The organism is Pseudomonas sp. GL_139_B, from assembly GCF_057834475.1.
In genome coordinates this window covers 775,001-1,005,686 of record NZ_CM174403.1, presented here as the reverse complement: position 1 = coordinate 1,005,686, position 230,686 = coordinate 775,001, and the positions used below count along the sequence as shown (strand labels likewise).

Here is a 230,686-nt window from a genome sequence, read left to right as displayed (position 1 = left end):
GCCAGCGCATGGGTGCGGGCAAGGAAGTCATGAAATCCTGCACAGTAAATGTCCATGGAAACTCAGAACCTGTGGGAGCGGGCTTGCCCGCGATGACGGTGTATCAAGCGCCATCAATGTTGGATGTGATGACGCCATCGCGGGCAAACCCGCTCCCACAGGGTTGGTGTTCAATTCGAGAGGCTCTGAAGCAGAGCCGGGGTTTTCGGTGCCTGGGTCTGGTTGTCTTTCGGCACATCATTACCCGCACCAAGCCCACCACCGAGCGCCGTCACCAATTCGGCATGAGCACTGAGCCGCGCCGCCTGCACCTGCTGCTGCACTTGCTGCTGCTTGAACAACAACGTCTGCGCATTCAGCACATTGAGGTAGTCGGTCAACCCACGCTGATACGCGATCATCGCAATGTCATACGTCTTCTGCGCGGTGGCCACGGATTCGGCGGCGAAGGCTTGCTGCTTGTCCATGGACTCGCGGCGGATCAACTGGTCGGAGATGCTTTTCAGCGCATTGACCAGCGTCTGGTTGTACTTGGCCACGGCGATGTCATACCCCGCCGACGCTTCGCCCAACTCCGAGCGCAAACGCCCGCCATCGAAGATCGGCAACGAGATCGCCGGGCCGACGCTGTAGTTGAGTTTCTTGCCGGTCAAAAACTCCAGCGCCCCGCCGCCCGTGGCCATGTAGCCGAGGCTACCGACCAGATCGACGTTGGGATAGAAACCGGCGTGAGCGACATCGATGCCGCGTGCCTGGGCCGCCACTTGCCAACGACTGGCCACCACGTCGGGGCGTTGACCGAGCAATTGCGCGGGCAACGACGACGGCAATTTCAGCGCCGCGCCCAACGACAGCGTTGGCCGTTGCAACTGCGCGCCCTCGCCCGGACCTTTGCCTGCCAGCGCTGCGAGCTGGTTGCGGCTGAGGGCTATTTCTTCGTCCAGCGCATCGATCTGGCGATGGGTTTCCGGCAACGGCGCTTGTGCCTGACTGACTTCAAAGTGAGTGCCGATGCCTCCGTCCAGACGTTTCTGTGCGAGGTCGAGAATCTGCTGTTGCTGTTTCAGCGTCGCTTCGACGATGTCGCGTTGTGCGTAATGCAGTGACAGTTCGATGTAGGCGCGCACGATGTTGTTCTGCAGTTCGAGCTGCGCCAGACGCGCTTCAGCCGCACTCATGTGCGCCATGTCCACGGCGCGTTCGGTGGCATTGCTTTCGCGGCCCCACAGGTCGAGCGCATAGCTGAAGCCCAGTGCGGCGTTGTTGTCCCAGGTGGTCGTGTTGGCCAGCTCACCCGGCCCGTAGAACTGATCGGTGGGCCAGTTGTGGCGTTTGAGGGTGGATTCGCCATTGACCTGCAACGACTCGGCGGACTCGGCAATACCGGCCATGGATTTGGCCTGGCGCACCCGCGCCGCCGCCATGGCCATGCTCGGGCTGCCTTGCACGGCAAGGTCGATCCAGCGGTTCAGTTGTGGGTCGCCATAGGCTTGCCACCATTGAGCGGTGGGCCAGTGCGCGTCCTGCGCAGCGTTTTGAATGGCTGCGTCGGTGGCCAGTGAATTGGCCTCCAGTGCCTTGCCCTGCGGGGCAATACCTGCGGTACCGATGCAGCCGCTGATTGCCAGGGATAAAGCCAAAACACTGAGCGTCTGAAGCGCTCTGCTGATGCGACGCGGCACTGCTGCGATTTCCTGAGGTGAGGAGTTGTTTCAAAGATGCGCAATTCTAGGGGCCGGCCTGAATGGCGATAAGCTGGGATTCTTGTGAATCTTTGTTACCGTTAACGCGATAATCCCTTCGTCGGGGGTCACCGCCCCCGTAACTTCGTGTCACAATTTGCCATCTCCCTTGAGAGCACCCCATGGACACTTTGCAAAACATGCGCGCCTTCAGTTACGTGGCCGAGGCCGGCAGTTTCACCGCCGCCGCCGTGCAACTGGACACCACCACCGCCAACGTCTCGCGCGCGGTCTCCAACCTGGAAGCCCACCTGCAAACCCGCCTGCTCAACCGCACCACCCGCCGCATCGCCCTGACCGAGGCCGGCAAGCGCTACCTGTTGCGCTGCGAGCAGATCCTCGCCTACGTCGAAGAAGCCGAAGCCGAGGCCAGCGACGCACACGCACGTCCGGCCGGGCAGCTGAAGGTGCACACCATGACCGGCATCGGTCAGCACTTCGTGATCGACGCCATCGCCCGCTATCGCAAGACTCACCCGGACGTGACCTTCGACCTGACCATGGCCAACCGCGTACCGGACCTGCTCGACGAGGGCTACGACGTGTCCATCGTCCTCGCCAGTGAACTGCCGGATTCGGGCTTCGTGTCCCAGCGTTTGGGCATCACCTACAGCATCGTCTGCGCCTCGCCGGCGTACGTGAAAGCCAACGGTTGCGCGCAAAAGCCCAGCGATTTGCTCAACCACATGTGCCTGCGCCTGGTGAGCCCGGTGATCCCGCTGGAAAAATGGGCCTTCGACGGCCCCGAAGGCCAGGAGACAGTGACCATTAACAGCTCACCGTTTCTGGTGAACTCGGCGGACGCGATGAAGACCGCGATCACCAGCGGCATGGGCGTTGGCGTGTTGCCGGTGTATGCGGCGATTGAAGGGTTGCGCAACGGCTCGCTGGTGCGGGTGATGCCAAACTACCGCTCGCAGGAACTGAACCTGTATGCGATCTACCCTTCGCGGCAATATCTCGACGCGAAGATCAAGACCTGGGTCGAATACTTGCGCGGGTCATTGCCGGAGATTCTGGCGGCGCATCAGGCGGAGTTGGCGGCGTATGAATTGAGCGGCAGTTTGGGCGGGGCTCGGCTGGCGAACTGATCTCACGGTCCTACAGACGCGCTGAATTTGGGGAAGGATTCCGACGCGTTCTGTCGGTTGTTGGGTCAGACGGGAAATGGGTAGGCTTTGTGGGTCGCTGCCAAATCAGCGATCAGGTCTGGAAAACCTGACAACCCTCCATCACACCTCATGGCATACTGCGGCGCTTTTTTTGCTCGCAGTTCTTTGTTATGGCGGCTGTGCGCGGGAGACCTTCGGGTCTGCCGGGTGTGATGGTGGTCCGGTTTTCCAGTCCGCGCACAGTTGCCACCCTTTCGCCTGGAAATCGAAAGATGGCAGCTCCATTTCATCGCCATTGAGTAACTTCCAAATGATTAAAGAAACTCCGAATCCTCCGGAAACCGACGACGTTTCCCCCTATGAATCCGTCGATTCCAAAAAATTCCACGACGCCGCCGAACGCGCGCTGAATCACTACCTCAACCCCGCAGTACTGAAGTCACCGCCCACCCGCAAACCCAGCACCATGTTCATGCTTGCGCCGGACCTCAAAGACGAAGACCTACTGGCCCACACCTGTGAATCCCTGGCCCAGGCCAGCGTAATGGCCGGCGATTTTGCCGCCTATCTGGAAGGCCCGCACCGCAACACGGCGATGGCGATCCAGCAAATCGTCATGCTCGCCGAACTGGCAGCGAACCGGATGATGGACAACCTCGAACTCCCCAAACCCACACCACACCGCTAAGTCCCCGGCAAACGCCAATCCCTTGTTGGAGTGAGCCTGCTCGCGATGACGATGTGTCTGTCGACTTCAATGTTGAATGCTAATCCGCCATCGCGAGCAGTACGTTCAAAAAGCAGTTCGAAACGGACTTTAATTCGCACTTTCGAGGTTCCGCCAACTGTCAACAATGACAGTTTACGAAGCCTGAACTTCCTCCTATGTTGAGTTCCAGGCCAGTCACCTCTGACTGACGGGACCCATCTCCAAGGAGCAGAACATGCTAACGGAACATATCTTTTCTCAAACAAAGAAAACCCCTTCCGAGGGCAGAATTTCCGCATTTGTGGTGGGAGAGCAGTCATTTGAAACAATGGAAATTAACTTCTCTTATGACTACTACACAACCGATCAGCAATTGAGGCTGACCCTGAACGGTACTCAAGTTTCCGAGGTCGAAAATGAAGAAAGAGTAGTGCAAGGGATTGAGATGGTTTTCAATGCCGACATTCACAGCGGCAAGCACTCAATAAAAGACGGGAAGGTCTGCGCCACTTACTGGAAAATCTGGGCAACAAATGGCCAAACCCGATTCCAAACATTCAATGCGGACGAAGGCGAGATCGAATTAGTCGTCGACCACGAATCAGAGTATTACGAGGCAATCTTTACTTTCAGATCCATTGGCCCTGCTGGGACAGTCAAGGAGATTAAAGGCGGCACCTTTACCGTAAAAGGAAGGGACAGTTTTACTCTCTGAACATTTCGCGATTTCGCCACCTACCTGGAAGGCCCGCACCGCAACACCGCCATGGCCATCCAGCAAATCGTCATGCTCGCCGAACTGGCGGCGAACCGGATGATGGACAACCTCGAACTCCCCAAACCCACGCCACACCGCTAAGTCCCCGGCAAACGCCAATCCCTTGTTGGAGTGAGCCTGCTCGCGATGACGGTGTGTCAGTCGACTTCAATGTTGAATGCTAATCCGCCATCGCGAGCAGGCTCACTCCTACAGTTTGGACGGTGTACACCCCGGCAGAAGCCAGTGCCCATAGTTTGGAATGGTGTACACCCGGTAATCCGGGGACTCGCATAATGTCAGGGAAGAATGTTAGCGTGCTTGGCATTCTCCAAGCCAAACCAAGCCCGACGAGCCCTCCTCCCATGAAAAAGACCGTCCTCGCCTTCAGCCGCGTCACCCCTGAAATGGTTGAACGCCTGCAACAAGACTTCGAAGTGATTGTGCCAAACCCGAAAAACGGCGACATCAATGCACAATTCAACGAAGCCCTGCCCCACGCCCACGGCTTGATCGGCGTCGGTCGTAAACTCGGTCGCGCGCAGCTAGAAAACGCCGCGAAACTGGAAGTGGTCTCCAGCGTTTCGGTCGGCTACGACAACTACGACGTCGCGTACTTCAACGAACGCGGGATCATGCTCACCAACACCCCGGACGTGCTCACCGAAAGCACCGCCGACCTGGCGTTTTCCCTGCTGATGAGCAGCGCCCGCCGTGTTGCCGAGCTGGATGCCTGGACCAAGGCCGGCCAATGGCAAGCCACCGTCGGCGCACCGTTGTTCGGCACCGATGTGCATGGCAAAACCCTGGGCATCGTCGGCATGGGCAACATCGGCACGGCCATTGCCCGCCGGGGTCGTTTGGGCTTCAACATGCCGATTATTTACAGCGGTAACAGCCGCAAGACCGAGCTGGAACAAGAACTTGGCGCGCAGTTCCGCACGCTGGATCAACTGCTGTCCGAAGCCGATTTCGTCTGTCTGGTCGTGCCGCTCAGCGAAAAAACCAAACACCTGATCAGCCACCGCGAACTGGCGCTGATGAAGCCGAGCGCAATCCTGATCAACATCTCGCGTGGCCCGGTCGTCGACGAGCCGGCCCTGATCGATGCGCTGCAAAACAACCGCATTCGCGGTGCCGGTCTGGACGTTTACGAAAAGGAACCGCTGGCCGAGTCGCCGCTGTTCCAACTGAAAAACGCGGTGACATTGCCGCACATCGGTTCCGCCACTCACGAAACCCGCGAAGCCATGGCCAATCGCGCGTTGGTTAACCTGCGCAGCGCGCTATTGGGCGAGCGCCCGCAAGATCTGGTCAACCCGCAAGTCTGGAAAGGCTAATTAAAACGGGCAGATACCTTTTAATGTACCTGCCCGTTTGTTACACAACTTGAAATTCAGTCCGACAACGAAAAAAAGTTAAGCCCTATACACTCCAGACACCTTATCCGACTCTACGGAAAAACTGTGATGGAGCACATAAACCTTGAACAACCTTTCCACTGACAAACTTGTTAGATACTGCAAGTTTTCACTAATAGCTTATATAAGCTTTTTTGGCCTGCTGGTGATGTACAGCAACTTCACCGACTACGCATCCAACTATGAATACGTCGGTCATATCCTGAGCATGGACACCACTCGGGAAAACCTGAACCTTAGCTACAGGGCCATCACCTCGCCCATGCTCCACCACCGGATCTACTGGTTAATTCTTACCCTGGAAGTTATCTATACGGCTTTTTGTCTGGTAGGTGCCTATCACCTTTACCGAAACATAAACGCGCCTGCCGAAGTTTTCCATGAGGCCAAAAAGTTTTCAATTATCGGATTACTGATCGCCCTATTTGTCTATTACGTCTGTTTGCAAGTGATCGGCGTCGAATGGTTCAACATGGATGAATCCCACGTTTGGAACGCCAAGGACTGGGCGCGGCATATTGTCGACTTCATACTTCCGTTGCTGATATTCGTAGCCCTCAGGACTGAGCGTTGAGTGACCTCGACGCTCGCCCAGATCTTTTCAAGCGAGCTTGCCAGTGCCTTGCGCTATCGGTGCCTTGGGCTTACGAAACACCAGGACATTGCCCAACATTACCAGCACCAAACCGACCAGTGCCGGTGCGGTCCATTGATAGCCTTCGACAAATGCCGAGACATTCAGCGCCACCACCGGGAACAGCACCGTGCAATACGCCGCGCGTTCGGGTCCCATGCGACCGACCAGTGTCAGGTAAGCGGTGAAGCCAATCACCGAGCCGGGAATGACCAGGTACAACAGTGAGCCGATGTAACGCGTACTCCATTCGATGTCGAACGGAATGCCTTTGACCATGCACCACACCGATAACATTGCCGCGCCATACGCCATGCCCCAGGCGTTGGTGGTCAGCGGTTTCAGACCGGCCTTCTGTTGCAGGCTCGACAGCATGTTGCCGGCCGAGAAGCACAGGGTTCCGAGCAACGCCAGGCCCAGGCCGAGCAAGGTTTGCGGGCTGGCGGTGTGCCCGGCGAGCTCAGGCCAGAACAATAGGCCAAGCCCGAACAAGCCCAGCGCGCCGCCCATCAGCACGTTGCGGGCGATTTTCTGGCCGAAGAACACCCGCGCGTTCAGCGCGTTCCACAGGGTGGCGGTAGAAAACACCACGGCGACCAAACCGCTGGGAATCCACTGACTGGCGGTCAGGAAGCACATGAAGTTGACACAGAACAGGCACAACCCCTGCGCCAGACAGATCAAGTGCCCGCGACGGTTCATCACTTGCAGACGTCGACTCAGCAGCAACATCGCGAACAGCACCAATGCTGCGAGGCCGAAGCGATAGACGATCGACACCGGAATCGCCACCACGCCCAGTTGCCATTTCAAGGCAATCCAGGTGGTGCCCCAGATCAGCACGGTCAGCAAGTACAACGACAGGTTCATGGCAAACACTCCTCAATAGAGGTTCAGTGTCCTGCGTCCGCTCATATCGCACTTGCATAAACTTGCGCTTTTGTCAGCGCAGAGGCTGGCAGGCCAAACTCTACGGAGTAGGATGCAAAGCGTTGGAGAGAAGCGATCATGCCCGCACTGGAAACACTGCAAGTCTTTCAAGCCCTTAACCGTTCGCCCAATGCTCGGCTGGAGCACAGCGCCGAACTCGGTGACGGCATGGCTGCAGCCTTGTGGAGCAACCATCACGACGCCCAGGACTATGAAGCGCCGAGCCATCACACGCTGTCGTGTTACATCGCTGGCGGCACTGGCACCTTCCGCCGCGACCAGCCCGGCACCAAGGGCGGCCCGGACAAGCTGTGCATCCTGCCCGCCGAGCATCAATCGGGGTGGGTGATCAACGGCGACATTCGCCTGGCCCACTTGTATTTCAGCCCCGAGCAATTCGCCCTCGGCTGCGTCACGTTGCTGGACCGCGAACCGCGCGAACTGCAGTTGCGCGAAGGAACCTTTCTCGACGATCCGGCACAAGCCCTGCGCTTTCGTCACATGCTCACCCTCAACTGGGACGAGCCCGGCGAACGCTTGCTGACCAGCAGCCTGGCCCACGAAATGCTCAGCCACGTGTTGCTTGGCCAAGTGGGGATGCGCGAGGGATTGCGGCTCAAGGGTGGATTGGCGGCGCATCAGCGGCGGCAGTTGGTGGACTTCATCGATAACCAGTTGGCCGAGGCCATCAGCCTTGGGCAATTGGCCGCGCTGTGCGCTTTGTCGGAGTACCACTTTGCGCGGATGTTCCGGGAAAGTTTTGGCTTGCCGCCGCATCAGTATGTACTGGCTCGCAGACTGAGCCGGGCGCGGGAGTTATTGCGTTCGACGTCGCAGCCATTGGGTGAGATTGCGTTGGCGTGCGGGTTTGCCAGTGCCAGTCATTTCACCAATCGGTTTCGGCAGGCTTTGGGTGGCACGCCAGGGGAATATCGGCAGGCGTTTTTGCGGTAACTCCCAAGATAATCGGTGTCAGTCAGGCCGCCATCGCGAGCAGGCTCGCTCCCACATTGGAATGCGTAAACCCTCGCAACCCCTGAAACAAGAACGGGCCTGCATCAGCAGGCCCGTCGTCAGTGGTGGAAAGGTAAAAAGTTGAATCAGGCGTCAACCGTTCTGTGCAGCCTGTTCGTTCTCGAGAAACTCGTCTTCCAGCAGCGCATCGGCTGTGGCTCGCTCGAACGGCACTACCGCGGCACGTGGTTTGCCCCGCAGTTTGCCGAACAGGTGCTCCAGGGCATGTTCGAGTTTTTCAGCCGCACCGTCGATCGCCAGTTCCAGGTTAGCGGCTTTATGAGTGACAGAAATCGGTTGGTGGCCTTTTGGCCGCGCTTCAAGTTGGCAGCGTATGTCGTGCGGTCCGGGCTTGTCGCCGTTTTCGTCCCGCAGATGAACCTCGACGCGGGTCAGGTCCTCTTCATAACGTTCGAGCGTGCTCTCAATGGTAGTACGTACCCACTCCTCCAGTCGGATGCTGCTTTGAATATGGTTATCGCTGTTGACTTGGATTTGCATAGTTCATCCCTTATTTCAGCTAGCTCGCGAGAGGCCCTTCGGCTAGCCCTTGGGCGTCGTCACCGTGACCTCTTACTTACACAATCGGTCTGTGCGCAGAACATTTCAACCCCTAAAAAAAGATAAATATCTATTAGCAAAAAAACCCGGACAACGAGCAAAAGCGCTGCTAAGGTCGGGAGTTGGGTCCGCTCGCTTCTTTGTCATAATTGCTCACATTTGTTGGTCTGCCAGCGGATGTAAACTTCGAAAGATCCCCGCCTCCTCCACCAGCCAGTCATGCACCGCGCGCACACCCGGATGGCTCAATGCCCCCGGCGCATACAGCAGCATATAGCGCTTGTGATTGGGCACCGCCAACCCGAACGGTACGATCAACGCCCCCCGCTCCAGCTCATCGTTGAGCAATGTGCGGCGCGCAATCGCCACGCCCATCCCGGCAATGGCCGCTTCGATGGTCAGGTGATTGCGATTGAAGGTATGCCCGCGTCGCACGTCCGCGCCCTCGAAGCCAATGGTATTGAGATAGAACTCCCATTCTGCGTATTCGTAGCTGCCGCGCCAGGCGGTAATGTCGTGCAACAACGGGAAATGCATCAGGTCCGCCGGGCCATGCAGCGGCGGTCGGCCTCGCAGCAGGCTCGGGGCACAGACCGGGAAAATCTGCTCGTCGAGCAAGGCGGTGGATAACAGACCGGGGTAGCTGCCATCGTTCAGGTCGATCGCCAGATCGAAGTCACCCTCGTGCAGCGGCACGCTGCTGTCTTCGGCCACCAGGCGCAACTGAATGTCTGGAAAGCGCTGCTGCAAACGTGGCAGACGCGGGGTCAGCCATTTGCTCAGGAATGAGGGAATCGAGCGTACCCGCAAAATTCCACTGATCATGCCGGCGTCCAGACGGCGCAACTCTGCATCAATGCTGCCGTAAGCCTCGTTCACCGTAATGGCCAGGCGCTGGCCTTCAGCGCTCAGTTCCACACCCCGGGCACGACGGTGAAACAGGCGAAAGCCCAGACGCTCTTCCAGCTGCCGAATTTGCTGACTGACCGCCCCCGGCGTGATGTGGAGTTCTTCGGCGCAACGGGTGAACGACAAGTGCCGCGCGGCACATGAAAATACGTGCAGCCAGACGTAGGTCTGGGCATGCAATTGACGACTCATCGTTTAGTCCTGCTAAAGGCTGTCTTAGGAAGTTTCGTTGGTCACGCTGGACCTAGGTTGGCAGTATCGCCGACATTGCGCTTGTCCTACAAAAATGGCAGCGATTTCTCTTCCATTGCTTGTATAGGGTTTAGCATGGCTATCAGTGTTTTCGATCTCTTCAAAGTCGGCATCGGTCCGTCCAGCTCCCACACCGTCGGCCCGATGCGCGCCGCTGCGACCTTCGCCCGGGTATTGATGGACCAAGGTTTGCTGCACGCCGTACGCCGGGTAGAAATCCGCCTCTATGGATCACTTTCCGCCACCGGCGTCGGCCACGCGACCGACCGCGCCTGTGTCATGGGCCTGATGGGCGAATGGCCGGACAGCATTGACCCCACGTCTATCGACAGCCGCATCCAGACCCTGCGTGAAACCGGCGAATTGTCTTTGGCCGGCAAAACGACAATCGCCTTCAACTGGCAGCGCGATCTCCTGCTGTTGGACGAGAGCCTGCCCTACCACCCCAACGCGATGTCACTGTCAGCCTTCGGCGAAACCGGCGAACTCTACGAGCAAACGTACTACTCCATCGGCGGCGGTTTCATCGTCGAAGCGGCACAGGCCGAGTCCGGCATTGCGCCCACCAGCGACGTGGTGTTGCCGTACGATTTCTCCAGCGCCGCCGAACTGCTAAGGCTCTGCAAACAGCACGGGCTGCGGGTTTCCGAGCTGATGATGGCCAACGAACTGGCGTGGCGCAGCGAAGCCGAAATCCGCCAGGGCTTGCTGCACATCTGGTCGGTGATGCGCGAGTGTGTAGAACAAGGCTTGCGTCACGAAGGCATCTTGCCGGGGGGCCTGAACGTGCCGCGTCGCGCCGCAAAGCTGCACCGTAGCTTGCTGGAAATCGGCAAGCCAAATGTCATCACGTCCACCCTGTCGGCCATGGAGTGGGTCAACCTGTTCGCCCTCGCGGTGAACGAGGAAAACGCGGCGGGCGGGCGCATGGTCACGGCACCGACCAACGGTGCGGCGGGGATCATTCCGGCGGTGCTGCATTACTACATGAAGTTCAATCCGGACGCGTCGGACGATGACGTGGTTGCGTTCTTTCTGGGCGCGGCGGCGGTCGGCATTCTGTGCAAGAAAAACGCCTCGATCTCCGGCGCTGAGGTCGGTTGTCAGGGGGAAGTCGGTTCGGCCTGCGCGATGGCCGCCGCCGGTCTGGCCGACGTGCTCGGTGCCACCCCGGAGCAACTGGAAAACGCCGCCGAAATCGGCCTGGAGCACAACCTCGGCCTGACCTGCGACCCGGTCGGCGGCCTGGTGCAAGTGCCGTGCATCGAGCGTAACGCGATTGCCGCCGTGAAGGCGATCAACGCCACGCAAATGGCCCTGCGCGGTGACGGTAAACACTTCATTTCCCTGGACCGGGTGATCCGCACCATGCGCGATACCGGCGCTGACATGCAGGACAAATACAAAGAGACTTCACGGGGCGGCCTGGCGGTGAGCTGGGTGGAGTGCTGATTGCACTGTCTGCGATCATCTATTCATTCATGCCCTGAAACGGGCAGGCGAATCACACTTTGTAGCAGCCGGACGCAGGCTTCGCCAGCTGCTACGGTTTGCGGTGCGGCTTAGTGAGTTTGCATTAGCCACGACGTCCGTCGCTTTTTTGCCGAGATAGTTGTTCGACAATTTTTCCGGCATACCCCTTGCAATATCACCGTGAGGCAAAAGGACTGTTGAAACCTCAGCGAGCGATCTGCCGATGGTCTGGAGTTGCGAACCAACCCGATCATGGCCGGTCAATACCTGCACGTTCAATCAAGCGGTGACGCAAAATGGACAACCCCTTTCAGGTCATTACCGATGCTTTTGCACCGGATTACCAGATCAACCTGAGCATTCAAGGTCTGGACGGCAGCATCATGCTAACCCTCTCCAACGCCGGCCGCGTGATTGCCAAACGCATGATCAGCACCGAGCAGCGCAATGACCCCAAACGCCTCAAACGCTTGGTGCAAAGTATTCAGTTCGGCATCGCCATCGAACAAGGCCACAGTGCTATCACCCTCCTCGAAGCCATGACCGAAGGCGACAATTGCTCCTTGCCGCCGCCCCCGCTCAAAGGCCAGCATCGATCTGCCATCAGGCTTTAAAGCTCGCCTTTCTCCACTTCTGGATGTTCACTGGAACCCGCACCAACCTTGCGTTGCGGGTGTTCGATCTTCACCGAAGGGAATTGCGACGAGGCGTAACGCACCACCAGAATCGAAAACGCCAGCAGCAGAATCCCGCCGCACAGATAGATGATCCCGACATCCGGCGGATTGTGGTGCGAGACATTGGAGATCAGCAGCCGCGTCAACGCGGTGATCGCCACGTAGATCAGGAATCGCACCGGCATGTGATTGGTCTTAAAGTAAATCCCGACCATCGCCCCCAGCTCGAGGTAGATGAACAGCAGCAAGATGTCGTCGATCTTGATGTGCCCTGCTTCGATCATCTGCAAGAATTCCATCACCGCCGCCCACGCGGTCACTGCACCAATGGCGAACAGCGCCAGGTAGTGGAAGGTCTCGACGAACAGGTTGCCCAGGGACTCGGCCAGTTGGTGCACGTTTTGCCGCAGGTTCTCGGCCCAGTTGATTTTCACGATGATGCTTCCTTAGCTCGGTTCGAGCGGATGATGCGGGATTGACGTGACGGTTGTTCTGCATGCAGAAAAAAGGCCAGGCATATAGTGTCAGATGGCGATGAGTTGAAATCGGACACTTTTGTGGTGTGTTCACCGACGTCATCGCGGGCAAGTCGAATCGTCGCACCGCCGGCTCCCACAGGGTTCACAAACGCCAATTTCGGTCTACATTAAAAAGCCACTACCCAAAACCCGGGGATTCGCTTATCCTTTTCGCTGTATATAAATACAGTAGTCGAAACAGACAACTAATGTGAAGGCATGTGAGGTGGTGAATGGCCGTCGAAGTGGTATACCGCAGCAGCCGAGATCTGGAGCGCTTGTTCATGGATAAAGCCGAAGCTGACCGTCATGACAAAATGCTCGAACTGGCCGAATTGCTGGCTGAAGTGTTGCAAAAAGCCGTTCCGTCCCTGACCGAGCAGCAAGTGGAAGAAGCCGGGATCTACATGGCGAAAAATCGTGACGTGTTCGCCAAGGCGTTCAAAAGCCAGCCGGATGCATTGTCCGAGCTGCTGAATGCGCCGGTTGAAGTGGTTGAACAGGCCGAACCTGTCGAGGCAGTTGAAGCCGCTGAGCCGACCAAGCCTGCCAAAGCGGCCCAGACGCCGAAGTAAGCAACGCCCGAATTGAATAGGCCCTGAGTCGACTGACTCAGGGCCTTTTTCATGTCCGGGATAACAGAACGACTCAGCGGTACAACACCTTCTCTGCCAATTCGTCCGCCACCCGCGCAGGCGAACGTTTTTCCGCTTGGGCATGGGCAAAGACCTCGGTCAGGCGTGAGGCGATTTTCGACAAGTGCGCGGTGATGGTCGTCAGCTCTTCGCCGCGGTGTTTGAGCGAAACGTAGATCAGCCCGCCCGAATTGATCACGTAATCCGGCGCATACAGAATGCCCCGCCGTTCCAGTTGATCGGCGACGTCCAGGTGTGTCAGTTGATTGTTCGCCGAGCCGGCCACCGCCGAGCAGCGCAGCTGCGTCACGCTGTGGCTGTTGAGCACGCCTCCCAGGCCGCACGGTGCGAGGATGTCGCATGGAGTGCTGAGCAGTGCTTCGTTGGCAATCGGGTGAGCGCCCAGTTGCTCCATCGCCAGTTGCACTTTGCCGTGGTCAATATCGCTGACCAGCAGTTCTGCGCCCGCCGCGTGCAGCTGTTCGGCGAGTGCATAACCGACATTGCCCAAACCTTGAATGGCCACGCGCAGGCCTTCCAGATTATCGCTGCCCAGACGGGCCATCGCGGTCGCTCGAATGCCGGTGAACACGCCCATGGCGGCATGCGGTGCAGGGTCGCCCGCCGACGTGGTACTGGTGACGTGTTGGGTCTGCTGGGCGATGCAATCCATGTCGGCCACCGAGGTGCCGCTGTCGATGGCGGTGATATAGCGGCCGTCGAGCTGGTTGATACAGCGCCCGAAGGCTTCGAACAGCGCGGCACGATTTTCCACATGGACCGGGCGAACAATCACCGCCACGCCGCCGCCCTGGGCTAGCCCGGCCAGTGCAGCCTTGTAACTCATGCCTTGCGCAAGGCGTATGGCATCCTCGACCGCCGATTCGTCGCTGGGATAGGCAAGGTAACGACAACCACCCAGGGCGGGCCCGAGCCGGCTGTTATGAATGGCAATGACCGCCTTCAACCCGGTGACCGAGTCGACGCTCAGATGCAGCGATTCAAGGCGAGTGCTTTGCATGAGAGCGAACATCGTGGGGCTCCCGAATCACTTCTAGTAGTCGCCAGTATAGGCTTGCGCCTGAAAATTGCAGAAGCACACCGGAATAAGCGGCGTTACTTTGATGGCTTTTGGACATAACCTGAAACCGCATGTGTGCAGCACTGGACGAATGCCGGAGACGGGGCTAAAACGAGGCATTCGCCGGAGATTTTGATGACGCCCCGCCAATGCTTCTTCGATTGCCTGCAACGTTCACCGCCCGCGCTTTTCGAAGCGGCGCTGTGGATTGCGGCCGAGCACGATACCAGCCTGAGCCCCGAGGCGGTGCTGGCAGGCTTCAACGACCTGGCACAGCACGTCAGCTATGGCTTGCCGATGCTTCCGGTCAGCGAGCTGGCTCAGCCGTTGTTGCGGCGGATGAATGACATGGGGTTCGCCCAGGACGACTTCACACCCCTGCGTCCACAAGTGGCTTTGCTCAATAAAGTTCTGGAACTGCGACGCGGCCAGCCGCTTTCCCTTGGGCTGATTGCGCTGGAGTTGGCCAAACGCCTGGAAATCCCGCTGGTGGGCGTCAATTTCCCCGGGCACTTCCTGCTGCGGGTTCCGGGCGCCGATCACCTGCTCGACCCCTGCGGGGGGCGTCGGTTGTACCCCAACGACTGCCGGGAACTGCTGCAACGCCAGTACGGCCCGAACATGAAACTCAGCGCCGACCATTTACTGACGGCTGATCCGGTGCAGATGCTGCAACGCCTGTCGCGAAACCTGCGTCAACTGCACCTCTCCCACGATGACTATATCGGCGCCTTGGTCGACGCCGAGCGGGTACTGGAACTGGGCAACGCCAACGCCGCCGACTACCTGGCCAGGGCCAGCCTCTATCAACGACTGGACTGCCCGAACGCCGAGCGCTTTGACCTGGAGCATGCGCTGTTGCTCAGCGACGACCCGATCCAGCGGATTCGCCTGACGGAACGCCTGGGGCATCTGCCACCCAACGCGGTCGTCCACTAATCGCAGATCCCCTAGGAGCGAGCCTGCTCGCGATGGCGGATTGTCAGGCGACGCAAGTGTTGACTGTGCCGCCGTCATCGCGAGCAGGCTCGCTCCCACAAAGATTGCGGAGCTTAACGCCTTAACTGATCGGCATTAGGGCAAGCCCGGCTCCCACAGGGTTCAGTAATTAGCTTCAAGGGGTGTCTGGCTGGTTGGCGGGGTGGGCTTTTATGAACGCAGGATGCGTGGCCGCCAACGCCGCAACCCGGCGAATCCGTGGATACGCCTCAAGTGAAATGTTGAATCGCTCGGCCGCGTACAGTTGCGGGATCAAGTAGACATCTGCCAATCCCGGTTCGCCGCCAAAGCAATAACCGCTCTCCCCGATCAACTGTTCCACCGTCGCCAGCCCCTGGCTGATCCAGTGCCCGATCCACTCCACCACTTGCGGTTCGTCATGACCCAATTGGCGCAGCTTGTTGAGCACGCTGACGTTGTGCAATGGATGCACGTCGCAACCAATCACCGCTGCCACACCGCGCTCATGGGCGCGGGCGGCAAGGTTTTTGGACAGCAGCGGCACCTGTGGATAACGTTCTTCCAGGTACTCGATGATCGCCGGCGACTGAATCAACACATCGCCTTCGTCGGTGCGCAAGGCCGGCACACGGCCTTGCGGGTTGATGCCCAGGTACGCCGGCTGTCGATTTTCGCCACCTTGCGGTGCAATCAGGTTGACCGGCAGGGCCTGGTAATCCAGGCCCTTGAGCGCCAGCGCGATACGCACCCGATAAGACGAGGTCGAACGGTAGTAGGTATAGAGTTCCATCACCCAATCCTCTTAACGTGCCGGCAGTACTTTGCCGCGGCATTCACCGAAGCCGATGGAGGCAAAACCCTCGCGGCTGCAACGGGCACGCAGGATGATTTCGTCGCCGTCTTCAAGGAATTTACGCACCTCGCCCGACGCCAGCTCAATCGGCTTTTTCCCGCCCTCGGTGATTTCCAGCAGACTGCCGAACTGACCGTTTTCCGGCCCCGACAAAGTGCCCGAACCGAACAGGTCGCCGGCCTGCAATTGGCAGCCGTTGACGCTGTGGTGCGCAACCATTTGCGCCACGGTCCAGTACATGTGTTGGGTGTTGCTGAGGGTCAGGCGATGGGCCGGCAGGTTTTGCTCGCGCAAGCCGTCAGTGAGCAGCAGCACTTCCAGTTCGATGTCGAAACCGCCCGCGGCTTGATCGAGCTTGTCGAACAGGTACGGCAGCGGCTGCGGATCGCCTTCAGGACGTGCCGGTTGAGCACGACGGAACGGCTCCAGCGCTTCGGCGGTGACGACCCACGGAGAAATGCTGGTGATAAAACTTTTCGATAGGAACGGCCCTAATGGCTGGTATTCCCACGCTTGAATGTCACGCGCCGACCAGTCGTTGAGCAGGCAGAAACCGGCGATGTGATCGGCGGCGTCACCGATGGCGATCGAATCGCCCATCTCGTTGCCCTGACCAATCCAGATGCCCAGTTCCAATTCGTAATCCAGACGCGCACACGGACCAAACGTCGGCTCGGTCTGACCGGCCGGCAAGGTCTGCCCTTTAGGACGACGAACGTCAGTGCCGGACGGGCGAATGGTTGAGGCGCGACCGTGGTAGCCGATCGGCACGTACTTGTAGTTCGGCAGCAGCGGGTTGTCGGGGCGGAACAGTTTGCCGACGTTTTGCGCGTGCTCAATGCCCACATAGAAGTCGGTGTAATCGTTGATTTTTGCCGGCAAGTGCATCACGCAATCAGCCGCCAATGGCAACAGTTTTGCGCCTTGGGCTTCGATCTTGCCGTGCAGGGTGCTGCCTTCTTTGAACAGTTCGATCAAGCGCTCACGCAGGGCAACACGAGCCTCGCGGCCCAACTCGAAGAATGCATTCAACTGACCGCCACGGGTCGCTTCAACTGCGGTACGAGCCGCGCCATCGAACAGGCCCGCTTCCAGCGCCGCCTCCAGATCAAAAATATGCTCGCCAATCGCCACGCCGCTGCGCGGGGCCGAACCGTTCACGCTGAACACACCCAATGGCAGGTTTTGCAGCGGGAAATCGGCGTGGCCATTGGCGGAGGCAACCCAGCTATGAGTGATGGTTGTCTGAGTCATGGGTTATCTCCGGGTCGGGTCGAAAGTGGCGGGCAGCGTGGCCCAGCAGGCATCGTAGTTGGTTTGCAGTTGCGGGCAATCGAGGGCGAAACGGCTCGGGCGTAATACCTGGCTGGTCTCGAACATAAAGGCCATGGTGTTGTCGATTTTCGCCGGCGCCAGTTCCGCGTTAATCGCCTTGGTGCAGGTTTCGCCGTCCGGGCCGTGAGCGCTCATGCAGCTGTGCAAGGACGCACCGCCGGGCACGAAGCCTTCGGCCTTGGCATCGTACTCGCCCTTGATCAGGCCCATGAATTCGTTCATCAGGTTGCGGTGGAACCACGGTGGACGGAAGGTTTTCTCGGCGACCATCCAGCGTGGCGGGAAGATCACGAAGTCCAGGTTGGCCAGGCCATGCACACTGGTTGGCGAGGTCAGGACGGTGAAAATCGACGGGTCCGGATGATCGAAACTTACTGTGCCGATGGTGTTGAAACGGCGCAGGTCATATTTGTACGGCACATTATTGCCGTGCCAGGCGACGACGTTGAGCGGTGAATGATCCAGCTCGCAGCCCCACAATTGGCCAAGGAATTTCTGCACCAGGGTGGTCGGTTGTTTGAGGTTTTCGTAGTGCGCAACCGGCGTCAGGAAGTCTCGCGGATTGGCCAAGCCATTGCTGCCTATCGGCCCAAGGTCCGGCAAGCGCAGCGGTGCTCCATGGTTCTCGGCGATGTAACCGCGGGCTTGCGGGTCGAGCAGTTCGACGCGAAATTTCAGCCCGCGCGGCAGCACGGCGATTTCCAGCGGCTCCAGCTCCAGCACGCCGAGTTCAGTGGCAATGCGCAAACGGCCAAGCTCAGGCACCAACAACATTTCGCCGTCAGCGTTGAAGAACACACGCTCCATGGAGCGATTGGCGCGGAAGCTATGGATGCTGATTCCGGCCGGCTTTTCCGTGCTTGAGTTGGCTGCCATGCTGACCAGTCCGTCGATGAAATCGGTCGGCTCGGTCGGGATGTCCAATGGGTTCCAGCGCAGGCGGTTGGGGGTCACTTCACCCAATGGGCCGCCGGCCAGTTGCCGATCCAGTTTGACGAACGCCGGGTGATTGGCCGATGGCTGAATGCGGTACATCCATGTGCGCCGCGCTTCACTGCGGGCCATGGTGAACGCGGTGCCGGAGAACAATTCGGTGTAGAGGCCATACGGGGCTTTTTGCGGGGAGTTCTGGCCGACGGGCAATGCGCCGGGCAACGCCTCACTGCTGAATTCGTTGCCGAAGCCGGACTGATAAGCCAGCGCTGGCGCGGTTGAATCAGGGTTCATGGAGCCTCCTGAACAGGGAGAAGGCGATGACCTGTCACTCTGTTGCAGAGGTTCGGCACGCCAGGGTTGTTTTTATCGTAATCTGATTACGCATAACGTAATTTGATTGGTATTGACCGTCAAGCTATAAAGACGCCCATTCGTCCCAGGATCAGACCGCCTCCATGGAAACGCCGCGCAACAACGACAAACAGAAAGTCCGCTCGGCCGAGGTCGGCACCGACATTCTCAAGGCCTTGGCCGAGTTGTCGCCGTCGACCTCGCTGTCGCGTCTGGCCGAACACGTGCAGATGCCGGCGAGCAAGGTTCACCGCTATTTACAGGCGCTTATCGCCAGCGGTTTTGCCGAGCAAAACACCGCCACCAACCACTACGGCCTGGGCCGTGAAGCGTTGCGTGTCGGTCTCGCCGCACTCAACAGTATGGATGTACTGAAAGTCGGTGCCCTGCCCTTGGCCGAGTTGCGCGATGAACTGAACGAAACCTGCTTTTTGGCCGTGTGGGGCAATCAGGGTGCGACCGTGGTGCACATCGAGCCCGCCGTGCGCGCGGTGACGGTGGTGACGCAATTGGGATCGGTGTTGCCGTTGCTCAGTTCATCCACCGGTTTGGTGTTCGGCGCGTTTCTGCCAAAGCGCGAAACCGTCGACTTGCGCGAGCAGGAACTGCAAACCGCAACCGCCCATGCGCTGGCGGACAATCAAGCCTATGCAGCGTTATGCGAACAGATCCGCGAACGCGGTCTGCATCATGTGCATGGTTTGCTGATGCCCGGTGTCGACGCATTGTCCGCCCCCGTCTTCAATGCGGTCGGGAACGTAGCTGCGGTCATGACCATTGTCGGTCCGACCTCGTTGTTTCACGCCGACGAAAACGGCCCGGCGGCACAGCGTTTGCTGGCGGCGACACGGGCCGTGAGTTGGCGGATGGGGTATCAGGCCGACGATGTCAGTCGCTGAACCCGACGCGGCATTGACGCTCAGTCATTGCCCTTACCTGATGGTGGTTTTACTGGTGATGCTCTCGGGGTCGTCGAGAATTTCCTGAATGACCTCCAGCGCCCGCTTATGTAATCGGGGCTGCCCGGAGATTTCAGCAAACAGCTTTTCCACGGTATACACATCCCCCAGCAATCCGATCAGGCTTTTCTGCACGGCAGTAGCACCCGACTTTCCCAGACCTGCCTTGCCCAAGGCCGCCAACTCAATCACCGCCTTCGCGAAATGACTCAGCGCTTTGGACCGATTGCCCTCGGAATAGGCGTGAACACCTTGCACCAGATTCTGAGTCAGCAAGGCGGCGCTCAATGCGATACCGACGGGAGCGTAGACAATGGCGATGACGCTCACCGCCGAAACAACGGCGTTGTACACCAGGCCGGTGATGATCTCTTCAAGGCTTTGCGTCTTTTCGTCGACATCAGAAATGACCTTGGTCAACACGTCGTAATAGCACCAGTACAAATCCGTGATCCGACTGTTACGCTCCAGTGTCGGCGCCTCGATAAAATTGGCAACCTGCTCGAGATCCGCCAGATAAGCACCGACCTGCGGCTGGTACTTCCCGAACACCCGATCGTAGAAGTAGTCGCCGAGGCCGTGGGTTTTCACCGCTCCCACGAAGTCCTTGAACGGCCTCAGTTCGCGTCCATCCGGAGCATCCGGGGTAAACAGATATTCCACAACCTTCCCGGCAACATGCAGCCTGAAGACGAACGCCCCGACGACTAAACGTCCCCTCAGATAAAGTTTGTACAGCGCACTGTGGCGCACCTCGTCAGGCGCCTCGCCTACCGGGCTGGTCGCTTGCGGATGATCGAACGCCGCAACAACCTTCATCAGTTCATCGACGTGTTCCTTCACCAACCGGCCGGTGAGTAGCGCCTGCATGACTGCCACGCGCATCTGGCGTTGCATGATCCCCATGTATAACTGCTGCTTGAAATAGCCATTGGAGCGGTCGATGTAAGTTGCGCGCAACATGTCGATGTACTTCTCGCCCGGACGCAGCGTTCTCGACCATCCGGCAACGTGGTGAATAGAGAGTTGGTTAATGGGTGGATGGTCAGTCGCCACCGTGAACCGCGGGTAGCCGTCTCTATCGGCGTTATCAGAGTAAAAATGCACCTCGTCGGCAATCAGCCGGGTCAGTGTCATCTGTTGGCCCCGTTCGATCTCCACAAAAATCCGGTCAGGGTTGACAGCGACTTGTTCACCTCTGGACAAGAGCACTTCTTCAACCTGCCGTTTGATCAAGTGGTGGCAAAAACGCTCGTAGCTGACAAATCCGCCTTCACGCACTTCAATTGTTTTCAGTGCCCGAAGTTCGCAAGTCATCCGGGTAAAGTTCTGGCGCTGCTGGTTTGTAGCAGTCCGATAACCATAGGGCGTGTGGTGTTCTTCTTGAGCCACCCGCCAGGCCCGCTGGTTATAAACCAGAGTATTCAGTACTTCTGCCCCCGTGTAAGGGGTCGGCGCGAGTGCCATACCACGCCATAGATTGGGCAGATTCAAGACTTGTTTCAGATAACCGCCGACTGCCTCGCGATCCACCGCATGGGAGCGCCATAACAAGTAGTCTCGCCCCTTGGTTGTTTCCGTCCAACCGCCAATATCAACGCTCATTTGTCTTAGCGTCGATAACTTGTACCAATCTTGCCCGCCAGGCGAATCCGGAGCGTACAGAAGCCAGTCGTCCTGGCTGGGGCTGCGGCTGCCGATGGCAACCAGCCCCAGGAGTGGTCGAGTATCGTCACGCAACTGCAATGGCGCGATGATTAAACTCGCATCCCCGTCCACAGCACGTTGAACCCGTTGGAGACTGGTGTCGTCGAGATGCCCCCGGAGCTTCGCGGAAAATGCACTCAGCCGCAATTGATCCCGGATGACGCTGTTCATGGCGGTGAGCACCCCACTGCGCTGGAACAGATCCCGAAATGCAGCACCGTAGGTGGCGCGCACGTCCTCGGCCAACGATTGCTCCAGCCATTGCTGGTTCAATCCGGGAGGAAGACCTTCCCCCTCAAAGGTGATGCTTCCCCGCTCATCTTCCTCGTGCAGGCCGCACAGGAACAAATCCGTCAGGGACCGTTTGTCCTCCTGCGTGACTCGACGCCCGGCCATATCGAAGCTGTAACGGCTGGTTGTCATCAGGTTGTCGGGATCCAGCGTGATGCCGAATTCCAGCTGCAGCAACTGACTGGCAATGCTTTTTGCGTAGGTCTGCAGACTGGCGTGTGTTCCCAGTTGTTTATCCAGTTCGGCCTGACTTGCAATCAACTGTTGCTCCAGTTCGCCAAAGTGGAGTTGTTCATTAATACTGGCACGCCCAAGCCACTGCGGACGATCGCCATTATCAATGGGTAGATACTTATTCATCATGTTCATCGCATTGCCCTTAGTAATATAGATAACGAAGCGAGAACCTCGCCCAATCAAATTAATCCAGGACAACCCAACACAAAAGCAATTAAACAATACCAACTATCACAACTGAAACCACGTGCAACACCAAAATCTTTACGTTATGCCCACTTTTTGTCTAGCGTTAACTTCAACCCCACAACCCCAACAACTTAGCCTTCGCCACAGCTTGCGTCCTACGCTCAACTCGCAACTTTCCGTGTATGCGCCGAGTGTGGGTTTTAACAGTATGTAATGAGATAAACAGCGAGTCGGCAACTTCTTGATTTGAATGACCAAGTGCAATCAGCTTCAGCACCTGCAACTCACGCTGACTTAATTTTTCCGTAGCATCCGCGCGGCTGCACATTGGGTTGCAAGACAAAAGAGTGGCCTGTTCATCCAACAACAATAACGGCTGACGCTGTCGCAACTCCTTCAACACTTGAGGTGCCTGATACCGCTCAACGTTACGCAACCCCTCCTGCAACATATCGATGGCCTTCGCGGTTTGACCGTCAAGCCACAGCACTTCGGCCAAGGCCAATTGCAATTCAGTGGTCAGCGCCCACATTCCACGGGCCTGCGCCTGGTTCATCAATAGTTCAAGCTGTGCTGCAGCATCGACTGCATCCGGCTCTGAGCGGGCTCTGGCAATGATCAACAAATACTCGATGCGCGGGATCAGCTCAAGTGTGGCCGGTGGCGCCTGCCGTGCCTGCGGCCCGCGATAGTGCTTGAGTACCCGTCTCAAGGCTTCGCACGCCAGTTCGGCGCGCCCCTGTTGCAACCAGAAATGGCTACTGACTTGCAACAGTACGCCTCGATACACCGTGTCTGGAATATGCCGTTGCTGCATCAGTCTCTCTGCGTCGCGCAGCAGGACGAACGCCTGAGCATAATCACGCTGATTAGCCGCCACTTGTGCCAGACCAAGAAAGCCGTACAGCACACGCTTGTCGTGGCTGCGTAAGCATTGCTGCAAACCGGCCTGAAAAAATGCCTCGGCGAGTTCATCGTGCCCTTGGCACAATGCAAGCCGCCCCCTACGTAGCGCAATTCGACCGAGCAACGGCACAGGACGCTCGACTGGCTGACTCAACAGCTCATGGATATTCGCGAGCAGGCTTTCCGCGCGCAGGGGAGCGCCACGCTGTTCAAGCAATTGCGCATGATCGAGTTCCAGGAGCCCTTCGAACACCAGCGAGCCCTGCGCACGCGCCAGGCACAACGCCTCACGATTCAACGCTTGCGCCACATCAAGCTCACCCCGCAACAATGCCTGCTGAGTCAACCCCGACAAGCACATCACGCGCACCGTCCAGAGCTCGGGGCCGAGGTCGTTCAATGCATCGAGAAAATGTGCGCGTGAAGCGTCCATCCGCCCCTGCAAATGCAGTAACCACCCCTGTTGCGCCTGCCACCGTGCAACCAGTTGTCGCTGCAGAATCGCCGAAGGCTGCGGAGTGAATCGCGACAACTGTTCGATGCATTCGGCGGCTTGTTCGAATCGCCCGGCAAACAACGAGGCCGCCGTGATCAAGCCGACCAGTTGCGGTGAGCCGAACATAAGCTCTTCGCCTTGATGCTCATACAAACGCAACAACAGCACGACGGTCTGTTCTTCGAACAAGTGCTCGAAACTGAAGTGCTGCAACAAGCTTACGGCGACTTCGAATTCTTCAGCCAGCAATGCCTGTTCAAACGCTGCTTTCCATTCCAGTTCAGTGGCGAACCATTGGCAGGCACGACGACGCCAGGAGCGCCCGGCAGGCCATAGTTCATCGCGCATCAATTGCGTAAGCGGCGGGAAAACCTGTAGCCAGTCGGTGGAATCTTGCCAGGGTTCGATAAAGCACCCCAGTTCCTGCAAGGTCTTGAGGCATTGCGCGCCCTCACCCGCGCCAAACAGGTGATCGCACAGCCGTGCATTGAATCGTGGCAAATGCGCGAGCACCCGCCAGACCTCGGTTAATTCCGGGGTCAGGGAGGTGAACAGTTCATGTTCAAGGTAATCGAGCAACGTGTCCGGTCGACCGTGCAGCGAGTCACTGCGTGACCAGTCGCACTTTTGCAGCAGCGCTAAACGAACCCCGGCGCACCAGCCGCCGCTGCGCTGGATGATCTTGCTGGCGGCGGTGTGGGCATCGGCCGAAGTCAGGTGGTGCAACAGCGAGGCGATTTCAGTTTGATTGAAGGCCAGCGTGGAGCACTCACATTCGAACAGTTCGTCATCGAGCAGCAACCGTGGCCAATTGCATTGCGGCCGACGGCGGGTCCCCAGCCACCAGGTCAACATCGGGCTGCTGACAGCCAGCATGCGATCGAGCAGTTGATCGAGTTCCGGGTTCGGCACACGGCAGTAGTCGTCAAGAAACAGCCAGGTCGGCGATTGCAAACGCGCCAGCGCGCGCAACATCGCGGTCTCCTCCGATGACCCCAACCCCAGTGACTCCGCCAGACGCTGACGAAAGACCTCCACGCTCATGGTGACGCCCGACAGTGGCAACCAATACACCCGGCACTGTGGCGGTGCCTGCAACAGGCAGTCGGCGAGCAGCGCAGACTTGCCACTGCCGGCGGGAGCGCAGATTAATTTCACCCGTGCGGCCGACGCCAGCAACGGCTCGCTCAAGCGATCACGCGACAGGTGATGCGAAGACAGACGGGGCAAAAATCCAGATCGGTCCAGACACGGAGTCATGGCGGTCATTACGGCTGCCTTTTTATAATTGTGGGGCAACCCTAGACCTGTCTAACGCGCTTGTTGAGAAGTATTCAGGACGTTGATTGGCGCCCATAAAAAAGGCGACCACTCGGTCGCCTTTTGTCCAGCGTCTATACCCAGTGACTTACCGGACACCCTCGGCACGCAACGCCGATGGCGTGTAGTCGGCAGCCTTGGCTACGAAGCCAAACTCGAAGCTGTGTTTCTCTTCGTTCTTCATTCCCAGCGCGATGTATCGGCCGGCAATAATGTCGTAGAGCGCTTCCAGCGTATAAGCCTGAGCCTGGTGATCGTAATAGTACTGGGCATGCCCCTCTGCCACACGCCACAGTTGACCGCGACCATCGTAGTGATCCACCAGCGCGGCTTGCCAGCTGTCTTCATCGATGTACATGTGGCGCTTGGCGTAGATGTGACGCTCGCTCGGCTTGACCGTGCCGATCACTTCCCACACGCGATGCAGTTCATAACGGGTCAGGTCCTGATTGATGTGGCCGGCCTTGACGATGTCGTCGTATTTGAGGCTCGGCGAGTCGAGTTTGTAGCTGTTGTAGGGGATGTACATTTCCTTCTTGCCGACCAGTTTCCAATCGTAGCGATCCGGTGCCCCGGAGAACAGGTCGAAGTTGTCGGACGTGCGCAGACCGTCAGCGGCGGTACCCGGTCCGTCATACGCCACTTGCGGGGCGCGACGCACACGACGCTGACCGGCATTGTAGATCCATGCCAGACGCGGTTCTTTCACCTGATCGAGCGTTTCGTGCACCAGCAGCACGTTACCCGCCAGACGCGCCGGCGCGGTGACCGACTGCTTGAAAAAGGTCAGCACGTTGCCGGCTTTGTCCCCGTCCAGATCCTTGATCAGTTGCGGAACGGCAATTTCTTCCTCGAAGCGGATCGGCGTGTAGCTGCCGTTCGTTTGCGGGGTCACCTGGGTAATGATGCGTTTGACGTTACCACCGTGGTAACGGGTGATGTGGTTCCACAGCACCTCGACGCCGTTCTTGGGAATCGGGAACGCGTAGTAGCGATTGCCGGTGAAACCAGCCAGGCCGTTACCGTCGTTGATGGTGGTCACGTTCAGTGCACTGCGCTTTGCGGACTCGTAAATTTCCGGCGGCACGGCTACGGTGCGATGGGTCGGGTAGACCGGGATCTTATAGGTTTCCGGGTAACGCTTGAACATCGCCACCTGGCCCTCTGACAACTTGTCCTTGTACTTGTCGACGGTCGCGGCGGTGATGACAAACAACAGTTTTTCGCTTGCGAACGGGTCAGACAGGAAGCCTTTGCTGTCCACCGCCCCAGCGTTTTTCGGGAGGCCGCCCGTCCAGGCGGGGATCGAGCCGTTGGCGTTGCCAGCCTTCTCGGCGCCCAGCGGCGTAAGGCTGGTACCGAGTTTGTTCGCTTCATCCGGCGAGACTGCCGCCATCACGTTGGCAGCCAGCAAGCTCAGAGCCAGGGCGCCGCATTGCAAAATCATCTTACGCATAGAAATCATCCTTCTCAGCCAGATCAGAAGTTCACGCCGAAGCTCAGCGCCACGAAGTCGCGGTCTTCGAGGACGTTAAAGTCACCGCCAAAGAAATCGGTGTAACTCAGACTCGCGGTATAGGTGTTGCGGTAGTCGGCATCGACACCAACGCTGACCGCCTTGACGCCTTCGTTGAACAGCCCGTTGGGACCATAGCCAGCGACGTCGTGCGACCACGACAAGTTGGGTTTGAGGTTGATCCCGGCGAACACGTTGGCGTAATCGAGGAGCGCCCGAGCGCGGTAGCCCCAGGAGGTCGAGGTCACAAAACCTTCGGTTTCACCGGCGAAGCCGTACTGACCGTAGACCGAGTCGCGGCCATAACGCAGTTCGCTGCGTCGCTCCAGACCACCGACGTGAACCACTGCCGCTTCGCCGACCAAGGTCAGTCGTTGCGCACCCAGTACCTGGTCGAAGAACTGCGTCATGCTGCTCTGGATTTGCGTGACTTCCTTGCGGCGATAGCCTTTGTTGTCCGCGCCAGGCGTGGTGGCGATGGGCGATGCGGCACCGCCGGCAATCGGGTTAAGCAACGCCAGGGTCAGGTCGTTGGTGTTGACCTGCACCGGAGCATTAGGGCGATAGCTGATCTCGCCGCTCCACGCGGTACCGGTCGGCAAGGTTGTAGAGAAACTCGCGCCATAGAGACGAATGTCTTCCGGATAATCGAGGTAATACTGACCACGACCCAGCATCACACTTTGCGCCAGACCCGCACCACTACCCGGTGCCAGACGGTTGGCGACGGCGACCATGCCCGGCAGGCTGGCCAGCGTCGATGCTCCGGCGGTGATGGTGCCGACCGTTGGTGTGCGACTGTGATAGTTCATGAAATACAGGCCGTACTCGGTGTCATCACCGAGCCAGCGCAAGGCGGTGCCCCACTGCCCGGAATCCCGCGCATCGCGGTCGCCGCCACGGGGAACGACCACACCTTCGCGGGTTACTAAAATCGGCTGGCCAAACGCGGCTGCCAGCGGCGCCAACGGCGCAATCGCGGGACTGCCGACGGTGTAGTTGTTGTTGCAACCATCTGCCGCCACGTCGACGCTGAAGAACGTGCCGCAATTGTCGAGAACGGTCTGGTCCCACTCCAATTGGTAGAACCCGTCGACCGAGAGCTGATCTGTCAGGCCTTGGGAGACATACAGCATGTTCACCGGAATCAGGCCTTCCTTGATCTCGGCACCCGGACGACGAAACGCAGAAACGTCCACCGGGTTGATGCTGTTGATCGAGTTGCCGATGAAGGTACTTTCACCCCAACTCACCACTTGCTTACCGGCACGCACGCTGCCTGGAAGTTCGGCGATGGCATAGTTGTGATAAACGAAGGCGTCGAGAATTTGCGAGCCTGCGGACTTGGCGCCTTCCTTGCGGCCGTGGTCGCTGATCTGCTTGAACGGGCGATCCTCGTCCTCCAACTCGAAGTCGTACCAGTACTTGCCACGAACGAACACACCGGTATCGCCGTACTTCAGTTCGAGGTCATGGATGCCTTTGAAGATTTTGGAAAAGGTTTCCCCCTTGGAGAAGTTCAGTCGCCCGTCATCACCGGTCGATGACTGCCCGGTCCCGCCGTTGACAGTGCCCACCAATGACTTTTCGGCATCGCGCATGCCCCAACTCGCGCCGACAGACAGTGAGGAGTCAAACGTCCCATCGATCTCCCCGATATTGAATGAAACAGCCTGCGCCTGGGCACAGCAACCCAAGGCAACCGCAACGGCCAGCGCTTGCGGTGTGAAGATGGCGCGCATTGTTGTTTTTGTCATGCGTCTTCCCCGGTGAGTGACAGAAGGCCCCACCCTACTGCCGCAACCCGGGCGCGATAAGCGCACCAAGGAGGTATTCGTGGTGTACCTCTAAAGGATGAATGGCCAGACAGGGCGCGGGTTTGCGCGGGGCATGGATGGGCTGGATGGAGGGTTATCAGCCAGATGCATGGGTGAGGTGAATGCCGACGTGTAGCCGCTGCCGGAGGCTGCGTTCGACAGCAGCTACACAATCCTGGCGAGCCGGGACTGTTGCTCAGACTGCAACACTGCATGTCGCGAATCACTATTTTTCCTTTGGGCTCAGCGACTTATTCTTGCCGGGCTTTCACGGTGAGTAGCCGGACAGCACGAAGCAATGGTGTGTGATCAGTTCCCACCATTGACGACAGATTTCAGATGAATCGACGCTCTGTCGATTGATCGCCCTGTGTTCACTGACGTTGATTTGTAGCTCCTGATCCAACGTCTTACTTTGGCCGCTGCGTTTGCAGCGGCCTTTTTTTATGGGCGATGGTTTTGCCGCGTAGAGCTTTGAGATTTTCCTTCAAAGCACTCACGCAAGAAGTTTCCTATAAGCGCATAAGAAACATCTCTTTACGGGATTTTTTGGACGCGCAACACCTTCAATATCAACGTTTGCCACACGAATGCACTGACGACAGTGACAATCCAATTCTGAATTTCTACTACCTACACATTCTTCGGAAGGCGACTACAGGCTTCTGTAAACACGCGAAGCGCACCACCCATTAAGGTTAGTTACAGATCAGCCATTAACTCTTATTGCGTGCTGACTTCACCTTAATTTGCTGCGAGCAGTCTTTCATGAAACCCATCATCTACAACAAACACCACGCCACCCAGAGTTCCAACAGCCGAGTGCGCTTTCTGATTTTCCACTACACGGCCGACAACTTCTCCAGTTCGGTCAATGCATTGACCGGCCCGAATGTCAGCGCACACTATCTGGTTCCGGACATCACCGATCCAAGCTACTTGAACGCAGGCTACACCGGGCAGGAAGTCTTCTGCCTCGTGGACGAAACCAGGCGCGCCTGGCATGCGGGCGTCAGTCAGTGGGGTAACCGAAGTAACCTGAACGACACGTCTATCGGTGTCGAAATTGTTAACCTGGCGACGTTCAGCCAAGGGGTTTTCGATTTTCCGCCGTATCAGCCAGAGCAAATCACCGCCATAGAAGAACTGGCGCTGAACATCCTTGAACGCTATCCGGATATCAGCCCGCCCCAAGTCTTGGGCCACTCTGATGTTGCGGTCGGCCGCAAGAGTGACCCAGGGCCAAAATTCCCCTGGCATGCACTTTATTTGAAAGGTGTTGGCGCCTGGTTCGACGATGCCACCCGAGACACCTATCTGCAGCAATACACCGAAACCGGCATTCCTGCCCGAACCGAATTGCTGAAGCTGTTCAAAACCTATGGCTATGACGTTTTAAAGGCATCAACCGATCAAGGTTTCACACAACTTGTTCGAGCATTTCAGTTGCACTTCCGCCCTGAAAATTACGACGGGATCATGGATGCGCAAACGGCAGCGAATCTGGCGGCACTGGTTTGCAAATATTTTCCTTGATAGCCACCGCAAACTAAAACGCTCTGAACATTAACAACCAGCAAGGTCGCGAGATCTTGCTGGCTTCCCTTAAAGCGAATACTTCTGCAGATTCCCCATCATTTCCTTCAGCGCTTCAATATTGTCCTTCGGATGCGCAGCCCCCTCAAAATCACAAATCTGCTCCCACTGCGCCGCCACGTCTTCCGGCGAGAACCCCACCCGCGGATCAAACCCGGCACCCAGGCTACGCTCCCAACGCACCTTGCCCATCCAGCCGCCACCGACTTCAAACAAACCGGAAGTCTCGTTGCAATTTTCACTGGCCAAGTACACCACCAGCGGGCTGACCAGTTCCGGTTTGAGTTGCTCGAATACTTGAGGCGGGATCAGGCCTTCGGTCATGCGAGTGCCGCCAGTAGGGGCGATGGCGTTGACCAGAATGTTGTTCTTGCGGCCTTCAATGGCCAGTGTGCGAGTCAGGCCATAGAGGCCGAGTTTGGCCATGCCATAGTTGGACTGGCCGAAGTTGCCGTAAATGCCCGAGGTCGACGCAGTGAAGATCACGCGGCCGTAATTTTGCTCACGCATGTGCGGCCAGGCGGCGCGGGTGACCTTGTAGGCACCTTCGACGTGGACGCGGTAAACCAGGTCCCAGTCGGCATCCTCCATTTTGTGGAAGGTCTTGTCGCGCAGGATCCCGGCGTTGTTGACCACTACATCGATACGACCAAAAACATCGAGCGCGTGCTGGACGATTTTATCGCCGTCAGTGACGGAGTCGTGGTTGGCCTCGGCAGTCCCGCCGGCCTCGCGAATTTCTGCCACTACGCGATCTGCTGCCGAGGCGTTGGCGCCCTCACCTTGCGCTGAGCCGCCGAGATCGTTGACCAGCACTTTGGCGCCCTGTTTGGCGAACAGCAGCGCATGTGCCCGCCCCAGGCCGCCGCCTGCACCGGTGACGATCACGACTTTATCTTCGAAGCGCACAGACTCATTCATGGGGGAACTCCAGCAGGCCAAGGGACGATGAACCCGAGTGTCAGGCACGGCGCTGCTGGTCACAATGAACAAGGGTCGGGCTGAATGGTGCCCGATAAGGCTGGGGGATAGTCAGGAACAGGCGGCCCTGCGCGGAGGCAACGCCAGCCGATCACGAAACTCCAGATAGTGCTTGAGTACCTGCCCCGGCGCTTCAATCTGTGGGTAATGGCCAATTTCGGCCAGCAGGATCGTGTCGGGATTGGGGATCAGTTCGCGATAGCGCGCGACCATGTGCGCACCGGAAATCGGATCGACCTCACCATCAATGACACGCAGCGGCACTTCACTGCGCTGCATGGCGCCGACCCAACGGTCGCGCTGGACCCGCCGCTCTGGAATATACGTGATGAGCCTGTGCATGATCCGAGGGCCGTGATTGCTGTTGACCAGCCCCCAGAAATCATCCATCTCACTTTCGGTCGGCCGAGTCATACGACCGAAAATCTGCCGAAAACTCTTCACCAGCGCGTCACGCGTGAACGCGCGGCCAATCATCCAGCCCAAGGGGCTGAGCAACAATTTTTGCGCCAGCAGCGGACGATGGGTTTCCGGAAACAGGCCACCGTTGAGGAACACACAACTGGCGATGTGAATGCAGGTTTCGTAATGTCGGGCCAACAGTTCCTGCGCCACGCTGTCGCCATAATCGTGGGCCAATACGTGCACCGGTTGCGTGACACTCAAATGCGCCAGCAACGCCTGTTGCAAGTCGGCCTGTTCGATCAGGCTGTATTCATGGTTCACCGGTTTGGCCGAGTCGCCGAAGCCGAGCATGTCGCAGGCAATTACCCGATAGCGCTGCGCCAGTGGTTGCCACAGGTAATGCCAATCCCAACTGGCGGTCGGAAAGCCGTGGATGAGCAACAGCGGCTCACCCTGCCCGGCCGTCCAATAGCGGATAGTCTGGCCATGGAATACAAACGTCTGGCCGCGTTTGCGCCAGACACACAGGGGGATCTCGGCGAGTGGCATCAGAGTTTATAACCCGGGTTTTGTTGATCGAGTTTACGTAGCAGCGCTGGCCAGGCCAACGCGCCACCCATCCCTTGAGTACTTTTGGTCACGCCGGCGATCATCGCCTTGGCGCCCGCCAGAATCTGCGGTTCGATGGCGATCAGTTCGGCGCCGCCGTTCTGTGCCAGCACCTGGATATCGCAGGCGCGCTGGAAGGTAAACATCATCAGGAACGTATCGGCGATGGTGCTGCCACAGGTCAGCAAACCGTGGTTGTGCAGCATCAGGAAATTGTTTTCACCGAGGTCGGCTTGCAAGCGCGCCTTCTCTTCATGGTTCAGCGCAACGCCTTCATACGCGTGGTAAGCCAGGCTGGACAGGACAAACAAGGATTGCTGACTGATTGGCAGAATGCCCTGCTTTTGTGCCGACACTGCAACGCCGGCAGCGGTGTGGGTGTGCAACACACAGACCACATCGTGGCGAACTTCATGCACGGCGCTGTGAATGGTGTAACCCGCTGGGTTGATCTCGTAAGGGCTGTCCATCAATTTGTTGCCGGCCTGATCAACCTTGACCAGGCTCGACGCCGTGATCTCATGAAACATCAGCCCGAACGGGTTGATCAGAAAATCTTCGGTGCCGGGCACCTTGGCCGAGATGTGCGTAAAGATCAGATCGTCCCAGCCATGCGCGGCGACCAGACGATAGCAGGCCGCCAGATCGACGCGGGTCTGCCATTCGGCGGCACTGACTTTACCTTTGACACTGTGGGGCGACTGGACGGGGGCAACATTCACGGCATGACCTCCTGTTCTTATTGTTCTACTGTCGTCACAGCAGTCTAGTCAGCCCTCAGTCTTCGTGTAGTTGCATTGGCAGCCAGCTTGATGGCCGAGCGAGTCAGTAGCGCAATGACCCTGGATCCATGTCAAAGGACCGACGCCGCTAACCGTGTCAGAACCCTGTCAAACCCGATCTTCACTGCAACGCGCTGACGAACTCTGCCAACCAGGGTTCAGCATCGGTTTCGGGTGTCACACTTTCGCTGGCGTCCAGGCGCAGCATGGGCTGCACTTCACGCAGGCCCAGTTCAACGAACAACTCACGCATCTGCTCGCCGCCGCCACAGAAGGTGTCGCCATAGCTCGCATCGCCCAGGCCGATGACCGCTCCCGGCAGACCGCGCCAGGCAGCGGGTAACTGATCACGAATCATCGAATACAAGGGTTGCAGGTTGTCCGGCAATTCACCCATGCCGGTGGTCGACGTCACCGCCAGAAACGCTTGCGGTCCAAATGCCAGGACATCGGCCAGGGACGCGCGCGGGTTGTGCATTGTTTCGAAACCGGCGGACTTCAAAATACTCGCGGCGTGACGGGCGACTTCTTCAGCCGTGCCGTATACCGAGCCGGAAAGGATGGCGACTTTCATCAATCTGATCCTGAAACTGAGTGAAAAACGGATATTAACAGCAGGACCTGCATTGTTCTTTTAGAATGCTGCGCTCAATCACTGCGGAAAGGATTCTCCAATGATCAATGCTCAATTGCTGCAAATGGTGATCAATGCTTCCAACGACGGCATCGTGATTGCCGAAAAGGAAGGCGAGCAGGACAACATCCTGATTTACGCCAACCCGGCATTCGAACGTCTGACGGGGTACACCAACGAAGAAATCCTCTACCAGGATTGTCGATTCTTGCAGTCCGGTGACCGGGACCAGGAAGCACTTGCCACCATTCGCGAGGCATTGGACAAGGAAGGATCCTGCCGGGAAATCCTCAGGAACTACCGCAAGGACGGCACCGCCTTCTGGAATGAACTCTCGCTGTCAACGGTGAAATACCCGCACGACGGGCAGACTTACTTCGTCGGCGTCCAGAAGGACGTCACGACCCAGGTCAAAGCACAACAACGTGTTGCGCAACTGGAAACGCAGTTAGCCGAGGCACTCGCCGAGCTTTCTGCGCTGAAAGCGACGAACGGCAAAAACAAAACTGTGAATTAATTGTCATTAACTACAATCACCAATGACTTTGTATCTATTTATTTCGAGCAAGCCATGCAGCGCGACGCACTCCTGACTCAGGACGAACTGGATTTCATCCAGACCATGCAGCACAACCCACAGCTCAATGTGCGGGATGCGACGTCGAGCCTGCTCGTTAACAGTGGCTCGCAGATACGTGATTTGCTCACGCGCCTCGCGGCTCATGAGCAAGTCACCATCCAGGCCAATTTCGAAAATCAGCAGATGACCTTTCCGCTGCACTTGGTGGAAGACGAGTTTCACGCGCTGCATTTGCGCTTGGGCGTGCCAAGCATTTACGAGGACGGGCCAATGGTTCGTCCATGGCGCCTGGCACTTGAAGAACCGGTGGCGCTTGAGAATGCCAAAGGCCAGCCAGGCACAATGCATGTGCACGAAATTTCGTTCAAAGGAGTTTTGCTGGAAGCCCGCAACAAGACCAAGCCACCGAAACACTTTGCCTTGTGGTTCAGCCCGTCAGGCTATGAACGGATTGCATTGCGCGGCACCTTTGAGCGTGAAACCGAGCAAGGTTTCTTCGCCTACGAATTGAGTCAGTCCGACAAGGACGAAACCGAGCGTCTGCGCCAGTACATCCTTCAGCAACATCGCCTGACACACCCCGCGCTGCACATCTGAATTTCAGGTATCAAGGTTTCCCGCCAGGAACTGTTTCAGACGCTGGCGCATTACCCTTCCGTCGCTCCCCAGACACCCGATCGATGATCCGGACAGGCGTTCTTGCGCCAGGTCCGACGCGTCCCCCGCCAGCAATAGCTGGCAGTCGAGGCTCATGGCCAGTCGACTCAACCGACGCGGCATTTCCGGGGACGGTGCATGATTGGACACCAGCACCAGCGCCGCGGGTTTGACCCTCTCGCAGACCAGCGTCAACTCGTCGAAGGGTTGACCGATAGCAAGTAGTTGAATCGCCAGATCGACACTGCTCAGGTACAGCCCGGTGACCAGGACATCCAGTTCCCGGGCCTGATCGGCCAAGGCGCAGACAATCACTCGGCGCGGTTGCATGACGCGCACCAGCAGCAGGCGTTGCAATACGCGGGAACGCAAAAAGGCCTCCAGAAACAACCACTCGCTTGCCTGACCGAACGCTTCATGGCGCTGAAGTAATTGCTTGCAGACCGGGAGAAAAATGTCCTGAAACACGACCGTCAGAGGGTAACTGGAAAAAATCTGACCATAGAGTTGCTCCAGCTGAACCTCGTCAAAGGCGCTGACCACCGCCTGAACCTGCTGCTGCCATTGGGCGTTATCAGCCTGAACGAGTTCGGTGGGAATGATCTGCGCCAGCGCCTTGAGCGGTTCGGTCCTGGCCAGGATTTTGCCGACTTTACTGACCGTGACGCCGCGGTCGATCCAGTGAAGGATGCTGCGAACCTTCTCGATATCGTGCATCGAATACAGACGGTGCCCACTTTCGGTGCGCGTAGGCTGGATCAATCCATATCGCCGCTCCCATGCACGCAGCGTTACCGGGTTGATGCCCGTCAGACGCGCTACCTCACGAATAGGAAAGAGCTCCTCCCGATCAAGGGACAGATCCGATTGCAGGGTAGAAGTAACGTCTGTCAGGACAGGCATCAGATAGTCGACGTCCATGGTTAAAAATTGGATCCCATTCTAACTCTCCCGCCGACTATTCAGCACCTTGATAATCGACGCATCACGCTGGTGTATTGGCCAGAATCAGGAATAATCCTTGCATACCTAAGAGCGCAGCCCACCACCCCGGCGTTGCGCCTGGCGAAACTCCTACCCGGAGTAACGCAACTGTCATATGGAGATACACAATGTCTGCCTCACCCGTCACGCTAATGGTTGCGCGCCGTGTTGCCGAAGGGCGCTATCAGGACCTGATGGTCTGGTTGCGCGAAGGCGAACAACTGGCCACCGATTTTTCCGGTTATCTCGGCTCTGGCGTGCTCGCTCCTCCGCCCGACGATGACGAATTCCAGATTATTTTCCGCTTTGCCGACGAGCAAACCCTGCACGCATGGGAACACTCCGCGTCTCGCACAGCCTGGCTGGCGCGTGGCAGCGACCTGTTTGCCCACAAGACGGAACATCGCGTCAGCGGAATCGAAGGCTGGTTCGGCGCGGTCGGTCAGCGCCCGCCACGCTGGAAACAGGCGGTGGCGATCTGGCTGGCATTTTTTCCGGTGTCCCTGTTGTTCAACTTTGTCCTCGGGCCTTTGCTGAGCGAAATGAGCCTGCTGCCACGGGTGTTCATCAGCACGCTGTGCCTGACACCGTTGATGGTCTACTTCTTCATACCCTTGTCGACCCGTCTGCTGGCCAACTGGCTGAACAGTGCCGTACTACGGCCGTTGCCCTCCGAGCCCCTCCCACAAAATCAATGATCCCAATGTGTGAGTGAGCCTCACGGTAGGTGAATGCCGCCGCTCGCTGGTATAGTTTTGCTCTTACCGCGACGCGAGCCGTTCATGACTTCTTCCGCAGCCCCCATCCTCATCACCGGTGCCGGCCAGCGTGTTGGCCTGCATTGTGCGCAGCGTTTGATTGAAGACGGCCAGCGGGTGATCTTCAGCTACCGCAGCGAACGTCCCGGCGTCCAGACGTTGCGCGATCTGGGCGCCACCGCAGTGTTTGCCGACTTTTCCACTGAAGCCGGGATCCTCGCATTCATCACCGCCCTGAAAACCCACACTAATAGCCTGCGGGCGATTGTCCATAACGCCTCCGAATGGCTGAGCGAGACGCCGGACACCGATGCCGCCGCCTTCACCCGCATGTTCAGCGTGCACATGCTTGCGCCTTACCTGATCAACCTGCACTGTGCCGACTTGCTGCAACGCTCACACCCTGCGGACATTGTGCACATCAGCGATGACGTGACCCGCAAGGGCAGCAGCAAGCACATCGGTTACTGCGCCAGCAAAGCCGGGCTAGACAGCCTGACCCTGTCCTTCGCCGCGAAATACGCGCCGACAATCAAGGTCAACGCAATCGCGCCCGCCCTGCTAATGTTCAACCCCGAGGATGACGCGGCTTACCGCGCCAAGGCGCTGGCCAAATCCGCGCTGGGTATCGAACCCGGCAGCGAAGTGATCTACCAGAGCCTGCGCTATTTGCTCGACAACCCGTATGTCACCGGCACCACCCTGACCGTCAATGGCGGACGGCACATCAAATAAGATGCCCCGCGAGGATGCTCCATGACACTAACCCTGCCCCAGAATGCCTTGTCCCAGAGCTACCGCGAGATTCTCATCGGCCTCGGTGAAAACCCGGATCGCGAAGGCCTGATCGACACCCCGGTGCGGGCGGCCAAAGCCATGCAGTACCTCTGTCATGGTTACGAACAAAGTGTTGAAGAAATCGTCAACGGCGCGCTGTTCGCCTCTGACAACGATGAAATGGTCATCGTCGACAACATCGAGCTGTACTCGCTCTGCGAACATCACCTGCTGCCCTTCATTGGCAAGGCCCATGTGGCTTATATTCCAACGGGCAAGGTGCTGGGCCTGTCGAAAATTGCGCGGCTGGTGGACATGTTCGCCCGTCGCCTGCAAATCCAGGAAAACCTCACCCGGCAAATCGCCGAAGCGGTGCAACAAGTGACCAATGCCGCCGGCGTCGCGGTGGTCATTGAAGCCCGGCACATGTGCATGATGATGCGCGGTGTCGAGAAACAGAATTCGACCATGAACACCTCGGTGATGCTCGGCGCCTTCCGCGAGTCGAGCAACACCCGCCAGGAGTTCCTGCAATTGATTGGACGGAGCACGTCGTAATGCCACAACTTCAACCAGGAATGGCACGCATCCGGGTCAAGGACCTGTGCCTGCGGACCTACATCGGAATCAATGAGGATGAAATCCTCAACAAGCAGGATGTGCTGATCAACCTGACCATCCTGTATGCGGCCCAGGAAGCGGTGCGCGACAACGATATTGATCACGCGCTGAACTACCGCACCATCACCAAGGCAATCATCGCCCATGTTGAAGGCAATCGCTTTGCGCTGCTGGAACGCCTGACCCAGGAAATCCTTGATCTGGTCATGGCCAACACCTCGGTGCTGTACGCCGAGGTTGAAGTCGACAAGCCTCATGCGCTGCGATTCGCCGAATCGGTGTCGATTACCCTCGCGGCAAGCCGCTAAGCTTCAAGCTTCAAGCTTCAAGCTTCAAGGGTTAAGCTACAAGCCACCGCAATCCATCTTGCAGCTTGAAGCTTGCCGCTTGAAGCTGCCCCGCAGAGACCCCCATGACCGATCAACAACGCCTGGAACTTGAAGCCGCTGCCTTCCGCCGGCTGGTGGCCCATCTGGACAGCCGCAAGGATGTGCAGAACATTGACCTGATGAACCTCTCCGGTTTCTGCCGCAACTGCCTGTCCAAGTGGTACAAGGCCGCCGCCGACGAACGTCAGATCGACGTCAGCCTCGATGACGCCCGCGAAGTGGTTTACGGCATGCCGTACGCCGAATGGAAAGCCCAATATCAGCAAGAAGCCAGCGCCGAACAACAAGCGGCGTTTGCCAAAGGAAAACCCCATGAGTGATTTGAATACCCTGCGCGCCAGCCTCCAGAGCGGCGAGCACGTCTTTGCCGACACCCTGGCCTTCATCGCCGCCGGTTACGACTATCAACCACAGGCCTTCAACAACGGTGGCGTGGAAAACGCGGCCGGCCAGAACGAAGGTTCGTGCAAGACCCTGGGTCTGGCGTTGCTGGAAGGTCTGAGCGATGAAGAAGCGCTGCTCGCGTTTGGCGAGCATTACCGTTCGGTAGTTGCAACGCCAAATGGCAGCGACCACGGCAATATCCGCGCATTGATTACCCATGGGCTGGCTGGCGTGAATTTCACTCAACAGCCGCTCATTCGCCGCTGATTCAACGCCTGACCAACACATCCCGACTTTTAAGATTGACCCGGCAACTTTATTTCGTTTGCCGGGTACCGCTGCTCACGGCTTAGATAAAAAGAAGCATCCCTTCTTCAGAGTCGGTCATCCATGAGCAGCGAATCCATCAGCCAGTCGATCAACATCGTTCATCCTGTCACGCTCAGCCACGGCAAAAATGCCGAGGTCTGGGATACCGATGGCAAACGCTACATCGACTTCGTCGGCGGTATCGGGGTACTGAACCTCGGCCATTGTCACCCGCGCATCGTCGAAGCCATTCGCGAACAAGCCACGCGATTGACCCACTACGCATTCAACGCCGCCCCGCATGTGCCTTACATCGAACTGATGGATCGCCTGACTGCATTCATTCCGGTGGACTACCCGGTCAGCGGCATGCTCACCAACAGCGGCGCGGAAGCGGCGGAAAACGCCCTCAAGATTGTCCGTGGCGCCACAGGCCGCACCGCCGTGATCGCCTTCGACGGTGCATTCCACGGTCGTACGCTCGCCACCCTCAACCTCAACGGCAAAGTCGCCCCCTACAAACAGAAAGTCGGCGTGCTGCCAGGGCCAGTGTTTCACTTGCCGTACCCGAGTAAAGACAACGGCGTAACCTGCGCCGATGCCTTGAAGGCCATGGACCGACTGTTCAGTGTCGAGATCGACGTCGACGACGTGGCCTGTTTTATCGTCGAACCGGTGCAGGGCGAAGCGGGCTTCCTGGCGCTGGACGTGGAGTTTGCCCAAGTGCTGCGAAAGTTCTGCGATGAAAAGAACATCCTGCTGATCGCTGATGAAATCCAGTCCGGTTTCGGGCGCACCGGCCAGCGTTTTGCGTTCTCTCGACTGGGCATCGAGCCGGACTTGATCCTGCTGGGCAAAAGCATTGCCGGCGGCGTGCCACTCGGTGCGGTGGTCGGGCGCAAAGCGTTACTCGACACCCTGCCCAAGGGCGGTCTGGGCGGTACTTATTCGGGCAACCCCATCGCCTGCGCCGCCGGGTTGGCGACTCTGGATGAAATGACGGATGCCAACCTGCAAGCATGGGGCGCGCAACAGGAAGAAGCCATTGTCAGCCGTTTCGAAGCCTGGCGTGACAGCAAACTTTCACCGTATCTGGGTCGTTTGACTGGCGTTGGCGCGATGCGCGGCATCGAACTGATCAAGGCCGACGGCACACCGGCGTCGGCGAAGCTGACGCATCTGCTGAGCCTTGCAAGGGACGCAGGTTTGCTACTGATGCCCAGCGGCAAGTCGCGCCACATCATCCGCCTGCTGGCACCGTTGACCACCGAAGCCTCGGTGCTGGAGGAAGGGCTGGACATCCTTGAGGCATGCCTCGCCAAATTATCTTGATAAAAAATGAGCTCAGGGACTGACATAGCGGATTAAGTTCGCTTGTTGTCCCCGAATTCGTGTCGCAATACTGGCCAAAGCCTCGCTCCCACATTGGAATGTGGTCAGGCAATAAATCACGGGGATAAAAAAACCGGCTGCAAAGCCGGTTTTTTCATTTCAACAATCTTAGAACTTGGCGTTCTGCAGGTTGTCCAGGTAACGCTCGGTGTCCAGTGCGGCCATGCAGCCAGCGCCGGCCGAAGTGATGGCCTGACGGTAAACGTGGTCAGCCACGTCACCGGCGGCAAAGATACCTTCGACGCTGGTCGCCGTTGCGTTGCCTTCACGGCCGCCTTGCACCACCAGGTAGCCGTCTTTCAGCGTCAGCTGACCTTCGAACAACGAGGTGTTCGGGGTGTGACCGATGGCGATGAACACGCCGTCGACTTTCAGCTCGTCGAAGCTGCCGTCATTGTTCTTCAGGCGAGCACCGGTCACGCCCATGTTGTCGCCCAGGACTTCGTCCAGGTTCGAATTCAATTTCAGCTCGATCTTGCCTTCGGCAACGCGGGCATTGAGCTTGTCGATCAGGATCTTCTCGGCGCGGAAGGTTTCGCGACGGTGGATCAACGTCACCTTGCTGGCGATGTTGGCCAGGTACAGGGCTTCTTCAACCGCGGTGTTGCCGCCGCCGACCACAGCCACAGGCTTGTTGCGATAGAAGAAACCGTCGCAGGTCGCGCAGGCCGAAACGCCTTTGCCCATGAACGCTTCTTCGGACGGCAGGCCCAGGTAACGAGCGCTGGCGCCGGTCGCGATGATCAGAGCGTCACAGGTGTATGTCGCGCTGTCGCCGACCAGGGTGTACGGCTTGGAAGCAAAGTCTACGGCATTGATGTGATCGAAAACGATCTCGGTTTCAAAGCGCTCGGCGTGTTCTTTCATGCGCTCCATCAGCGCCGGGCCGGTCAGGCCGTGGACGTCGCCCGGCCAGTTGTCGACTTCGGTGGTGGTGGTCAGTTGACCGCCGGCCTGCATGCCGGTGATCAGCAGCGGCTTGAGGTTGGCACGGGCGGCATAGACCGCAGCGCTGTAACCGGCAGGGCCGGAACCGAGAATAATCACTCGCGAATGACGGACTTCAGACATGACCTGCTCCTGTTGACCGGCCCTGAACAACGGGCGCGGAACGCCGGGTTGCCGGCGGGAATAAAAAAGGACCGTGGTTGACCTTGGGGAAGGCTTGAGTACGACAGTCCTGCAAAAAGATTGGGTGCAGCGTATCGAGGGGGCGAAGATTAAGGAAATACGGTTTAACAATCCAGCTCATAGGTGGTCTCTATCCCACTGCCGAGACTATAAAGACGTCTTTGTTACAGTGAATGTCGATTCCACTGCCGCGCTTTCCCCCTTCCGGCAAAGCCGGTAAGGTCGGCGCGTTTCCCCCTGCCCGGAGCACGTTATGCCCGCACCTGTCCTGTCCGGACCGCAATACCTGCGTGAAGGCCTCAAGCTGGTTCTCAGTCCCAGCCTGCGTTTATTCGTGTTGTTGCCGCTGGCAATCAACCTGGTGCTGTTCGTCGGATTGATTTATCTGGCCGGCCATCAATTCAGCCTGTGGGTCGATACGCTGATGCCGAGCCTCCCCGACTGGCTGAGTTTTCTCAGCTACATCCTCTGGCCGATTTTTGTGGTGCTGGTGGTGTTGATGGTGTTTTTCACCTTCACCATGCTCGCCAATGTCATCGCCGCGCCGTTCAACGGTTTCCTCGCGGAAAAAGTCGAAGTGGTGGTGCGGGGCACCGACGATTTTCCGGACTTCAGCTGGGGTGAACTGACCGCAATGATCCCGCGCACCCTGGCCCGGGAGATGCGCAAACTCGGCTACTTCCTGCCGCGGGCGATCGGGCTGTTCATCCTGTCCTTTATCCCAGTGGTGAACATCATTGCCGCACCGTTGTGGCTGCTGTTCGGGGTGTGGATGATGGCCATCCAGTACATCGACTACCCGGCGGATAACCACAAACTGGGTTGGAACGAGATGCTCGCCTGGTTGCGACAGAAACGCTGGCAGAGCATGAGTTTCGGCGGCAGCGTGTATCTGGTGCTGCTGATCCCGGTGGTGAACATCCTGATGATGCCGGCCGCCGTGGCCGGGGCGACATTATTCTGGGTGCGTGAGCGCGGCGCGGAAAATCTGGTGGCCCAGCGCTGACCGGGTCACAAATCCATCATCAAAGCGCCACAATGACGACATGGCCTCAGCCGACACTGAGGCCATGACGACAGCTCTGCATATCACCCTGATTACTGAAACATTCCCACCGGAAATCAACGGCGTGGCCAATACCCTTGGTCGCTTGTTCGATGGCTTGCGCGCGCGCGGGCATCAGGTGGAATTGGTGCGGCCACGTCAGATGTGTGATCAGCTGTTGAGCAGTGACGAGGATTTGCTGTTGTGTCGCGGCTGGCCGCTACCGGGTTATCCCGGTTTGCAATGGGGTCAGTCGTCGATGCACAAGCTGCTAAGGCGCTGGACGCGGCATCGCCCGGACGTGCTGTACATCGCCACCGAAGGGCCACTGGGTTTGTCTGCGTTACGCGCAGCACGGCGGCTGGGGATCTCGGTGGTCAGCGGCTTTCACACCAACTTCCAGCAGTATTCCAGCCAATACGGGCTGGGGGTCCTGACCCGATTGCTGACTCACTACCTGCGCTGGTTCCACAACCGCTCGACCCTGACACTGGTGCCGAGCCCCAGCCAGCGGATGGAACTGGAGCGTCGGCAATTCGAGCGTTTGGCATTGCTCTCTCGGGGTGTCGACAGCCAATTGTTTCATCCGAGCAAAAGGCTGATATCGCTGCGCGAACAGTGGGGGTTGGCCGAGGATGACATTGCAGTCATTCATGTCGGGCGCTTGGCCCCCGAGAAAAACCTGGGCTTGCTCAAGCGCAGTTTCGACGTGCTGAAATCCACTTATCCACAGCGCCACTTGCGCTTGATCGTGATCGGCGACGGGCCGCAACGAACGGCGCTTGAGCAGGAACTGCCCGAGGCTGTTTTCTGCGGTTCGCAACGCGGCGAGGCGCTGGCCAGTCACTACGCATCCGGTGACGTATTTCTGTTTCCGAGCATGACCGAAACCTTCGGCAACGTGGTGCTTGAGGCATTGGCCTCGGGATTGGGTGTGGTGGCGTACGACCAGGCGGCAGCGGCCCAGCATATTCGCCATGGCTACAACGGCGTACTGGCGATGCCGGGGGATGAAGAGGCGTTCTGCGATGTGGCAGCGTGGCTGTTGGAAGATTGCGAGACCTTGCGTTGCGTGCGATTGAATGCGCGCCAGCATGCGAGCCGGCAAGGTTGGGCGGCGATAATCGAGCAGTTTGAGGGGCAGTTGCGGGGGGCTTGCGTGGGGGAGTTGGTGGCGCCGAATGCTTCGACCGTCCCCTAGGTTTTGGGTGATATTGAGTCAGTCTTCGCGGGCAAGCCCGCTCCCACAGGGTTCCAGGGTGTTCACGGATTATGTGATCGCCACAAAACCTTGTGGGAGCGGGCTTGCCCGCGATAGCGTCAGAGCAGACGCCGCTTAAACCAGCGTCGTCAACGCCTCACGACTGAACGGCAGGATGTCTTCCTCGCGACCGTCGCGCACTTTCTGCGCCCAGTCCGGATCGACCAACAACGCACGCCCCACAGCCACCAGGTCAAACTCCTCGTTGTTCAAACGCTCCAGCAGTTTTTCCAGGCTCGCCGGTTGGGCGATCTTGTCGGTGTTGACCATGAATTGCAGGAACTCGCCATCCAGGCCAACGCTGCCCACGGTGATGGTTGGCTTGTCAGTGAGTTTGCGGGTCCAGCCGGCCAGGTTCAGCTCGGAACCGTCGAATTCAGGCTCCCAGAAGCGGCGGGTCGAGCAGTGGAAAATGTCCACGCCAGCCTCGGACAACGGCTTGAGGAATTCGCCCAGCGCTTCAGGGGTTTGCACCAGGTGCGCGGTGTAATCCTGCTGCTTCCATTGGGAGAAGCGGAAGATGATCGGGAAGCCTTCGCCGACCGCTGCGCGCACGGCTTGAATCAGTTCGATAGCGAACCGTGAGCGGTTGGCCAGATCGCCACCGTACTCGTCTGTGCGCTGGTTGCTGCCTTCCCAGAAGAACTGGTCGACCAGATAACCGTGGGCGCCGTGGATTTCCACGCCGTCCATGCCAATGCTCTGGGCATCCTTGGCAGCTTGGGCAAACGCAGCGATCACGTCCTGGATGTCTTGCTTGGTCATGCCGTGAACCACGACCTGACCGTCCTTCAATTTTTCCGACGGGCCATAACCCGGAACGCTGGCGTCCGGCTCGGTGCCAATACGGCGAACACTACCGACGTGCCACAGTTGCGGAACGATTTTGCCGCCTTCGGCATGCACGGCGTGGACGACTTTCTTCCAGCCGGCCAGCGCTGTTTCACCGTAGAAATGCGGCACGTTCGGGTAGCCGTTCGAGGCTTTGTGACCGACGGTGGTACCTTCGGTGATGATCAAACCCACACCGGCAGCGGCGCGACGGCGGTAGTACTCGATAACTTTGGAGTTAGGTACACCACCCGGCGAAAACGAACGGGTCATTGGCGCCATGACGACGCGGGTCGGCAGTTCGAGGGTGCCGAGGTGGAACGGTTTGAACAGGGCTTTAACGGGCATGGGACGCTCCACGGAAATTATTTTATGACGCAGATAATATTGCGAGCGCAGCGTATTGAATAGCACTATTGATTGCAGTGATTAAGGCCTAAAAGTTCGTAAACATTGTAGAAGCCGGCTTGCTGGCGAATCAGGCGATGCGGTGTGTCAGATACGCCGCGTTCGCTGGCAAGCCAGCTCCTACAAGGAAGGGGTCAACTCAGCGCTTTTTCAATCGCATGAACGATCGTCGGATCATCCGGCGCCGTACGCGGTGAAAACCGCGCCAGCACACGGCCGTCCTTGCCCAGCAGGAATTTTTCGAAGTTCCAGGTAATGTCACCCGGGAATTCCGCACCCTCGCCCGCCAGCAGGCGATACAACTGATGACGTTCATGACCGTTGACTTCCAACTTGCTGGACAACGGAAAGGTCACGCCATAGTTGAGGCTGCAAAACTCCTGAATCTCTTTCTCGGAACCTGGCTCCTGCCCGGCAAACTGGTTGCAAGGCAAGCCGAGCACGCTGAAACCTTTACCTTTGTATTGCTGGTAAAGGTTTTCCAGCGCCGCGTACTGTGGGGTCAAGCCACATTTGGAGGCGACGTTGACCACCAGCACGACTTGCCCCTTGAAGGGCGCCAGCGGTAGTTCCTGTCCATCCAAGGCTGTCAACTTAAGGTCGTGAAAAGCACTCATGACGAACTCCAAATTCCCGTGTTCTTCTCGAAACAGCCACTTGGCAATGCCACCAAGGACAGCCGCGGACTAAAAAGGCGCCCTCGGGCGCCTCTCCAGTTCTCTGAGCTTAGCGCAGAAAATCAGTGGTGATGGCCACCTTCGCCATGGACGTGACCATGAGCGATTTCTTCCTGGCTGGCATCACGGATGTCGATGATCTTGACCTTGAAATTCAGGCGCTGACCGGCCAACGGGTGGTTGCCGTCAACGGTGACGTCGTCGCCGTCCAGATCGCGAATGGTGACGATCTGCATCTGGCCGTCCGGAGCGGAAGCGTGGAACTGCATGCCCACTTCCAGCTCATCGACGCCTTCGAACATGCTGCGGCTCAGGGTGCTGACCAGTTCGGCAGCGTATTCGCCATAGGCATCTTCAGGTTCAACGGCTACGGTCAGCTCGTCGCCGACTGCTTTGCCTTCCAGAGCCTTTTCCAGGCCCGGGATGATGTTACCTGCGCCTTGCAGGTAGACCAGCGGCGCGCCACCGGCGGAGCTGTCGATGACCTCACCAGCGTCGTTGGTCAGGGTATAGTCGATGGAGACAGCCTTATTGGCGGCGATCAGCATGGGGCGAGACCTTTTGCATAAGAATGAAGAAAGGCCAAGTTTAGCGAAGCCATCGCCCGAAAGCGAACACAACCCGGACGGAAGGTTCAAGGCGCCTGGCGTAACGGTCACCGGCTTCCATCAGGATGAGGATGGGCATTGGGTGGCCGAACTTTCCTGCGGCCACACCCAGCACCTGCGCCACCAGCCACCGTGGCAATCGCGCGCCTGGGTTCTAGACCCCGCGCAACGTGTTGAAAAAATAGGCCAGCCCTTTGATTGCGGTTGGTGCGCACAGGGCCCGGTTAGCGATAACCTTGACGACTGAATTTCGGTAGACGACCAGACATAGATCGTCACCATTGCCATGCACCTTTAGAGAATCCGCATGCAAACTTTTTTTATTGCACCCACCGACTTTGGTGTGGGTCTGACCTCCATCAGCCTCGGGCTAGTGCGCACGCTTGAGCGTGCGGGCCTCAAGGTCGGTTTTTTCAAACCGATCGCCCAGCCACATCCGGGCGATACCGGCCCGGAACGCTCCACCGAACTGGTGGCCCGCACCCACGGCTTGAAGCCGCCCCAGCCGCTTGGCCTGGCGCATGTCGAGCGCATGCTCGGTGATGGTCAGCTGGATGAACTGCTCGAAGAAATCATCACCCTGTATCAGCAAGCCGCCGTCGGCAAGGACGTGCTGGTCGTCGAAGGCATGGTCCCGACCCGCAGCGCCAGTTACGCCGCGCGGGTCAATCTGCATTTGGCCAAGAGCCTGGATGCCGACGTGATTCTGGTCTCGGCGCCAGAAAGCGAAGCCCTGACCGAACTCTCTGGCCGCGTGGAATTGCAGGCGCAATTGTTCGGCGGCCCGAAAGACCCGAAAGTCCTGGGTGTGATCCTTAACAAGGTCAAGACCGAAGAAAGCATGGACGTCTTCGCAACGCGCCTGAAGGAACACTCGCCGTTGCTGCGCAGCGGTGACTTCCGTCTGCTGGGCTGCATCCCGTTCCAGCCGGAATTGAATGCGCCGCGCACCCGCGACGTCGCCGATTTGATGGGCGCGCAAATCCTCAATGCCGGTGACTACGAAACCCGGCGCATGACCAAAATCATCATCTGCGCCCGCACCATGCGCAACACTGTAGAGCTGCTCAAGCCCGGAGTGCTGGTGGTAACGCCTGGTGATCGCGACGACATCATCCTCGCCGTCAGCCTCGCTGCCATGAACGGCGTGCCATTGGCCGGCCTGCTGCTGACCAGCGACACCCTGCCCGACCCGCGCATCATGGATTTGTGCCGTGGCGCGTTGCAGGCGGGTTTGCCGGTGCTGTCGGTGAGCACCGGCTCCTACGACACCGCCAATCAGTTGAACGGTTTGAATAAGGAAATCCCGATCGACGACCGCGAGCGCGCGGAGATCATCACCGATTTCGTCGCCAGCCACCTCGATGCCAACTGGCTGCATCAGCGTTGCGGCACTCCGCGTGAGATGCGCCTGTCGCCCGCCGTGTTCCGCTACCAATTGATCCAGCGCGCCCAGGCCGCCAACAAACGCATCGTGCTGCCAGAAGGCAGCGAACCGCTGACCGTGCAAGCGGCGGCGATCTGTCAGGCGCGTGGCATTGCCCGTTGCGTGTTGCTGGCGAAACCGGCGGACGTCGAAGCCGTGGCTCGCGCACAAGGCATCGAGCTGCCGCCGGGGCTGGAGATTCTTGACCCGGACTTGATTCGCGAACGCTATGTCGAACCGATGGTGGCGCTACGCAAGAGCAAAAGCCTCAACGCGCCGATGGCCGAGCAGCAACTGGAAGACACCGTGGTGATCGGCACCATGATGCTGGCGCTGGATGAAGTCGACGGCCTGGTGTCCGGGGTCATTCACTCCACGGCCAACACCATTCGCCCGGCCCTGCAGCTTATTAAAACGGCACCGGGCTGCACCTTGGTGTCGTCGGTGTTCTTCATGCTGTTTCCGGAGGAAGTGCTGGTCTACGGCGACTGTGTGATGAACCCGCACCCGAGCGCCAGCGAACTGGCCGAGATCGCCCTGCAAAGCGCCGACTCGGCTGCCGCGTTCGGCATCACCCCGCGCGTGGCGATGATCAGTTATTCCAGCGGTGAGTCGGCCAGCGGCGAAGAAGTCGAAAAAGTGCGCGAAGCGACATTGCTTGCCCATGAACAGCAAAATTCGCTGCTGATCGATGGCCCGTTACAGTACGACGCCGCCGCCAATGAAACTGTCGCTCGGCAACTGGCACCCAACAGCCAGGTCGCCGGCCGCGCCACGGTGTTCGTGTTCCCCGACCTGAACACCGGCAACACCACCCACAAAGCCGTGCAGCGCAGCGCCGACTGCGTGAGTCTCGGGCCGATGCTGCAAGGCCTGCGCAAACCGGTGAACGACCTACCGCGCGGTGCGCAAGTCGATGACATCGTCTACACCATCGCGTTGACCGCGATCCAGGCTGCCAACCGACCTATGGATGTTTAAATGCTGGATTTCCTGCCTGCCGCCATACGCGGCGTGATTGCATCGTTGTTGTTGGCCCTCAATACCATTCTGTTGTGCTCGATTCTGTTCTGCGTGGCGCTTTTCAAGGTGCTTCCGTTCGCCATCACCCAGCGTTTCACGCTTTGGCTGATGAGCCATATACATGAGGCCTGGATCAGCAACAACAAAGCCTGGATGAACCTGGTTTGCCGCACCCGATGGCACCTCAGTGGCCTGGAAGGTCTGGACTATCAGCACTCCTACCTGATCACCAGCAATCACCAGAGCTGGGTCGACATCATGGTTCTGCAATACGTGCTCAACCGCCGCATCCAGCCGCTGAAGTTTTTTCTCAAGCAAGAGCTGATCTGGGTGCCGGTGATTGGTCTGGCGTGGTGGACGCTGGGCTTTCCGTTCATGAAGCGCTACTCCAAGGCGTATCTGGAAAAACACCCGGAGAAAAAAGGCACAGACCTGGAAACCACCCGCAAGACCTGCGCAAAGTTTCGCAACAACCCGGTGGGGATCTTCAATTTTGTTGAGGGTACGCGCTTCACCGAAGGTAAACATGCGCAGCAGAAATCACCGTTTCGCTATCTGCTCAAACCCAAGGCTGGCGGCATTGCATTCGTGCTGGATGCGATGGGTGAGCAGCTGGAATCCATCGTCAACGTGACGATTCACTATCCGGGCGGGCGTCCGGGGTATTGGGATTTGCTCTGCGGGAATGTGAAGGATGTAGTCGCGCATTTTCAGGAGGTGAAGATTCCGCCACAGTTTATTGGCAAGAACTACGACCAGGATGGGGAGTATCGGTTGCAGTTCCAGGGGTGGATCAATCAGCTGTGGCTGGATAAGGATGCGTTGTTGGGGCAGATGCATCGGGAGTATCCGGCCAAGTAAGAGAGTGCCTGTTCGGGCCTCTTCGCTGGCAAGTCAGCTCCTGTAGGAGCGGGCTTGCCCGCGAAGGCGTCCGACCAGACACAAAAAACCCGCCGATGATCACTCATCGGCGGGTTTTTTATGAACGGCTAACGCTTAGATCGCGCCGCGCTGACGCAGCAGATCCAGCACCTGCTTGACGCTTTCCTCCAGCGACAGCGATTGGGTGTCGACCACAAGGTCAGCGTCCAGCGGCACGTCGTACGGGAAGGAGTCGCCCGGAATGTTGTCGCCGCCAGCGGCGTACAACCCTTGCGGATCACGTTCAGCACAAACGGTCGGAGAGGCTTGCACGTAAACAGTCAGCAAACGCTCCTTGCCGATCAGCTCCCTGGCCTGCTCACGACCTTCAGCACTTGGCGCAACGAATGCAGCCAGGGTCAACAAACCAGCTTCGTTGAACTGACGTGCAACGTGCGCCGCACGGCACCAGTTCTCGGTACGCCCGGCACGATCCTGTGGCAGACCTTTGTTCAGGTCATGCCGCAGGTTCTGGCCATCCAGTACAAACACCGCACGGCCCATGTCGAACAGCTTGCGTTCAACCGCGTAGGCCAGGGTGCTTTTGCCAGCGCCCGACAAGCCGCTGAACAACACGGTGGCCGGCTGCTGGCCGAAGCGCTGGGCGCGTTCGTCGGTGGCGACGTGAGCCAGCTTGCCATGGTGCGTGCTGCTGCCATGCGCCACTGGCTGAGCGATGATCATGCCGGCGGCGACGGTGCCATTGGTCAAACGATCAATGACGATGAACGAACCGGTGGTGCGGTTGCTCGCGTAACCGTCCAGCGCGATGGCCGCGTCGAGGCTGATCTTGACCCGACCGATTTCGTTCAGTTGCAAGGCACTGGCAGGGCCTTCTTCCAGGGTGTTTACGTCAACTCGGTTGACGATGCTGGTGATCGAACCCGGCACGTACGTCGTGGCGCGTTTGATGTCGTATTTCTTGCCCGGCAGCATCGGCTCTTCGGCCATCCACACCAACATGGCGTCGAAGCCGTCAGTCACTTGTGGCAGGTTGTCGGCGTGTACCAGCAAGTCGCCGCGGGAGATGTCGATTTCGTCTTCCATGGTCAGCGTCACGGCCTGACCTGGACCTGCATGCTCCAGCTCACCTTCGAAGGTGACGATGGATTTCACGCGGCTGCTCTTGCCCGACGGCAGCACAACCACTTCGTCACCCTTATGAACGACGCCGCTGGCCAGGGTGCCTGCAAAACCACGGAAGTTCAGGTTTGGACGGTTGACGTACTGCACTGGGAATCGCAGGTCGTTGTAGTTGCGGTCGCTGGCGATTTCGACGGTTTCAAGAATTTCCATCAGCGACTGGCCGGTGTACCACGGCGAGCGCTCGGATTTGTTCACCACGTTGTCGCCCTTGAGCGCCGACATCGGCACGAAGGCCATGGTGGTCGGCTTGAAGGCGATGCCTTCGGCGAACTTCAGGTAATCGGCCTTGATCGACTCGAAGACTTTTTCGTCGAAGCCATTGAGGTCCATCTTGTTGATGGCGACCACGATGTGTTTGATGCCCAGCAACGAGGCAATGAAACTGTGGCGACGGGTCTGGGTCTGCACGCCGTAACGGGCGTCGACCAGGATGATCGCCAGGTCACAGGTGGACGCACCGGTGGCCATGTTGCGGGTGTACTGCTCATGGCCGGGGGTGTCGGCGATGATGAATTTGCGTTTGGCGGTGGAGAAATAACGGTAAGCAACATCAATGGTGATGCCCTGCTCACGCTCGGCCTGCAGGCCGTCGACCAGCAAGGCCAGGTCGATGTCATCGCCGGTGGTGCCGACTTTTTTCGAGTCGCGGGTGATGGCTTCCAGGTGATCTTCGTAGATCATTTTGGAGTCGTGCAGCAGACGCCCGATCAGGGTGCTCTTGCCGTCATCGACGTTGCCACAGGTCAGAAAGCGCAGCATTTCCTTGCGTTCGTGCTGGCCCAGGTAGGCGAGGATGTCCTCGCTGATCAAATCAGATACGTGCGACATGACAACCCCTTAGAAATAACCCTGACGTTTCTTTTCTTCCATCGAGCCTGCGCCATCGTGGTCGATGACCCGGCCCTGGCGTTCGGAAGTTCGCGTCAGGAGCATTTCCTGAATGATGTCGGTCAGGCTGGTCGCCTCGGACTCGACCGCACCGGTCAGCGGGTAGTCGCCGAGCGTACGGAAACGAACCTTTTTCTTGACGATACGCGCCTTGTCTTCATCGCTCAGGTGATTGAGCAGACGTTCGTCGTCGATCATGATCCAGGTGCCATTCATCTCGATGACGTCGCGCTCGGCGGCGAAATACAGCGGCACAATCGGGATGCCTTCGAGGTAGATGTACTGCCAGATGTCCAGTTCGGTCCAGTTCGACAACGGGAACACGCGAATCGATTCGCCCTTGTTGACGTTGCCGTTGTAGACGTTCCACAGCTCCGGGCGCTGGTTTTTCGGGTCCCAGCGGTGCTTGGTATCACGGAAGGAATACACGCGCTCTTTGGCACGGGACTTCTCTTCGTCGCGACGGGCACCACCGAAAGCGGCGTCGAAACCATACTTGTCGAGGGCCTGCTTGAGGCCTTCGGTTTTCATGATATCGGTGTGCTTGGCACTGCCGTGGGTCAGCGGGTTGATGCCCTGCGCAACCCCGTCAGGGTTGACGTGCACCAGCAGGTCCAGGCCGAGCTCTTCAACCATGCGGTCGCGGAACGCGTACATTTCCTTGAACTTCCACTGGGTGTCGACGTGCATCACCGGGAACGGAAGCTTGCCCGGGAAGAATGCCTTGCGCGCAAGGTGCAGCATCACGGCGGAGTCTTTACCGACGGAGTACAGCATCACCGGGTTATCGAACTCGGCGGCGACCTCGCGGATGATGTGGATGCTTTCGGCCTCCAGCTGTTTCAGATGCGTCAGTTTGTCGACCATGGCTACTCACGAAAACGATCTTATGGACGGCCAGCGGGCCGTGTTCGAGCGAGGAATCCTAGCACAGCGACCTCTTCTAATCAGGGCACCAGCTAGATCGAAAGGGTATATGAATATACCCCCATGTTTGGGCAACACCGGACCTGTAGGAGCTGGCTTGCCAGCTCCTGCAAAGGCGATTTTGTATTCAGATCGGATTCGGGCAATCGATGAAGATGTGTTCGAGGGCAAATCGACGCGCCAGATAATCGCCCAGCGCCTGCACACCATAACGCTCGGTGGCGTGATGGCCGGCGGCGATGAAGCTGATGTCGTTTTCCCGGGCGCTGTGGAAAGTCTGCTCGGAGGCCTCGCCACTGAGGTACAGATCGACGCCGGCCAAAATCGCCTGGTCGATGTAACCCTGACCGCCACCGGTACACCAGCCTACCCGACGAATCGTCGCGCTGCCTTCGATCAGCAACGGCTCCCGGCCCATGACTTCCTGGACACGACGGGCGAAATCACGCGCCGTCATCGGCTCGCTCAACGAACCGACCAGACCAACGACTTTAAGGTTGGCCGGATCCAGCGGACCTTCGACGGTGATGTCCAACTGCCGGGCCAACTGCACGTTGTTGCCGACTTCCGGGTGCAGATCCAGTGGCAAGTGATAGGACAGCAGGCTGATGTCGTGCTTGAGCAAGGTTTTCAACCGACGCTGCTTCATGCCGGTGATGCACGGATTTTCGCCTTTCCAGAAATAACCGTGATGCACCAGCACCAAATCGGCCTGGGCTTCGACGGCAGCGTCCAGCAGCGCCTGGCTGGCGGTGACTCCGCTGACGATGCGCATCACTTGCGGCCGACCTTCGACCTGCAAGCCGTTGGGGCAGTAATCCGCAATTTTGGCGCTGGTGAGGTATCGGTCGGCTTCTTCGACCAGGGTGCTCAGGGCGACGGCCATAAAAGACTCCTAAATATCCCGTTCAGAGGCGTGCGTGGCCTCGTATAATGCGCGACATTATGGGCGGTCTCATACCGCCTGCAACTTTTCAGGACGTGCTTAATGCTCAAGGCGCTGCGTTTTTCCGGCTGGCCGCTGTTGGCCGGCGTGCTTATCGCTCTTTTGATAATTCAGCGTTACCCGCAGTGGGTCGGGCTTCCAAGCCTCGACGTGAACTTGCAGCAAGCACCGCAAACCACTGGCGTGCAACAAGGGCCGGTGTCCTATGCCGACGCCGTGGTCATCGCCGCACCTGCAGTGGTCAACCTGTACACCACTAAAGTCATCAATAAACCGAATCATCCGTTGTTCGAAGACCCGCAGTTCCGCCGCTTCTTCGGTGACAACTCGCCCAAGCAGAAGCGCATGGAATCGAGCCTGGGTTCCGGCGTGATCATGAGCCCGGAAGGCTACATCCTGACCAACAACCACGTGACCACCGGTGCCGACCAGATTGTCGTGGCGCTCAAGGATGGCCGTGAGACCCTGGCCCGCGTGATCGGCAGCGACCCGGAAACCGATCTTGCGGTATTGAAAATCGATCTGAAAAGCCTGCCGGCAATTACCATCGGCCGTTCCGACAACATCCGCATCGGCGACGTGGCGCTGGCCATTGGCAACCCGTTCGGTGTCGGCCAGACCGTGACCATGGGCATCATCAGTGCCACTGGGCGCAACCAGTTGGGCCTGAACAACTACGAAGATTTCATCCAGACCGACGCTGCGATCAACCCCGGCAACTCCGGCGGCGCGCTGGTGGATGCCAATGGCAACCTGACCGGCATCAACACCGCAATTTTCTCCAAGTCCGGCGGCTCGCAAGGTATCGGCTTTGCGATTCCGATCAAACTGGCGATGGAAGTGATGAAGTCGATAATCGAGCACGGCCAGGTGATTCGCGGCTGGCTGGGCATTGAAGTGCAGCCGTTGAGCCAGGAACTGGCGGAATCGTTTGGTCTGTCGGGACGTCCGGGGATTGTGGTCGCGGGGATTTTCCGGGATGGACCGGCGCAGAAGGCCGGCTTGCAACTGGGAGATGTGATCCTCAGCATTGACGGTGAACCGGCCGGGGATGGTCGCCGCTCGATGAACCAGGTCGCGCGGATCAAGCCGACGGACAAGGTCACGCTTCAGGTAATTCGCAACGGTAAAGAACTCAAGCTCACAGCCGAGATTGGCCTGCGTCCGCCACCGGCGCCGGTCAAAGAGAAAGAAGAAGAGTAACAGCCAACACAAAAACCCTGTGGGAACGAGCCGGCTCCCACAGGTTCAACAGTGGCTTAGAGATCGCCCAAGCCGTTGATCAGCGCCTGATTCTGCTCTGGTGTGCCGATGGAGATCCGCAGGAACTGGGCAATCCGCTCCTGCTTGAAGTGCCGAACGATCACACCCTGCTCACGCAACTTCGCCGCCAACCCGGCCGCGTCATGCTTTGGGTGACGGGCGAAAATGAAGTTCGCCGCCGACGGCAATACCTCGAAGCCCTTCGCCTCCAACTGCCTGACGACCTTGTCACGGCTATCGATGACCAACCGGCACGTCTTGTCGAAGTACTCGCGATCCTCGAACGCCGCCGCAGCCCCCACAATCGCCAGGCGATCCAGCGGATAAGAGTTGAAGCTGTTCTTGATCCGTTCCAGCGCTTCGATCAAGTCTGGATGCCCCACCGCCAGGCCAACCCGAAGGCCGGCCAGCGAACGGGACTTGGACAAAGTCTGTGTCACTAGCAGGTTTGGATAACGATCGACCAGGCTGATGGCCGTCTCACCGCCGAAGTCGATATAAGCTTCATCCACCACGACCACCGAATCCGGGCTGGCCTTGAGGATTTGCTCCACGGCGTCCAGCGCCAGCAGGCAGCCGGTGGGGGCGTTCGGGTTCGGGAAGATGATCCCGCCGTTCGGCTTGGCATAGTCGGCCGGATTGATCTGGAATTGCTCGTCCAGCGGCACGGCGTCGAACTTGATGCCATACAACCCGCAATAAACCGGATAGAAGCTGTAGCTGATGTCCGGGAACAGCAGCGGCTGATCGTGTTGCAGCAATCCGTGAAAGATGTGCGCCAGCACTTCATCGGAGCCGTTGCCGAGGAACACCTGATTGCCTTGGACGCCGTAGTACCTGGCAACAGCCTGCTTGAGCACATCGCTGTTCGGGTCCGGGTACAAACGCAGGTTGTCGTTCAGCTCAGTCTGCATGGCGGCCAAGGCTTTAGGCGATGGACCATATGGATTTTCGTTGGTGTTGAGCTTCACCAGTTTCGTCAGTTTCGGCTGCTCGCCTGGCACGTAAGGCACCAGACTCTTGACGAAGGGGCTCCAGAATTTACTCATCTTCAGTTCCCCTGCTTGTCGTCAATGATGCGGTATTCGGCGCTGCGGGCGTGGGCGGTCAGCGACTCGCCACGGGCCAGCACGGAAGCGGTCTTGCCCAGTTCGGACGCACCCTGCTCGGAGCAGAAGATGATCGAAGAGCGTTTCTGGAAGTCGTAAACCCCCAATGGCGAGGAGAAACGCGCGGTGCCGGAAGTCGGCAACACGTGGTTCGGTCCGGCGCAGTAATCACCCAAAGCTTCGCTTGTGTGGCGCCCCATGAAAATCGCGCCCGCGTGACGGATCTGCGGCAACCAGGCTTGCGGATCAGCGACCGACAGCTCCAGGTGTTCCGGGGCAATGCGATTGGCTACTTCGATGGCTTGTTCCATGTCGCGGACCTTGATCAGCGCGCCACGGCCATTGATCGAGGTTGTGATGATCTCGGCACGCTCCATGGTCGGCATCAATTTGTTGATGCTCGCGGCAACCTTGTCGAGGAACTCGGCATCCGGGCTGACCAGGATCGCCTGGGCGTCTTCATCGTGCTCAGCCTGGGAGAACAGGTCCATGGCGATCCAGTCCGGATCGGTCTGCCCGTCACACACCACGAGAATCTCGGACGGACCGGCGATCATGTCGATGCCGACCTGACCAAACACGTGACGCTTGGCGGTGGCGACATAGATGTTGCCCGGGCCAACCACTTTGTCGACCTTCGGCACGCTTTCGGTGCCGTAAGCCAACGCGGCAACCGCTTGCGCGCCGCCGATGGTGAATACGCGATCAACTCCGGCAATGCAGGCCGCGGCCAGCACCAGTTCGTTGATTTCACCACGCGGAGTCGGCACCACCATGACCACTTCGGTCACGCCTGCCACTTTGGCCGGGATCGCGTTCATCAACACCGAGGATGGGTACGACGCCTTGCCGCCCGGGACATACAGACCGGCGCGGTCCAATGGCGTGACCTTCTGCCCCAACACCGTGCCGTCAGCTTCGGTGTAGGTCCAGGAATCCTGTTTCTGTTTTTCGTGATAGCTGCGCACGCGGGCGGCGGCCTTTTCCAGGGCTTCGCGCTGTGACACAGTGATCCGGGTCAGGGCCAGTTCCAGACGCTCACGCGGCAGGATCAGGTCGGCCATTGAGGCGACTTCGAGGCCGTCGAATTTCTGGGTGAATTCCACCAGCGCCGCATCGCCACGCTCGCGCACGGCTTTGATGATGTCCAGCACCCGCTGATTGACCGAGTCGTCAGACACACTTTCCCAGCTCAGCAAATGATCCAGATGATGTGCGAAATCCGGGTCAGCAGCGTTGAGTCGGCGAATTGCAGTCGGTGCGGTCATAGCGAGAGCCTCATAGGATTGGCAAAAACTCAGGTGCCCGAAGCTAACATTCGATCCGCTTGGGCACCTGAGAATTCTGGCTATGAGGCGGATAGACGGCGCGACTTGACGTCGCGCAGGTAAATCAGCCGCGGTGTCGAGACTCCACTGCCTTGCGCAGGGTGTCGATCAACGCCTGGATTCGGGCGTGTTGCATTTTCATCGACGCTTTGTTGACGATGAGCCGGGAGCTGATGTCGGCAATGAAATCCTGGGGTTCCAGGCCATTGGCGCGCAGGGTATTGCCGGTGTCGACCACGTCGATGATCTTGTCCGCCAGACCAATCAGCGGCGCCAATTCCATCGAGCCGTAAAGCTTGATGATGTCAACCTGACGCCCCTGCTCGGCGTAGTAACGCTTGGCAACGTTGACGAACTTGGTCGCCACCCGCAGGCGGCCCTTAGGCTCGACATCACCAACACGGCCGGCGGTCATCAGCTTGCAGAGGGCAATTCGCAGGTCCAAAGGCTCGTACAGGCCTTGGCCACCATATTCCATCAGCACATCTTTACCAGCGACGCCGAGGTCCGCGGCACCATGCTCGACGTAGGTCGGCACATCGGTGGCGCGCACGATCAGCAGTCGTACGTCAGGCTGGGTCGTGGGAATGATCAGCTTGCGGCTTTTGTCCGGATTCTCGGTCGGCACGATGCCCGCTTCAGCCAGAAGCGGCAGGGTGTCGTCAAGGATGCGGCCCTTGGACAGTGCGATGGTCAACATGGGAAACGTCAGTCCTTATCAAGGTACTCATGCCCGGTCGCAAACGGCGCCGAACACACATCGAGCCGGTAACCGGCTCGACTTTAAACGAATTCAACGGACACATCCTTGTGTCCATGTAGCGGAAACTAGCCAGGTACGCGGCGGATTTTGGCGCCGAGCATTTGCAGCTTCTCTTCGATGCACTCGTAACCACGGTCGATGTGGTAGATGCGGTCGATCAGGGTGTCGCCTTCCGCGATCAACGCCGAGATGACCAGGCTGGCCGAAGCGCGCAGGTCGGTGGCCATGACTGGCGCGCCCTTGAGCTTTTCGATTCCGGTAACGATGGCGGTGTTGCCTTCGACCTGGATGTGAGCGCCCATGCGGTGCAGTTCGTAAACGTGCATGAAGCGGTTTTCGAAGATCGTCTCGATCACAGCGCCCGTGCCTTCAGCAATGGCGTTGAGGGAGATGAACTGCGCTTGCATGTCGGTCGGGAACGCCGGGTATGGAGCGGTCCGCACGTTGACGGCTTTGGGCCGCTTGCCGTGCATGTTCAGCTCGATCCAGTCTTCGCCACAGGTGATTTCGGCACCCGACTCACGGAGTTTTTCCAGAACGGCTTCGAGGATGGTCGGATCGGTGTCCTTGACCTTCACACGCCCACCGGTCACCGCCGCCGCCACCAGGTAGGTGCCGGTTTCGATACGGTCAGGCATCACTTTATAAGTGGTGGTGTGCAGACGCTCAACGCCATCAATGGTGATGGTGTCGGTGCCGGCGCCAGTAATCTTGGCGCCCATGGCGATCAGGAAGTTCGCCAGGTCGATGACTTCAGGTTCGCGAGCGGCGTTTTGCAACACGCTGCGGCCCTTGGCCAGCGCGGCCGCCATCATGATGTTTTCGGTACCGGTCACGCTGACGGTATCAAAAAAGAAGTTCGCGCCGCGCAAGCCGCCTTCTGGCGCCTTGGCCTTGATGTAGCCGCCTTCGACGTCGATGACCGCGCCCATGGCTTCAAGGCCACGGATGTGCAGGTCAACCGGACGCGAACCGATGGCGCAGCCGCCAGGCAATGCGACTTCGGCTTCGCCGAAACGGGCAACCATCGGGCCGAGTACCAGGATCGACGCACGCATGGTTTTAACCAGTTCGTACGGTGCGATCAGAGTCTTGATGGTGCGCGGGTCGATTTCGACACTGAGCTTCTCGTCGATCACCGGCTCAATGCCCATGCGGCCGAACAGCTCGATCATCGTGGTGATGTCGTGCAGGTGCGGCAGGTTGGCCACGGTTACCGGGCCATCACACAGCAGGGTTGCAGCCAGGATCGGCAGGGCAGAGTTCTTTGCCCCGGAGATGCGGATTTCGCCATCAAGACGAACGCCACCGGTAATAATCAATTTATCCATAAGAATCTCGACGCCCTTGGGCTCAGGTGCGCTCGGCCCAGGCCGCGCTGCTGAAAAATTTCATAGTGACCGCATGGATGCTGCCATCGGCGATCCACGGGTTCAAATGGGCATAGATGCTCTGCTGACGCTTGACCGGGCTCAGTGCCGCCAGTTCATCGCTAATCACGTTCAGCTGAAAGTTGCAGCCTTCGCCTTCAACTTCTACCTGAATTCCTGGCAGCTTTCCTTCAAGGAAGCTCTTCACTTCTACGGCCTGCATGCTCAACCTCAATCGGCGCCCTGTGCGCACGGGTCGGACATCATACAAAAAAGCCCCGCGCCTGCGAACCCCGCTAAGCAGGACTCTGACGGGGGGCTTCTTTATAGATGCGGTCAGGGGTGCGCCAACAGCTCGGTCAATTCGCTGACCTGAGCGATTTCACGCATGTCTTCGGGCATCCCGCGAATGCTCAGCGCCTTACCGGCCGCCTCTGCGTCACGCATGAAGCACAGCAGCAGCGACAAGCCGACGCTGCTGGACTTCAACACTGCCGAACAATCGATCACCAGTTCAGTCGCCGTGCTGGACTTGATCAACGCCTGCCCCTGCTTACGCAGATCCGGGCCGGTGCGATAGTCCAGCATGCCACTCAACCGCAGTTCGCCGGTTTCGCTCATGCGAATGGACGACACACTCATTGGGCGTTGGTCTCGGTGGATGCCTTGGCTTTGGCAACTTCCCCGGCCCAACCGTTGATGGTCTTGTCCAGGTCGTTGCCATTGCGCTGCATCGCATCAGCGAACTGATCACGGAACAGCTTGCCGATGTTGATCCCGTTGATGATCACGTTGCGCAGCTTCCACTCGCCATTGATCTTCTCAAGGGTGTACTGCACGGGATAAATCGCGCCATTGCTGCCTTTGACGGTCATGCCGACGCTGGTGCGGTCGCCCGACTCGTCCTTGGCAGGGTCAACGACGATGCCCTGGTTGTTGTACTCAAGCAAAGCATTGCCATAAAACTGGAACAGACCCTTCTTGAAGTTCTCTTCGAAGGTTTTCATCTGCGCCGGCGTGGCTTTCTTTGAGTACTTGACCGTCATGATGCTCTTGGAAATACCCTCGGCATCCACCACAGGCCCGACGATCGTGTTCAGCGCCGTATAAAAGTCCTGCGGGTCCTGCTTGTACTTCTCTTTATTGGCCTTCAGATCGGCCAGCATACGGTTAGTGGTGTCCTGAACCAGTTCGTGCGCGGAAGGCGCCGCCACGGCGTTAGCCATCAACGGCAGCGCCGCGAGTACTACCAACAGGCCACGTCGCAAGGTAGAGATCATTCAAAAGCTCCTCATTTGGCGTCTTTGCTAACGGTATTGAGCAGAAATTTACCGATCAGGTCCTCGAGCACCAGCGACGACTGGGTGTCGTGAATGGTTCCACCATCCTTGAGCAAGGCTTCTTCGCCGCCCACGCTGATACCGATGTACTTCTCGCCCAACAGGCCAGCCGTCAGGATAGATGCAGTGGAGTCAGTCGGCAGGTTATCTACGCGCTTTTCCAGTTGCATGGTCACCCGACCGGTGAAGGTGTCGCGGTCCAGATCGATCGCCGTGACCTTGCCGATGGTCACACCGGCCATGGTCACCTTGGCTCTGACCGTCAATCCGGCGATATTGTCGAAGTACGCATAAAGTTTATACGTGTCGGTGCTCGGGCTCGGGGACAGACCACTCACCCGCAACGCCAGCAGCAACAAAGCCAGGATGCCAGCCAGCAAGAAAAGGCCGACACCGATTTCCAGGGTGCGGTTTTGCATCAGAAATCTCCAAACATCAAAGCGGTCAGAATAAAGTCCAGGCCGAGCACAGCCAAAGAGGCATACACCACGGTCTTGGTAGTGGCACGACTGATCCCCTCGGAAGTGGGCTCACAGTCATAGCCTTGGAATACGGCGATCCAGGTCACGACGAATGCGAAGACGATGCTTTTGATGATGCCGTTGAGCACATCATCAGTGAACGTCACGCTGTTTTGCATGTTCGACCAGTAGGAGCCTTCATACACACCCAGCCAGTCGACAGCCACCCACGAGCCGCCCCAGATACCCACCACGCTGAAGATCATCGCCAGCACCGGCAGGGAAATGAAGCCGGCCCACAGGCGCGGGGCAACAATGTATTTGAGTGGGTCGACACCAATCATTTCCAGACTGGACAACTGTTCGGTGGATTTCATGTTGCCGATTTCGGCCGTCAGCGCCGAACCGGCACGCCCGGCGAACAACAACGCCGTCACAACGGGACCCAGTTCACGCAGCAGCGTGAGCGCAACCATCTGCCCGACCGCCTGCTCCGAACCGTAGCTCGACAGAATGTTGAAGCCTTGCAGCGCCAGCACCATCCCGATGAACACCCCAGAGACCACAATGATCACCAGAGACATCACACCCACTGAGTGCAGTTGCTTGATCAGCAGGCCAAAACCGCCGCCGATACCACCGCGACCGAGCAAGGCATGAAACAGGAATATCGTCGAACGACCGAATACTGCCAGCACATCGATGCCGGCGTGGCCAAACTGGCGCACGCGTTCTATTAGTGAAATCTTGCGCATCAACGCTTCCCCAGAAGATCTGCGCGGTAATCCGTCGCTGGAAAGTGATATGCGACCGGACCATCGGGTTCGCCGGTCATGAATTGACGGATCCGTGGCTCCTGCGAGCTCATCAATTCCTCGGGAGTCCCCTGCCCCAATACCTGACCTTCACCGACGACATAGATGTAGTCGGCGATACTCGCGGTTTCAGCCAGATCGTGGGAGACCACGATGCTAGTGATGCCCAGCGCATCGTTGAGCAGGCGGATCAGGCGCACCAGCACGCCCATGGCGATGGGGTCCTGGCCGACAAAGGGCTCATCGTACATGAGAATCTGAGGATCGAGGGCAATCGCCCGGGCCAGCGCTACACGACGCTTCATGCCACCGGACAATTCGTCAGGCATCAGGTCGATGGCGCCACGCAAGCCCACGGCCTGCAATTTAAGCAGGACGATGTCACGGATCATTTCTTCCGGCAGCTCGGTATGAACGCGCAGCGGGAAGGCGACGTTCTCGAACACATCGAGATCGGTAAACAGGGCGCCGCTCTGAAACAGCACCCCCATGTGCTTGCGCGCATCGAACAGATCACTGCGCGACAACTTCGGCAGGTTCTGGCCGTTGACCCAGACTTCGCCCTTTGTTGGACGCAATTGTGCGCCCATCAATCGCAACAGCGTGGTTTTGCCACACCCAGAAGGCCCCATGATGCCGGTGACCTTGCCGCGTGGGATACGGATATCGACGTTATTGAAAATGCTGCGCGTACCGCGCTTGAAGGACAGTCCCTTCAGCTCGACCGCGTAGGCGTTATCGGCACTCATCTAAACTCCTTGCGATGCAGCCTCTCACTCGGACGCCTGACTCTCTGACGAAAGCACATACCTCCCCGGGCAGGCCGAACTGGCCGCGAACTATATCACTGCAAAGGCCCAGCGCCCAAGGCCAAAGCCAGCACATCTTCAGTAACATCATCGGCAAAAAGCCTCGTTTAGAGGGGATTGCGTCATCGAGAATGACAAAGCGTAACGAACTTGCGTGAGGGTTTTGATCATTACCGCTATAATCGCGGCCCTTCATCAGGCTATACGATTTCCGACATGAGCCAATCCAGTGACCTGATTCAATCAGCACAACGCACCCTGCGCCTCGAACTCGAAGCCGTAGAAGGCTTGCTGCCCCACATCGACGCAGATTTCGTACGCGCTTGCGAGATGATTCTGGCCAGCAAAGGCCGCGTGGTGGTGGTCGGCATGGGTAAATCAGGACACATCGGCAACAAGATCGCCGCGACCCTGGCAAGCACTGGCACCACGGCTTTTTTCGTCCACCCGGCCGAAGCCAGCCACGGCGACATGGGCATGATCACGCGGGATGACATTATCCTGGCCCTGTCGAACTCCGGCTCCACCAATGAAATCCTGACCTTGCTACCCCTGATCAAGCGCCTGGGCATTCAATTGATCAGCGTGACGGGCAACCCGGATTCCCCGTTGGCCAAGGCCGCCGAGGTCAACCTCAACGTTCATGTCGAACACGAGGCCTGCCCGCTGAACCTGGCACCCACCTCCTCCACCACGGCCGCCCTGGTGATGGGTGATGCCCTGGCCGTCGCACTACTGGAAGCTCGTGGCTTTACCGCTGAAGACTTCGCCTTTTCCCACCCCGGTGGCGCGCTTGGCCGACGCCTGCTGTTGAAAGTGGAGAATGTCATGCACGCCGGGCAAGATTTGCCACAGGTTCAGCGCGGTACCCTGCTAAAAGACGCATTGATGGAAATGACCCGCAAGGGCCTGGGAATGACCGTCATTTTGGAGGCTGATGGCAAACTGGCCGGGATCTTCACCGACGGTGATTTGCGTCGCACACTGGATCGCAGCATCGACATCCATAGCGCCACCATCGAACAGGTCATGACAGCTCATGGCAAGACCGCCCGCGCCGAAATGCTCGCTGCCGAGGCCTTGAAAATCATGGAAGACCACAAAATCAACGCCCTGGTCGTGGTCGACAGCGAAGACCGTCCGGTCGGCGCCTTGAACATGCACGATTTACTGCGTGCAGGAGTAATGTAATGAACACGGACCTGCTGCAACGCGGCCAACAGATCAAACTCGCGGTGTTCGACGTCGATGGCGTGCTGACCGACGGGCGCCTGTACTTTCTCGAAGACGGCAGTGAATTCAAGACATTCAATACGCTCGACGGCCAAGGCATCAAGATGCTGATGGCAGCGGGCGTGCAGACCGCAATCATCAGCGGCCGCAAAACCCCGGTGGTCGAACGGCGAGCGAAAAACCTCGGCATTCCCCACCTTTATCAGGGGCGGGAAGACAAACTGGTAGTGCTGGACGAGCTTCTGGCTCAACTCAACCTAAGCTATGAACAAGTGGCCTACCTGGGTGACGACCTGCCGGACCTGCCGGTGATTCGCCGCGTCGGCTTGGGCATGGCGGTAGCCAACGCCGCCAGCTTCGTGCGTGAAAATGCTCATGGCATTACCGTTGCCCGGGGCGGCGAGGGTGCCGCTCGTGAATTCTGCGAATTGATCCTGCGCGCCCAGGGCCGCCTTGATGCGGCCAACGCTGCGTATCTGTGAGCCCATTATGCTGAGCAAAAAGTTTCGTAACATCCTGCTATTCAGCTGCATCGCCGCGCTGTTCGCTGCGGTCGGCTACTGGAACATCAGCCCGGAACGCTTCCTCGACAAAACTGTGGTCAAGGTCGATGAAAGCGCGATCGACTATTACGCGACCAATGCTCACAGCGTGCAGTTTCTGCCGGACGGCAAATTGCAGTACGAAATGACGTCCGACAAGGTCGAACACCTGAAGGCGTCAGAGGTCACATTGCTGACCAATCCGGACCTGAACATGTTTCGCGGCACCGAGTTTCCCTGGCACGTCCAGAGCGAGCACGGGGAAGTCAACCCGGACGGCACCCAGGTCGAGTTGATCGACTCGGTGCGCATCACCCGTTTTGACGAGAAAAACCGCAGGACCCTGATTACCACCACCCGTATGACTGTGTTCCCGCAGCAGCAATATGCGCAGACCGATCAACCCGTTAGTATCGACGGCGCTGGCGGTGTATCGACAGGCATCGGAATGAAAGCGTACTTGAAAGAAAGCAGGATACACCTGCTATCTAACGTAAGAGGACAGTATGAGGCTCGTTAAAACCCTCCCTATTTTGCTCAGTCTGGGCGCAGCACTGGGAAGCGTGAGCGCCTGGGCTCTGCCGAACGATCAAGACCAGCCTATCCGCATACAAGCCGACGACGCCCAGCTGGACGACAAGAACGGCGTTGCCACCTATACGGGCGACGTGATCATCACCCAGGGTTCGATGAAGGTTACCGGCAATAAAGTGACCATGACGCGCACCCCGGCGGGTGACATCGACGTGGTGACCTCGGTGGGCAATCTGGCCTACTTCGAGCAACTGCAAACCGCAGGCGACCCCAAGCCTGTCCAGGGCTGGGGTGTGACCATCCAGTACCTCGCCGCGAAAAATCGCGTCGTACTGATCGACAAGGCAAAGGTTATCGACAAGGACAACAACATCACCCAAGGCGAGAAAATCGTCTACGACACCGACAAAAAGCTTGCCAGCGCCGGTCGCGCTACCGGCAGCAAGGTGACCGAATCGCGTCCGCGTATCGACATGGTGATCCAGCCGAAGAAGAAAACCGACGAGCAAAAGGCCCCGTAATGGCAACTCTGAAAGCTCAGCATCTGGCCAAGAGCTACAAGAGCCGCCAGGTCGTGCGTGACGTCAGCCTGTCGATCGACAGCGGTCAAATCGTCGGTCTGCTGGGTCCTAACGGCGCCGGCAAGACCACCTGCTTCTACATGATTGTCGGCCTGGTTCAGGCCGATCAGGGCCGTGTGCTGATCGACGATCTGGATGTCAGCCACCAGCCAATGCACGGTCGTGCAAAGGCCGGTATCGGCTATCTGCCGCAAGAAGCGTCGATCTTCCGCAAACTCTCGGTCGCCGACAACATCATGGCGATCCTCGAGACCCGCAAGGAACTCGACAAGGCAGGGCGTCGCAAAGAGCTGGAAAGCTTGCTGCAGGAATTCCACATCAGCCACATCCGCGACAACCTCGGCATGAGCCTGTCAGGTGGTGAACGCCGTCGCGTGGAAATCGCCCGGGCATTGGCTACCAACCCGAAATTCATCCTGCTCGACGAACCATTCGCCGGCGTGGACCCGATTTCGGTAGGCGACATCAAACAGATCATCTACCACCTCAAGGCCAAGGGCATTGGCGTGCTGATCACTGACCACAACGTCCGTGAAACCCTGGATATCTGCGAAACCGCCTACATCGTCAACGATGGTCAGCTGATCGCTGAAGGCGATTCCGCCACTATCCTGGCCAACGATCTGGTTAAAGAAGTCTATTTGGGCCATGAGTTCCGCCTGTAAGCGTTGAGGTGTCTGACTGTTCTCTCGGGCGCTTGTCTCGATAAAAAATCAACATTTTTTTATTGTTACAGCGCTCTAGGCAAACGCTGCAGTTTCGGGCATATAATTTGCTTATGTTTGGCGCTCCGGCGCCCTGTAGTGGATGGCGCATGCGCGCCGGCGAATAAGGTGTTAAGCCCCTGCCATGAAACCATCGCTAGTCTTGAGAATGGGCCAGCAGCTGACGATGACACCGCAGCTGCAACAGGCCATCCGCCTGCTCCAATTGTCGACCCTGGACCTGCAACAGGAAATCCAGGAGGCCCTGGAGTCCAATCCGATGCTCGAACGCCAGGAAGATGGCGACGACTTCGACAACGCCGACCCCTTGGCCGACAAAGCCGAGCAACAACCCAACGCCGACATTCAAGAGCCCTCCTACCAGGAAACCGCTCCCACGGTTGACAACCTCGAGGAAGGTGACTGGAACGAGCGCATTCCCAATGAACTGCCGGTTGATACCGCATGGGAAGACGTTTACCAGACCAGCGCCAGCAGCCTGCCGAGCAACGATGACGACGAATGGGATTTCACCACTCGCACATCGGCCGGTGAGAGCCTGCAAAGCCACCTGTTGTGGCAACTGAATCTGGCGCCGATGTCCGACACCGATCGCCTGATCGCCGTGACCCTGATCGACTGCATCAACAATCAGGGCTATCTGGATGAAACCCTCGAGGAAATCCTCGAGGCCTTCGATCCGGAACTGGACATCGAACTGGACGAAATCGAAGCCGTCCTGCACCGCATCCAGCAATTCGAGCCGGCCGGTATCGGCGCTCGCAACCTGGGCGAATGCTTGCTACTGCAATTGCGCCAATTGCCAGCCAAGACGCCTTGGCTCGCCGAAGCCAAGCGCCTGGTCAGCGACTACATCGATCTGCTCGGCAGCCGCGACTACTCTCAGCTGATGCGCCGGATGAAGATCAAGGAAGATGAACTGCGCCAGGTCATCGAACTGGTCCAGAGCCTCAACCCGCGCCCCGGCTCGCAGATCGAATCCAGCGAAGCCGAGTACGTCGTTCCCGACGTTATCGTGCGCAAGGACAACGAACGCTGGCTGGTGGAACTGAATCAGGAGTCGGTGCCACGACTGCGGGTCAACGCCCAATACGCCGGGTTTGTCCGGCGCGCTGATACCAGCGCCGACAACACCTTCATGCGCAATCAGTTGCAAGAGGCCCGCTGGTTCATCAAGAGCCTGCAAAGCCGTAACGAAACCCTGATGAAAGTCGCCACCCAGATCGTCGAGCATCAGCGTGGCTTCCTGGAATACGGCGACGAAGCCATGAAACCGCTGGTCCTGCATGACATTGCCGAAGCAGTGGGCATGCACGAATCGACAATTTCACGGGTCACCACGCAAAAATTCATGCATACCCCACGGGGTATTTATGAGCTGAAATACTTTTTCTCCAGCCACGTCAGCACCTCCGAAGGCGGTGAATGCTCGTCCACAGCGATCCGCGCGATCATCAAAAAGCTGGTTGCCGCGGAAAATCAGAAAAAGCCGTTGAGTGACAGCAAGATCGCTGGTTTACTGGAGGCACAAGGCATTCAGGTGGCTCGCCGCACCGTCGCCAAGTACCGCGAGTCCCTCGGGATCGCGCCTTCGAGCGAACGCAAGCGGTTGATGTAGAGCCACGCCACAGCGTTCCAGTGGTAGATCATCTGATCTACCGCTTTATGCACTGGCAACGAAGGAGAAGCTGTATGCAAGTCAACATCAGTGGACACCAACTGGAAGTGACCGAACCCCTGCGCACCTACATCGGCGAAAAACTCGAACGATTAGAGCGGCATTTCGACAAGATCACCAACGTGCAGGTCACGATGACGGTCGAGAAGCTGAAGCAGAAAATCGAAGCCACCCTGCATATTCCCGGCAATGAAGTGGTCGCAAACGCGGAACATACCGATATGTACGCGGCGATCGACTCGCTGACCGACAAGCTCGATAAACAACTCAAAAAGCATAAGGAAAAGACCCAGAGCCTCCTCCAGGGTGCGACCGGTCGTTAACACTCCCAACCCATGATCCGACTTGAAAACATCCTGACCCCCGGCCGTTCCCTTGTGAACGTGCCGGGCGGCAGTAAAAAGAAAGCCCTTGAGCAAATTGCCAACCTGATCGCCCGGGAAGTGCCGGATCTGGAGATGCAAGATGTCTTCGAGGCTTTGATTGCCCGTGAAAAGCTCGGCTCGACCGGTTTTGGCAACGGCATCGCCATCCCCCACTGTCGCCTTAAAGGTTGCGAGTCGCCCATCAGCGCCTTGATGCACCTCGACGCCCCCATTGATTTCGACGCCATCGACGGCGCTCCGGTTGACCTGCTGTTCGTACTGCTGGTCCCGCAAGCAGCTACCGATGCACACCTGGAACTGCTCCGCCAGATCGCCAGCATGCTCGATCGCAAGGAAGTCCGTGATCGTCTTCGCAGCGCCCCAAGCAACGAAGCCTTGTATCAGGTTGTCCTGGACGAGCAAAACGGTCAGTAATCATGCGTTTGATCATCGTCAGCGGCCGCTCCGGCTCAGGTAAAAGCACCGTCCTCGATGTTCTCGAGGACAACGGCTACTACTGCATCGACAACCTGCCCGCCGGCCTGCTGCCGGAACTGGCGGAAGGCGCCTTGATTCATACCGAATTGCTACAACCGCTGGTCGCTGTATCCATCGACGCGCGTAACCTGCCGAGCCACCTTTCGCGTTTTCCCGAACTGCTGGAAGAAGTCCGCGGCCGGCACATCAAGTGCGATGTGCTGTACCTGGATGCCGATGAAGAAACCCTGCTCAAGCGCTTTTCCGAAACCCGCCGTCGTCACCCGCTGAGCACCGCCAACCGTTCATTGGCTGAGGCAATCGAGGATGAAAGCACTCTGCTGGGGCCGATCGCCGATCTGGCAGATCTCAAAATCAATACCACCCACCTGAACCTGTATCAGCTGCGCGATACCATCAAGCTGCGCCTGCTGAATCAACCGGAAGCCGGCACTGCGTTCCTGGTCGAGTCTTTCGGATTCAAGCGTGGCATGCCGGTGGACGCGGACCTGGTGTTCGACGTGCGCTGCCTGCCCAATCCCTACTGGAAGCCGGAGCTGCGTGCTCAGTCCGGGCTTGATCAACCGGTGGCCGAGTATCTGGCAGCTCAACCGGATGTCGAAGAGATGTTCCAGGACATTTCGTCGTATTTGCTCAAGTGGCTGCCGCGCTTTGCCGCGAGCAACCGCTCTTATGTCACCATCGCCATTGGCTGCACCGGAGGACATCACCGCTCCGTCTACCTGACCGAACGTCTGGGCCAGGTTCTGCAACAATCCCTGAAGAACGTCCAGGTCCGCCACCGCGACCTCAGCTAAAGGATTCACATCGCGATGCCTGCTCTGGAAATCGAAATCATCAACAAGCTGGGCCTGCATGCCCGCGCTTCTGCAAAATTTGTTGGAGTAGCGGGTCAGTATCCGTGCCAGATCAGAGCCGGGCGGACGCCAGAATCGATGGTCGACGGCAAAAGCATCATGGCCATGATGATGCTCGCCGCCGGCAAGGGCACCAGGATCCACCTGAGTACCGAAGGCGAGCAAGAACAGGAAGCGCTGGATGCGCTGGTGAAGTTGATCAACAACTTCTTCGACGAAGGCGAGTAAAAACAGCCCTCTGTAGCGGCAGCTGAAGGCTGCGTCAGGCTCACTCCCACAGGGGGGCGGTGCACGGCACATAAAAAAAGCGCGTTACCTGATAGGTGACGCGCTTTTTTTTTGCAACGTTGAGCGTTAGCTACCCGCTACCGTCATCCGCTCGATCAGCACCGACCCCGTGCGAATGTTGCTGCGCAATTCCAGGTCATTACCGACCGCAACGATCTGTTTGAACATGTCACGCATGTTGCCGGCGATGGTGACTTCCTGCACCGCGAACTGGATCTCACCGTTCTCAACCCAGAAACCCGCCGCGCCTCGGGAGTAATCGCCGGTGACCATGTTCAGGCCTTGGCCCATCAGTTCCGTGACCAACAAACCACGCCCCATGCGACGCAGCAACGCGGCCTGGTCTTCATCCCCATGGGTAACGAACAGGTTGTGCACGCCGCCGGCATTGGCGGTGCTCGGCATGCCGAGTTTGCGCCCGGAGTACGTGCCGAGGATGTAGGAGACCAACTCACCCTTTTCGACGAACGGTTTGGCGTAAGTCGCCAGTCCATCGCCATCGAATGCGGAACTGCCCATGGCGCGCATCAAGTGCGGACGCTCATCGATGGTCAGCCATTCAGGGAACAACTTCTGACCCAGCGTGCCCTCCAGGAACGACGACTTGCGGTACAGGCTGCCGCCGGAAATGGCCGACAGGAAGCTTCCGAACAATCCACCGGCCAACTCAGCGGAAAACAGTACTGGCACTTCACAAGTCGGCACCGGACGCGCGCCCAGACGGCTCGCCGCCCGTTGCGCGGCACGCTGGCCGATGCTCACTGGGTCGGCCAGCAAATTGCCCTGACGGTTTACGTCGTACCAGTAATCGCGCTGCATCTGGCCATCGGCCTCGGCGATCATTACGCAACTCAGGCTGTGGCGCGTCGACGCGTAGCCACCGATAAATCCGTGGCTGTTGCCATACACGCGGCAACCCTGATGGGTGCTGAGCGTAGTGCCGTCGGCATTCTTGATCCTGCTGTCAGTGGCAAACGCGGCGGCTTCGCAGGCCAACGCTTGCTCAATAGCTTGTTCCGGCGTGATATCCCATTGATGGAACAGGTCGAAGTCCTGCAGATCGCGAGCCATCAACGCGGCATCAGCCAGGCCCGAGGCCTCATCTTCGGAGGTGTGTTTGGCGATGGCCAGCGCCGCGGCGACGGTTTCGCGAATGGCGTCAGGGCCACTTGCCGACGTACTGGCCGAGCCTTTGCGCTGGCCGACGTACAAGGTGATGCCAAAGCCCTGATCGCGGTTGAACTCGACGGTTTCGACTTCACGCTGACGCACCGACGTCGACAGGCCCTGCTCCAGGGAGACGGCAACTTCGCAGGCACTGGCGCCCTGACGCTTGGCTTCAGCAATGATCTGCTCGACTTGTTCTTGCAGTGCCGGCAACGCTTGTGGGCCGACGCTTTCAACTGCACTCATGCTGTTCTCCACTCAAATTCTGCTTTCGGTATGGCCTTCGAGCGACCGGGCCGGACAAGCGGCCCCCGACTGGTTATCATGGCGGCGTTTCTTTGCGGACGGCCACCATGGTTGATTCTTACGATGACTCCCTCGATACGGGAGAAAAAAGCAAATCCCAGGTTAAACGCGAGCTTCATGCTCTGGTTGACCTTGGCGAGCGCCTTACAACACTCAAGCCTGACTTGCTGGCAAAACTGCCGTTGACCGACGCTATGCGCCGGGCCCTGGCCGATGCGCCCAAGCACACCGCGAATATCGCGCGTAAACGGCACCTTATGTTCATCGGCAAACTGATGCGCGATCAGGACACTGACGCCATTCTGACCTTGCTCGATCAACTCGATGCCTCCACCCGGCAGTACAACGAACGTTTCCATGGCCTGGAACGCTGGCGCGATCGCTTGATCGCGGGCGACGATGCAGTCCTGGAGAAGTTCGTGCTCGACTACCCGGAGGCTGATCGTCAGCAATTGCGCTCCCTGATCCGTCAGGCCCAGCACGAACTGGCGACCAACAAGCCACCGGCATCGAGCCGTAAAATCTTCAAGTACATCCGTGAGCTGGACGAGACTCAACGCGGCCTGCGTTAAGTCCCGAATCGGGTGAGTCGCCAAGCGGCTCACCCGAAGCTTCACTTTTTCAAAAGCCACTTATGCGCCTGTGCCACCCACAGTGATCGCATCGATTTTCAGCGTTGGCTGGCCGACACCCACCGGCACCGACTGCCCATCCTTGCCACACGTCCCCACACCGCTGTCCAGCGCCAGATCGTTACCGACCATCGACACCTTGCTCATGGCTTCCGGACCGTTGCCGATCAATGTCGCGCCTTTGACCGGCGCCGTAATCTTGCCGTCTTCAATCAGATACGCTTCGCTGGTGGAGAACACAAATTTGCCGCTGGTGATGTCCACCTGACCGCCGCCGAGGTTGGCGCAGTAGATGCCGCGTTTCACCGAGGCGATGATTTCAGCAGGGTCGCTTTCGCCCGCCAACATGTAGGTGTTGGTCATGCGTGGCATTGGCAGATGAGCGTAGGACTCACGACGACCGTTGCCGGTACGGGCCACGCCCATCAGTCGTGCGTTGAGCTTGTCCTGCATATAGCCTTTGAGTACGCCGTTTTCGATCAGCGTGGTGCACTCGGTCGGGGTGCCTTCGTCATCGACGCTCAGGGAACCGCGACGGCCTGCCAACGTACCGTCATCGACAATGGTGCACAGTTTGGACGCAACCATTTCGCCCATGCGCCCACTGTAGGCAGAGCTGCCCTTGCGGTTGAAGTCACCTTCCAGACCGTGGCCGACCGCTTCGTGCAGCAGCACCCCGGACCAGCCGGAACCCAACACCACCGGCAACGTACCGGCCGGCGCTGGAATCGCCTCAAGGTTGACCAGCGCCTGACGCAATGCTTCACGGGCATAGCCCATGGCGCGGTCGTCACTGAGGAAATAACGGTAATCGGTTCGACCGCCGCCGCCATGACCACCGCGCTCGCGGCGACCGTTTTGCTCAACAATCACGCTGACGTTGAAGCGCACAAGCGGCCGTACATCGGCGGCCAGGCTGCCGTCGGTGGAGGCAACGAGGATTCGCTCCCAGACACCGGCCATGCTCACCGTGACTTGCTGGATACGCGGGTCGAGGGCGCGAGTGGCCGCATCGATGCGCTTGAGCAGTTCGACTTTCTCGGCGCGGGAGATCACTTCCAGCGGGTTATCCGGCCCGTACAACTGGGCGACGTCCTGGGTGGTGAACGCCTGCACCGTGCCGTTCTGCCCGGCGCGGGAGATCGAACGTGCGGCACGGGCCGCCGCACCGAGGGCCTCCAGGGTGATGGCATTGCTGTAGGCAAAACCGGTTTTTTCACCCGATTGCGCACGCACGCCGACACCTTGGTCGAGGTTGAAGCTGCCTTCCTTGACGATTCCATCTTCCAGCGCCCAAGACTCGGAAATCTGCCCCTGGAAATACAGGTCGGCGGCATCGATGCCCGGGCCGGCCAGATCGCCGAGCACGCCTTGCAGGCTCTCGATTGTTACGCCGCCGGGCGCCAGGAGGTGTTCACTGACTGAGGACAACAACTCGCTCATATGCTTTACGCCTTAAATTCATCGTTCTGAGGCAGGTCGCCGAGCGCCCTGCGAGAAAAAGCGCCGGTGACTGGACACCGGCATCCGCGTCCTGATGGACGCCTGTTCGCTGCTATCGCGTTCGGCCAGCAGCACGGCCTCGCCCTGATCCTGTTGCGCCAGCACCCGCCCCCAGGGGTCAATGATTGCGGCATGCCCCCAGGTTTCTCGCGGCCCCGGATGAATCCCACCCTGAGCGGCCGCCAGCACATAACATTGCGTTTCGATGGCGCGGGCGCGAATCAGCACATCCCAATGCGCCGCACCGGTCACCGCGGTAAACGCCGACGGCGCGGTAATCAGCTCTGCTCCGGCAGCGCGTAATTCGCTGTACAGCTCCGGGAAGCGCAGGTCATAACACACCGTCAGCCCGACTCGACCAACCGGCGTATCCGCCACCACCACCCCACTGCCATAAGCATAGTCATCGGACTCGCGATAACGTCCACGATTGTCCGCTACGTCCACGTCGAACAAATGCAACTTGTCGTAGCGCGCCACCGTCTCGCCGTGATCATTCACTAACAGTGAGCAGGCATGCACTTTCGCCGTCGGCTGATCCACCGGCGGCAGCGGCAACGTGCCGGCCACTATCCATAACTTGAGGTCGAGGGCGGTCTGTTTCAACCAGGGCAGGATCGGGCCGTCGCCCGACGCTTCAGCACGGCCGATATCAGCGATGTCACGACGGCCCATCGCGGCGAAGTTTTCCGGCAATACGGCGAGTTGCGCACCGCCGGCCGCCGCTTGCTCAAGCAGCCGGCGTGCCTGGGCCAGGTTGGCCAGCACGTCGCTCTGGCTGACCATTTGAATCACCGCTACCGACATGGTCTGTCCTTACTTGATAAGTGTCCGCCAACCTGTAGCAACTGCCGAAGGCGGCTACAAGACCTTCGTCATGCTACTCCATCAGCACAAGACGTGGCTTTTCAAAAAGGCTTGTCGAAGGTGATTTTCGGGTCTTTCCACGGGCCTTTGACGGTGTATTGGACACTGGCAAAACGGGACATGCGGTCACCGATCAGTTTGTCGATCAGGAACAACGCGCCGCCGACAGCCGGAGCGCCAACGATCAACGCCGCAATCGGCAAGTTATTGGTCACCGGCAACGTCACCAGCAACTTGGCGTCGATCCGATCCCCCACCAGGTTCAAGGTGCCATCAAGCTCAAGGTTGGTGGACGGACCGGTCATCCGGATCGGTTCACGGGTGACGTAGACGCCATTGGTCCCGACCAGCACACCTTTGACCTGGTCATAACTCAGGCCTTTGCCGAACAAGTCGGAAAAGTCCAGACGCAAGCGTCGACCGATGGAGTTGAAATTAAGCAGACCGAAGACTTTCAGGGCCTGGGCACTGGCGTCGACCTCTACAATCTGGCCCTTGGTGATCGTTGCATCAAGGGTGCCGGAGAAGCGCTTGCTGGCCAGCCAGGCCGGCGAACCGGGCCAGCGACCGTCAACGTCCATTTGAAATTTTTCACTGGTGACACTCGGCGCAAAGCCCCAGCCTTTGAGCACATCGGCGAGATTCTTGCCGCTGATCTGCCCCTTGTACCAACTGCTGGAGCTACCGGGCACACCTTCCCAGCCGCCACGGCCTTGCAACAGAATCCCTTTGAGGCCCATGTCCAGCGCATTGAACGCAATACCCTTCGCGGTCGGACGGATTTTGAGCGACCAGCCGCCCACCAGATCCGGCCCCAGGAACAGCTGATTGATGGTGATGTCCAGTGCCGGAATCTTTGTCGGGTCCACCGTGGCCAGTGGATCGGGTGCGTTCTCGTCGGTCACTACCTTAGGATCGGCAGCGGGCAGGCGTATGTATTGCAGATTAACCGTGATCGGTGCGCCTTTCGCATCCGGAACACCGACGGTGCCTTTGACCTGCTGACTGTCGAGTTGCAGAGCCCAACTGGCGGGCTTTCGGTTCAGCTGCACTGAAGCCTGATCGAGGGTAGCGCCCAGAGCACTGAGCTTACCAACCTTGAAGTCCGCACTGCTGAGCAACTGTTTGGCACTGTCGCCCGAAACCTGGCCAGCGTACTTGTCCACCAAATCCTTCCACGGGCCGACATCCAGCTCCGACAGCACGCCCCGCACCCGCAAACCTTTGGCACCGGGCAATTCGGCATCGCCACCACCGAGGAAAAGCTCACCGCGCCCCTCGGCAAAATTGTCGTTCGGTGCTGCAAACGTAAAGTTTGCCAACTGACCATAGTTGACCCAGTAGCGCCGCTCAGCTCCTTGCAAGGTCATGCGAAATGACGTGTCGCGGCACGCACCGGCCGTCAGGCCGAACGGGGCAGGTAGATCGACTGTCGCGCCTTTGAGGCAGGAGTTGACCATCAACTGACTGTTAGCGCCGTCCAGGTTCAGTTGCAGCTGATACGGGATCACTCCGGAAACCGGCACTGGCTGAGTCACGTGCAACCAGTCAGTGAGTTTTTTGACCTCGACCTGACCGGCAGCCGTGACGCGTGTCTTGAGTTGACTTGCATTGCCGTCGGCAAAAATCTGCGCGGTGACAGGCTTGTCAAAGGCGCGTGCGCTGATGTGCTGTCCGCTCAATCCCTTGGTGCTATCAAAGCGGAAATCGCCCTTGAGTTGAGTCAGCTCCAGCGTTGGCTCGGCCAGCTTCAGACGCGCCTTGTCGGTTTTGAAGTCGACGACAATCTTCGGCAGCTCACCTTTGGCCAGCGGGATATCCAATTTTACTTTGCCCTGTAGATCGCCCTCACCTTCCCAACCGGCGAAAGTTGCAGCCGTGCCTATCGGCGCTTCCTGAAGAATTTTCAGGCCATCGCGCAAGCCGCCGGCGAATCCACCGTCGAGGAATAGATGAACGTTTTTTCCATCAGGGACATGGGGAATATCGACGTAGATGTCGCGTACCTGGGTGTCGAGCAACTGCCCCTGGCTGGCCAGAACCCGCACGCCACTGTCTTCAACAAACACGTCACCTGTGACCTTGCTGACATGCGGCCAGCCCGGCTGGAAAGCCAGCTCGGCATCGTGCACTTTGAAGAACAGGCTGATGCTGCGGTCGGCATCGCCGGCACCAGATTTCAGCGACCCTTGATACTGGAAGAAACCTTCGTCCACCGCACCTTTGATAATCGCCGTACGCAGCCATTCGTCCAGCGCCGGGCTGAGCATGGTCGGCAGGTATTTGGCGGTGTAACGACCGTCCCCCTCGACCATGCCGACCCGCAGGTCCATGTAATCTTCCTGAGCGGGATCGAAACGCAGGCGAATCAGGAAGTCGCCGGCAATCTTGCCTTCTTCGCCGAGCACCTTGAGGTACGGCGCAATCAGGGTGAAGCCTTCTTTATCGAGCTTCCAGGTCAACGTCGCGTTGGCCTGAATGTATTGCCATGGCTTGGCGAAAATGGGCGTCAGGTGCAGGACAAAGTCCTTGCTGTCCAAGCGCAGCTCGCCTTTGCCAAGGTCACCGCTGATGCTGCCGCTGACATTTCGCGCCGCCGGAGCACCGTAATAGGCATCAAAACCTACCCGATCGAGATTCGCGGCGAAACTGAACTTGCTGTCGTCAGTGGCATTGGGTCGAATGTCGATCAGCACATTGCGCAACCCGCCGGTCACCTTGAGCGCTTCGACCGCTTTGGCAACGCCTTCGGGCAGTGGACCCAAGGCGTTCAGCAGCGGCGTAAGCGGGGTGAGGTCGAGGCGGTCGACTTGCAGGTGCCAGAGTTCTTCGACCTTGTCGGTAGCTGAAGTTTGTTTGAGTTGCAGATGCGATTCCCAGCGCGTCTCGCCGAAGTTCATTGCCAGGGAATCCAGCGTCACCACAACGCCTTCGGCGCGGCGCTGGAAATAGCCATTGAGCGCAAAATTGTTGATCTGGATCGGCTTACGTTCGGCGTAAGCCCCATTGAGCTGCGGCGCGTTCAAGCGGATTGCAGCGCTTTGCAGTGTGCCCCGGCCCCAATTGACCCAGAGCTCGCCACCGGCCTTGATCTCGGAAAAATTCCATTGCTGGGTAAGTCGCTCGGGCAGCCATTTCGACCAGTCGCTTTGCGGCAGGCTCAGGTAAGCCTCGGCTTCACCGTCCTGCCACTGGCTGGCGTTGATGCGGGTGCGCAAGCTCATGGCCACCGGCTGGCCGTCAGGCAAGGTCAAACGGGCATCAAGGCGCTGGCGGGCAGCACCGACTTTCAGACTAAGGCCGACGTAGGTCAGGGTCAGTGGCGGATGATCCAGGGGTTGCAAAGTTACCTGGCTGTCGATCACCGACAACTGCTGGACCATCTGCATGCGGTTGAGCAGTTGTTCAGGATCAAGCGGCTGATCCTTCTGCACCGGTAGACCTTCCAGCGCCCACTTCCCGTCGTCACCTTCCTTGAGGCTGATCTTCAGGCCGTTCAGCTCCAAGTGAGCGATGCGCACCTGGCGAGCCAATAAACTTTGCAACAGGTCTGGCACCGCACGCACCTGGTCCAGGCGCAGGGCATTGGCGCCCTCTCCGACTGTCACGTCATGAGCCAACAAGATCGGCGCAAAACCACTCCAGTTACCTTCCAGCTTGCCGATTTTCAGCGACATGCCCAAAGCTTCGCTGGCTTTGGTTTCGACTTCTGTACGGTATTCGGCCACCAGAGGCGTCAGTTCACGGCCAAGGCTGACGTACAACGCCATCAACACCAATGCCAACGCGCACAGGCCCAGACCCCATCGGGTCAGTGCGACCAATATGCGTGTCAGACGCTCCATGTCAGGTGGCTCCCATGACAAAAATGCTGCAAAAAGCTGAGGCCAGCCGTTCTAGTAAGGAGGAAACACAGCGATTCAGAGCAACACCACGTCGTATTGTTCCTGGGAATACATGGTTTCCACCTGGAACCGAATGGTGCGTCCGATAAATCCTTCCAGTTCGGCAACATTACCTGACTCTTCATCGAGTAATCGGTCGACAACTTTCTGGTTCGCCAATACACGATAGCCTTCCGCTTGATAGGCGCGCGCCTCGCGGAGGATTTCTCGGAAAATTTCGTAGCAAACCGTTTCCGGCGTCTTCAGTTTGCCTCGCCCCTGGCAACTGCTGCACGGTTCGCACAATACCTGTTCAAGACTTTCACGGGTTCGCTTGCGGGTCATCTGCACCAGGCCCAACTCGGTAATGCCGATAATGTTGGTTTTGGCGTGGTCGCGCTCCAGTTGCTTCTCGAGCGTGCGCAATACCTGACGCTGGTGCTCCTCATCTTCCATATCGATGAAGTCGATGATGATGATCCCGCCCAGATTGCGCAGGCGCAGCTGACGGGCAATGGCTGTGGCGGCTTCAAGGTTGGTCTTGAAAATGGTTTCTTCAAGATTGCGATGGCCAACAAAGGCGCCGGTGTTGACGTCAATGGTGCTCATGGCTTCCGCCGGATCGACCACCAGGTAACCGCCGGACTTGAGCGGGACTTTGCGCTCCAGGGCTTTCTGGATTTCGTCTTCAACACCATACAAATCGAAAATAGGCCGCTCGCCCGGATAGTGCTCAAGACGATCGGCGATTTCCGGCATCAGTTCGGCGACGAATTGCGTGGTTTTCTGGAAGGTTTCCCGGGAATCGATGCGGATCTTCTCGATCTTCGGGCTCACCAGGTCACGCAAGGTCCGCAACGCCAGGCCGAGGTCTTCGTAGATCACACTCGGTGCGCTGATGGTTTTGATCTGATCGCTGATCTGGTCCCAAAGCCGGCGCAGGTAGCGGATGTCCATGAGGATTTCATCAGCGCCCGCCCCTTCGGCCGCGGTGCGCAAAATGAAGCCGCCAGCCTCTATGATGCCTTCTTTGGCCACGCAATCGGTGACCACCTGCTTGAGGCGTTCGCGCTCGGCCTCGTCTTCTATCTTCAGTGAAATACCGACGTGAGCGGTGCGCGGCATGTACACCAGATAACGCGATGGAATCGACAGCTGAGTCGTCAGGCGTGCGCCTTTGGAGCCGATCGGGTCTTTGGTGACCTGGACCACCAGGCTCTGGCCTTCATGCACCAGGGCACTGATGCTTTCGACCGCTGGGCCTTCGCGCAACGATATTTCCGAGGCGTGAATGAACGCCGCGCGGTCCAGACCGATATCGACGAACGCCGCCTGCATGCCTGGTAAAACCCGTACGACCTTGCCTTTATAGATGTTGCCGACGATCCCGCGCTTCTGCGTTCGCTCGACGTGGACCTCTTGCAACACACCGTTTTCGACCACCGCCACGCGCGACTCCATCGGCGTGATGTTGATCAGAATCTCTTCACTCATGGCAGGGTCTCGTTCAGGCGTATTCACGATAATGGCTGCATCTTGTCAGTACGACGCTCAGCGCGCGTTAAGTGTTTGCCAACAGGGTATGCCGAAATGGCCGAGAAGTTCTGCGGTTTCGCACAGCGGCAACCCGACCACACCCGAGTAGCTGCCGTCGAGCCCGGCAACAAATACCGCACCCAGTCCCTGAATCCCGTAGCCACCCGCCTTGTCGCGAGGTTCACGACTGGCCCAATAGGCTGCCGCTTCTTCGCGACTAATGCTGCGAAACCGTACCAGACTGCGCACCACCCGAGACTCGCAGCGCTCTGCGTCGAGTACGGCAATCGCGGTCAGCACTTCATGCTCACGGCCGGCCAACAGCATAAGCATGGCGCACGCCTCGGCTTCGTCCACCGGTTTACCTAGAATTTTCCCGTCCAGCACCACCGCCGTATCGGCCCCCAACACGCAAAAATCCGCATCGGACACAACCACGCCTCGCCCGGCCTCGGCTTTGCCGCGCGCCAGGCGTTCGACATAGGCCGACGGGGATTCGTGAGTTAACGGGGTTTCATCAATGTCCGCGCTGACGGCGGAGAACGGCACGCCAATCTGCATGAGCAGTTCACGCCGGCGCGGCGAGCCTGAGGCGAGGTATAGCTGTTTCATCAAGACATCTCCCTGTCGAGGTGCGGGCCAATGCCTGACCGAATTAATTGATTTTGTAGCGCCGACGCAGACCGCGCAAACCGTAGCTGACCCATGGCCACAGCAACGCACTGACTAGGGCCGGTAGTACCAGCGCCAGGGTTGGTTGACGATTACCGGTCAAGGCACTCAGCCATAGTTGAACAAGCTGTGCGAGGCCGAAGATCACCAGGATCACTAGACTCTGCTGCCACATCGGGAACATACGCAAGCGCTGTTGCAGCGACAGCACCAGGAAGGTGATCAACGTCAGGATCAGCGCATTCTGGCCAAGCAACGTGCCATAAAGCACGTCTTCAGCCAATCCCAGGCACCAAGCGGTGAGCATGCCGACTTTTTGCGGCAGGGTCAGTGCCCAGAACGCAAGCAGCAGCGCTAGCCATAGCGGGCGGAGAATTTCCATGAATTGCGGCAACGGCGAAACACTGAGCAACAGGCCGACAGCAAACGTCACCCAGACAATCCAGCCATTACGGGAGGCTTTCACACCGACCATTATTCTTGTCTCCCAGTGGAAGCCGGCGCCGGGACAGGCGGTTTGGCCGCAGGCTTCACGGCCGGCGGTTTACTGGCGGCTGGCTTGGCAGCGGCAGGATGGGCCGGTTTGGCCGGGGTAGCAGGCGCCGGTGCAGCGGCGGCCGGCGTGGCGGCAGGCACCGCAGTGGCCGCGGGCACCACGGTGTTCGCAGGAGCCGGTTTGGGAACAGTCGCCGGAATAACCGGCCCGCCGCCGTGCTGGTCCAGTGCTTCTTGTGCCTGGGCCGCATCATTGGCACGTTCTTCGGCCGTGCGGCCATCACTGAACACCAGCAGTAAATAACGGCTACGGTTCAACGCGGCGGTTGGCACAGCCCGCACAATGGCAAATGGCTGACCAGAGTCGTGAATCACTTCCTTGACCGTCGCCACCGGGTAACCCGCCGGGAACCGCTGACCAAGGCCGGAGCTGACCAGCAGATCGCCTTCCTTGATGTCGGCGGTATCGGCTACGTGACGCAGCTCAAGGCGCTCCGGGTTGCCGGTGCCGCTGGCAATCGCCCGCAAACCGTTGCGATTCACTTGCACGGGAATGCTGTGGGTGGTGTCGGTCAACAGTAATACCCGGGAGGTGTAGGGCATCAACTCGACCACCTGCCCCATCAGTCCGCGCGCATCGAGCACCGGCTGACCGAGGATCACACCGTCGCGCTCACCTTTGTTGATGATGATGCGATGGGTGAAGGGGTTGGGGTCCATGCCAATCAACTCGGCCACTTCTACCTTCTCGTTGACCAGTGCTGAGGAGTTGAGCAACTCGCGCAGCCGAACGTTCTGCTCTGTGAGGGCGGCAAGCTTCTGCATGCGCCCCTGCAACAGCAGGTTTTCGGTTTTGAGTTTTTCGTTTTCGGCGACGAGTTCGGTACGGCTGCCAAATTGGCTGGCCACACCTTGCCATAGCCGCTGCGGCAGGTCGGTGATCCAGTAAGACTGCATCAGCACCAGCGACATTTGGCTACGCACTGGCTTGAGCAGTGTGAAGCGGGCATCGACCACCATCAGCGCGACCGATAGCACGACCAGCACTAACAAGCGCACGCCCAGTGAAGGCCCTTTGGCGAAAAGCGGTTTAATAAGCCGCTCCTCCCAGGCAAATGTTCTCTTTATTCATACGGCATCAAACCGGCCTGGATGCAGACTGACAGAAGATAAACGCCAACAGGCAGCACTGCAAAGTGCTGCCTGCGCGCCAACAGCATAGATGCAACCGGCGAAATCACTCGCTGGAAAGCAGGTCCATGGTGTGTTTATCCATCATTTCCAATGCACGGCCACCGCCGCGAGCAACGCAGGTCAGCGGGTCTTCGGCGACGATTACCGGCAAACCTGTTTCCTGGGCCAGCAACTTATCGAGGTCACGCAGCAAGGCGCCACCACCGGTCAGTACCAGACCGCGCTCGGCGATATCCGACGCCAGCTCGGGAGGCGATTGCTCCAGTGCACTTTTCACAGCCTGAACGATGGTGGCCAGGGACTCTTGCAGAGCTTCCAGCACTTCATTGGAGTTCAGGGTGAAAGCACGTGGAACGCCTTCGGCCAGGTTACGGCCACGCACGTCGACTTCACGGACTTCGCCGCCTGGGTAGGCCGTACCGATTTCCTGCTTGATGCGCTCGGCAGTGGATTCGCCGATCAGGCTGCCGTAGTTGCGACGCACGTAGGTGATGATCGCTTCGTCGAAGCGGTCGCCGCCAACCCGTACGGATTCGGCGTAAACCACACCGTTCAGGGAGATCAGTGCGATTTCGGTAGTACCACCACCGATATCGACCACCATCGAACCGCGTGCTTCCTCAACCGGCAGGCCGGCACCGATCGCAGCAGCCATTGGCTCTTCGATCAGGAACACTTCGCGAGCACCGGCACCAAGGGCCGATTCACGGATGGCACGACGCTCAACCTGAGTGGATTTGCACGGAACGCAGATCAGCACACGAGGGCTAGGCTGCAGAAAGCTGTTTTCGTGAACCTTGTTGATAAAATATTGCAGCATCTTTTCGCAGACGCTGAAGTCGGCGATCACGCCGTCTTTCATCGGACGAATGGCAGCAATGTTGCCCGGCGTTCGGCCGAGCATGCGCTTCGCTTCGGTGCCGACAGCAACGACACTTTTCTGGTTACCGTGTGTCCGAATAGCCACAACCGATGGCTCATTCAGGACGATACCGCGCTCGCGCACGTAAATAAGGGTGTTGGCAGTGCCCAGGTCAATGGAAAGATCGCTGGAAAACATGCCACGCAGTTTCTTGAACATGGGAAAGGGACCCTAGGCAACGCGTGGGTAAAAAAGTGCGGCAAACTCTAACAACGACAGGGATTTTGGGCAAGGCGCCAATATGTTAAATTGGCCGCTTTTCTGTGCACCAACCCCCACAATCGCGGCCTTATGACCGTAGAAATGCGGTAGTGTTCAGACAATCTAACACACGGACGCCGTCCGTTCTGTTTTCCACTGGAGAATCGCAATGGCGCTTGAACGCTCCGACGTGGAAAAAATCGCTCATTTGGCCTGCCTTGGCCTCAATGATGCCGATCTTCCACACATCACTTCGGCCCTGAACAGCATTCTGGGTCTGGTCGACGAAATGCAGGCGGTCAATACCGACGGTATCGAGCCGCTGGCCCACCCACTGGAAGCCAGCCAGCGCCTGCGTGCAGACGTCGTGACCGAGACCAATCATCGCGAGGCCTATCAGTCCATCGCACCATCGGTCGAAAACGGCCTGTACCTGGTTCCGAAAGTCATCGACTAAAGGGAAAGAGCCTGCAATGCATCAATTGACTCTGGCCGAGATCGCCCGCGGACTCGCCGAAAAAAAGTTTTCCTCCGAAGAGCTGACCAAGACCTTGCTGGCGCGTATCGCCCTGCTCGATCCTCAACTCAACAGCTTCATCAGCCTCACCGAAGACCTGGCGCTCCAGCAGGCGAAAGCCGCTGACGCACGTCGGGCCAATGGCGAGAGCGGCGCCCTGCTCGGCGCGCCGATTGCGCACAAAGACCTGTTCTGTACCCAGGGCATCCGCACCAGCTGCGGCTCGAAGATGCTCGACAACTTTAAAGCACCGTACGACGCCACCGTCGTTGCCAAGCTGGCCGCTGCCGGGACCGTGACCCTGGGCAAGACCAACATGGACGAATTCGCCATGGGCTCGGCCAACGAGTCGAGTTACTACGGCCCGGTGAAAAACCCGTGGAACCTGGAACATGTGCCTGGCGGTTCGTCCGGCGGTTCGGCAGCAGCGGTTGCCGCGCGCCTGCTGCCTGCGGCCACGGGTACCGATACCGGCGGCTCCATTCGTCAGCCCGCTGCGCTAACTAACCTCACGGGCCTGAAACCGACGTACGGTCGCGTTTCGCGCTGGGGAATGATTGCCTACGCCTCCAGCCTCGATCAGGGCGGCCCGATGGCGCGCACGGCCGAAGACTGTGCAATTTTGTTGCAAGGTATGGCCGGCTTCGATCCAAATGACTCCACCAGCATCGATGAGCCTGTGCCTGATTACAGCGCCAGCCTTAACGGTTCGCTGCAAGGCCTGCGCATCGGTGTGCCGAAAGAATATTTCAGCGCCGGTCTCGACCCGCGCATTGCCGAGCTGATCCACAACAGCGTCAAGGAGCTGGAAAAGCTCGGCGCCGTGATCAAGGAAATCAGCCTGCCAAACATGCAGCACGCGATTCCTGCGTACTACGTGATCGCCCCGGCGGAAGCCTCCTCCAACCTGTCGCGTTTTGACGGCGTGCGTTTCGGCCATCGCTGCGAAAACCCGAAAGACCTGATCGACCTGTATAAGCGCTCCCGTGGCGAAGGTTTCGGCCCGGAAGTGCAGCGCCGGATCATGGTCGGTGCCTACGCGCTGTCGGCCGGTTACTACGACGCCTACTACCTGAAGGCCCAGAAGATTCGTCGCTTGATCAAGAACGACTTCATGGCAGCCTTCAATGAGGTCGACATCATCCTCGGCCCAACCACGCCAAACCCGGCCTGGAAGCTCGGCGCCAAGAACAGCGACCCGGTCGCTGCTTACCTGGAAGACGTCTACACCATCACCGCCAACCTCGCCGGCCTGCCGGGCTTGTCCATGCCCGCCGGTTTCGTCGATGGCCTGCCGGTGGGCGTGCAACTGCTCGCGCCGTATTTCCAGGAAGGTCGCCTGTTGAACGTTGCCCACCAGTATCAGCTAAACACTGACTGGCACACCCGCACCCCGCAGGGGTTTTGAAACTGCTGCGCTCGGTAATGCTGCGTTGAAAACTGGCTCGTAATGCTCATTGACTAAAGTCAACTCCGCTTACTCGCCAGTTTTCGCCTTGCCTTACCTTCGCTCGCGACGTTTCAAAATCCCCAGCAAAGGCTTCTGAGGAGACACACATGCAATGGGAAGTCGTGATCGGGCTGGAGATTCATACCCAGCTCACCACCCGGTCGAAAATCTTTTCCGGTAGTTCCACCACGTTCGGTTCCGAGCCGAACACCCAGGCCAGTCTCGTAGACCTGGGCATGCCCGGCGTACTGCCGGTGCTGAACCAGGAAGCGGTGCGCATGGCGGTGATGTTCGGTCTGGCGATTGACGCCGAGATCGGTCAGCACAACGTGTTCGCCCGTAAAAACTATTTCTACCCGGATTTGCCGAAGGGCTACCAGATCAGCCAGATGGAATTGCCGATCGTCGGCAAGGGCCACCTGGACATCGCCATGGAAGACGGCACGATCAAACGTGTCGGCGTGACCCGTGCGCACCTGGAAGAAGACGCCGGTAAAAGCCTGCACGAAGAATTCAACGGCGCCACCGGCATCGACCTGAACCGAGCCGGCACACCGCTGCTGGAAATCGTGTCCGAGCCGGACATGCGCAGCGCCAAGGAAGCCGTGGCTTACGTCAAGACCATCCACGCGCTGGTACGTTACCTCGGTATCTGCGACGGCAACATGGCCGAAGGCTCGCTCCGTTGCGACTGCAACGTGTCGATCCGTCCGAAAGGTCAGGTTGAATTCGGTACTCGCTGCGAGATCAAGAACGTCAACTCGTTCCGCTTCATCGAAAAAGCGATCAACAGCGAAGTTCAGCGCCAGATCGAGCTGATCGAAGACGGCGGCAAAGTGATCCAGCAGACCCGCCTGTACGATCCGAACAAGGACGAAACCCGTCCGATGCGCAGCAAAGAGGAAGCCAACGACTACCGTTACTTCCCCGATCCGGACCTGCTGCCAGTGGTCATCGAAGACTCGTTCCTCGACGACGTGCGCGCCACGCTGCCGGAATTGCCACCGCAAAAACGCGAGCGTTTCCAGGAGCAATTCGGTCTGTCGGTCTACGACGCCAGCGTGCTGGCCACCAGCCGCGAGCAAGCCGATTACTTCGAGAAAGTCGCGAGCATCGGCGGCGACGCCAAACTCGCGGCCAACTGGGTGATGGTCGAGTTGGGCAGCCTGCTCAACAAGCAAGGCCTGGACATCGAAGACTCACCGGTTTCGGCCGAGCAACTGGGTGGCATGCTGCTGCGCATCAAGGACAACACCATCTCCGGCAAGATCGCCAAGGTGGTGTTTGAAGCCATGGCCAACGGCGAAGGCAGCGCGGACGAGATCATCGACAAGCGCGGCCTCAAGCAAGTGACCGACAGCGGCGCCATCTCGGCGGTGCTGGACGAAATGCTCGCGGCCAATGCCGAACAGGTTGAACAGTACCGCGCGGCAGACGAAGCCAAACGCGGCAAAATGTTCGGCTTCTTCGTCGGCCAGGCCATGAAAGCCTCCAAAGGCAAGGCCAACCCGCAACAAGTGAACGAATTGCTCAAAAGCAAGCTCGAAGGCTGATGACAATGGAGCCAGTTTTAACGCCTGGCTCCACCCCCTGTGGGAGCGAGCCTGCTCGCTCCCACATTTGTTCGTGGAAACCATTAAATGAAGCGTCTACTCGGTGCCTGCGCCCTGCTCGCTCTGCTGGCCGGTTGCGCCAGTAACGATGTTGTCGATCCACACGGCTATGACAAGACCGGAGTTGCGTCCTATTACGGTGCCAAACACCAAGGCAAACGCACCGCCAGTGGCGAGCGTTTCGACAAGAATTCCATGACCGCCGCCCATCGCCAGTTACCCTTCGGCACGCGGGTGAAGGTCACCAATCTGAACAACGACAAGTCCTGCGTGGTCCGCATCAACGATCGCGGGCCGCATACCCGTGGACGTCTGATCGATCTGTCCCATGCAGCCGCCGAGCGCTTGGGCATGGTCAGCAGCGGCACCGCCAAGGTTCGCGTACAAGCCCTCGACGACTGACAGACGGAGTACCGACCATTTTCGGACTTGCCGATTTACCCCTGATCAGTGTGATTGAATTGCTCAGTGGTCTGGTTTTACTGATCGCAGGCGCCGAACTGATGGTGCGTGCTGCCGTACGCCTGGCGGCGCGGTGGCATGTGCGACCGCTGATCATCGGCCTGACCATCGTCGCCCTCAGCAGCAGCGCGCCGCAGATGGCGGTCAGCCTGCAAGCCACCCTGGCGGAAAATGCCGATATCGCCGTCGGCAGCGTGATCGGCAGCAGCATCTTTAACATTCTCGTCACCCTCGGGCTCTCGGCGCTGATCATTCCACTGCGGGTTTCGCGGCAACTGGTGCGCCTGGATATTCCGCTGATGATCGGCGCCAGCCTGCTGGTGTTCGTCCTGGCCTGGAATGAAGAACTGACCCGCACTGATGGCGTGATTCTGCTAGCTGCACTGGCGCTCTACCTGGGCTTGCTGCTGCGCCAGTCTCGGCACTCGACTCGTCCGCCATCGAGCGATCCCCACAGCCATCCGGCCCCCTGGTTCAGTAGCCTGGTGATGATCGTGGTCGGGCTGGGGATGCTGATCTACGCCGGGCATCTCCTGCTCGGGGCGGCCGTTGAGGTGGCGACCGATTTTGGCCTGTCGGAACGCATCATTGGCCTGACCATCGTTGCCATCAGCACGTCCCTGCCGGAGTTGGCCACCTCATTGATCGCCGCCTTGCGTGGTGAGCGGGAGATTGCGGTGGGCAACGTGATCGGCAGCAACCTGTTCAACCTTTTGGGCGTGCTCGGCGTGACGGCACTGATCGCACCGTCGCCCCTGTCGGTTTCGCCCAACGCCCTGGATTTCGACTTGCCGGTGATGCTCGGTGTCGCGGTGTTCTGTCTGCCGCTGTTCTATACCGGCTACCGGGTGACCCGGGCCGAAGGTTTGCTGTGCCTGGGTTTGTACCTGGCTTACGGGCTGCACGTGGTGTCGTTCACCACTGGCATGCCACTGGCCGGCAAACTTGAACACCTGATGCTGTTTTTCGTCCTGCCAGCGCTAGTGGCGTTTTTGCTGTTCACGTCGCTGCTGGCTTGGCGTCGCCAACACCACAAGAGGGAAGTGCCATGACCGACAATAAAAAACCCGGCGTTGAAGTGCGCCGCCAGGTGATGGGCGACGCTTTCGTCGACCGCGCATTGGGCAATGCCACAGAGTTCACCCAGCCGTTGCAGGACTTCGTCAATGAACATGCCTGGGGCGCTGTGTGGAACCGCGAAGGGCTGGCGCTGAAAACCCGCAGCCTGATTACCCTCGCCGCGCTGACGGCGCTCAAATGTCCGCAAGAATTGAAAGGCCACGTGCGCGGCGCACTGAACAACGGCTGCACCGTTGAAGAGATTCGTGAAACGCTGCTGCATTGCGCGGTGTATGCAGGTGCACCGGCGGCGATAGATGCGTTTCGGGCGGCGCAGGAAGTGATTGAGAGTTATCAGAAGCCGGAATAAAGATCCGGTAATTGTGGTGAAAGGTCTGCCGTCATCGCGAGCAAGCTCGCGATGAGGCCCTACAGAACGCCGCAGATCCTGAAGCTAAATCCACCCGCCCCACTGCAACAAAAAGATACCGATGTTGGTGGTCACCGCTGCCATCAATGTGGTGATCACAATGATCGCCGCCGCCAGTTCGTAATTGCCATTGGCCTGCCGGGCCATGACAAAACTGGCCGCAGCGGTCGGGCTGCCAAAGTACAGAAACAGAATCCCCAGCTCCGCCCCACGAAAACCCCAGAGCCAGGCCCCAAGGGTTGTCAGTACCGGCAGGCCAATCATCTTCACCAGGCTTGAGCTGAGCGCCATGTTTCCGCTCTTGCGCAGCGCTGCCAGCGACAGCGTGCCGCCAATGCAGATCAACGCCAACGGCAAAGTGGTCTGCGCCAGGTACTGCCCGGATTTCTCCAGCCAGCCCGGCAAGCCAATACTGAAATAGGCAAACGGCGCCGCCGCAAACACGCTGATGATCAAGGGGTTGCCCATCACGCTTTTGCAGATGCTCCACGGATCGGACTTGATCACCGGGCTGTACACCGCCAGCACAATGGTCGAGAGCGTGTTGTAGAACAGAATCACCAGCGCCGCGAGTATCGCGCCCAGGGATATCCCGTAATCACCGTACATACTCGCCGCCAGCGCCAGGCCGATCACCCCATTGTTACCGCGGAACGCGCCTTGGGTGTAGATCCCCCGGTCTTCACGCGGGCACTTCCAGATTGCCCAGCCCCAGGCAATGGCGAAACTCACCAGCGTGGCAATCGAGAAGTAGATCAGCAGCGCCGGTTGTAGCGCGACGTTGAGGTCGGCATGCAAGATGCCCAGAAACAACAACGCCGGCATGGTGACGTTGAACACCAGGGCCGACGCGGTGTGGATGAAGTTGTCGTTGATCCAGTTGATGCGCTTGAGCAACACCCCCAGAAACAACATGGCAAACACCGGCGCGGTGATGTTCAGGGTTTCGAGGAAGATAGCCAGCATGCCGGAGGGAACCTTGGGTGAGCGTCGTTAGGGGGCTAATGATAAGCCACTGGGGACGTTGGCGTCTGGTAGAACGCCTTCGCGGGCAAGCCTCGCTCCTACAGTTTTAAGTCGTTCGCGGAAAATACGTACGACACAATCCTGTAGGAGCGAGGCTTGCCCGCGAAGAACGATAACGCGGTATCAGGTGATAGGCGCCGGGTTGAACAGGGTGATGTCGTTATGCAGCTTGTGTTGCTCGGCCCACGTCTGTTTCTTGCCGCTGGCCACGTCCAGGTAGTAGTGAAACAACTCCCAGCCGAGGTCCTCGATCGAAGCGCGCCCAGTGGCAATCCGCCCGGCATCGATGTCGATCAAATCCGGCCAGCGCTGCGCCAGTTCGGTCCGAGTCGACACCTTCACCACCGGCGCCATCGCCAAACCATACGGCGTGCCACGCCCGGTCGTGAACACGTGCAGGTTCATCCCCGCCGCCAATTGCAACGTCCCGCAGACAAAATCACTGGCCGGGGTCGCGCAGAAGATCAGCCCTTTGCGCTTGAAGCGCTCGCCAGGGCCAAGCACCCCATTGATCGCGCTGCTGCCCGATTTGACGATCGAGCCCAGGGACTTCTCGACGATGTTCGACAACCCGCCCTTCTTGTTGCCCGGCGTGGTATTGGCGCTGCGATCCGCTTCACCCTTGGCCAGGTAGCGGTCGTACCAGTCCATTTCCCGCACCAGCTCCTGCGCGACTTCTTCAGTCTCCGCGCGGGAGGTCAGCAAGTAGATGGCGTCGCGCACTTCAGTCACTTCGGAAAACATCACCGTCGCACCGGCACGCAGCAACAGGTCCGAGGCATAACCCAACGCCGGGTTGGCGGTGATCCCGGAAAACGCATCACTACCACCGCACTGCATGCCCAGAATCAGCTCGGACGCCGGCACGGATTCCCGGCGACGCTGATCGAGCTTCTTCAGACGGGTTTCGGCCAGCGCCATGATCTGCTCGATCATCTCGGTGAAACCGTGACTCGAATCCTGCAAGCGGTACAACCACGGCTCGCTCAAATCCACAGAACTGTCGTTCTCGTGCATCACCTGCCCAGCCTGCAACTTCTCGCAGCCCAGACTGATCACCAACGCTTCGCCCCCCAGGTTCGGGTTGCGCGCCAGGTTGCGCACGGTACGGATCGGGATGTACGCGTCGGCCGCCGTAATCGCCACACCACAGCCGTAACTGTGGGTGATCGCGACCACGTCATCGACGTTCGGGTACTTGGGCAGCAATTCATCCTTGATGCGCTTGACCGCATGATCGAGCACACCGGTGACGCATTGCACCGTGGTGGTAATCCCCAGAATGTTGCGCGTGCCGACGGTGCCGTCGGCGTTGCGGTAACCCTCGAACGTAAAGCCTTCCAGCGGTGCCTGCGCCGCCGGCACTTCGGTGGACAGCGGCAAGCTGTCCAGCGGTGGCGCGGTGGGCATGCGCAGTTGATCTTCCTTGACCCAGCTGCCGCGCGGAATCGGCTGCAACGCGTAGCCAATAGTCTGGCCGTAACGGATCACCTGCCCGCCTTCTGGAATGTCTTCCAGCGTGACTTTGTGGCTCTGTGGCACGAAGTCCACAGTCACCAGGCCATCGGGAAACTCGGTGCCGGCTGGCACGCCCTGGTCATTGACCACGATCACTACGTTGTCCCGCTCGTGCAGGCGGATGTAGCGCGGCGAGTCGGAATGTTCAATCAACTGCATGACGCCGCTCCTCAGGAATGCGCTTGTGACAATTTGTTGTTTGTTTCAGGACCGCTGACAGGCGGCTCTTCGAGCACCACACGTTTGATCGGACCGACGATCACCAGGTAGCTGAACACCGCCACCAGTGCGTTGCAACCGACAAACACCAACGCCCATTTGAACGAGCCGGTGGAGCTGATGATGTAGCCAATCACGATCGGGGTGGTGATCGACGCGATGTTGCCGAACATATTGAACAGGCCGCCACTCAAACCGGCGATCTGTTTTGGCGAGGTGTCGGACACCACCGCCCAGCCCAATGCGCCCACGCCTTTGCCGAAGAATGCCAAAGCCATGAAGCCCACGACCATCCATTCGATGTCGACGTAGTTGCACGCCACGATGCTGCTGGACACCAGCAGGCCTGCGATGATCGGCGCCTTGCGGGCGAAGGTCAGGGAATGGCCTTTGCGCAACAGGTAATCGGAAATCACACCGCCCAACACACCACCGATAAAACCGCAGATCGCCGGCAACGAGGCAATAAAACCAGCCTTGAGGATGGTCATGCCGCGCTCTTGCACCAGGTACACCGGGAACCAGGTCAGAAAGAAGTAGGTGATGGCGTTGATGCAGTATTGGCTCAGGTACACGCCGAGCATCATGCGGTTGGTCAGCAACTGACGCACATAGTCCCATTTCGGACCTTCAGCAGCCTTGTCGGCGGCTTGCCCTTTGCCTTTTTCCTGGTCCATGTCGACCATGCCGCCGTTCTCGGCAATGTGCTTGAACTCGGCCTCGTTGATCATGGGGTGCTGGCGCGGACTGTGGATAACTTTCAGCCAGATCAGCGAGAACACGATGCCGATGCTGCCCATCACCATAAACACATGCTGCCAGCCAAAGGTGTAAACGATCCACCCCATCAGCGGTGCGAACAGCACGGTGGCGAAGTATTGCGCCGAGTTGAAGATTGCAGACGCAGTACCGCGTTCAGCGGTCGGGAACCAGGCCGCGACGATGCGTGCGTTACCAGGAAAGGATGGCGCTTCGGCCAGACCGACGAGGAAGCGCAGCATGAACAGCGCAACAATCGCCGTGGACATGCCAAATTCGCCGACGTAGCCCTGGAGCACGGTGAACAGCGACCAGGTGAAGATGCTCAGTGCATACACTTTTTTCGAGCCGAAACGGTCCAGCAACCAGCCACCGGGAATTTGCCCGGCCACGTAGGCCCAACCGAATGCAGAGAAGATATAGCCGAGAGTGACCGCGTCGATGCCGAGGTCTTTTTGCAGGCTGGAGCCCGCGATGGCGATAGTGGCCCGGTCGGCGTAGTTGATCGTGGTCACCAGAAAAAGCATGAGCAGGATCAAATAGCGGACGTGAGTCGGCTTGGTCGCTTGCATGTAGATGTACTCCCACTGATTATTTTTATGCGGGTAATAACGGTGTTCAGTAGGCGCCGGCTTTTTGTGGAAGCTGGCTTGCCTGCGATAGCATAACCTTGGTGTGACTGACACACCGCGGTGCCTGCATCGCGGGCAAGCCCGGCTCCCACAAAAGCCGGTTCGCACAGGTATTGCGTGTATCAGGAACCGATGTAAGAGGTCTTCACCACGGTGTAGAACTCTTGCGCATAGCGACCTTGCTCGCGGGATCCATAGGATGAACCTTTACGCCCGCCGAATGGAACGTGGTAATCCACGCCAGCGGTCGGCAGGTTGACCATCACCATCCCGGCCTGGGAGTGGCGTTTGAAGTGGTTGGCGTACTTCAACGACGTGGTCGCGATACCCGCCGAAAGGCCGAACTCGGTGTCATTGGCCATGGCCAGCGCTGCTTCGTAATCGGCAACGCGAACCACGTTGGCCACCGGACCAAAGATTTCTTCGCGGCTGATGCGCATCGCGGCTTCGCTGTCGGCAAACAGTGTTGGCGCTAGGTAGTAGCCTTCGGTGTCGCAGGTCACCAAACCACCGCCGCTGACCAGACGTGCACCTTCAGACTGGCCGATGTCGATGTACTTCATGTCTTGTTCAAGCTGCGCTTGTGAGACGACCGGACCAATGTCAGTGCCAGCTTTCAGCGCGTGGCCGACCTTGATCGACTTCATGCGTTCGGCCACAGCTTCGACGAATTTGTCGTGGATGCCGGCAGTCACGATGAAACGGCTCGAAGCGGTGCAACGCTGGCCAGTGGAGTAGAACGCGCTCTGTACCGACAGCTCGACCGCTTGTTTGAGGTCGGCGTCGTCAAGAATGATCTGCGGGTTCTTGCCACCCATTTCCAGCTGAACCTTGGCCTGACGGGAGACGCAGCTAACTGCGATCTGACGACCGACACCCACAGAACCGGTGAAGCTGATGCCGTCGACTTTCGGGCTCTGCACCATCGCATCGCCAACCACACGACCGCTGCCCATCACCAGGTTGAACACGCCAGCCGGGAAGCCTGCGCGGGAGATGATTTCAGCCAGGGCCCAGGCGCAACCCGGCACCAGATCGGCCGGCTTCAGCACGACGCAGTTGCCGTAAGCCAGGGCTGGAGCGATTTTCCACGCAGGGATTGCGATCGGGAAGTTCCATGGAGTGATCAGGCCAACCACGCCCAATGCTTCGCGGGTCACTTCAACGTTCACACCCGGGCGTACCGACGGCAGGTAGTCGCCGGACAGACGCAGGGTTTCACCAGCGAAGAACTTGAAAATGTTACCGGCGCGGGTCACTTCGCCGATAGCTTCAGGCAAGGTCTTGCCTTCTTCACGGGCCAGCAAGGTGCCGAGTTCTTCGCGACGGGCGAGGATTTCAGTACCGACTTTGTCCAGCGAGTCGTGACGTGCCTGAATGCCCGAGGTCGACCAGGCCGGGAACGCGGCGCGAGCGGCGTCGATGGCGGCGTGGACCTGAGCCAGATCGGCTTTGGCGTAGTGACCGATGGTATCGGTCAGTTCGGACGGGTTGATGTTGGCGCAGTAATCACTGCCCGCTACCCATTCACCATTGATGTAGTTATCAAAACGCTTTGCATCTGCCACGGAATGTTCTCCTCACGCAAAAGGCCGCTGATCACTCAGCGGCCTTATTAAATCGGATGTGTTATTGCGCACCTTGCTTGTCGATCAGAGCGGCGAGCATTTCGTACTCTTCGGCCGTCAGATCGGTCAGCGGTGCACGCACAGGACCTGCGTCATAGCCGGCGATTTTTGCCCCGGCCTTGACGATGCTCACTGCGTAACCGGCTTTGCGGTTACGGATGTCCAGGTACGGCAGGAAGAAGTCGTCGATGATCTTGCCGACGGTGGCGTGATCTTCGCGAGCGATGGCGTGGTAGAAATCCATCGCGGTTTTCGGGATGAAGTTGAACACCGCCGAGGAGTAAACCGGCACACCCAAAGCCTTGTAAGCCGCGGCGTAAACTTCGGCGGTCGGCAAACCACCCAGGTAGCTGAAACGATCACCGAGGCGGCGACGGATCGACACCATCAGCTCGATATCGCCCAGGCCATCCTTGTAGCCGATCAGGTTCGGGCAACGCTCGGCCAGACGTTCCAGCAACGGAGCGGTCAGGCGGCAGACGTTACGGTTGTAAACCACCACGCCGATTTTCACCGATTTGCACACGGCTTCAACGTGGGCGGCAACGCCGTCCTGGCTGGCTTCGGTCAGGTAGTGCGGCAGCAGCAACAAGCCTTTGGCGCCCAGGCGCTCTGCTTCCTGTGCGTACTCGATGGCTTGACGGGTCGAACCGCCGACGCCGGCCAGAATCGGCACGCTGGTTTCGCAGGTGTCGACGGCGGTCTTGATGATTTCCGAATATTCGCTGGCCGCCAGAGAGAAGAACTCACCGGTGCCGCCCGCGGCGAACAATGCCGTGGCGCCGTATGGGGCCAGCCATTCGAGACGTTTGATGTAGCCCGCGCGATGGAAGTCGCCCTGAGCATTGAAATCGGTAACCGGGAAAGACAGCAGACCGGAAGAGAGGATGGACTTCAGTTCTTGTGGATTCATTATTCGAACACCCTGGGTAGCACGTTTGTGTGTGTGTGTGTGAGGAACTGTTCAGCTTCCGCCGAGTTGTAGGTCATCGTACAACTTAAATAAAAACCGTCAACTGCATTTCATCGCCGTCCGCTGATTTTGTGTGGGACGAGTATTTTCTTGACGTAGGAAATTTCTCACCTAAGATCGAGACAACTGTATGCATATACAGTTAAATAAAGTTCGTACCGATGACATATCAAGGAGAAAGAAATGTCAGGTCTACTCACAAAGTCGCAAGAAACCCCCAATCAGGTCGTTGCCAATCTGGATGATCTTTTTACCGAAGACGGCATCACCATCGGCGCCAACGAACACTTGGTTCTGCGCCTTGGCGAGCAACACAATGCTGCACCTCAACCGCCCGCCACAGCATCCGTGCATGCTCTGAAAAGCCAGCCTCAGCTGCGTTTCGAGAGCGGTGAACACACCGCAATCGGCGACACCACGCTGCTGCGTTTCGTCAAGGATGCCCCCGCCATTCCAGCGGCACAGGTTGAGCTGCACCTGCCCAACGGGCTGGCACTGACCTATGGCCAGGCCATTGCGTTGGGGGGTGATTTTTATGGCATTCCCGATCAGCCCATCAGTGATGGCGCGACGCCTGCAGATCGCATCCAGCGTTTCGCCAGTGCCTTTAATTCCCTCGCCGTTCTACCGGCTTCCAATGCCGAGGCGAAGCAGATCCTCGCCGTCATGCAAAAGGAAATCGCCGCGGTTAACCAGGCGATCCGGGACGGTAAACAACCTCACGAGGCCTATGACGCTCTCGGAGATAGGTTGTCGGAAGAGTGGAATAAGATTACCGGTGGCGGCAGTTTTGTTTCGGCGCTGTTCCCATTAGGGCGCTATCTGAAGCTAGCCGCGAACAATTCTGACCACTTTGCCGAAGGGGCACTGGCAGCCTATATCGCAGGCCACACAGCAGCCGTGCAGCAAGCGGTGCTGGCGAAAAACAGTGGTGATGAAAAACAGCTGGAAATCGCCTACGCGATGAATGCTTTTGCTGATCACTACCTGACCGACCTGTTCTCCGCTGGCCATCTGCGCGTACCGCGCAAGCAATTGGCCGCGGTGGTCACACCCAGCGACCTGGGCTCGCTGATCACCCGCTTCATGCACGATGAAGACAGCAAGTTCGGCCTCAATGTGCGCAATGGCCACGGCGACCAATGGCGAGCCTACGGCGACAAGCGTTATTTCGATGCGATCGACAGCGCCAACCGTCTTCAGGTTAATCAAGCGGTACAGCTTTCTGCGGACGAAATCTTCGCGGCGTACCTCAGCGGCGTCGCACCGCTGCCCGGCAATTTCAGCGCCTTGAAAAAGTTGCCGGACCTGCAAGCCGTGCTGAACCCGGCGGGTAACTTCTCGCCACTGTTCAAGGTCGAGGGCAACAAAGTGCTGCGACGCAAGGACGTCAATAACTTGAACGATACCGCCACCATTGACGACTGGTGGGGCTGGAGCACTTACTTGCTGCTCAAGGACTACGCACCCACTGGCAACGTTGCCTGATAAGGAGATCGATGATGACTATCAAATTGACACTGGAACTGGCTTCGGGGCAATCGCTTAAGGGGGCGCCGCTGGAGTTGTTGTCCAAAGGGATGCCGATTGCTCGTGGGGTTGTGGATCAACATGGAAGTGTGACGTTCGATGTTAAATCTACGACGGCACAGTTGGCCGTGCGGGTGGATCGTTCGATTCTGAAAACTGGCTGAAGCTAATGGCCCCATCGCGAGCAGGCTCGCTCCCACAATTGATCGAGGGTGAACACCCATAGTGTGGTTACTGAAAATCTCCTGAGGGAGCGAGCCTGCTCGCGACTCTTCGCGGGCAACTGCCTTTACTCCTTCACCACTCGTCGGAACTGTAATTCCTGACAGTAGTCTGGCAGTGCAGTGAATAGCATAAATGGCGGGTAGCGCATGCCCCCCAAACCAGTAAAGGACCGCTGATCATGACAACTCAATTAAAACCCCTACCCGCTCCCGTTCTGGAAAATCGCGAAGGTCAGGCTCTCCCTGACAATAAGATTTCCGTGAGTAATAACAGCGCCGGAGTGGTGATCAAAGTCGACACAACCCCCTTCACCCAAGGCATAAAACTTACTGCCCATTTCAGCGTGATTAACGGGGTGGATTGGAGTGAGTTCAAACTGGTCGAGGGGACAGAACTCAAGTTCATCCTCGATAACGCGAGCTTCAAGCTGCATGCGGGCAAAACGGCAACGATCAAATACTCAATTGAAAACAATTACTCTGAGGTGGTTTTCGCACCGATTGTAGAGTAACCCGTCAACTTGAGCTGGGCGCCTTTGTGTTGCAGCAAAAGGCGTCGGCCTCGACCGCACGCCAAGCATTTACCCCCGCTGCGCCTCAGCCTCTTCATGCGCATGGCGCAACCGCTCGCGGCTGTTGGTCAGGTGCAAGCGCATCGCCGCCCGCGCCGCATCGGAATCCTGGCGGGCGATGGCGTCGTATATTTCTTCGTGTTCACGGCTCAGACGATTCATGTAGTGCTGCTGGTCATCATGGGCCAGGCGCGCCGAATTCAGCCGCGTGCGCGGAATGATGCTGGTGCCCAGGTGGGTCATGATGTCGGTGAAGTAGCGGTTACCGGTCGCCAGGGCAATTTGCAGGTGGAACTGGAAGTCCGAGGCGACCGCATCGCTGGCATGGGAAGCGCTTTCGTTCAGGGCGTCCAGCGCGGCACGCATCAACGCCAACTGCTCGGCGCTGCGGCGTTGCGCGGCGAGGCCGGCAGACTCCACTTCGAGGCTGATGCGTAATTCCAGAATGGCCAACACGTCACGCAAGGTGACCACCGTTGCCGGATCAATACGGAAACCGCTCGGGCTCGGGGTGTCGAGCACGAAGGTGCCGATGCCGTGACGGGTTTCAACCTGCCCGGCTGCCTGCAAGCGGGAAATCGCTTCACGCACCACGGTGCGGCTGACGCCATGGGCATCCATGATCGCCGACTCGGTGGGCAATTTATCGCCGCGCTTGAGGTGACCGTCGCGGATCTGCTCGGACAGCACCGTCACCAATTCCTGTGCGAGGCTGCGGCGCTTGCGAGGGAGGCGTGGTGCGTCGATCGGGTTTTCCATGGTGAACATCTTTCTCGAAAATTCGGCTGAAACCGCATCATAGCTCAACGCGGTTGTACGATCACCGTCAGTGTAGGAGCAGGGCTTTCCCGCGATGAACGATAACGCGGTCGTTCGGATAGACCGAGTTGTGGCCATCGCGGGCAAGCCTTGCTCCTACAGGGATTTACGGTGTTTATGCGGTCACGGTCTGGTCCACCAAATGGCCGCTCTCGATACGAACATGCCGTGGGTGGAAACGTTTCAAGCTGCTACGGTGCCCGACGCTGATAATGCTCAGCCCCGGCAACTCATCGATCAACGCTTGATACAGCGACGCTTCGTCCTCTTCATCCATCGCCGAGGTCGCTTCGTCCATGTACAGCCATTGCGGTGCATACAGCAGCGCACGAGCAAACGCCAAACGTTGCTGCTCACCCGGCGAGAGCATGCGCTGCCAGTGGTTCGCTTCATCCAGACGTGAAACGAGGTGCGGCAAACGGCAGGTTTCGAGCACGTGAACGTAACGCTCGTGCGGGTAGGTATCGCCAGCCTGTGGATAACTCAACGCTTCACGCAGGGTGCCAATCGGCAGATAAGGCTTTTGCGGCAGGAACAGGTAGCGCGCCGATGGCAGGCGAATGCTGCCGTGGCCGCGCGGCCACAGATGCCCCATGGCACGCAACAAGGTCGACTTGCCGCTGCCGGAACGACCGCTGAGCATGACGCGCTCACCCTCTTCAACCGCCATATCGGCGTTGGTCAGCAAGTGGCGACCGTCCGCCAAATCGAGGCCGAGGTTATGAATCTTCAGTTCATCGCCCTGATTCTGTACGTCGATCGCCGCCTGGCGCTCTTCGTTGTCGGTCATGGCCTGACGGAAGCTGAGCAGACGATCACAGGTGGCACGCCATGAGGCGAGGTTCTGATACGCACTGATAAACCAGCTGAAGCTTTCCTGCACGTTGCCGAATGCCGAGCTGATTTGCATCAGATCACCGAGCTCGATCTTGCCGGCAAAGTAACGCGGCGCCGCGACCATGAAGGGGAAAATGATCGCGGCCTGGCTGTAACCGGCCGTGAAGAACGTCAGGCGCTTGGACACTTTCATGATGTCCCAGAAGTTGTGCCAGACCATTCCGAAACGGCTGCTCAAGCGACGATTTTCGTTCGGTTCGCCGTTGTACAGCGCGATACTTTCGGCATTTTCGCGAACCCGGACCATGGAGAAACGCAGGTCGGCTTCAAAGCGTTGTTGTTGATTGTTCAGGCCGATCAAGCGACGACCGATCAAATGCGTCAACCAGCTGCCTACCACTGCATAAACAAGTACGCACCAGAACATGTAGCCTGGAATAGTGATGCCGAAGACTTCAATACTGCCCGACACGCCCCACAAAATGATCGAGAACGACACCAGGCTAACGATATTGCGCAACAGCCCGATACCCAGCTCAAGGGTGTTGGACGTGAAGTTATTAAGGTCTTCGGAAATCCGCTGGTCCGGGTTATCGGTGTAACCGCCCTGCTCCAACTGGTAGTAGTTTTTGTTACCGAGCCAGCGGGCAAAATGCTTTTCGGTGAGCCAGGCCCGCCAGCGGATGGTCAGCATCTGCGTCAGGTAAAGCCGGTAGACCGCGCCGACAATCGCCACGGCCGCAATCGCGCAGAAATACAGAATCAGCTGCCAGAAGGCCGCTTCATCTTTCTTTTGCAAGGCGTTGTAAAAATCCTTGTACCAGGTGTTGAACCACACCGAGATGCCCACGCTGATCAGCGACAACGCAATCACCGCGATCAGCAGGGTCCAGGCCTTGACCTTCTCTTCACTTCGCCAGTAGGGCGTGATGATCGCCCAGACTTTGCGGAAAAACTGCCCGCGCACGGCATCGTTGACCGCGGAATATTCAGCGTTCTGATTCATGGATAAGGCTCGATAGGGAAAAGAACACACACGAACCGATCATAGTTGATCGGCTCGGGTTATCGCGAGGGCTGGCGATGATCGTTCAGCGTCCGTTCAGCGGCGGACCGGACGTTTCTGCAGTTTGCGCTGCAGGGTTCGGCGGTGCATGCCCAAGGCGCGGGCCGTGGCAGAGATGTTGCCTTCGTGTTCGGTCAGCACGCGCTGAATGTGTTCCCACTGCAAGCGGTCCACCGACATCGGGTTTTCCGGCACCAGGGTATCGAGGTCGGCGTGCTCGGACAGCAGCGCGGCCAGCACGTCGTCCGCGTCCGCCGGTTTGCACAGGTAATTGCAGGCGCCGCGCTTGATCGCTTCGACAGCGGTGGCGATGCTCGAATAACCGGTGAGGATCACCACGCGCATTTCCGGGTCCAGCTCAAGCAGCTTGGGCAGCAAGACCAAACCCGAGTCGCCGTCCATTTTCAGGTCCAGCGCGGCGTAATCCGGCAGATCGGCCTGGGCGATGGTCAGGCCTTCTTCGGCAGAGCCTGCGGTGCTGACGCGAAAACCACGGCGGGCCATGGCGCGGGCCATCACGCGGGTGAAGGTTGCATCGTCGTCGACCAACAGCAAATGCGGCAGTTCTTCGCCTTCTACTTGGATCTCGTCACTCATGTTCGTCTCCTCGGGCGACACGGGGCAGGCGCAGCTCGGTGAGCGTACCGCCTTCCTCATGACTGTAGAGTTTCACTGAGCCGCCGGCGCGTGTCACGCTGGCCTTGCTCAAAAACAGGCCCAGGCCGAAACCTTTGCCCTTGGTGGTAAAAAACGGTTTGCCAATCTGCTCGGCGATGGCCAGTGGCACTCCTGCGCCGTGGTCGCGGATGCTGATGGTCAGGTCTTCGGCGTTCCAGTCCAGCGTCACTTGCAGCCCTTCCGGGCACGCATCGGCGGCGTTGTTCAGCAAATTCAGCAGCGCTTGGGTCAGGTCCGGCGGCGGCGCCATGCGTGGCACGGTGCCTTGGCCCAAGCGCTGGAAGCGATAACTGGCTTCGGGGCGCATCAGGTGCCAGCGATTCAGCGCTTCGTCGAGCCAATCGGTGACGTCCTGCATCTCCACCGCCAAGCGGCGATTGGCCTCGGCGGCGCGCACCAGATGCTGCAAGGTTTCTTTGCAGAGTTTGACCTGATCCTGCAACACGCTCAAATCGTCCTGCAACAACGGGTCGTGATGGTCCTGACGCATCTCCTTGAGCAACACGCTCATGGTCGCCAGCGGCGTACCCAGTTCATGAGCCGCACCAGCCGCTTGCGTCGCTACGGCCAGCAATTGCTGATCACGCAGGCCTTCTTCACGACGAATGGCGCGCAACTCTTCCTGACGACGCAGCTCTTCAGCCATGCGCGCGGCGAAAAACGTAATCACCGCCGCAGCCAGCGCAAAGCTCAGCCACATCCCGTAGACCTGCAGGTTTTCCCGGGCAATCGGGAAGGTTTGCAGTGGATAGAAACGTACGAGCAGCAAGGTGTACATCGTCAACGCGATACCAGACAGAATCACCGAATAGCGCCATGGCAACGTCACCGCAGCGATGGTCAGCGGCACCAGGTAATAAGAAACGAACGGGTTGGTCGAGCCACCGGAGAAATACAGCAGGGCACTGTGGATAAACAAGTCGCAGGCCAGTTGCAGCGCGTATTCGAGCTCGGTTACTGGCCATGTCGTACGCAGTCGAACCGCCGTGAACACGCACAGCAGCATCGAACACCCGAGGGTCATTGCCAGCTGCACCCACGGCAGCGGCAATAGGTCGAACCAGTAGGCCAATCCCACGGAACCGGCCTGAGCGGCGAGTACTAATGTGCGGATGAACGTCAGCCGCCAGAGGTTCTGGCGAGTGGCAGAAGTGATTTGAACGGGGGCGAGCATGAGCTCTCCTGATGAGCGCTCCAGGCGGATCGCATGGAGTATAACCAAGCGCGGGGGCTGGCAGGCAAAAGTGCGGCAAAGCGCCACATGGCAGAAAGCATTTTGGCGTCTATGAGACCGCTATCGCGGGCAAGCCACGCTCCCACAGGGGAACGCATTTCAATGTGGGAGCGTGGCTTGCCCGCGATTGACCGCGCAGCGGTCACCTTCTCCCCATCTGTATAGAAGTTGTAACTGTGCGAACCGGATCATCAAAGCTAGAGTCTGATGGTTTCATGCAGGTTCGGACCTAACACCTGCGCAACGCCCAAGGAGCTTTCATGCACACATTGCGCCGCTGCACCGCCCTTCTCGCCCTGAGCGTAGGCAGCCTTGCCAACCTCCCGGCCCTTGCCGCCGACGAGTTGCACTACAACCAGATTTCCTTACGCACCGAAGTCAGCCAGGAAGTGCCGCGCGACCTGATGATCGTCACTCTTTACACCGAAGACCAAAACACCGACCCGGCCAAACTCGCCGCCGACGTCAGCACAACCATGAACAAAGCGCTGGCCCAGGCCAAACAGGTCAAGGACATCACCCTGCGCCAGGGCAGCCGCAACAGCTACCCGATCTACGACACCAAGGGCCAGAAAATCACGGGCTGGCGTGAACGCGCCGAACTGCGCCTGGAGAGCTCGGACTTCGCGGCCCTGTCGAAACTGACCGGCGAACTGCTCACCGACCTGAAAATGGGCGGCATGGACTTCGCCATCGCCACACCGACGCGCAAGGCCAGTGAAGATGCACTGCTCAAAGATGCCGTAACCGCCTTCAAGGCTCGCGCGCAATTGGCGACGGATGCGTTGGGCGGCAAGAGCTACAAAATCGTTAACCTGAACCTGAACAGCAACGGTTATCCACAACCGTACATGCGCGGGCCAATGATGATGAAAGCCGCCGCGATGGATGCAGCGCCGGTGACACCGGATGTCGAGGCGGGCACGAGTCAGGTCAGCATGACGGCGGACGGGTCGATTGAAGTGTTGATGCCTTGATTCATTAACACGTACACAAAAACGGCGATCACTGGAGTGATCGCCGTTTTTTTGTTGTCTGCCAAAGGCGAGGGTGAACCCTTCAGTCCTTTGGTGAGGGATCTGCCGTTATCGCGAGCAGGCTCACTCCCACAGTTGATCTCTAGTGTTCACATAATTAGTGAAATAAAGAAGATTCCCTGTGGGAGTGAGCCTGCTCGCGATGAACGATAACGCGGTCTATGCCGGATCGACGTTATCCAACGCCCGATTCACCGCCAACTCCGCCAACATGATGATCTGCTGAATCGCCATCGCCGTACTTCGCTGCGGACCGATCAGATTAGTGGCGAATTCACTGGCCATGACACTCGCCGAAGCCAGTGACTCGCAGGCTTGGGCCAGGAGGCTTTCGGTGTCCATGTTCGGGGCGATCATGTACATCGTGCTGGGGCGGCGGGGTTTTTCGGTGTATTGCGACGGGGGATCGAGGTAATAGTCGAGGGCGCGTTTTATGGCTTCGCGGTCTTTGAGCAACGTCTCGGGGCGTAAGTCTTCGGCTTCGGGGGTGGTGGGCGGATCGGGGATTAACTTATCCATGGAAACTCCTACTGGTAACGGGAGCCATCCTTTCGCCGGATCTCAAGCGGCGAAGAGGTGGCAGCTATGTGCAGAGTGAGATCACCGGTAGTAGGCACCCGGCCAGACCGAAGTCTGCCCGCACACAGCCGCCATGACGCATTTACAGGCAGCAGATAAGCTGACGCCAATTATGGTTGCATTGGCGCTAGATGAATACTAATTGCCGGGGATCTCACGCCCGGTCGCTGTTTTTGCAGCGACAGCGGGAGATTAGAGACAGGGCTTCCTACCCGGCAACCTGAAAAATGCGTGGGAAAGCTCTTTGTTTTTTACACATTGCTAAACATATAAAAGCAGGATGAATATAAATCGGGGATAGCAGAAAGGGCTGGTTGGCTGTCAGGTCGTCATCGCAACGATGCGGCGACCCGACAAGCCAGCTCCCACCTTTTGGAAATGTGGACACAAACAAATACGGGGTAGCAGTCATGTTCTATCATCCCTAAGGCGCTACCGAAAACAGCGGCAGTTGCCCCCAAACCGTGGGTATCAATAAGTAACACCGCGTTCAATCGGGTGCGCTACAGGCTCGTACCGCCCTGCATCGGTGCGCCGATTGCACCGAAAAAACCCAGCGCAAACGGTCAAATGCGCCTGAATTTATACATATGCGACATTAAGGTACGTACGTGCCACTGTTTAACGCCTATGCTCGATCAGGATCTTGCATTGGGTATGGCCCCTGCATAAGTATCCGCAGGGTCGACTCACGAGGTCGTCCTATAATTCCAAAAAAGCCACAATCATGAGGCCACCATGCTTAAACACGCGGTCATTCCGTTTTTGCTCGGCGCCAGCTTGTTAGCTAGCGCACCCTTCGCCCAAGCCGCGACTAACCTGGTGTTCTGCTCCGAAGGGAGCCCGGCTGGTTTCGACCCAGGTCAATACACCACGGGAACCGACTTCGACGCCTCTGCGGAAACGATGTTCAACCGTCTGACTCAGTTTGAACGTGGCGGCACCGCCGTGATTCCTGGTCTGGCGACCAGTTGGGACATCTCCCCGGACGGTCTGACGTACACCTTCCACCTGCGCGACGGCGTCAAGTTCCACACCACCCCGTACTTCAAGCCGACTCGTGATTTCAACGCCGATGACGTGCTGTTCACCTTTAATCGCATGATTAACAAGGATGACCCGTTCCGCAAAGCGTACCCGACCGAATTCCCGTACTTCACCGACATGGGGATGGACACCAACATCACCAAAGTCGATAAAGTCGACGACAAAACCGTCAAGTTCACCCTCAAGGAAGTTGATGCCGCGTTCATCCAGAACATGGCCATGAGCTTCGCCTCGCTCCAGTCCGCCGAGTACGCAGCCCAGCTGCTGAAAGAAGGCAAAGCCGCCGACATCAACCAGAAGCCGATCGGCACTGGTCCGTTCGTGTTCAAGAGCTACCAGAAAGACTCCAACATCCGCTACACCGGGAACAAGGACTACTGGAAGCCGGACGACGTGAAGATCGACAACCTGATCTTCGCCATCACAACCGACCCGTCGGTGCGTATCCAGAAGCTGAAGAAGAACGAGTGCCAGATCACTCTGTTCCCACGTCCGGCTGACCTGAAGGCGCTGCAAGAAGATAAAACCCTGAAAGTGCCTAACCAGGCCGGCTTCAACCTGGGTTACATCGCCTACAACGTGATGCCTAAGGTCAAGGGACAAACCGATGCGAACCCGCTGGCCGACCTGAAGGTTCGCCAGGCACTGGACATGGCAGTCAACAAGCAACAGATCATCGACTCCGTGTACCAAGGCGCCGGCCAACTGGCCGTCAACGCCATGCCTCCAACCCAATGGTCCTACGACACCACCATCAAGGATGCGCCGTACAACCCAGAGAAAGCCAAAGAGCTGCTCAAGGAAGCCGGCGTGAAAGAAGGCACCGAAATCGTTCTCTGGGCGATGCCGGTACAGCGTCCATATAACCCGAACGCCAAGCTGATGGCAGAAATGCTGCAGTCCGACTGGTCCAAGATCGGCCTCAAGGTCAAGATCCAGAGCTACGAGTGGGGCGAGTACATCAAGCGCTCCAAAGGTGGCGAAAACCAGGCGATGCTGATTGGCTGGAGCGGCGACAATGGTGATCCGGACAACTGGCTGAACGTGCTGTTCGGCTGCGATTCGCTGGAAGGCAACAACTTCTCCAAGTGGTGCGACAAGAAGTTCGATGGCATCGTCAAGGAAGCCAAGCGCACGACCGACCAGGCCAAGCGCACCGAACTGTACAAACAGGCGCAACACGTCCTCAAAGACGCGGTTCCAATGACACCTATCGCTCACTCGACGGTGTTCCAGCCTATGCGCGACAACGTGCAGGACTTCAAGATCAGCCCGTTTGGCTTGAACTCCTTCTACGGCGTCAGCGTCAGCAAGTAAGGTTTTGCAACGGCGACGTTTCTGACGTCGCCGTTGTTTTATCTGCCGATAAAGTAGGAAATCTCTTACACCTAATTCCGTCGCGCACTACTACTGTCGCGTCGGATGCGTTGCCTTTTCCTACGAGTCTTTAGGACTCTACGCATTTACTGCCAGATCCACGGCCCCTACCGTCGGGTTCTGACCAGCTCATGCGTGGGCTATCGGTTTTTGCTGCAAGCAGGGTTTGAAATCAGTGATCCTCCACGTTCCAGGACGGGACGGCGGCTCATTGTCAAAACACTCGTGAATATAAGAGGGAGCGTCATGCGCCATACCTTGGTTTTATCCGCATTGCTGGGCACTGGCCTGTTGGCCGCCACGACCATCAGCCAGGCTGCCAACAACAGTCTGGTGTTCTGCTCCGAAGGCAGCCCCGCCGGTTTCGATACCGCGCAGTACACCACTGCGACCGATAACGACGCCGCCGAGCCGCTGTACAACCGTTTGGCAGAGTTTGAAAAAGGCGCGACCAACGTCGTACCGGGCCTGGCAAAGAGCTGGGATATTTCCGAGGACGGGCTTACGTACACCTTTCACCTGCGCGAAGGGGTGAAGTTTCATACGACCCAATACTTCACGCCGACCCGCGACTTCAACGCCGATGACGTGCTGTTCACGTTTAATCGCATGCTCGACCCGCAACAACCTTTCCGTAAGGCTTATCCGACCGAGTTCCCGTACTTCAACGGGATGAGCCTGAACAAGAACATCGCCAAGGTCGAAAAGACCGGGCCGCTGACCGTGGTCATGACACTCAACAGTGTCGACGCCGCGTTCGTCCAGAATATCGCCATGAGCTTCGCGGCCATCCTGTCCGCCGAATACGCCGATAAGCTGCTGGCGGTCGGCAAGCCGAGCGACATCAACCAGAAGCCGATCGGCACTGGCCCGTTTGTATTCAAGAGTTACCAGAAAGATTCCAACATCCGTTACACCGGCAACAAGCAGTACTGGGACCCGAGCCGGGTCAAGCTTGACAACCTGATTTTCGCCATCAACACCGACGCTTCGGTGCGCGTGCAGAAACTCAAGGCCAACGAGTGCCAGATCACCTTGCATCCGCGCCCTGCCGATGTGACTGCGCTGAAGAACGACAGCAAACTCCAGCTCATCGAGAAGCCTGGCTTCAACCTCGGTTACATCGCCTACAACGTTCGGCACAAGCCTTTCGACCAGCTCGAAGTGCGTCAGGCGCTGGACATGGCGGTGAACAAGCAAAGCATTCTCAACGCCGTCTACCAGGGAGCCGGGCAGTTGGCCGTCAACGCCATGCCGCCGACCCAATGGTCTTACGACGAAACGATTAAAGACGCCGCCTACAATCCGGAAAAAGCCAAGGAATTGCTCAAGGCTGCCGGCGTGAAGGAAGGCACCGAAATCACCCTGTGGGCGATGCCCGTTCAGCGTCCTTACAACCCGAACGCCAAGTTGATGGCCGAAATGCTCCAGGCTGACTGGGCAAAAATCGGTCTCAAAGTGAAGATCGTCAGCTACGAATGGGGCGAGTACATCAAGCGCACCAAGAATGGCGAACACGACATCAGCCTGATTGGCTGGACCGGGGACAATGGGGACCCGGACAACTGGCTCGGCACGCTTTACAGCTGCGACGCCATTGGTGGCAACAACTACTCCATGTGGTGTGATCCGGCTTACGACAAGCTGATCAAGCAGGCCAAGGTCGTCACTGACCGGGACCAGCGCACCGTGCTCTACAAACAGGCGCAGCAGTACCTCAAACAGCAGGTACCGATCACGCCAGTCGCCCACTCGACGGTTAACCAGCCGTTAAGCGCCAAAGTCGAAGGGTTCAAAGTCAGCCCCTTCGGCCGCAACGTGTTCTCGGGCGTCAGTATCGACCAATAACCGATTAGCCAGAACGCTGGGGGTGCATTGCGCCCTCACGCAAGCGTATTGCCGAAATTCGCCAGTCCGGCGTACAGCAAACGTTTGCGAGGCTTTGTTTGCGTTCAAAACAAAATAGCCGGATCACCCAATAAGACCGGCATTAATAAAAAAGAAACTGAGGAGCTTCACCCATGAAACTGAGCAGCAGCGCGATTTTGGCCCTGGCCATCAGCGGCATAACCGCCACGGCTTACGCAGAAACCCAGAGCCAGGAATTCACCCCGGTGACGGTCAACACCAAAAGCTCACAGGCCGACGCAACCGGCTTTGTCGAAGGCCAGTCAATCTCCGGCACCACGCGTAACTGGTATGCCAACGAGCAACTGCACCGGGGCGGCAAATTCACTTACCGCAAAGACGGTGTAGCCACCCCAACGGATCGCCGTATCAACTGGGTTCAAGGCACCATCGTCAAATACAACTCGGGCTTCACCCAAGGCGCCGTGGGCTTGAGCACTGAAGTCGCCGCCTACAACGAGATTGCTCTGGAACGTGACCGCGAGAACCTGGCGTCCAACAACGGTGGCGCACCGGGTACTCGCCCAGGCGCGGGTAACAACCGCACCCTGACCAAAGAAGGCGGCGACGCTCAAGGTCAGTGGAGCAAGCTGGGTCTGGCCAACGTCAAGGCTCGCATCTCCAACACTACCCTGACCGCCGGCCGCATGAACTTCAGCAGCCCGATGGTCGATGTCATCGGCAACCGTGCGCTGCCTTCGAGCTTCCAGGGTGTGGCGATCCACAGCGAAGAGCTGAACAACCTGGCATTCGACCTGGGCACGTTCGATCGCAACTCACCGCGAACCGAAGAAAGCCTGAGTAAATTCCGTAGCGAATACGCCAACAGCTTCGTTGAAACCGATCACGTTTACACCGGCGGCATCACCTTCACACCCTTTGCCAGCCTGACCACCAGCCTGTGGGCGACCCAGGCTGAAGACCTCTGGAACCAATACTATTTCGGCGCCAGTCACATCCTGGGTGACAGCCAGGTGCTGAGCCTGACCTCCGGCCTGAACTACTACAAAACCGTCGACGAAGGTAAAAAGCTGCTGGGCGACATCGACAACCAGGCCGGCTCCCTGTCGTTCGGCCTGACTCACCAGGCTCACACCCTGACCTTCTCGTACCAGGAAATTAACGGTAACGAGTACTTCGACTACCTGCACGAAACCAACGGCATCTACCTGGCCAACTCCCTGCTGTCGGACTTCAACGGCCCGAACGAGAAATCCTTCCAGATCGCCTACGGCCTGAACATGGCTGAATACGGCGTGCCTGGTCTGAAGTTCAACATCTACCAGGCTCGCGGCTGGGGTATCGACGGTACTCACTACACCGGCACGGCCTACGACGTGAACAACATGGACGGCGAACATCATTACGAATACGGCATCGGTTCTACGTACGCCATTCAGAGCGGTCCGTTCCGGGCCACCACTGTTCGCGCGACCTACACCGCTCACCGTGCCAGCGAAAACCAGGGTGACGGCAGCATCAACGAGTTCCGCCTCGTGACCACCATCCCGTTCAATATTCTGTGATGCACCTGCCCAACGGCTGATTCAGTGACGAATCAGCCGTGGGGTTTTGTCCTTTAACCGATTGCAGAGGGTTCTTGATGAAAATGCTTCCCCTACGTGCGGCCATCGCTGCCGCGTTGCTGAGTGTCGCTGTTGGCGTCGCGGCCAAACCCCTGGTGGTCTGCACCGAAGCCAGTCCGGAAGGCTTCGATATGGTCCAGTACACGACTGCAGTCACAGCCGATGCCGTGGCTGAAACCATCTTCAACCGTCTGGCGGACTTCAAGCCGGGCACCACTGAAGTGATTCCGGCACTGGCCGATTCCTGGGACATCAGCGAAGACGGTCTGAGCTACACGTTTCACCTGCGCAAAGGCGTCAAGTTTCACACCACCGATTACTTCAAGCCGACCCGCGACATGAACGCCGACGACGTGGTCTGGAGCTTCCAGCGTCAGCTGGACCCAAACCACCCATGGCACAAACTGTCGAGCGTGGGCTTCCCGTACTTTGAAAGCATGGGCTTCAAGGAACTGCTGAAAAGCGTCGAGAAAGTCGACGACAACACGGTCAAGTTCACCCTGACCCGCCGCGAAGCGCCGTTCCTGGCGGACATCGCCATGGCCTTCTCCTCGATCTACTCGGCTGAATACGCCGACCAGTTGCTCAAGGCGAACAAGACCGGCGACCTGAACAACAAGCCCATCGGCACCGGCCCGTTCGTGTTCCAGCGTTATAACAAGGACGCTCAGGTTCGCTTCAAGGCCAACCCGGAGTATTTCCGTGGCAAGCCACCGGCTGAAGCCTTGATTCTGGCGATTGCCACCGACAACAATGTGCGCCTGCAAAAACTCAAAGCCAACGAATGCCAGATCGCGCTGTATCCCAAGCCGGATGACATCCCAAGCATCAAGAAGGACACCAACCTCAAAGTTGATGAACTGAACGCGATGACCGTTTCGTACATCGCGATGAACACCTCGCACAAATACATGAGCGATGTGCGCGTGCGTAAAGCCATCGATATCGCGTTCGACAAGGGCGCCTATGTCAATGCTTTGTTCGGCAAAGGCAATGCAACCGTGGCGGTCAACCCGTACCCTGACACCCTGCTGGGTTACAACCACGCCCTGAAAAATCCGCCGCGTGATCTGGACAAGGCCCGCGCCTTGCTCAAGGAAGCGGGCGTACCAGAAGGCACTACGTTTACACTGTTCACCCGTAACGGCGGCGGGCCGACCAACCCGAACCCGATGCTCGGGGCGCAGATGATGCAGGCTGACCTGGCCCAGGTCGGGATCAAGGTCGATATTCGCGTCATGGAATGGGGCGAAATGCTCAAACGTGCGAAAAACGGCGAGCACGACATGGTTTCCGCCGGATGGGCAGGTGATAACGGCGATCCGGATAACTTCCTGACGCCTATGCTGAGTTGCGAAGCAGCCAAGAACGGCGAAAACTACGCGCGCTGGTGCAACGAGAAATTCCAGACGCTGATCGACGAAGCCCGAGCTAAAGTGAACCCGACGGAACGTGCCGCGCTCTACGAGCAAGCCCAGGAGGTTTTCAATCAGGACCAGCCATGGATCAGCATGGCGCACACCCGTATGTTTACTGCAATGCGCAACAACGTAGAGGGCTATCACATTAGCCCGCTTACCACGAATAACTTCGCCACCACCCAGGTGAAGTAAATAAGAAAACTCCCGGTGTCCCTGACTCCAGGGACACCAGGCACGCCTAACCGGCTGATGAGGTACACCACAAGATGTTTAGTTTTATTGCCCGCCGATTGGGGTTATTGATCCCCACGTTCTTCGGCATCACCTTGCTGACTTTCGCGTTGATTCGCATGATTCCCGGTGACCCCGTAGAAGTCATGATGGGCGAACGTCGAGTCGACCCGGAAATGCATGCTCAGGCAATGGAACGCCTTGGTCTGAACAAACCGCTGTATGCCCAATACCTGGACTACATCGGCAAACTGGCTCACGGCGACCTCGGCGAATCGCTGCGTACCCGTGAAAGCGTGTGGACCGAATTCACTTCTCTATTCCCCGCGACCCTGGAACTGTCCATGGCCGCCCTGTTGTTCGCCGGCGTCCTGGGCCTCCTGGCCGGGGTGATTGCGGCGCTCAAGCGAGGATCCCTGTTCGACCATGGGGTGATGGGCATCTCCCTGGCGGGATACTCGATGCCGATCTTCTGGTGGGGCCTGATCCTGATCATGTTCTTCTCGGTGAGCCTGGGCTGGACCCCGGTGTCCGGGCGGATCGATCTGCTCTATGACATCGAGCCGCGCACCGGCTTCATGCTCATCGACACGCTGCTGGCCGATGACGTGAGTGCATTCTTCGATGCCCTGCATCACTTGATCCTGCCGGCCATCGTGCTCGGCACCATCCCGCTGGCCGTTATTGCGCGGATGACCCGTTCGTCGATGCTCGAAGTACTGCGTGAAGACTACATCCGTACCGCCCGCGCCAAAGGCCTGTCGCCGTCGCGCGTGGTGTTCGTGCACGGCCTGCGTAACGCTCTGATTCCGGTACTGACCGTGGTCGGCCTGCAAGTCGGCACACTGCTGGCGGGTGCGGTTCTGACCGAAACCATCTTCTCGTGGCCCGGCATCGGCAAATGGCTGATCGAAGCCATTGGCGCCCGAGACTATCCAGTCGTGCAAAACGGCATCCTGTTAATCGCCTGCCTGGTGATTGTGGTCAATTTCGTAGTGGACATCCTCTACGGCTTTGCCAACCCACGCATCCGTCACCAGCGCTGAGATCATGACCATGACCACTCCAGCTTCAACTTCAAATCAAGCGGTAACAGTCGATCAAAGCCTGCTGTATCCGTCCCCGTACAAAGAATTCTGGCACGCGTTTTCCCGCAACAAAGGCGCCGTGGCCGGCCTGATGTTCATGTTGCTGGTGATTTTCTGCGCGATCTTCGCGCCGTGGGTTGCCCCGCATAACCCGAGCGAGCAGTACCGTGACTTCCTGCTGACCCCGCCAGCCTGGCTGGAAGGTGGGCATATCCAGTTCCTGCTCGGCACCGATGAACTGGGGCGCGATCTGCTGTCGCGCCTGATCACTGGCTCACGTCTGTCGCTGATGATCGGCTTGACGTCAGTGGTGATGTCGTTGATTCCGGGGATCCTGCTGGGTCTGTTCGCCGGCTTCTTCCCGCGCATTCTAGGCCCGACCATCATGCGTCTGATGGACATCATGCTGGCCCTGCCGTCCCTGCTGCTGGCTGTGGCGATTGTCGCCATCCTCGGCCCTGGCCTGATCAACACCGTGATCGCAATCGCCGTGGTGTCCCTGCCGTCCTATGTTCGTCTGACCCGCGCCGCGGTGATGGGCGAGCTGAACCGCGACTACGTGACTGCCGCGCGCCTGGCTGGTGCCACGCTGCCACGCCTGATGTTTATCACCGTGCTGCCTAACTGCATGGCACCGCTGATCGTTCAGGCCACCTTGAGCTTCTCCTCGGCGATTCTCGATGCCGCCGCACTGGGCTTCCTCGGCCTTGGCGTACAACCGCCAACCCCTGAGTGGGGCACCATGCTGGCTTCGGCTCGCGACTACATCGAACGCGCCTGGTGGGTGGTAAGTCTGCCTGGTTTGACCATTTTGCTCAGCGTGCTGGCAATCAACTTGATGGGCGACGGCCTGCGCGATGCGCTGGACCCGAAACTCAAGAACGCCGCCTGAGGAGATTCAAATGTCACTGTTAGAAATCAAGAATCTCAACGTTCGCTTCGGCGACAAGAACGCCGTTCCGGTGGTCGACGGGCTCGACATTACCGTGGAAAAGGGCGAAGTCCTGGCCATCGTTGGCGAGTCGGGTTCGGGTAAATCCGTGACCATGATGGCGCTGATGGGCCTGATCGAACACCCGGGGATCGTCACTGCCGACGCGCTGAATTTCGATGGCAAGAACATGCTCAAGCTCAGCAACCGTCAGCGTCGACAAATCGTCGGCAAAGACCTGGCCATGGTGTTCCAGGACCCGATGACCGCGCTGAACCCGAGCTACACCGTCGGTTTCCAGATCGAAGAAGTGCTGCGCCTGCACCTGAAAATGTCCGGCAAGCAAGCGCGCAAGCGTGCCATCGAGCTGCTGGAAAAAGTGGAAATCCCTGGCGCCGCGAGCCGTATGGACGCTTACCCGCACCAACTGTCCGGCGGCATGAGCCAGCGTGTTGCGATCGCCATGGCGATTGCCGGCGAACCGAAACTGCTGATCGCTGACGAACCGACCACGGCACTGGACGTAACGATTCAGGCGCAGATCATGGACCTGCTGCTGGCGTTGCAGAAAGAGCAGAACATGGGCCTGGTGCTGATTACCCACGACCTCGCGGTCGTGGCCGAAACCGCCCAGCGCGTGTGCGTGATGTACGCCGGCCAAGCGGTGGAAGTCGGCCAGGTGCCACAGCTGTTCGACATTCCGGCGCACCCGTACAGCGAAGCACTGCTCAAGGCGATTCCGGAACACAGCTTGGGCGCCACGCGGCTGGCCACGCTGCCCGGTATCGTTCCAGGTCGTTATGACCGTCCACAGGGTTGCCTGCTGTCGCCACGTTGCCCTTACGTACAAGACAGCTGCCGCGCTCAGCGTCCAACCCTGGACCCGAAAAGCCACAGCCTCGCCCGCTGCTTCTACCCGCTTAATCAGGAGGTGGCGTAATGGCCGTCGTACTTACCGCCCGCGACCTGACCCGTCACTACGAAGTATCCCGTGGCCTGTTCAAAGGGCATGCGACCGTACGCGCCCTGAACGGTGTGTCTTTCGAGCTGGAAGCCGGCAAGACCCTCGCCGTTGTAGGCGAGTCGGGCTGTGGCAAATCCACCCTGGCCCGTGCGCTGACTCTGATCGAAGAGCCGTCCTCAGGCTCCTTGAAAATCGCCGGCCAGGAAGTCACCGGTGCCGACAAGGCCCAGCGCAAGCAACTGCGCAAAGACGTTCAGATGGTGTTCCAGAGCCCGTACGCGTCGCTGAACCCTCGGCAAAAAGTCGGTGACCAGCTCGGTGAACCGCTGCTGATCAACACCAACCTGACGGCGGCCGAACGTCGCGAGAAAGTCCAGGCGATGATGAAGCAGGTGGGCTTGCGTCCCGAGCACTACCAGCGTTATCCGCACATGTTCTCCGGCGGTCAGCGCCAGCGGATCGCCCTGGCCCGCGCAATGATGTTGCAACCGAAAGTGTTAGTCGCGGACGAACCGACCTCGGCGCTCGACGTGTCAATTCAGGCGCAAGTGCTCAACCTGTTCATGGATTTGCAGCAAGAGTTCAACACCGCCTACGTGTTCATCTCCCACAACCTGGCAGTGGTGCAACACGTCGCTGATGACGTGATGGTGATGTACCTCGGTCGCCCGGTAGAAATGGGTCCGAAGAACGACATCTATGAGCGTCCACTGCACCCGTACACCCAGGCGCTGTTGTCGGCCACGCCGACCATTCACCCGGACCCGAACAAGCCGAAAATCAAAATCGTCGGCGAGTTGCCCAACCCGCTGAACCCGCCGTCCGGCTGCGCTTTCCACAAGCGCTGCCCGTACGCAACGGAACGCTGCAGCACCGAAGAGCCGGCCCTGCGCCTGCTCGATAGCCGTCAGGTGGCTTGCCACTACGCCGAGCAATTCCTCGACGGCGCGGCATGACAGTAATCTGAAAAACCTGTGGGCTGTCCAGTAACCCCTTCCACTTCGATTGCTTGGCTATCGGGGCAGAAGGGGTTTTATTTTGTGGGTCAGTTACGACTGGCTGTCGCCTTCATCGTCGTCGGTGTCCGGCTCATCAGTGGTCGAATCGTCATCGCCCTTGCTACCACCCTGATCCTGGTCGTCAGGCTCTGAATCGGACTTGGCGATCATCAGGCCCGTGTGCGTCACCTGCCCGCTCGATGCTTGTTCACCATGGTTCGGGCACTCTGCCCATGCCGCCGACATACCCACGCACAACATCACTAAAACCTTAAGCAACAGCACAATGCGTTGAAAAATGCTCATAGCCGAATCCTTCCTTTTGGGGGTGACGCTTGGGCGCCTGACTAGCGCTGAGTGAAATCTAGTTCCGATCAGCGTGGTTCTCCAGATAGGACGCTAACGATGCAGCAGAAATGCCTGTGATCGGCAGATTGGTTTTGAATAACCGCTATCTCGAATCGTTATTGCCATCTGTAGGAGTGCCTGCTCGCGATAGCGGTCATCTATTCAACACTGCAGGCGACAGACCGGACGCCATCGCGAGCAAGCTCGCTTCCACAAGGGATTTGCGTCAGGCGAAAAAAAACCCCGCAGCTTTCGCAACGGGGCTTTCGGTGTTTCGACTCAGCGCTTAGTGATGCTCACGCGTCGCGCGGAATTTCACATCCGGCCAGCGCTCTTCCATCAACGCCAGGTTAACCCGGGTCGGGGCCAGGTAGGTCAGGTGACCACCGCCGTCGACTGCAAGGTTTTCCACGGCCTTGACCCGGAATTCCTCAAGCTTCTTCTTATCGTCGCAATCGATCCAGCGTGCGGAATAAACGGTGATCGGCTCGTAGGAGCACTCAACCTTGTATTCCTCTTTCAAGCGGCTGGCGACCACATCGAACTGCAGCACACCGACGGCGCCGAGGATGATGTCGTTGCTGCGCTCGGGGAAGAACACTTGGGTCGCGCCCTCTTCCGCCAACTGCTGCAAGCCTTGACGCAGTTGCTTGGATTTCAGCGGATCACGCAGGCGTACGCGACGGAACAGTTCCGGGGCGAAGTGCGGGATACCGGTGAAGCCCAGGACTTCGCCTTCGGTGAAGGTGTCGCCGATCTGGATGGTGCCATGGTTGTGCAAACCGATGATGTCGCCGGCAAACGCTTCTTCCAGTTGCTCACGCTCGGAGGAGAAGAAGGTCAGCGCGTCGCCGATCCGCACGTCTTTGCCGGTGCGCACGTGGCGCATCTTCATGCCTTTTTCGTACTTGCCGGAGCAGATACGCATGAAGGCGATGCGGTCGCGGTGTTTCGGGTCCATGTTCGCCTGGATTTTGAACACGAAACCAGCGAATTTCTCTTCAACCGGTTCCACGGTGCGCTCGTTGGCGACACGGGCCAGCGGTTTCGGCGCCCAGTTGACCACGGCGTCGAGCACGTGATCGACACCGAAGTTGCCCAATGCTGTACCGAAGAACACCGGGGTCAGTTGACCGTCGAGGAATTCCTGCTGGTTGAATTCATGGCAAGCGCCCTGTACCAGTTCCAGCTGATCGACGAAGCGATCGTACTCATCGCCCAAGTGTGCGCGGGCTTCATCGGAGTCGAGTTTCTCGATGATTTTTACATCGGTACGCTCGTGGCCGTGACCGGCGGTGTACACGATGATGTAGTCGTCGGCGAGGTGATACACGCCTTTGAAGTCGCGGTAGCAACCGATCGGCCAGGTGATCGGCGCGGCCTTGATCTTCAGGACGGCTTCGATCTCGTCGAGCAGTTCAATCGGGTCGCGGATGTCACGGTCGAGTTTGTTGATGAAGCTGACAATCGGCGTGTCACGCAGACGGCACACGTCCATCAGCGCGATGGTCCGTGGCTCTACACCCTTACCGCCATCGAGAACCATCAAGGCCGAGTCCACCGCAGTCAGGGTGCGGTAGGTGTCTTCGGAAAAGTCTTCGTGGCCCGGGGTGTCGAGCAGGTTGATCATGTGATCGCGATAGGGGAACTGCATGACCGACGTGGTAATCGAGATACCACGCTGCTTTTCCATTTCCATCCAGTCGGAGGTGGCATGGCGGTCGGACTTGCGAGACTTCACCGTGCCCGCAATCGCAATCGCCTTGCCCATCAGCAAGAGCTTCTCGGTAATGGTGGTTTTACCGGCATCGGGGTGGGAAATAATGGCGAAAGTGCGGCGTTTCGCGACTTCGGCGGCCTGTTTGGTCATGGGAAATCGCCTGGCAGGTGATTCAAAAAAGGGCGGCGAGTATAGCGCAAACCGACTGTCACGGACCACCGCTCGTAGGCCCACCGAACACCGCATCACTCTGTAGGAGCCAGCTTGGTGGCGAAAGCATCACCCCGGTGTATCGGACAGACCGAGGCGATGCCATCGACAGCAAGCCGGCTCCTACAGGTACGTGGTTGGGCATCAAGGGTGGCTATCTGCTGTTGAATATGGAACCTTTTAAAAGGTGCAGACGTCCACTCCCCTGTTACGGCACTCGTACCAGGGGCTGAAAAATCAGCAAGTTGGCCTGACGAGGCTGCGCTTATGGCTCGATCTCATGCGGTTTTACCGGCATGAAGAGCTGCTTCTCGCGAACGTTGATTTCCCGGCAGCCAGGAATGGCATTGCCACTCGGGACTGCGTTTGCCGACAAAAGAAAAAAGGAGTCCGCCTGTGGCTATTCGCTATGGCAAAGGGCTGACAGGAGGTGCGGTTGTCGTCGCCCTTCTGGCCCTGCTGGTCCACTGGATTGGCATCAAAACGATCGAACTTTACCGCGACGATTTGTTGTTTTACCTGCAAGCTCATCTGATTCTCGTCCTCGCTTCCATGCTGGCTGCCCTTGTTGTGGGCATCCCCGCCGGCATCTTCCTCAGCCGTCCGACTATGGTGGGACGCGCTGAACGCTTCATACAGCTCTTCAACATCGGCAACACCGTGCCGCCGCTCGCCGTACTGGCCATCGCCCTGGGTATCCTCGGCATCGGCAGCGGCCCCGCGATCTTCGCCCTGTTCCTCGCCTCGCTGTTGCCGATTGTGCGCAACACCTATGAAGGCCTTAAAAACGTTCAGGGTTCGCTGAAAGAGGCGGCCGTCGGCATCGGCATGACCCCGATTCAAGTGCTGTGGCGGGTCGAATTGCCGAACGCGGTGCCGATCATCATCGGGGGCGTGCGCGTGGCCGTGGCGATCAACGTCGGGACGGCACCGCTGGCGTTCCTGATCGGCGCCAACAGCCTGGGCAGCCTGATTTTCCCCGGCATCGCCCTGAACAATCAGCCGCAATTGCTGCTCGGCGCGGCCTGCACCGCCCTGCTGGCCTTGCTGCTCGACGGCCTGGTGACAGTCGCCAGCCGCCTCTGGCTCGAACGCGGCTTGCGCCCGTCTTAAGCCTCGGCAAAGGAATCAACATGAAAACCTCAAGCTTTTTACTAGGCTGCATCCTGCTGTTCGCAGGATTTGCCCAAGCCGCTGAAAAACCGCTGATCCGCATCGGCGCCCGGGTGTTCACTGAACAAACCCTACTGGCAGAAATCACCTCCCAATACCTGCGCACCAAGGGTTACGACACCCAGGTGACCGGCGGTCTGGGCAGCAACCTGGCTCGCGGTGCCCACGAAAGTGGCCAGCTGGATTTGATGTGGGAGTACACCGGCGTGTCGCTGGTTGCGTACAACCATGTCACCGACAAACTCGACAGCACTCAGTCCTACGCCAAGGTGAAAGAACTCGACGCGAAAAAAGGCCTGATTTGGCTGACCCCGTCGAAGTTCAGCAACACCTACGCCCTGGCCCTGCCGGAAACCACCGCACAGGCTTACCCGCAGATCAACACCATCAGCGAGCTGAACACGGTGTTGCAGGCTGAGCAAAAGGACAATCATCTGGTGGCGCTCGACACTGAGTTCGCCAATCGCTCCGACGGGCTGGATGGCATGGTGGACCTGTACGGCATGAACCTGACCCGCAACAACATCCGACAGATGGACGCCGGGCTGGTCTACACCGCCCTGCGCAACGGCCAGGTGTTTGCCGGTCTGGTCTACACCACCGATGGTCGCTTGAACGCCTTCAAGCTGAAACTGCTGGAAGACGACAAGCACTACTTCCCGGACTACACCGCCGCGCCGGTGGTGCGTCAGGTCTACCTTGATGCCCACCCGACACTCGCCGAAGAACTCAAGCCGTTGGCCGAGCTGTTCGATGACGAAACCATGCGCCAGCTCAATGCACGGGTCGATGTCGATCACGAAAGCCCGTCATCCGTTGCCGCCGATTTCCTGCGTCAGCACCCCCTCAAATAAGGAGGAAAAGCCATGGAATTTCTGAACGCCTTTTCCCATCTCGACTGGTCGCTGGTGCTGCACCTGACGTGGCAGCACATCACCTTGGTCGGCATTGCCGTGACCCTGGCGATTCTGGTTGGCGTGCCGCTGGGCATTCTGATGACGCGTTTCCCGACGCTCGCCGGCCCGTTGCAGGCCTCCGCCACGGTGCTGCTGACCGTGCCGTCGATTGCCCTGTTTGGCCTGCTGCTGCCGTTCTACTCCAAGTTCGGCCAGGGCTTGGGGCCGATGCCAGCGATCACGGCCGTATTTCTGTACTCGCTGCTGCCGATCATGCGTAACACCTACCTCGCCCTCACCGGCGTGGAACCAGGTATTCGCGAAGCTGCGCGCGGCATCGGCATGACCTTCGGCCAGCGCCTGCGCATGGTTGAACTGCCGATCGCCGTGCCAGTGATCCTCGCCGGCGTGCGCACCGCCGTGGTCATGAACATCGGTGTGATGACCATCGCCGCCACCATCGGCGCCGGTGGCCTCGGTGTTCTCATTCTCGCTTCCATCAGCCGCAGCGACATGTCGATGCTGATTGTCGGCGCCGTGCTGGTCAGCTTGCTGGCCATCTTCGCCGACCTGCTTCTGCAATGGCTGCAACGTTCGCTGACTCCAAAAGGACTGCTCAAATGATCGAACTTCAAAACCTCAGCAAGACCTTCCAAAGCAACGGTAAAGATGTGAAAGCCGTGGACTCGGTAAGCCTGACCGTCAATGAAGGCGAAATCTGTGTGTTCCTCGGGCCATCGGGCTGCGGCAAAAGCACCACGTTGAAGATGATCAACCGACTGATCAAACCGACTTCGGGCAAGATCCTGATCAACGGCGAAGACACCACCGACCTCGACGAAGTGACCTTGCGTCGCAATATCGGCTACGTGATCCAGCAGATCGGCCTGTTCCCGAACATGACTATCGAGGAAAACATCACCATCGTTCCGCGCCTGCTCGGCTGGGACAAACACAAATGCCACGACCGCGCCCGCGAGTTGATGAGCATGATCAAGCTCGAACCCAAGCAGTACCTCAATCGCTACCCGCGTGAGTTGTCGGGCGGTCAGCAGCAACGCATCGGCGTGATTCGTGCGCTGGCGGCGGATGCGCCGCTGTTGCTGATGGACGAACCATTCGGCGCAGTCGACCCGATCAACCGCGAGATGATTCAGAACGAGTTCTTCGAGATGCAGCGGGCACTGAACAAGACCGTGATCATGGTCAGCCACGACATCGACGAAGCGATCAAGCTGGGCGACAAAATTGCGATCTTCCGCGCCGGCAAGCTGTTGCAGATCGATCACCCGGACACGCTGCTGGCGCATCCGGCGAATGATTTCGTCAGCAACTTCGTCGGCCAGGACAGCACCCTTAAGCGTCTGTTGCTGGTCAAAGCCGAGGACGCGGCGGACAACGCGCCGTCGGTGAGCCCGCAAACGCCGGTAGCAGAGGCGCTGGAGTTGATGGACGAACTGGACCGCCGATACGTCGTGGTCACCTGTGCTGACAACAAGGCACTGGGCTATGTACGACGCCGCGATTTGCACCGTCAGGCCGGGACTTGCGCGCAGTACCTGCGTGAGTTCAACGCCACGGCGGCGTACGACGAGCATTTGCGCATCCTGCTGTCGCGCATGTATGAGTTCAATCGCTCGTGGTTGCCGGTGATGGATGCCGAGCGGGTGTTCCTGGGTGAAGTGACGCAGGAATCGATTGCCGAGTATTTGAGCTCCGGCAAGTCCCGTGGCGGCAAGACCAGCATAGTTTCGCCAGCCGAGACTGCGTTGGCCTGACGGGCGCCATCGCGAGCAGGCTCGCTCCCACATTGGATCTGTGGTGTGCATGCAATTTGTACATCAACAAAAAGCCCCTGTGGGAGCGAGCTTGCTCGCGATTGGGGGCACCACAAATTCCGCCTGAAACACCTCAAACGTCCTTCCAACGGGAACATCACACTGTCATACAGGTCGGTTACATCAGTAACTATCAGGGACCGCACGACGGAACCGTGTAAAAACGCGACATTTTTTGTTGATCTCAAGCCCCTCACGCCCTAAAGTTCGCGCCGAACGTCCATGCTGGAAACGATCCATCCGGCTCAAGTACTGACGACGAGACAGCAAGGCCAAGGGAAAGCACCGCTTCCCATGGCCTTTTTGCTTTCGGCGACATGCCTTGGGAAGTAGGCGAACCAAAGTGGGGATACGGAGGACGTTCATTTGCACCCATTGATTAATCTAGTTTGCCAGTAGGAGTTCCCAGCATGTCGATCAACGTCGAAGACTATTTCGCGCGCGATACCTTCAACAAAATGAAGGCCTTCGCCGACAAACAAGAAACCCCGTTCGTGGTGATCGACACCGCGATGATCAGCCAGGCCTATGACGACCTGCGCGCCGGTTTCGAATTCGCCAAGGTCTACTACGCGGTCAAGGCCAACCCAGCCGTCGAAATCATCGACCTGCTCAAAGAGAAAGGCTCGAACTTCGACATCGCGTCGATCTACGAGCTCGACAAAGTGATGAACCAGGGCGTTGGTCCGGATCGCATCAGCTACGGCAACACCATCAAGAAATCCAAGGACATTCGCTACTTCTACGAGAAGGGCGTGCGTCTGTATGCCACCGACTCCGAAGCCGACCTGCGCAACATCGCCAAAGCTGCACCGGGTTCGAAAGTCTACGTGCGCATCCTCACCGAAGGCTCGACCACGGCTGACTGGCCTTTGTCGCGCAAATTCGGCTGCCAGACCGACATGGCCATGGACCTGCTGATCCTCGCCCGTGACCTGGGCCTGGTGCCGTACGGCATCTCGTTCCACGTCGGCTCGCAACAGCGCGACATCAGCGTCTGGGACGCCGCGATCGCCAAGGTCAAAGTGATCTTCGAACGCCTGAAGGAAGAAGACGGTATTCACCTCAAGCTGATCAACATGGGCGGCGGCTTCCCGGCCAACTACATCACCCGCACCAACAGCCTGGAAACTTACGCTGAAGAAATCATCCGCTTCCTCAAGGAAGACTTCGGTGACGACTTGCCGGAAATCATCCTGGAGCCGGGCCGTTCGCTGATCGCCAACGCCGGTATTCTGGTCAGCGAAGTGGTGCTGGTTGCGCGTAAATCCCGTACCGCAGTAGAGCGTTGGGTGTACACGGATGTGGGCAAGTTCTCCGGCCTGATCGAAACCATGGACGAAGCCATCAAGTTCCCGATCTGGACCGAGAAGAAAGGTGAGATGGAAGAAGTGGTCATCGCCGGCCCGACCTGCGACAGCGCTGACATCATGTACGAAAACTACAAGTACGGCCTGCCGCTGAACCTGGCGATCGGTGATCGTTTGTACTGGTTGTCGACCGGTGCGTACACCACCAGCTACAGCGCCGTTGAGTTCAATGGCTTCCCGCCGTTGAAGTCGTTTTACGTGTAAGCGCTACGCGCAGTAATGAAAAAGCCCATGACGTGTCATGGGCTTTTTTGCGTCTGACTTTCCAGGCTGTCGAGGTAGTTGCTATCGGTCTTCCCGCACATGCCACAGACGAAGAATGTAGAGCGTGGAGCCTTGAATCTCGTACCGCATTTCATAATGCCCCACCAAAAGTCGTCGCACATCTCGCGGCGCAAACTCGTCGACTCGCTCTCCGATTCGCGGATTGCTGAGCAAGGCCATGGGGGCCTGAGTGAGAGATTGCACAGTACGCGCTGCCGCAGGACGATTGACCACCGCAAGAAACTCAAAAAGTCGTGCGAGATCCGATAACGCTTTACTCGTCCACTTCAACTCCATCAGTAAGGTACCGGCAACGGCTTATCGGTGCTCAAGCTGTCTGCCCAAGCCTGAACCGACTGATGATCGATCACCCGACCAGCATCAACATCAGCCATTGCCTCGAGGGTAAGTCGGCTTCGTTCTTCTTCCAGATCTACCCAGTCGGCAAGTGCCTGTTTCACGATCCAGCCCCGTGAACGCTCCATCCTCGCAGCCATCTGGTCGACTTTATCGGCAAGCTCCATGGGAACGTGTGCCGTCAGTACTTTGGTCGCAGCCATGATTCGTCTCCATGAAGCAAAGTGATGAGATGTGATTAGTTTTCAATCATAGTGATTTAAACTCACTCAACAACCCCTCGTGCAATCCGTTCATCGTTCAGCTGATTAACGCGTTGTTGATAAAGCGCTGCCAATTCACGAATGCGTGGATTCTCTGCATTCAGAAGTGTCTGACTTGCCACTCGCAGGAAATTCAGATTTCCACCGGCCAATGCCTTATGCAACCAGGCCAGCGCCTCTTCGGCATTCCCTTCCTCGGCCAGCACAGCGGCATAACTGAATTGCCCACGAAAATCCCCGCCGACCGCCGAACGTCGATACCAGTCGCGAGCCGCTGACGGAGCTGCGGGACACACCCGCCCTTCTTCCAGATAGCGCCCCAACAGGTTCATTGATTTCGCGTGACCCAATTCAGCCGCGTGGCGATAGAGATTAAACGCTTGTGCCTGGTCTTCGACCACTCCTCGCCCGGTGGCCAGCAGGTTGGCGTAGTTGTACATCGCCCAATCGAGCCCCCTCTGCGCTGCGACCCGATAATGCCGTGCGGCAATCGAAGCATCAGCCGCGCACCCCCACCCATGCTCATGACAACGCCCGAGCATGTTGCGCGCCATCAGGTGCCCGCCATGCGCGGCGATCACGAACCAGCGCAACGCCAACGTCTGATCCTTTGCGATGCCGTTCCCATCCAGCAGAATCTGCCCCAGCAAGGCCTGAGCATCGAGTACGCCTTCGCGAGCAGCCATCAAAATAGCCTGGGCTGCGCGCGCCGGGCTTTCCTCCAGCATGGTCTTGAGCGAATCACCGTCGAGGACTTCCTCGCGGCGCAGTTGATAACTCATACCTGGACCCAGCGGCGAAGCAAGTTGTGATAGGTGCCGGTGAGGCGAATCAACGAAGGATGATCCGGCATGTCCTGCGTCAATTGCTGGATCGCCCCATCCATCTCGAACAGCAGCGCGCGCTGACTGTCTTCGCGCACCAGACTTTGCGTCCAGAAGAATGAGGCATAACGCGTGCCGCGTGTGACGGCGTTGACCTTGTGCAGGCTGGTGCCGGGATACAAAACCATGTCGCCGGCCGGCAGCTTCACGCGTTGCGTGCCGAAGGTGTCCTGGATTTCCAGCTCTCCACCGTCGTAGTCCGCAGGCTCGCTGAAGAACAGCGTCGCCGAAAGATCGGTGCGCACCCGCTCGATACTGCCCTTCGGCTGGCGTACGGCATTATCGATATGAAAATCGAAACTGCCGCCGGCGGTATAGCAGTTCAGCAATGGAGGAAAAACCTTGTGCGGCAACGCGGCAGACATGAACAGCGGATTTTTCCACAGCCGATCGAGCATCGCTGCTCCCACTTCCTTGGCCAGTGGATGACCTTCAGGCAGCTGTAGATTGTGCTTGGCCTTGGCCGACTGATAGCCGGCGGTGATCTTGCCGTCCGCCCAATCGGCCTGTTCCAGAGCCTCCCGAATGCGCTGCACTTCTTCTTTCGCGAACAAGCCGGGAATGTGCAACAGCATGGTAAAGACACCTGAAATCAAGGGGTGCCAATGGTATTGATTCTTATTGCTTCTGTAAAACCCTCACGACGAACGAAACACCAAAAACCGTAAGGTTAAATTGTAAAGAATGTAAGTTCTGTGCGAATAATAACGTTTCGCAATTGATACAAATACGCGTCTACCCTATATTCCGCGGCCTCAAATCCTTGGGGAGGGGAATTCAAAATGTCGCGTCAACAACCACACGTACCGGTCAGTTCACCACGTTTGCTCGCATCAGCCATTGGCATGGCAATTACCGCCGGCTCTGCAGGCCACATGGTTTTCGCGGCGGAAAAAGCCGACGAAAAAGCACCGAGTAATGTGATTTCGCTGGGCGCTACCGCCATCACTGGCGAAGCTCAGGACGAGACTTCCTACAACGTCCAAAAAGCCTCCTCGTCCAAGTACACCGCGCCGCTGGTGGACACGCCGCGCTCGATTACCGTCATCCCGCAACAAGTCCTGAAGGACACCGGCGCGATGAACATGCAAGACGCACTGCGCACCGTTCCAGGCATCACCTTCGGCGCTGGTGAAGGTGGCAACCCACAGGGGGACCGTCCTTTCATTCGCGGCTTCGACGCGCAGGGTGACACTTACCTGGACGGCGTGCGCGACACCGGTTCGCAGAGCCGCGAGATCTTCGCCGTCGAATCGATTGAAGTCAGCAAAGGCCCGAACTCGGCCATGGGTGGCCGTGGCGCTGCTGGCGGCACCATCAACCTGGTGAGCAAAAAGGCGCACTTGGGCGACTCGTTTGATGGTGGTTTTACCTGGGGCTCGGACCAGACCCAGCGTTACACCGTGGACGGCAACTATCAGTTCAACGACACCGCCGCTGGCCGTCTGAACCTGTTGAGCCACGAAAGCAACGTCGCCGGCCGTGACAGCGTCGACTACGACCGCTGGGGCGTCGCGCCATCGCTGGCGTTCGGCCTGGGCACCGACACCCGCGTCAACCTCGATTACTACCATCTGGAAAATAACGACACGCCGGATTCGGGCATTCCTTACTCCATTCCGGCTGCAGGTTCGGCTGCCCGGACCAAATCCAATCCGGACAAACCGGACGACGGCGGCGACAGCACAAACTTCTACGGCCTCAATGACCGTGACTTCCGCAAGGGCCGCACCGACACCGCGACCTTCGCCATCGAGCACGATCTGAATGACGCGATGACCGTCAAGAACACCTTGCGTCACGGTTCCAGCATGCAGGATTACATCCTGACCCAGCCGGACGACAGCAAGGGCAACGTCAACAATGGCACCGTCTGGCGTCGGGCCAACACCCGGGTCAGCAACACCGAGACCACGACTAACCAGACCGATCTGTTTGGTGACATCTACATCGCCGGGTTCAAGAACAGCTACTCCACCGGTATCGAGTACACCCACGAGGAGAGCCAGAAATCCTCGTACAACGTCAACACCGACACCACCCCGAGAACGCCGGCAGTGACCACCAACTGCTCCCCGGCATTGATCGGCGCACCAAGCGGTTACAACTGCACCTCGCTGTCCAACCCGAACCCGAACGATCCATGGAACGGTGCGATCTCGCGTAACTATGCCGGCACCGACACCGAGGCTGACACGTACGCGCTGTATGTGTTCGACACTCTGGAATTGTCCCAGCAGTGGTTGTTGAACATGGGGCTGCGTTACGACCATTTCGACACCAACTACAAAACCTTCAACGGTTCCAGCGTGACCACGTCCAAGGGCGATGACACCAGCGAATTCGTCACCGGTCAGTTCGGCGTGGTTTACAAACCGGCCGAAAACGGCAGCATCTATGCGTCCTACGCGACGTCTGCCACGCCACCGGGCAACACCCTGGGTGAAGGTTCGGAAGGCAACCCGCTGGGTGGCACGCCGGATCGCAATGGCAACCTGCTGAAAAGCGACATGGAACCAGAAACCACCAAGAACTACGAAATCGGTACCAAGTGGGACCTGATGAATGATCAGCTGTCGCTGACCGCCGATATCTTCCGCACCGAAAAAGATAACGCTCGTGTGCAAACCAATACCACGACGTACGAAAACGTTGGCAAAACCCGCGTTCAAGGTATCGAGTTGTCGGCCACCGGCAGGATCACCGACAAATGGCAAGTGTTCGCCGGTTACGCCTACATGGACAGCGAGCAAATCGACGGCGGCCCGCTGGGTGCAGTCAACGATGGCAACGAACTGCCTAACACGCCGAAAAACAGCGCCAGCGTATGGACGACCTATCAGGTCTTGCCGAAGCTGACGGTCGGTGGCGGTGCGTTCTACGTCGATGATGTATTCGGCAACGTGGCCAACACCACCATGGTTGATTCCTACGTTCGTTACGACGCGATGGCGGCCTACAAGCTGAGCAAAAACGTCGACCTGCAACTGAACGTGCAGAACCTGACCAACGAAACGTTTTACGACAAAGCCTTCTCGACCCACTTCGCCAACCAGGCGCCGGGCCGTACGGCATTGCTGAGCACCAACTTCCACTTCTGATTGCAGTCACACCGCAACCCCTGTGGGAGCGGGCCTGCTCACTCCTACAAGGAGGGTGGATTAAGGCTGAATCAGGGACAGGCCCCGTTCATCCCAATGAACGGGGCTTTTTGTGCGTAAAAAAGAATGTTTCTCGACAACCCACGGCATAATGCGCGCCGTGATGACAATTTTTTGAACGAACAAGGCGAGCGATGTGTTGAAGAAAACCCTGTTCCAGTTGCACTGGTTTTTCGGCATCAGCGCCGGACTGGTCCTGGCCCTGATGGGCATCACCGGAGCAACAGTATCGTTTCAGGATGAAATCCTGAGTGTGCTGAACCCTTCCGTGTTGCAGGTCGAGAAGCAGGTTGCCGGTGTCCTGCCGCCCGCAGAACTGGTTGAGCACATCGAAGCCGCGTCCGGCAAAAAAGTCTCGATGCTCTCCGTGGAGACCGACAGCGGTAATGCGGCCAAGGTGTTTTTCACGCCGCCACCGGGCCAACGCCGTGGCGAGATGCGCTACTTCGATCCGTACACCGCCGAGTTCGTAGGCGACGCCACCGGCCAGGACTTCTTCGGCTTTGCGCTGCAACTGCACCGTTTCCTCGCCATGGGTGACACCGGCCGCAACATTACCGGCGCCTGCACGCTGATCCTGGTGTTCTTCTGCCTGTCCGGTTTGTACCTGCGCTGGCCTCGCCAGTGGAAAAGCTGGCGTGCCTGGCTGACCCTGGACTGGAAAAAAAAGGGTCGTAGCTTCAACTGGGATTTGCACTCGGTGGCAGGCACCTGGTGCCTGGTGTTTTACCTCTTTTCGGCGCTGACCGGGTTGTCCTGGTCCTATGAGTGGTACAACAAAGGCCTGACCCGTTTGCTGTCCGATGCACCACAAAACGAGCGCGTGCGCGGTGGTCGCGGTCCTGCGCCAAGCGGTCCGGCACCCACCGCCGACTACGCGGCCATCTGGAGCAGCGTCTACAGCGCCGCGGGCCCGGCACTCAGCGCTTACAACATCCGTATGCCGCCAGCGGCCGGCCAGCCGGCGACCGTGTTCTACCTGCTGAAAACCTCCCCCCACGACCGCGCCGTAAACCAGATCACCCTCGATCCGGCGACCGGCATCGTCAAGCAGCATGATCGCTATAGCGACAAGAGTTTGAAGGCGCAATTACTGACCAGCATTTATGCGCTTCACGTCGGTAGCTACTTCGGCATTGTCGGGCGGATCATCCTGACGATTACCGCGCTGACCATGCCGTTGTTTTTCGTCACTGGCTGGTTGCTGTACCTGGATCGTCGGCGCAAGAAAAAGCAGATCAAGGACGCACGCAAAGGTCTAGAACAACCGGGCAGCGATGCACCGGCATGGCTGATCGGCTTCGCCAGCCAAAGCGGTTTCGCCGAGCAATTGGCATGGCAGACAGCGGGACAATTGCAGGCCGCCGGACTGCCGGTGAACGTTCAGCCGCTGGCGAGTGTCAGCGAACAGGATTTGCTGGATTCCAGTAATGCGCTATTCGTGGTCAGCACCTTCGGTGATGGCGAACCGCCGGACAGTGCCCGCGGGTTCGAACGCAAGGTGCTGGGTCGGGCGTCGAGCCTGCAAAGCCTGAACTATGCGGTACTGGGTCTCGGTGATCGCCAGTATCAACACTTCTGCGGCTTCGCCCGACGCTTGCACGCCTGGTTGGGTGAGCATGGCGGCAAGACTTTGTTCGCGCCGGTGGAAGTCGACAGCGGCGACCCGTACGCCTTGCGTCACTGGCAGCAACAACTGGGCCTGTTGACCGGGCAAACACCGGTCGACACCTGGCAAGCATCGAGTTACGACAACTGGACACTGATCCGCCGCGACTTGATGAACCCGGACAGCAGCGGTTCGCCCGTGTACTTGCTGGGGCTCACCGCCCCGTCCTCCAGCAGTTGGCTGGCCGGTGATCTGGTGGAAGTGTTGCCGCGTAATTGCCCGTGGGCCATCGAGCACTTCCTCGATGGTTTGGGTATCGACGGTCGTGCTTCGGTGGCGTTCGATGGCTTGTCACAACCTCTGGAGCAAGCGCTCGCCACGCGCCAGCTACCGGAAAACAGAGCTCACCTGGTCGGCCTGCATGCTCAGGCATTGCTCAATGCATTGGTGCCATTGGCCATGCGCGAATACTCCATCGCCTCGATTGCGGCTGACGGTATTCTGGAACTGATCGTGCGTCAGGAAATGCACGCCGACGGCAGCCTGGGCATCGGCTCCGGCTGGCTGACCGAACACGCCCCCCTGGGCGACACCATCAACCTGCGAGTGCGGCGCAACAGTGGGTTCCATCTACCGGCCGAGCCGGTGCCCATGATCCTGCTGGGCAACGGCACCGGCCTGGCCGGGCTGCGCAGTTTGCTCAAGGCGCGGATTGCCAATGGGCAGCAAAGGCATTGGCTGTTGTTTGGCGAACGTAACCGGGAACACGATTACCTGTGCCGCGATGAGCTGGAGGAGTGGTTGATTTCGGGCGATCTGGAGCGACTCGACCTGGCGTTCTCACGGGATCAGGCCGAGAAGATTTATGTGCAGGATCGACTGCGTGAGTCAGCGGATAAGCTGAAGAAATGGCTGGCTGATGGCGCCGTCATCTACATCTGCGGCAGCTTGGAAGGCATGGCATCGGGCGTCGATCACGTGCTTAACGAGGTGCTAGGGATTGCCGAGGTAGATCGGCTGATCGAACAAGGCCGCTACCGCCGCGACGTCTACTGACACCCTGCACTCCCTGTAGAAGTGAGCCTGCACGCGATTGCGATTTAACATTCAACACATCTGTTGGCTGTTGTACCGCCATCGCGAGCAGGCTCGCTCCCACAGGGGGCGGTGTACAACCATTAGACCGGCTGCAATTTTTGCTCAAACACTGACACCCCATCCAGATCCCGCAACACCACCCTCATCTCCCCCGTCTGCCCGTCGATATTCACTTCGCCAAAAAACTGAAACCCGGCAAACGGCGAGGCGTTCTGCGTAGGCGGCGCCTTCTCGAATACCGCCTCCGGCCCGAACGTCATATCCAGCGAATCCGGCCCAAAACTCCCGGCGTTCAAGGGCCCTGCGACAAACTCCCAAAACGGCTCAAAGTCCTGGAACGCGGCACGATCCGGGTGGTAGTGATGCGCTGCGCAGTAATGCACATCCGCCGTCAAAAATACGAAATTTCGCACTTGCTGCGCCCGCAAGAATCCCAACAGTTCAGCGATTTCCAGTTCACGTCCCTGGGCCGGTCCCGGGTCACCATTGGCCACCGCTTCCCACCGCGTCACGCCGGGGCTGACCTCACCGTCGGGCGCGCCAAGGCCAATCGACATGTCGGCGGCGATGACTTTCCATTGAGCTTGCGAGCCCTTCAATGCCTGCTTGAGCCAGTCCAGTTGCTCACGCCCGAGAAAGGGTTTGGCGGCGCCGAGGTTGTCATCGTTGGCGCCGCGATAACTGCGCATGTCCAGCACGAACACATCGAGCAGCGGCCCATAGCCGAGCTTGCGATAAATCCGCCCGCCGTTGTCGGCACTCTGCAAGCGCATCGGTGCGTATTCGAGCCAGGCCTGACGCCCGCGGCCGACCAGGTTGTGGATATCTTTCTCCTGATAGCGCGCATCGAGTTGCTTGCCCGGCGACCAGTTGTTCACCACTTCATGGTCGTCCCATTGCCAGATTTGCGGGATCTCGGCATTGAAGCGACGGATATTTTCATCCATCAGGTTGTAGCGGTAGTTACCGCGAAAATCATCCAGGGTTTGCGCGACTTTGCTCTTGGCTTCGCTGGTGATGTTGCGCCACACCCGGCCACTTTCGGTGGTCAGTTGCGCGGGTATCGGGCCGTCGGCGTAGATGGTGTCGCCGCTGTGGATAAAAAAGTCCGGCAGGCGCAACCGCATGGCTTCGTAGATGCGCATGCCGCCGATGTCTGGATTGATGCCGAAGCCTTGGCCGGCAGTGTCACCGCTCCAGACAAAACGAATGTCACGGCGGGTTTGCGGCACACTGCGCAAATGGCCGAACCAGGGCTCACTGGCGACACCGCTTTGGGCGTCCTCGAAGGACACGCGATAGAAAATCGCCTGATCGGCGGGCAGCCCGGTGAGCTCCACGCGCGCGGTGAAATCGGTGCGGGCATCGGCCAGTGGCGAGACCAATCGGCGCGGGTTGCTGAACAGGCTGCGGGTGTCCCATTCCACGACCATCCGCGCCGGGCGGTCGCTGCGGCTCCAGACCATCGCCCGGTCGCCCAGCACGTCGCCGGACTGCACACCGTCGGTAAGTTGCGGACGATCCTTGATCGAGGCGATCACGGCCGGCGCCAGCCCCGGCAACAGCAGCCCGGCGCCTAGCACTTGGATGACACGACGGCGACCGAGGTCGAATTCGCTCATGGTGTTCTCCCTGAAAAGGGAAACTAAAGCACATGCCCATGAAACCGGTGTGACACAGCCCCCTGTAGGAGCGGGCTTGCCCGCGAATGCTGCCTGACAGGCGACACATATGTTGAATGTCAGTCCGTCTTCGCGAGCAAGCTCGGCTCCTACAGAGGTGAGTGTCAGGCGTTGGCGGGCTCTAGCGCCAGTTCGACCGCCTCCGGCCGTTTGAGCAACGCATACGCCACCGCCGTCAGCAGGCTCCCGGCGACAATCGCCAGCAAATAAAGCAGCGCATGATTGATCGCATTCGGGATCGCCAGCACAAACAAACCACCGTGCGGCGCCATCAGTTTGCAGCCGAAATACATCGACAACGCCCCGGTCAGTGCGCCACCGGCAATGCTCGCCGGGATCACCCGCAACGGGTCTTTCGCAGCAAACGGAATCGCCCCTTCAGAGATGAAGCACAACCCCAGCACCAGCGCCGCCTTACCGGCTTCACGTTCAGTTTGGGCAAACTTGCGCCGTGCAATGAACGTGGCGATGCCCAGGCCAATCGGCGGCACCATGCCGGCAGCCATGGTCGCGGCCATGGGGGCATAACTTTGCGACGCCAGCAGCCCCACCGAGAACGCGTAAGCCGCCTTGTTGATCGGCCCGCCAAGGTCCACGCACATCATGCCGCCCAGCAGCACACCGAGAAGAATCGCGTTGGTGGTGCCCATGCTGTCGAGGAAGTGCGTCAGCCCTTCGAGCATCCCGGCCACCGGTTTACCAACCACGTAAATCATGACCAGACCGGTGAACAGACTCGCCAGCAACGGGATGATCAAGATTGGCTTCAGCGCCTCAAGACTCTGCGGTAAACGCGCGTAGCGGTTGATCGCCTGAGCGGCATAACCGGCGATGAAACCGGCAATGATCCCGCCGATAAATCCGGCCCCCAGGGTGCTTGCCAACATACCGCCGATCATCCCGGGCGCCAGGCCCGGCCGGTCGGCAATCGAATAGGCGATGTAGCCAGCCAGCAGCGGCACCATCAACTTGAACGCAGTGTCACCACCAATCTGCATCAGCGCTGCCGCCAACGTGCCGGGCTCCTTGAACGCGGTGATGCCGAACACAAAGGACAAGGCAATCATCAACCCGCCTGCCACCACCATCGGCAGCATGAACGACACGCCGGTGAGCAGGTGTTTGTAAACTCCGGTCTTCTCTTGTTTAGCCGGACTTTGGGAGCCGGTGGCGGCGGTTTCCTGCCGACCTTCGGCCAGCGCTTTGTTCAGCGTCGCTTCGGCCTGTTTCAGCGCAATGCCGGTGCTGCAACGATAAATCTTCTTGCCGGCAAAACGCTCGGTGGCGACTTCGATATCACAGGCCAACAGCACCACATCGGCATCGGCAATCGCCGCCGCGCTCAACGGATTGCGCGCACCGACTGAGCCCTGGGTTTCCACTTGCAGGTCATAGCCCAGACGCTTGGCCGCTTGTTGCAAGGCTTCAGCGGCCATGAACGTGTGTGCGACGCCGGTCGGGCATGCGGTGATCGCGACCAGTCGTGGCGCATTTTTCGCTAGGGCGGCGGGCTCGGCGATAACAACTTCGGGGGCGACGTGTAACTGAGCCTCTTGCGCGCCACGCCGCAGCACCGCGTCAACATCTTGCAGGGCTTGCGCCGGGGTGCTCTGGTAAACGCGCTTGCCGACAAATCGAGTCATGTCCACCGGCGCGCTGGTGACCAGCAACACCCACTCGGCGCCCTCGATTGTGGCTATCGACAGTTGCCGCTCCGGATGCGCCGCATCCACCACTTCGACGCAGGTCATCCAGCCCTGACGCTGAGCCGCCGCATCGAGCAAGCGTGCGCACAGCACACTGGTGACCATGCCGTTCGGGCAGGCCGTAACAATGGCTAACTTCATCACAAACCCTCTTATTGTTCTGTCAGGGGGCGCACGCGCACACCCTGTTCGAGCTGCGCCAATTGCGCGGCATCGCCGATGCCGAAACCGATCTGGGTGACCGCCATCGCGGCAATCGCCGTGGCGGTGCGCAGGGTTTGCTCTGGCGTATCGGCGCTGAGCAGGCCATGAAGCATGCCGGCCAATAACGAATCGCCCGCGCCCACCGTACTGGCCACGCTGACCTTGGGTGGCGTGGCATGCAATGCCGAACCGACACTGAACCAGTTCACGCCTTCAGCCCCGTGCGAGATCACCACGTGCTCGATGCCTTGAGCGTGCAATCGGCTCGCAGCTTCGGCCTGAGCAGCCACCGTAACGACCTCGCAACCCAGCGCATCGGCCAGCTCTTCAGTGTTGGGTTTGATCAGCCACGGGCCGGCCTTGATTGCAGTGCGCAACGCTTCGCCGCTGGTGTCGAGAGCGACGTTCAACCCGAGTTTTTTCAAGCGCACAATCAATGCCTGTAACCAGTGCGCACTGACGCCTAACGGCAAGCTACCGGCGACGACGACCGCATCATGACCTGGCGCAATCTGCACGAGCCGGTCAAACAACGCCTGCTGCGCGGCCTCACTCACCCTCGGCCCCGGACCATTGATATCGGTGATTCGCCCGTCGCTTTCCGCCAGTTTGATGTTGCTGCGAGTCTCGCCGGGAACACGGATGAACGCGTCGACAAAACCGCGTTTGGCAAACAGGGTTTCAAACGCTTGGAGGTTGTCCTCCCCGAGGAATCCACTGACGGTCACCTGATGACCAAGGTCCGCCATCACTTGCGCCACGTTCACGCCTTTACCGGCGGCGTGGGTGTGCATGGCGTCGCTGCGGTTGACTTGACCGGGCTCAAGACGCGGCAATTGGACGGTGAGGTCCAGCGCCGGGTTGAGAGTCAGGGTTAAAATCCGGGCCATTACAGAGCCTCCACTAATGCGCGCACTTCATTGGCGCTGCCCACGGCCAGGGCCTGTCGGGCGAGAATTTGGGTCTGGGCGAGGCTGAGTTCGCGAATTCGCGCCTTGACCTCGGCGATGCTGCGGCCCGACACGCTGAGTTCGTCCACCCCCAGTCCGACCAACACCGGCACCGCCAGCGGGTCGGCCGCCAACTCGCCGCAGACACCGACCCATTTGCCATGGGCATGCGCTGCGCGCACGGTGATGTCGATCAGTTGCAGCACCGCCGGGTGCAAGCCATCAGCCTGGGCGGACAAGGTCGGATGACCACGGTCGATGGCCAAGGTGTATTGCGTCAGGTCGTTGGTGCCGACACTGAAAAAGTCGACCTCTTTGGCCAGCACCGGCGCCAGCAACGCCGCCGACGGCACTTCGATCATGATCCCCAGTTGCAGGTCGGCGACCGGGATTTCCAGACGCAAGCGTTCGGTCATGTCCCGCGCCTGTCGCCATTCATCGACGCTGCCCACCATCGGAAACATGATCCGCAACGGACGGTTGTCGGCGGCCCGCAGCAAGGCACGCAATTGCGCTTCCATGATCTTCGGACGTTGCAGCGTCAGGCGAATGCCCCGTACGCCAAGAAAAGGATTTTCTTCTTTGGCGATGGGCCAATACGGCAGCGGCTTGTCGCCACCGACATCAAGGGTTCGCACCACCAGCGGCCGACCGGCCAGGCCGTCGAGGACGCGGCGGTATTCGACTTCCTGAGTGGCCTCGTCCGGCGCCTGCGAGTGGGCCATGAAAATCAGTTCGGTGCGCAACAAGCCAATGCCTTCGGCGCCCTGCTCCACCGCACTGGTGACGCCCGCGCTTTCGCCGATATTGGCGAACACTTCGACCGCATGACCATCGGTAGTCAGTGCCGGTTGATGACGTCGTTCAGCGGCCACTTTCAGACGCTGTTCGCGAGTGTCGCGTTCTTCGGTGGCGCGTTGCAGGGTCAGCGCGTCGGCGTCCACATGCAAGCGGCCACGCTGGCCATCAATTAGCAGAGGCGTACCCGGCGCCAGCAGCAACACGGCCGCCCCTGCACCGACCAGCGCGGGAATGCCCAGCGCTCGAGCGACGATGGCGCTGTGGGCCGTGGCGCCGCCGCGAGCCGTTAGAATACCGGCGACGCGAGCCGGATCAAGACGCGCCACGTCGGACGGTCCTACTTCGTCCATCACCAGAATGTAAGGCTGGTCCGGTTCGCTCGGCGTTTCGACACCGGCCAGTTGCGCCAGCACGCGACGGCCGATGTCGCGCAAGTCAGCCGCCCGCTCGGCGAGCAATGCGTCCTGCAACGACTCCTGTTGTTTGGCCGCCGCTTCGATCACCGCCATCCACGCCGCCTCGGCGCTTTCGCCTTGCTTGAGGCGGGTGTCCACTTCATCGGTCAGTTCCGGGTCGTCGAGCATTTCCTGGTGGGTGATGAAAATCTCGCGGATGGCCTTGGACGTGCTGCGTTCGATCAAGCCTTCGATGTCGCGACGCACCTGCACCACTGCGTGTTTGAGACGCTCGCGTTCGATGGCGGCAGACTCACCGCGCAACGGATAATCGATGATTGGCAGCACCTGAATATGCGCCGGGCCGATGGCAATGCCCGGGGCTGCGGCGATGGCTTGAATCACAGTGCCTGACGCCGGGGCGAGCAGCACTTCGGCCACATCGGCGACCTCTTCGCGCTGTTGGCTCACGGCCGGCAATGGCTCAACCTCTTCACCGAGGCCTTCTTCGATGGCTGCCAACAGGGCTGGCAAGGCATCGGCGGCAATGCTCGGTTCGGCAACGAATTCGAGCACCTGCCCCCGACGGGCGCCGAGGCTGAGCAGTTTGCTCAGGCTCTTCACCGACACCGCGCTGTCTTGGCCGTCGACAATGCGCACGCGAATTTCGCCTTCGAAATTTTTTGCCAGTTGCGCGAGAATCTTCGCCGGGCGCGCGTGCAAGCCGTGGGCGTTGGCCAAGGCGATGCGCGCGCTCGGCCAGTCCGCCGGCAGTTCGCCGCCGAGGACTTCGAGCACTTTGCGACTGCTGGTGGCGCGGCCCAACTCGTGCCCGCGACCTTCAATCAACAACGCACATAGACGTTCGAGCAAGGCCTGATGCGCTTCACCGAGGCTGGCCAGGCAGAACAGGCCGCTGAGCGGCTGGCCGAGGTAACGCATCGGTTTGTCCGGAGTGACGAAGGCCAGGCCCGGACGCTTGACCGTTTGCTCGCTGTGCAACCACCACAAGCCGTCGCCCAGCGGCAACGCTTCGACCTGTTGCAACACGGCGGAGAAACCGTTGCTCACGCAATCAGCCTGGCGCAGCAACCGGGCACCGCGCCAGACCAGCTCTTCGAAGTCATCGGCGGACACACCAAGGCCGATCATCTGTGCATCCAGCGCCAATTCCTGCGGCGCACCTTGCAGCAGTTTCAACAAGGCCTCGGCGGAGCTCGCACGGCGCAAGGCCTGGCCCAGATCGGTTTCGCCGAGGGCGCGGGTCAACAGTTGCAGCAAGCGTAAATGTTCATCGGATTTGGCCGCGATACCGATCGCCAGGAACACCATCTGGCCGTCGCCCCAATCCACGCCTTCGGGAAATTGCATCAGCCGCACGCCGGTGGAAAACACCTGGTCGCGGGTTTGCGGTGTACCGTGGGGGATGGCAATACCTTGACCGAGAAAGGTCGAGCCCTGAGCTTCACGCGCCTGCAAACCGGCCAGATAACCCTCGGTAACCAGGCCATCGGCGACCAGGTGTTCAGCCAATAGCTGCAACGCAGCGGACTTATCCACAGCCGACTGGCCCATGGAAATCTGCTCTATGGTGAGCTCGAGCATGCTTTCTCCTTTTTGGCGTCTGATGACGCCAGGTATTGTTTTGAATGGATCAGCTTAGGCGCTTAATCTTCACTTTTGGCGGTTTCACGGCAGAACCGGCCAAAGGTGCTTACAGCCCCGAAAATACGCATGCTGAAACGTTTAATCTAGAATACTTGGCACGTTACTCGATAATGTCTCATCCTTGAAGCCCAACTTGTCGGATGTGCTTGGACATTAGTCGTCTGCCTGATTCGGGTAGGATTGGCGAAAATGTCGGGGCAAGCTCGAACAAACAAGGAAATCCCGAGTTGAAACTCAGTGATATCGCACAGTTGGCCGGTGTGTCCGTAACCACCGCCAGTTATGTCATTAATGGCAAGGCCGAACAGCAACGCATCAGCAGTGCCACTGTCGAGCGCGTGCGCGCGGTCGTCGAACAGCATGGCTTTACGCCCAATCCTCAAGCGGCCGGGTTACGCAGCCGGCACACGCGCACCCTGGGATTTATTCTGCCGGACCTGGAAAACCCCAGTTACGCACGAATCGCCAAATTGCTGGAACAAGGTGCCAGGGCGCGCGGTTATCAGTTGCTGATCGCCAGCTCCGACGATGCGCCGGACAGCGAGCGGCAATTGCTGCAACTGTTCCGCGCCCGGCGCTGCGACGCATTGATCGTCGCCAGTTGCCTGCCGCCCGGTGACGACAGCTACCGCCAGTTGCAGGCCAAAGGCATTCCGATCATCGCCATCGACCGGGTCATGGAGCCCGAGCACTTCTGCTCGGTGATCAGTGACGACCGCGAGGCCAGCCTGCACTTGACCCGCAGTCTACTGGACCCGTTGCCCAAGCAGATCGCATTGATCGGCGCGCGCCCCGAGTTGAGCATCAGCCAGGAACGCGCGGCCGGCTTCAAAGAAGCGCTGGAGGGGTTCCAGGGCGAGGTGTTGATCGAGCACGGCGAGTCATTCAGCCGCGAGTGCGGCAAGCAATTGATGGAAGAAATGCTCCAGCGTCTGGGACATCTGCCTAATGCGCTGGTGACCACTTCCTACGTGCTGCTACAGGGTGTGTTCGATGCCTTGCATGACTATCCGCTAAAAACCCGCCCGTTGCGCCTGGGTACGTTCGGCGACACGCAGCTGCTGGACTTCCTGCCCTTGCCGGTCAACGCCATGGCTCAGCAGCATCAGTTGATCGCCGCTAAAGCCCTGTCGCTGGCGCTGGCCGCCATCGAGCAGTCCGATTATCAACCCGGCGTGCAGGCCATCGCCCGAACCTTCAAGCAGCGTATTCACCGGGACTGAACCGTGGAGCTGATCGACAGCCACACTCATCTGGATTTTCCCGACTTTGACGAGGACCGTCAGGCGCTGCTGGCCGAAAGCCGCGCCCTGGGTGTGCGGCGGATGGTGGTGTTGGGGGTTTATCAGTCGAATTGGCAGCGAGTCTGGGCGTTGGTGCAAAGTGATCCCGACTTGCATGCGGCATTCGGTTTGCACCCGGTTTACCTGGATGATCACCGGCCTGAAGATTTACGTGAGCTTGCCGACTGGCTGACGCGTCTGGCCGGCCATCGGCAGTTATGCGCAGTGGGCGAGATCGGTCTGGATTACTTCATCGAAACCCTCGACCGAGAGCGTCAGCAGGCGCTGTTCGAGGCGCAACTGCAACTGGCGGTGGACTTCAATCTGCCGGCGCTGATTCATGTGCGGCGCAGCCATGCGGCGGTGATTGCTACGCTAAAACGCTTTCGTTTGAAACGCGCAGGGATAATCCACGCCTTTGCGGGCAGCAAGGAAGAAGCGCGGGAGTACATTAAACTTGGTTTCAAAGTGGGTCTGGGCGGCGCCGCGACCTGGCCACAGGCGCTGCGCATGCACCGAGTGCTCGCTGATTTGCCGTTGGAGTCCGTGGTGCTGGAAACCGACTCACCCGACATGGCACCGGTCATGTTTCCCGGTCAACGCAACAGCCCGGCACACCTGCCGGCGATCTGCGCGGCACTGGCGCAGATCATGGAGATAAGCCCTCAGAAACTGGCCGCCGTCAGCACGGCTAATGCTTGCGAGCTGTTCAACTGGTAATCAGTCGGCGTGTGCCTTGGCGGCTTCCAGAATCAGCGTGAGGTGTTGCCGGTGCCGGGCGAACTGAATAACGAGGAAATAGACAAGAATCGCGATCAGCGAAAAATTCACCTGTTCGACCACGCTGAGCATTCCGATCCATTCCATGACCAACGCCACCAGGACCGCGGTGCACACCATCACCAGGGTGCTCGCCCGGAGCATGGCCAGTGAGTCGAGAGACTTGAAGCGCTTGATCTGTTTCGGGTCGATCAACTGCAAGGCTTTATGGCAGTGGGTACAGGCGAACGACTCGTTGATTGCAATGGCGTTGAGTTGCCAGGCTTCGAGCACACAGGTACACCCGCAATGAGCGCAGCGCCCCTGGACTCCGATGCTTGCTACAGACATAACCGTGCCTCCTCATGGCAAGCCCGAGTGAATGATCTTCCTTCATTGAAGATGAAAAATCAGAGCACTGAGGACAGCAGGCTATTATCTGCCCGAAAAAAGAAAAGTACTACAAATTGTGTGCTAAATCAGTGAGGGGGATCACACCCTGAACGCGCTGATCAGCTGCTTGAGTTCCACCACCTGAGCCGATAACGCACGGCTGGCATCCTCGGTCTGGTGCGCCCCTTCGGCGGTACGCTCGCCGGCGCGGTTGATCTCGACAATGTTCTGATCGATGTCATGGGCGACGGCGGTCTGCTGCTCGACAGCAGCGGCGATTTGCTGGTTCTGGTCAACGATCATGCCTACCGCGCCGAGGATGTTTTCCAGCGCCTGCTGGACCTTTTCCGACTGTCCGACCGTACTATCAGCCACCTGATGGCTGATGCCCATGGCTTTCACCGCCGCACCGACTCCGCTGTGGAGCTTGCTGATCATCTGTTCGATTTCTTCGGTCGATTGCTGGGTGCGTTTGGCCAGTGTGCGGACCTCATCGGCCACCACCGCAAAACCACGCCCCTGCTCACCGGCCCGCGCGGCTTCGATGGCCGCGTTAAGGGCCAACAGATTGGTCTGATCAGCGATGCTTTTGATCACTTCCAGTACACGGCTGATGGACTGGCTGTCGCTGGCCAGTTGATTGATCACCAACACCGACTGATCGATCTCACTGGCCAATTGCACGATGCTGCCCTGCTGGGACGCGACCAGCCCGCGGCCAGTGATGGTCTCGTCGTTGACGCTGTGGGCGCTGCTGACTGCGGCAGCCGCACTGCGCGCCACCTCAAGGGAGGTGGCCGACATCTGGTTCATGGCCGTGGCGACTTGCTCGATTTGCGTACGTTGCCCAGCCACCGCCTGGTTGCTCTGGGTAGAGACGCTTTGCACCTGCCCGGCCTGGCGTTCGACCTCATTCACGGTCTTCCCGACGCGCTCGATCAGGTCATGGATTTTCTTCACGGTGCCGTTGAACACCTCGCCCAACTCGCCGAGCTCATCGCGGCTTTCCGCGCGGAAGGTCACCGTCATGTCGCCGGCAGCGACTGTGTCCATCATTTCGCCAAGACGCTTGAGGGTGGTGCGGGTTGAAGCGTAGAAGCCGCCGTAAAGGTAGAAAATCAGCACAAACACCACCGACAGCGCCACGGCCTGCAAGACCATGTGGGTGCGGTTTTGCTCCAATCGCTGCTGCAACTGGGTACCGAGGAACTTCAATATGGCTTCGTTGAGTTGGTAAGTTTGGTCCATCAGGCCGGTGACCTGATCGTAAAACCCTTGCCAGGGTGTATCGAGAGTGTCGGCCATCACCACTTTTTCTTCGAACAGCTCACTGGCTTTTTTCAGCGAAGCCTTGCTGCTATCAGCTTGCGCAGCCAGGATTTCACGCGCCACCTTGCTGGAGCCCAATGCATCCTGCAATTTCAGGCCATACTCGCCCTGAAGCTTCTCGACCTGCGCCAACAACTCATCAAATCGAGTGCTCGACGCCGAGTTTATAAAGCCTTGCCCGAGAGACAAAGCCCCCATCGCCCGGCCTTCGCCCAGCAGCTGGGTCACACGCGGAGTAACGCTGGTGATCAGCTCACTCAGTTGACGCATGTCGCTTTGGCTGTCGCGACTGAGGCCGGCCTGAGTGGCGATTATCTGGCTGAAAATCTGCGCGTTGCCGAGCAGTTTTCCGATCATTCCACTTTTGCTTTGCAGGGAGGTTTCCGCTTGCTGGGCTTTGAACGCAGCGATCATTTCATCGCGCTTGCCGTCGAAAGCCGTGATCTGCTCCGGATCAGTGGTCATCGCAGTCAGCCCTTGCAGGCGCGCGAGGATGCTTTGCTCCAGCACGCCAATCTTCGACTCGATATTGCCGGCCTTGCCGGACTGGCCGAGTGTGACGTTGATCTGCACCAGATTGTTCAGGGTTTCCAGGTCTCGCCGAAGGGTCAGGCCGCTGCCCAGCAGGTCTAGGCTCTGCAGCTCAATTTGTGTGCCCTGAAACTCACGATAGGAATCGCGCACCAGATAAAAGTTGGTGACAAGCATGGGCACAAGGAACAGCACGCTGATCAGGCTGAACTTCATGCCGAAGCTCAGGCGGTTCATCAGCGCGACGGCGGGATAGAGCAAGCTCTTCACTGGAAATCTCCCTTTTAATTCTTATTTTTATTTGGCGCGCACAGATCGGCGGCAGATAGCCACTATTCAGCGCTATCCCTGTATATCTTAAATCGGCAGGATGTTTTGTAACTTAAGGTTAACGAAGGGAAGTACACGCTTGTAGCAGCTGGCGCAGCCTGCTGCTACAGGGATTGAAGTTACGGGAAGACCGTCCACAACGCAAAACCGGCATACCAGAGCACCGCCGCGCGCAGCAGCAATTCCCAGATCCGGTCCAGACTGTTGATGCCATCCGGTCCGACAACCGGAGCCGGGATCTCACCGGCCACCAGTCCGACTTTCTCGATCAACTGAGCGGCGCCGATGTTCCAGTTCAGTAACTCACTCAACATCACCCGGCTGACCGCCACAAAGTTGCCGATCAGTGCAAAACTCATCGCCAGCAATCGCACGGGCACCCAATCAAAGGCGTGACGCAATTGTGCCGCGCGCTCGACCACGGCCGGGTTCTGCCCATACTCCTCGGTCAGTGCCAGCAAGCGATAACTCAGGGCGGCAACCGGACCCAGCAAGAAGTACCAGAAAATGACCGCAAAGAAACTTTGGTAAGCCTCCCACAGCAGGTGGGCTTCGACCCGTTCCAGCAATTGTTCGGCACTTTCGGCGCAAATATCCAGGTCACGAGCGGCCACATGTGCAGCGGCTTGCAGGTCTTCCCGGCGCCAGGCATCGCGAAATGGCCCCAGGCCCGCCAGCAGATCGCCGCGACCCAGGCTGTAAATCACCACCAGCAAATGCACCGGTAACGTCAGAAAACCGTAGGCCACGGGGTTCAGCACGACCAACAGCAACCCCAGCAGCGCGATCGGCAACAACACAATAATGATAAGGATCAACCATGGCCGGTCGATCAGACGTGGCGTCACCTCAAGCTTGTTCAACTCGCGCACCCAACCGCCATCACGCTGGACTCGATGGCGCAGTGCCGAGAATTTCTCGATCCACACCGCCAACAGCAACACCAGAAAACTCATTGTCCTTCCTCTTTTGCCAGGGCCGCACGATAGCGTGCCCAGTCGAACGCCGGTCCTGGATCAGTCTTGCGCCCCGGCGCGATGTCGCTGTGTCCGCAAATACGCTGCGCAGTGATGTCGGTGTAGGCGTTTTGCAGCTGTCGGGTCAACGCTGTCAGCGCGAGATACTGAGCATCGGTGAACGGCAGATCATCCGTGCCTTCAAGCTCGATGCCCAGCGAAAAATCATTACAGGTTTCCCGGCCCTCGAAACTCGAAACACCGGCGTGCCAGGCTCGCTCACTACAAGAGACAAACTGAGTAACAGTACCGTCACGCTCAATCAGAAAATGCGCTGACACCCGCAAGTCAGCGATGCCTTCAAAATAAGGATGCTCCGTGACATCCAGACGATTCTGGAAGAATTCCTGCACTTTGCCGGTGGCGAATTGCGCTGGCGGCAAACTGATGTTGTGGATCACCAGCAGGGAAATTTCGCCCGTGGGGCGCGCATTGAAGTTGGGTGAGGGGCATAAACGCACGTCCTGACACCAACCACTCGCGGGGTCCAACTGCATACAGGTTCCTTCAGCGACGACTGTGTTGGCGCTCAGTATGCCGCGATAGCCCCTCTGGATGCGATCACTTGCCGCGAATGGAAAGTCTATGAGGCCTTGGGTTGACTCGTGCCATGGCCCTATAATCGGACCACTTTGTTTGTGGAGTCCGTTATGCCGAATCTACGTCTCGCCGACTTGACCGCCGAAATCGAAGCCAACGTACGCCGTGCGTTGCGCGAAGACATCGGCAGCGGCGATATCACCGCGCAGTTGATCCCGGCCGAACGCCTGGCAAAAGCCACCATCATCACTCGTGATGCCGCTGTCATTGCCGGCACTGCGTGGGTCGATGCGGTCTTCCGGCAATTGGACCCACGGGTCGCAGTGCATTGGCAAGTGCGTGATGGCGAACGGGTAAAACCCAATCAGGTGCTGTTCCACCTCGAAGGTCCTGCGCGCTCGCTGCTCACTGGCGAACGCAGTGCGCTGAATTTCCTGCAATTGCTCTCCGGCGTGGCCACGCGTGCGCAGTATCTGGCGGACTTTGTCGCCAATACCCAAGTCAAGTTGCTCGACACCCGCAAAACCCTGCCCGGCCTGCGTCTGGCGCAGAAGTATGCCGTCACCTGCGGCGGCTGCCACAACCATCGTATCGGTCTGTATGACGCCTTCCTGATCAAGGAAAACCATATTGCCGCCAGCGGTGGCATCCCTGAAGCCATTAACGCCGCGCACAAGATTGCCCCGGGCAAACCGGTGGAGATCGAAGTGGAAAGCCTGAGCGAGCTCAAGGAAGCTCTAGCGGCGGGTGCGGACATCATCATGCTCGATGAATTGAGCCTTGATGACATGCGTGAAGCTGTGCGCCTGAACGCAGGCCAGGCCAAACTGGAAGCGAGCGGTGGAATCAATGAAAGTACGTTGTTGCCGATCGCCGAAACCGGGGTCGATTACATTTCGATTGGCGCGATGACCAAGGACGTGAAGGCTATCGATCTGTCGATGCGTTTGAGCCTCTGACCCGCATCGCAAACCTGTAGGAGCCCGGCTTGCCGGCGATAGCGATCTCAAGGACGCTATCGCCGGCAAGCCGGGCTCCTACAAAGGCGGCTCCGAAGGTGTTTTTGTCAGACCACCAGATTGTTCATCTCGCAATACTCTTCCCACTCGACACCCAGCACCTCGGCCGCCTCCTTGTGCAGCACCAGGCGCGCAGCCTCGAATTCTTCCGGGGTCGAGGTGTACTTAAGCGTCAATTCCCACGGCTGCAGGCCCTGAGACTCTGCCTCATCCTCGAACGCCCATTGAATCTGGTCTTTCTGATCGTCGGCCGGCAGGTCCTTGATCTCTTCGGCAAGCTGGGGCGAATCCAGTAAATACTTCTTGAGCGCTTCTTCGTGTCTGGCTTCTTGGGTCAATTCTTTAACGGTCATGTCGTTCTCGCTGATCTGGGGAATGGAAGATGGATCTGGATCATCAAGGATCTCTCTGACGCAAAAAACCGGTTGAAGCCCGGTTTGTCTGGCCTTCAGAACCATTCGGGGATCATCTGAAAACTGCAAAATGGTACGTGTGCAAGCACCGAATATAGGACGTTTGGTTGACGATTTATATGGACTTTTACATCAATTCGACAAAAAACGCTGGAAGGGCTTTGAGCACAAAGGTGAAACAACAGGGGAATGGTGCCCGAGACAGGAATCGAACCTGCGACCTTCGCGTTACGAGTGCGCTGCTCTACCAACTGAGCTACACGGGCAGTGGGCTAAACCTAGCACCGGGTTCGAAGGCCAGCAACTTCACACCCTGTTTCCCAGACAAAAAAATGCCCCGAAGTGTTCACTGCGGGGCATTTTTTATAACGTTGAAGCGGTCAGGCGTGGGGAGTAATTAAACGCCCGAAGCCTTGGCTGCTGCTACGTCTTTGATGGACAGCTTGATACGGCCGCGGTTGTCCACGTCCAGTACCAGTACTTCCACTTCCTGGCCTTCTTTCAGGATGTCGGTCACTTTCTCAACGCGAGCGTCGCTCAGCATCGAGATGTGAACCAGACCGTCCTTGCCTGGCAGGATGTTGACGAATGCGCCGAAGTCGACGATGCGCTCAACCTTACCCACGTAGATCTTGCCGATTTCAGCTTCAGCGGTGATGCCCAGAACGCGCTGACGTGCAGCTTCAGCGGCTTCCTTGGTTTCGCCGAAGATCTTGATCGAGCCATCGTCTTCGATGTCGATCGAGGCCTTGGTCTCTTCACAGATCGCACGAATGGTCGCGCCGCCTTTACCGATGACATCACGGATTTTGTCGGTATCGATTTTCATCGCGATCATGGTCGGAGCGTTTTCCGACAGCTCGGTACGCGACTGGCCAATGATCTGGTTCATCTGACCGAGGATGTTCAGGCGCGCTTCCAGGGCTTGGCCCAGAGCGATTTCCATGATTTCTTCGGTGATGCCTTTGATCTTGATGTCCATCTGCAGCGCGGTCACACCTTTGGCGGTACCCGCTACTTTGAAGTCCATGTCGCCGAGGTGGTCTTCGTCACCCAGGATGTCGGTCAGGATGGCGAATTTCTCGCCTTCTTTAACCAGACCCATGGCGATACCGGCAACCGGTGCCTTCATCGGAACGCCAGCGTCCATCAAGGCCAGGGAAGCGCCGCAGACCGAAGCCATGGAGCTCGAACCGTTGGATTCGGTGATTTCCGATACAACACGGATGGTGTACGGGAACACGTCGGCAGCAGGCAACATCGCTGCAATCGAACGACGGGCCAGACGGCCGTGACCGATTTCGCGGCGACCAGCACCACCCATGCGACCACACTCACCTACCGAGAACGGAGGGAAGTTGTAGTGCAGCATGAACGGGTCTTTTTTCTCGCCTTCCAGGGTGTCCAGCAGTTGTGCGTCACGGGCAGTACCCAGAGTCGCGACTACCAGAGCCTGGGTTTCGCCACGGGTGAACAGTGCCGAACCGTGGGTCTTTGGCAGAACACCGACTTCGATGTTCAGAGGACGTACGGTCTTGGTGTCGCGACCGTCGATACGTGGCTTGCCGTTAACAATGTTTTCGCGAACGGTGCGGTATTCGATTTCGCCAAAAGCCGCTTTGACTTCGCTGGAAGAAGGCTGGCCTTCTTCACCGGACAGCTTGGCAACCACCTGGTCTTTCAGTTCGCCCAGGCGAGCGTAACGATCGGCCTTGATGGTGATGGTGTAAGCCTGGGAGATCGCGTCGCCGAACTCGGCACGGATCGCGCCCAGCAGCGCAGTGGCTTCTGGCTGTGGAGCCCAGGTCCAGGTCGGCTTGGCAGCTTCAGCGGCCAGTTCTTTGACAGCGTTGATCACAACCTGGAACTCGTCGTGAGCAAACAGAACCGCGCCCAGCATCTGGTCTTCGGTCAGCTCTTTGGCTTCCGATTCAACCATCAGAACGGCTTCCGAAGTACCGGCAACGACCATGTCCAGGCTCGAAGCTTTCTGTTGTTCGTAAGTCGGGTTCAGCAGGTAGCCGGTGCTTTCATGGAACGCAACGCGGGCAGCGCCGATCGGGCCATCGAAAGGAATGCCGGAGATGGCCAGGGCAGCCGAGGTACCGATCATCGCAGCGATGTCCGGATCGGTCTTCTTGCTGGTGGAGACGACGGTGCAGACAACCTGCACTTCGTTCATGAAGCCTTCTGGGAACAGCGGACGGATCGGACGGTCGATCAGTCGGGAAGTCAGGGTTTCTTTCTCGGAAGGACGGCCTTCGCGCTTGAAGAAACCGCCAGGGATCTTACCGGCAGCGTAAGTCTTTTCCTGGTAGTGAACGGACAGAGGGAAGAAGCCCTTGCCTGGATCGGCTTGCTTGGCACCAACGACAGTCACCAATACGCTGACGTCGTCGTCAACGGTGACCAATACTGCGCCGGAGGCCTGACGGGCGATACGGCCAGTCTCGAGGGTAACGGTCGACTGACCGAACTGGAATTTTTTGATTACCGGGTTCACGGTGTCCTACCTTCTTTTGTGGCTCTTGGGGAACTTGTCTTCTTGCGAAATTCTTGGGCAATGTCGGGAATCGGCCCAACGCCTGTCCAGGGTAAAACGTGTGTCCAGATAAAACTTGAGGCTGGGAGCCTGCCATGCGCCAACGGGAAACCCACTGACGCGTGACAGACAACCAACCTCTAGCGCAATCGCTTATTAGCGACGCAGACCCAGGCGACCGATCAGAGTCTGATAACGACCCAGATCCTTGCCTTTCAGGTAGTCCAGCAGCTTACGGCGCTGGTTTACCATACGGATCAGACCACGACGGGAGTGGTGATCTTTACCGTTGGCCTTGAAGTGACCTTGCAGCTTGTTGATGTTGTGGGTCAGCAGTGCAACTTGCACTTCTGGCGAACCAGTGTCACCAACAGCTTGCTGGTAGTCAGCTACGATTTGAGCTTTTTCTTGAACGTCGAGAGCCATGAGGCAATCCTTTTATCAGGAAACTGTTTCAGAAAAACAGCTTCAACAGGCCAGGGACAAATCCCTGTATCTAAAAATGAGTAGTGACCGTGCCTGTTGACAGCCACCCTCGTCCGGTCATTCTGACCGAATCAGTCGACGTGGCGCGATGCGCCCGTCTTCGCTCACTTCACCGATTCCGATGAAGCGACCATTGTGATCCTGTACCCGTACCATGCCGAACTTCGGTGCATCCGGGGCTCGAACCGGTTGGCCGTTGAGCCAGTAGAACGAGCTATGCTCCGAGAACTGCAACAGCGGCCAATCCAGCAGGCCGCTATCCGATGGCATCAGGAAGCGATCAACTGCTTCATTGCCGCCTTCGGCATGTACTGCTTCCAACTCTTCCAGCGTGACCGTCTGCGCCAACGTGAAAGGCCCGGCCTGGGTACGTCGCAGTTCAGCAACGTAAGCGCCACAACCGAGTTTCTCACCGATATCCTCCACCAGAGTGCGGATATAGGTACCTTTGCTGCAATCCACCGCAAGCCGCGCAGTATCACCTTCAAAGGCCAGCAATTCCAAGCGCGCAATAGTAACAGAACGCGGTTCGCGCTCCACTACTTCGCCTGCACGGGCCAGCTTGTACAGCGGCTGCCCATCACGCTTGAGTGCCGAGTACATCGGCGGTATCTGACTGATTTGCCCACGAAAACCGGGTAAAACAGCTTCGACATCCGTGCGACCAACGGTCACTGGGCGTTCCAGCAAAATTTCACCCTCGGCATCCGCCGTGGTGGTGGTTTTGCCCAGTTGCGCCAGGGTTTCGTAACCCTTGTCGGAATCGAGTAGGTACTGCGAAAACTTGGTGGCTTCACCGAAGCACAATGGCAATACCCCGGTGGCCAGCGGATCAAGACTGCCGGTGTGCCCGGCCTTCTCGGCATTGAGCAGCCAGCGAACCTTCTGCAACGCGGCGTTGGAGGTGAACCCCAACGGCTTGTCGAGCAGGATAATGCCGCTGACGTTACGACGGATACGTTTGACCTGAGCCACCGATTACTCCTTGGCGTCTTCGGGTTCAGCGGCTACCGGGTGCTGATTGTCTTCAGCCACCGCTCGCTCGATCAGGGCCGACAGGTGCGCGCCACGCACGACGCTTTCGTCGTAGTGGAAGTGCAGCTGAGGAACGCTGCGCAACTTCATTTCGCGAGCCAACTGCATGCGCAGGAAACCAGCGGCGGAGTTGAGCACTTTGATGCTTTGCGCGATGTCTTCGGCGTTGTCCTGTCCCATCACTGTGATGAAGATCTTGGCGTGACCTACATCACGGCTGACTTCAACAGCGGTAATGGTGACCAGACCCACGCGCGGGTCTTTGACTTCACGACGGATCAGCTGTGCCAGCTCACGCTGCATCTGATCGCCGATACGTTGGGTACGGCTGTATTCTTTTGCCATGTCTTGTTACCTGTTACTGCCCCACGGTGAAACCCGAGGGGTCTGAAAGCGGCAAACGCCCGGCCTGACAAAAGCCAGACCGGGCGTTGCGTTTAGAGTCCTGACGCTGTGCCGCGCATCTGCATGCAGCGGCTCACCGTGGCCCTTGAAGTGCGCAAGTTAGAGGCTGCGAGCAACCTGAACCTTCTCGAAGACTTCGATCTTGTCACCGACTTTGACGTCGTTGTAGCTCTTCACGCCGATACCGCATTCCATGCCGGCACGTACTTCGGAAGCGTCATCCTTGAAGCGGCGCAGGGATTCCAGCTCGCCTTCGAAGATAACGATGTCTTCACGCAGTACACGGATTGGACGGTTACGGTGAACAACACCTTCGATAACCATGCAACCGGCGATCGCGCCAAACTTCGGCGATCGGAACACGTCACGCACTTCAGCGGTACCCAGGATGTTCTCGCGAACATCGCTGCCCAGCATACCGGTGAGGGCTTTCTTGACGTCTTCGATGATGTCGTAGATCACGTTGTAGTAACGCATATCCAGACCTTCCTGCTCGACGATCTTGCGAGCGCCAGCATCGGCACGCACGTTGAAGCCAAACAGTACAGCATTGGAGGCCAGTGCCAGGTTGGCGTCGGACTCGGTGATACCACCGACACCGCCACCGACAACACGCACTTGCACTTCGTCATTACCCAGGCCGTTCAAGGCACCGTTCAACGCTTCCAGCGAACCACGGACGTCGGATTTGAGGACGATGTTGAGCGTCTTCTTCTCTGCCTGGCCCATGTTTTCGAAGATGTTTTCCAGCTTGCCGGCGTGAGCACGGGCCAGCTTGACTTCGCGGAACTTGCCTTGACGGAATAGAGCCACTTCACGGGCTTTCTTCTCGTCCGACAGCACGCTCATCTCATCGCCAGCGTCCGGGGTACCGTCCAGGCCGAGGATCTCGACAGGGATGGAAGGACCGGCTTCTTTGATCGGCTTGCCGTTCTCGTCGAGCATGGCACGTACCCGGCCATAATTCGAACCGACCAGGACCATGTCGCCTTGGCGCAGGGTACCGTCTTGAACCAGAACGGTAGCTACCGGGCCACGACCTTTGTCGAGACGCGATTCAACCACGACGCCACGGCCTGGAGCCGATGGAGTCGCTTTCAGTTCGAGAACTTCAGCTTGCAGCAGAACAGCTTCGAGCAACTCGTCCACGCCAGTACCGACTTTCGCCGAAACCGATACGAACGGGGTGTCGCCGCCCCACTCTTCCGAGGTCACGCCGTGAACCGACAATTCGCTACGGATGCGATCGAGATCAGCGCCCGGCTTGTCGATTTTGTTCACTGCAACAACCAGTGGAACACCGGCAGCCTTGGCGTGCTGAACAGCTTCAATGGTCTGCGGCATCACGCCGTCGTCCGCTGCAACCACCAGGATCACGATATCGGTCGCCTTGGCACCACGGGCACGCATTGCGGTAAACGCGGCGTGACCCGGGGTGTCAAGGAAAGTGACCATGCCGCGATCAGTTTCAACGTGGTACGCACCGATGTGCTGGGTGATACCGCCGGCTTCGCCAGCAGCTACCTTGGCACGACGGATGTAGTCGAGCAGCGAGGTTTTACCGTGGTCAACGTGGCCCATTACGGTCACAACCGGTGCACGGGAGAACGTCTCACCTTCAAACTTCAGGGACTCGGCCAGGGAATCTTCCAGGGCGGTGTCGCTGACCAGGGTCACTTTGTGGCCCAGTTCTTCGGCTACCAGCTGAGCAGTTTCCTGATCAAGCACCTGGTTGATGGTCGCTGGAGTACCCAGTTTGAACATGAACTTGATGATTTCAGCAGCCTTGACCGACATCTGATTGGCGAGATCGCCAACAGTGATGGTCTCGCCAATCTGCACATCACGCACGACAGGGCCGGTTGGGCTCTGGAAACCGTGGGCGTTGCGTTTCTTCAGCTTGGCCTTGCCGCGACCACCACGACGGAAGCCATCGCTTTCTTCGTCGGTAGTACGTGGCGCAACACGTGGCGCAGGCGCTTTCTCTTTGACCGAAGCACGATGCGGAGCGTTTTTGCGCTCGCCATCGCCACCACCGCTGCGACGATTGTTATCGTCGGCACGTGGTTTGTCCGGACGGCGCTGTTCGTTCTGCTTGTTACGAACATCGGCAGACGGGGCTGGAGCAGCGACGACAACCGGCGCGCTTTCACGCACGGGTTCGGCAACTGCAACAGGCGCTGCAACAGCGTCGGTCGTAGCGGTTTGCGCAGCAGCAGGCTGGCGACGCGCTTCTTCTTCGGCGCGACGCTTGGCTTCTTCTTCAGCCTTCTGACGAGCAGCATTTTCTACTGCGCGACGTTCATCCAGTTCGCGTTTGCGCTCGGCTTCGATTTCTTCCGGGCTGCGCTGTACGAAAACTTTCTTTTTACGGACTTCAACGCTGATGCTTTTGCTGCCAGCAACACGCAGGGTGCTGGTGGTTTTACGCTGCAGCGTGATCTTGCGTGGTTCTTCCACTTTCGCCTTGTGGCTGCTTTTCAAGTGAGTGAGCAAAGATTGCTTCTCACTGTCAGACACATTTTCTTCGGCGGCGGTGTGCGGCAGACCTGCCTCACGCATCTGCTGCAACAGGCGCTCTACCGGTGTTTTGACCTCATCGGCCAGTTGTTTCACCGTGACTTGCGTCATGCACTTCTCTCCTCAGGCCGCGCCTAATTACTCGAACCAGTGGGCTCGGGCGGCCATGATCAACTTGCCGGCACGATCATCGTCAATGCCGTCGATGTCGAGCAGGTCGTCAATAGACTGCTCGGCCAGGTCTTCGCGGGTAATTACGCCGCGCACCGCCAGTTCCATCGCCAAATCCTTGTCCATACCCTCAAGCGAGAGCAGGTCTTCGGCCGGATGGGCGTCTGCCAGCTTTTCCTCAGTAGCGATGGCTTTGGTCAACAATCGATCCTTGGCACGAGCGCGAAGCTCGTTGACGGTTTCTTCGTCAAAGCCGTCGATGTTGAGCATTTCTTCCAACGGTACGTAGGCAATCTCTTCCAGGCTGGTGAAGCCTTCATCTACCAGCACCTGCGCCAGGTCTTCGTCGACTTCCAGCTCGTCGATGAAGTTGCGCAGGATGTCGCCGGTTTCTGCTTGCTGCTTAGCCTGGATGTCCGATTCGGTCATCACATTCAGGGTCCAGCCAGTCAATTGGCTAGCCAGACGCACGTTCTGACCTCCACGACCAATGGCCTGAGCCAGATTGTCTGCGCCAACGGCGATGTCCATTGCATGGGCATCTTCGTCAACGATAATTGCCGCCACTTCAGCCGGCGACATTGCATTGATCACGAACTGAGCCGGGTTGTCGTCCCACAGGACGATGTCCACACGCTCACCGCCCAACTCACCCGACACTGCCTGGACGCGCGAACCGCGCATACCGATGCAAGCGCCCTGGGGGTCGATGCGTTTGTCCTTGGAACGGACCGCGATCTTGGCGCGCGAACCCGGATCACGGGAAGCAGCCATTACTTCGATCAGGCCTTCAGCGATTTCCGGCACTTCGATGCGGAACAACTCGATCAGCATTTCCGGCGCGGTACGCGACAGGATCAACTGCGGGCCGCGGTTCTCGGTGCGGATTTCCTTGAGCAGCGCACGCAGACGCACACCGACACGGAAGGTTTCGCGAGAAATGATGTCTTCACGAGCCAGCAACGCTTCAGCGTTGTTGCCCAAATCGACGATCACGTTGTCGCGAGTCACTTTCTTCACGGTGCCGGAGATGATTTCTCCCAGGCGCTCGCGATAGGCGTCAACGACTTGAGCGCGCTCGGCTTCACGAACTTTTTGCACGATGACTTGCTTGGCAGTCTGTGCAGCGATACGGCCGAACTCGATGGATTCGATTTTTTCTTCGACTACATCGCCAACCTTGGAACCAGGATGCGTTTCTGCAACCTTGCTCGGCCAAGTTTCAATGGCCGGATCGTCCAGATCTGCTTCTTCGACGACCGTCCAGCGACGGAATGTCTCGTAAGCACCGGTGTGGCGATTGATTTCCACACGCAGATCAACTTCGTCTTCAAAACGTTTTTTGGTAGCAGTGGCCAGAGCCAGCTCCAGCGCTTCAAAAATTACGTTTGCCGGTACGCCCTTTTCATTGGATACCGACTCAACAACCAGCAGTACTTCTTTGCTCATCGTACGCCTCGCCTTTCGCAAGCCATTGGATCCGCGGGATCCGCGTCTCAGTCAAAACTGGGAATAATGTTGGCCTTGTCGATCATATCGATCGGCAACAGAAACTCATGGTCTTCTACCTGCACCACGACGTCCTGCTCTTCTACACCACGCAGAAGGCCCTGAAAGTTGCGTCGTCCTTCAAAAGGCGAGCGCAGCTTGATCTTCACTTGTTCACCGGCAAATTTTGCAAACTGCTCAATAGTGAACAGCGGGCGTTCCATGCCAGGCGAGGAAACCTCAAGGGTATATTCAACAGCGATCGGATCTTCAACATCCAGGACACCGCTGATCTGACGGCTGACAATGGCACAATCGTCCACCAGCACACCGCCCTCTTTATCGATATAAACGCGCAACATCGAGTGACGACCCTGAGCCGAAAACTCAATACCCCAGCATTCATAGCCCAGGGCCACGACCACCGGGGCCAACAAGGCCTGCAACTCTTCTAGCTTGCTCGACACCTGAACCCCCTCGTGCATGTATGTGCATGCTCTGCAAAATAAAAAAATGGGCGAAACGCCCATCCTTGAAACGCCGTCGAACAGCGGCGTAGAAAGTGTCCAGCTAACAAAAAGCCCCTTAAAAGGGGCTCCTTAAACTGGTTGCGGGGGCCGGATTTGAACCGACGACCTTCGGGTTATGAGCCCGACGAGCTACCAGACTGCTCCACCCCGCGACAAAGCTGGGGCGGAAGTATACGACCGATCCCTGACAGGGTCAATGTAACCTTCCACCTACAAGAAAGCCCGCAACAGCGGGCTCTCCTGATAATTGGTACCGAGAAGGGGACTCGAACCCCTACACCCTATGGGCACAACCACCTCAAGGTTGCGTGTCTACCAATTCCACCACCTCGGCAATACTACGTTTGAAACCCTTCTTACTTTTGCTCTTGAGCTGGAGGTACGTCAGTCGCTGGAGTAGCCGACTTTTGCTCTTGAAGCACCGGTACATCATCAGAAGCCGGCTGCTGCTTTGGAACTTCCAACACCGCCGGATTTGGGAGACCTACTTGAGCCAGCTGGTGAGCTTTCTCTTTAGCAAAGTAACCTAACCCTAAGCTGGTTATGAAGAAACCTGCGGCAAGTATAGCAGTAAACTTACTAAGAAAGGTAGAGGAACCTTGGCTTCCGAACACAGTATTTGAAGCACCTGCTCCGAAAGACGCACCAGCATCCGCACCCTTACCCTGCTGCAGCAATACCAGAGCAACTACGCCCAATGCACCCAACAGATGAAAAACGACTACGACTGTTTCCAGCATTTTTTCAGTTTCCCGCGGCGCGACAAATCGCACCGAACTCATCTGCATTCAGGGAAGCCCCACCAATGAGCCCCCCATCGATATCCGGCATGCCGAACAGTTCGACCGCATTGGCCGCCTTCACGCTGCCGCCGTATAGAAGCCGCACACCTTGTGCGACTTCAGAATTCTCTGCCGCCAACTGAGCGCGAATGGCTGCGTGCACATCCTGCGCCTGTTGCGGCGAAGCAGTCAGCCCGGTGCCAATGGCCCAGACCGGCTCGTAAGCAATTATTGCATTTGCAAAAGCACCAACACCCAGCTCCTCTATGATACTGCCCAGCTGACGCCCGACAACCTCAAGAGTTTTCCCGGCTTCGCGCTGCTCAAGGGTTTCCCCTACACACAACACCGGAATCAAGCCACACGCCTGTGCCGCTGCGAACTTGCGAATCAGCATCTCGTCTCGCTCGCCCATAATCTGGCGGCGCTCAGAGTGCCCGACAAGCACCAGGGAACAGCCTGCATCCACCAACTGACTCGGCGCAACCTCACCGGTCAATGCACCTTGCCCGGCTTCCACCGCAGAGTTCTGCGTGCCGACTGAAATCGACTTTCCTTTCAAGCCATCAACCACTTGATTGATATGCAAGCAAGACGGGAATACCGCTACATCAACACCGCTCGGCAAGGCCAGACGACTTAGGCCATTGATCAGCTCAGCGACGCTGGCGCGGGTACCGTGCATCTTCCAGTTACCAGCTACCATAGGGCGACGCATGCTGTACCTCGTCGGTCAAAGTGGGCGCAGATGTTACCCAACACAATCATGGCTGGCAAGCCGAATTCAGGCAGAAACTTCAGTAACCAGTTTTGCCAGCTCTTCGGCGTAACCGCGAACCTGTGTTTCGTCCTCGCCTTCGACCATGACGCGCACCAGCGGCTCCGTCCCGGACTTGCGCAAGAGCACACGACCACGGCCGGCCATCGCCTTGGTGACACGGTCACTCGCCTCCTTGACCGCCGGATGCTCGAGAGGGCTCGCACCACCACCAAACCGGACATTGATCAGCACCTGCGGGCACTTACGAAGCGCCTGACGAGCCTGTGCCAGAGCTTCTGAACGCCTTTTCAGCGCCATCAGAACCTGCAATGCTGCGATGATCGCATCACCTGTAGTGGTGTGGTTAAAACAGACGATATGCCCCGAGTTTTCACCACCCACCAACCAGTTGCGCTCAAGCAAGTCAGCAATGACATACCGGTCGCCGACGTTGGCGCGCACAAATGGAATCGACAGATCAGCCAGAGCCAGCTCCAGCCCCAGGTTACTCATCAACGTACCGACCACGCCACCTTGCAGCTTGTCCCGATCATGGAGATCGCGGGCGATGATATAGAGCAGCTCGTCACCGTCAACAATGGCGCCAGTGTGATCGACCATCAGGACGCGATCACCGTCACCATCGAAGGCGATACCCAGATCAGCATGCTCAGCCAATACGGCAGCCTGCAATTGACCCATATGAGTCGAACCGCAATTGTCATTGATGTTCAGGCCGTTAGGCTGGGCGGACAACACAACGACTTCAGCGCCCAGCTCACGAAACACGCTAGGTGCTACCTTGTACGTCGCGCCATGAGCGCAGTCGACCACGATCTTTAACCCCGCGAAGCTGGTACCGGTCGGGACGCTGCTTTTGCAGAATTCGATATAACGGCCAGAGGCGTCGTTGATACGTGACACTTTACCGATTTTGCTCGACTCCACCACGGTCATCGGCGTATCGAGCAATTCTTCGATCATCAACTCGACTTCATCCGGCAGCTTGGTACCCTTACCGGAGAAGAACTTGATGCCATTGTCATCGTGAGGGTTGTGCGAAGCACTTATCACGATGCCGGCTTCGGCGTGAAAGGTGCGCGTCAGATAGGCGATCGCCGGTGTAGGCATCGGGCCCAGCAACATCACGTCGGCGCCTGCCGACGTCAGACCAGCCTCGAGTGCCGACTCGAACATATAGCCAGAGATTCGGGTGTCTTTACCTACCAGCACCTTGCAAGCGCCCATCTTGCGAAACGCCATGCCCGCGGCCCAGCCGAGCTTGAGCATGAAATCAGGAGTGATCGGGTATTCACCGACCCGGCCACGAATTCCGTCGGTGCCAAAGTATTTTTTACTCATAAGTACTCCATCATTTTTATTCGGCTGATTCTACTGCGGCAATCATCCGCACCACGTCCACTGTTTCAGCTACATCATGGACGCGCAATATACGCACCCCATTGGCCGAAGCCAGCGCTGCGAGCGCCAGACCGCCATACAGACGCTCCCCAACCGGCCTATTCAAGGCCTGACCGATCATGCTCTTTCGCGAAACCCCGACCAACAGAGGCCGCCCCAAGACATGCAAGTCTTTCATATGCTTAAACAAGCTTAGATTGTGCTGCAAGGTTTTCGCGAAGCCAAAACCCGGATCAAGAATAATCCGCTCCGATGGAATTCCCGCCGACGCACACCGAGCCATGCGCTCAGCGAGAAATTCGCCCACTTCTTTAGTGACATCCTGATAGAACGGATTGTCCTGCATGTCGCCCGGCTCACCGAGCATATGCATTAGACACACAGGCAGCCCGGTGGCCGCTGCAGCATCAAGGGCACCGTCTCGACGTAGCGAACGCACATCATTGATCAAGCCTGCACCCAACCGCGCAGTCTCGCGCATAACCGCTGGAGTGGAGGTATCGACAGAAATAATCACATCCAGTTCGCGATTGATGCGCTCAACGATAGGCGCTACGCGCTCCAACTCCTCAAGCGGAGAAACCGCTCGGGCACCTGGCCGGGTTGACTCGCCACCGACATCTATCAACGTCGCACCTGCCGCTACCATAGACTCGGCGTGGCGCAGAGCCGCATCGAGCTGGCTGTATCGGCCACCATCAGAAAAGGAATCAGGAGTGACATTGAGTATGCCCATGACATGCGTCTGGGCCAAATCAAGAACCCGGTTGCCGCAAGGCAACCGGGGCGAGGACTGAACAGAAGTCATTTCAAACCTTATACGTCAGCAGCCGGACCGCCGATCGGTGTTTCCGGACGCTCATCCTGCACTACCGGAGGTGTCCCGGAAGTACCGGTACCACCTGACCAGTCACGAGGTTCGCGAGGTGCACGACCCGCCATAATGTCATCGATCTGATCAGCATCGATCGTCTCGTACTTCATCAGCGCATCCGCCATGGCATCCAGCTTGTCACGGTTGTCCGTGAGGATCTGCTTGGCCGTGCCATAGCACTGGTCAATGATGCTGCGCACTTCGGAGTCGATCAGCTTGGCCGTCTCACCGGAGAAGCTTGCGCTCTGACCACCACCGCCGCGACCGAGGAACACTTCGCCCTCTTCTTCGGCATACATCAACGGACCGAGTTTTTCCGACAAGCCCCACTTGGTCACCATGTTCCGCGCAATCTGGCTGGCACGCATAATGTCGTTGGATGCACCGGTAGTAACACCATCGAAGCCCAGGGTCATTTCTTCGGCAATACGGCCACCGTACAGCGAGCAGATCTGACTGATCAGCGCACGCTTGGACAGGCTGTAGCGATCTTCTTCCGGCAGGAACATGGTCACACCCAGCGCACGACCGCGCGGGATGATCGAAACCTTGTAAACAGGATCATGTTCAGGTACGACGCGGCCAACGATAGCGTGGCCGGCTTCGTGATAAGCGGTATTCTGCTTTTCCTTCTCGGACATGACCATCGATTTGCGCTCGGCGCCCATCATGATTTTGTCTTTCGCCAGCTCAAACTCTTTCATTTCGACGATGCGCTTGCCGGCACGGGCGGCGAACAAAGAAGCTTCGTTCACCAGGTTGGCCAGATCAGCACCAGAGAAACCGGGCGTACCGCGAGCGATCACCGCTGGAGCGACGTCGTCACCCATTGGCACTTTGCGCATGTGGACTTTAAGAATCTGTTCGCGACCACGAATGTCTGGCAGACCGACCACAACCTGACGGTCGAAACGGCCTGGACGCAGCAACGCAGGGTCCAATACATCTGGACGGTTGGTTGCGGCGATCACGATGATGCCGTCATTCATTTCGAAGCCGTCCATCTCTACCAGCAACTGGTTGAGAGTCTGCTCGCGCTCATCGTGACCGCCGCCCATGCCGGCGCCACGGTGGCGACCAACGGCGTCGATTTCATCGATGAAGATGATACAAGGCGCGTGTTTCTTGGCCTGCTCGAACATGTCGCGAACACGGCTAGCACCGACACCGACGAACATTTCAACGAAGTCGGAACCGGAGATGGTGAAGAACGGTACTTTCGCTTCGCCGGCAATCGCCTTGGCCAGCAAGGTTTTACCAGTACCCGGAGGACCGACCATCAGTACGCCGCGGGGAATACGACCACCCAGACGCTGGAACTTGCCCGGATCACGGAGAAACTCAACCAGCTCGCCGACTTCTTCCTTGGCTTCGTCGCAACCGGCAACGTCAGCCAATGTGGTTTTCACCTGATCTTCGGAAAGCAGGCGCGCCTTGCTCTTGCCGAAGCTCATCGGCCCGCCCTTGCCGCCCGCACCGCCCTGCATCTGCCGCATGAAGAACATGAACACGGCGATGATCACCAGGATCGGGAAGCTTGCGACCAGGAGTTGAGTCCAGATGCTTTGCTGCTCAGGCTGCTTGCCTTCGACCACGACGTGGTTGTCCACGAGGTCGCCGATCAGCCCATTGTCCTGGATAGCCGGACGAATGGTCTTGAAGCTGTCGCCATCGTTGCGTTTACCGGTAATCACGTAGCCATCAACCGCTACGCGCTCGACCTTGCCATCCTTGACCTGCTGGATGAAGTCGGAATAGTTGAGGGTCTGCGGCTCGTTAGGGCTGGAGAAGTTGTTCATCACTGTCACCAGCACAGCCGCGATGATCAACCACAGGATCAGATTCTTTGCCATATCGTTCAATTAACTACCCTCTGAAGCAAGCTCCGCTAATGGCGCGCGCTTCGCATGATATTCACCGGCCTAACTTACTACATTACCTGCGGCTCTGGCAGGCGCCGTCTGTAACCCTTTGTGAAACACTTTCTACACAATATTCGCTAATGCTCACGGGGCGAAATACTAAAAACCTATCGCCCCGCCAAAAAACCTCGTTTTACTCACTACGGCCGCGGTAGCCCCAAGCCAGCATGTATTGCTCGCGGGAACTGCCACGGGAAGAATCCGGCTTGATCATCTGGACCTTGTCGAATTTCTGACGAGTGTCTTTCACGTAAGCATCAAACCCTTCACCCTGAAAAACCTTGATCACAAAATTACCACCCGGCTTGAGTATCCGAGCCGCCAGATCAAGAGCCAGCTCGCAAAGAAACATGGCTTTTGGCATGTCCACTTCAGGTGTACCACTCATATTGGGGGCCATATCGGAAATCACAAGGTCCACCTGCGAATTACCCACGGCTTCAAGGATCCGAGCGAGCACTTCGTCCTGGGTGAAGTCACCCTGGATGAAAGTCACGTCCGGAATGCTGTCCATTTCCAGGATGTCCGAGGCAATCAGGCGCCCCTGCCCACCGATCAGCCGGCTAGTGACCTGCGACCAGCCACCGGGCGCCGCACCCAGGTCGACAACGCTCATACCCGGACGGATCAGCTTGTATTTCTCCTGGACCTCCAGAAGCTTGTAACTCGCACGCGAGCGATAGCCATCCTTCTGCGCCTGCTTCACATAGGGATCATTGACATGTCTTTTCAGCCAACCAAGGCTTGTCTTGGAACGCGCCATTGGGCACCTCGATGATAAGGGTCGTGATTAATTGGGCGGATCCACGAACCCTCGGGTAAAATGGCCGCCATTTTACAGAATCCAGACGAAAGGGTCAGATTATGCCGCTCACTCAAGAGCAGAAGAAACAGTACAAATCCATTGGCCACCATCTGAAACCAGTTTTGATTGTGGCTGACAACGGTTTGACTGAAGGTGTGTTAGCCGAACTTGAACGCGCTTTGGCGGATCACGAGCTGATTAAAATCAAGCTCAACATCCTCGATCGCGAATCGCGTCTGGCGTCCATTGCAGAACTCTGCAAGGTCGGCAAAGCGGATCTGGTTCAGGTCATCGGCAAGATGGCACTGATTTACCGCAAGAACTTCAGCGTCAACAAGCAGCTGTCGAACGTCCATCGCTTCAAGTGATGGCAAGGGTCAAGGGTGTGCTTCGCGCACCCTGCCGCTCCTTCCCGCCACCGGCTGCAACACCAGTACCAGCCCGGAAAATCCCAAAACAAGATAGCTGAACACCTGCCAACGCACTGCATCCGGCCACACAAGGCGCACAGCGAAAAACATCGCGCACGCACATAGCGCAATCAGCAGCAGCTGCCCACGAATATCGCGCCATAGACTGGCAAGGCCCTCGGCCTTTACCAGCACCAAAGCCTGAAAAATCACACACGCTGCGGAAAATCCCACCATCAGCGCATTCATCATGCCTGCAATTTCGTCGATCAGCAGCGGCGCCAAACCTACTCGGCCCATCGCCGGCAACAGACCAATGTGTAACAACCACAGACCGCCGACCCACAACATCTGAGTCAGCTGCCAAGCCATGGCGCCCGCATGCAGCGGGCGCGGGCCTTTAGATGTGGCGGACTTCGACAATCTCGTACTCGATCACGCCACTCGGCGTTTTCACAGCAACCACATCACCCTCTTCCTTGGCAATCAAGGCGCGGGCCAGCGGCGAACCGACGGAAATCTTGCCGAGTTTGAAATCAGCTTCATCCTCACCCACGATATGGTAAGTGACGCGCTCATCGGTCTCGACGTTGGCGATTTCAACGGTGGTGCCGAAAATCACTTTGCCAGTGTGAGGTATGGTCGTGACGTCGATGATGACCTGATTCTGAATCCGGCCTTCGATATCACGAATCCGCGCCTCAACCATCCCCTGCTGCTCACGAGCAGCGTGGTATTCGGCGTTTTCCTTCAAGTCACCCAACTCGCGGGCCGTTCCGATGTCCTGGCTAAGCTTGGGACGGACGACCTTGGTCAGGTGAGCGTGTTCTTCTTCCAGAGCTTTCGCGCCCTGGACGGTCATTGGGTATTTGATCATGCCTTCAATCCTGCGTGTAGATCCTGCAAGCGGCGCACGGTCTTTTCGGGACCGAACTTCAGCGCTTCGCAGATGGCTTCGCCAGCAGCAATAGTCGTGGTGCAGTAGATCTTGTGCTGCAAGGCATTACGACGAATGGAGTACGAGTCAGCGATCGACTGACGACCTTCGGTTGTGTTGATGATCAGGGTAACTTCGTCATTCTTGATCATGTCGACCACGTGCGGACGGCCTTCGGTCACCTTGTTCACACGGCGCACTTTCAGGCCCGCAGCCTCGATCAGCTTGGCAGTACCGGCAGTGGCAACCACTTCGAAACCCAAGTTGATCAGATCACGGGCGACGCCTGCAACCAGAGGCTTGTCGTCGTCACGCACGCTGATGAACGCGGTACCGCCGGTCGGCAGCACTTCGCTGGCGCCCATCTGGGCCTTGGCGAATGCTTCGCCGAAGGTGTCGCCCACGCCCATCACTTCACCGGTGGATTTCATTTCTGGGCCGAGGATCGGGTCCACACCAGGGAATTTGGCGAATGGGAACACCGCCTCTTTCACGCTGTAGAAGTTCGGAATAATTTCTTTAGTGAAGCCGATTTCTTTCAGGGTTTTACCAGCCATCACGCGAGCCGCGATCATCGCCAGGGAAACACCGATGCACTTCGACACGAATGGAACGGTACGGGAAGCACGCGGATTGACTTCGATGACGTAGATGTCTTCGCCTTGCAGCGCCAACTGAACGTTCATCAGGCCGACAACGCCCAGTTCCAGGGCCATTTTCTTGACCTGTTCGCGCATCTCGTCCTGGATGTGTACAGGCAACGAGTACGGCGGCAGGGAGCACGCGGAGTCACCGGAGTGAACGCCAGCCTGTTCAATGTGCTGCATGATCGCGCCGATCACCACGTCGGTGCCATCGCAAACCGCATCCACGTCCATTTCGATAGCGCAGTTGAGGAAGTGGTCAAGCAACACCGGGCTATCGTTGGACACTTTCACTGCGTCACGCAGGTAGCGCTTCAGCTCTTCTTCTTCATAAACGATTTCCATCGCGCGTCCGCCAAGCACGTAGGACGGACGAACCACCAGCGGGTAACCGATCTTGGCGGCGGCACGAATCGCTTCGTCTTCGCTGCGCACGGTGGCGTTTGGCGGCTGACGCAGGTTCAAGCGCTCAACCATTTGCTGGAAGCGCTCACGGTCTTCGGCGCGGTCGATGGCGTCAGGGCTGGTGCCGATGATCGGCACGCCGGCCTCTTCGAGGGCGCGAGCCAGTTTCAGCGGGGTTTGGCCGCCGTACTGGACGATCACGCCTTTCGGCTTCTCGACGCGGACGATTTCCAGCACGTCTTCCAGGGTCACTGGTTCGAAGTACAGGCGATCGGAGGTGTCGTAGTCAGTGGAAACGGTTTCCGGGTTGCAGTTGACCATGATGGTCTCGTACCCGTCTTCGCGCAGCGCCAGTGCCGCGTGTACGCAGCAGTAGTCGAACTCGATACCCTGACCGATACGGTTAGGACCGCCGCCCAGGATCATGATCTTGTCACGGCCCGATGGCGCGGCTTCGCACTCTTCCTCGTAAGTCGAATACATGTAGGCAGTGTCTGTGGCGAACTCGGCCGCGCAAGTGTCAACGCGCTTGTAGACCGGAAAGATTTCCAGCTTGTGGCGGTGGCGACGCAAAGCCTTCTCGGTCACACCCAGCAGCTTGGCCAGACGCATGTCGGAGAAGCCTTTGCGCTTGAGGCGGAACATCACGTCACGGTCGATGCTGGCCAGACCCAGGGTCTTGACCTTCTCCTCTTCCTTGATCAGATCTTCGATCTGCACCAGGAACCACGGGTCGATCATGTTCATGCCGAAGATGTCTTCGACCGACAGGCCGGCGCGGAAGGCGTCAGCCACGTACCAGATGCGCTCGGCGCCCGGCACGGTCAGTTCGCGCTTAAGCACGCTCATGCTTTCCGGATTGCTCAGGTCGAGCTTCTCGTCCAGGCCGCAAACGCCCACTTCCAGACCACGAAGGGCTTTCTGCAGGGATTCCTGGAAGGTCCGGCCGATGGCCATGACTTCACCGACCGACTTCATTTGAGTGGTCAGGCGTGCGTCGGCTTTCGGGAATTTCTCGAAGGCAAAACGTGGCAGCTTGGTCACGACGTAGTCGATGGACGGCTCGAAGGACGCAGGCGTAGCGCCGCCGGTGATTTCGTTCGACAGTTCGTCGAGGGTGTAGCCGATCGCCAGCTTGGCAGCGATACGCGCAATCGGGAAACCAGTTGCTTTCGAGGCCAGGGCCGAAGAACGGGATACCCGCGGGTTCATCTCGATGACAACCATACGACCAGTGTCCGGGCAGATGCCGAACTGGACGTTGGAGCCACCGGTTTCCACGCCGATCTCACGCAATACCGCCAGGGAGGCGTTACGCATGATCTGGTATTCCTTGTCCGTCAGGGTCTGTGCTGGCGCAACAGTGATCGAGTCACCGGTGTGCACGCCCATCGGGTCAAAGTTTTCGATGGAGCAGACGATGATGCAGTTGTCCTTCTTATCGCGGACCACCTCCATCTCGTACTCTTTCCAGCCGATCAGGGATTCGTCGATCAGCAGCTCTTTGGTCGGAGACAGGTCCAGACCACGGGCGCAGATTTCTTCGAACTCCTCGCGGTTGTAAGCGATACCGCCGCCGGTGCCGCCCATGGTGAAGGACGGACGGATGATGCACGGGAAGCCAAGCTTCTCGAGCACCGCGTTGGCCTCTTCCATGCTGTGGGCGATACCCGAACGCGGGCAGTCCAGGCCGATGGATTTCATCGCCTTGTCGAAGCGCGAACGGTCTTCTGCCTTGTCGATGGTGTCAGCATTGGCACCGATCATCTCTACGCCGAACTTCTCCAGAACGCCTTCGCGCTCAAGGTCCAGTGCACAGTTCAGAGCGGTCTGGCCACCCATGGTTGGCAGCAGCGCGTCCGGACGCTCTTTCTCGATGATCTTGGCAACGGTCTGCCATTTGATCGGCTCAATGTACGTGGCGTCAGCCATGTCCGGGTCGGTCATGATGGTCGCTGGGTTGGAGTTCACCAGGATGACGCGGTAACCCTCTTCGCGCAGGGCTTTACAGGCCTGGGCGCCGGAGTAGTCGAATTCGCAGGCCTGGCCGATAACGATCGGGCCAGCGCCGAGAATCAGGATGCTTTTAATGTCTGTACGTTTTGGCATGGGTTTGTCACTCAAATCCGCAGGTCAGTCGGCAAGCCGTCTTGTTCAATCTTTGAAGCCTTGAGGGGGCCGCCGGTGTCGGGACCGCCCTCAAGCCTTGCACCAATAAAGGTGAGCGATCAGCGTCGCTTGGCCATCTCATTGATGAAGCGATCGAACAATGGCGCTACGTCGTTCGGGCCAGGACTGGCTTCCGGGTGACCCTGGAAGCTGAAGGCGCTCTTGTCGGTACGTTCGATACCTTGCAGGGTGCCGTCGAACAGCGATTTGTGAATCGCGCGAACGTTACCTGGCAGGGTCGCTTCGTCTACCGCAAAACCGTGGTTCTGGCTGGTGATCATCACCACACCGCTGTCCAGATCCTGGACCGGGTGGTTGGCACCGTGGTGGCCGTGCCCCATCTTCAGGGTCTTGGCGCCGGAGGCCAGAGCCAGCAGCTGGTGACCCAGGCAAATGCCGAATACCGGAATTTCGGTTTCCAACACATCTTTGATCGCCTGGATCGCGTAGTCGCAAGGCTCCGGGTCACCCGGGCCGTTGGACAGGAACACGCCGTCCGGCTTCATCGCCAGAACGTCGGCGGCTGGCGTCTGTGCAGGCACGACGGTCACGCGGCAACCGCGCTCGACCAGCATGCGCAAGATGTTCAGCTTGACGCCGTAGTCGTAGGCCACCACGTGGTACGGCAGCTCGGAAGCGTCGATGGTCGCGTGGCTGTCGGTTTTCAAGTCCCAGACCGTCGAGCGCCACTCGTACTGCTCTTTGGTGCTGACGACTTTTGCCAGGTCCATGCCTTTGAGGCCAGGGAAACCCTGTGCGGCGGCGATGGCAGCGGCTTCGGAAATGTTGTCACCGGCCATGATGCAGCCGTTCTGTGCGCCTTTTTCACGCAGGATGCGAGTCAGGCGGCGGGTGTCGATACCGGCGATAGCCACAACGTTGTTGGCTTTCAGGTAATCGGACAGAGACATCGTGTTACGCCAGTTGCTCGCAACCAGTGGCAGGTCACGGATGACCAGGCCAGCGGACCAGACGCGGTCGGACTCGGCGTCTTCCGGTGTGGTGCCGGTGTTGCCGATGTGCGGGTAAGTCAGGGTAACAATCTGCTGGGCGTAGGAAGGATCGGTAAGGATTTCCTGATAGCCGGTCATTGCGGTGTTAAACACCACCTCACCAACGGTTTGACCGTCGGCTCCAATGGCTTCGCCGCGAAAAATGCTGCCATCAGCAAGGGCGAGTATGGCTGGCTTAGTCAAGAAGACCTCCCGTAAATAAAGCCTGAAAGGGCGATCGCAGGTTGTAAAAAAGCGGAGTGACGTATGGACACGTCACCCCGCTTCTTCACCGAATAATTCTGCGCGCTTTTAGTGGACACACTAAAGCTGTAGCTTACAGAAAAAGGCATTTTTGGTCTACCGCCAATGAGCCCGAAAGGCTGGAGAATGCGACAGGTCGTCGCTTGGCGGAGTAAAAACGGGCTCAAGCGCTGCGCTTGAACCCGATTTCGCGCGCATCTTAACGCAAATCGAGCACGTCTTGCATGTCGTAGAGACCAGGCTCACGACCATCCAGCCACAACGCAGCACGCACCGCCCCCTTGGCGAAGGTCATGCGACTGGACGCCTTGTGCGTGATTTCGACACGCTCACCGTCGGCAGCGAACAGCACCGTGTGATCACCCACGATGTCACCGGCACGCACGGTGGCGAAGCCGATTGTCTCGCGAGCACGAGCGCCGGTTTGGCCTTCACGACCATAAACCGCCACTTTCTTCAGATCACGCCCCAGCGCATCGGCAATCACTTCACCCATGCGAACGGCGGTGCCGGACGGAGCATCGACTTTGTGCCGATGGTGGGCTTCAGTGATTTCGATATCGACATCATCACCCAACACGCGAGCAGCAGTGTCGAGCAACTTCAGGCAAAGATTGACGCCGACGCTGAAGTTGGCCGCGAAGACGATCGGAATGTCCTTGCCCGCCTCCGCCAGCAATTGCTTCTCTTCAACGCTGAAACCGGTGGTGCCGATAATCATCGCCTTGTGATGTTTGCGGCAGAACGCGAGGTTCTTCAGCGTCACCGTCGGGTGCGTGAAGTCGATCAACACATCGAACTCGTCAACCACCCGATCCAGATCACCCGACAATGGCACACCGATACGGCCCAGCGCAGCCAACTCACCGGCATCCGCCCCAACCAGCGAGCTGTCAGGACGATCAATGGCCGCCGTCAGACCGGCGCCAGGGGTTTGCTGCACCGCCTCGATCAGGGTTTTTCCCATGCGCCCGGCGGCGCCCATCACTGCAATACGTCGCATGCCCGTCTCCTTACAAATCGCCGAAGAAGCGCTTCACGCCTTCAAACCAACCGGTGGTTTTTGGCGAATGGCTGTTGTCGTCCGCCAGGGAGTTGCGGAACTCTTCCAGCAATTCTCGCTGACGACGACCCAGGTTGACCGGGGTTTCGACCGCCACACGGCACATCAAATCACCCGCTCCGCCGCCACGCACTGGCGCAACGCCTTTGCCGCGAACACGGAACTGCTTGCCGGTCTGGGTCCCCTCAGGGATTTTCAGCTTGACTCGACCATCAAGGGTCGGAATCTCCAGCTCGCCGCCCAACGCCGCATCGACAAAGCTGATCGGCACTTCGCAGAACAGGTGCTTGCCGTCACGCTGGAAGATCGCGTGCTCGCGCACATTGATCACCACGTACAGGTCGCCAGTCGGCCCACCCTGAGCGCCCGCTTCGCCTTCGCCGGACAGACGAATGCGGTCACCGGTATCGACACCGGCCGGCACTTTCACGGAAAGGGTTTTGTATTCTTCTACACGACCTTCGCCATTGCAGGAGTTGCACGGGTCGGAAATGATCTTGCCCTGACCGTGGCAGCGCGGGCAGGTTTGCTGCACCGAGAAGAAACCTTGCTGCATGCGGACCTGACCGATACCGCCGCAGGTCGGGCAAGTGACTGGCGAGGAGCCTTTCTTGGCACCCGAGCCGTCGCACGGCTTGCAGTTGACCAGTGATGGAACGCGGATATTCACGGTGGTACCGCGTACCGCTTCTTCCAGATTCAATTCCAGGGTGTAACGCAGGTCGCTGCCGCGCTGAGCACCACCACGGGAACCGCCGCGACCGCCACCGAAGAAGTCACTGAAGACATCGCCAAAGATGTCGGAGAAGTTCTGGCCGCCAAAACCGGCACCGCCGCCACCCATGCTTGGATCGACACCAGCATGACCGTACTGGTCGTAGGCCGCGCGCTTGCCAGAATCGGACAGCACTTCGTAGGCTTCGTTAGCCTCTTTGAACATTTCTTCCGACGCTTTGTCATCGGGATTACGGTCCGGGTGGTGCTTCATCGCCAGGCGACGGTAGGCCTTTTTCAGGTCCGCTTCGCTTGAGCCGCGCTCAACACCCAATACTTCGTAATAGTCACGCTTTGCCATAAGTCTTTGCACTCTTAAGGACGTCCGGCAAACCTCTCCTGAGCCTTGCCAAACTCGTTGAGCCCCAATACAGGCCCGGACCCAACTCACGTCAATTCAACGATCCTGGTCTTTGATTCATTGCGGTACTTTCGGCTCGAAAAGCAGGAGCATTCCCGGCCATACCCAGCACCCGAGCGTTGTCGCATGCTGTAAAAATTCGCTAACTCCAGACACGCCAACGCGGGAGCAAGCTCCCGCGCGGCGACATCCTACCAGTCACCGCCTGAAGGCAGTCAACCGGGCGACCAACAACTTACTTGTGGTCTTTGACTTCTTCGAACTCGGCATCGACAACGTCGTCAGCCTTTTCAGCTTTTTCGTCGTGCGGTGCCGCGCCTTCAGCAGGCTGAGCCTGTTCGGCGTACATCTTCTGCGCCACTGGAGCAGAGACTTTCGACAGTTCTTCAACCTTGGCTTCGATTGCAGCTTTGTCGTCGCCTTTAACAGCGGCTTCCAGAGCAACAACAGCGGCTTCGATTGCAGCCTTCTCTTCAGCAGTCACTTTATCGCCAGCATCTGCGACCATTTTGCGTGTCGAGTGAACCAGTGCATCGCCCTGGTTACGGGCAGCGGCCAGCTCTGCGAACTTGCTATCTTCCTCGGCATTGGCTTCAGCATCGCGAATCATCTGCTGAATTTCTTCCTCGGACAGACCGGAGTTGGCCTTGATCACGATCGACTGAGTCTTGCCAGTGGCCTTGTCTTTGGCGCCCACGTGCAGGATGCCGTTGGCGTCGATATCGAAGGTCACTTCAATTTGTGGCACGCCACGTGGTGCTGGCGGAATCTCGGCCAGGTCGAACTTGCCCAAAGACTTGTTCTGAGCCGCTTGCTTACGCTCGCCTTGCAGCACGTGAATGGTCACGGCGCCCTGGTTGTCATCGGCCGTCGAGAATACTTGCGATTTCTTGGTAGGAATCGTGGTGTTTTTCTCGATCAGCGCGGTCATCACGCCACCCATGGTTTCGATACCCAGGGTCAGCGGGCTGACGTCGAGCAGCAGAACGTCTTTAACATCGCCAGCCAACACGGCGCCCTGGATAGCAGCCCCCATGGCAACCGCTTCGTCCGGGTTCACGTCTTTGCGAGCTTCTTTGCCGAAGAACTCGGTTACCAGCTTCTGAACCAGTGGCATACGGGTCTGACCGCCCACCAGGATTACGTCGTTGATCGCGCCAACGTCGATACCGGAGTCTTTCAGAGCGATGCGGCAAGGTTCGATGGTGCGCTGAACCAGGTCTTCTACCAGCGCTTCGAGCTTGGCGCGGGAGATTTTCACGTTCAAGTGCTTAGGACCGGTGGCGTCTGCAGTGATATACGGCAGGTTCACGTCGGTCGACATGCTCGAGGACAGTTCGATCTTGGCTTTTTCAGCGGCTTCTTTCAGGCGCTGCATGGCCAGCGGGTCACCTTTAAGGTTCATGCCGCTTTCTTTCTTGAATTCGTCAACGAGGTAGTCGATCAGACGAATGTCAAAGTCTTCACCGCCCAGGAACGTGTCACCGTTGGTGGCCAATACTTCGAACTGGTGCTCGCCATCGACTTCCGCGATTTCGATCACGGAAACGTCGAAAGTACCGCCGCCCAAGTCGTAAACGATCACGGTGTGATCGCCCTTGGCCTTGTCCATACCGTAAGCCAGAGCGGCCGCGGTTGGTTCGTTGATGATGCGTTTAACGTCCAGACCCGCGATGCGGCCGGCGTCCTTGGTGGCTTGACGCTGGCTGTCGTTGAAGTAGGCCGGAACGGTGATCACCGCTTCAGTCACTGGCTCGCCAAGGTAGTCTTCGGCGGTTTTCTTCATTTTCTTCAGAATTTCAGCCGAGATTTGTGGCGGCGACATTTTCTGGCCGTTCACTTCTACCCACGCGTCGCCGTTGTCAGCCTTGGCGATTTTGTAAGGCACCATCTTGATGTCTTTCTGTACGACTTCTTCATCGAACTTACGACCGATCAGACGCTTCACCGCGTACAGGGTGTTATGCGGATTGGTCACAGCCTGACGCTTGGCCGACTGGCCAACCAGAATTTCGCCATCGTTGGCGTAAGCGATGATCGACGGCGTGGTACGCGCGCCTTCAGCGTTTTCAATAACTTTGGCTACGCCGTTTTCCAGCACGGAGACGCAGGAGTTGGTAGTCCCCAGGTCGATACCGATAATTTTGCCCATGTTCACTCTCCCGAAACTTTGGATTTGGTTGCCGCAGCAGTGGTGGCTAACTGCGGTAGCACTTAAACGCTTGACTTATAAATGGGGGCCTTGCGGCCAATTTCAAGCCTGCTCGTCAATCGAAGGCGAAACTGGTGCAGGGGCCTTGCTGACCACGACCATGGCCGGGCGCAGCAGGCGACCATTGAGCTGATAGCCCTTCTGGAACACCTTGAGCACGCTGTTTGGCTCGACATCGGCACTTTCCTGCATGGCCATTGCCTGATGCTGAACAGCATTAAACGGTTCGCCATGCGGATCGATGGCTTCCAGCTGATAGCGCTTCAGGGTGTCCTGGAACATTTTCAGGGTCAGCTCGATACCTTCGCGCATCGGGCGGATGCTTTCGTCGTCCGGGTTGGACAACTCCAGACCACGCTCAAGGCTGTCGACGATCGGCAGCAAATCGCCTGCGAATTTTTCCAGGGCAAATTTGTGCGCTTTTTCTACATCCTGCTCGGCGCGACGGCGGACGTTCTGCAGATCCGCGGCAACACGCAAAGCCTGATCCTGCGCGCCTGCCAGTTGCTCTTCGAGCACTTGTACACGAACCACCAGGTCTTCACCCGAAGCCGCGGAGCCTTGGTTGGCGTCTTGATTTTGCGTATCCACTGTCTGTTCGTCAGCCATAGATTTCTCCTTTCAATATCGTCCGTGAGCTCAACTCACGCTTCTGCCCCGGTATATGGGGCCGCAAAAATCAGCTTCAAGGGGTTTGTTGCGATTGCCCCTACAAAAAGCGCTACATTTCGATTACCCGATGCACCAGGCATTTCGTCAGACCGAGCAAATCGCGCCGGGCAAAGGCATTGTCAGGCGCAAATAAAACACTGTATAAATAACCAGACCTAAAGCCTGGGAGCGGCCTTTATGCTGGTGCACCTGTCCGTACATAACTACGCCATCGTTGAACACCTCGATCTCGAACTCGATCGAGGGATGAGCGTGATAACCGGGGAAACCGGCGCTGGCAAGTCGATCATGCTCGACGCCCTGGGGCTGACGCTGGGCGATCGCGCCGACAGTGGCGTGGTTCGCCCTGGTGCCGACAAGGCCGACATTCTGGCGACCTTTGACCTGGTCGATATCCCGGAGGCCAGCACCTGGCTCGCCGAGCGCGACCTCGAAAATGATGGCCCGTGCATTCTGCGTCGGGTGATCACTGCCGAAGGCCGTTCCCGCGGCTACATCAATGGCACACCCTGCCCGCTTGGCGACCTCAAGGCCTTGGGCGAGCTGCTGATCGATATCCACAGCCAGCACGAACACCAATCGCTGCTAAAAACCGACACTCATCGCCGCCTGCTCGACGAGTACGCCGGCGCGACGGACCTTGCCCGCCAGGTACAACTGGCGGCCCAACGCTGGCGCCAGACCCGCCAGGAACTGGAACGCCTTTCCAACTCCGGCGACGAGCAACGCGCCCGCCATCAATTGCTCAGCTATCAACTTGAAGAGCTTGAGAACCTCGGCCTCGGCGAAAACGAGCTGGAGCAACTGGAACAGGAACACAAGAACCTGACCAACGCCGAAACGTTGCTAGGCATCTGCCGACAAGTCGTCGAGCAGTGCAGCGAAAGTGACTCCGGCAATGTCCTGAACGCTCTGACCGCCAGCCTCAACCGCCTCTCAAGCGTCAACAACTCGATCGGCGCCCTGGGGGAGGCCAGCAGCCTGCTGACCAGCGCACAGATACAGGTAGAAGAAGCGGTGGGCGAGTTGAATCGCTTCCTCGACAACTTCGACGCCGACCCGGCGCGCCTGCAATACCTGGAAGAACGCCTCGATGCGATCTACACCATGGCGCGCAAACACCGCATCCAGCCGACGGAGGTCGCGGAGATGCAGCAGCGGCTGCTCGATGAAATCGAAACCCTGAATGCCAACGATGAATCCATCGAGCGGCTGAGCGATGAACTGGCCTCCTATGCCCGCCATTATCAGGTGAAGGCGCGCGAGTTGAGCGACTTGCGCCATCAAGCATCGAGCAGTCTGGCCAGCGCTGTTGAACAAGAAATTCAACGACTGGGCATGCCCGGTGGTCGTTTCACTATCGAACTGCGCCCTAACAGCAGCGATGAGCTTTTACCCAATGGCCTTGAACAGGTCGAGTTGCTGGTAAGCGCCAACCCTGGCCAGCCATTGAAGGCCTTGGCCAAAGTGGCATCCGGCGGCGAGCTGTCGCGGATCAGCCTGGCGATTCAGGTGATCACCGCACAGACCTCTCGTGTACCGACGCTGGTGTTCGACGAAGTAGACGTAGGTATTGGCGGCCCGACTGCCGAGATCGTTGGCCAACTGTTACGCCGACTCGGGGAACGTGGGCAGGTGCTGACGGTGACTCACTTGCCGCAAGTGGCGGCGCAGGGCCACCAACATTTATTCGTGCACAAGGTTCGCGGCGAAGAGGCGACCCACACAGCCGTTTCCAAGCTGAGCAAGAATGATCGAGTGGAGGAAGTGGCGCGGATGCTGGGTGGCATCGACCTGACCAAGGAATCCCTGGCTCACGCAAAAAAAATGGTCGTCACCGCAAAGTTTTAAGAACGCCAGACAGCACGAAGGCGACCCTGGGGTCGCCTTCGTTCGTTTCGCGAATGTGAAATTCGCGCGACATGCTTACTTTTTCTTGCGTACGTACAGCACCAGATTGTGATCGACCATCTCGAAACCATACTTTTCGACGATGGCTTTCTGCAGGCGCTCGATTTCTTCGTCGAAGAATTCGATCACTTCGCTGGTTTCGACGTTGACCATATGGTCGTGATGCTTGCCGTCATCCAGCTCGAAGACCGCGTGGCCTCCGTCGAAGTTGTGCCGCACCACAAGGCCAGCTGCCTCGAACTGAGTCAGTACCCGGTAAACCGTGGCCAGACCGACGTCCTCGCCAGCCTCCATCAGCGCCTTATAGACATCTTCGGCACTCATGTGGCGCTGCTCAGCGGAATCGAGCATTTGCAGAATTTTGACCCGTGGCAGGGTCACTTTGAGGCCGGCTTTGCGTAGTTCGCTATTTTCAACCATGGTCAGCTTTCTCGCGATGCTGCTTCGCAGCTTCTCTTAATGCGGGTATGATCGGCGTTTACGTTGTCCCAGCCAAGATAGTGGAAGTCGCCCACCGATGCAAAACACCAAGCTCTTGCTAACCAGTTTCACCTTTGTGGGACTGCTCGCACTCGCCGGTTGTTCATTCCCCGGGGTTTACAAAATCGACATCCAACAGGGCAATGTCGTCACGCAGGACATGATAGACCAGTTACGCCCGGGAATGACCCGTAAACAAGTACGGTTTATCATGGGTAACCCTCTGCTAACCGACACGTTCCATGCCGATCGCTGGGATTATCTATACAGCCTGCAACCGGGTGGCGGTGAACGCCAACAGGAACGCATTAGCATCATCTTCAACTCAAATGATCAGCTTGTCAGCCTCTCTGGCGATTTCATGCCAGGCATGAGCCGCGACGAAGCCATTCTTGGCAAGGACAGTGCCACGCCAGTCACTGCACCTGTACAAAACGTCGAGAAGCCGAAACCGGAAAAACCGGTCAAGCCAGGTTCGTTACTGGACCAGATTCAGAAGGACGTCGACGGTGTAGAAACCGTTCCAGTCCCGACGCCGAGACCACTGGACACCACGCCGCAATAATTTGCGACGCAATAAAAAACCCGGAATATCCGGGTTTTTTATTGTCCCGCGTTTAGCGGCTCACTGATTTCGGGCTTTGGCCTCGGCCGCTTTGGCGGCACGCAACCGACGAACCTCCTTCGGATCCGCCAGTAATGGCCGGTAAATCTCGATGCGATCTCCTGCCTGTACCGCGCGCACTTGTGGGTCGGCTATGACCTTGCCGAATATTCCCACCGGGCAATTAACAAGATCCAGCTCAGGAAATTGCACGCCTACCGCAGATCGGCGTAACGCTTCGCGCACCGATGTGCCCTCAGGCACATTGACCACTAGCAACACCTGACGATCAACGGCGGCATACACCACCTCGACCTCGATCACAGCCTCAACCATGAATCTGCTTGGCGCGCTGGCAAAACGCGTCCATCAATGTGTTGGCCGCCTGATTGAATAAGGGCCCCAACGTCGCGCGAACAATCGGTCCGGCGTAGTCGAACGACAGGTCCAGACTGATCTTGCAGGCCTTCTCAGTCAGCGGCTTGAACACCCAGATACCATGCAATTGAGTGAAAGGGCCTTCTTCGAGATTCATTTCGATCGAATGGCCGGGCACCAACGTATTTTTTGTTACGAAATGCTGACTAAGCCCACCTTTAGCCACACCCACACTGGCACGCATGTGCTCGGGTGAGCTTTCCAGAACTTCAGCAGCCGAGCACCACGGCAGAAACTCCGGATAACGCGCTACGTCGTTGACCAGGTCATACAGGGCCTGCGCCGGGTACGGCAGCAAGGCCGAACGTTGAATATGCGTCGTCATGTCAGCGTCACTTCCACAGCTGTGCGGCAAACACTACGAGAATGCCGATGGGCGCCACATAGCGCATCAAAAACAGGGACAAGCCAAACAGCATCGGGCTGCGGATCGACAACTCGTCACGCACCGCTTCACGCCCCATGATCCAGCCTGCAAACACCACGAAACACAAACCACCGAGTGGCAACATGATCCGCGAAGTGAAGAAGTCGATCACGCCAAAGAAGTCCAGACCGCCGGCCGCCCCCCATTGGTAGAGATGGAACATCCCGCCTTCGTTCACGAAAAATTTGGCATCCTTCCAGATATTGAAGGAGAACACGGTGCCCAAACCGACGAACCAGCAGGTGAATGCCAACCAGAACGTTACCCAGGCACGGCTGACTTTGGTGCGTTCAACCAGGTACGCGACCATCGGTTCCAGTAGTGAAATCGCCGAACTCCAGGCGGCGACCGCGACCAGCACGAAGAACACTACGCCCATCAACTGGCCGAACGCTACGTTACCAAAGGCAAAGGGCAGGCTGACAAACATCAGGCCAGGGCCTTCGCTCGGGTTCAGCCCCGCGGCGAACACAATCGGAAACAATGCCAGGCCAGCCACCAAAGAAACGAACGTATCGAGCAGCGCCACACCGACGATTGTGCCGGAAATTGACGAGTGCTTCGGCATATAAGCGCCGTAGATCATGATCGAGCCGACGCCCACACTCAGCGAAAAGAACGCATGACCCATGGCGGGCAGCAAACCGTCGAGGACTTTTTCCGGGTGGAAGTCGAACATGAAATGCACGCCCTCCATGAAATGGCCGGTGGTCATGCTGTAACCCAGCAGAACGATAACCATCACAAACAGCAGCGGCATCATGATGCGCAAACTGCGCTCAAGCCCGGCGACCACGCCTTTGGCGATCACAACGGCCGATAGCAGCATGAAAATCGTGTGCCAAAGTGTCAGGCGCCAAGGATCGGAAATTACATCGCCGAAGTACGCGCCTACCTGATCAGCCGTCACCCCCTGAAAATCGCCACGCCCCATGTCGATGATGTAATCCAGCGACCAGCCGCCGACCACACTATAGAAAGACAGGATCAGCAACGCCGTGACCATCCCGGCGAAAGCGCCCCAGGACCACTTCGCCGAGTGCCCCGCCTCCAGCGCCAGCACCTTCAAGGCGTTGGCTGGACTTTGCCGTGCACGACGGCCGATCAGGGTTTCAGCCAACATGACCGGCACGCCGATCAGCGCGATACAGGCCAGGAACATCAGCACAAAAGCTCCGCCGCCGTAAACGCCGACCATGTACGGGAATTTCCAGATACTACCCAGGCCCACGGCCGAACCGGTCGCGGCGAGTATGAAGACCCAGCGGCTAGCCCAACTGCCGTGGACAGAAACCTTGTCTGTCGACATCGTTATCACGCCCAAGCGTTCAAAAAAGAGGCCGCATTGTCCGGGATTCAATCAACCTGCTCAAGCACGTAGCGATACCGTAGCCGACTCGCGCGCAACTCCCTATAATGCCGCCCCTATGGCTAAACAGAAGAAACACCCAACAGGGACCATCGCGCAGAACAAAAAGGCGCGACACGATTACTTCATCGAGCATAAGTTCGAGGCTGGTCTGGTCCTGGCCGGCTGGGAAGTAAAAAGTTTGCGGGCAAGCAAGCTGCAACTGGTCGACAGTTACGTGCTGCTCAAGGATGGCGAAGCCTGGCTGCTCGGCAGTCACATCACGCCGCTGATGACTGCCAGCACCCACGTCATTGCTGACCCGACCCGTACCCGAAAATTGCTGCTCAACCGTCGCGAACTGGAAAAGCTGGCTACCGCCGTGCAGCAAAAAGGTTACGCCTGCGTGTGCCTGTCCTGGTACTGGAGCAAGCACATGGTCAAGTGCGAGATTGCGCTGGGCAAGGGCAAGAAGGAATACGACAAGCGTGACACCGAACGCGAACGCGACGCCGGTCGTGAATTGGCGCGCGCTGTGCGCAACAAGGGCAAAGAGGATTAATTTCCTTTCTGCTTGAGACCGCTTTCGCGAACAGGCTCGCTCTCACATTGATTTTTCTAGCGCCACAGATCAAATGTGGGAGCGCGCCTGTCGCGATGGCGATCGCATGTACACCACAAAATCCACTGACTACATCCCCTTGCGCCGCTCCGCCCGAGCCATGCGCTGCACTTCCTGACGCACTTCTTCCAGCACTTCCTGTACATACAAGATGTGTCGACTGGACACTTCCCGCGCTTGCTCCGCCCGGCCCTCGATAATCGCCGTGTACAACTCCCGGTGCTGCGTGATCAGCATGTCGCGAGTTTCCGTGCGCTGCTTGTACATGCCGCCAATGTTGGTCACCACATTGCGCTTTAGCAGATCGAACAGCCCGCGAATCGTGTGCAGCAGCACCGCGTTATGGCTGGCTTCAGCAATGGCCAGGTGGAAACTGGCGTCTGCTGCGCCCTCTTCAGCCCGGCTCACGTCGTCATGCCGCGAATAGCAGTCCTGCAATACTTCAAACGCGGCCGTCAGCCGCTCACGATCCACATCGGTGGCGCGCAGCGCCGCGTAATAAGCGCAGGACGCTTCCAGGGTGTGGCGAAACTCCAGCAGATCACGCTGCGCCTCGGGGTTGTTTTCCAGCAGGTGCAGCAGTGGATCGCTGAAGGTCGACCCCAACGAGTCGACGACATAATTGCCCCCGCCCTGACGACTGACCAGCAAGCCCTTGGCGGCCAGTTTCTGAATCGCCTCGCGCAATGATGGGCGCGACACGCCGAACTGCTCAGCCAGCGCACGTTCGGCCGGCAAGCGCTCACCGGACTTCAGCGTGCCTTCAAGGATCATCCCCTCGAGCCGCTCGACAATATCGTCAGACAAACGGCGCTGACGAATCTGATCAAACCCCATAACTCAACTCTCCACGATCCCGACCGCTCGCCGGCTGTCTATTCTGGCCTATTGGCGCGGCGTCAGCACCTGGCAGGACGACGCTCCATCAAACCGGTCAGTGGCATTGCACACGGCGTATTCGACAAAAGTTTTAGGGCGGCAAATTGACACACCGCACAGAAGGCTTTTACCCTAGCCAACAGCGATTGTAAATTGGTATTACCAATTAACCAAGAACGCTGCCCAGTGCCTGACCAACAACAACTAGGGGCCACCCCATATGCAAACCTGGCAACAGCTCTATACCCCGCTCGGCAGTCTCGGCATCTCCGCCCTCGCGGCCGTTATCCCTATCGTGTTTTTCTTCCTGGCGTTGGCGGTGTTCCGCCTCAAAGGCCACGTGGCTGGCAGCATCACCCTGGCGTTGTCTATTGCCGTGGCGATCTTTGCCTTCCAGATGCCAGTCGATATGGCGTTCGCCGCCGCCGGGTATGGCTTCGCTTACGGTCTGTGGCCCATCGCCTGGATCATTGTGGCGGCCGTGTTCCTCTACAAACTGACGGTCAAGAGCGGCCAGTTTGAAGTCATCCGCAGCTCGGTACTGTCGATCACCGACGACCAGCGTTTGCAGGTGCTGCTGATCGGGTTCTGCTTCGGTGCGTTCCTCGAAGGCGCCGCCGGTTTCGGCGCGCCGGTCGCGATCACCGCCGCGCTTTTGGTCGGACTAGGCTTCAATCCGCTGTACGCCGCCGGGCTGTGCCTGATTGCCAACACCGCACCCGTCGCATTCGGTGCCTTGGGGATTCCGATCATCGTGGCCGGGCAAGTGACCGGCATCGACGCGTTCAAGATCGGCGCAATGACCGGTCGCCAGCTGCCGCTGCTGTCGCTGTTCGTGCCGTTCTGGCTGGTGTTCATGATGGATGGCATGCGCGGTGTGAAGGAAACCTGGCCTGCCGCGCTGGTGGCCGGTTTGAGCTTTGCCATGACCCAATACTTCACTTCAAACTTCATTGGCCCGGAACTGCCGGACATCACCTCGGCCCTGGTCAGCCTGATTTCCCTGACCCTGTTCCTCAAAGTCTGGCAGCCAAAACGCGCCGCCGGCCAACACATCGCCGGTGCCGTCTCGGCGTCCGTGGTGACCGCCAGCGTGGGCGGTTTCGGCCAGAAGCGCACCACCGTCGCTTCGCCTTACAGCCTCCTGGAAATCATCAAAGCCTGGTCGCCGTTCCTGATCCTCACCGTACTGGTCACCCTCTGGACCCTGAAACCGTTCAAGGCGATGTTTGCTGTCGGCGGTTCGATGTACAGCTGGGTATTCAACTTCGCCATCCCGCACCTGGATCAAATGGTGATCAAGGTTGCACCGATCGTGGCGGCGCCGACTGCCATCCCTGCGGTGTTCAAACTCGATCCGATCTCGGCGACCGGCACCGCTATTTTCTTTTCCGCGCTGATCTCGATGCTGATATTGAAGATCAACATTAAAACTGGTCTGACCACTTTGAGAGAAACCTTCTTCGAGCTGCGCTGGCCGATTCTGTCAATCGGCATGGTGCTGGCGTTTGCCTTCGTCACCAACTACTCGGGCATGTCCTCGACCATGGCCCTGGTACTGGCCGGCACCGGCGCGGCATTCCCGTTCTTCTCGCCGTTCCTCGGCTGGCTGGGTGTGTTCCTGACCGGTTCCGACACTTCGTCCAACGCGCTGTTCAGCTCGTTGCAAGCGACCACTGCACACCAGATCGGCGTCAACGATGTGTTGCTGGTAGCGGCGAACACCAGCGGCGGCGTGACCGGCAAGATGATCTCGCCACAATCGATCGCCGTGGCCTGCGCTGCGACCGGTCTGGTGGGCAAGGAATCGGATCTGTTCCGCTTCACCCTCAAGCACAGCCTATTCTTTGCAACGATAGTCGGTTTGATCACCCTGGCTCAGGCCTACTGGTTCACCGGCATGCTGGTGCACTAAGTACTACACGTTAAAAAGCAAAAACCGACGCCGGACCACGATTCCGGTGTCAGCAATTCACAACCCGGTCTGCAAGGCTGCTGAAAGCTTCCCGCTCTATATTCAGCAGCCTCAACAGACGAATAACCGGGACCACCCGGAGACCGCCTGATGAGCGAGCTTTTTTACAACGCCGTGCCGAACGCGACCCGCGTCGCACCGCCACTGCCCGAGCCTCGGCAGTACCCCAGCGAGAAACCGTCACGGGTCTACCTGTTCGGGACGTGCGTGGTGGATTTGTTCTACCCGGAAGCCGGGATGGACGCGATCCACTTGCTGGAACGCGAAGGCATTCGTGTCGAGTATCCACAAGGGCAAAGCTGCTGCGGACAACCGGCCTACACCTCGGGTTACACCGAGCAGGCAAGGACGGTGGCGCGCTCGCAACTGGCGCTGTTTGCCGGGGATTTTCCGGTGGTGGTGCCGTCGGGATCGTGTGCCGGGATGTTGCGCGAACATTACGCCGACTTGTTCAAGGACGAGCCGGACACGTTGAAGCAAGTCCAGGCACTCGCCGCCCGGACGTATGAACTGGCCGAGTTCCTGCTGTTTGTCTGCAAGGTGCAGCTCAAGGACAGCGGCGAGCCGGTCAAAGTGGCGCTGCACACGTCGTGCTCGGCACGCCGTGAAATGAACACCCACCTGCACGGTCGCGAGTTGTTGGCGCAATTGAGCAACGTGGAGCGGGTCAATCACGACCACGAAAGTGAATGTTGTGGCTTTGGCGGGACGTTCAGCGTCCGTATGCCAGACATTTCCGGTGCGATGGTGGCGGACAAGACCCGGTCGTTGAAGGAATCCGGTGCGCACAAGGTACTCAGTGCCGACTGCGGTTGCCTGATGAACATCAACGGCTCGCTGGAGAAACAGCGGGAAGCGTTGCGCGGCCAACACCTGGCCAGTTTCCTCTGGCAACGAACCGGAGGTGCCCGATGAGCACTTCCACGCTTATTCCGACGGTCAGCGTCGACGAAGATTTTCGCGCCCGGGCTCACAAGGCTTTGGACGACAAGCAACTGCGAAATAACTTTCGCACTGCGATGGATTCACTGATGACAAAACGGGCAGCGTCCTTCAGCGATGCCCACGAGCGAGAACATTTGCGAGCGCTGGGCAATGCTGTCCGCGCCCGTGCGTTATCCAAGTTGCCCGACCTGCTCGAGCAACTTGAACAGAACCTGACCCGCAACGGTGTGACAGTGCACTGGGCGGAAACGGTGGACGAGGCCAATGGCATCGTCCTTTCGATCATCCGCGCTCACGAGGGGCGGCAAGTGATCAAGGGCAAATCGATGGTCAGCGAAGAAATGGAGATGAATCATTTCCTCGCTGAACAGGGCATTGAATGCCTGGAATCGGACATGGGCGAGTACATCGTCCAGCTCGACCACGAGAAGCCTTCACACATTATTATGCCGGCGATCCACAAGAATGCCGGTCAGGTCGCGTCCTTGTTCCACGACAAACTTGGCGTGGAATACACCAAGGACGTTGACCAACTCATTCAGATCGGTCGCAGAGTCTTGCGGCAGAAATTCTTCGAAGCGGACATCGGCGTCTCCGGTGTCAACTTCGCCGTGGCCGAAACCGGCACCCTGTTGCTGGTGGAAAACGAAGGCAACGGGCGTATGACCACTTCAGTGCCACCGGTGCACATCGCCGTTACCGGCATCGAAAAAGTCGTGGAAAACCTGCGCGACGTAGTGCCGCTGCTGTCGTTGCTGACTCGCTCGGCGCTGGGCATTCCGATCACCACCTACGTCAACATGATCTCCGGGCCGCGCAAGGAGCACGAACTCGACGGTCCTCAGGAAGTGCATCTGGTCTTGCTCGACAACGGTCGCAGCCAGGCGTTTGCCGACAGCGAACTGCGCCAGACCCTGAACTGCATCCGCTGCGGCGCCTGTATGAATCATTGCCCGGTCTACACCCGAATCGGCGGCCACGCCTATGGGGAGGTTTACCCTGGGCCTATCGGAAAAATCATCACGCCGCACATGGTCGGCCTGGCGAAAGTCCCGGACCACCCCAGCGCGTCCTCCCTTTGCGGTGCGTGCGGCGAAGTCTGCCCGGTAAAAATTCCTATCCCTGCACTGCTGCGTCGCCTACGGGAAGAGAACGTCAAAGCCCCTGACAGCCCGCATCAAGTCATGCGCGGCCAAGGCAGCAAGTATTCGCGCAAGGAGCGATTTGTCTGGAACGCCTGGGCCAAGCTCAACAGTTCGCCGACGTTGTATCGGCTGTTCGGTTTCTTCGCCACGCGTTTACGCGCGCTGACGCCGAACAACGTCGGCCCGTGGACGCAAAACCACAGCGCACCGAAACCCGCTGCCCGCTCACTGCACGACATGGCCCGCGAGCATTTGGCCAAACAGGGAGACCGTTGATGAGCGCCAAGCAAAACATCCTCGCCAAGTTACGGAAAAGTCTGACCGGCACCACGCCGGTGCCTGACGAGTTCGACGTCGAACTGGTGACAGCGCCTTACACCTACACCGCTGAACAACGCATACCGCAGCTGCGCAAACTGATGGAAGCGGTGCACACTGAAATCCATCTGACGTCGGGCGAAGGTTGGCCTTCATTGCTGGCGCAGTTGTTACGGGATCGTCAGTTGCCAAGTCTGTTGATCGCGCCGACTACGCCTCACGGTCAACACATCACTCAGCATTGGGCAAAAAATCCGGGGCTGCCGACGCTCAAAGCCTACGACCGCCCGATTGAAGAATGGAAAGCCGAACTGTTCAACGATACCCCGGCCAGTCTCACCGGTACCCTCGGTGCAATCGCTGCGACTGGCAGCCTGATTCTGTGGCCGACGCGGGAAGAGCCGCGCCTGATGAGCCTGGTGCCACCGGTGCATTTCGCTCTGCTCAAGGCCAGTGAAATCCGCGACAACTTCTATCAGGTGCAGCAGGAATTCAATTGGGCCCAAGGCATGCCGACCAACGCTTTGTTGGTATCCGGCCCGTCGAAAACCGCCGACATTGAACAGATCCTGGCCTACGGCGCTCATGGTCCGAAAGACCTGGTGGTGTTGATCCTGGAGGACCAATGAGTCTACCGGCGGCTTTCCTGAGAGATGCACAGCAACTGATCCCCCAAGAGCGACGTTTCGACGACCCGCTGTCGACATTGGCCTTCGGCACTGACGCCAGTTTCTATCGACTGATTCCGAAACTGGTGATTCGGGTCGAGTCGGAAGACGAAGTGGTGGCGTTGCTCAAACTGGCGCAACGGGACCAGGTCCCGGTGACCTTCCGTGCCGCTGGCACCAGCCTATCTGGCCAGGCCATCAGCGATTCGGTGCTGATCGTGTTGGGGGATAACTGGAACGGTCGCGAGATTCGTGGCCAAGGCACGCAAATCCGCCTGCAACCGGGCGTGATTGGCGCGCAGGCCAACGCCTGGCTGGCTCCGTTCGGACGCAAGATCGGCCCGGACCCGGCTTCGATCAACGCCTGCAAAATCGGCGGCATCGTCGCCAACAACGCCAGCGGCATGTGTTGCGGCACAGCGCAGAACACCTATCACACGCTGGCCGGCATTCGGCTGGTTCTGGCCGACGGCAGCCGCCTCGATACCGAAGACCCGGCCGGTGTCGCGGCGTTTCGTCAAAGCCACGCTTCACTGCTTGAATGTCTGGCCACCTTGGGCCGCGAGACTCGCGCCAATGCCGAACTGGCTGCGAGAATCCGCCACAAATACCGTCTGAAAAATACCACCGGCCTGTCACTCAATGCGCTGGTGGATTTCGATGAGCCTGTGGATATCTTGAGCCACTTGCTGGTCGGCTCCGAAGGCACCCTCGGTTTTATCAGCGCGGTGACGTACGACACGGTGATCGACCACCCGAACAAGGCCTCGGCACTGATCGTGTTCCCGGACGTGGAAACCTGCTGTAACGCCGTGACCGTGCTGAAAAGCCAACCGGTGTCAGCCGTGGAATTGCTGGACCGCCGCAGCCTGCGCTCGGTGCAGAGCAAACCCGGCATGCCTGCTTTCGTACAGCACCTGTCGAACAATGCCTGCGCGCTGCTGATCGAATCCCGCGCCGCATCGTCCACCTTGTTGCAGGAACAACTGGCGCAGATCATGGCGTCGCTGACCTCTTTCCCGGTGGAGAAACAGGTCGACTTCACCGAAGACCCGGTGGAAAACGCCCGGCTCTGGGCGATCCGTAAAGACACCTTCCCTGCTGTTGGCGCCGTGCGTAAAACCGGCACAACCGTGATCATCGAAGACGTGACCTTCCCGGTGGAACAACTGGCCATCGGCGTCAACCGCCTGATCGAGTTGTTCGACAAACATCACTACGACGAAGCGATCCTTTTCGGACATGCGCTGGAAGGTAATCTGCACTTCGTCTTCACCCAAGGCTTCAACAACCCGGAAGAAGTCGCACGCTATCAAGCGTTCATGGACGACGTGGCGCAGTTGGTGGCAGTGGAATTCGGCGGCTCGCTGAAGGCTGAACACGGCACCGGGCGCAACATGGCGCCCTTCGTCGAACTGGAATGGGGCAGCGATGCCTACCAGTTGATGTGGCAGCTCAAACGCCTGCTCGACCCCAACGGCATTCTCAACCCCGACGTGGTGCTCAGCGAAGACCCGCAAATCCACCTCAAGCACCTGAAGCCGTTGCCGGCCGCCGATGAGATTGTGGATAAGTGCATCGAGTGCGGTTTCTGCGAGCCGGTGTGCCCGTCGAAAGGCCTGACCCTGAGCCCGCGTCAGCGCATCGTGATCTGGCGGGATATTCAGGCGAAAAAACGCGCAGGCGTCGACACCACCGAACTCGAAGCGGCTTACGAATACCAAGGCATCGACACCTGCGCGGCCACCGGTCTTTGTGCGCAGCGCTGCCCTGTAGGCATCAATACCGGTGAGCTGGTGAAAAAGCTCCGCAGCCGTAATGCTAATCGTGTGAAAACAGCTAATTGGCTCGAAGGAAATTTCGCCACCGCACTGCAAGGCGCCCGATTTACCCTGCACGTCGCCAATGGCGCGCGGATGCTGTTGGGAGCACCACGTCTGGCGAAACTTTCGGCTGCGCTGACGAAGCTGTCCAAAGGTCAGGTCCCGCAATGGACCAATGCCATGCCGCAGCCGGAAAAAGCCATTCGCTTCAGTCCGACCGTGTCGGACGAACGCCCCCGGGTGGTGTACCTGGCGGCGTGTGTGTCGCGGGTCATGGGCCCGGCGGCCGGTGATAAAGAGCAGATGTCGCTGTACGACAAAACCCGCGGGCTGCTGGAAAAGGCCGGTTTCCAAGTAGTCTTCCCGGACAATCAGGACAACCTCTGCTGCGGCCAGCCATTTGCCTCCAAAGGTTACGCCGAACAGGCCGAACACAAACGACAGGAACTGATCGGCGCCTTGCTGCACGCCAGTCGCGGCGGGCTCGACCCGATTTACTGCGACACCAGTCCATGCACGTTACGACTGGTTGAGGATTTGGGTGAGGTTCGGCTGGACCTGTACGACCCGGTGCGTTTCATCCGTACGCATTTGATGGATCGACTGGATTTCACTCCGCAGGAAGCGCCGATTGCGGTGCACGTCACCTGCAGCACCCAGCATCTGGGCGAGAGCCAGGCGCTGATCGATTTGGTGCGCAAGTGCAGCAAAACTGTGGTCATTCCGGAAGGGATTCACTGCTGCGGGTTTGCCGGCGACAAGGGTTTCACCACGCCGCAATTGAATGCCCATTCGCTGCGCACGCTCAAGGACGCGGTGCAACAATGCAGCGAGGGCATCTCTACCAGCCGCACCTGTGAGATCGGTCTGACGCAACATGGCGGCATTGACTACCACGGACTAGTCTATCTGGTGGATCGCGTTACCAAGGCTAGGGTGCTGTGATAGCAGGGCCTCAAGGAAGGTGCATTGATGTGCCTTTCTTGCTGTTCTTGCCGGAATCGACAGCTCTACAGCAGAAAAACAGAACCCTGACGTGCCGCCGCAGTCCACTGATCAAGTCCCGCTAATGTGGGACCTTCCCAATACTCGGTAGCCGATTTGATGGCCGGCAATGCCTGGCCCTTCAGCTCAAGGAGATACACATGAATCGTTCTGTTCTGTTAGGTCTGTTCATTACTGCTGCCGTGATGGCTTCCCCTTCGTTCGCCGCAGAAGACCTCTGCGCAGTCAACCTGCAAACCATCCAAAACGGCAAGGCACAGATTCCTCCGGAAATGACAGATCAGGTAGACGCCTCCGTCAAGCAAGCTAAAGCCGACCAGGCAAAAGGCACCAAGGAAGGTATTCAAGCTTGCATAGACGAGACCAACGACATCATCAAGACGGTCACTGACTCAAAAAAAGGCGGGAAGTAACTCAGCTCAAGGCCAACCTTCGGGTTGGCCTTCTGTGCCTTGTTGGCGTACACTGCGCAGGCTTGTTGCTCACTTTGATTCACAGAGCAGCAGGCTCGGGGCCGTTTAGGATTCGACGCCGGTTGCGAAACTTTAGGTGCATGCCGAGTTGGTAACAGAACTCGTAAATCCACTGTTGCAACTTCTTATAGTTGCCAATGACGAAACCTACGGGGAATACGCTCTCGCTGCGTAAGCAGCCTTAGCCCTTCCCTCCTGGTACCTTCGGGTCCAGCAATCATCAGGGGATGTCTGTAAACCCAAAGTGATTGTCATATAGAACAGAATCGCCGTGCAGTACGTTGTGGACGAAGCGGCTAAAACTTACACAACTCGCCCAAAGCACCCTGCCCGTCGGGTCGCTGAGGGTTAACTTAATAGACACGGCTACGCATGTAGTACCGACAGCGGAGTACTGGCGGACGGGGGTTCAAATCCCCCCGGCTCCACCAAACAAGCATTACAAATCAGGCACTTAGCGAATTTCGCAAGTGCCTTTTTTGTATCCAAAGGGGTGGATTTTGAGCTTGATGACAGCACGGCAAAGCCAGAAAAAGGTAAGCGTCTGCCGAAGTCACCTGGCGTAAGCCAGGCAGGCATCCACTCATGCGGCAGCAGTTGCCCAATCTCACTGGCTCGCCGCGTCGGCAGCTGCATCAGCACATCTTTCAGATAGGCATACGGATCATGCCCATTCATGCGCGCCGACTGGATCAGACTCATGATCGCCGCCGCCCGTTTTCCGCTGCGTAATGATCCGGTGAACAACCAGTTCGAGCGTCCAAGTGCCCACGGCCGGATCTGGTTGTCGGGTAGTCGGATGCGGTTACCCCCGCGCCCCCACCCCTAAGACCGGGGCACGTTGGGCTGGGCGGTGCTGCTGGTCTACCCATTCTAAGTAACGCACCTGGCGCGCCGTAGTCGCGTTCGTCGCGGAGAAATCCCAGGAGCTGCTGGCCAACTATGACGTCATCTGGCGAGAGCACGGGGGCGACGGCGTCAAAGCGCGACGTTTATGGGGAGATCAAGGAAAACGCGCAGATGATCCAGCGCCTCGACTCCGACATTGAATACATCAAAAACTGCTCAGTCTGGCTTGGCCTCATCATCCCAGGCCAGTCAGCCCCCTGCCCGCCTTAACCGACAGACATGCTTACGGGGCTGCCTCAGCGCCTTGGAGTGCGCTTGGCGATTGTTCGACACATGAATATTGGCGTCATGAAACATACAAAATATTGGCGCCATGAAACATACAAATTGTAGCCATTAAGCTCAGCTTGACAAGCCTGCAGGGCACATCTTTAATAACTATAAGCATGCACTCATACTTGACTTAATAATTATAAATTCTCTTTTTTCAACTTTAAAAATATTCCACCTGAAGTTTTCTTGATATTTGCAGAACGAGCTAATAGACCGCTTCAAAGGATATCAGTGAAAAAAATGAGAGAAGAACTAGCAGTATTGATACGGAGCTTAATAACTCCTTCGATGCGCTTCGAAATAAGAAAACACTTGGCCTGGGGGCAGGATATTCTCGGACGCGCATGTTTCTGGCGCTGGGAGGTCGCCAGGTTCCGGCTGCAGAAGAGTAGCAACTACGAAATCCTTTATGTCGGCAGGAAGAACCGGAGAGTAATGGCCGAGCTGCTCATCAGCGGCAAGCCGCAGGCCAACGCCGAGCTGGGCGATGGCAAGGTGCAGTCTACCGCAGCGCCCCACGTGGTGCTGGTCAGCGAGGTTCCGAGCGCTGGCGCCCTATACGTACCCCATTACCTAAGCGCCATCATCCCTCTGGGGCGCCCTCTGGAGGAGATCATCGCACGGTACGACGGCGAGCTGCGCCGCAACATCCGCAAGTGCCGACCGATGTATCGCATGCAGCAGGCGCTGACAGACGACGAGATAGGTAAGGCCGACCGGGAGATGCTGCAGCCCTATGCCCTGGCGCGGCATGGCGGCTATGCCAAGCAATTTGACTCGAATGATCTGTTCCGCATCGCCAAGACCGTTGGCCGGCTCGACCTGATAATGCAGGGCGATGAGGTCGTCGCCTGCCACTTCGGCTGTGTGATAACCCGGGCCGGGAAGCGCTACTGGAGCACGCTACGCTTCGGCTATCCAGAGGCGGTCTTCACCGATGCCAAGCGGTTGCGCGAGGTCAACTCGATCACCACCTTCATGGCACTGGAATGGGCCATCGAGCATGGCTTCGACTACTACGATATTGGTCAGTGTCTAGCACGTCCTGACGATGGCCTTTTGAAATGGAAGCGGCGACGTGGCGGTGACGTGGATACCCTGGGCAACCAGGCCTACATGTTCGTCCGTCTGCCAAAGACCGGCATTGCTGAGTTCCTCTGGGAGTTCCCGTTGTTTGCCGTCGAAGGTAAGAAACTAACACTTCACATGGGCCTGCCGGATGGGCCGAGCGACGAGGAAGTCATCAATCGTTATCGCGAGATGGTATTCGGCGGCTTGTTCAAGATATACCTCTACTGCGCAAAAAATCCTCGCGAACTGATGCTGGAAAACCTGCGTGATCGCTATGCCCACTTCCAGTCTCCGCCCACCGTGGAAAAAATTCCGTCAAACTGAGCGTCATATATAAACATCTATCGCAGAGAGGTCTCTTCATGGAAAGTGATGTCTCGGATATAAATACAACGGGATCCGACCGGAAAACTTGGAGTCTTGCCGCTTACTGGTATCTAGCAAGAAAAAAACTGGCGCGAAAGCAGGCGGAAAACTTGAAGAACCTCGCGGTTAAGTCTTGGGAGATCGCCCCCCGCGAGCTAACCCCTGCGCCACCAGCCTTTTTCCTACCTGACCAATTGGAGCGGGTGACCGGCTGGGAAGCGGCGCGCTTCTTTCCCTTTGAACATCCGCGCCGGACCATGGAGGGGTTGGGCAGTGTGGAACAACGTCCCACACGGGGCCATCTAATCAAGGACGTCCTGCTGATCGATGGTGCGCTTTACAAGGGCAATGCCAGCTTCTGGCTGTCCGACCGGCCCAACGGGTTGCCACGGATAGTCGTGGAAAAGGAGATCGAGCGCGGGGCCGCATATTGCTCGCCCTATGGCAACCGTTGGTTCGGCACCTGGCTGGCCGAAGACTGCGTCACCTATGCATTGGCCTGCAACGAGGGGGTCCCCGTAACCACCGCGCCATCGGCCAGGTTTCCTCTCTATCGTCAAGCCCCGGACTATGAAGATTGGCTTAGCATGCAGCCGCTACGTCTGCACAGCGCCTTTTTCCGAGAGTTGGTACTGTTTGACGATTCGAGCCACAACACCAATCAGCATCTGCGATACCGGGCGATGGGAGAGAAGCTCCTCTCACGGGTGACCTACCAGTCTCACCCGGGGGTTTTCATTCTGCGTGGCAGCAGCGGGGATCTGCGCCTACTGCGCAATGAACTGGAGATCGCAGAACACCTGCAAAAGCAGCGGGGCTTTCACATCCTCGACCCCTCGAATTGCGACCTCTCGACAATCGTAGCGACCTGCGCCGGTGCGAGGGTGGTGGCGGGCGTCGAAGGAAGCCAGCTCATCCACGGCATTAATGTTCTTGCGCCCGGCGCTTCGGTGCTGACGCTGCAACCACCGAATCGCTTTGTCAGCTTTTTCAAGTATCTGACCGATCGCGACAAGCAGCATTTCGGTTTCGTGGTAGGCACACCGGATGGGAGTGGCTTCAGGATCGACCTCAATGAACTCGAGCGAACCCTGGACTTGCTGCCGTCATGATGACGCGGCCAACTGCAAGAGAGCTTGCTACCAAGTTCAAATCACCTCGGTCCACCAATTGATACACCAACGAAATCCGCCCAGTGCGGGCTTCGTTGCATCTGGGGCTTCACATGTTGCTGAAGGTTGTTGTGGATTTTTGTGGATTCATACTGGCCTCAGCGACTTTTCAGCAACGCCTTCCTCCGTTGTTCTGCCGACCCACTTCCTCCCTGCTACGCTGATTTACGACACGGAGGAAATCCCATGCCGAACTCAGACCTACTCCCTTCCCTGCTCTTCAAGCTCAATGAAAACCAGCTCGCCCTTGAGGCGGCCATCATGGAGCTGTCGAACTGGGTCGAGCAGCGCGGATCGGCCGACGTTGCCGACAACGTGCGCGGCGCCCTGGACACCATCGACAAGAATGAAGAGTTCATCAAAATGACGCTGGCGGTAATGATGGCGCCGGAGTGACTGCCCGGTGTCAAACCCCACATCCGGCGTGTAGTGGTCTAATGAAACCAGACACCCATTTAGTTGAGCCTGCTCGCGATGGCGGTGTGTCTGTTGATATCCATATTGAATGTACGATGGCTATCGCGAGCAGGCTCACTCCCACAAAGGCAAGTTCAGTGTGTGGCTGGGATTTAAACTACCTTCAACTCCACCTCTACATGCCCGCGCGTCATCCGCGAATACGGGCAGATCTGATGCGCAGCCTCAGCCAGTTCTCGCGCCACCCCCGCTTCCAGACCGGGAATGTTGACACTCAATCTGACCGCCAACTGAAAATCTCCACCAGTGGTTTTACCCAGATCCACCTCGGCATCCACCGACGTATCCTCCGGTAATTTGATTTTCATCTTGCCCGCCGCCACCTGGATCGCGCCGATAAAACAGGCTGAATAGCCGAGGGCAAACAGTTGCTCCGGATTGGTGCCGGGCTTGCCCGAGCCGGGGGCGCTGAAGGTGACGTCGAGCTCGCCATCGCTGGACTTGCCGGCGCCGGTGCGGCCACCAACGGTGTGGGTCTTTGCGGTGTACAGAACGGTATCCAGTGCAGTACTCATGACCGTGACTCCTGATAGGAAGCGACAGAGTAGGCAAGCCTAGCAGTGCAGCATCTGCTCACAGGTGACGTTGGTCGGATGAAAAAAAAGCGCTAAACGATCAGCACCACTGCCTTTTTTGTGTCTTCGCAGACTTGCAGGGTGTTATCTATCCTTTCGCTCCAGGTCCTCTCAGGAAAAAAACATGAACCGCTGGATCAACGCCGTTCTGTTGGCTGTGGTTTCCACGTTTGTACACGCTGCCACCGAACTCACGCCTCGTGTCGAGCAAGTCCCTTTTGATAAAGGCGCCGACAGCGCCAAGTTCAACCATTCGATCAAAGGCCCGCTCACTGCACAGCACCGCGTCAGTGCGAAGGCGGGCCAAATACTGACCGTCAACCTCAAGCCTTCCAACGCATCCGCTTACTTCAACATCACTGCCAAAGGGGCCGACTCTGCGCTGTTCAACGGATCGATCATGGGCAATCACTTCATGGGCCCACTGCCCGTCGATGGCGAATACATGGTTCAGGTATACCTCATGCGCAACGCTGCACGGCGCAACGAGGTAGCCTATTACAGCCTTTCATTGAACCTCAGCCCCCCGACAGATAGCGCCCAACCGTTTGATCAGACACTCGAACTGCAAGGCATACGTTTTCATGTGAAGGGGGAATGGGTCGACGGAAATCCTGTGGTGCGCATCTCGCCTCAAGGATTGGAAATCGACAACTCCGATATCACTCGACCACTCACAGGCAACATCGCACGCGCGGAAGTCGCCGACCTGGATCGCGATGGCTCACCGGAGATTTACATCTTCGCCCGCTCACCTGGGCGCGGCATGCCTGGAGAACTGGTCGCCTACTCGGCCAACCACAAAAAGTCGCTGAGCGAGATTTACCTTCCGGCTGTTAGTGAGAACGCAAAAACGGCGGAGGGGTATCAGGGGGAAGATGAGTTTTCCGTCGTGGAAAATGCGCTGGTACGCCGGTTTCCGATTTATGAAAGTGCCGATATTGAGGCGGGACGGACGGGGAGGATGCGGCAGGTTCAGTACAGGTTGGTGGCTGGGGAGGCGGGGTGGGTTTTGAGGGCGGATGAGGTCACTGAATATTGAGAATTTTAGCCCTCGCAGGTGCTTTTTTGGATTCAACTCAGCAGAACGTTTCCAGCCAACAGACTCAGCTCACTCCTGGCCTTCTAGCGGACGAAATAAAGGACAGGTTCCTCGGAAGTTTCCTTCAAACCTTAACGACTCTGAGCTGATTGTGCCGATCAACCTTTAGACTTACGCTGAACCAACCAAACGGCTGTTCGTCCACGACCGGTTGCTCGAGATCGCCCTTCCCACCAGAATCACCTCGCCGAATAACCTGATGACAGGGAGGCCACATTGCAAACCATCAAACTGCCTAGCCGCCTTGTCGGTATTGGCTTATACACACCGGCAGAGGCCTCCCTTTACACGGGGATTCCAGCTGCCGATATTCGCCGGTGGCTATTCGGATATACCGCGCACGGTGTTCAGTATCCGGGGATTTGGAACTCAGAACTGGCTGGCTTGGATGAGGGCATTCTTGGCTTTCATGACCTCCTGGAAATTCGTTTCGTCCATGCCTTCCGTCAGCACGGTGTCAGCCTGCAAGCCATCCGCAATGCCTCACAGCAAGCAAAACAATTGTTTAATCAGGCCTATCCATTTACCTGCAAACGCTTTCAAACCGACGGCCGAAGTATTTTCGCCACCGTATTGAGTGAAACTGGAGATGAATCCCTTCTGGATCTGATAAAGCGTCAATACGCTTTTGAGCAAGTCATCAAGCCTTCCCTGTATGAAGGCATTGACTATACGGAATCAGAGGCCGCTCAGCGTTGGTATCCGGTCAAGCGCAGCAAAGCCATCGTTCTGGACCCCTCTCGAAACTTTGGCAAACCCGTTCTCACAACTGCAGGAATCGATACGGCGACGATTTTTAGCGCTTATGAGACAGAGGGGAAAGACACCAAACGGGTTGCACTTCTCTATGAGATCTCTACGGCAGCCGTTGAAGCGGCGGTGCACTTTGAGCAAAGGAATGCCGCTTGAACTTCTTGCTGGATAATAACCTTCCTGCCGCATTGGCCCGTGCCTTGAATGAACTGACTAAAGTAGAAGGCCATTCAGTATTACCTCTGAGAGATAAGTTTCAGCACAACACCACCGACGCCGATTGGATTTCAGTTCTAAGTAAAGAAGGCGGCTGGGCGGTAATTTCACAAGATAAATTTACAAAGGGCGATATAGAAAAACGAGCGTTTCGCGAGTCCGGTCTACCCGTTTTTTGCCTGGCCAAGCATTGGGGAAATGAGTCCTATTGGAACAAGGCTCATAACTTGGTGCGTTGGTGGCCTGCAATCACGGCTCAAGCAAATCTGATAAGAGGCGGCGCTGTGTTCCGTGTGCCGTGGAAGTTTCCTGCCCATGATCAGATAAAGATTTAACGCTCGCCATTCAATTAATAGATTGCCGTTGAGAAGCCTCCACGCCCCCTTTCACTCCTCGAAACAGCCTACCCAAACGTCAGCACAAATGGCGCAGCCGCCTGTTGAATGGCAGTCACAACATGAGGGGCCCGATCTCTATGCTGTGGATAGCGGTCAAGCACGACCTCCAGCGCTGTTAACAATTTCTGGATACGCGCTCTCGGCTGTTCGACCTCACACGTTTGTGCGAACTCAAGCAATCCTTGGCGGGAGGCAAACAGTGACTTGTTACCCACCAGATCCAGAGCCAAAACATCTTCCGGGATATAGGCTGTGGTGTTGACGATGTCGTAAGCCGGTGCCAGCCGAGCATCGCGCTGCGTAGGCTCCGAGTAGAGCAGGCCAAAGTTCTTCAGATGGGCGTCACCATTTCCCACAATGCAGCTCAAAGTCACACTATCGAAGAGTTGATCGAGAGAAGATCGCTGGTGTTTTGCCGGACAGAACAACCGAACAGCCCTAGCGATTGCCGCATAACTTTTACTGTACTTCTGATCAGCCGAAAGCCCCATCAATGCTGCCATGTCCTCGAAACCAATCGGGTTTAACTGATCGTCTCGGTCAAAGCGTCGCATGACAAATAACTGCGCGTTATCAGAGAGAAAAAACTCCGGGACGGGAATACCCGCTTCCTTGGCAATGGACATGCAAAGAAACTCGTTGATCGCCAGCCCTGGGAACTCCTCCCGACCACTTTTGATGATCAATTCAGAGGTTTTCGAGGTGACTCGCGGCCAATCAATTTCCTGCTGCTCAGGTACCAACACCTTGGGTTGAACACCAGAAATGCCTGCGCGAAGAATGTAACGATCAAGCAGGTCAGCGAAGATATCTTCGGTACCGTCCCACGTCAGAATCTCTTCGAGCTTTTCCCCTGGAAACTGCTGTTCAGCCAGTAAGATATCGACCGTTTCAGAGCGTACGTGGACCCGTCCAATGGGCGAACTGCTACCGGAAAGCGCCAGCAACAGCATTGGGTCGACATTAACGGTTTTAGCCAAGCGATTACGCAATTGCTCCAGGACATAACCTTCCGGCAAGTTCATCTGGAAAATCGGATGCAGGTCGCGTCGACGGAATTCGTCTGCTCGCACAGGCATCGACAAACTGATCGCCATGGCAGGCAGCGCATCTTCGTCATAGCGAAACAGGAAATCCTGCGCGCTGGTGAGGATTCTGCCGCTACTGCCTTCTGGGGTGCTGACGCCGAGAGATGTCATTTTCATTCGAACAGATCCCCAAGCTCTTCAAGCGTCGGCATTGCCACTGGAATGACTGATAACTCACAATCCAGCGCAGCTAGAATTCGCGCAAAAGCGATCATCCCGACGGTAAGAGTGCCCTTTTCTACCGCGATGACTTTATGTCGCGTCAGCCCCGCAAGTTCGGCGAGCTGGACTTGCGTCAGGCCACGATTGATACGTTTTTCGCGTATTTGCTTACCGAGGCGGGAGATGATCAGCGAGTAGTCCATGTGCAGTTACCGTAACATTTATAACGCAATGTATCGTATACATCACATTCAAGCTAATCCGATTGACTGGTTCTCGGAGTTTTGCTGATTTCCCCACCCAATCGCCAGCTAAGCAGGCCAACCCGTAACCCACATCCCCTTCTACACTCAGTTCGAATTCACCTCAAAACTCAGACCAAAAGAGCCCACATGACCACCCTCGAAGACCGTTTGAAGCAAGGCAAGGATGCTCGCAAAAACTGCTCGCGTAGTGCTCAGGCGGTCATGGGTAAAGTAACGCGCGATCCGCTGCCGTTGATCAAGCGGTCCAGTGAGGGCCGGATCAAATCGCTGGTCGAGTTACGCTATGGCCGCATGCTCGTTTCGCCGTTCGCCTTCTATCGCGGTAACGCCTTGCTGCAAGCCCACGACTTGGCCGCCACACCTGACATGGGTCTGGTATCGACGATCTGTGGCGATTGCCACCTGATGAATTTCGGCGGTTTTGCTACCCCCGAGCGCAATCTGCTGTTCAGCGTGAATGATTTCGACGAAGCCCACCCCGGCCCTTGGGAATGGGACCTGAAGCGTCTGGTGGCGAGTTTTATGGTGGCGGCCCGGGACCTGCGCCACGGCGAGACGGTAGAAGAAACCGTCTGCCGCCAAGTGGTGGGCGCCTATCAGGAAACCATGTTGGAGTGCGCCCAACAAAGCACCCTGGAAAACTGGTACGAGTCCATCAGTTACGATGATTTGCTCAAGCAGGCGAGCAAAAGCACGCTGGAGCATGTGGAGCGCGCCATCGAAAAAGCCGAACGGCGTACGCATGCCGAACTGCTGCCGAAAATCAGCGAACGTCACGCGAAAGGTCATCTGGTCATTCGCGATGACCTGCCGGAAATTTTCCATTTGCACAAAAACACCACCCTGCTGGGTGCTGACGATGACTGGCTGCGCCTCGCGGACTGGCGCCCTCTGTACAAAACATTCATGAGTGATTATCGAACCACGCTGCAAGCCGACAGGCGAGAACTGCTGTCACGTTTTCACGTTCACGACATGGCGTTCAAAGTGGTGGGTGTGGGCAGTGTCGGCACGCGTTGCTTGGTGGCGTTGCTCACGGATGAACAAGAATTCCCGCTGTTCCTGCAATTCAAAGAAGCGCGGCGTTCAGTGCTCGCCGACTACGTGAAGGCGAAATCACGTGTGCGGCATAACGGTCAGCGAGTGGTCGATGGTCAGCGGTTGATGCAATCGGCCAGTGACCTGTTCCTCGGCTGGACTACCGGCCCCAGCGGTCGACACTTTTATGTGCGCCAGTTGCGCGACATGAAAATTTCGGCCGAACTGGAAACCTTCGACGCCGAAGCGTTTGCGGCCTACGCACGCTTGTGTGGCCGCGCCCTCGCCCGCGGCCATGCAAAATCATCCGGGCATGCCTCGCAGATCAGCGGCTACATCGGCAAAAGCGATGCATTGGCGCAGGCACTGGTCAAGTATGCCAAAAGCTATACCGACCAGAATGACCGCGACTACGAACGATTCCAGCAAGCCTGCCGCAAGGGGCAGTTGCGCGCGCGTTCGGAGGCGGACTTTGCGGCGGATCATTTGCCGTAAACGCACGAGCCCGCCGACGCTCATCTACATGAACTTTTCTTCACCCCGCTGCGCCTCCACAATCGGTACATTGCCCTCGCTCATTCAAGAAACTACGGTTTGCCCGCCCTCCCGCGGGCTTTTTTTTGCCTGAGAGAATGGGCAACACGTCCTGACATGCCATGTCCTTCATAATCGAAGGCAGACGACAGCTCTGAGTGGGTTGAGTTTTCTAATACGCGATTACTACTCGGCGTTCACATTTCGTTCAGCTCTCATTTCCTATGATCGGCCCCCATGCTCCCCTGTCCGGTCATCAGAACCCCATGTCGCGCTCCGCCTCTTCACTGTGTCTGCTTTCTGCTTTGCTGTTTTTCTTCGCGCTGGGCAATTACCAACTGCAAGGCTCCACGGAAGCTCGGGTCGCCGGGATCGCCATGGAAATGCACCTGGATAACGACTGGGTGACACCCCGCTTGTTTGGCGAACCCTTTCTTGAGAAACCCCCATTAAGCTTATGGCTCGATGCCGCAGCGATCCGCGTGTTCGGTGGTACACCGTGGGCGGTGCGACTGGCGTCGGCGTGCGCCGGGTTGTTCAGCGTGATGATTCTATACGCGATGCTGCGCCGATTCGGCCGCCCCAAAGAAATCGCCTGGACAGCGGGCATCCTGCTCGCAACCATGGCCAGTTACTGGAGCAATGTGCGTGGCGTCGGTGAAGACGCCTTGCTGGCCTTGGGTGTGACCATGGCGCTGCTGGCGTTCTTTCAGGGTGAGAGGCAGGGGCAACGACTGCCGACACTCGGTAACTCGCTGCTGTTTTGCTCGGGGATTGCCCTCGCCACTTTGAGCAAAGGCGTGTTGGGGCTGGCAATGCCGGGGGTGGTGATCTTCGCCTATCTGCTAGCCAACACCTTGATCGACAAGCGCCTGAACATTTCTGCCTGGCTGCGCCCCGGACTGTTGACGCTGCTTGGGTTGGTGCCATTGCTGATCTGGCTCGCCATGCTGTATCAGCGCGGCGGTATGCAGGCTGTGACGGATGTGCTGCTGACCAACAGTATCGGGCGCTTCAGCGGGTCGTTCGTCGAGGCTGGGCATTACGAACCGTTCTATTACTACCTGGCCAAGCTGCCCCAAGCGTTTTTGCCGTGGAATATTCTGGTGTACCTGGGGTTGTGGCACTTTCGCAAAAGCCTGACGGCCAATCGAAACTTGCTGTTTTTCACGCTATGGCTGGTAGCCCAATTCGCCGTGCTGACGCTGGCATCGAGCAAACGCACCGTGTACCTGATGTCGATGACACCTGCGGCGGCGGTGATTGCGGCGGAATATGCGGGTGTGCTGTACGCAAAGCTGAAGGCCCGAGAAAGCGCTGCAACCCTGTTGGGTCGCATCGCCCGGTATCGACGTGGTGGGGTGATCGGCGTGCTCGCCGTAGTGATTGGCAGCTACCTCGCCGCCGCGCAATGGGCGCTGCCCCTGGCTGATCGCAGCTTGTCCTTTGTGCCGTTGACTGCGCAGATTCAGAGGATGCAAGCCAACGGACAGCAGGTCGCCCTGTTTCAGGCCAATGAGCGAACGGGCGGCGCCAGTGTGTTCTACAGCCAGCGCCTGCTCAAAGGCCTGGACACTGACGCGCAACTGCATGAGTTTCTCGCGGCATCAGCGTCCAACGTCGCGGTCATGTCCGGTGATGCCGAACCTGCCGCGCCGTTAAAGGTGCTCAAGACAATGATGGTGGGGCGACAGGCTTACTATTTTGTGAGTCTGTAAGTGCATCTTCGCTGGATTGCCCGGCTTTTTTCAGCACCGGCACGTCCAGCCTTGCCCGGCCGTAAAACGCCAGGGCTGTCAGCAAGCACGCCAGCCAGACGAAGATCCCGGCCCAGAAGGTGTGGGACATGTAGTGCCAGCCTTGCAGAACCCGCGTGGTGCCGTAGATGAAACCGAGCAGCAACGAGCCCCACAGCACGGCTTTGGAATAGCGCCACTGGTAGCGACGCGCAACAAAGTACAGCGCGAGCATGGTGAACCCGCCCGATGCATGCCCACCCGGCCAGCAGCGACCGTCGCCGGCTTCACGGAACAGCTGGAAGTTGTTGTACCACTCCATGTGGGCAATCTTGCCGCCGTAAAGGGTCGTTTCAATCGGGCAGTACACGCTGGTGTGCGCCTTGAGGAAATGGATCACGCCGGTGCAAACGGCAAACGCCACCACCACAAAGATAAAGTCACGGCGATGGTCATAGGTAAACCGCAGCACGGGGGCGGCTTTGATCCGCTCCAGAAATTGACCGATACGCGGGCGCTTTTGCGGGTTGACCAGTGGCCAGACAAACGAAAGCAACATGCCGACCAAGGCGATTTCAGCGGTCCAGTTCGGAATGATCCGCGCCCACTTGTGCGTGAGTTTCTCGAAGAAGTGAACCTTGTCGAGCGGGAAGGTCTGGGTGACCGGGTCAAAAAGAAGGTTGCTGAACCAAATGTCGATTTTGGTCATGTCGAACATCAGGAAAACCACGGCCGCGCAGGCTAGCGCAATACCGAAGTTCACCCAGTAAAAGCGGTGTCGGGAAAAATTAAGCATTGTGTGTCCTGATCCAGAGAAAAAATCATTCGGTGGTCACCGTGTGCCAGTCGGAGGCGTCAATGAAACCCAGCATATGTGCCGCTTGAGGCGTTGGAGCGGTGATAAACAATGAGGCGCCGTAACCCAGGGTTTCGGTTGGCAACTTGAGGTCCTTTTCGAGTTGCGTCATGCATTCGCTGTGGGTTACCAGAATCAGATTGCGTCCCGCCACTTTGTGCGCCAAAGCATCACGCAACATAGTGCCCTTGCAACTGATTAGCCAGTCCTCACCGACGCCTGCCTTGCTGAACATAAAGTTGGCGGTCTGCACAGCACGCAGGATAGGACTATGGTAAATGTCGGCCTTGTCCAGCCCGAGGCGCTGGAACTGCGCGCCAACACTGGCCGCAACGCTTCGGGAGCGCTCGGTAATGCCATCGCTGCCCGCCAGGCAAGGGGCGGAGGAGTGATCGCAACGTTCGACATGGCGAACCAGCACAATCATGTCGCCTTTGGCCCAGCCGTCCGCTAATGCCTTGGCACCCGCGACATTGCCATTGGCCAGGTCCGGCACGGCGGCGGGCTGGAACAGCCAGACCGTCAACGGGATCACCAACAACGCGGCAGCCAGCACCACCGCATTGCGATAGCGGGCATAGCGGCTCAAATCAATCGAGCGTTTTATCCCGAGTAGATTCAGTCTCAATTCCACATCAAGCCGCCTCGCCGGCACGTACCGCTCTTATTAAATCCTGAGAGGGTAGCGAGGCGTGCGTCGGCAACCGGTGAACGTAATGTGAAAAAAAGCTTAAAACCCGCGCAAAGTCTTGTTACAGGATCAGCCCTACAAAATCCTTTCAGCTCTAGCAAATGCGGCCGATACAGACCTGCTACCTACTTTGCTGGCGCCTTTAAAAACAACAATCTTCCAGCCAATTGATGATTAAGAAGCACAACGTTCCTGGAGGAATTGATGAATAGCTGGTTCGGCAATATCAGCGTGAACATGAAACTGGGCCTGGGATTCGGCCTGGTCCTGGCTTTGACTTGCGTCCTGGCACTAACGGGCTGGACGAGCCTGGGCAGCTTGATTGACCGCAGCAACTGGATGAGCGACATCACCCAGCTCAACGCCGGCCTGACCAAGCTGCGTGTGGTGCGCCTGCAATATATGCTGACCAATGGCGACGAAACCGCCGCGCAGAACGTACAGACCACCCTCGATGCCTTCTCTGCTCAGCAACAAGCATTGCTGTCGAAATTCAAGAGTCCGGAAAACCTCAAGCTGCTTAAAGAGCAAGCCACCGTCATTGCGGCGTACCAGACCTCCCTGAACAAAATGCGCAGCGCCTATCGAACTGGCAACAGTGCCCGCGACGCCATGACCGCCAATGCTCAAACCGCCAGCACGTTGATCGACGCCCTCAGCGCCCGCGTGCAGCAAATGCCGCCAGGCGATCTGCGTTTCGAACAATTCCAGGCCATCACGACCGCCAAGGAAGCCTTCATCCTGTCCCGCTACGAAGTGCGCGGCTACACCGCCACCACCAACGCCGAGACCGAGCTAAAAGCCGTCGGTCAACTGGACGCGGCGATTGCCAGCCTCAAACCACTCAATGCCCAATTTGCCGAGACTCAGCTAGATACCCTGCGTCAGCTGGAAACCGCGCTGGCCAACTATCGAAGCGCCCTGCAGGCTTATAAAGCGGCTAACACCGACGCTGTGCAAGCGCGCAAGGAAATGACCGACCAGGGCGCCGCCATCGTGAGCCTGAGCGATCAGCTGTATCAGATCCAACTAGACCGCCGCGATGCCGAGAGCGCCCAGGCCCGCACCCTGCAATTGATCAGTACCCTGCTCGCCTTGCTGGTCGGCATGATTGCCGCCGTAATCATCACCCGGCAAATCACCGGCCCGATTCGCGACACCTTGGCCGTGGTGGAACGCATCGCCAGCGGCGACCTGTCCCAGGACGTCAAAGTCACTCGCCGTGACGAACTCGGTGTGTTGCAACAGGGCATCGCGCGCATGGGCGTGACCCTGCGCGACCTGATCAGCGGCATCCGCGACGGCGTCACCCAAATCGCCAGCGCGGCAGAAGAGTTGTCCGCCGTGACCGAACAAACCAGCGCCGGAGTTAACAGCCAGAAGATCGAGACCGATCAGGTCGCCACCGCCATGCACGAAATGACCGCCACCGTGCAGGAAGTCGCGCGCAATGCCGAAGAAGCGTCGCAAGCCGCTGCGGCGGCAGACGGCGAAGCTCGCGAAGGCGACAAGGTGGTCAACGAAGCCATCGCCCAGATCGAACGCCTGGCCAGCGAAGTGGTGCGTTCCACCGAAGCCATGAGCGTACTGCAACAGGAAAGCGACAAGATTGGCAGCGTGATGGACGTGATCAAAGCCGTCGCCGAACAGACCAATCTGCTAGCCCTCAATGCCGCGATTGAAGCCGCGCGTGCCGGTGAAGCCGGACGTGGTTTTGCAGTGGTGGCCGACGAAGTGCGGGGCCTGGCCCAGCGCACGCAGAAATCCACCGAAGAAATCGAAGGCCTGGTGGCCGCTCTGCAGAACGGCACGCAACAAGTGTCGGCGGTCATGAACAACAGCCGCACCCTCACGGACAGCAGCGTCGCGCTGACCCGCAAGGCGGGTGTGTCACTGGAAAACATCACCCGCAAAGTGTCCAACATCCAGTCCATGAACCAGCAAATCGCCGCCGCTGCCGAACAACAAAGCGCCGTGGCCGAAGAGATCAGCCGCAGCATCATTAACGTGCGCGACGTGTCCGAACAGACCGCTGCCGCCAGCGACGAAACCGCTGCGTCCAGTATTGAACTGGCACGGCTGGGTAATCAGTTGCAGGTGATGGTGAGTCACTTCCGGGTGTAACGACCAGGCCCCCGCCAGTAGCAGTACTGGCGGGAATTGCGAAATGTCCGGCGGTGCAGTGTTTCAAAATTCTACAACCGCCCCTTCTTTTTCACTGACCAAACGGTGAAAGATCCGGTCTTCCTTCAATGACGGGGCTGACAGCGCCGCCTCGTATCACCTCGTAATGTCGTCTGCTCCATAAGAGGAGATTCATCGGCATGGACGACAACACCTGGGAATCTTTGAAGTCACCCGGCCAGAGGCTTACATGGCTCGGGTTGAACAGGACTATGCCAATGAAAATGACGTGGCCCTGCACCCGGCGCTGGCTCAAGATATTCGCGGCCATTTAGGGCGCTCCGGGCATTTGTTTCCCATTAAGTCCGGCACTCCCGGGCGCCACGCAGAAGTGCGAAGCACAAACGCATTGCTCAATAGCCCATTGAGTGTCCCGCTTGAAAACGTCTATGTAATGACTCAACGACTGAAAGGAATGACCGATTCTGCACAAGCGACCGATTTTTCCACCTGCATGAACTGTAATGCCTTGATCCCCCAGAGACATCAATATCCCCACGGGGCGACTGCCTCCCATCGACTATCCAGCACATCTGGAATCGATGCAGTCATCCAGATCCCGTTTCACACGCTGATTGCATTGGTGAACACCAATCGATTTGCGAACGGATCACTGATGGTCATGTCCTGGCTCCCCCAGGGCATGACCTGAATCTGCGGGTGTGCGAACTGATATTCCTTGGCCAGTAATTGCTGCTGAAATGCCTCTAGCTCATCCGTCTCGATCCGCACTGCCGAACCCGGCGTGCTGTCGCCATGGTGTTCGGACAGGTGCAGCACGCATTCGCCGCGGGAGACTTGCAGGTACAGCGGGAAATTTGCTTCGAAGCGATGTTGCCAGTCGATCTTGAAACCCAGGAATTCGACGTAGAATTCCAACGCCTTGGCTTCATCGAAAATCCGCAGGATCGGGGTGGTTTTACCGAAGCTCACGCAGTTACTCCCTGACTAGAAATGACACCCCATTGTAGCGGGGTCGACTATCAGCGCTTCGGCTCGGTGGTGGCATTCTTTAACTTCAATGTGCCACTGCTGTGACGGACCACTAATAATGCTTACTGAAACCCGTGACGCAGATCCCCTTCCCGCGCCAAAAACCGCCCTTCCCTTTTTCCGTTCGCCTGCCCATCGCGGTAACTCAAAACGCCATTGACCCACACCCCATCAATCCCTTCCGCAGCCCGTTGCGGGTTGTTGAAGTCTGCGACGTCGCGAATGGTCACCGGATTGAACAACACCAGATCCGCCCAATGCCCTTCGCGGATTTCCCCACGCTTCTTCAAGCCAAATCGCGCCGCCGACAACCCGGTCATTTTATGTACCGCAGTGTGCAGTGGAAACAGCCCGACATCGCGACTGAAATGGCCTAACACGCGAGGGAATGCGCCCCACAAGCGCGGATGCGGGAACGGGTCTTCCGGCAATCCGTCAGAGCCAACCATGGACAGCGGATGCGCGAGGATTCTTCGCACATCGGCCTCATCCATGCCGTAGTACACCGCGCCAGCCGGTTGCAATTGGCGGGCGGCGTCGAGCAATGGCACGTCCCACTCGACGGCGATGTCCATCAGGTCGCGACCGCCCATCTCCGGGTGCGGCGTGGACCAGGTGATGGTGATGCGATGAGCGTCGGTGACTTGTTTGAGGTCGAGCGTCGAAGAGCTCGCCGCGTAGGGATAACAATCGCAGCCCACCGGATGGGTTTTCGCCGCGTGTTCAAGGGACGCCAGCAGTTGCGGACTGCGTCCCCAGTTACCGGCGCCCGCACATTTGAGGTGGGAAATAATCACCGGGGATTTCGCATGGCGGCCGATCTGGAACGCCTCGTCCATCGCCTCCAGCACCGGCTCAAACTCACTGCGCAAATGAGTGGTGTACACCGCGCCGAACGCTGTCAGCTCTTCAGTCAGTTGCATCACTTCATCGGTAGACGCCGAGAACGCGCTGGCGTAAGCCAAGCCTGTGGATAAACCCAACGCGCCGGCCGCCAGGCTTTCGCGCAGTTGCTCACGCATCGCACTGATTTCGTCCGGCGAGGCGGTACGATACAGGTCGTCGAGGTGATTGCTGCGCAACGCGGTGTGGCCGACCAGCGCGGCAACGTTCAGCGTGGTGTTGGCCGCTTCGACCGCCGCGCGGTAGTCACTGAATGTCGGATAAACAAACGCTGCGGCGGTGCCGAGCAGGTTCATCGGGTCCGGTGGATTGCCCTTCAAACTCACCGGCGAAGCACTGATGCCGCAGTTGCCGACAATCACCGTGGTCACGCCCTGACTGAGTTTGGGCAGCATCTGCGGTTGACGGATGACGACGGTGTCGTCGTGGGTGTGAACGTCGATGAAACCCGGCGCCAGTACACGGCCAGCAGCGTCGATTTCTTCGGTGGCGGTGGCATCGTGCAAGTCGCCGATGCGCTCAATGCGGCCGTTCAGGATCGCCACGTCGGCGGGGTAGCCGGGGCGGTTGCTGCCGTCGATGATCAGGGCGTTGCGAATCAGCGTGTCGTACATCATGTCAGTCTCCCAGCGGCAGGTAATCGTCCACCCGCCGCGTACTATCTCAGTCGTGATTTACGCGCGCACGTTTCAGCAGTTTCTTGCAGCGCTCCGACAAGTGCAGCACCCGCAGGTGCTTGCCGGCCTTGGCGTAGCGTTCGCGCAGCGCATTCAACGCGGCAATGGCCGAGTAATCGACGAAGCTCAAATGACGGCAATCCAGCGTGACCTGAGCGGGATCATTGGCAGGATCAAATTGATTCAAGAAGGGTGTCGTCGAAGCAAAGAATAGCGTGCCATGCACCCGGTAGAGCTTGCTGCCGTCGTTTTCCAGATGACTGTCGGCGTAAAGCTGCCGGGCCTGCTGCCAGGCAAAATTGAGCGCCGCGATGATAATCCCGCACAACACGGCGGTGGCCAGATCGGTGAACACAGTAATCACCGTCACCGAGATGATCACCAACACGTCGTTCAACGGCACTTTGTTCCACACCCGAAGCGAGGCCCAGGCGAATGTTTGCTGTGACACCACAAGCATCACCCCGACCAGTGCCGCCAGCGGGATGCGCTCGATCAGCGGCGAAATAAACAGAATGAACAACAGAATCATCACCCCGGCCACCGCACCGGACAACCGTCCGCGTCCACCGGAACTGAGGTTGATCACGGTCTGGCCGATCATCGCACAACCGCCCATGCCGCCGAACACGCCAGAAATCATATTCGCTGCACCCAACGCCACACACTCGCGATCCGGGAAGCCACGGCTCTCCGTGATTTCGTCAGTCAGGTTCAGGGTCAGCAGGGTTTCCAACAGGCCGACCAGCGCCATCAAAATCGCGTAGGGCGCGATGATGCGCAGGGTTTCCAACGTCCAGGGAATGTCTGGCAGCGCAAAGGTCGGCAAGCCACCGGCAATATGCGCCATGTCACCCAACGTACGAGTCGGCAAGCCCAGCAGATACACCGCCAAGCCCACGCCCAGAATCGCTACCAATGCCGGCGGTACGGCACGCGTCAGGCGTGGCAGCAGGTAAACAACGGCCATGGTGACGGCCACCAGGCCCGTCATCATGTACAGCGGCGTACCACTGAGCCAGGTGTCACCGCTTTTGAAATGCTCCAACTGCGCCAGGGCGATGATGATCGCCAGGCCGTTGACGAAACCGAGCATCACCGGATGCGGGACCATGCGCACCAGTTTGCCCAGTTTCAGCAACCCGAACGCCAACATGATCAACCCGCCGAGCAACACTGTGGCCAGCAAATACTGCACGCCGTGTTGCACCACCAGCGCGACGATCACCACGGCCATCGAACCGGCAGCGCCGGACACCATGCCCGGCCGCCCACCGAACAGCGCGGTCAGGGTGCAAATGATGAACGCCCCGTAAAGCCCCATCAGTGGATTGAGGTGGGCCACCAACGCAAAGGCGATGCATTCGGGCAGCAGAGCGAAAGAGGTCGTGAGCCCGGCCAGGACATCAGCGCGTAGGCGTTTTGGTTTCATGGGGGGACCGCATGCAGGAAGTAGCAGGAAAAGAGGTGCGGATGTTACGGAATTGAGGGCAGTCCGGCCAGTTGTTGGGGCGCTGGAAATGCCTTCGCGAGCAGGCTCGCTCCCACAGGGGATTTTCGTCGAACACAAAATCCGTGCCCTGCGAAGATCAAACGTGGGAGCGAGCCTGCTCGCGAAGAACGATGACGCGGTTTAAAGCGAACTCAAACCATCTCGTCCCGAATCCATTCAATCACCGACACCCGCTTCGGCACCCAACCGAGCAATTCACGCGCCTTTTCCCCACGTACCCGACTGTTGGAACCCAAACCATAGTTGGCCATTTCATACCCCCACTCGGCTTCGGCGTCTTTCAACGGCCAGTCCTGCGGCGTGCCCAGCTCCAGCGCTTGAGCAATGGCAGTGGTCATGTCGATGAACGACGCTTCGCCGCTTTCGGCGAAATAGAACGTGCCCGGTACGTTTTTGGTCAGCGCCAACTGGTACAGGGACACCACGTCTTCGATATGCACATTGGACCAGATGTTCTGCCCCGAACCCACATGCCGGACTACGCCACTTTTACGCGCCTGTTTGAGCAAGCGTGGCAGTTGCACGCTGTCGCGGTTGACGCCCAGGCTGTGGCCGTAGATCAAGGTGTTGCAGATCACCGCCGAGTTCACGCCGTCGTTCGCTGCAGCAAGGATCAGGTTGTCGATGGCCACGCGAGCGGCCTTGTCGACAGTCGGCTCTGGCAGCTTGTCTTCGAAGTAGATGACATCGCTGGACCTGCCACCGGATGCATCGCCGACGATGCTCGAACCGCTGGTGTGCAAGAACACTTTGTTGGAGCCGCGCAACGCGTCGAGCAAGGTTTGCACCGCGCCACGATGGTCGCTGCTGGCGGCATTGATCACGGCGTCGGCAGCGCGGGCGTGTTCGGCCAGCAGTGCGCTGTCATCCAGCGTACCGATCACCGGGGTGATGCCCAACGCGCTCAGTTCATTGGCTTGTTCCTGGCTGCGAACGAGGCCGGTGACCTTGTGGCCCGCCCGGATCAGACCGGTGGCGATGGAACCGCCGATAAAACCGGCGGCGCCGGTGACGAATACCTTCATGGAGAAGTTCCCTGCGTGAGTAAGTGATGCAACGAGTATCGAGAAGTAATCACTGACGAAAAATCCCCTCTGACCCAATTCACTCTTGCGCAGGGATCACGAATCAGCCCTTGAAGTCTGAATTCGCATAAGCCGCCAGCTTGCCCTGAATGAAGTCCAGAAAGCACTGAATCCGCAGGGCCAGCTGCGAGTTACGGTAGTAAACCGCGTTGATCGGCTGGCGATAACCGCTGTTGAAATCCGCCAACAGCACTTGCAATCGCCCGGCACGAATGTCGTCGATCGTCATGTAGTGCGACAGGCAGGCAATGCCTTGGCCTTCCAGCGCCAAATGGCGGATGGTTTCGCCACTGGAGGCGCTGATCGACGCCTGAATCGGCCAGCGATCACCGTGCACATAGCGCAACGGCCATTGGTTGAGGCCTTCGTTCTGGGTAAACCCCAGCAATGCGTGCTCACTTAAATCCGCAACCGCCTGCGGCGTACCGTGTTGCTCAAGGTAGGCCGGGCTGGCGACGATGTGCAGCGGGCTGCAACCTAAAGAGCGTGCATGCAGGGTCGAGTCGGTGAGCGTGCCAATGCGGATGGCGATGTCGGTGCTTTGCTCCAGCAAGTCGATGATCAAATCGTTGCTGTTGAGTTCGAGCTGGATGTCCGGGTAGAGCCGGCGGAATTCGTCGATGTACGGCACGATGGCGTGCAGCATGAACGGTGCCGCGGCATTGATCCGCAGACGCCCGGATGGGGTTTGCTGGCGTGAGCCGAGGCGCTCTTCGAGTTCATCCATCTGATCGAGTATCAGCTTGGCATGTTCGAAGAAGTACTTGCCCTCCTCGGTCAGGTCCATGCGCCGCGTGGTGCGGTTGATCAGCGTGGTATCGAGCTTCGCCTCCAGCCGTGACAGCGTGCGGCTGACCGCCGAGGGGGTTTGCCCGACCTGTTCGGCCGCAGCGGAAATCGACCCGCACTCAATCACGCAGACGAAAACCTGCATCTCATCGGATCTGGCTTTCACAGCGGCCCCTCATTCAAAAACTGTCTTGATAGTAACTGGATGCGGGGCAAAAGGAACCTCAAGCGGACAGGCCAAAGACCTCGGTCAAATGCTGCTCGTAGCGCGCCACATCGGCTTCGATGTTCGGGCGTTTCATCACGTCAATGCAGAGGAATGTCGGCAACCCGGTCATGCCGAGGAACTCGTTGGCCTTGTGGAACGGGAAGTACACCGCGTCCACGCCTTTGGCTTCGAAGAAGTCGGTCGGGTCGTCGAAGGCTTGCTGCGGCGCGTTCCAGGTCAGCGACAACATGTACTGCTTGCCCTGCAGCAATCCGCCGCTGCCATATTTCTGTGAGGCGTCGGAGCGGGTGCGGCCGTCGCTGGCGTAAAGGCTGCCATGACCTTCAGTGAAGACTTCGTCGATGTATTTTTTTACGGTCCACGGTGCGCCCATCCACCAGCCCGGCATTTGATAAATGATCACGTCGGCCCACAGAAACTTGGCGACTTCTTCGGCGACGTCGTACCCCTCGTCGATAAAGGTGGTTTTCAGATCCATGCCGCCGCGGTCCAGTACGCTCAGCGCGGCTTCATGCAGGGTGGCGTTGTAGCGGCCATCGGAGTGGGCGAATTTTTTGCCGCCATTGAGCAACAGTACTTTTTTCATGAGAAATCTCGGAAGGTCAGTAATCGGATGGCGGCAGGTTAGCGACTGGTCTCGCGCGGAATAAGCCCAGAATGCACAAAACTCATTTGACCCATACGCACGAATCAACAGGCGATTGTTGCCATAGACTGGTGCCGACTCTTAATTTGAGGAAATTTCTGATGAGTGAACTGCAAGGCTTCATCCTGCACGCCAAGACCCGCCCGGAAAAATCCGACGCCTTCGAAGCGTTTTTCCGCGGCTACGTGGAAACGAGCCGCGCCGAGCCCGGCTGCATCGAGTACCACATGCTGCGCGACAAACAGGATCCGACGCTGTTTATCTTCTACGAGATCTGGCAATCCCAGGCCCACCTGGACGTGCACTCGAACTTGCCGCATATGAAGCTGTTCCTCGACCAGCGCGATGAATACCTGGAACGGGATTTCGAGATCCGCGCCATCGAGATGCTTAGCCCGTCGTCCGCTAACCGCTGATCAACAAATGGCCGCCGAGCACGCCGAGGCCGATGAAGAACACACGCTTGAATAATGCACCGCTGATCCGCTGACGCAGCCATTGGCCCAGCCACATGCCGAGCACTGCCGGGATCAGCGCCAGCAACGACGCGCTCAATTCGCCACCGCCGAGAGCGCCGCGCCATAACAGCCCGCCGGCTAGGGCCAGGGTCGAAACGGTGAACGACAAGCCCAGCGCCTGCACGAGCTCGTCCTTGCTCAAACCGAGCGCTTGCAGATAAGGCACCGCCGGAATCACAAAGACGTCGGTAGCCGAGGTGATGACGCCCGTCAGCGCGCCGCACAGGGGGCCGAGCCAGCGTTCCGTACGCCCGTCGACGCGCAAGGTTGGCAGGAGCAATCCGCTCAACGCATAGAGCAACAGCGCCGCGCCCAACGCCCGCACGACCCACTGACCGCCGGCCATGCCGATCCATAACGTGCCGGCGCCAGTGCCGATGAATATCGCCAGCAGCATCGGCCATAGACGCTTGATCAACCCGCGCAAATGCCCGCCGAATGCCAGTTGCCAGACGTTGGTGAGGGTCGCGGGAATGATCAGCAGCGCGGCTGCCTGCGACGGTGCCATAGCCAGACCGAGCAGACCCATGGCGATGGTTGGCAAGCCGAGACCGATGATGCCTTTGATCATGCCGGCCAGGAGGAAGGTGGCAATGACCAGCAACGACAGAGCCAGCCCGAGGTTTTGATAGAACGCGGCGAGTGTATTCATGGGGCTATGGTGAGCCCGGATTGGCCGCGTGAAAATCTGCCATATACTGAGACTGCCTCTTGATTTGACAGAGGCTAAAGTTTTCGCTGCGACGACTGACGCCTTCGCCGGCAAGCCCGCTCCCACAGTGGATCGCATTCCACCAATGAGAACCCGGTCACCTGTGGGAGCGGGCTTGCCCGCGAAGAGGCCCGTCCAGACGATACATCTCCAGAGACTGCCATGATGCACCTCGACCTGACCGACCTACGCCTCTTCCTGAACATCCTCGACAGCGGCAACATCACCGCCGGTGCCGCACGCAGTCATCTGTCCCTCGCCGCAGCGAGTGCGAGAATCCGCGCCATGGAGGCTTCGCTCGGCATCGATTTTCTGCAGCGTGGCCGGCGCGGCGTCACGCCGACCTCGGCGGGCAAAGCCCTGGCGAAACACGCCAGGGCGCTGCTGCAACAAGCGGAACACATGCAACAGGACCTGGCCGAATACGCCAAAGGGGTCAAAGGTCAGGTGCGGTTGTTGTGCAACACCACGGCAATCACCGAATACCTGCCGGAGTTGCTCGCTGACTTCTTGCGCGATCATCCGAATCTCGACATCGATCTTCAGGAATTGCCCAGCGCACGCATCACCCACGCGCTACGCCAAGGTGCGGCAGACCTGGGAATTGTCTCCGACGCCGTGGATACCGATGACCTGCAGACCCGCGCCTTTCGCGACGATCCGCTGGTGCTGATTCTTCCGCGAGATCACCCGTTGGCCAACAACGAATCCTTAAGTTTCAGCGACACCTTGCACCACGATTATGTAGGACTGAACGCCAACAGCGCCCTCGCGGTGTACCTCGAAGAACAGGCCCTGCACATCGGGTCACGCCTGCAAATCCGCATCCGCACTGACGGTTTCGAGGGCGTGATGCGCATGGTCGCTCGCGGTGCCGGGCTGGCAATCGTGCCCTTGGCAGCCGTCGAACGCTGGCCGGGGGAACGGACTTTCAAGTGGACGGCCCTGCAGGAAACGTGGGCGCAACGCAAACTGCTGCTCTGCGCCCGGAACTTTGAAGCACTACCCGGCTACGCGAAGGCGTTGTTACACGCCTTGAGCCTTTAGTAGCAAGGTCGCGCGTTTCTGGACACTTCGATGTCGAGTTCAGACAACTGACCGGTGCACGGGCGCTATAGGGTGCGACTTCAGTTCTTGAACCCGCTGCCCGGAGTCCACATGACCGCACCGATTACCGTCCTTCGCGATACTCATCCACTGCCGGTGCTGGACGCCTGCAAATGGGAAAAACTCGAAGGTGACCCGCACACCGTCAACCTCAACGCCTACACCAGCGAAGACGGCAGCAAGATCATGGGCACCTGGATCTGCACGCCGGGCAAGTGGTATGTCGAATACGTGAAGTGGGAATACTGCGACTTCCGCGAAGGCTACTGCATCATCACCCCGGAAGGAAAGGAGCCGATCCATCTACGTGCCGGCGACATTTTCGTCATCGAACCGGGGATGAAAGGCACATGGGAAGTGGTTGAAACCGTGCGCAAGTATTTCGTGTTTGCCTGATAATCGGCATAGGGGGCAGCCTTCATAGGCCGCTCCCCTGCCACACCACCCGGCATGCGGGTCCGCACCGGGCGGTTCGAGAGATTGAGGTTATGAGAGTCGCACCAGTCCCAGCCTGTCGAACCACGCCAAATCCAACACTCGATTCAGCTCAAATCGGCTGTTACGCCACCAGCTATGCGAGTTGGCCGCCACTTTCCGGGCCGATTGGCTGCTGGCTCCCAACGTCCGCAGTTCGCGGTAGATCGTCGGTCCACGCCTCCATTGCTTAAGCTGGATCGCTCGCAGTCGGTGTCGTATCCATTCATCCAGCTCTCGCCAGATTTTCGGTGTTTGCGACAACCCAAAGTAAGTTTTCCAGCCCAAGAGATAAGGGCGTAGATTCTCCACAACTTGTCGCATACTGCGACCGCCTGAGCGACGGGTGAGCTCGCGTATCCGTTGCTTGAACTGCTTGCGCGCCTTGACCGCTACCGCTCTTTTGACGCCTTGTGGAGATGCCCAGAAGGCGTAGCCCAGAAACTTGCGACCATACGCACTCGCCACCGCACTCTTGCTCTCGTTGACGCTCAAGTGCAGCTTGTCATACACACGCTTCAGCAAGGCCATCACCCGCTGCCCTGCCTTGCGACTACGGACATACACATTCGCATCGTCGGCATAGCGCACGAAACAATGACCTCGACGCTCAAGCTCCCGATCCACTTCGTCCAACAGCACATTCGCCAACAACGGCGACAGCGGGCCGCCTTGCGGCGCCCCGCAGCGGCTTTTCTCGACCACGCCATTGATCAGCGTTCCTGCATCCAGATACGCCCGAATCAGCCGGATAACCGCCCGATCCGCAATCCGCTTGCGTAAACGATCCATCAAAATGTCGTGGTCGACCCGGTCAAAGAACTTCTCCAGATCCACATCCACCACCACTTTTCGGCCCGAAGACACGTGGCGCTGAGCTGCCAACACGGCGTCTTGCGCGCAGCGTCCCGGGCGAAAGCCGTAGCTGTGTTCACTGAAAGTCGGATCGAGTAATGGCTGCAGGACTTGTAGCAGCGCTTGTTGGATCAAACGGTCGGTGACCGTCGGGATACCCAACTCGCGTTGACCGCCGTCAGGTTTGGGAATGACCACACGTCGTACCGGACTGGGCCGGTAGACACCTGAGAGAAGCTGTTCACGAATCGCTGCCCACTGGGTTAACAAGTGTTCGGCAGTCCGTTCAATATCCAGACCATCGACTCCCGCTGCCCCTTTGTTGGCCTTGACCCGCTTCCATGCCCGCTTCAGGTTTTCTCTCGCAAAGGCCCGTTCCAGTAGCCCTTGCCCTGCGTTGTCGGTTTCATCTTGCGGGCGATTGACCTCGTCACTGACGGAGCTTCTCACGGCTTCACCGCTCGCAGTCTCGATCCGCCCCGCGTTTGGCAGGCATCTGACTTCCGGTCGTTCGCATCAACATGGCCTATAACGCTTTCTCTCGTTCGGCCCTTCGTCAAAAAAAAAAGACTACTACGGCCTCTGCTGACTTCTCGCTCCGGCTGGCGCCGTCGCCCTTTCAGGCACGAGGCGAGATCTCCCCAGGTAAGAACGCAATCCTTCCCCGCACAACCGCCGGATTTACGCAGCCTGATCTTTGACCACAAGAGCTTCGCGATTTTTGGCTCGCTCGCCCTGATCGGCTTCGCCTTGTATCCGGTTCTTGTCCATCGGCTCACGGCTTCGATTCACGCTTCCTCCCCACACTCGGTCACCCTCATGCAGTTGCGCTTCACTTCGTTCGCTGTGGTCAGCTTACGGCGGGACTTTCACCCACAAGATTGCGCCCATGCTGGGCGCACCAAAAAAACCGGGGGACCACTCGAGGTGATCTCCCGGTAAATGTCGAAAGATTGGGCCGATGCAACTCCTGTGGGAGCGAGCCTGCTCGCGATAGCGGTCTGACAGACAACATTTGTGTGACTGACACACCGCTATCGCGAGCAGGCTCACTCCAGGTCGCACTTTTACTGCGGTTTACGATAGCTGTTGATGATCGCCGAGAAGTCCTTGCCTCCGTCCCCACGCTGGCTCATCGCCTGATACAACTGCTGGGCCACCGCGCCGAGCACCACCGGTTGGTGCGCCTGACGGGCCGCTTCCGTGGCCAGTCCCAAATCCTTGAGCATCAGTTCAGCACCAAAACCGCCGGTGTAACCGCGCGAAGCCGGCGCCGTTTCGACAATGCCCGGCCACGGGTTGTACATTTCCGAACTCCAGCAACGCCCGGTGGAACTATTGATGATTCCGGCCAGCACCGTCGTGTCGATCCCCAGGGCATCCCCCAGCGCCATGGCTTCGCTGACGCCAACCATGGAAATCGCCAACAGCAGGTTGTTGCAGATCTTGGCGATTTGCCCGGTGCCGACTTCACCGCAATGAACGATGTTGCGGCCCATCTGCGCCAGCACCGGTTGCAGGGTGGCGAACAGTTCAGGGGTGGCGCCGACCATAAAGGTCAGCGTCCCGGCTGCCGCACCGCCGGTGCCACCAGAAACCGGTGCATCGGCCATGGCCACGCCCTGTTTGGCAGCTGCGGCGGCGACATCGCGCGCCGTCTGTGGATCAATGGTGCTGCAATCCACGGCCGGTACACCTTGACCGATACCGGCGAGAACACCGTCTTCACCCAGCCACACACTGCGTACATGCACAGCGGCGGGCAGCATGGTGATCACCAGTTCCGCACCTTGCGCCGCCTCACGGGCCGAAGCGCTGATGCTGCCGCCCAATTGCTCAAGCTCCGCCAGCACGGCTTTGTTCAGGTCGACCAGACGTAATGCATGGCCGGCTTTGATCAGGTTGCGCGCCATCGGGGCGCCCATGTTGCCGAGACCGATAAAAGCGATTTTCATGTCCGGCTCCTTAACGCAAGTTGATGGTGGTGTTCACACCGTCGTTGACGCTGTCGTCATCGAACCAGCGACTGGTGACGGTCTTGGTCTGAGTGTAGAACTGCACCACTTGCTTGCCATACGGGCCGAGGTCGCCGAGCTTGGAGCCGCGCGAACCGGTGAAGCTGAAGAACGGGACCGGCACCGGAATCGGGATGTTGATGCCGACCTGACCGACATCGATTTCGTTCTGGAATTTACGCGCCGCCGCACCGCTCTGGGTGAACAGGCCCGTGCCGTTACCGAACGGGTTGGCGTTGACCAGCGCAATCGCCTCGTCGAGCGTATTCACTTCCAGCACCACCAGCACCGGGCCGAAGATTTCCTGGGTGTAGATCTGCATGTCGGTGGTCACGCCGGAGAACAAGGTCGGGCCGACAAAGTTGCCCTTCTCGTAACCCGGAACCGTGATCTCGCGACCGTCCAGCTCCAGTTTGGCGCCTTCCTTGATGCCACTTTCGATCAGGTCGAGAATTCGCGCCTTGGCTTTTTTCGAGATCACCGGGCCGACGTCAGTGCCCGGCTCGCTGCCGGCGTTCACTGTCAGTTTCTGCGCCAGCGCTTTCAGGTCCGGCAACCATTGTTTGGCCGCGCCCACCAACACCACTACGGAGGTGGCCATGCAGCGTTGACCCGCCGCACCAAAACCGGCGCCGACCAGGGCATTCAGCGCTTGTTCGCGATTGGCATCCGGCAGCACCACGGCGTGGTTCTTCGCGCCCATCATCGACTGCACGCGCTTGCCGTGTTTGCCAGCCAGGTCGTAGACGTGAGTACCGACGGCGGTCGAACCGACGAAGGAAACCGCCTTGATGTCTTTGTGCGTGCAGAGTGCGTCCACCACATCCTTTCCGCCATGCACGACGTTAAGGACGCCCGCAGGAACGCCGGCCTCAATGGCCAGTTCCACCAGGAGCATGGTCGACATCGGGTCTTGTTCGGACGGCTTGAGCACGAAGGTGTTGCCACAGGCGATGGCCATCGGGAACATCCACAACGGAATCATTGCCGGGAAGTTGAACGGGGTGATACCGGCGCACACGCCGATGGGCTGACGCAGGGTGTAGGTATCGACACCGCCTGCCACGTTCTCGGCAAACTCACCCATTTGCAAGCTGCCGATGGAGCAGGCGTGTTCGACCACTTCCAGACCACGGAAAATGTCGCCTTCAGCGTCGGCGATGGTTTTGCCTTGCTCTGCGCTCAGGACCACGGCGATACGTTTGGAGTGTTCACGAATCAGCGCCTGGAGCTTGAGCATGATGCGCATCCGCGCGCCGATCGGCGTCAGCTTCCAGGTCTGGAAGGCGCGATGGGCAGCACTGATCGCAGCGTCGACTTCTTCGGTGGTGGCAAACGGCACTTTGGCCAGCACTTGCTGGGTCGCCGGGTTGACGATGTCGTGCCACTCGGTGGACTTGGATTCGATCCACTGGCCGTCGATCAACAGCTTGACCTTCTGCACGGTGGTTTCGTTAGGCGTGAGCGATGCGTTCATGTGGGTCTCCGGATGCTTGTTTTTATCTTGGGAGCCAAAGCGAGAAAGTCGCCTTGTGATGAGGCGTGTGCCGCGAATTGGTTGTGGGACTGTTTTTGGAGTATAGATGTGCAAACTTCTAATAAGAACGCACATAAAAGCCGGTCCATCATGCAAAAAAACATCACGTCTTTAGGCTCGCTGAACTGGGATGACCTCAAGTTTTTTCTCGAAGTCGCCCGTACCCGCAAGGCCAGCACTGCGGCCAAGCGCCTGGCAGTCGACTACACCACCGTCTCGCGGCGCATCAGTTCGCTGGAAGCGGCATTGGGGACTTTGTTGTTCGAGAAATCCCGGACCAGCGGTTTTGTCCTGACCGCTGAAGGCCAAAGATTGTTGGGTTACGCAGAGTCTATTGAAAGCACATTGCATATGGCCTGCGAGCAGGTTTCGGGGTCCGGGGTGGCGTTGTCCGGTCACGTGCGCATGGGTTGCACCGAAGGCTTCGGCAGCTTTTTCATCACGCCGCAACTGAGCCACTTCGTCGACGCCTACCCGGCCATTTCCGTCGACATCCTGCCGCTGCCGCACTTCATCAGCTTGTCCAAGCGCGAAGCCGACATCGTCATCGCCCTGGAGCGCCCGGAACACGGGCCGTACGTCTGCTGCAAACTCTGTGACTACCGATTACAGCTGTACGCGACCCAGGACTATCTGGACAAACACCCACCGATCCGCCGCCCGGCAGACTTGGGCAAGCATTCATTCATCAGTTATGTCGACGATCTGGCATTCAGCTCAGAGCTGTTGTACCTGGCGAACGTATTGCCCGGCGCCAGCGCAAATCTGCGCAGCACCAGCGTGATCGCTCAATTCGTGGCGGCACAGCAAGGGCGGTCGCTGGCGATACTTCCGTGTTTCCTGGCGGCCCAGGACCCACGGCTGCTGCCGGTGTTGCCGCAAGAGATCAACATCACCCGGCAATTTTGGATGTACTGCCGTGAGGACCTGCGCAAGCTCAAGCGGATCACCCTGTTATGGGATTACATCCGCTCGGTCACTGAACAGAATCAGGGCCTGTTGATGGGTGAAAGCCGGGAGATGTTGTTCGCCGACTAGTCGGCGCTCAATCAAAGGCTCGGTGCATTACCCTCCTCCAGCTCCAGCATCAATCCGCTCAAGCGCTTGACCTTGCGCCGCACGGCCTCTTCGAAGACACCGGCACGCGGCTCGATCAAGGTGAACCAGTGCTTGGCCCGGGTGATCCCGGTGTAGATCAGTTCCTTGGTGAGCACAGGGTTCAGGGCATCAGGCAGAATCAGCGCCGTATGGGCGAATTCCGAGCCCTGGGATTTGTGCACGGTCATGGCGTAGACGGTTTCGACATCGTTGAGCCGGCTAGGCAGAACAAAACGAACGCCGCCCTGGCCATCATTGCGTGGGAACGCCACGCGCAACACCGGCTTGCCTGCTTCGGGTCCCTCACGCTCTGGCAGTTTGAGGGCGATGCCGATGTCACCATTCATCAACCCCAGGCCATAGTCGTTTCGGGTCATCAACACGGGTCGCCCTTCGTACCACTGCTGATCGCTGTCGATCAGCCGGGCCTTGAGCAATGCGGCGGTGACACGCTGATTCAACCCTTCCACGCCCCACGGCCCTTTGCGGACGGCACACAGCAACTGGAAAGCGTCGAAGGCTTGCAACACGTCTCGCGCCCATTCGGTCCAGTGTGCATCGTCGAATGGGCTGTCGAGCGCTGGCCGCTGTCTGCGCAGCAGATTCAAATAGTGGCGATAGCCTTGCGGTCCTTCGCCATGACCTTCGAGCAACAAGCGCTCCAGCGCACGGTCTTGCTCACCCTTGAGTGGCAGGGAAAACACGTCGTCGTGGCTTCGAGCGGCCAACAACTTGCGGGCTTGTTCGGGTTGTTGCTGATTGACCCAGCGCGCCAGTTGACCAATGCCGCTGCCCTCGCCGAACCGGCGCGAATGACGCAGCATCACCACTTGCTGGGCCAGTGGATGAGTGCCTTGGGTGTCCGCTTGCAAACCACTGGCTCCCAGGCTTTCACCACTGACTGCTTCCAGCCACTGGCGAGTCTGCGGGCTGTACCAACCCGCCTCGGCATCCCGGCACAAATCGCCCAGCACAGCGCCGGCCTCCACGGATGCCAGCTGATCCTTGTCCCCCAACAACACCAACCGAGCGTGAGCCGGCATCGCATCCAGCAAATTAGCCATCATTTCCAGGTCGATCATCGACGCTTCGTCCACCACCAGCACATCCAGCGGCAAGCGATTGCCGGCATGATGGCGAAAGTGTCGCGTGCCGGGTCGACTGCCCAGCAAACGGTGCACGGTAGTGACTTCAGACGGGATCTGGCCGCGGACCGATTCGGCGACGGCCAGGGTCCGGACCTGTTGGCTGATCGACTCCGTGAGCCGGGCCGCTGCTTTCCCGGTGGGTGCGGCAAGCCGGATGCGCAGCGGTTTTCCAGCTCCTACTGCGGGCGCTTGGAGCAATGCCAGCAAGCGCACGACGGTAGTGGTCTTACCGGTGCCTGGGCCGCCGGTCACGATGCTGAACGCACTGCGGGTCGCCAACGCACAAGCGAGTTTTTGCCAGTCGATTACCTCACCGGCTTTAGCTGAACCGAACAAACCGGTCAGGCGTTGGGGTAAATCATCCGGTGTCACTTCGTGTTCAGCCAAGCGCAGGCGCAGGGCATCGTCGATGCGTCTTTCGTACGCCCAGTAGCGGCGCAGGTACAGGCGCTTGCCGGATAAAACCATGGGCCGCGATTGCGCAGATTCACGACCGTCTGCGGCCAGGGCCACCAGATTGCTGGAGGCCAGAACCTTGCACCAATGGGCACCGTCCAGCGCTTCCAGCAATTGCGACGGCAATAACATCGCGCCACTGTGCAGATCGCCTTCAGGGGGCAGCGACAGGGCGAAATCCGGTTCTTTCAGCGTCTCGAACAGGTCCAGACACACATGACCGTGGCCCAGTTGGTGACTGGTCAGCGCGGCAGCGAGCAGCACCAACGGATCATCGTCGGGGGCGAGTTCGTGGAGGAAGGCGACGAAGGCCTTGTCCAGCGCTCGCAACCAGCCTCGCTCAACCCAGCGCGTCAGTAACAACAGCAGGTCATCGGCACGACTCAATGGAGCCAGATCTGCCAGGCTTTCCGCTGCCAAGGGTGTGGGCAGCAAATCGGCAAAGGTGCGACTCATAGCAGTACTCCCTGTTCCCACGCGGGTTCGGCCTTGGGTTCTGGCTTGCCCTGGAACATTCGGTCCAGTCGCTCGATCAGTTCTTTGGGTGGACGGGCGAAATACACGCCTTGGCTGGCGGCACGCGTGCCACGCAAGAACAGGTAGAGCGCACCGCCGACGTGCCGGTCGTAATCGTAATCGACAAGCCGCGCCTTGAGTTGTCGGTGCAAGGCCAACAGGTACAGCACGTATTGCAGGTCATAGCGATTATCGAGAATCGATTGTTCCATGGACTGTTCGGTGTAGGCCGCGTCATCAACGCCCAGCCAGTTGGATTTGTAGTCGGCGACGTAATAGCGGCCATCGTGTTCGAAGGTGAGGTCGATAAAGCCTTTGAACATGCCGTTGAGCAAGACCGGTTCAGCAGCCACTCGGGCAACGCCATAGTGGGTGTGTTGGCGCACAAGTTCATCCAGTTTGAGCACATCGACTTTATGGCTGGCGAACCAGAACTCCATCTCGACGCGGTACTGGGTCAATTGCTCCAATATTACTGGTTCGGTCCCGCCGCCGAGGCGCAGCGGGGACTTGAGCAAATGTTGCAGCCAATCGCTCAGCGTGGTGATCCAGCCTTCCCAGCCACGACGGTTGCAGCGACGGGCAATCGCGTCTTCGATCGCTTGCGGGGTGGCGGAAAAACCTTCGTCGCCGGCCCATTCCAGCAAACCATGGAGAAAGGTGCCGGGGTTGGGGCCTCGAGGGAATCGATGGATATCACCGCCAGCGGCCATCACTTCTCGTGGAGCGTGCGGATCAAGGCGTTCGTCATCGAAGAGCTTTTGCGCTTGCGGGCTCTCCGGGGCGTCGTCACTGCCCACGCTCATACTGTCGCTAATGCGCAAGGCGCTGTACGAGGCGATCCACCAGTTTTCACTGGCCTTGCGTTTCGGGACGCGCAGCGCAAGCAAACTCGCCTGGTTTTGCGGCGGATGGTAAAGCTCGGCGTTGGCTGGCGGCATTTCAGCGTAAGTCAGCGCCGGGCACTCCTGCTGCAAATCTTCCAGCCAGTGCTTCAGGCCTGCCGACTCGGCCAATGGCAAACCACCGCCCAACAGGTAACCCAACGCCGACAGGTGCAGAACCGAACTGTTGTTATTGCCGCGCTTGAGATCGGTCACGCCGAGCCAGCACGCATGTTGCGCGCGAGTCAGGGCGACATACAGCAAGCGCAGATCCTCGGCCAGACGTTCATCGTCGGCCAGGGCAATCAACTCGGCAGTCGGCTTCAAGCTCACCTGAGCCTTGCCGTTTTCGTCGTGGTAATGCAGCGGCAGACGACTGCCATCCACCGGCTTCGCCGAACAGATGAAGGGCAGAAACACCAAGGGATATTCAAGGCCCTTGGATTTGTGAATGGTCACAACCTTGACCAGTTGTTCATCGCTTTCCAGGCGCAGGATCTGCTCTTCACCAGCCTGGCCGGACAACGCCAGATGCTCGGACAAGTGACGGATCAGCGCCTGCTCGCCATCGAGTTCGGCCGCCGCCTGCTGCAGCAATTCGGACAGGTGCAGCAGATTAGTCAGCACTCGTTCACCATCGCTGCGCGCGATCAATGCCTGCGGGAGCTGGAAGTCGTGTAGCAAACGTCGCAGCATCGGCAGCACGCCTTGCTTGCGCCAGAGCTCGCGATAGCCCCGGAATTGCATGACACGTGCTTCCCAGGCCAGCTCGTCCTGATTCAGTCGCTCCAGTTCAGCCAGCGACAGATTAAGCGTGATGCACGCCAACGCCGCTCGCAGTGGTCGCTCGACGTCGGGCTCGGCACAGGCCTTGAGCCAGGTCAGCACGTCGTGAGCTTCTTGTGCGGCGAACACCGAGTCCTTGTCCGACAGATAGACGCTGCGCACACCTCGAGCCGAGAGTTCGCCGCGCACCGCTTGAGCTTCTTTGCCATCGCGTACAAGGATCGCGATATCTGCCGGCAGCAGGCCTCTGAAGTCCTTACCGTCCTCGACGAAACCCGCCCGCCCTTGTTGCCCACCGTTGAGCACTGCAGTGATTTCACTGGCGCAGGCGGCAGCCAACTGTTGCCGGTACACAGCACCGGACAGCGGTTGCTCTGCGGACAAATGCCAGATGTTCAGGGACGGGACGACTTGACCCTCTACGTGCAGAACCTCCTTACGTCCCTGGGATTCCACAGGTAAAAACGGCACCGGGTTGTCGCCATTCTTTTCCCGAAACAAGAACGCGCCGCGCCCCAGCTCACGAGACTCGGCGCGCTCGAATACATGGTTAACCGCATTGACCATGCCATGGCTGGAGCGGAAGTTGGTGCCCAGCGTATGCAGTCGACCGGTCGTGGCCTGACGGGCGCGCAGGTAGGTATAAATGTCGGCGCCACGGAACGCGTAGATCGCCTGTTTCGGGTCACCGATCAGAAACAGGCCGCATTCTGGATTGTTGTCCTCGATGCGATAGATGCTTTCGAAGATCCGGTATTGCACCGGGTCGGTGTCCTGGAATTCGTCAATCAACGCTACCGGGAACTGCTCCCGAATCAAGGTCGCCAGGCGTTCGCCTCCCTCGGACTGCAAAGCGGCATCAAGACGCAGCAGCATGTCATCGAAGCCCATCTCTGCGCGGCGACGCTTTTCTTCTTCGAACCGCGTTCCAACCCAGCGGGCGGCATGTTGCAGAACGGCCGCGTCAGGAGTTGGCAGTCCGTCGAGGCTGGCCTTGAGACCGGGCATTGCGTCCAATCCCGGGTGACGGGGCGCTTCGCCTTTCCAGGCTTCGGCCATGCCATCGGGCGTCAGACGAGTGAAGCCGGTGCCGATATCCAGTGGCTCGAGAGATTCATCTTCGGCCCAGGCTTTGATTTTTTCGAACCAGGGCTCGAAGTAGCGTGCCTGCATCTTTCGACCGTCGACGCTCTTGCTCGCAACACCCTGGTGACAGATCACCAGCAGCTCGTCCGCCCATTGGCGCCAAGGCATCTTGAGTTCAAGCAACGCGATTCGTCGTTCCTGCAAACATTCGCTGATCAGCTCGGCCGGCTCTTTTCCTTCAACACTGTCGCGCTCGCTGGCGAACAAACCGCGCACGCGCGGCAACAATGCTGCCGGTCCACCCCAATTGCTGCGGACCCAGTTCAGTGCATCGCCTTGCATCGGGTAACAGAACAACCGCCAGTAATCACGCAGGACTTCGCCCAGCAAATCGCTGTGATCGGTTTCCAGGGTCTGGGTAAACAGGCTGCCGCTGTCGAACGCGTGTTCGCGCAACATGCGCTGACACCAACTGTGGATGGTCGAGACGGCCGCCTCATCCATCCATTGCGCGGCGATGTCCAGACGGTTTGCGCAGCCCGACCACTGTTCGGGCAGGTACTGATCACGCAGTTCGGCAATGAGGCCATCCGGTGCCAGGGTTTCATCACGGAAGAATCGCGCGGCCTCCGCCAAACGTGTGCGGATACGTTCACGCAGCTCTTTGGTGGCGGCATCGGTGAAGGTCACGACGAGGATTTGCGGCGGTAACAGTTCACGCCCGAAACCACTCGCGTCACTCCCGTGACCCAGTACAAGGCGCAGATAAAGCGCGGAAATGGTGAAGGTCTTGCCGGTCCCGGCGCTGGCTTCGATCAGTTGGCTGCCGCGCAGTGGGAAGGCCAGCGCCAGAGGAGTTTTTGTTGTCATCAACGAGCCTCCTCGCTGGTCAGTGAACGCCAAGGGGCTTCAAGCATCGGTTTGTACAAGGCGTTGCACCAGTCGGGGAACGTTTCGTCGGCAACCAGCGCGTCGAAGTCAGCAAACTGTCGTGTGAGTGCAGGGCTTTCGCGGCGCTCTCCGTCAGTGGTCTGGCCATCGCCTTCATAGGCTTTGCGGGCAGCGGCTTCGGCTTTCAGCGGATCGGCCTGGCCAAGCCAGGCGAAGGCAGTTTTAACTGCAACTGGCAGGGGTTGGCGCATGCCCGCTCGCCACGCCTCCAGAAGATGCCCCAGAATTTTTAGAGCGGCACCCTTCTCAAGTGGTTCCAACAGCAGGCTATCGTCGCTGGCCACCAGCGCGGTGGTCATCGGGATGCCAATGGCGCAGGCAACCAGATGATTGACCCAAGGCCTGGTCAACCGGTGCCATTTGCGGTTTTTAATTGAGCCAATGCTGTTGGGGATGGTCGTGACCGACAGCAATCCGCCGTCTGCACGCTGGTGCAGACCACTGAGCCAACCTTCGAGCCGCAGTCCTTCCAACTCAAGATTTACCGGCAGAGCGCTGGTCAGCGGTGTCGGCCATAACGCCAGGAGCTGTTGATAACGCTGCAGCAGATCCGGAAGCGGTTCAATCAATTCACGCTGAAGGCATTCGCCGAATCCGGCCATGGGCAGCAGCCCACTGTTTTGCAGGCGTTTGGCCTGGTCTTCAAGTGCCTGATCGGCGTGATCAATGCGTCCCATCGCCGCTGCAAGCAAGCTGTCGCTGAGGCTGTAGCGTTGCAGCGCATCGAGGACAAAGGGTTCTTCATCGGCCAAGGGCACTTCAGCTGCTTCGAAGAACACCTTGAGCCGCTGGCTGAAAAAATGTCGCACAGGATTGCGCAGGAAGTCCTGCAACTGACCGAGGCTCAGCGGCTCCTCCTGTTCGTAAGCCTCAAGTACCTCGCCGTCAGCCACCTGATCGGTGACGTGATGAAGTACCTGCCATTCATTGGCGTAGCTGAACAGCGCGTCACCTTCATGGAAGTAACGAGCGCTGAAGGGCTGCAATGGGTGCTCTTGAGTCATGGCCTCCAGCAGGTCCTCGTCCTCATCACGCAGTCTCCAACCGCTGGCGAGATGGTCACGCAATTGGCCAATAAGCACGGAGGCCGGGCGTTCGCTGTTATCCCGGATGCTTCGGCCTACCCAACTGATGTAGAGCTGATCTCGTGCCGACAACAACGCTTCCAACAGAAGATAGCGGTCATCTTCACGGCGGGAGCGATCTCCGGGGCGGTAGTCACTGCCCATGAGATCGAAATCCAGCGGCGGTTGTGCACGAGGATAGTCGCCGTCGTTCATACCCAGCAGACAGACCCGTTTGAACGGAATCGCCCGCATCGGCATCAAGGTGCAGAAGTTGACGGCACCGGCCAAAAAACGCTGGGACAGGCGACCCTGATCCAGTCCGGCCAGCCAGGCTTCCCGAACCACCGTCAGCGGCAAATCGTCCTGCAAACCTACGGACTCACAGGTATCGAGCCAGGTTTCGCGCAACTCTTCTAGCTGGGCGAGCAAGTAGTCGTCGTGCTCATTGCTGGCCAGGAAGAACAGCTGCACCAATGCTTGCAATCGCACGCCCCATTGCTTGGGCGGTGCCGGTTGAGTCAGTTCTTGGTGGGCGATCTCCAACGCATCCAGCAGGGCCACCAGAGGACCGATGAGCGCGGCATCCAGACCGCCAATTTCGTCGTAAGGCTCGATGCCTTCACACGCAATGGCACTGCCCACGGCATAACCCAGCAGCATCCGGCGCAGGCCAAATCGCCAACTGTTTTGCTCCAGCGCTTCAGGCAATCCCAGACCCGCACGCTGCTCGGCATTCATTCCCCAGCGGATGCCGGCACCTTCGATCCAGCGGTGCAGCGTCGGTAGGTCACGCTCCTCGACGCCAAAGCGGGCACGTAATGCTGGAACGTCCAGCAGGTCGAGAATCTCGCTGACGGGGAAACGACTGTCGGGAAGTTTGAGCAGGTGTTCCACCGCAATCAGCAGGGGATCGCGACCACGCTGGCCTTGATCCGCGAGCGTGAAGGGAATGAAACGAGGGTCCTGGCGATCAAGTTGACCGAATACGGCTCGAATATGCGGTGCGTAACTGTCGATGTCCGGGACCATCACAATGATGTCGCGAGGTCTTAGGTCCGGATCAGCACTGAAGCGTGCCAGGAGCTGATCATGAAGGATCTCTACTTCACGCTGGGCGCTATGGGCGATGTGAAAACGGATCGACTCGTCTTGCTCAAGATCGACGGTTGGCCAGCATTCTCGTGTTTCGCTCAGTGGACGTAATTCGAGAATGTCGTCCTGCAATTGATTGAGCATGTTCTTTGGCTGATTGTCGCTGAACAGGTCGATGCGCCCATCACGAAACGCAGAGCTGTAGCTGTTGGGATCGTCATAGCTGTCGAGAAGATTGATGTAGTCCCGCCCCTGTTTACCCCAGGCAGCCAGTAGCGGGTGAGCGTGCTGGTGGAGCGTTTGCGGGTCAAGCACCACAGGCATTCCGCTCTTGCGGGCCTGGCGCTTGTATTGATGCCTTAGCAGGTCTTTATCGGCGACGATGTCGGCCCAATGGTAACGACACGGATTATGAACACACAGCAGAACCTGACTGAAACGAGCCAGTCCGGCGAGTGCTTCGAGGGCTTGAGCGGGCAGCGAAGAAATCCCGAAAACGATCACCCGTGAAGGCAATCCGCTGGGGGCGACGTCGAGGCTGTTGATGCGTTCGATAAACCGCTGATGAACACCGGCACGGCTTTGCGCCATGCCTTCCTCACCCACATCCAGCAACAGCGCTCGCCATAATTCGGCCTGCCAGCAGTTGGCTGGGGCCAGTGGCTTGGCTTCGCCTCTGCCGTTGCGTAATTGGTGACGACCTTCTGCCCAGTCTTCGAGCCAGTCGGCGCGGTAGACCTGGTATTGGTCGAACAAGTCTGCGAGTCGCTCAGCTAACTGGTAGCGCTTACGCAAATCGGTGTCATGGGTCAGGAAGCGCTGCAGTGGCTCAAAGTGCGGTTGGTTGATCAGTTGCGGGAGGAGGCGCATCAGACGCCAAGTCAGTGGAGCTTTATCGAGTAACGATTTGACCGGGATTTCATCCCGGCCAAGGACCATGCGATAAAGCTGCCACATGAAGCTACCGGGTAACTGCACGTCGATGGCGGCGGCTATACCGCAGCCGCCCATGTCATCCTCTTCCGGATCTTCGGCCAGCGCCAGCTTGAGCCACTGCGCAATGCCATTGCTCTGCACCAAGGCGATTTCATTTTCCAGGGGAGCCAGCGGATAACGCCGCATTACGCTGATCACCAGGCTGCGCAGTTCATTCAGACTGTTGCTTTGAACCACCATAAAAGCAGCGTTGAGGGACGTGGCGTCCGGCATAAAGGCTTCCTTGGGAAAATACAAACGGTAGGGCCGAACCTTAGCATTGTCGGGAGACTGTGACAGCCGGGAGCTGGCCGGTAATGCTGTACGAACTTTCCTGCGGAATCGGCATAGGGGGCAGCCTTCATAGGCCGCTCCCCTGCCACACCACCCGGCATGCGGGTCCGCACCGGGCGGTTCGAGAGATTGAGGTTATGAGAGTCGCACCAGTCCCAGCCTGTCGAACCACGCCAAATCCAACACTCGATTCAGCTCAAATCGGCTGTTACGCCACCAGCTATGCGAGTTGGCCGCCACTTTCCGGGCCGATTGGCTGCTGGCTCCCAACGTCCGCAGTTCGCGGTAGATCGTCGGTCCACGCCTCCATTGCTTAAGCTGGATCGCTCGCAGTCGGTGTCGTATCCATTCATCCAGCTCTCGCCAGATTTTCGGTGTTTGCGACAACCCAAAGTAAGTTTTCCAGCCCAAGAGATAAGGGCGTAGATTCTCCACAACTTGTCGCATACTGCGACCGCCTGAGCGACGGGTGAGCTCGCGTATCCGTTGCTTGAACTGCTTGCGCGCCTTGACCGCTACCGCTCTTTTGACGCCTTGTGGAGATGCCCAGAAGGCGTAGCCCAGAAACTTGCGACCATACGCACTCGCCACCGCACTCTTGCTCTCGTTGACGCTCAAGTGCAGCTTGTCATACACACGCTTCAGCAAGGCCATCACCCGCTGCCCTGCCTTGCGACTACGGACATACACATTCGCATCGTCGGCATAGCGCACGAAACAATGACCTCGACGCTCAAGCTCCCGATCCACTTCGTCCAACAGCACATTCGCCAACAACGGCGACAGCGGGCCGCCTTGCGGCGCCCCGCAGCGGCTTTTCTCGACCACGCCATTGATCAGCGTTCCTGCATCCAGATACGCCCGAATCAGCCGGATAACCGCCCGATCCGCAATCCGCTTGCGTAAACGATCCATCAAAATGTCGTGGTCGACCCGGTCAAAGAACTTCTCCAGATCCACATCCACCACCACTTTTCGGCCCGAAGACACGTGGCGCTGAGCTGCCAACACGGCGTCTTGCGCGCAGCGTCCCGGGCGAAAGCCGTAGCTGTGTTCACTGAAAGTCGGATCGAGTAATGGCTGCAGGACTTGTAGCAGCGCTTGTTGGATCAAACGGTCGGTGACCGTCGGGATACCCAACTCGCGTTGACCGCCGTCAGGTTTGGGAATGACCACACGTCGTACCGGACTGGGCCGGTAGACACCTGAGAGAAGCTGTTCACGAATCGCTGCCCACTGGGTTAACAAGTGTTCGGCAGTCCGTTCAATATCCAGACCATCGACTCCCGCTGCCCCTTTGTTGGCCTTGACCCGCTTCCATGCCCGCTTCAGGTTTTCTCTCGCAAAGGCCCGTTCCAGTAGCCCTTGCCCTGCGTTGTCGGTTTCATCTTGCGGGCGATTGACCTCGTCACTGACGGAGCTTCTCACGGCTTCACCGCTCGCAGTCTCGATCCGCCCCGCGTTTGGCAGGCATCTGACTTCCGGTCGTTCGCATCAACATGGCCTATAACGCTTTCTCTCGTTCGGCCCTTCGTCAAAAAAAAAGACTACTACGGCCTCTGCTGACTTCTCGCTCCGGCTGGCGCCGTCGCCCTTTCAGGCACGAGGCGAGATCTCCCCAGGTAAGAACGCAATCCTTCCCCGCACAACCGCCGGATTTACGCAGCCTGATCTTTGACCACAAGAGCTTCGCGATTTTTGGCTCGCTCGCCCTGATCGGCTTCGCCTTGTATCCGGTTCTTGTCCATCGGCTCACGGCTTCGATTCACGCTTCCTCCCCACACTCGGTCACCCTCATGCAGTTGCGCTTCACTTCGTTCGCTGTGGTCAGCTTACGGCGGGACTTTCACCCACAAGATTGCGCCCATGCTGGGCGCACCAAAACAAAACCCCTACCTGCATACGCAGATAGGGGTTTCGGAATTTAATCTTGACGATGACCTACTCTCACATGGGGAAACCCCACACTACCATCGGCGATGCATCGTTTCACTGCTGAGTTCGGGATGGGATCAGGTGGTTCCAATGCTCTATGGTCGTCAAGAAATTCGGTAGCCAGCTCGTGCTCTCTTGCGAGATCACGCTCCAGCGAATGGGTATGCAATAGATTTGTGCGTTGCTTTCGAACTTTCGGTTCTTTCGTCTTCACACACCGCAATCTGGCCTTTCGACGCAAATTGCTTGGGTGTTATATGGTCAAGCCTCACGGGCAATTAGTATTGGTTAGCTCAACGCCTCACAGCGCTTACACACCCAACCTATCAACGTCGTAGTCTTCGACGGCCCTTCAGGGGACTCAAGGTCCCAGTGAGATCTCATCTTGAGGCTAGTTTCCCGCTTAGATGCTTTCAGCGGTTATCTATTCCGAACATAGCTACCCGGCAATGCCACTGGCGTGACAACCGGAACACCAGAGGTTCGTCCACTCCGGTCCTCTCGTACTAGGAGCAGCCCCTCTCAAATCTCAAACGTCCACGGCAGATAGGGACCGAACTGTCTCACGACGTTCTAAACCCAGCTCGCGTACCACTTTAAATGGCGAACAGCCATACCCTTGGGACCGGCTTCAGCCCCAGGATGTGATGAGCCGACATCGAGGTGCCAAACACCGCCGTCGATATGAACTCTTGGGCGGTATCAGCCTGTTATCCCCGGAGTACCTTTTATCCGTTGAGCGATGGCCCTTCCATACAGAACCACCGGATCACTAAGACCTACTTTCGTACCTGCTCGACGTGTCTGTCTCGCAGTC

204 protein-coding genes, 3 tRNA genes, 2 rRNA genes, 1 other RNA gene and 5 pseudogenes (2 of these 215 cut by a window edge) are annotated in these 230,686 nt (G+C 58.3%); 93 read left to right on the top strand and 122 right to left on the bottom strand.

The window, feature by feature from the left end:
• Window positions 1–31 carry the 5' portion of an FUSC family protein gene (locus AC3ISI_RS04445; protein ID WP_489335639.1) on the bottom strand. 2,162 nt of this gene lie to the left of the window's left edge, so only the first 31 of its 2,193 coding nucleotides appear in the window; its start codon is at window positions 29–31; the stop codon falls past the left edge of the window.
• Between the two features lie 139 nt (window positions 32–170).
• Window positions 171–1,682, bottom strand: a complete 1,512-nt coding sequence (locus AC3ISI_RS04440) for an efflux transporter outer membrane subunit (protein ID WP_489335638.1) — start codon at window positions 1,680–1,682, stop codon at window positions 171–173.
• Window positions 1,683–1,864: 182 nt separating this feature from the next.
• On the opposite strand from AC3ISI_RS04440, the gene AC3ISI_RS04435 reads away from it, so the two are divergent.
• The 6 genes and pseudogenes from AC3ISI_RS04435 (at window position 1,865) to AC3ISI_RS04410 (ending at window position 6,315) form a co-directional block, all read left to right on the top strand.
• Window positions 1,865–2,833, top strand: coding sequence for a LysR family transcriptional regulator (locus AC3ISI_RS04435; RefSeq protein WP_489335637.1), 969 nt, complete (start codon window positions 1,865–1,867; stop codon window positions 2,831–2,833).
• Window positions 2,834–3,164: 331 nt separating this feature from the next.
• A complete protein-coding gene (locus tag AC3ISI_RS04430; RefSeq protein WP_489335636.1) occupies window positions 3,165–3,542 on the top strand; it encodes a DUF6124 family protein in 378 nt (125 codons plus the stop codon).
• Window positions 3,543–3,798: 256 nt separating this feature from the next.
• Window positions 3,799–4,278, top strand: a complete 480-nt coding sequence (locus AC3ISI_RS04425) for a hypothetical protein (protein WP_489335635.1) — start codon at window positions 3,799–3,801, stop codon at window positions 4,276–4,278.
• Between the two features lie 9 nt (window positions 4,279–4,287).
• Window positions 4,288–4,422: pseudogene (locus AC3ISI_RS04420) on the top strand (DUF6124 family protein); the annotation flags it as partial.
• Between the two features lie 263 nt (window positions 4,423–4,685).
• A complete protein-coding gene (locus AC3ISI_RS04415; protein ID WP_489335634.1) occupies window positions 4,686–5,660 on the top strand; it encodes a 2-hydroxyacid dehydrogenase in 975 nt (324 codons plus the stop codon).
• A 145-nt stretch (window positions 5,661–5,805) separates the two neighbouring features.
• On the top strand, window positions 5,806–6,315 hold the full coding sequence (locus AC3ISI_RS04410) for a DUF2165 family protein (RefSeq protein WP_489335633.1): 510 nt from the start codon (window positions 5,806–5,808) through the stop codon (window positions 6,313–6,315).
• Window positions 6,316–6,342: 27 nt separating this feature from the next.
• Here the strand turns inward: AC3ISI_RS04410 and AC3ISI_RS04405 are convergent, their stop codons facing one another.
• Window positions 6,343–7,245, bottom strand: a complete 903-nt coding sequence (locus tag AC3ISI_RS04405) for a DMT family transporter (protein ID WP_489335632.1) — start codon at window positions 7,243–7,245, stop codon at window positions 6,343–6,345.
• A gap of 138 nt (window positions 7,246–7,383) precedes the next feature.
• Here AC3ISI_RS04405 and AC3ISI_RS04400 point away from each other — a divergent pair, with 138 nt between their 5' ends.
• Window positions 7,384–8,259, top strand: a complete 876-nt coding sequence (locus AC3ISI_RS04400) for a helix-turn-helix domain-containing protein (protein WP_489335631.1) — start codon at window positions 7,384–7,386, stop codon at window positions 8,257–8,259.
• 153 nt (window positions 8,260–8,412) lie between these two features.
• Here AC3ISI_RS04400 and AC3ISI_RS04395 read toward each other — a convergent pair whose 3' ends face one another.
• Together AC3ISI_RS04395 and AC3ISI_RS04390 are read right to left on the bottom strand one after the other, a co-directional pair.
• Window positions 8,413–8,820 carry an HPF/RaiA family ribosome-associated protein gene (locus AC3ISI_RS04395; protein ID WP_489335630.1) on the bottom strand — a complete coding sequence of 136 codons (408 nt, stop codon included), beginning with the start codon at window positions 8,818–8,820 and terminating at the stop codon, window positions 8,413–8,415.
• A 213-nt stretch (window positions 8,821–9,033) separates the two neighbouring features.
• Entirely contained in the window at window positions 9,034–9,981 is a 948-nt protein-coding gene (locus AC3ISI_RS04390) for a LysR substrate-binding domain-containing protein (protein ID WP_489335629.1), read from the bottom strand.
• Between the two features lie 135 nt (window positions 9,982–10,116).
• On the opposite strand from AC3ISI_RS04390, the gene AC3ISI_RS04385 reads away from it, so the two are divergent.
• Together AC3ISI_RS04385 and AC3ISI_RS04380 are read left to right on the top strand one after the other, a co-directional pair.
• A complete protein-coding gene (locus AC3ISI_RS04385) occupies window positions 10,117–11,493 on the top strand; it encodes an L-serine ammonia-lyase (RefSeq protein WP_489335628.1) in 1,377 nt (458 codons plus the stop codon).
• Between the two features lie 317 nt (window positions 11,494–11,810).
• A complete protein-coding gene (locus AC3ISI_RS04380) occupies window positions 11,811–12,128 on the top strand; it encodes a DUF3509 domain-containing protein (RefSeq protein ID WP_489335627.1) in 318 nt (105 codons plus the stop codon).
• On the opposite strand, the gene AC3ISI_RS04375 is transcribed toward AC3ISI_RS04380, so the two are convergent.
• The gene (locus tag AC3ISI_RS04375) at window positions 12,125–12,625 is read right to left on the bottom strand and encodes a phosphate-starvation-inducible protein PsiE (protein ID WP_489335626.1); all 501 of its coding nucleotides are present in this window, start codon (window positions 12,623–12,625) and stop codon (window positions 12,125–12,127) included. The genes AC3ISI_RS04380 and AC3ISI_RS04375 overlap by 4 nt on opposite strands.
• A 317-nt stretch (window positions 12,626–12,942) precedes the next feature.
• Between AC3ISI_RS04375 and AC3ISI_RS04370 the strand changes: the two are divergent.
• Window positions 12,943–13,182: pseudogene (locus tag AC3ISI_RS04370) on the top strand (YebG family protein); the annotation flags it as partial.
• A 175-nt stretch (window positions 13,183–13,357) separates the two neighbouring features.
• On the opposite strand, the gene AC3ISI_RS04365 reads toward AC3ISI_RS04370, so the two are convergent.
• Window positions 13,358–14,377, bottom strand: coding sequence for a Glu/Leu/Phe/Val dehydrogenase family protein (locus AC3ISI_RS04365; protein ID WP_489335625.1), 1,020 nt, complete (start codon window positions 14,375–14,377; stop codon window positions 13,358–13,360).
• A gap of 183 nt (window positions 14,378–14,560) precedes the next feature.
• Between AC3ISI_RS04365 and AC3ISI_RS04360 the strand changes: the two genes are divergently transcribed.
• Window positions 14,561–15,364: a SirB1 family protein gene (locus AC3ISI_RS04360; protein WP_489335624.1), complete on the top strand. Its 804-nt coding sequence runs from the start codon at window positions 14,561–14,563 to the stop codon at window positions 15,362–15,364.
• A 175-nt stretch (window positions 15,365–15,539) separates the two neighbouring features.
• On the opposite strand, the gene maiA is transcribed toward AC3ISI_RS04360, so the two are convergent.
• Genes maiA through hmgA form a run of 3 tightly spaced genes read right to left on the bottom strand, consistent with a single transcriptional unit; the run spans window position 15,540 to window position 18,800 of the window.
• Window positions 15,540–16,175 (bottom strand): maleylacetoacetate isomerase, encoded by a 636-nt coding sequence (gene maiA, locus AC3ISI_RS04355; RefSeq protein ID WP_489335623.1) that lies wholly within the window; start codon window positions 16,173–16,175, stop codon window positions 15,540–15,542.
• 12 nt (window positions 16,176–16,187) lie between these two features.
• Window positions 16,188–17,492 carry a fumarylacetoacetase gene (gene fahA / locus AC3ISI_RS04350; RefSeq protein ID WP_489335622.1) on the bottom strand — a complete coding sequence of 435 codons (1,305 nt, stop codon included), beginning with the start codon at window positions 17,490–17,492 and terminating at the stop codon, window positions 16,188–16,190.
• A 3-nt stretch (window positions 17,493–17,495) separates the two neighbouring features.
• A complete protein-coding gene (gene hmgA / locus AC3ISI_RS04345) occupies window positions 17,496–18,800 on the bottom strand; it encodes a homogentisate 1,2-dioxygenase (RefSeq protein ID WP_489335621.1) in 1,305 nt (434 codons plus the stop codon).
• Window positions 18,801–18,964: 164 nt separating this feature from the next.
• Here hmgA and AC3ISI_RS04340 point away from each other — a divergent pair, with 164 nt between their 5' ends.
• The gene (locus tag AC3ISI_RS04340; protein WP_489335620.1) at window positions 18,965–19,759 is read left to right on the top strand and encodes an IclR family transcriptional regulator; all 795 of its coding nucleotides are present in this window, start codon (window positions 18,965–18,967) and stop codon (window positions 19,757–19,759) included.
• Between the two features lie 33 nt (window positions 19,760–19,792).
• Here AC3ISI_RS04340 and AC3ISI_RS04335 read toward each other — a convergent pair whose 3' ends face one another.
• The 4 genes from AC3ISI_RS04335 to AC3ISI_RS04320 all read right to left on the bottom strand — a co-directional run bounded on the left by AC3ISI_RS04335 (window position 19,793) and on the right by AC3ISI_RS04320 (window position 28,238).
• Window positions 19,793–22,186 carry a dermonecrotic toxin domain-containing protein gene (locus AC3ISI_RS04335; RefSeq protein ID WP_489335619.1) on the bottom strand — a complete coding sequence of 798 codons (2,394 nt, stop codon included), beginning with the start codon at window positions 22,184–22,186 and terminating at the stop codon, window positions 19,793–19,795.
• Between the two features lie 166 nt (window positions 22,187–22,352).
• Window positions 22,353–24,914: a LuxR C-terminal-related transcriptional regulator gene (locus AC3ISI_RS04330; RefSeq protein ID WP_489335618.1), complete on the bottom strand. Its 2,562-nt coding sequence runs from the start codon at window positions 24,912–24,914 to the stop codon at window positions 22,353–22,355.
• A gap of 139 nt (window positions 24,915–25,053) precedes the next feature.
• The gene (locus AC3ISI_RS04325) at window positions 25,054–26,421 is read right to left on the bottom strand and encodes a DUF1329 domain-containing protein (RefSeq protein ID WP_489335617.1); all 1,368 of its coding nucleotides are present in this window, start codon (window positions 26,419–26,421) and stop codon (window positions 25,054–25,056) included.
• A 23-nt stretch (window positions 26,422–26,444) separates the two neighbouring features.
• The gene (locus tag AC3ISI_RS04320; protein ID WP_489335616.1) at window positions 26,445–28,238 is read right to left on the bottom strand and encodes a DUF1302 domain-containing protein; all 1,794 of its coding nucleotides are present in this window, start codon (window positions 28,236–28,238) and stop codon (window positions 26,445–26,447) included.
• Between the two features lie 828 nt (window positions 28,239–29,066).
• On the opposite strand from AC3ISI_RS04320, the gene AC3ISI_RS04315 reads away from it, so the two are divergent.
• Entirely contained in the window at window positions 29,067–29,834 is a 768-nt protein-coding gene (locus AC3ISI_RS04315; protein WP_489337623.1) for an N-acetylmuramoyl-L-alanine amidase, read from the top strand.
• A gap of 69 nt (window positions 29,835–29,903) precedes the next feature.
• Here AC3ISI_RS04315 and AC3ISI_RS04310 read toward each other — a convergent pair whose 3' ends face one another.
• The 4 genes from AC3ISI_RS04310 to AC3ISI_RS04295 all read right to left on the bottom strand — a co-directional run bounded on the left by AC3ISI_RS04310 (window position 29,904) and on the right by AC3ISI_RS04295 (window position 33,245).
• On the bottom strand, window positions 29,904–30,815 hold the full coding sequence (locus tag AC3ISI_RS04310) for an SDR family oxidoreductase (RefSeq protein ID WP_489335615.1): 912 nt from the start codon (window positions 30,813–30,815) through the stop codon (window positions 29,904–29,906).
• Window positions 30,816–30,926: 111 nt separating this feature from the next.
• Entirely contained in the window at window positions 30,927–31,829 is a 903-nt protein-coding gene (locus AC3ISI_RS04305; protein ID WP_489335614.1) for an alpha/beta fold hydrolase, read from the bottom strand.
• On the bottom strand, window positions 31,829–32,611 hold the full coding sequence (locus tag AC3ISI_RS04300; protein WP_489335613.1) for a class II aldolase/adducin family protein: 783 nt from the start codon (window positions 32,609–32,611) through the stop codon (window positions 31,829–31,831). Before AC3ISI_RS04300 ends, AC3ISI_RS04305 begins: the two co-directional genes overlap by 1 nt.
• Before the next feature lie 181 nt (window positions 32,612–32,792).
• A complete protein-coding gene (locus tag AC3ISI_RS04295; protein ID WP_489335612.1) occupies window positions 32,793–33,245 on the bottom strand; it encodes a flavodoxin in 453 nt (150 codons plus the stop codon).
• 100 nt (window positions 33,246–33,345) lie between these two features.
• Here AC3ISI_RS04295 and AC3ISI_RS04290 point away from each other — a divergent pair, with 100 nt between their 5' ends.
• Window positions 33,346–33,822 (top strand): PAS domain S-box protein, encoded by a 477-nt coding sequence (locus AC3ISI_RS04290; RefSeq protein ID WP_489335611.1) that lies wholly within the window; start codon window positions 33,346–33,348, stop codon window positions 33,820–33,822.
• Between the two features lie 54 nt (window positions 33,823–33,876).
• Entirely contained in the window at window positions 33,877–34,482 is a 606-nt protein-coding gene (locus AC3ISI_RS04285) for a hypothetical protein (RefSeq protein WP_489335610.1), read from the top strand.
• Between the two features lie 3 nt (window positions 34,483–34,485).
• Here the strand turns inward: AC3ISI_RS04285 and AC3ISI_RS04280 are convergent, their stop codons facing one another.
• On the bottom strand, window positions 34,486–35,445 hold the full coding sequence (locus tag AC3ISI_RS04280; RefSeq protein WP_489335609.1) for a MerR family transcriptional regulator: 960 nt from the start codon (window positions 35,443–35,445) through the stop codon (window positions 34,486–34,488).
• A gap of 209 nt (window positions 35,446–35,654) precedes the next feature.
• On the opposite strand from AC3ISI_RS04280, the gene AC3ISI_RS04275 reads away from it, so the two are divergent.
• The 7 genes from AC3ISI_RS04275 (at window position 35,655) to AC3ISI_RS04245 (ending at window position 40,096) form a co-directional block, all read left to right on the top strand.
• Window positions 35,655–36,224 carry an antibiotic biosynthesis monooxygenase gene (locus tag AC3ISI_RS04275; RefSeq protein ID WP_489335608.1) on the top strand — a complete coding sequence of 190 codons (570 nt, stop codon included), beginning with the start codon at window positions 35,655–35,657 and terminating at the stop codon, window positions 36,222–36,224.
• 84 nt (window positions 36,225–36,308) lie between these two features.
• Window positions 36,309–37,019, top strand: coding sequence for a dihydromonapterin reductase (gene folM / locus AC3ISI_RS04270; protein ID WP_489335607.1), 711 nt, complete (start codon window positions 36,309–36,311; stop codon window positions 37,017–37,019).
• A gap of 21 nt (window positions 37,020–37,040) precedes the next feature.
• Entirely contained in the window at window positions 37,041–37,619 is a 579-nt protein-coding gene (gene folE, locus AC3ISI_RS04265) for a GTP cyclohydrolase I FolE (protein ID WP_489335606.1), read from the top strand.
• The gene (gene folX, locus AC3ISI_RS04260) at window positions 37,619–37,990 is read left to right on the top strand and encodes a dihydroneopterin triphosphate 2'-epimerase (protein ID WP_027924563.1); all 372 of its coding nucleotides are present in this window, start codon (window positions 37,619–37,621) and stop codon (window positions 37,988–37,990) included. Before folE ends, folX begins: the two co-directional genes overlap by 1 nt.
• Window positions 37,991–38,094: 104 nt before the next feature.
• Complete coding sequence (locus AC3ISI_RS04255) at window positions 38,095–38,391, top strand: DUF1244 domain-containing protein (RefSeq protein ID WP_489335605.1); 297 nt, start codon at window positions 38,095–38,097, stop codon at window positions 38,389–38,391.
• Window positions 38,384–38,722, top strand: coding sequence for a HopJ type III effector protein (locus AC3ISI_RS04250; protein WP_489335604.1), 339 nt, complete (start codon window positions 38,384–38,386; stop codon window positions 38,720–38,722). Before AC3ISI_RS04255 ends, AC3ISI_RS04250 begins: the two co-directional genes overlap by 8 nt.
• 123 nt (window positions 38,723–38,845) lie before the next feature.
• On the top strand, window positions 38,846–40,096 hold the full coding sequence (locus tag AC3ISI_RS04245; RefSeq protein WP_489335603.1) for a 2-aminoadipate transaminase: 1,251 nt from the start codon (window positions 38,846–38,848) through the stop codon (window positions 40,094–40,096).
• A 168-nt stretch (window positions 40,097–40,264) separates the two neighbouring features.
• Here AC3ISI_RS04245 and trxB read toward each other — a convergent pair whose 3' ends face one another.
• Entirely contained in the window at window positions 40,265–41,227 is a 963-nt protein-coding gene (gene trxB / locus AC3ISI_RS04240; RefSeq protein ID WP_489335602.1) for a thioredoxin-disulfide reductase, read from the bottom strand.
• Window positions 41,228–41,540: 313 nt separating this feature from the next.
• Between trxB and cysZ the strand changes: the two genes are divergently transcribed.
• On the top strand, window positions 41,541–42,293 hold the full coding sequence (cysZ, locus tag AC3ISI_RS04235) for a sulfate transporter CysZ (protein ID WP_489335601.1): 753 nt from the start codon (window positions 41,541–41,543) through the stop codon (window positions 42,291–42,293).
• Window positions 42,294–42,333: 40 nt separating this feature from the next.
• Window positions 42,334–43,533: a glycosyltransferase family 4 protein gene (locus tag AC3ISI_RS04230; protein ID WP_489335600.1), complete on the top strand. Its 1,200-nt coding sequence runs from the start codon at window positions 42,334–42,336 to the stop codon at window positions 43,531–43,533.
• Window positions 43,534–43,668: 135 nt separating this feature from the next.
• Here AC3ISI_RS04230 and AC3ISI_RS04225 read toward each other — a convergent pair whose 3' ends face one another.
• The 3 genes from AC3ISI_RS04225 to AC3ISI_RS04215 form a co-directional block, all read right to left on the bottom strand.
• Window positions 43,669–44,772, bottom strand: a complete 1,104-nt coding sequence (locus AC3ISI_RS04225) for an NADH:flavin oxidoreductase (protein ID WP_489335599.1) — start codon at window positions 44,770–44,772, stop codon at window positions 43,669–43,671.
• Between the two features lie 194 nt (window positions 44,773–44,966).
• Window positions 44,967–45,449, bottom strand: coding sequence for a glutathione peroxidase (locus tag AC3ISI_RS04220; protein ID WP_007942723.1), 483 nt, complete (start codon window positions 45,447–45,449; stop codon window positions 44,967–44,969).
• A gap of 122 nt (window positions 45,450–45,571) precedes the next feature.
• Window positions 45,572–46,057 (bottom strand): FKBP-type peptidyl-prolyl cis-trans isomerase, encoded by a 486-nt coding sequence (locus AC3ISI_RS04215; protein ID WP_007942724.1) that lies wholly within the window; start codon window positions 46,055–46,057, stop codon window positions 45,572–45,574.
• Here AC3ISI_RS04215 and AC3ISI_RS04210 point away from each other — a divergent pair.
• Genes AC3ISI_RS04210 through yihG form a run of 3 tightly spaced genes read left to right on the top strand, consistent with a single transcriptional unit; the run spans window position 46,026 to window position 49,427 of the window.
• The gene (locus AC3ISI_RS04210) at window positions 46,026–46,364 is read left to right on the top strand and encodes a DUF3565 domain-containing protein (RefSeq protein ID WP_489335598.1); all 339 of its coding nucleotides are present in this window, start codon (window positions 46,026–46,028) and stop codon (window positions 46,362–46,364) included. The two genes, AC3ISI_RS04215 and AC3ISI_RS04210, sit on opposite strands and share 32 nt — an antisense overlap.
• Window positions 46,365–46,424: 60 nt before the next feature.
• Window positions 46,425–48,524 (top strand): phosphate acetyltransferase, encoded by a 2,100-nt coding sequence (pta, locus tag AC3ISI_RS04205; RefSeq protein ID WP_489335597.1) that lies wholly within the window; start codon window positions 46,425–46,427, stop codon window positions 48,522–48,524.
• On the top strand, window positions 48,525–49,427 hold the full coding sequence (gene yihG, locus AC3ISI_RS04200; RefSeq protein WP_489335596.1) for a 1-acylglycerol-3-phosphate O-acyltransferase, YihG family: 903 nt from the start codon (window positions 48,525–48,527) through the stop codon (window positions 49,425–49,427).
• A 135-nt stretch (window positions 49,428–49,562) separates the two neighbouring features.
• Here the strand turns inward: yihG and cysN are convergent, their stop codons facing one another.
• The 3 genes from cysN to AC3ISI_RS04185 all read right to left on the bottom strand — a co-directional run bounded on the left by cysN (window position 49,563) and on the right by AC3ISI_RS04185 (window position 53,334).
• Window positions 49,563–51,461 carry a sulfate adenylyltransferase subunit CysN gene (cysN, locus tag AC3ISI_RS04195; RefSeq protein WP_489335595.1) on the bottom strand — a complete coding sequence of 633 codons (1,899 nt, stop codon included), beginning with the start codon at window positions 51,459–51,461 and terminating at the stop codon, window positions 49,563–49,565.
• A gap of 9 nt (window positions 51,462–51,470) precedes the next feature.
• Window positions 51,471–52,388: a sulfate adenylyltransferase subunit CysD gene (gene cysD, locus AC3ISI_RS04190; RefSeq protein WP_007942729.1), complete on the bottom strand. Its 918-nt coding sequence runs from the start codon at window positions 52,386–52,388 to the stop codon at window positions 51,471–51,473.
• A 187-nt stretch (window positions 52,389–52,575) separates the two neighbouring features.
• Window positions 52,576–53,334, bottom strand: coding sequence for a Nif3-like dinuclear metal center hexameric protein (locus AC3ISI_RS04185; RefSeq protein WP_489335594.1), 759 nt, complete (start codon window positions 53,332–53,334; stop codon window positions 52,576–52,578).
• A gap of 102 nt (window positions 53,335–53,436) precedes the next feature.
• Here AC3ISI_RS04185 and algW point away from each other — a divergent pair, with 102 nt between their 5' ends.
• On the top strand, window positions 53,437–54,597 hold the full coding sequence (algW, locus tag AC3ISI_RS04180) for a Do family serine endopeptidase AlgW (protein ID WP_489335593.1): 1,161 nt from the start codon (window positions 53,437–53,439) through the stop codon (window positions 54,595–54,597).
• A 56-nt stretch (window positions 54,598–54,653) separates the two neighbouring features.
• Here algW and hisC read toward each other — a convergent pair whose 3' ends face one another.
• From hisC to AC3ISI_RS04130, 10 genes are all read right to left on the bottom strand, one after another.
• Window positions 54,654–55,706: a histidinol-phosphate transaminase gene (gene hisC, locus AC3ISI_RS04175; protein WP_489335592.1), complete on the bottom strand. Its 1,053-nt coding sequence runs from the start codon at window positions 55,704–55,706 to the stop codon at window positions 54,654–54,656.
• Window positions 55,707–55,708: 2 nt separating this feature from the next.
• Complete coding sequence (hisD, locus tag AC3ISI_RS04170) at window positions 55,709–57,034, bottom strand: histidinol dehydrogenase (RefSeq protein WP_489335591.1); 1,326 nt, start codon at window positions 57,032–57,034, stop codon at window positions 55,709–55,711.
• A gap of 124 nt (window positions 57,035–57,158) precedes the next feature.
• Window positions 57,159–57,794: an ATP phosphoribosyltransferase gene (gene hisG, locus AC3ISI_RS04165; protein ID WP_007942738.1), complete on the bottom strand. Its 636-nt coding sequence runs from the start codon at window positions 57,792–57,794 to the stop codon at window positions 57,159–57,161.
• Window positions 57,795–57,922: 128 nt separating this feature from the next.
• Window positions 57,923–59,188: a UDP-N-acetylglucosamine 1-carboxyvinyltransferase gene (murA, locus tag AC3ISI_RS04160; RefSeq protein ID WP_489335590.1), complete on the bottom strand. Its 1,266-nt coding sequence runs from the start codon at window positions 59,186–59,188 to the stop codon at window positions 57,923–57,925.
• 22 nt (window positions 59,189–59,210) lie between these two features.
• On the bottom strand, window positions 59,211–59,450 hold the full coding sequence (locus AC3ISI_RS04155) for a BolA family protein (protein WP_008070578.1): 240 nt from the start codon (window positions 59,448–59,450) through the stop codon (window positions 59,211–59,213).
• A 113-nt stretch (window positions 59,451–59,563) separates the two neighbouring features.
• Window positions 59,564–59,869, bottom strand: coding sequence for an STAS domain-containing protein (locus tag AC3ISI_RS04150; RefSeq protein ID WP_489335589.1), 306 nt, complete (start codon window positions 59,867–59,869; stop codon window positions 59,564–59,566).
• Complete coding sequence (locus tag AC3ISI_RS04145; RefSeq protein ID WP_489335588.1) at window positions 59,866–60,507, bottom strand: MlaC/ttg2D family ABC transporter substrate-binding protein; 642 nt, start codon at window positions 60,505–60,507, stop codon at window positions 59,866–59,868. The genes AC3ISI_RS04150 and AC3ISI_RS04145 overlap by 4 nt, the downstream gene beginning before the upstream one ends.
• An 11-nt stretch (window positions 60,508–60,518) precedes the next feature.
• Entirely contained in the window at window positions 60,519–60,986 is a 468-nt protein-coding gene (mlaD, locus tag AC3ISI_RS04140; protein WP_310263888.1) for an outer membrane lipid asymmetry maintenance protein MlaD, read from the bottom strand.
• Window positions 60,986–61,783: a lipid asymmetry maintenance ABC transporter permease subunit MlaE gene (gene mlaE, locus AC3ISI_RS04135; protein ID WP_489335587.1), complete on the bottom strand. Its 798-nt coding sequence runs from the start codon at window positions 61,781–61,783 to the stop codon at window positions 60,986–60,988. The genes mlaD and mlaE overlap by 1 nt, the downstream gene beginning before the upstream one ends.
• Window positions 61,783–62,592, bottom strand: coding sequence for an ATP-binding cassette domain-containing protein (locus AC3ISI_RS04130; RefSeq protein WP_489335586.1), 810 nt, complete (start codon window positions 62,590–62,592; stop codon window positions 61,783–61,785). Before AC3ISI_RS04130 ends, mlaE begins: the two co-directional genes overlap by 1 nt.
• 276 nt (window positions 62,593–62,868) lie before the next feature.
• On the opposite strand from AC3ISI_RS04130, the gene AC3ISI_RS04125 reads away from it, so the two are divergent.
• The 10 genes from AC3ISI_RS04125 to AC3ISI_RS04080 all read left to right on the top strand — a co-directional run bounded on the left by AC3ISI_RS04125 (window position 62,869) and on the right by AC3ISI_RS04080 (window position 69,893).
• On the top strand, window positions 62,869–63,843 hold the full coding sequence (locus AC3ISI_RS04125) for a KpsF/GutQ family sugar-phosphate isomerase (RefSeq protein ID WP_489335585.1): 975 nt from the start codon (window positions 62,869–62,871) through the stop codon (window positions 63,841–63,843).
• Complete coding sequence (locus AC3ISI_RS04120) at window positions 63,843–64,367, top strand: KdsC family phosphatase (RefSeq protein ID WP_452624958.1); 525 nt, start codon at window positions 63,843–63,845, stop codon at window positions 64,365–64,367. Before AC3ISI_RS04125 ends, AC3ISI_RS04120 begins: the two co-directional genes overlap by 1 nt.
• 7 nt (window positions 64,368–64,374) lie before the next feature.
• Complete coding sequence (gene lptC, locus AC3ISI_RS04115) at window positions 64,375–64,947, top strand: LPS export ABC transporter periplasmic protein LptC (RefSeq protein ID WP_489335584.1); 573 nt, start codon at window positions 64,375–64,377, stop codon at window positions 64,945–64,947.
• Window positions 64,934–65,482 (top strand): lipopolysaccharide transport periplasmic protein LptA, encoded by a 549-nt coding sequence (gene lptA / locus AC3ISI_RS04110; protein WP_489335583.1) that lies wholly within the window; start codon window positions 64,934–64,936, stop codon window positions 65,480–65,482. The genes lptC and lptA overlap by 14 nt, the downstream gene beginning before the upstream one ends.
• Window positions 65,482–66,207, top strand: coding sequence for an LPS export ABC transporter ATP-binding protein (lptB, locus tag AC3ISI_RS04105; protein WP_027924532.1), 726 nt, complete (start codon window positions 65,482–65,484; stop codon window positions 66,205–66,207). Before lptA ends, lptB begins: the two co-directional genes overlap by 1 nt.
• 184 nt (window positions 66,208–66,391) lie before the next feature.
• Complete coding sequence (locus tag AC3ISI_RS04100; protein WP_489335582.1) at window positions 66,392–67,885, top strand: RNA polymerase factor sigma-54; 1,494 nt, start codon at window positions 66,392–66,394, stop codon at window positions 67,883–67,885.
• 74 nt (window positions 67,886–67,959) lie between these two features.
• Complete coding sequence (gene hpf, locus AC3ISI_RS04095) at window positions 67,960–68,268, top strand: ribosome hibernation-promoting factor, HPF/YfiA family (RefSeq protein WP_046026821.1); 309 nt, start codon at window positions 67,960–67,962, stop codon at window positions 68,266–68,268.
• 12 nt (window positions 68,269–68,280) lie between these two features.
• Window positions 68,281–68,745 carry a PTS IIA-like nitrogen regulatory protein PtsN gene (ptsN, locus tag AC3ISI_RS04090; protein ID WP_223516504.1) on the top strand — a complete coding sequence of 155 codons (465 nt, stop codon included), beginning with the start codon at window positions 68,281–68,283 and terminating at the stop codon, window positions 68,743–68,745.
• 2 nt (window positions 68,746–68,747) lie between these two features.
• Window positions 68,748–69,605 carry an RNase adapter RapZ gene (gene rapZ, locus AC3ISI_RS04085; RefSeq protein WP_489335581.1) on the top strand — a complete coding sequence of 286 codons (858 nt, stop codon included), beginning with the start codon at window positions 68,748–68,750 and terminating at the stop codon, window positions 69,603–69,605.
• A gap of 15 nt (window positions 69,606–69,620) precedes the next feature.
• Window positions 69,621–69,893 (top strand): HPr family phosphocarrier protein, encoded by a 273-nt coding sequence (locus AC3ISI_RS04080; RefSeq protein ID WP_489335580.1) that lies wholly within the window; start codon window positions 69,621–69,623, stop codon window positions 69,891–69,893.
• Window positions 69,894–70,019: 126 nt separating this feature from the next.
• On the opposite strand, the gene pmbA is transcribed toward AC3ISI_RS04080, so the two are convergent.
• Window positions 70,020–71,366 (bottom strand): metalloprotease PmbA, encoded by a 1,347-nt coding sequence (pmbA, locus tag AC3ISI_RS04075; RefSeq protein WP_477801513.1) that lies wholly within the window; start codon window positions 71,364–71,366, stop codon window positions 70,020–70,022.
• A 107-nt stretch (window positions 71,367–71,473) separates the two neighbouring features.
• On the opposite strand from pmbA, the gene yjgA reads away from it, so the two are divergent.
• The gene (yjgA, locus tag AC3ISI_RS04070) at window positions 71,474–71,998 is read left to right on the top strand and encodes a ribosome biogenesis factor YjgA (protein ID WP_007901505.1); all 525 of its coding nucleotides are present in this window, start codon (window positions 71,474–71,476) and stop codon (window positions 71,996–71,998) included.
• Between the two features lie 60 nt (window positions 71,999–72,058).
• Here the strand turns inward: yjgA and tldD are convergent, their stop codons facing one another.
• From tldD to mreB, 8 genes are all read right to left on the bottom strand, one after another.
• Complete coding sequence (gene tldD / locus AC3ISI_RS04065) at window positions 72,059–73,501, bottom strand: metalloprotease TldD (RefSeq protein WP_489335579.1); 1,443 nt, start codon at window positions 73,499–73,501, stop codon at window positions 72,059–72,061.
• An 18-nt stretch (window positions 73,502–73,519) separates the two neighbouring features.
• Window positions 73,520–74,368: a carbon-nitrogen hydrolase family protein gene (locus AC3ISI_RS04060; protein ID WP_489335578.1), complete on the bottom strand. Its 849-nt coding sequence runs from the start codon at window positions 74,366–74,368 to the stop codon at window positions 73,520–73,522.
• A gap of 101 nt (window positions 74,369–74,469) precedes the next feature.
• Window positions 74,470–78,273 (bottom strand): YhdP family protein, encoded by a 3,804-nt coding sequence (locus AC3ISI_RS04055; RefSeq protein WP_489335577.1) that lies wholly within the window; start codon window positions 78,271–78,273, stop codon window positions 74,470–74,472.
• A 75-nt stretch (window positions 78,274–78,348) separates the two neighbouring features.
• Window positions 78,349–79,806, bottom strand: coding sequence for a ribonuclease G (gene rng / locus AC3ISI_RS04050; RefSeq protein WP_489335576.1), 1,458 nt, complete (start codon window positions 79,804–79,806; stop codon window positions 78,349–78,351).
• A gap of 57 nt (window positions 79,807–79,863) precedes the next feature.
• Window positions 79,864–80,460, bottom strand: coding sequence for a Maf family protein (locus AC3ISI_RS04045; protein WP_489335575.1), 597 nt, complete (start codon window positions 80,458–80,460; stop codon window positions 79,864–79,866).
• Between the two features lie 43 nt (window positions 80,461–80,503).
• Window positions 80,504–80,995, bottom strand: coding sequence for a rod shape-determining protein MreD (gene mreD / locus AC3ISI_RS04040; protein WP_489335574.1), 492 nt, complete (start codon window positions 80,993–80,995; stop codon window positions 80,504–80,506).
• Window positions 80,995–82,110 carry a rod shape-determining protein MreC gene (gene mreC, locus AC3ISI_RS04035; RefSeq protein WP_489337622.1) on the bottom strand — a complete coding sequence of 372 codons (1,116 nt, stop codon included), beginning with the start codon at window positions 82,108–82,110 and terminating at the stop codon, window positions 80,995–80,997. The genes mreD and mreC overlap by 1 nt, the downstream gene beginning before the upstream one ends.
• 142 nt (window positions 82,111–82,252) lie before the next feature.
• Window positions 82,253–83,290, bottom strand: coding sequence for a rod shape-determining protein MreB (gene mreB / locus AC3ISI_RS04030; RefSeq protein ID WP_002555108.1), 1,038 nt, complete (start codon window positions 83,288–83,290; stop codon window positions 82,253–82,255).
• Window positions 83,291–83,501: 211 nt separating this feature from the next.
• On the opposite strand from mreB, the gene gatC reads away from it, so the two are divergent.
• The 6 genes and pseudogenes from gatC to AC3ISI_RS04000 all read left to right on the top strand — a co-directional run bounded on the left by gatC (window position 83,502) and on the right by AC3ISI_RS04000 (window position 88,803).
• Window positions 83,502–83,789 (top strand): Asp-tRNA(Asn)/Glu-tRNA(Gln) amidotransferase subunit GatC, encoded by a 288-nt coding sequence (gene gatC, locus AC3ISI_RS04025; RefSeq protein ID WP_201114886.1) that lies wholly within the window; start codon window positions 83,502–83,504, stop codon window positions 83,787–83,789.
• Window positions 83,790–83,805: 16 nt separating this feature from the next.
• Window positions 83,806–85,257: an Asp-tRNA(Asn)/Glu-tRNA(Gln) amidotransferase subunit GatA gene (gene gatA, locus AC3ISI_RS04020; RefSeq protein ID WP_489335573.1), complete on the top strand. Its 1,452-nt coding sequence runs from the start codon at window positions 83,806–83,808 to the stop codon at window positions 85,255–85,257.
• A gap of 146 nt (window positions 85,258–85,403) precedes the next feature.
• Window positions 85,404–86,852, top strand: a pseudogene (gatB, locus tag AC3ISI_RS04015) (Asp-tRNA(Asn)/Glu-tRNA(Gln) amidotransferase subunit GatB); the annotation flags it as partial.
• An 87-nt stretch (window positions 86,853–86,939) separates the two neighbouring features.
• Window positions 86,940–87,314: a septal ring lytic transglycosylase RlpA family protein gene (locus AC3ISI_RS04010; protein ID WP_489335572.1), complete on the top strand. Its 375-nt coding sequence runs from the start codon at window positions 86,940–86,942 to the stop codon at window positions 87,312–87,314.
• Between the two features lie 50 nt (window positions 87,315–87,364).
• Window positions 87,365–88,426 (top strand): calcium/sodium antiporter, encoded by a 1,062-nt coding sequence (locus AC3ISI_RS04005; protein WP_489335571.1) that lies wholly within the window; start codon window positions 87,365–87,367, stop codon window positions 88,424–88,426.
• Window positions 88,423–88,803: a carboxymuconolactone decarboxylase family protein gene (locus AC3ISI_RS04000; RefSeq protein WP_489335570.1), complete on the top strand. Its 381-nt coding sequence runs from the start codon at window positions 88,423–88,425 to the stop codon at window positions 88,801–88,803. Before AC3ISI_RS04005 ends, AC3ISI_RS04000 begins: the two co-directional genes overlap by 4 nt.
• Before the next feature lie 84 nt (window positions 88,804–88,887).
• On the opposite strand, the gene AC3ISI_RS03995 is transcribed toward AC3ISI_RS04000, so the two are convergent.
• From AC3ISI_RS03995 to kdgD, 5 genes are all read right to left on the bottom strand, one after another.
• Complete coding sequence (locus AC3ISI_RS03995) at window positions 88,888–89,829, bottom strand: AEC family transporter (RefSeq protein ID WP_489335569.1); 942 nt, start codon at window positions 89,827–89,829, stop codon at window positions 88,888–88,890.
• A 183-nt stretch (window positions 89,830–90,012) separates the two neighbouring features.
• Complete coding sequence (gene garD / locus AC3ISI_RS03990) at window positions 90,013–91,566, bottom strand: galactarate dehydratase (protein WP_489335568.1); 1,554 nt, start codon at window positions 91,564–91,566, stop codon at window positions 90,013–90,015.
• Between the two features lie 11 nt (window positions 91,567–91,577).
• Window positions 91,578–92,957, bottom strand: a complete 1,380-nt coding sequence (locus AC3ISI_RS03985) for an MFS transporter (protein WP_489335567.1) — start codon at window positions 92,955–92,957, stop codon at window positions 91,578–91,580.
• 182 nt (window positions 92,958–93,139) lie between these two features.
• Complete coding sequence (locus AC3ISI_RS03980) at window positions 93,140–94,585, bottom strand: aldehyde dehydrogenase family protein (protein ID WP_489335566.1); 1,446 nt, start codon at window positions 94,583–94,585, stop codon at window positions 93,140–93,142.
• Between the two features lie 61 nt (window positions 94,586–94,646).
• Window positions 94,647–95,558, bottom strand: a complete 912-nt coding sequence (kdgD, locus tag AC3ISI_RS03975; RefSeq protein ID WP_027924508.1) for a 5-dehydro-4-deoxyglucarate dehydratase — start codon at window positions 95,556–95,558, stop codon at window positions 94,647–94,649.
• A gap of 243 nt (window positions 95,559–95,801) precedes the next feature.
• Between kdgD and AC3ISI_RS03970 the strand changes: the two genes are divergently transcribed.
• The 3 genes from AC3ISI_RS03970 to AC3ISI_RS03960 all read left to right on the top strand — a co-directional run bounded on the left by AC3ISI_RS03970 (window position 95,802) and on the right by AC3ISI_RS03960 (window position 97,884).
• Window positions 95,802–97,106 (top strand): phospholipase, encoded by a 1,305-nt coding sequence (locus AC3ISI_RS03970; protein ID WP_489335565.1) that lies wholly within the window; start codon window positions 95,802–95,804, stop codon window positions 97,104–97,106.
• Between the two features lie 14 nt (window positions 97,107–97,120).
• Window positions 97,121–97,312 carry a hypothetical protein gene (locus tag AC3ISI_RS03965; protein ID WP_489335564.1) on the top strand — a complete coding sequence of 64 codons (192 nt, stop codon included), beginning with the start codon at window positions 97,121–97,123 and terminating at the stop codon, window positions 97,310–97,312.
• 239 nt (window positions 97,313–97,551) lie between these two features.
• Window positions 97,552–97,884, top strand: coding sequence for a hypothetical protein (locus AC3ISI_RS03960; RefSeq protein WP_489335563.1), 333 nt, complete (start codon window positions 97,552–97,554; stop codon window positions 97,882–97,884).
• A 69-nt stretch (window positions 97,885–97,953) separates the two neighbouring features.
• Here AC3ISI_RS03960 and AC3ISI_RS03955 read toward each other — a convergent pair whose 3' ends face one another.
• The 4 genes from AC3ISI_RS03955 to AC3ISI_RS03940 all read right to left on the bottom strand — a co-directional run bounded on the left by AC3ISI_RS03955 (window position 97,954) and on the right by AC3ISI_RS03940 (window position 102,518).
• Window positions 97,954–98,703 carry a FadR/GntR family transcriptional regulator gene (locus tag AC3ISI_RS03955; protein WP_201114895.1) on the bottom strand — a complete coding sequence of 250 codons (750 nt, stop codon included), beginning with the start codon at window positions 98,701–98,703 and terminating at the stop codon, window positions 97,954–97,956.
• A 175-nt stretch (window positions 98,704–98,878) separates the two neighbouring features.
• Window positions 98,879–100,606, bottom strand: coding sequence for an ABC transporter ATP-binding protein/permease (locus tag AC3ISI_RS03950; RefSeq protein WP_489335562.1), 1,728 nt, complete (start codon window positions 100,604–100,606; stop codon window positions 98,879–98,881).
• A 96-nt stretch (window positions 100,607–100,702) separates the two neighbouring features.
• The gene (locus AC3ISI_RS03945) at window positions 100,703–101,263 is read right to left on the bottom strand and encodes a response regulator transcription factor (protein ID WP_007942792.1); all 561 of its coding nucleotides are present in this window, start codon (window positions 101,261–101,263) and stop codon (window positions 100,703–100,705) included.
• The gene (locus tag AC3ISI_RS03940) at window positions 101,256–102,518 is read right to left on the bottom strand and encodes an ATP-binding protein (RefSeq protein ID WP_489335561.1); all 1,263 of its coding nucleotides are present in this window, start codon (window positions 102,516–102,518) and stop codon (window positions 101,256–101,258) included. The genes AC3ISI_RS03945 and AC3ISI_RS03940 overlap by 8 nt, the downstream gene beginning before the upstream one ends.
• Window positions 102,519–102,838: 320 nt before the next feature.
• Here AC3ISI_RS03940 and AC3ISI_RS03935 point away from each other — a divergent pair, with 320 nt between their 5' ends.
• Window positions 102,839–103,555, top strand: a complete 717-nt coding sequence (locus AC3ISI_RS03935; protein ID WP_489335560.1) for an SIMPL domain-containing protein — start codon at window positions 102,839–102,841, stop codon at window positions 103,553–103,555.
• A 219-nt stretch (window positions 103,556–103,774) separates the two neighbouring features.
• Here AC3ISI_RS03935 and AC3ISI_RS03930 read toward each other — a convergent pair whose 3' ends face one another.
• On the bottom strand, window positions 103,775–104,134 hold the full coding sequence (locus AC3ISI_RS03930; protein WP_489335559.1) for a DUF6124 family protein: 360 nt from the start codon (window positions 104,132–104,134) through the stop codon (window positions 103,775–103,777).
• A gap of 798 nt (window positions 104,135–104,932) precedes the next feature.
• Between AC3ISI_RS03930 and AC3ISI_RS03925 the strand changes: the two genes are divergently transcribed.
• The 8 genes from AC3ISI_RS03925 (at window position 104,933) to AC3ISI_RS03890 (ending at window position 115,703) form a co-directional block, all read left to right on the top strand.
• Complete coding sequence (locus AC3ISI_RS03925; protein ID WP_489335558.1) at window positions 104,933–106,558, top strand: ABC transporter substrate-binding protein; 1,626 nt, start codon at window positions 104,933–104,935, stop codon at window positions 106,556–106,558.
• 306 nt (window positions 106,559–106,864) lie between these two features.
• Entirely contained in the window at window positions 106,865–108,466 is a 1,602-nt protein-coding gene (locus AC3ISI_RS03920; protein WP_489335557.1) for an ABC transporter substrate-binding protein, read from the top strand.
• A gap of 173 nt (window positions 108,467–108,639) precedes the next feature.
• Entirely contained in the window at window positions 108,640–110,052 is a 1,413-nt protein-coding gene (locus AC3ISI_RS03915) for an OprD family outer membrane porin (protein ID WP_489335556.1), read from the top strand.
• A gap of 77 nt (window positions 110,053–110,129) precedes the next feature.
• Window positions 110,130–111,725: an ABC transporter substrate-binding protein gene (locus AC3ISI_RS03910; protein ID WP_489335555.1), complete on the top strand. Its 1,596-nt coding sequence runs from the start codon at window positions 110,130–110,132 to the stop codon at window positions 111,723–111,725.
• 74 nt (window positions 111,726–111,799) lie between these two features.
• Window positions 111,800–112,810, top strand: coding sequence for an ABC transporter permease subunit (locus tag AC3ISI_RS03905; RefSeq protein ID WP_489335554.1), 1,011 nt, complete (start codon window positions 111,800–111,802; stop codon window positions 112,808–112,810).
• Window positions 112,811–112,820: 10 nt separating this feature from the next.
• A complete protein-coding gene (locus AC3ISI_RS03900) occupies window positions 112,821–113,744 on the top strand; it encodes an ABC transporter permease subunit (RefSeq protein WP_489335553.1) in 924 nt (307 codons plus the stop codon).
• 10 nt (window positions 113,745–113,754) lie between these two features.
• Window positions 113,755–114,723, top strand: coding sequence for an ABC transporter ATP-binding protein (locus AC3ISI_RS03895; RefSeq protein ID WP_489335552.1), 969 nt, complete (start codon window positions 113,755–113,757; stop codon window positions 114,721–114,723).
• Window positions 114,723–115,703: a peptide ABC transporter ATP-binding protein gene (locus AC3ISI_RS03890; RefSeq protein ID WP_489335551.1), complete on the top strand. Its 981-nt coding sequence runs from the start codon at window positions 114,723–114,725 to the stop codon at window positions 115,701–115,703. The genes AC3ISI_RS03895 and AC3ISI_RS03890 overlap by 1 nt, the downstream gene beginning before the upstream one ends.
• A gap of 93 nt (window positions 115,704–115,796) precedes the next feature.
• Here AC3ISI_RS03890 and AC3ISI_RS03885 read toward each other — a convergent pair whose 3' ends face one another.
• Together AC3ISI_RS03885 and AC3ISI_RS03880 are read right to left on the bottom strand one after the other, a co-directional pair.
• On the bottom strand, window positions 115,797–116,051 hold the full coding sequence (locus AC3ISI_RS03885; protein WP_489335550.1) for a hypothetical protein: 255 nt from the start codon (window positions 116,049–116,051) through the stop codon (window positions 115,797–115,799).
• Between the two features lie 328 nt (window positions 116,052–116,379).
• The gene (locus AC3ISI_RS03880) at window positions 116,380–117,963 is read right to left on the bottom strand and encodes a peptide chain release factor 3 (protein WP_007942808.1); all 1,584 of its coding nucleotides are present in this window, start codon (window positions 117,961–117,963) and stop codon (window positions 116,380–116,382) included.
• A 456-nt stretch (window positions 117,964–118,419) separates the two neighbouring features.
• On the opposite strand from AC3ISI_RS03880, the gene AC3ISI_RS03875 reads away from it, so the two are divergent.
• From AC3ISI_RS03875 to AC3ISI_RS03855, 5 genes are all read left to right on the top strand, one after another.
• Window positions 118,420–119,136: an ABC transporter permease gene (locus tag AC3ISI_RS03875; RefSeq protein ID WP_489335549.1), complete on the top strand. Its 717-nt coding sequence runs from the start codon at window positions 118,420–118,422 to the stop codon at window positions 119,134–119,136.
• A 20-nt stretch (window positions 119,137–119,156) separates the two neighbouring features.
• Window positions 119,157–120,050, top strand: coding sequence for a glycine betaine ABC transporter substrate-binding protein (locus tag AC3ISI_RS03870; protein ID WP_489335548.1), 894 nt, complete (start codon window positions 119,157–119,159; stop codon window positions 120,048–120,050).
• Between the two features lie 12 nt (window positions 120,051–120,062).
• Entirely contained in the window at window positions 120,063–120,716 is a 654-nt protein-coding gene (locus tag AC3ISI_RS03865) for an ABC transporter permease (RefSeq protein ID WP_489335547.1), read from the top strand.
• Entirely contained in the window at window positions 120,713–121,870 is a 1,158-nt protein-coding gene (locus tag AC3ISI_RS03860) for an osmoprotectant ABC transporter ATP-binding protein OsmV (RefSeq protein ID WP_489335546.1), read from the top strand. Before AC3ISI_RS03865 ends, AC3ISI_RS03860 begins: the two co-directional genes overlap by 4 nt.
• 470 nt (window positions 121,871–122,340) lie before the next feature.
• Window positions 122,341–123,504, top strand: a complete 1,164-nt coding sequence (locus AC3ISI_RS03855; RefSeq protein WP_027924486.1) for a type III PLP-dependent enzyme — start codon at window positions 122,341–122,343, stop codon at window positions 123,502–123,504.
• A gap of 81 nt (window positions 123,505–123,585) precedes the next feature.
• On the opposite strand, the gene AC3ISI_RS03850 is transcribed toward AC3ISI_RS03855, so the two are convergent.
• The 4 genes from AC3ISI_RS03850 to AC3ISI_RS03835 form a co-directional block, all read right to left on the bottom strand.
• Entirely contained in the window at window positions 123,586–123,861 is a 276-nt protein-coding gene (locus tag AC3ISI_RS03850) for a type II toxin-antitoxin system RelE/ParE family toxin (protein ID WP_489335545.1), read from the bottom strand.
• A complete protein-coding gene (locus tag AC3ISI_RS03845; protein WP_489335544.1) occupies window positions 123,861–124,124 on the bottom strand; it encodes a CopG family ribbon-helix-helix protein in 264 nt (87 codons plus the stop codon). The genes AC3ISI_RS03850 and AC3ISI_RS03845 overlap by 1 nt, the downstream gene beginning before the upstream one ends.
• Window positions 124,125–124,186: 62 nt before the next feature.
• Window positions 124,187–124,966 carry a tetratricopeptide repeat protein gene (locus AC3ISI_RS03840; RefSeq protein ID WP_489335543.1) on the bottom strand — a complete coding sequence of 260 codons (780 nt, stop codon included), beginning with the start codon at window positions 124,964–124,966 and terminating at the stop codon, window positions 124,187–124,189.
• Window positions 124,963–125,643, bottom strand: a complete 681-nt coding sequence (locus AC3ISI_RS03835) for a Fe2+-dependent dioxygenase (protein ID WP_489335542.1) — start codon at window positions 125,641–125,643, stop codon at window positions 124,963–124,965. Before AC3ISI_RS03835 ends, AC3ISI_RS03840 begins: the two co-directional genes overlap by 4 nt.
• A 207-nt stretch (window positions 125,644–125,850) precedes the next feature.
• Between AC3ISI_RS03835 and AC3ISI_RS03830 the strand changes: the two genes are divergently transcribed.
• Entirely contained in the window at window positions 125,851–128,169 is a 2,319-nt protein-coding gene (locus tag AC3ISI_RS03830) for a TonB-dependent receptor (protein ID WP_489335541.1), read from the top strand.
• A gap of 196 nt (window positions 128,170–128,365) precedes the next feature.
• A complete protein-coding gene (locus AC3ISI_RS03825; protein ID WP_489335540.1) occupies window positions 128,366–130,894 on the top strand; it encodes a PepSY domain-containing protein in 2,529 nt (842 codons plus the stop codon).
• 122 nt (window positions 130,895–131,016) lie between these two features.
• Here the strand turns inward: AC3ISI_RS03825 and AC3ISI_RS03820 are convergent, their stop codons facing one another.
• From AC3ISI_RS03820 to ptsP, 4 genes are all read right to left on the bottom strand, one after another.
• Window positions 131,017–132,558, bottom strand: coding sequence for an alkaline phosphatase D family protein (locus AC3ISI_RS03820; protein WP_489335539.1), 1,542 nt, complete (start codon window positions 132,556–132,558; stop codon window positions 131,017–131,019).
• Window positions 132,559–132,722: 164 nt separating this feature from the next.
• Window positions 132,723–134,465, bottom strand: a complete 1,743-nt coding sequence (locus tag AC3ISI_RS03815; RefSeq protein WP_489335538.1) for a PTS fructose-like transporter subunit IIB — start codon at window positions 134,463–134,465, stop codon at window positions 132,723–132,725.
• An 11-nt stretch (window positions 134,466–134,476) separates the two neighbouring features.
• A complete protein-coding gene (pfkB, locus tag AC3ISI_RS03810; protein ID WP_489335537.1) occupies window positions 134,477–135,418 on the bottom strand; it encodes a 1-phosphofructokinase in 942 nt (313 codons plus the stop codon).
• A complete protein-coding gene (gene ptsP, locus AC3ISI_RS03805; protein ID WP_489335536.1) occupies window positions 135,418–138,279 on the bottom strand; it encodes a phosphoenolpyruvate--protein phosphotransferase in 2,862 nt (953 codons plus the stop codon). Before ptsP ends, pfkB begins: the two co-directional genes overlap by 1 nt.
• A 290-nt stretch (window positions 138,280–138,569) precedes the next feature.
• On the opposite strand from ptsP, the gene cra reads away from it, so the two are divergent.
• Together cra and AC3ISI_RS03795 are read left to right on the top strand one after the other, a co-directional pair.
• A complete protein-coding gene (gene cra / locus AC3ISI_RS03800) occupies window positions 138,570–139,565 on the top strand; it encodes a catabolite repressor/activator (protein ID WP_489335535.1) in 996 nt (331 codons plus the stop codon).
• A 3-nt stretch (window positions 139,566–139,568) separates the two neighbouring features.
• Window positions 139,569–140,345: a TatD family hydrolase gene (locus AC3ISI_RS03795; RefSeq protein ID WP_489335534.1), complete on the top strand. Its 777-nt coding sequence runs from the start codon at window positions 139,569–139,571 to the stop codon at window positions 140,343–140,345.
• Here AC3ISI_RS03795 and AC3ISI_RS03790 read toward each other — a convergent pair whose 3' ends face one another.
• The 4 genes from AC3ISI_RS03790 to ampD all read right to left on the bottom strand — a co-directional run bounded on the left by AC3ISI_RS03790 (window position 140,346) and on the right by ampD (window position 144,480).
• Window positions 140,346–140,735, bottom strand: a complete 390-nt coding sequence (locus AC3ISI_RS03790; RefSeq protein ID WP_489335533.1) for a hypothetical protein — start codon at window positions 140,733–140,735, stop codon at window positions 140,346–140,348. It abuts the gene before it with no gap.
• Between the two features lie 141 nt (window positions 140,736–140,876).
• Window positions 140,877–142,907: a methyl-accepting chemotaxis protein gene (locus tag AC3ISI_RS03785; RefSeq protein WP_489335532.1), complete on the bottom strand. Its 2,031-nt coding sequence runs from the start codon at window positions 142,905–142,907 to the stop codon at window positions 140,877–140,879.
• A 179-nt stretch (window positions 142,908–143,086) separates the two neighbouring features.
• The gene (gene ampE, locus AC3ISI_RS03780; protein ID WP_489335531.1) at window positions 143,087–143,923 is read right to left on the bottom strand and encodes a regulatory signaling modulator protein AmpE; all 837 of its coding nucleotides are present in this window, start codon (window positions 143,921–143,923) and stop codon (window positions 143,087–143,089) included.
• Window positions 143,920–144,480 (bottom strand): 1,6-anhydro-N-acetylmuramyl-L-alanine amidase AmpD, encoded by a 561-nt coding sequence (ampD, locus tag AC3ISI_RS03775; RefSeq protein WP_489335530.1) that lies wholly within the window; start codon window positions 144,478–144,480, stop codon window positions 143,920–143,922. The genes ampE and ampD overlap by 4 nt, the downstream gene beginning before the upstream one ends.
• Window positions 144,481–144,633: 153 nt before the next feature.
• Between ampD and nadC the strand changes: the two genes are divergently transcribed.
• Window positions 144,634–145,482, top strand: coding sequence for a carboxylating nicotinate-nucleotide diphosphorylase (gene nadC, locus AC3ISI_RS03770; protein ID WP_489335529.1), 849 nt, complete (start codon window positions 144,634–144,636; stop codon window positions 145,480–145,482).
• A 107-nt stretch (window positions 145,483–145,589) separates the two neighbouring features.
• Here nadC and AC3ISI_RS03765 read toward each other — a convergent pair whose 3' ends face one another.
• From AC3ISI_RS03765 to rlmE, 17 genes are all read right to left on the bottom strand, one after another.
• Window positions 145,590–145,895 (bottom strand): DUF6388 family protein, encoded by a 306-nt coding sequence (locus AC3ISI_RS03765; RefSeq protein WP_059403417.1) that lies wholly within the window; start codon window positions 145,893–145,895, stop codon window positions 145,590–145,592.
• Between the two features lie 250 nt (window positions 145,896–146,145).
• Window positions 146,146–146,221: transfer RNA gene (locus AC3ISI_RS03760), tRNA-Thr, on the bottom strand.
• Window positions 146,222–146,352: 131 nt separating this feature from the next.
• Window positions 146,353–148,458 (bottom strand): polyribonucleotide nucleotidyltransferase, encoded by a 2,106-nt coding sequence (pnp, locus tag AC3ISI_RS03755; protein WP_007942868.1) that lies wholly within the window; start codon window positions 148,456–148,458, stop codon window positions 146,353–146,355.
• Between the two features lie 195 nt (window positions 148,459–148,653).
• Window positions 148,654–148,923, bottom strand: a complete 270-nt coding sequence (rpsO, locus tag AC3ISI_RS03750; RefSeq protein WP_003177875.1) for a 30S ribosomal protein S15 — start codon at window positions 148,921–148,923, stop codon at window positions 148,654–148,656.
• A 117-nt stretch (window positions 148,924–149,040) separates the two neighbouring features.
• A complete protein-coding gene (gene truB, locus AC3ISI_RS03745; protein WP_489335528.1) occupies window positions 149,041–149,958 on the bottom strand; it encodes a tRNA pseudouridine(55) synthase TruB in 918 nt (305 codons plus the stop codon).
• Window positions 149,959–149,961: 3 nt separating this feature from the next.
• Window positions 149,962–150,363 (bottom strand): 30S ribosome-binding factor RbfA, encoded by a 402-nt coding sequence (gene rbfA, locus AC3ISI_RS03740; RefSeq protein WP_007942872.1) that lies wholly within the window; start codon window positions 150,361–150,363, stop codon window positions 149,962–149,964.
• Between the two features lie 159 nt (window positions 150,364–150,522).
• The gene (infB, locus tag AC3ISI_RS03735; RefSeq protein ID WP_489335527.1) at window positions 150,523–153,054 is read right to left on the bottom strand and encodes a translation initiation factor IF-2; all 2,532 of its coding nucleotides are present in this window, start codon (window positions 153,052–153,054) and stop codon (window positions 150,523–150,525) included.
• Window positions 153,055–153,081: 27 nt separating this feature from the next.
• Window positions 153,082–154,563 (bottom strand): transcription termination factor NusA, encoded by a 1,482-nt coding sequence (gene nusA, locus AC3ISI_RS03730; RefSeq protein ID WP_007942874.1) that lies wholly within the window; start codon window positions 154,561–154,563, stop codon window positions 153,082–153,084.
• A gap of 47 nt (window positions 154,564–154,610) precedes the next feature.
• Entirely contained in the window at window positions 154,611–155,069 is a 459-nt protein-coding gene (gene rimP / locus AC3ISI_RS03725) for a ribosome maturation factor RimP (protein WP_010463487.1), read from the bottom strand.
• A gap of 138 nt (window positions 155,070–155,207) precedes the next feature.
• Window positions 155,208–155,284: transfer RNA gene (locus AC3ISI_RS03720), tRNA-Met, on the bottom strand.
• 96 nt (window positions 155,285–155,380) lie between these two features.
• Window positions 155,381–155,466: transfer RNA gene (locus AC3ISI_RS03715), tRNA-Leu, on the bottom strand.
• A gap of 22 nt (window positions 155,467–155,488) precedes the next feature.
• Window positions 155,489–155,872: a preprotein translocase subunit SecG gene (gene secG, locus AC3ISI_RS03710; RefSeq protein ID WP_489335526.1), complete on the bottom strand. Its 384-nt coding sequence runs from the start codon at window positions 155,870–155,872 to the stop codon at window positions 155,489–155,491.
• A 4-nt stretch (window positions 155,873–155,876) separates the two neighbouring features.
• The gene (gene tpiA, locus AC3ISI_RS03705) at window positions 155,877–156,632 is read right to left on the bottom strand and encodes a triose-phosphate isomerase (protein WP_489335525.1); all 756 of its coding nucleotides are present in this window, start codon (window positions 156,630–156,632) and stop codon (window positions 155,877–155,879) included.
• Window positions 156,633–156,698: 66 nt separating this feature from the next.
• Window positions 156,699–158,036, bottom strand: a complete 1,338-nt coding sequence (glmM, locus tag AC3ISI_RS03700) for a phosphoglucosamine mutase (protein WP_489335524.1) — start codon at window positions 158,034–158,036, stop codon at window positions 156,699–156,701.
• 16 nt (window positions 158,037–158,052) lie between these two features.
• On the bottom strand, window positions 158,053–158,904 hold the full coding sequence (folP, locus tag AC3ISI_RS03695; RefSeq protein ID WP_489335523.1) for a dihydropteroate synthase: 852 nt from the start codon (window positions 158,902–158,904) through the stop codon (window positions 158,053–158,055).
• 8 nt (window positions 158,905–158,912) lie between these two features.
• Complete coding sequence (gene ftsH / locus AC3ISI_RS03690) at window positions 158,913–160,823, bottom strand: ATP-dependent zinc metalloprotease FtsH (RefSeq protein WP_032833566.1); 1,911 nt, start codon at window positions 160,821–160,823, stop codon at window positions 158,913–158,915.
• A 202-nt stretch (window positions 160,824–161,025) separates the two neighbouring features.
• Entirely contained in the window at window positions 161,026–161,655 is a 630-nt protein-coding gene (gene rlmE / locus AC3ISI_RS03685; RefSeq protein WP_489335522.1) for a 23S rRNA (uridine(2552)-2'-O)-methyltransferase RlmE, read from the bottom strand.
• A 101-nt stretch (window positions 161,656–161,756) separates the two neighbouring features.
• Here rlmE and AC3ISI_RS03680 point away from each other — a divergent pair, with 101 nt between their 5' ends.
• Window positions 161,757–162,065 carry a YhbY family RNA-binding protein gene (locus tag AC3ISI_RS03680; RefSeq protein ID WP_007942889.1) on the top strand — a complete coding sequence of 103 codons (309 nt, stop codon included), beginning with the start codon at window positions 161,757–161,759 and terminating at the stop codon, window positions 162,063–162,065.
• A gap of 9 nt (window positions 162,066–162,074) precedes the next feature.
• Here AC3ISI_RS03680 and AC3ISI_RS03675 read toward each other — a convergent pair whose 3' ends face one another.
• The 8 genes from AC3ISI_RS03675 to grpE form a co-directional block, all read right to left on the bottom strand.
• Window positions 162,075–162,479 carry an MFS transporter gene (locus tag AC3ISI_RS03675; protein WP_489335521.1) on the bottom strand — a complete coding sequence of 135 codons (405 nt, stop codon included), beginning with the start codon at window positions 162,477–162,479 and terminating at the stop codon, window positions 162,075–162,077.
• 28 nt (window positions 162,480–162,507) lie between these two features.
• Entirely contained in the window at window positions 162,508–162,984 is a 477-nt protein-coding gene (gene greA / locus AC3ISI_RS03670) for a transcription elongation factor GreA (protein ID WP_310264040.1), read from the bottom strand.
• The gene (carB, locus tag AC3ISI_RS03665; protein WP_489335520.1) at window positions 162,981–166,202 is read right to left on the bottom strand and encodes a carbamoyl-phosphate synthase large subunit; all 3,222 of its coding nucleotides are present in this window, start codon (window positions 166,200–166,202) and stop codon (window positions 162,981–162,983) included. The genes greA and carB overlap by 4 nt, the downstream gene beginning before the upstream one ends.
• Before the next feature lie 119 nt (window positions 166,203–166,321).
• Window positions 166,322–167,458, bottom strand: a complete 1,137-nt coding sequence (gene carA, locus AC3ISI_RS03660; protein ID WP_489335519.1) for a glutamine-hydrolyzing carbamoyl-phosphate synthase small subunit — start codon at window positions 167,456–167,458, stop codon at window positions 166,322–166,324.
• A 259-nt stretch (window positions 167,459–167,717) separates the two neighbouring features.
• Complete coding sequence (gene dapB / locus AC3ISI_RS03655) at window positions 167,718–168,521, bottom strand: 4-hydroxy-tetrahydrodipicolinate reductase (RefSeq protein ID WP_477792889.1); 804 nt, start codon at window positions 168,519–168,521, stop codon at window positions 167,718–167,720.
• 10 nt (window positions 168,522–168,531) lie between these two features.
• A complete protein-coding gene (gene dnaJ / locus AC3ISI_RS03650; RefSeq protein ID WP_489335518.1) occupies window positions 168,532–169,656 on the bottom strand; it encodes a molecular chaperone DnaJ in 1,125 nt (374 codons plus the stop codon).
• Between the two features lie 295 nt (window positions 169,657–169,951).
• A complete protein-coding gene (dnaK, locus tag AC3ISI_RS03645; RefSeq protein WP_489335517.1) occupies window positions 169,952–171,868 on the bottom strand; it encodes a molecular chaperone DnaK in 1,917 nt (638 codons plus the stop codon).
• A 102-nt stretch (window positions 171,869–171,970) separates the two neighbouring features.
• Window positions 171,971–172,537 carry a nucleotide exchange factor GrpE gene (gene grpE / locus AC3ISI_RS03640; RefSeq protein WP_489335516.1) on the bottom strand — a complete coding sequence of 189 codons (567 nt, stop codon included), beginning with the start codon at window positions 172,535–172,537 and terminating at the stop codon, window positions 171,971–171,973.
• A gap of 240 nt (window positions 172,538–172,777) precedes the next feature.
• On the opposite strand from grpE, the gene recN reads away from it, so the two are divergent.
• Window positions 172,778–174,451 carry a DNA repair protein RecN gene (gene recN, locus AC3ISI_RS03635; RefSeq protein ID WP_489335515.1) on the top strand — a complete coding sequence of 558 codons (1,674 nt, stop codon included), beginning with the start codon at window positions 172,778–172,780 and terminating at the stop codon, window positions 174,449–174,451.
• A 75-nt stretch (window positions 174,452–174,526) separates the two neighbouring features.
• Here recN and fur read toward each other — a convergent pair whose 3' ends face one another.
• A complete protein-coding gene (fur, locus tag AC3ISI_RS03630) occupies window positions 174,527–174,931 on the bottom strand; it encodes a ferric iron uptake transcriptional regulator (protein WP_026013299.1) in 405 nt (134 codons plus the stop codon).
• A 97-nt stretch (window positions 174,932–175,028) separates the two neighbouring features.
• Here fur and AC3ISI_RS03625 point away from each other — a divergent pair, with 97 nt between their 5' ends.
• A complete protein-coding gene (locus AC3ISI_RS03625; RefSeq protein WP_489335514.1) occupies window positions 175,029–175,556 on the top strand; it encodes an outer membrane protein assembly factor BamE in 528 nt (175 codons plus the stop codon).
• Window positions 175,557–175,616: 60 nt separating this feature from the next.
• On the opposite strand, the gene AC3ISI_RS03620 is transcribed toward AC3ISI_RS03625, so the two are convergent.
• From AC3ISI_RS03620 to AC3ISI_RS03610, 3 genes are read right to left on the bottom strand one after another with little or no spacing between them, the layout of a single operon-like run.
• Window positions 175,617–175,931: an RnfH family protein gene (locus tag AC3ISI_RS03620; RefSeq protein WP_489335513.1), complete on the bottom strand. Its 315-nt coding sequence runs from the start codon at window positions 175,929–175,931 to the stop codon at window positions 175,617–175,619.
• Window positions 175,924–176,358, bottom strand: coding sequence for a type II toxin-antitoxin system RatA family toxin (locus AC3ISI_RS03615; protein WP_489335512.1), 435 nt, complete (start codon window positions 176,356–176,358; stop codon window positions 175,924–175,926). Before AC3ISI_RS03615 ends, AC3ISI_RS03620 begins: the two co-directional genes overlap by 8 nt.
• 7 nt (window positions 176,359–176,365) lie before the next feature.
• Complete coding sequence (locus AC3ISI_RS03610; RefSeq protein ID WP_489335511.1) at window positions 176,366–177,769, bottom strand: sodium-dependent transporter; 1,404 nt, start codon at window positions 177,767–177,769, stop codon at window positions 176,366–176,368.
• Between the two features lie 118 nt (window positions 177,770–177,887).
• Here AC3ISI_RS03610 and smpB point away from each other — a divergent pair, with 118 nt between their 5' ends.
• On the top strand, window positions 177,888–178,370 hold the full coding sequence (gene smpB / locus AC3ISI_RS03605; RefSeq protein ID WP_007942908.1) for an SsrA-binding protein SmpB: 483 nt from the start codon (window positions 177,888–177,890) through the stop codon (window positions 178,368–178,370).
• A gap of 129 nt (window positions 178,371–178,499) precedes the next feature.
• Here the strand turns inward: smpB and AC3ISI_RS03600 are convergent, their stop codons facing one another.
• A complete protein-coding gene (locus tag AC3ISI_RS03600) occupies window positions 178,500–179,267 on the bottom strand; it encodes an FCD domain-containing protein (RefSeq protein WP_223516354.1) in 768 nt (255 codons plus the stop codon).
• Window positions 179,268–179,529: 262 nt separating this feature from the next.
• On the opposite strand from AC3ISI_RS03600, the gene AC3ISI_RS03595 reads away from it, so the two are divergent.
• From AC3ISI_RS03595 to ssrA, 7 genes are all read left to right on the top strand, one after another.
• Entirely contained in the window at window positions 179,530–181,224 is a 1,695-nt protein-coding gene (locus AC3ISI_RS03595) for a lactate permease LctP family transporter (RefSeq protein WP_489335510.1), read from the top strand.
• 150 nt (window positions 181,225–181,374) lie between these two features.
• Window positions 181,375–182,199 (top strand): (Fe-S)-binding protein, encoded by an 825-nt coding sequence (locus AC3ISI_RS03590; RefSeq protein WP_489335509.1) that lies wholly within the window; start codon window positions 181,375–181,377, stop codon window positions 182,197–182,199.
• Complete coding sequence (locus AC3ISI_RS03585) at window positions 182,196–183,650, top strand: LutB/LldF family L-lactate oxidation iron-sulfur protein (protein WP_489335508.1); 1,455 nt, start codon at window positions 182,196–182,198, stop codon at window positions 183,648–183,650. Before AC3ISI_RS03590 ends, AC3ISI_RS03585 begins: the two co-directional genes overlap by 4 nt.
• Complete coding sequence (locus AC3ISI_RS03580; protein WP_489335507.1) at window positions 183,650–184,321, top strand: LutC/YkgG family protein; 672 nt, start codon at window positions 183,650–183,652, stop codon at window positions 184,319–184,321. The genes AC3ISI_RS03585 and AC3ISI_RS03580 overlap by 1 nt, the downstream gene beginning before the upstream one ends.
• Window positions 184,318–187,128: an FAD-binding and (Fe-S)-binding domain-containing protein gene (locus tag AC3ISI_RS03575; RefSeq protein ID WP_489335506.1), complete on the top strand. Its 2,811-nt coding sequence runs from the start codon at window positions 184,318–184,320 to the stop codon at window positions 187,126–187,128. Before AC3ISI_RS03580 ends, AC3ISI_RS03575 begins: the two co-directional genes overlap by 4 nt.
• Before the next feature lie 200 nt (window positions 187,129–187,328).
• Window positions 187,329–187,601, top strand: a complete 273-nt coding sequence (locus AC3ISI_RS03570) for a hypothetical protein (RefSeq protein ID WP_489335505.1) — start codon at window positions 187,329–187,331, stop codon at window positions 187,599–187,601.
• Between the two features lie 97 nt (window positions 187,602–187,698).
• Window positions 187,699–188,092, top strand: a transfer-messenger RNA (tmRNA) gene (gene ssrA, locus AC3ISI_RS03565).
• 142 nt (window positions 188,093–188,234) lie between these two features.
• Here ssrA and AC3ISI_RS03560 read toward each other — a convergent pair.
• Window positions 188,235–188,450, bottom strand: a pseudogene (locus tag AC3ISI_RS03560) (transposase domain-containing protein); the annotation flags it as partial.
• Between the two features lie 633 nt (window positions 188,451–189,083).
• Here AC3ISI_RS03560 and AC3ISI_RS03555 point away from each other — a divergent pair.
• The 3 genes from AC3ISI_RS03555 (at window position 189,084) to AC3ISI_RS03545 (ending at window position 191,848) form a co-directional block, all read left to right on the top strand.
• A complete protein-coding gene (locus AC3ISI_RS03555; protein WP_489337621.1) occupies window positions 189,084–190,238 on the top strand; it encodes a hypothetical protein in 1,155 nt (384 codons plus the stop codon).
• Window positions 190,239–190,276: 38 nt separating this feature from the next.
• Window positions 190,277–191,392, top strand: coding sequence for a glycosyltransferase 61 family protein (locus AC3ISI_RS03550; RefSeq protein WP_489335504.1), 1,116 nt, complete (start codon window positions 190,277–190,279; stop codon window positions 191,390–191,392).
• A gap of 246 nt (window positions 191,393–191,638) precedes the next feature.
• Window positions 191,639–191,848, top strand: coding sequence for a hypothetical protein (locus AC3ISI_RS03545; protein ID WP_489335503.1), 210 nt, complete (start codon window positions 191,639–191,641; stop codon window positions 191,846–191,848).
• A gap of 173 nt (window positions 191,849–192,021) precedes the next feature.
• Here the strand turns inward: AC3ISI_RS03545 and AC3ISI_RS03540 are convergent, their stop codons facing one another.
• Window positions 192,022–192,444 (bottom strand): organic hydroperoxide resistance protein, encoded by a 423-nt coding sequence (locus AC3ISI_RS03540; RefSeq protein WP_489335502.1) that lies wholly within the window; start codon window positions 192,442–192,444, stop codon window positions 192,022–192,024.
• Window positions 192,445–192,628: 184 nt separating this feature from the next.
• Between AC3ISI_RS03540 and AC3ISI_RS03535 the strand changes: the two genes are divergently transcribed.
• The 3 genes from AC3ISI_RS03535 (at window position 192,629) to AC3ISI_RS03525 (ending at window position 194,910) form a co-directional block, all read left to right on the top strand.
• Window positions 192,629–193,546 carry a hypothetical protein gene (locus AC3ISI_RS03535; RefSeq protein WP_489335501.1) on the top strand — a complete coding sequence of 306 codons (918 nt, stop codon included), beginning with the start codon at window positions 192,629–192,631 and terminating at the stop codon, window positions 193,544–193,546.
• 276 nt (window positions 193,547–193,822) lie between these two features.
• Window positions 193,823–194,515 carry a DUF433 domain-containing protein gene (locus AC3ISI_RS03530; RefSeq protein ID WP_489335500.1) on the top strand — a complete coding sequence of 231 codons (693 nt, stop codon included), beginning with the start codon at window positions 193,823–193,825 and terminating at the stop codon, window positions 194,513–194,515.
• Window positions 194,512–194,910: a PIN-like domain-containing protein gene (locus tag AC3ISI_RS03525; protein WP_489335499.1), complete on the top strand. Its 399-nt coding sequence runs from the start codon at window positions 194,512–194,514 to the stop codon at window positions 194,908–194,910. The genes AC3ISI_RS03530 and AC3ISI_RS03525 overlap by 4 nt, the downstream gene beginning before the upstream one ends.
• Window positions 194,911–194,978: 68 nt before the next feature.
• On the opposite strand, the gene AC3ISI_RS03520 is transcribed toward AC3ISI_RS03525, so the two are convergent.
• Entirely contained in the window at window positions 194,979–196,178 is a 1,200-nt protein-coding gene (locus AC3ISI_RS03520; RefSeq protein WP_489335498.1) for a type II toxin-antitoxin system HipA family toxin, read from the bottom strand.
• Window positions 196,175–196,426 carry a helix-turn-helix transcriptional regulator gene (locus tag AC3ISI_RS03515; protein WP_489335497.1) on the bottom strand — a complete coding sequence of 84 codons (252 nt, stop codon included), beginning with the start codon at window positions 196,424–196,426 and terminating at the stop codon, window positions 196,175–196,177. Before AC3ISI_RS03515 ends, AC3ISI_RS03520 begins: the two co-directional genes overlap by 4 nt.
• Window positions 196,427–196,615: 189 nt before the next feature.
• On the opposite strand from AC3ISI_RS03515, the gene AC3ISI_RS03510 reads away from it, so the two are divergent.
• Window positions 196,616–198,022: a DUF2252 domain-containing protein gene (locus AC3ISI_RS03510; protein ID WP_489335496.1), complete on the top strand. Its 1,407-nt coding sequence runs from the start codon at window positions 196,616–196,618 to the stop codon at window positions 198,020–198,022.
• A gap of 305 nt (window positions 198,023–198,327) precedes the next feature.
• Window positions 198,328–199,779 (top strand): ArnT family glycosyltransferase, encoded by a 1,452-nt coding sequence (locus AC3ISI_RS03505; protein ID WP_489335495.1) that lies wholly within the window; start codon window positions 198,328–198,330, stop codon window positions 199,777–199,779.
• Here AC3ISI_RS03505 and AC3ISI_RS03500 read toward each other — a convergent pair.
• Both AC3ISI_RS03500 and pmrG read right to left on the bottom strand, forming a co-directional pair.
• Entirely contained in the window at window positions 199,730–200,593 is an 864-nt protein-coding gene (locus AC3ISI_RS03500) for a phosphatase PAP2 family protein (RefSeq protein ID WP_489335494.1), read from the bottom strand. The genes AC3ISI_RS03505 and AC3ISI_RS03500 overlap by 50 nt on opposite strands.
• Before the next feature lie 25 nt (window positions 200,594–200,618).
• A complete protein-coding gene (gene pmrG, locus AC3ISI_RS03495; RefSeq protein WP_489335493.1) occupies window positions 200,619–201,287 on the bottom strand; it encodes a lipopolysaccharide core heptose(II)-phosphate phosphatase PmrG in 669 nt (222 codons plus the stop codon).
• 261 nt (window positions 201,288–201,548) lie between these two features.
• Here pmrG and AC3ISI_RS03490 point away from each other — a divergent pair.
• A pseudogene (locus AC3ISI_RS03490) lies at window positions 201,549–202,610 on the top strand (methyl-accepting chemotaxis protein); the annotation flags it as partial.
• Window positions 202,605–203,468 (top strand): methyl-accepting chemotaxis protein, encoded by an 864-nt coding sequence (locus AC3ISI_RS03485; protein WP_489337620.1) that lies wholly within the window; start codon window positions 202,605–202,607, stop codon window positions 203,466–203,468. The pseudogene AC3ISI_RS03490 and the gene AC3ISI_RS03485, both read left to right, overlap by 6 nt.
• Window positions 203,469–203,559: 91 nt before the next feature.
• Here the strand turns inward: AC3ISI_RS03485 and AC3ISI_RS03480 are convergent, their stop codons facing one another.
• The gene (locus AC3ISI_RS03480; protein WP_489337811.1) at window positions 203,560–203,799 is read right to left on the bottom strand and encodes a hypothetical protein; all 240 of its coding nucleotides are present in this window, start codon (window positions 203,797–203,799) and stop codon (window positions 203,560–203,562) included.
• Here AC3ISI_RS03480 and AC3ISI_RS03475 point away from each other — a divergent pair.
• Window positions 203,719–204,180 (top strand): YwqJ-related putative deaminase, encoded by a 462-nt coding sequence (locus AC3ISI_RS03475; protein ID WP_489335492.1) that lies wholly within the window; start codon window positions 203,719–203,721, stop codon window positions 204,178–204,180. The genes AC3ISI_RS03480 and AC3ISI_RS03475 overlap by 81 nt on opposite strands.
• Here AC3ISI_RS03475 and AC3ISI_RS03470 read toward each other — a convergent pair.
• The 6 genes from AC3ISI_RS03470 to mdaB form a co-directional block, all read right to left on the bottom strand.
• Window positions 204,093–204,461: a glyoxalase superfamily protein gene (locus AC3ISI_RS03470; protein ID WP_489335491.1), complete on the bottom strand. Its 369-nt coding sequence runs from the start codon at window positions 204,459–204,461 to the stop codon at window positions 204,093–204,095. The two genes, AC3ISI_RS03475 and AC3ISI_RS03470, sit on opposite strands and share 88 nt — an antisense overlap.
• 122 nt (window positions 204,462–204,583) lie before the next feature.
• Entirely contained in the window at window positions 204,584–206,041 is a 1,458-nt protein-coding gene (locus AC3ISI_RS03465; RefSeq protein ID WP_489335490.1) for an N-acyl-D-amino-acid deacylase family protein, read from the bottom strand.
• A gap of 46 nt (window positions 206,042–206,087) precedes the next feature.
• Window positions 206,088–207,533: a SulP family inorganic anion transporter gene (locus tag AC3ISI_RS03460; protein WP_489335489.1), complete on the bottom strand. Its 1,446-nt coding sequence runs from the start codon at window positions 207,531–207,533 to the stop codon at window positions 206,088–206,090.
• A gap of 212 nt (window positions 207,534–207,745) precedes the next feature.
• The gene (locus tag AC3ISI_RS03455; protein WP_489335488.1) at window positions 207,746–208,639 is read right to left on the bottom strand and encodes an NAD-dependent epimerase/dehydratase family protein; all 894 of its coding nucleotides are present in this window, start codon (window positions 208,637–208,639) and stop codon (window positions 207,746–207,748) included.
• 103 nt (window positions 208,640–208,742) lie between these two features.
• Window positions 208,743–209,654: a LysR substrate-binding domain-containing protein gene (locus AC3ISI_RS03450; protein WP_489335487.1), complete on the bottom strand. Its 912-nt coding sequence runs from the start codon at window positions 209,652–209,654 to the stop codon at window positions 208,743–208,745.
• Window positions 209,655–209,712: 58 nt separating this feature from the next.
• Window positions 209,713–210,303, bottom strand: a complete 591-nt coding sequence (gene mdaB, locus AC3ISI_RS03445; RefSeq protein ID WP_489335486.1) for an NADPH:quinone oxidoreductase MdaB — start codon at window positions 210,301–210,303, stop codon at window positions 209,713–209,715.
• 161 nt (window positions 210,304–210,464) lie between these two features.
• On the opposite strand from mdaB, the gene AC3ISI_RS03440 reads away from it, so the two are divergent.
• Complete coding sequence (locus tag AC3ISI_RS03440; RefSeq protein WP_489335485.1) at window positions 210,465–210,779, top strand: putative quinol monooxygenase; 315 nt, start codon at window positions 210,465–210,467, stop codon at window positions 210,777–210,779.
• On the opposite strand, the gene AC3ISI_RS03435 is transcribed toward AC3ISI_RS03440, so the two are convergent.
• Window positions 210,769–211,533, bottom strand: a complete 765-nt coding sequence (locus AC3ISI_RS03435) for a sulfite exporter TauE/SafE family protein (RefSeq protein ID WP_489335484.1) — start codon at window positions 211,531–211,533, stop codon at window positions 210,769–210,771. The two genes, AC3ISI_RS03440 and AC3ISI_RS03435, sit on opposite strands and share 11 nt — an antisense overlap.
• Before the next feature lie 225 nt (window positions 211,534–211,758).
• Between AC3ISI_RS03435 and AC3ISI_RS03430 the strand changes: the two genes are divergently transcribed.
• Window positions 211,759–212,640 (top strand): LysR substrate-binding domain-containing protein, encoded by an 882-nt coding sequence (locus tag AC3ISI_RS03430; RefSeq protein ID WP_489337619.1) that lies wholly within the window; start codon window positions 211,759–211,761, stop codon window positions 212,638–212,640.
• Window positions 212,641–212,751: 111 nt separating this feature from the next.
• Window positions 212,752–213,096, top strand: coding sequence for a cupin domain-containing protein (locus AC3ISI_RS03425; RefSeq protein WP_007946320.1), 345 nt, complete (start codon window positions 212,752–212,754; stop codon window positions 213,094–213,096).
• A 90-nt stretch (window positions 213,097–213,186) separates the two neighbouring features.
• Here the strand turns inward: AC3ISI_RS03425 and ltrA (AC3ISI_RS03420) are convergent, their stop codons facing one another.
• The 3 genes from ltrA (AC3ISI_RS03420) to AC3ISI_RS03410 form a co-directional block, all read right to left on the bottom strand.
• The gene (gene ltrA, locus AC3ISI_RS03420) at window positions 213,187–214,479 is read right to left on the bottom strand and encodes a group II intron reverse transcriptase/maturase (RefSeq protein WP_489334740.1); all 1,293 of its coding nucleotides are present in this window, start codon (window positions 214,477–214,479) and stop codon (window positions 213,187–213,189) included.
• Window positions 214,480–215,096: 617 nt separating this feature from the next.
• The gene (gene mmsB / locus AC3ISI_RS03415) at window positions 215,097–215,984 is read right to left on the bottom strand and encodes a 3-hydroxyisobutyrate dehydrogenase (RefSeq protein ID WP_489335483.1); all 888 of its coding nucleotides are present in this window, start codon (window positions 215,982–215,984) and stop codon (window positions 215,097–215,099) included.
• A gap of 10 nt (window positions 215,985–215,994) precedes the next feature.
• A complete protein-coding gene (locus tag AC3ISI_RS03410) occupies window positions 215,995–217,521 on the bottom strand; it encodes a CoA-acylating methylmalonate-semialdehyde dehydrogenase (RefSeq protein ID WP_489335482.1) in 1,527 nt (508 codons plus the stop codon).
• Window positions 217,522–217,671: 150 nt separating this feature from the next.
• Here AC3ISI_RS03410 and AC3ISI_RS03405 point away from each other — a divergent pair, with 150 nt between their 5' ends.
• Window positions 217,672–218,619, top strand: a complete 948-nt coding sequence (locus tag AC3ISI_RS03405) for a LysR family transcriptional regulator (RefSeq protein WP_489335481.1) — start codon at window positions 217,672–217,674, stop codon at window positions 218,617–218,619.
• An 11-nt stretch (window positions 218,620–218,630) separates the two neighbouring features.
• On the opposite strand, the gene recD is transcribed toward AC3ISI_RS03405, so the two are convergent.
• The 6 genes from recD to AC3ISI_RS03375 form a co-directional block, all read right to left on the bottom strand.
• Window positions 218,631–220,739 (bottom strand): exodeoxyribonuclease V subunit alpha, encoded by a 2,109-nt coding sequence (gene recD / locus AC3ISI_RS03400; protein WP_489335480.1) that lies wholly within the window; start codon window positions 220,737–220,739, stop codon window positions 218,631–218,633.
• Window positions 220,736–224,425, bottom strand: coding sequence for an exodeoxyribonuclease V subunit beta (gene recB / locus AC3ISI_RS03395; protein ID WP_489335479.1), 3,690 nt, complete (start codon window positions 224,423–224,425; stop codon window positions 220,736–220,738). Before recB ends, recD begins: the two co-directional genes overlap by 4 nt.
• On the bottom strand, window positions 224,425–227,874 hold the full coding sequence (gene recC, locus AC3ISI_RS03390) for an exodeoxyribonuclease V subunit gamma (RefSeq protein ID WP_489335478.1): 3,450 nt from the start codon (window positions 227,872–227,874) through the stop codon (window positions 224,425–224,427). Before recC ends, recB begins: the two co-directional genes overlap by 1 nt.
• A gap of 195 nt (window positions 227,875–228,069) precedes the next feature.
• On the bottom strand, window positions 228,070–229,362 hold the full coding sequence (gene ltrA, locus AC3ISI_RS03385; RefSeq protein ID WP_489334740.1) for a group II intron reverse transcriptase/maturase: 1,293 nt from the start codon (window positions 229,360–229,362) through the stop codon (window positions 228,070–228,072).
• A 500-nt stretch (window positions 229,363–229,862) separates the two neighbouring features.
• Window positions 229,863–229,978 (bottom strand): 5S ribosomal RNA (rrf, locus tag AC3ISI_RS03380).
• A gap of 148 nt (window positions 229,979–230,126) precedes the next feature.
• A 23S ribosomal RNA gene (locus tag AC3ISI_RS03375) occupies window positions 230,127–230,686 on the bottom strand (it continues 2,332 nt past the right edge of the window).

Coding starts and splice junctions, on each gene's coding strand:
- AC3ISI_RS03545 (WP_489335503.1), top strand. CDS start 191,639: ATGCCGAACTCAGACCTACTCCCTTCCCTGCTCTTCAAGCTCAATGAA.
- AC3ISI_RS03535 (WP_489335501.1), top strand. CDS start 192,629: ATGAACCGCTGGATCAACGCCGTTCTGTTGGCTGTGGTTTCCACGTTT.
- AC3ISI_RS04225 (WP_489335599.1), bottom strand. CDS start 44,772: ATGCCCGTTAAAGCCCTGTTCAAACCGTTCCACCTCGGCACCCTCGAA.
- AC3ISI_RS04150 (WP_489335589.1), bottom strand. CDS start 59,869: ATGAGTGTGTCGTCCATTCGCATGAGCGAAACCGGCGAACTGCGGTTG.
- tpiA (WP_489335525.1), bottom strand. CDS start 156,632: ATGCGTCGCCCTATGGTAGCTGGTAACTGGAAGATGCACGGTACCCGC.
- AC3ISI_RS03850 (WP_489335545.1), bottom strand. CDS start 123,861: ATGGAGTTGAAGTGGACGAGTAAAGCGTTATCGGATCTCGCACGACTT.
- AC3ISI_RS03485 (WP_489337620.1), top strand. CDS start 202,605: ATGGGCGTGACCCTGCGCGACCTGATCAGCGGCATCCGCGACGGCGTC.
- yihG (WP_489335596.1), top strand. CDS start 48,525: ATGCTGGATTTCCTGCCTGCCGCCATACGCGGCGTGATTGCATCGTTG.
- ampD (WP_489335530.1), bottom strand. CDS start 144,480: ATGCAGTTGGACCCCGCGAGTGGTTGGTGTCAGGACGTGCGTTTATGC.
- AC3ISI_RS03930 (WP_489335559.1), bottom strand. CDS start 104,134: ATGGATAAGTTAATCCCCGATCCGCCCACCACCCCCGAAGCCGAAGAC.
- AC3ISI_RS03410 (WP_489335482.1), bottom strand. CDS start 217,521: ATGAACGCATCGCTCACGCCTAACGAAACCACCGTGCAGAAGGTCAAG.
- recC (WP_489335478.1), bottom strand. CDS start 227,874: ATGCCGGACGCCACGTCCCTCAACGCTGCTTTTATGGTGGTTCAAAGC.
- murA (WP_489335590.1), bottom strand. CDS start 59,188: ATGGATAAATTGATTATTACCGGTGGCGTTCGTCTTGATGGCGAAATC.
- AC3ISI_RS04275 (WP_489335608.1), top strand. CDS start 35,655: ATGTCTGCCTCACCCGTCACGCTAATGGTTGCGCGCCGTGTTGCCGAA.
- fahA (WP_489335622.1), bottom strand. CDS start 17,492: ATGACTCAGACAACCATCACTCATAGCTGGGTTGCCTCCGCCAATGGC.
- AC3ISI_RS03595 (WP_489335510.1), top strand. CDS start 179,530: ATGCAAACCTGGCAACAGCTCTATACCCCGCTCGGCAGTCTCGGCATC.
- AC3ISI_RS03610 (WP_489335511.1), bottom strand. CDS start 177,769: ATGTCGACAGACAAGGTTTCTGTCCACGGCAGTTGGGCTAGCCGCTGG.
- AC3ISI_RS03870 (WP_489335548.1), top strand. CDS start 119,157: ATGAAAACCTCAAGCTTTTTACTAGGCTGCATCCTGCTGTTCGCAGGA.
- AC3ISI_RS04390 (WP_489335629.1), bottom strand. CDS start 9,981: ATGAGTCGTCAATTGCATGCCCAGACCTACGTCTGGCTGCACGTATTT.
- dapB (WP_477792889.1), bottom strand. CDS start 168,521: ATGCGACGTATTGCAGTGATGGGCGCCGCCGGGCGCATGGGAAAAACC.
- rlmE (WP_489335522.1), bottom strand. CDS start 161,655: ATGGCGCGTTCCAAGACAAGCCTTGGTTGGCTGAAAAGACATGTCAAT.
- nadC (WP_489335529.1), top strand. CDS start 144,634: ATGCCGAATCTACGTCTCGCCGACTTGACCGCCGAAATCGAAGCCAAC.
- algW (WP_489335593.1), top strand. CDS start 53,437: ATGCTCAAGGCGCTGCGTTTTTCCGGCTGGCCGCTGTTGGCCGGCGTG.
- AC3ISI_RS03615 (WP_489335512.1), bottom strand. CDS start 176,358: ATGACGACGCATATTCAACGTTCGGCCTTGCTGCCGTACCCGGCGCAG.
- AC3ISI_RS03915 (WP_489335556.1), top strand. CDS start 108,640: ATGAAACTGAGCAGCAGCGCGATTTTGGCCCTGGCCATCAGCGGCATA.
- maiA (WP_489335623.1), bottom strand. CDS start 16,175: ATGGAACTCTATACCTACTACCGTTCGACCTCGTCTTATCGGGTGCGT.
- folP (WP_489335523.1), bottom strand. CDS start 158,904: ATGACTTCTGTTCAGTCCTCGCCCCGGTTGCCTTGCGGCAACCGGGTT.
- AC3ISI_RS03510 (WP_489335496.1), top strand. CDS start 196,616: ATGACCACCCTCGAAGACCGTTTGAAGCAAGGCAAGGATGCTCGCAAA.
- cysN (WP_489335595.1), bottom strand. CDS start 51,461: ATGTCGCACGTATCTGATTTGATCAGCGAGGACATCCTCGCCTACCTG.
- AC3ISI_RS03945 (WP_007942792.1), bottom strand. CDS start 101,263: ATGAGTGACGAGATCCAAGTAGAAGGCGAAGAACTGCCGCATTTGCTG.
- greA (WP_310264040.1), bottom strand. CDS start 162,984: ATGATCAAATACCCAATGACCGTCCAGGGCGCGAAAGCTCTGGAAGAA.
- trxB (WP_489335602.1), bottom strand. CDS start 41,227: ATGTCTGAAGTCCGTCATTCGCGAGTGATTATTCTCGGTTCCGGCCCT.
- folE (WP_489335606.1), top strand. CDS start 37,041: ATGACACTAACCCTGCCCCAGAATGCCTTGTCCCAGAGCTACCGCGAG.
- AC3ISI_RS04245 (WP_489335603.1), top strand. CDS start 38,846: ATGAGCAGCGAATCCATCAGCCAGTCGATCAACATCGTTCATCCTGTC.
- ptsN (WP_223516504.1), top strand. CDS start 68,281: ATGATCCGACTTGAAAACATCCTGACCCCCGGCCGTTCCCTTGTGAAC.
- tldD (WP_489335579.1), bottom strand. CDS start 73,501: ATGAGCGAGTTGTTGTCCTCAGTCAGTGAACACCTCCTGGCGCCCGGC.
- hisC (WP_489335592.1), bottom strand. CDS start 55,706: ATGAGTAAATTCTGGAGCCCCTTCGTCAAGAGTCTGGTGCCTTACGTG.
- AC3ISI_RS03505 (WP_489335495.1), top strand. CDS start 198,328: ATGTCGCGCTCCGCCTCTTCACTGTGTCTGCTTTCTGCTTTGCTGTTT.
- AC3ISI_RS03620 (WP_489335513.1), bottom strand. CDS start 175,931: ATGGTTGAGGCTGTGATCGAGGTCGAGGTGGTGTATGCCGCCGTTGAT.
- AC3ISI_RS04425 (WP_489335635.1), top strand. CDS start 3,799: ATGCTAACGGAACATATCTTTTCTCAAACAAAGAAAACCCCTTCCGAG.
- AC3ISI_RS04340 (WP_489335620.1), top strand. CDS start 18,965: ATGGAAACGCCGCGCAACAACGACAAACAGAAAGTCCGCTCGGCCGAG.
- cysZ (WP_489335601.1), top strand. CDS start 41,541: ATGCCCGCACCTGTCCTGTCCGGACCGCAATACCTGCGTGAAGGCCTC.
- kdgD (WP_027924508.1), bottom strand. CDS start 95,558: ATGAATCCACAAGAACTGAAGTCCATCCTCTCTTCCGGTCTGCTGTCT.
- mdaB (WP_489335486.1), bottom strand. CDS start 210,303: ATGAAAAAAGTACTGTTGCTCAATGGCGGCAAAAAATTCGCCCACTCC.
- pmbA (WP_477801513.1), bottom strand. CDS start 71,366: ATGAGTGCAGTTGAAAGCGTCGGCCCACAAGCGTTGCCGGCACTGCAA.
- recD (WP_489335480.1), bottom strand. CDS start 220,739: ATGAGTCGCACCTTTGCCGATTTGCTGCCCACACCCTTGGCAGCGGAA.
- smpB (WP_007942908.1), top strand. CDS start 177,888: ATGGCTAAACAGAAGAAACACCCAACAGGGACCATCGCGCAGAACAAA.
- AC3ISI_RS04380 (WP_489335627.1), top strand. CDS start 11,811: ATGGACAACCCCTTTCAGGTCATTACCGATGCTTTTGCACCGGATTAC.
- AC3ISI_RS04395 (WP_489335630.1), bottom strand. CDS start 8,820: ATGCAAATCCAAGTCAACAGCGATAACCATATTCAAAGCAGCATCCGA.
- AC3ISI_RS03910 (WP_489335555.1), top strand. CDS start 110,130: ATGAAAATGCTTCCCCTACGTGCGGCCATCGCTGCCGCGTTGCTGAGT.
- AC3ISI_RS03845 (WP_489335544.1), bottom strand. CDS start 124,124: ATGGCTGCGACCAAAGTACTGACGGCACACGTTCCCATGGAGCTTGCC.
- dnaJ (WP_489335518.1), bottom strand. CDS start 169,656: ATGGCAAAGCGTGACTATTACGAAGTATTGGGTGTTGAGCGCGGCTCA.
- AC3ISI_RS03500 (WP_489335494.1), bottom strand. CDS start 200,593: ATGCTTAATTTTTCCCGACACCGCTTTTACTGGGTGAACTTCGGTATT.
- AC3ISI_RS03570 (WP_489335505.1), top strand. CDS start 187,329: ATGAATCGTTCTGTTCTGTTAGGTCTGTTCATTACTGCTGCCGTGATG.
- ptsP (WP_489335536.1), bottom strand. CDS start 138,279: ATGCTCGAGCTCACCATAGAGCAGATTTCCATGGGCCAGTCGGCTGTG.
- AC3ISI_RS03455 (WP_489335488.1), bottom strand. CDS start 208,639: ATGAAGGTATTCGTCACCGGCGCCGCCGGTTTTATCGGCGGTTCCATC.
- AC3ISI_RS04430 (WP_489335636.1), top strand. CDS start 3,165: ATGATTAAAGAAACTCCGAATCCTCCGGAAACCGACGACGTTTCCCCC.
- AC3ISI_RS04315 (WP_489337623.1), top strand. CDS start 29,067: ATGAAACCCATCATCTACAACAAACACCACGCCACCCAGAGTTCCAAC.
- nusA (WP_007942874.1), bottom strand. CDS start 154,563: ATGAGCAAAGAAGTACTGCTGGTTGTTGAGTCGGTATCCAATGAAAAG.
- AC3ISI_RS03950 (WP_489335562.1), bottom strand. CDS start 100,606: ATGAATCAGAACGCTGAATATTCCGCGGTCAACGATGCCGTGCGCGGG.
- lptB (WP_027924532.1), top strand. CDS start 65,482: ATGGCAACTCTGAAAGCTCAGCATCTGGCCAAGAGCTACAAGAGCCGC.
- AC3ISI_RS04215 (WP_007942724.1), bottom strand. CDS start 46,057: ATGCTGATCGCCGCCAATAAGGCTGTCTCCATCGACTATACCCTGACC.
- AC3ISI_RS03600 (WP_223516354.1), bottom strand. CDS start 179,267: ATGGGGTTTGATCAGATTCGTCAGCGCCGTTTGTCTGACGATATTGTC.
- AC3ISI_RS04280 (WP_489335609.1), bottom strand. CDS start 35,445: ATGCCTGTCCTGACAGACGTTACTTCTACCCTGCAATCGGATCTGTCC.
- AC3ISI_RS04010 (WP_489335572.1), top strand. CDS start 86,940: ATGAAGCGTCTACTCGGTGCCTGCGCCCTGCTCGCTCTGCTGGCCGGT.
- AC3ISI_RS04405 (WP_489335632.1), bottom strand. CDS start 7,245: ATGAACCTGTCGTTGTACTTGCTGACCGTGCTGATCTGGGGCACCACC.
- folM (WP_489335607.1), top strand. CDS start 36,309: ATGACTTCTTCCGCAGCCCCCATCCTCATCACCGGTGCCGGCCAGCGT.
- lptA (WP_489335583.1), top strand. CDS start 64,934: ATGAGGCTCGTTAAAACCCTCCCTATTTTGCTCAGTCTGGGCGCAGCA.
- AC3ISI_RS03765 (WP_059403417.1), bottom strand. CDS start 145,895: ATGACCGTTAAAGAATTGACCCAAGAAGCCAGACACGAAGAAGCGCTC.
- AC3ISI_RS03405 (WP_489335481.1), top strand. CDS start 217,672: ATGCAAAAAAACATCACGTCTTTAGGCTCGCTGAACTGGGATGACCTC.
- AC3ISI_RS04435 (WP_489335637.1), top strand. CDS start 1,865: ATGGACACTTTGCAAAACATGCGCGCCTTCAGTTACGTGGCCGAGGCC.
- AC3ISI_RS03465 (WP_489335490.1), bottom strand. CDS start 206,041: ATGATGTACGACACGCTGATTCGCAACGCCCTGATCATCGACGGCAGC.
- hpf (WP_046026821.1), top strand. CDS start 67,960: ATGCAAGTCAACATCAGTGGACACCAACTGGAAGTGACCGAACCCCTG.
- AC3ISI_RS04155 (WP_008070578.1), bottom strand. CDS start 59,450: ATGCAGGCCGTAGAAGTGAAGAGCTTCCTTGAAGGAAAGCTGCCAGGA.
- lptC (WP_489335584.1), top strand. CDS start 64,375: ATGCTGAGCAAAAAGTTTCGTAACATCCTGCTATTCAGCTGCATCGCC.
- gatA (WP_489335573.1), top strand. CDS start 83,806: ATGCATCAATTGACTCTGGCCGAGATCGCCCGCGGACTCGCCGAAAAA.
- AC3ISI_RS04060 (WP_489335578.1), bottom strand. CDS start 74,368: ATGTCGGTAGCGGTGATTCAAATGGTCAGCCAGAGCGACGTGCTGGCC.
- AC3ISI_RS03430 (WP_489337619.1), top strand. CDS start 211,759: ATGCACCTCGACCTGACCGACCTACGCCTCTTCCTGAACATCCTCGAC.
- yjgA (WP_007901505.1), top strand. CDS start 71,474: ATGGTTGATTCTTACGATGACTCCCTCGATACGGGAGAAAAAAGCAAA.
- AC3ISI_RS03555 (WP_489337621.1), top strand. CDS start 189,084: ATGAGAGAAGAACTAGCAGTATTGATACGGAGCTTAATAACTCCTTCG.
- AC3ISI_RS03970 (WP_489335565.1), top strand. CDS start 95,802: ATGTCAGGTCTACTCACAAAGTCGCAAGAAACCCCCAATCAGGTCGTT.
- AC3ISI_RS03520 (WP_489335498.1), bottom strand. CDS start 196,178: ATGAAAATGACATCTCTCGGCGTCAGCACCCCAGAAGGCAGTAGCGGC.
- AC3ISI_RS04335 (WP_489335619.1), bottom strand. CDS start 22,186: ATGAACATGATGAATAAGTATCTACCCATTGATAATGGCGATCGTCCG.
- AC3ISI_RS04255 (WP_489335605.1), top strand. CDS start 38,095: ATGACCGATCAACAACGCCTGGAACTTGAAGCCGCTGCCTTCCGCCGG.
- AC3ISI_RS03885 (WP_489335550.1), bottom strand. CDS start 116,051: ATGAGCATTTTTCAACGCATTGTGCTGTTGCTTAAGGTTTTAGTGATG.
- pfkB (WP_489335537.1), bottom strand. CDS start 135,418: ATGGCCCGGATTTTAACCCTGACTCTCAACCCGGCGCTGGACCTCACC.
- AC3ISI_RS03935 (WP_489335560.1), top strand. CDS start 102,839: ATGCACACATTGCGCCGCTGCACCGCCCTTCTCGCCCTGAGCGTAGGC.
- hisD (WP_489335591.1), bottom strand. CDS start 57,034: ATGACCGCACCGACTGCAATTCGCCGACTCAACGCTGCTGACCCGGAT.
- hmgA (WP_489335621.1), bottom strand. CDS start 18,800: ATGAACCCTGATTCAACCGCGCCAGCGCTGGCTTATCAGTCCGGCTTC.
- AC3ISI_RS04250 (WP_489335604.1), top strand. CDS start 38,384: ATGAGTGATTTGAATACCCTGCGCGCCAGCCTCCAGAGCGGCGAGCAC.
- hisG (WP_007942738.1), bottom strand. CDS start 57,794: ATGTTGACCATCGCACTGTCCAAGGGCCGCATCCTTGACGACACCCTG.
- AC3ISI_RS03940 (WP_489335561.1), bottom strand. CDS start 102,518: ATGCTCGCCCCCGTTCAAATCACTTCTGCCACTCGCCAGAACCTCTGG.
- AC3ISI_RS03920 (WP_489335557.1), top strand. CDS start 106,865: ATGCGCCATACCTTGGTTTTATCCGCATTGCTGGGCACTGGCCTGTTG.
- AC3ISI_RS04385 (WP_489335628.1), top strand. CDS start 10,117: ATGGCTATCAGTGTTTTCGATCTCTTCAAAGTCGGCATCGGTCCGTCC.
- AC3ISI_RS04120 (WP_452624958.1), top strand. CDS start 63,843: ATGAACACGGACCTGCTGCAACGCGGCCAACAGATCAAACTCGCGGTG.
- AC3ISI_RS03840 (WP_489335543.1), bottom strand. CDS start 124,966: ATGAGTTATCAACTGCGCCGCGAGGAAGTCCTCGACGGTGATTCGCTC.
- ampE (WP_489335531.1), bottom strand. CDS start 143,923: ATGAGTTTTCTGGTGTTGCTGTTGGCGGTGTGGATCGAGAAATTCTCG.
- recN (WP_489335515.1), top strand. CDS start 172,778: ATGCTGGTGCACCTGTCCGTACATAACTACGCCATCGTTGAACACCTC.
- AC3ISI_RS03985 (WP_489335567.1), bottom strand. CDS start 92,957: ATGCAAGCGACCAAGCCGACTCACGTCCGCTATTTGATCCTGCTCATG.
- AC3ISI_RS03865 (WP_489335547.1), top strand. CDS start 120,063: ATGGAATTTCTGAACGCCTTTTCCCATCTCGACTGGTCGCTGGTGCTG.
- AC3ISI_RS03625 (WP_489335514.1), top strand. CDS start 175,029: ATGCAAAACACCAAGCTCTTGCTAACCAGTTTCACCTTTGTGGGACTG.
- mreD (WP_489335574.1), bottom strand. CDS start 80,995: ATGGTCGGTGTGAAAGCCTCCCGTAATGGCTGGATTGTCTGGGTGACG.
- AC3ISI_RS03460 (WP_489335489.1), bottom strand. CDS start 207,533: ATGAAACCAAAACGCCTACGCGCTGATGTCCTGGCCGGGCTCACGACC.
- AC3ISI_RS04360 (WP_489335624.1), top strand. CDS start 14,561: ATGACGCCCCGCCAATGCTTCTTCGATTGCCTGCAACGTTCACCGCCC.
- AC3ISI_RS03550 (WP_489335504.1), top strand. CDS start 190,277: ATGGAAAGTGATGTCTCGGATATAAATACAACGGGATCCGACCGGAAA.
- infB (WP_489335527.1), bottom strand. CDS start 153,054: ATGACGCAAGTCACGGTGAAACAACTGGCCGATGAGGTCAAAACACCG.
- AC3ISI_RS03515 (WP_489335497.1), bottom strand. CDS start 196,426: ATGGACTACTCGCTGATCATCTCCCGCCTCGGTAAGCAAATACGCGAA.
- AC3ISI_RS03585 (WP_489335508.1), top strand. CDS start 182,196: ATGAGCACTTCCACGCTTATTCCGACGGTCAGCGTCGACGAAGATTTT.
- mmsB (WP_489335483.1), bottom strand. CDS start 215,984: ATGAAAATCGCTTTTATCGGTCTCGGCAACATGGGCGCCCCGATGGCG.
- AC3ISI_RS04230 (WP_489335600.1), top strand. CDS start 42,334: ATGGCCTCAGCCGACACTGAGGCCATGACGACAGCTCTGCATATCACC.
- AC3ISI_RS04045 (WP_489335575.1), bottom strand. CDS start 80,460: ATGAAACAGCTATACCTCGCCTCAGGCTCGCCGCGCCGGCGTGAACTG.
- gatC (WP_201114886.1), top strand. CDS start 83,502: ATGGCGCTTGAACGCTCCGACGTGGAAAAAATCGCTCATTTGGCCTGC.
- AC3ISI_RS03425 (WP_007946320.1), top strand. CDS start 212,752: ATGACCGCACCGATTACCGTCCTTCGCGATACTCATCCACTGCCGGTG.
- grpE (WP_489335516.1), bottom strand. CDS start 172,537: ATGGCTGACGAACAGACAGTGGATACGCAAAATCAAGACGCCAACCAA.
- carB (WP_489335520.1), bottom strand. CDS start 166,202: ATGCCAAAACGTACAGACATTAAAAGCATCCTGATTCTCGGCGCTGGC.
- dnaK (WP_489335517.1), bottom strand. CDS start 171,868: ATGGGCAAAATTATCGGTATCGACCTGGGGACTACCAACTCCTGCGTC.
- AC3ISI_RS04310 (WP_489335615.1), bottom strand. CDS start 30,815: ATGAATGAGTCTGTGCGCTTCGAAGATAAAGTCGTGATCGTCACCGGT.
- AC3ISI_RS03680 (WP_007942889.1), top strand. CDS start 161,757: ATGCCGCTCACTCAAGAGCAGAAGAAACAGTACAAATCCATTGGCCAC.
- AC3ISI_RS03580 (WP_489335507.1), top strand. CDS start 183,650: ATGAGCGCCAAGCAAAACATCCTCGCCAAGTTACGGAAAAGTCTGACC.
- AC3ISI_RS03475 (WP_489335492.1), top strand. CDS start 203,719: ATGGCTCGGGTTGAACAGGACTATGCCAATGAAAATGACGTGGCCCTG.
- ftsH (WP_032833566.1), bottom strand. CDS start 160,823: ATGGCAAAGAATCTGATCCTGTGGTTGATCATCGCGGCTGTGCTGGTG.
- AC3ISI_RS04185 (WP_489335594.1), bottom strand. CDS start 53,334: ATGGCCGTCGCCCTGAGCACCCTGGTCGAAGAAGCCGACCGATACCTC.
- AC3ISI_RS04400 (WP_489335631.1), top strand. CDS start 7,384: ATGCCCGCACTGGAAACACTGCAAGTCTTTCAAGCCCTTAACCGTTCG.
- AC3ISI_RS04305 (WP_489335614.1), bottom strand. CDS start 31,829: ATGCCACTCGCCGAGATCCCCCTGTGTGTCTGGCGCAAACGCGGCCAG.
- AC3ISI_RS04415 (WP_489335634.1), top strand. CDS start 4,686: ATGAAAAAGACCGTCCTCGCCTTCAGCCGCGTCACCCCTGAAATGGTT.
- AC3ISI_RS04055 (WP_489335577.1), bottom strand. CDS start 78,273: ATGGAGCGTCTGACACGCATATTGGTCGCACTGACCCGATGGGGTCTG.
- AC3ISI_RS04220 (WP_007942723.1), bottom strand. CDS start 45,449: ATGAGTGCTTTTCACGACCTTAAGTTGACAGCCTTGGATGGACAGGAA.
- AC3ISI_RS04285 (WP_489335610.1), top strand. CDS start 33,877: ATGCAGCGCGACGCACTCCTGACTCAGGACGAACTGGATTTCATCCAG.
- AC3ISI_RS03820 (WP_489335539.1), bottom strand. CDS start 132,558: ATGAGCGAATTCGACCTCGGTCGCCGTCGTGTCATCCAAGTGCTAGGC.
- mlaD (WP_310263888.1), bottom strand. CDS start 60,986: ATGCAAAACCGCACCCTGGAAATCGGTGTCGGCCTTTTCTTGCTGGCT.
- cysD (WP_007942729.1), bottom strand. CDS start 52,388: ATGGTCGACAAACTGACGCATCTGAAACAGCTGGAGGCCGAAAGCATC.
- AC3ISI_RS03575 (WP_489335506.1), top strand. CDS start 184,318: ATGAGTCTACCGGCGGCTTTCCTGAGAGATGCACAGCAACTGATCCCC.
- AC3ISI_RS04320 (WP_489335616.1), bottom strand. CDS start 28,238: ATGACAAAAACAACAATGCGCGCCATCTTCACACCGCAAGCGCTGGCC.
- AC3ISI_RS03435 (WP_489335484.1), bottom strand. CDS start 211,533: ATGAATACACTCGCCGCGTTCTATCAAAACCTCGGGCTGGCTCTGTCG.
- garD (WP_489335568.1), bottom strand. CDS start 91,566: ATGCAGTTGATTGAACATTCCGACTCGCCGCGCTACATCCGCCTGCAC.
- AC3ISI_RS03675 (WP_489335521.1), bottom strand. CDS start 162,479: ATGGCTTGGCAGCTGACTCAGATGTTGTGGGTCGGCGGTCTGTGGTTG.
- AC3ISI_RS04145 (WP_489335588.1), bottom strand. CDS start 60,507: ATGATCTCTACCTTGCGACGTGGCCTGTTGGTAGTACTCGCGGCGCTG.
- AC3ISI_RS03790 (WP_489335533.1), bottom strand. CDS start 140,735: ATGTCTGTAGCAAGCATCGGAGTCCAGGGGCGCTGCGCTCATTGCGGG.
- mreB (WP_002555108.1), bottom strand. CDS start 83,290: ATGTTCAAGAAACTGCGTGGCATGTTTTCCAGCGATCTTTCCATTGAC.
- AC3ISI_RS03905 (WP_489335554.1), top strand. CDS start 111,800: ATGTTTAGTTTTATTGCCCGCCGATTGGGGTTATTGATCCCCACGTTC.
- AC3ISI_RS03855 (WP_027924486.1), top strand. CDS start 122,341: ATGTCGATCAACGTCGAAGACTATTTCGCGCGCGATACCTTCAACAAA.
- AC3ISI_RS04000 (WP_489335570.1), top strand. CDS start 88,423: ATGACCGACAATAAAAAACCCGGCGTTGAAGTGCGCCGCCAGGTGATG.
- AC3ISI_RS04080 (WP_489335580.1), top strand. CDS start 69,621: ATGCCTGCTCTGGAAATCGAAATCATCAACAAGCTGGGCCTGCATGCC.
- AC3ISI_RS03965 (WP_489335564.1), top strand. CDS start 97,121: ATGACTATCAAATTGACACTGGAACTGGCTTCGGGGCAATCGCTTAAG.
- pta (WP_489335597.1), top strand. CDS start 46,425: ATGCAAACTTTTTTTATTGCACCCACCGACTTTGGTGTGGGTCTGACC.
- AC3ISI_RS04130 (WP_489335586.1), bottom strand. CDS start 62,592: ATGAGTGCCGATAACGCCTACGCGGTCGAGCTGAAGGGACTGTCCTTC.
- fur (WP_026013299.1), bottom strand. CDS start 174,931: ATGGTTGAAAATAGCGAACTACGCAAAGCCGGCCTCAAAGTGACCCTG.
- rpsO (WP_003177875.1), bottom strand. CDS start 148,923: ATGGCTCTCGACGTTCAAGAAAAAGCTCAAATCGTAGCTGACTACCAG.
- AC3ISI_RS03835 (WP_489335542.1), bottom strand. CDS start 125,643: ATGCTGTTGCACATTCCCGGCTTGTTCGCGAAAGAAGAAGTGCAGCGC.
- AC3ISI_RS03440 (WP_489335485.1), top strand. CDS start 210,465: ATGAGTGAACTGCAAGGCTTCATCCTGCACGCCAAGACCCGCCCGGAA.
- recB (WP_489335479.1), bottom strand. CDS start 224,425: ATGACAACAAAAACTCCTCTGGCGCTGGCCTTCCCACTGCGCGGCAGC.
- AC3ISI_RS04325 (WP_489335617.1), bottom strand. CDS start 26,421: ATGCGTAAGATGATTTTGCAATGCGGCGCCCTGGCTCTGAGCTTGCTG.
- AC3ISI_RS04295 (WP_489335612.1), bottom strand. CDS start 33,245: ATGAAAGTCGCCATCCTTTCCGGCTCGGTATACGGCACGGCTGAAGAA.
- mlaE (WP_489335587.1), bottom strand. CDS start 61,783: ATGCGCAAGATTTCACTAATAGAACGCGTGCGCCAGTTTGGCCACGCC.
- AC3ISI_RS04125 (WP_489335585.1), top strand. CDS start 62,869: ATGAGCCAATCCAGTGACCTGATTCAATCAGCACAACGCACCCTGCGC.
- AC3ISI_RS03480 (WP_489337811.1), bottom strand. CDS start 203,799: ATGGCCGCGAATATCTTGAGCCAGCGCCGGGTGCAGGGCCACGTCATT.
- AC3ISI_RS03540 (WP_489335502.1), bottom strand. CDS start 192,444: ATGAGTACTGCACTGGATACCGTTCTGTACACCGCAAAGACCCACACC.
- rbfA (WP_007942872.1), bottom strand. CDS start 150,363: ATGGCAAAAGAATACAGCCGTACCCAACGTATCGGCGATCAGATGCAG.
- AC3ISI_RS03925 (WP_489335558.1), top strand. CDS start 104,933: ATGCTTAAACACGCGGTCATTCCGTTTTTGCTCGGCGCCAGCTTGTTA.
- AC3ISI_RS03815 (WP_489335538.1), bottom strand. CDS start 134,465: ATGAAGTTAGCCATTGTTACGGCCTGCCCGAACGGCATGGTCACCAGT.
- AC3ISI_RS04365 (WP_489335625.1), bottom strand. CDS start 14,377: ATGTTCGCTCTCATGCAAAGCACTCGCCTTGAATCGCTGCATCTGAGC.
- AC3ISI_RS03890 (WP_489335551.1), top strand. CDS start 114,723: ATGGCCGTCGTACTTACCGCCCGCGACCTGACCCGTCACTACGAAGTA.
- secG (WP_489335526.1), bottom strand. CDS start 155,872: ATGCTGGAAACAGTCGTAGTCGTTTTTCATCTGTTGGGTGCATTGGGC.
- AC3ISI_RS03955 (WP_201114895.1), bottom strand. CDS start 98,703: ATGGAAAACCCGATCGACGCACCACGCCTCCCTCGCAAGCGCCGCAGC.
- AC3ISI_RS03900 (WP_489335553.1), top strand. CDS start 112,821: ATGACCACTCCAGCTTCAACTTCAAATCAAGCGGTAACAGTCGATCAA.
- AC3ISI_RS04100 (WP_489335582.1), top strand. CDS start 66,392: ATGAAACCATCGCTAGTCTTGAGAATGGGCCAGCAGCTGACGATGACA.
- glmM (WP_489335524.1), bottom strand. CDS start 158,036: ATGAGTAAAAAATACTTTGGCACCGACGGAATTCGTGGCCGGGTCGGT.
- AC3ISI_RS04330 (WP_489335618.1), bottom strand. CDS start 24,914: ATGACCGCCATGACTCCGTGTCTGGACCGATCTGGATTTTTGCCCCGT.
- AC3ISI_RS03995 (WP_489335569.1), bottom strand. CDS start 89,829: ATGCTGGCTATCTTCCTCGAAACCCTGAACATCACCGCGCCGGTGTTT.
- AC3ISI_RS04210 (WP_489335598.1), top strand. CDS start 46,026: ATGGAGACAGCCTTATTGGCGGCGATCAGCATGGGGCGAGACCTTTTG.
- AC3ISI_RS03830 (WP_489335541.1), top strand. CDS start 125,851: ATGTCGCGTCAACAACCACACGTACCGGTCAGTTCACCACGTTTGCTC.
- AC3ISI_RS04290 (WP_489335611.1), top strand. CDS start 33,346: ATGATCAATGCTCAATTGCTGCAAATGGTGATCAATGCTTCCAACGAC.
- AC3ISI_RS03880 (WP_007942808.1), bottom strand. CDS start 117,963: ATGACCAAACAGGCCGCCGAAGTCGCGAAACGCCGCACTTTCGCCATT.
- AC3ISI_RS03895 (WP_489335552.1), top strand. CDS start 113,755: ATGTCACTGTTAGAAATCAAGAATCTCAACGTTCGCTTCGGCGACAAG.
- rng (WP_489335576.1), bottom strand. CDS start 79,806: ATGAGTGAAGAGATTCTGATCAACATCACGCCGATGGAGTCGCGCGTG.
- rapZ (WP_489335581.1), top strand. CDS start 68,748: ATGCGTTTGATCATCGTCAGCGGCCGCTCCGGCTCAGGTAAAAGCACC.
- folX (WP_027924563.1), top strand. CDS start 37,619: ATGCCACAACTTCAACCAGGAATGGCACGCATCCGGGTCAAGGACCTG.
- AC3ISI_RS03960 (WP_489335563.1), top strand. CDS start 97,552: ATGACAACTCAATTAAAACCCCTACCCGCTCCCGTTCTGGAAAATCGC.
- AC3ISI_RS03590 (WP_489335509.1), top strand. CDS start 181,375: ATGAGCGAGCTTTTTTACAACGCCGTGCCGAACGCGACCCGCGTCGCA.
- AC3ISI_RS03860 (WP_489335546.1), top strand. CDS start 120,713: ATGATCGAACTTCAAAACCTCAGCAAGACCTTCCAAAGCAACGGTAAA.